Origin of the sequence: Methanoculleus marisnigri JR1 (assembly GCF_000015825.1) — an archaeon.
Lineage (GTDB): Archaea > Halobacteriota > Methanomicrobia > Methanomicrobiales > Methanoculleaceae > Methanoculleus > Methanoculleus marisnigri.
Genome location: NC_009051.1, coordinates 1,853,200 through 2,075,185 on the forward strand (window position 1 = coordinate 1,853,200; position 221,986 = coordinate 2,075,185).

230 protein-coding genes, 3 tRNA genes and 1 pseudogene (2 of these 234 running past the window's edge) are annotated in these 221,986 nt (G+C 62.8%); 122 read left to right on the forward strand and 112 right to left on the reverse strand.

Annotated features, from left to right (window positions below):
* Positions 1–701, forward strand: the 3' end of a protein-coding gene (locus tag MEMAR_RS09145) for a YgiQ family radical SAM protein (RefSeq protein WP_011844693.1). The gene continues 1,102 nt to the left of window position 1, outside the view; the window shows 701 of its 1,803 coding nt (coding positions 1,103–1,803); its start codon lies beyond the left edge, outside the window; its stop codon occupies positions 699–701.
* A gap of 5 nt (positions 702–706) precedes the next feature.
* On the opposite strand, the gene MEMAR_RS09150 is transcribed toward MEMAR_RS09145, so the two are convergent.
* The 3 genes from MEMAR_RS09150 to MEMAR_RS09160 form a co-directional block, all read right to left on the reverse strand.
* Positions 707–979 (reverse strand): hypothetical protein, encoded by a 273-nt coding sequence (locus MEMAR_RS09150; RefSeq protein ID WP_143706375.1) that lies wholly within the window; start codon positions 977–979, stop codon positions 707–709.
* Between the two features lie 25 nt (positions 980–1,004).
* Entirely contained in the window at positions 1,005–1,292 is a 288-nt protein-coding gene (locus MEMAR_RS09155) for an HNH endonuclease (RefSeq protein ID WP_235808108.1), read from the reverse strand.
* A 116-nt stretch (positions 1,293–1,408) separates the two neighbouring features.
* Positions 1,409–1,693, reverse strand: a complete 285-nt coding sequence (locus tag MEMAR_RS09160; RefSeq protein WP_011844695.1) for a hypothetical protein — start codon at positions 1,691–1,693, stop codon at positions 1,409–1,411.
* Between the two features lie 180 nt (positions 1,694–1,873).
* Here MEMAR_RS09160 and MEMAR_RS09165 point away from each other — a divergent pair, with 180 nt between their 5' ends.
* From MEMAR_RS09165 to MEMAR_RS09175, 3 genes are all read left to right on the forward strand, one after another.
* Positions 1,874–2,560, forward strand: a complete 687-nt coding sequence (locus tag MEMAR_RS09165; RefSeq protein ID WP_011844696.1) for a TIGR00266 family protein — start codon at positions 1,874–1,876, stop codon at positions 2,558–2,560.
* A gap of 98 nt (positions 2,561–2,658) precedes the next feature.
* Positions 2,659–3,693, forward strand: a complete 1,035-nt coding sequence (locus MEMAR_RS09170; protein WP_011844697.1) for a DUF2117 domain-containing protein — start codon at positions 2,659–2,661, stop codon at positions 3,691–3,693.
* Between the two features lie 2 nt (positions 3,694–3,695).
* A complete protein-coding gene (locus MEMAR_RS09175; protein WP_011844698.1) occupies positions 3,696–4,844 on the forward strand; it encodes an Nre family DNA repair protein in 1,149 nt (382 codons plus the stop codon).
* A 125-nt stretch (positions 4,845–4,969) separates the two neighbouring features.
* Here MEMAR_RS09175 and MEMAR_RS09180 read toward each other — a convergent pair whose 3' ends face one another.
* Both MEMAR_RS09180 and MEMAR_RS09190 read right to left on the reverse strand, forming a co-directional pair.
* Positions 4,970–5,242: a hypothetical protein gene (locus MEMAR_RS09180; RefSeq protein WP_048063818.1), complete on the reverse strand. Its 273-nt coding sequence runs from the start codon at positions 5,240–5,242 to the stop codon at positions 4,970–4,972.
* A gap of 279 nt (positions 5,243–5,521) precedes the next feature.
* A complete protein-coding gene (locus MEMAR_RS09190) occupies positions 5,522–7,168 on the reverse strand; it encodes an ATP-dependent DNA ligase (RefSeq protein ID WP_011844700.1) in 1,647 nt (548 codons plus the stop codon).
* Positions 7,169–7,290: 122 nt separating this feature from the next.
* Here MEMAR_RS09190 and MEMAR_RS09195 point away from each other — a divergent pair, with 122 nt between their 5' ends.
* A complete protein-coding gene (locus MEMAR_RS09195; protein WP_011844701.1) occupies positions 7,291–7,506 on the forward strand; it encodes a hypothetical protein in 216 nt (71 codons plus the stop codon).
* A gap of 18 nt (positions 7,507–7,524) precedes the next feature.
* Here the strand turns inward: MEMAR_RS09195 and MEMAR_RS09200 are convergent, their stop codons facing one another.
* Positions 7,525–8,016 carry an SdrD B-like domain-containing protein gene (locus MEMAR_RS09200; RefSeq protein WP_081432609.1) on the reverse strand — a complete coding sequence of 164 codons (492 nt, stop codon included), beginning with the start codon at positions 8,014–8,016 and terminating at the stop codon, positions 7,525–7,527.
* A gap of 357 nt (positions 8,017–8,373) precedes the next feature.
* Positions 8,374–10,986 (reverse strand): SdrD B-like domain-containing protein, encoded by a 2,613-nt coding sequence (locus tag MEMAR_RS09205; protein ID WP_011844703.1) that lies wholly within the window; start codon positions 10,984–10,986, stop codon positions 8,374–8,376.
* Positions 10,987–11,245: 259 nt separating this feature from the next.
* Between MEMAR_RS09205 and MEMAR_RS09210 the strand changes: the two genes are divergently transcribed.
* The 3 genes from MEMAR_RS09210 to MEMAR_RS09220 all read left to right on the forward strand — a co-directional run bounded on the left by MEMAR_RS09210 (position 11,246) and on the right by MEMAR_RS09220 (position 13,704).
* Positions 11,246–11,761: a DJ-1/PfpI/YhbO family deglycase/protease gene (locus MEMAR_RS09210; protein WP_011844704.1), complete on the forward strand. Its 516-nt coding sequence runs from the start codon at positions 11,246–11,248 to the stop codon at positions 11,759–11,761.
* Positions 11,755–12,468, forward strand: coding sequence for a dolichyl-phosphate beta-glucosyltransferase (locus MEMAR_RS09215; RefSeq protein ID WP_011844705.1), 714 nt, complete (start codon positions 11,755–11,757; stop codon positions 12,466–12,468). Before MEMAR_RS09210 ends, MEMAR_RS09215 begins: the two co-directional genes overlap by 7 nt.
* A gap of 282 nt (positions 12,469–12,750) precedes the next feature.
* Positions 12,751–13,704 (forward strand): HD domain-containing protein, encoded by a 954-nt coding sequence (locus MEMAR_RS09220; RefSeq protein WP_011844706.1) that lies wholly within the window; start codon positions 12,751–12,753, stop codon positions 13,702–13,704.
* A 141-nt stretch (positions 13,705–13,845) separates the two neighbouring features.
* On the opposite strand, the gene MEMAR_RS12790 is transcribed toward MEMAR_RS09220, so the two are convergent.
* Together MEMAR_RS12790 and MEMAR_RS09225 are read right to left on the reverse strand one after the other, a co-directional pair.
* The gene (locus MEMAR_RS12790) at positions 13,846–13,995 is read right to left on the reverse strand and encodes a YHS domain-containing protein (RefSeq protein ID WP_011844707.1); all 150 of its coding nucleotides are present in this window, start codon (positions 13,993–13,995) and stop codon (positions 13,846–13,848) included.
* Positions 13,985–16,450, reverse strand: a complete 2,466-nt coding sequence (locus MEMAR_RS09225) for a heavy metal translocating P-type ATPase (RefSeq protein WP_011844708.1) — start codon at positions 16,448–16,450, stop codon at positions 13,985–13,987. Before MEMAR_RS09225 ends, MEMAR_RS12790 begins: the two co-directional genes overlap by 11 nt.
* Positions 16,451–16,616: 166 nt before the next feature.
* Here MEMAR_RS09225 and MEMAR_RS09230 point away from each other — a divergent pair, with 166 nt between their 5' ends.
* Together MEMAR_RS09230 and MEMAR_RS09235 are read left to right on the forward strand one after the other, a co-directional pair.
* Positions 16,617–17,552 (forward strand): HEAT repeat domain-containing protein, encoded by a 936-nt coding sequence (locus tag MEMAR_RS09230; protein WP_011844709.1) that lies wholly within the window; start codon positions 16,617–16,619, stop codon positions 17,550–17,552.
* Positions 17,553–17,568: 16 nt separating this feature from the next.
* The gene (locus tag MEMAR_RS09235) at positions 17,569–18,492 is read left to right on the forward strand and encodes a HEAT repeat domain-containing protein (protein ID WP_245526584.1); all 924 of its coding nucleotides are present in this window, start codon (positions 17,569–17,571) and stop codon (positions 18,490–18,492) included.
* A gap of 494 nt (positions 18,493–18,986) precedes the next feature.
* Here the strand turns inward: MEMAR_RS09235 and hisD are convergent, their stop codons facing one another.
* A complete protein-coding gene (gene hisD, locus MEMAR_RS09240; protein WP_011844711.1) occupies positions 18,987–20,237 on the reverse strand; it encodes a histidinol dehydrogenase in 1,251 nt (416 codons plus the stop codon).
* A gap of 129 nt (positions 20,238–20,366) precedes the next feature.
* Here hisD and MEMAR_RS09245 point away from each other — a divergent pair, with 129 nt between their 5' ends.
* The 6 genes from MEMAR_RS09245 to MEMAR_RS09270 all read left to right on the forward strand — a co-directional run bounded on the left by MEMAR_RS09245 (position 20,367) and on the right by MEMAR_RS09270 (position 26,406).
* Positions 20,367–21,344 carry a substrate-binding domain-containing protein gene (locus MEMAR_RS09245; RefSeq protein WP_011844712.1) on the forward strand — a complete coding sequence of 326 codons (978 nt, stop codon included), beginning with the start codon at positions 20,367–20,369 and terminating at the stop codon, positions 21,342–21,344.
* 72 nt (positions 21,345–21,416) lie between these two features.
* Positions 21,417–22,112: an ABC transporter permease gene (locus MEMAR_RS09250; RefSeq protein WP_011844713.1), complete on the forward strand. Its 696-nt coding sequence runs from the start codon at positions 21,417–21,419 to the stop codon at positions 22,110–22,112.
* A 4-nt stretch (positions 22,113–22,116) separates the two neighbouring features.
* Positions 22,117–23,205 (forward strand): ABC transporter ATP-binding protein, encoded by a 1,089-nt coding sequence (locus tag MEMAR_RS09255; protein ID WP_011844714.1) that lies wholly within the window; start codon positions 22,117–22,119, stop codon positions 23,203–23,205.
* A gap of 130 nt (positions 23,206–23,335) precedes the next feature.
* Entirely contained in the window at positions 23,336–24,403 is a 1,068-nt protein-coding gene (gene wtpA, locus MEMAR_RS09260) for a tungstate ABC transporter substrate-binding protein WtpA (RefSeq protein ID WP_011844715.1), read from the forward strand.
* Positions 24,404–24,470: 67 nt separating this feature from the next.
* Entirely contained in the window at positions 24,471–25,352 is an 882-nt protein-coding gene (locus tag MEMAR_RS09265) for an ABC transporter permease (RefSeq protein ID WP_081432610.1), read from the forward strand.
* A complete protein-coding gene (locus MEMAR_RS09270; RefSeq protein WP_011844717.1) occupies positions 25,339–26,406 on the forward strand; it encodes an ABC transporter ATP-binding protein in 1,068 nt (355 codons plus the stop codon). The genes MEMAR_RS09265 and MEMAR_RS09270 overlap by 14 nt, the downstream gene beginning before the upstream one ends.
* Here the strand turns inward: MEMAR_RS09270 and MEMAR_RS09275 are convergent.
* Both MEMAR_RS09275 and MEMAR_RS09280 read right to left on the reverse strand, forming a co-directional pair.
* Positions 26,387–26,566 (reverse strand): SemiSWEET family transporter, encoded by a 180-nt coding sequence (locus tag MEMAR_RS09275; protein ID WP_235808105.1) that lies wholly within the window; start codon positions 26,564–26,566, stop codon positions 26,387–26,389. The genes MEMAR_RS09270 and MEMAR_RS09275 overlap by 20 nt on opposite strands.
* A gap of 118 nt (positions 26,567–26,684) precedes the next feature.
* A complete protein-coding gene (locus MEMAR_RS09280; protein ID WP_011844718.1) occupies positions 26,685–27,818 on the reverse strand; it encodes a putative sulfate/molybdate transporter in 1,134 nt (377 codons plus the stop codon).
* Positions 27,819–27,997: 179 nt separating this feature from the next.
* Between MEMAR_RS09280 and modA the strand changes: the two genes are divergently transcribed.
* The 4 genes from modA to MEMAR_RS09300 are packed head-to-tail and all read left to right on the forward strand — an operon-like array spanning position 27,998 to position 31,203.
* Positions 27,998–28,816 (forward strand): molybdate ABC transporter substrate-binding protein, encoded by an 819-nt coding sequence (modA, locus tag MEMAR_RS09285; protein WP_011844719.1) that lies wholly within the window; start codon positions 27,998–28,000, stop codon positions 28,814–28,816.
* A 22-nt stretch (positions 28,817–28,838) separates the two neighbouring features.
* Positions 28,839–29,342 carry a tRNA (N6-threonylcarbamoyladenosine(37)-N6)-methyltransferase TrmO gene (gene tsaA / locus MEMAR_RS09290; protein ID WP_011844720.1) on the forward strand — a complete coding sequence of 168 codons (504 nt, stop codon included), beginning with the start codon at positions 28,839–28,841 and terminating at the stop codon, positions 29,340–29,342.
* Complete coding sequence (locus tag MEMAR_RS09295; protein ID WP_011844721.1) at positions 29,339–30,136, forward strand: ABC transporter permease; 798 nt, start codon at positions 29,339–29,341, stop codon at positions 30,134–30,136. The genes tsaA and MEMAR_RS09295 overlap by 4 nt, the downstream gene beginning before the upstream one ends.
* 11 nt (positions 30,137–30,147) lie before the next feature.
* Positions 30,148–31,203: an ATP-binding cassette domain-containing protein gene (locus MEMAR_RS09300; RefSeq protein ID WP_011844722.1), complete on the forward strand. Its 1,056-nt coding sequence runs from the start codon at positions 30,148–30,150 to the stop codon at positions 31,201–31,203.
* Here MEMAR_RS09300 and MEMAR_RS09305 read toward each other — a convergent pair.
* Positions 31,176–31,544: a hypothetical protein gene (locus MEMAR_RS09305; protein ID WP_011844723.1), complete on the reverse strand. Its 369-nt coding sequence runs from the start codon at positions 31,542–31,544 to the stop codon at positions 31,176–31,178. The two genes, MEMAR_RS09300 and MEMAR_RS09305, sit on opposite strands and share 28 nt — an antisense overlap.
* A gap of 50 nt (positions 31,545–31,594) precedes the next feature.
* A complete protein-coding gene (locus MEMAR_RS09310; RefSeq protein ID WP_011844724.1) occupies positions 31,595–31,828 on the reverse strand; it encodes a hypothetical protein in 234 nt (77 codons plus the stop codon).
* A 90-nt stretch (positions 31,829–31,918) separates the two neighbouring features.
* On the opposite strand from MEMAR_RS09310, the gene MEMAR_RS09315 reads away from it, so the two are divergent.
* From MEMAR_RS09315 to MEMAR_RS09340, 6 genes are all read left to right on the forward strand, one after another.
* Entirely contained in the window at positions 31,919–32,725 is an 807-nt protein-coding gene (locus tag MEMAR_RS09315; RefSeq protein WP_011844725.1) for an amino acid kinase family protein, read from the forward strand.
* 80 nt (positions 32,726–32,805) lie between these two features.
* Positions 32,806–33,504, forward strand: coding sequence for an ABC transporter substrate-binding protein (locus MEMAR_RS09320; protein ID WP_011844726.1), 699 nt, complete (start codon positions 32,806–32,808; stop codon positions 33,502–33,504).
* Positions 33,505–33,629: 125 nt separating this feature from the next.
* Entirely contained in the window at positions 33,630–34,556 is a 927-nt protein-coding gene (locus MEMAR_RS09325) for a substrate-binding domain-containing protein (RefSeq protein ID WP_011844727.1), read from the forward strand.
* A 56-nt stretch (positions 34,557–34,612) separates the two neighbouring features.
* Positions 34,613–35,314, forward strand: a complete 702-nt coding sequence (locus tag MEMAR_RS09330; protein ID WP_011844728.1) for an ABC transporter permease — start codon at positions 34,613–34,615, stop codon at positions 35,312–35,314.
* A gap of 4 nt (positions 35,315–35,318) precedes the next feature.
* Positions 35,319–36,416, forward strand: a complete 1,098-nt coding sequence (locus MEMAR_RS09335; RefSeq protein WP_011844729.1) for an ABC transporter ATP-binding protein — start codon at positions 35,319–35,321, stop codon at positions 36,414–36,416.
* Positions 36,417–36,591: 175 nt separating this feature from the next.
* Positions 36,592–37,377, forward strand: coding sequence for an MBL fold metallo-hydrolase (locus tag MEMAR_RS09340; RefSeq protein WP_011844730.1), 786 nt, complete (start codon positions 36,592–36,594; stop codon positions 37,375–37,377).
* A gap of 4 nt (positions 37,378–37,381) precedes the next feature.
* On the opposite strand, the gene MEMAR_RS09345 is transcribed toward MEMAR_RS09340, so the two are convergent.
* Both MEMAR_RS09345 and MEMAR_RS09350 read right to left on the reverse strand, forming a co-directional pair.
* Positions 37,382–38,641: a PAS domain-containing protein gene (locus MEMAR_RS09345; protein ID WP_011844731.1), complete on the reverse strand. Its 1,260-nt coding sequence runs from the start codon at positions 38,639–38,641 to the stop codon at positions 37,382–37,384.
* Between the two features lie 262 nt (positions 38,642–38,903).
* A complete protein-coding gene (locus MEMAR_RS09350; RefSeq protein WP_011844732.1) occupies positions 38,904–40,079 on the reverse strand; it encodes a hypothetical protein in 1,176 nt (391 codons plus the stop codon).
* Positions 40,080–40,355: 276 nt separating this feature from the next.
* Here MEMAR_RS09350 and MEMAR_RS09355 point away from each other — a divergent pair, with 276 nt between their 5' ends.
* The 7 genes from MEMAR_RS09355 to MEMAR_RS09385 all read left to right on the forward strand — a co-directional run bounded on the left by MEMAR_RS09355 (position 40,356) and on the right by MEMAR_RS09385 (position 46,695).
* Positions 40,356–40,766, forward strand: a complete 411-nt coding sequence (locus MEMAR_RS09355; RefSeq protein WP_011844733.1) for a PaaI family thioesterase — start codon at positions 40,356–40,358, stop codon at positions 40,764–40,766.
* Between the two features lie 130 nt (positions 40,767–40,896).
* On the forward strand, positions 40,897–42,486 hold the full coding sequence (locus MEMAR_RS09360; RefSeq protein WP_011844734.1) for a CTP synthase: 1,590 nt from the start codon (positions 40,897–40,899) through the stop codon (positions 42,484–42,486).
* Between the two features lie 9 nt (positions 42,487–42,495).
* Complete coding sequence (guaA, locus tag MEMAR_RS09365) at positions 42,496–43,413, forward strand: glutamine-hydrolyzing GMP synthase (protein ID WP_011844735.1); 918 nt, start codon at positions 42,496–42,498, stop codon at positions 43,411–43,413.
* A 7-nt stretch (positions 43,414–43,420) separates the two neighbouring features.
* Positions 43,421–44,545, forward strand: coding sequence for an aspartate aminotransferase family protein (locus tag MEMAR_RS09370; RefSeq protein ID WP_011844736.1), 1,125 nt, complete (start codon positions 43,421–43,423; stop codon positions 44,543–44,545).
* Positions 44,529–45,587: a histidinol-phosphate transaminase gene (hisC, locus tag MEMAR_RS09375; protein WP_011844737.1), complete on the forward strand. Its 1,059-nt coding sequence runs from the start codon at positions 44,529–44,531 to the stop codon at positions 45,585–45,587. The genes MEMAR_RS09370 and hisC overlap by 17 nt, the downstream gene beginning before the upstream one ends.
* Entirely contained in the window at positions 45,584–46,096 is a 513-nt protein-coding gene (locus MEMAR_RS09380) for an adenylate kinase family protein (RefSeq protein WP_011844738.1), read from the forward strand. Before hisC ends, MEMAR_RS09380 begins: the two co-directional genes overlap by 4 nt.
* Complete coding sequence (locus tag MEMAR_RS09385; protein WP_011844739.1) at positions 46,093–46,695, forward strand: CDP-alcohol phosphatidyltransferase family protein; 603 nt, start codon at positions 46,093–46,095, stop codon at positions 46,693–46,695. The genes MEMAR_RS09380 and MEMAR_RS09385 overlap by 4 nt, the downstream gene beginning before the upstream one ends.
* A gap of 169 nt (positions 46,696–46,864) precedes the next feature.
* Here MEMAR_RS09385 and MEMAR_RS09390 read toward each other — a convergent pair whose 3' ends face one another.
* Together MEMAR_RS09390 and MEMAR_RS12500 are read right to left on the reverse strand one after the other, a co-directional pair.
* The gene (locus tag MEMAR_RS09390; RefSeq protein ID WP_011844740.1) at positions 46,865–47,353 is read right to left on the reverse strand and encodes a TspO/MBR family protein; all 489 of its coding nucleotides are present in this window, start codon (positions 47,351–47,353) and stop codon (positions 46,865–46,867) included.
* Positions 47,354–47,459: 106 nt separating this feature from the next.
* A complete protein-coding gene (locus MEMAR_RS12500; protein ID WP_011844741.1) occupies positions 47,460–49,439 on the reverse strand; it encodes a hybrid sensor histidine kinase/response regulator in 1,980 nt (659 codons plus the stop codon).
* Positions 49,440–49,906: 467 nt separating this feature from the next.
* Here MEMAR_RS12500 and MEMAR_RS13170 point away from each other — a divergent pair, with 467 nt between their 5' ends.
* Together MEMAR_RS13170 and MEMAR_RS09415 are read left to right on the forward strand one after the other, a co-directional pair.
* Positions 49,907–52,609: a PKD domain-containing protein gene (locus MEMAR_RS13170; protein ID WP_187147918.1), complete on the forward strand. Its 2,703-nt coding sequence runs from the start codon at positions 49,907–49,909 to the stop codon at positions 52,607–52,609.
* Positions 52,610–52,721: 112 nt separating this feature from the next.
* Positions 52,722–53,273: a cache domain-containing protein gene (locus tag MEMAR_RS09415; protein ID WP_011844743.1), complete on the forward strand. Its 552-nt coding sequence runs from the start codon at positions 52,722–52,724 to the stop codon at positions 53,271–53,273.
* Between the two features lie 51 nt (positions 53,274–53,324).
* On the opposite strand, the gene MEMAR_RS09420 is transcribed toward MEMAR_RS09415, so the two are convergent.
* Genes MEMAR_RS09420 through nifS form a run of 6 tightly spaced genes read right to left on the reverse strand, consistent with a single transcriptional unit; the run spans position 53,325 to position 56,786 of the window.
* Positions 53,325–53,603 carry a DUF1894 domain-containing protein gene (locus MEMAR_RS09420; RefSeq protein ID WP_011844744.1) on the reverse strand — a complete coding sequence of 93 codons (279 nt, stop codon included), beginning with the start codon at positions 53,601–53,603 and terminating at the stop codon, positions 53,325–53,327.
* On the reverse strand, positions 53,582–54,055 hold the full coding sequence (locus MEMAR_RS09425) for a DUF1890 domain-containing protein (RefSeq protein WP_011844745.1): 474 nt from the start codon (positions 54,053–54,055) through the stop codon (positions 53,582–53,584). Before MEMAR_RS09425 ends, MEMAR_RS09420 begins: the two co-directional genes overlap by 22 nt.
* Positions 54,052–54,801, reverse strand: coding sequence for a formate dehydrogenase accessory sulfurtransferase FdhD (gene fdhD, locus MEMAR_RS09430; RefSeq protein WP_011844746.1), 750 nt, complete (start codon positions 54,799–54,801; stop codon positions 54,052–54,054). Before fdhD ends, MEMAR_RS09425 begins: the two co-directional genes overlap by 4 nt.
* Positions 54,801–55,118, reverse strand: a complete 318-nt coding sequence (gene cutA / locus MEMAR_RS09435) for a divalent-cation tolerance protein CutA (protein WP_011844747.1) — start codon at positions 55,116–55,118, stop codon at positions 54,801–54,803. The genes fdhD and cutA overlap by 1 nt, the downstream gene beginning before the upstream one ends.
* A gap of 25 nt (positions 55,119–55,143) precedes the next feature.
* Positions 55,144–55,587, reverse strand: coding sequence for an iron-sulfur cluster scaffold-like protein (locus tag MEMAR_RS09440; protein WP_011844748.1), 444 nt, complete (start codon positions 55,585–55,587; stop codon positions 55,144–55,146).
* Positions 55,587–56,786, reverse strand: a complete 1,200-nt coding sequence (gene nifS / locus MEMAR_RS09445) for a cysteine desulfurase NifS (RefSeq protein WP_011844749.1) — start codon at positions 56,784–56,786, stop codon at positions 55,587–55,589. The genes MEMAR_RS09440 and nifS overlap by 1 nt, the downstream gene beginning before the upstream one ends.
* A gap of 104 nt (positions 56,787–56,890) precedes the next feature.
* On the opposite strand from nifS, the gene MEMAR_RS09450 reads away from it, so the two are divergent.
* From MEMAR_RS09450 to MEMAR_RS09470, 5 genes are all read left to right on the forward strand, one after another.
* On the forward strand, positions 56,891–58,039 hold the full coding sequence (locus tag MEMAR_RS09450) for an LL-diaminopimelate aminotransferase (protein ID WP_011844750.1): 1,149 nt from the start codon (positions 56,891–56,893) through the stop codon (positions 58,037–58,039).
* On the forward strand, positions 58,036–59,328 hold the full coding sequence (gene lysA / locus MEMAR_RS09455) for a diaminopimelate decarboxylase (RefSeq protein ID WP_011844751.1): 1,293 nt from the start codon (positions 58,036–58,038) through the stop codon (positions 59,326–59,328). The genes MEMAR_RS09450 and lysA overlap by 4 nt, the downstream gene beginning before the upstream one ends.
* A 16-nt stretch (positions 59,329–59,344) precedes the next feature.
* The gene (locus MEMAR_RS09460; protein ID WP_011844752.1) at positions 59,345–60,634 is read left to right on the forward strand and encodes a nucleotide-binding protein; all 1,290 of its coding nucleotides are present in this window, start codon (positions 59,345–59,347) and stop codon (positions 60,632–60,634) included.
* A 100-nt stretch (positions 60,635–60,734) separates the two neighbouring features.
* Positions 60,735–61,709 carry a DNA repair and recombination protein RadA gene (radA, locus tag MEMAR_RS09465; RefSeq protein ID WP_011844753.1) on the forward strand — a complete coding sequence of 325 codons (975 nt, stop codon included), beginning with the start codon at positions 60,735–60,737 and terminating at the stop codon, positions 61,707–61,709.
* Positions 61,703–62,407: a phosphoglycolate phosphatase gene (locus MEMAR_RS09470; protein WP_011844754.1), complete on the forward strand. Its 705-nt coding sequence runs from the start codon at positions 61,703–61,705 to the stop codon at positions 62,405–62,407. The genes radA and MEMAR_RS09470 overlap by 7 nt, the downstream gene beginning before the upstream one ends.
* Here the strand turns inward: MEMAR_RS09470 and MEMAR_RS09475 are convergent.
* The 3 genes from MEMAR_RS09475 to MEMAR_RS09485 form a co-directional block, all read right to left on the reverse strand.
* Positions 62,389–62,640 carry a PRC-barrel domain-containing protein gene (locus MEMAR_RS09475; RefSeq protein WP_011844755.1) on the reverse strand — a complete coding sequence of 84 codons (252 nt, stop codon included), beginning with the start codon at positions 62,638–62,640 and terminating at the stop codon, positions 62,389–62,391. The genes MEMAR_RS09470 and MEMAR_RS09475 overlap by 19 nt on opposite strands.
* Before the next feature lie 240 nt (positions 62,641–62,880).
* Complete coding sequence (locus MEMAR_RS09480; RefSeq protein WP_011844756.1) at positions 62,881–63,090, reverse strand: histone family protein; 210 nt, start codon at positions 63,088–63,090, stop codon at positions 62,881–62,883.
* 143 nt (positions 63,091–63,233) lie between these two features.
* The gene (locus tag MEMAR_RS09485; RefSeq protein ID WP_011844757.1) at positions 63,234–64,115 is read right to left on the reverse strand and encodes a CBS domain-containing protein; all 882 of its coding nucleotides are present in this window, start codon (positions 64,113–64,115) and stop codon (positions 63,234–63,236) included.
* Between the two features lie 48 nt (positions 64,116–64,163).
* Here MEMAR_RS09485 and MEMAR_RS09490 point away from each other — a divergent pair, with 48 nt between their 5' ends.
* Positions 64,164–65,144: an NOG1 family protein gene (locus MEMAR_RS09490; RefSeq protein WP_011844758.1), complete on the forward strand. Its 981-nt coding sequence runs from the start codon at positions 64,164–64,166 to the stop codon at positions 65,142–65,144.
* Here the strand turns inward: MEMAR_RS09490 and MEMAR_RS09495 are convergent.
* Positions 65,083–65,988 carry a presenilin family intramembrane aspartyl protease PSH gene (locus tag MEMAR_RS09495; protein ID WP_011844759.1) on the reverse strand — a complete coding sequence of 302 codons (906 nt, stop codon included), beginning with the start codon at positions 65,986–65,988 and terminating at the stop codon, positions 65,083–65,085. The two genes, MEMAR_RS09490 and MEMAR_RS09495, sit on opposite strands and share 62 nt — an antisense overlap.
* Before the next feature lie 57 nt (positions 65,989–66,045).
* Here MEMAR_RS09495 and MEMAR_RS09500 point away from each other — a divergent pair, with 57 nt between their 5' ends.
* From MEMAR_RS09500 to MEMAR_RS13005, 6 genes are all read left to right on the forward strand, one after another.
* Entirely contained in the window at positions 66,046–66,360 is a 315-nt protein-coding gene (locus MEMAR_RS09500; RefSeq protein WP_011844760.1) for a hypothetical protein, read from the forward strand.
* Positions 66,361–66,408: 48 nt separating this feature from the next.
* The gene (fen, locus tag MEMAR_RS09505) at positions 66,409–67,410 is read left to right on the forward strand and encodes a flap endonuclease-1 (protein ID WP_011844761.1); all 1,002 of its coding nucleotides are present in this window, start codon (positions 66,409–66,411) and stop codon (positions 67,408–67,410) included.
* A gap of 386 nt (positions 67,411–67,796) precedes the next feature.
* Positions 67,797–69,296 carry a DUF2193 domain-containing protein gene (locus tag MEMAR_RS09510; RefSeq protein ID WP_011844762.1) on the forward strand — a complete coding sequence of 500 codons (1,500 nt, stop codon included), beginning with the start codon at positions 67,797–67,799 and terminating at the stop codon, positions 69,294–69,296.
* A gap of 11 nt (positions 69,297–69,307) precedes the next feature.
* Positions 69,308–69,517, forward strand: coding sequence for a DUF2180 family protein (locus MEMAR_RS09515; protein ID WP_011844763.1), 210 nt, complete (start codon positions 69,308–69,310; stop codon positions 69,515–69,517).
* Between the two features lie 71 nt (positions 69,518–69,588).
* On the forward strand, positions 69,589–70,332 hold the full coding sequence (locus MEMAR_RS09520) for an MIP/aquaporin family protein (RefSeq protein WP_011844764.1): 744 nt from the start codon (positions 69,589–69,591) through the stop codon (positions 70,330–70,332).
* A gap of 25 nt (positions 70,333–70,357) precedes the next feature.
* Positions 70,358–70,792, forward strand: a complete 435-nt coding sequence (locus tag MEMAR_RS13005) for a hypothetical protein (RefSeq protein ID WP_143706379.1) — start codon at positions 70,358–70,360, stop codon at positions 70,790–70,792.
* 345 nt (positions 70,793–71,137) lie between these two features.
* Here MEMAR_RS13005 and MEMAR_RS09525 read toward each other — a convergent pair whose 3' ends face one another.
* Positions 71,138–72,757: a thiamine pyrophosphate-binding protein gene (locus MEMAR_RS09525; RefSeq protein ID WP_052291866.1), complete on the reverse strand. Its 1,620-nt coding sequence runs from the start codon at positions 72,755–72,757 to the stop codon at positions 71,138–71,140.
* The gene (locus tag MEMAR_RS09530) at positions 72,738–72,935 is read right to left on the reverse strand and encodes a rubredoxin (RefSeq protein ID WP_011844766.1); all 198 of its coding nucleotides are present in this window, start codon (positions 72,933–72,935) and stop codon (positions 72,738–72,740) included. Before MEMAR_RS09530 ends, MEMAR_RS09525 begins: the two co-directional genes overlap by 20 nt.
* 171 nt (positions 72,936–73,106) lie before the next feature.
* On the opposite strand from MEMAR_RS09530, the gene nfi reads away from it, so the two are divergent.
* From nfi to MEMAR_RS09550, 4 genes are all read left to right on the forward strand, one after another.
* On the forward strand, positions 73,107–73,811 hold the full coding sequence (gene nfi / locus MEMAR_RS09535) for a deoxyribonuclease V (protein ID WP_011844767.1): 705 nt from the start codon (positions 73,107–73,109) through the stop codon (positions 73,809–73,811).
* A 158-nt stretch (positions 73,812–73,969) separates the two neighbouring features.
* Positions 73,970–75,160: an FprA family A-type flavoprotein gene (locus MEMAR_RS09540; RefSeq protein ID WP_011844768.1), complete on the forward strand. Its 1,191-nt coding sequence runs from the start codon at positions 73,970–73,972 to the stop codon at positions 75,158–75,160.
* Positions 75,161–75,261: 101 nt separating this feature from the next.
* Complete coding sequence (locus tag MEMAR_RS09545) at positions 75,262–76,284, forward strand: phosphoribulokinase (protein WP_011844769.1); 1,023 nt, start codon at positions 75,262–75,264, stop codon at positions 76,282–76,284.
* Positions 76,285–76,364: 80 nt separating this feature from the next.
* On the forward strand, positions 76,365–77,822 hold the full coding sequence (locus tag MEMAR_RS09550) for a TrkH family potassium uptake protein (RefSeq protein WP_011844770.1): 1,458 nt from the start codon (positions 76,365–76,367) through the stop codon (positions 77,820–77,822).
* Between the two features lie 45 nt (positions 77,823–77,867).
* Here MEMAR_RS09550 and MEMAR_RS09555 read toward each other — a convergent pair whose 3' ends face one another.
* Positions 77,868–78,488 (reverse strand): hypothetical protein, encoded by a 621-nt coding sequence (locus MEMAR_RS09555; protein ID WP_011844771.1) that lies wholly within the window; start codon positions 78,486–78,488, stop codon positions 77,868–77,870.
* Positions 78,489–78,713: 225 nt separating this feature from the next.
* Between MEMAR_RS09555 and cfbC the strand changes: the two genes are divergently transcribed.
* From cfbC to MEMAR_RS09570, 3 genes are all read left to right on the forward strand, one after another.
* Positions 78,714–79,532, forward strand: coding sequence for a Ni-sirohydrochlorin a,c-diamide reductive cyclase ATP-dependent reductase subunit (gene cfbC, locus MEMAR_RS09560; RefSeq protein WP_011844772.1), 819 nt, complete (start codon positions 78,714–78,716; stop codon positions 79,530–79,532).
* Complete coding sequence (locus MEMAR_RS09565; RefSeq protein ID WP_011844773.1) at positions 79,492–80,559, forward strand: nitrogenase component 1; 1,068 nt, start codon at positions 79,492–79,494, stop codon at positions 80,557–80,559. Before cfbC ends, MEMAR_RS09565 begins: the two co-directional genes overlap by 41 nt.
* A gap of 116 nt (positions 80,560–80,675) precedes the next feature.
* Positions 80,676–81,149, forward strand: coding sequence for a universal stress protein (locus tag MEMAR_RS09570; RefSeq protein WP_011844774.1), 474 nt, complete (start codon positions 80,676–80,678; stop codon positions 81,147–81,149).
* 35 nt (positions 81,150–81,184) lie between these two features.
* On the opposite strand, the gene MEMAR_RS09575 is transcribed toward MEMAR_RS09570, so the two are convergent.
* From MEMAR_RS09575 to MEMAR_RS09595, 5 genes are all read right to left on the reverse strand, one after another.
* On the reverse strand, positions 81,185–81,772 hold the full coding sequence (locus tag MEMAR_RS09575) for a PH domain-containing protein (protein ID WP_011844775.1): 588 nt from the start codon (positions 81,770–81,772) through the stop codon (positions 81,185–81,187).
* A gap of 29 nt (positions 81,773–81,801) precedes the next feature.
* Positions 81,802–82,263: a GNAT family N-acetyltransferase gene (locus MEMAR_RS09580; RefSeq protein WP_011844776.1), complete on the reverse strand. Its 462-nt coding sequence runs from the start codon at positions 82,261–82,263 to the stop codon at positions 81,802–81,804.
* Between the two features lie 74 nt (positions 82,264–82,337).
* Positions 82,338–82,547, reverse strand: a complete 210-nt coding sequence (locus MEMAR_RS09585) for a hypothetical protein (RefSeq protein ID WP_011844777.1) — start codon at positions 82,545–82,547, stop codon at positions 82,338–82,340.
* A 177-nt stretch (positions 82,548–82,724) separates the two neighbouring features.
* Entirely contained in the window at positions 82,725–83,891 is a 1,167-nt protein-coding gene (locus MEMAR_RS09590) for a nitrogenase component 1 (RefSeq protein WP_011844778.1), read from the reverse strand.
* Positions 83,892–84,035: 144 nt separating this feature from the next.
* Positions 84,036–86,075 (reverse strand): InlB B-repeat-containing protein, encoded by a 2,040-nt coding sequence (locus MEMAR_RS09595; protein WP_011844779.1) that lies wholly within the window; start codon positions 86,073–86,075, stop codon positions 84,036–84,038.
* Positions 86,076–86,319: 244 nt separating this feature from the next.
* Between MEMAR_RS09595 and MEMAR_RS09600 the strand changes: the two genes are divergently transcribed.
* On the forward strand, positions 86,320–87,117 hold the full coding sequence (locus tag MEMAR_RS09600; RefSeq protein WP_245526587.1) for a hypothetical protein: 798 nt from the start codon (positions 86,320–86,322) through the stop codon (positions 87,115–87,117).
* A gap of 110 nt (positions 87,118–87,227) precedes the next feature.
* A complete protein-coding gene (locus MEMAR_RS09605) occupies positions 87,228–87,992 on the forward strand; it encodes a hypothetical protein (protein WP_011844781.1) in 765 nt (254 codons plus the stop codon).
* A 49-nt stretch (positions 87,993–88,041) separates the two neighbouring features.
* On the opposite strand, the gene MEMAR_RS09610 is transcribed toward MEMAR_RS09605, so the two are convergent.
* The 3 genes from MEMAR_RS09610 to MEMAR_RS09620 are packed head-to-tail and all read right to left on the reverse strand — an operon-like array spanning position 88,042 to position 90,896.
* Positions 88,042–89,163: an isocitrate/isopropylmalate dehydrogenase family protein gene (locus tag MEMAR_RS09610; RefSeq protein ID WP_011844782.1), complete on the reverse strand. Its 1,122-nt coding sequence runs from the start codon at positions 89,161–89,163 to the stop codon at positions 88,042–88,044.
* On the reverse strand, positions 89,148–89,639 hold the full coding sequence (locus tag MEMAR_RS09615) for a 3-isopropylmalate dehydratase small subunit (protein WP_011844783.1): 492 nt from the start codon (positions 89,637–89,639) through the stop codon (positions 89,148–89,150). The genes MEMAR_RS09610 and MEMAR_RS09615 overlap by 16 nt, the downstream gene beginning before the upstream one ends.
* 3 nt (positions 89,640–89,642) lie before the next feature.
* Positions 89,643–90,896: a 3-isopropylmalate dehydratase large subunit gene (locus MEMAR_RS09620; RefSeq protein WP_011844784.1), complete on the reverse strand. Its 1,254-nt coding sequence runs from the start codon at positions 90,894–90,896 to the stop codon at positions 89,643–89,645.
* Positions 90,897–91,042: 146 nt separating this feature from the next.
* On the opposite strand from MEMAR_RS09620, the gene mutS reads away from it, so the two are divergent.
* The gene (gene mutS, locus MEMAR_RS09625; protein ID WP_011844785.1) at positions 91,043–93,661 is read left to right on the forward strand and encodes a DNA mismatch repair protein MutS; all 2,619 of its coding nucleotides are present in this window, start codon (positions 91,043–91,045) and stop codon (positions 93,659–93,661) included.
* Complete coding sequence (mutL, locus tag MEMAR_RS09630; RefSeq protein WP_011844786.1) at positions 93,658–95,415, forward strand: DNA mismatch repair endonuclease MutL; 1,758 nt, start codon at positions 93,658–93,660, stop codon at positions 95,413–95,415. The genes mutS and mutL overlap by 4 nt, the downstream gene beginning before the upstream one ends.
* 478 nt (positions 95,416–95,893) lie before the next feature.
* Here mutL and MEMAR_RS09635 read toward each other — a convergent pair whose 3' ends face one another.
* From MEMAR_RS09635 to MEMAR_RS09645, 3 genes are all read right to left on the reverse strand, one after another.
* Entirely contained in the window at positions 95,894–96,499 is a 606-nt protein-coding gene (locus MEMAR_RS09635; protein ID WP_011844788.1) for a hypothetical protein, read from the reverse strand.
* A 43-nt stretch (positions 96,500–96,542) separates the two neighbouring features.
* Entirely contained in the window at positions 96,543–97,412 is an 870-nt protein-coding gene (locus tag MEMAR_RS09640; RefSeq protein ID WP_011844789.1) for a S16 family serine protease, read from the reverse strand.
* Between the two features lie 168 nt (positions 97,413–97,580).
* Positions 97,581–98,387, reverse strand: coding sequence for a methyltransferase domain-containing protein (locus MEMAR_RS09645; RefSeq protein WP_011844790.1), 807 nt, complete (start codon positions 98,385–98,387; stop codon positions 97,581–97,583).
* Positions 98,388–98,631: 244 nt separating this feature from the next.
* Here MEMAR_RS09645 and MEMAR_RS09650 point away from each other — a divergent pair, with 244 nt between their 5' ends.
* Complete coding sequence (locus MEMAR_RS09650; RefSeq protein WP_011844791.1) at positions 98,632–100,452, forward strand: C45 family peptidase; 1,821 nt, start codon at positions 98,632–98,634, stop codon at positions 100,450–100,452.
* Positions 100,453–100,587: 135 nt separating this feature from the next.
* Here the strand turns inward: MEMAR_RS09650 and MEMAR_RS09655 are convergent, their stop codons facing one another.
* From MEMAR_RS09655 to MEMAR_RS09760, 22 genes are all read right to left on the reverse strand, one after another.
* Positions 100,588–101,154, reverse strand: coding sequence for a HemK2/MTQ2 family protein methyltransferase (locus MEMAR_RS09655; RefSeq protein WP_011844792.1), 567 nt, complete (start codon positions 101,152–101,154; stop codon positions 100,588–100,590).
* 2 nt (positions 101,155–101,156) lie between these two features.
* Positions 101,157–101,930 (reverse strand): 16S rRNA (adenine(1518)-N(6)/adenine(1519)-N(6))-dimethyltransferase RsmA, encoded by a 774-nt coding sequence (gene rsmA, locus MEMAR_RS09660; protein WP_011844793.1) that lies wholly within the window; start codon positions 101,928–101,930, stop codon positions 101,157–101,159.
* Positions 101,927–102,490 carry a DUF655 domain-containing protein gene (locus MEMAR_RS09665; protein ID WP_011844794.1) on the reverse strand — a complete coding sequence of 188 codons (564 nt, stop codon included), beginning with the start codon at positions 102,488–102,490 and terminating at the stop codon, positions 101,927–101,929. Before MEMAR_RS09665 ends, rsmA begins: the two co-directional genes overlap by 4 nt.
* A 17-nt stretch (positions 102,491–102,507) precedes the next feature.
* Positions 102,508–102,858: an RNA polymerase Rpb4 family protein gene (locus tag MEMAR_RS09670; protein WP_011844795.1), complete on the reverse strand. Its 351-nt coding sequence runs from the start codon at positions 102,856–102,858 to the stop codon at positions 102,508–102,510.
* Positions 102,859–102,879: 21 nt separating this feature from the next.
* Positions 102,880–103,173 (reverse strand): 50S ribosomal protein L21e, encoded by a 294-nt coding sequence (locus MEMAR_RS09675; RefSeq protein ID WP_011844796.1) that lies wholly within the window; start codon positions 103,171–103,173, stop codon positions 102,880–102,882.
* Positions 103,174–103,175: 2 nt separating this feature from the next.
* Positions 103,176–104,414, reverse strand: a complete 1,239-nt coding sequence (locus tag MEMAR_RS09680) for a tRNA pseudouridine(54/55) synthase Pus10 (protein ID WP_011844797.1) — start codon at positions 104,412–104,414, stop codon at positions 103,176–103,178.
* A complete protein-coding gene (gene trmY, locus MEMAR_RS09685; RefSeq protein WP_011844798.1) occupies positions 104,414–104,983 on the reverse strand; it encodes a tRNA (pseudouridine(54)-N(1))-methyltransferase TrmY in 570 nt (189 codons plus the stop codon). Before trmY ends, MEMAR_RS09680 begins: the two co-directional genes overlap by 1 nt.
* Positions 104,980–106,311: a signal recognition particle protein Srp54 gene (locus MEMAR_RS09690; protein ID WP_011844799.1), complete on the reverse strand. Its 1,332-nt coding sequence runs from the start codon at positions 106,309–106,311 to the stop codon at positions 104,980–104,982. The genes trmY and MEMAR_RS09690 overlap by 4 nt, the downstream gene beginning before the upstream one ends.
* On the reverse strand, positions 106,311–107,375 hold the full coding sequence (ftsY, locus tag MEMAR_RS09695) for a signal recognition particle-docking protein FtsY (protein ID WP_011844800.1): 1,065 nt from the start codon (positions 107,373–107,375) through the stop codon (positions 106,311–106,313). Before ftsY ends, MEMAR_RS09690 begins: the two co-directional genes overlap by 1 nt.
* Positions 107,375–107,824 carry a prefoldin subunit alpha gene (gene pfdA / locus MEMAR_RS09700; protein WP_011844801.1) on the reverse strand — a complete coding sequence of 150 codons (450 nt, stop codon included), beginning with the start codon at positions 107,822–107,824 and terminating at the stop codon, positions 107,375–107,377. The genes ftsY and pfdA overlap by 1 nt, the downstream gene beginning before the upstream one ends.
* Before the next feature lies 1 nt (position 107,825).
* Entirely contained in the window at positions 107,826–108,017 is a 192-nt protein-coding gene (rpl18a, locus tag MEMAR_RS09705; protein WP_011844802.1) for a 50S ribosomal protein L18Ae, read from the reverse strand.
* A gap of 7 nt (positions 108,018–108,024) precedes the next feature.
* A complete protein-coding gene (locus MEMAR_RS09710; RefSeq protein ID WP_011844803.1) occupies positions 108,025–108,687 on the reverse strand; it encodes a translation initiation factor IF-6 in 663 nt (220 codons plus the stop codon).
* A 1-nt stretch (position 108,688) separates the two neighbouring features.
* Positions 108,689–108,952, reverse strand: a complete 264-nt coding sequence (locus MEMAR_RS09715; RefSeq protein WP_011844804.1) for a 50S ribosomal protein L31e — start codon at positions 108,950–108,952, stop codon at positions 108,689–108,691.
* A 4-nt stretch (positions 108,953–108,956) separates the two neighbouring features.
* A complete protein-coding gene (locus MEMAR_RS09720) occupies positions 108,957–109,109 on the reverse strand; it encodes a 50S ribosomal protein L39e (RefSeq protein ID WP_011844805.1) in 153 nt (50 codons plus the stop codon).
* 20 nt (positions 109,110–109,129) lie between these two features.
* Complete coding sequence (locus MEMAR_RS09725) at positions 109,130–109,720, reverse strand: alpha hydrolase (protein WP_011844806.1); 591 nt, start codon at positions 109,718–109,720, stop codon at positions 109,130–109,132.
* Positions 109,720–110,058, reverse strand: a complete 339-nt coding sequence (locus tag MEMAR_RS09730) for a DNA-binding protein (protein ID WP_011844807.1) — start codon at positions 110,056–110,058, stop codon at positions 109,720–109,722. The genes MEMAR_RS09725 and MEMAR_RS09730 overlap by 1 nt, the downstream gene beginning before the upstream one ends.
* Positions 110,059–110,077: 19 nt before the next feature.
* Positions 110,078–110,527: a 30S ribosomal protein S19e gene (locus MEMAR_RS09735; protein ID WP_011844808.1), complete on the reverse strand. Its 450-nt coding sequence runs from the start codon at positions 110,525–110,527 to the stop codon at positions 110,078–110,080.
* A gap of 51 nt (positions 110,528–110,578) precedes the next feature.
* Complete coding sequence (locus MEMAR_RS09740; protein WP_011844809.1) at positions 110,579–110,839, reverse strand: YhbY family RNA-binding protein; 261 nt, start codon at positions 110,837–110,839, stop codon at positions 110,579–110,581.
* Positions 110,836–111,153: a ribonuclease P protein component 4 gene (locus MEMAR_RS09745; RefSeq protein WP_011844810.1), complete on the reverse strand. Its 318-nt coding sequence runs from the start codon at positions 111,151–111,153 to the stop codon at positions 110,836–110,838. The genes MEMAR_RS09740 and MEMAR_RS09745 overlap by 4 nt, the downstream gene beginning before the upstream one ends.
* Positions 111,154–111,224: 71 nt before the next feature.
* Complete coding sequence (purN, locus tag MEMAR_RS09750) at positions 111,225–111,851, reverse strand: phosphoribosylglycinamide formyltransferase (RefSeq protein ID WP_011844811.1); 627 nt, start codon at positions 111,849–111,851, stop codon at positions 111,225–111,227.
* 21 nt (positions 111,852–111,872) lie between these two features.
* A complete protein-coding gene (locus MEMAR_RS09755) occupies positions 111,873–113,153 on the reverse strand; it encodes a hemolysin family protein (protein WP_011844812.1) in 1,281 nt (426 codons plus the stop codon).
* 95 nt (positions 113,154–113,248) lie between these two features.
* On the reverse strand, positions 113,249–114,073 hold the full coding sequence (locus MEMAR_RS09760) for a sugar phosphate isomerase/epimerase family protein (RefSeq protein WP_011844813.1): 825 nt from the start codon (positions 114,071–114,073) through the stop codon (positions 113,249–113,251).
* A 39-nt stretch (positions 114,074–114,112) separates the two neighbouring features.
* Here MEMAR_RS09760 and xseA point away from each other — a divergent pair, with 39 nt between their 5' ends.
* Together xseA and xseB are read left to right on the forward strand one after the other, a co-directional pair.
* Positions 114,113–115,360 carry an exodeoxyribonuclease VII large subunit gene (gene xseA / locus MEMAR_RS09765; RefSeq protein WP_245526588.1) on the forward strand — a complete coding sequence of 416 codons (1,248 nt, stop codon included), beginning with the start codon at positions 114,113–114,115 and terminating at the stop codon, positions 115,358–115,360.
* Complete coding sequence (xseB, locus tag MEMAR_RS09770; RefSeq protein ID WP_011844815.1) at positions 115,344–115,529, forward strand: exodeoxyribonuclease VII small subunit; 186 nt, start codon at positions 115,344–115,346, stop codon at positions 115,527–115,529. The genes xseA and xseB overlap by 17 nt, the downstream gene beginning before the upstream one ends.
* Here xseB and MEMAR_RS12510 read toward each other — a convergent pair.
* Positions 115,504–117,459 (reverse strand): PAS domain S-box protein, encoded by a 1,956-nt coding sequence (locus MEMAR_RS12510; RefSeq protein WP_011844816.1) that lies wholly within the window; start codon positions 117,457–117,459, stop codon positions 115,504–115,506. The genes xseB and MEMAR_RS12510 overlap by 26 nt on opposite strands.
* 264 nt (positions 117,460–117,723) lie before the next feature.
* Positions 117,724–118,149, reverse strand: a complete 426-nt coding sequence (locus tag MEMAR_RS09780; RefSeq protein WP_011844817.1) for a DUF371 domain-containing protein — start codon at positions 118,147–118,149, stop codon at positions 117,724–117,726.
* A gap of 32 nt (positions 118,150–118,181) precedes the next feature.
* Between MEMAR_RS09780 and MEMAR_RS09785 the strand changes: the two genes are divergently transcribed.
* Positions 118,182–118,772, forward strand: coding sequence for an HVO_0476 family zinc finger protein (locus MEMAR_RS09785; protein ID WP_011844818.1), 591 nt, complete (start codon positions 118,182–118,184; stop codon positions 118,770–118,772).
* 4 nt (positions 118,773–118,776) lie between these two features.
* On the opposite strand, the gene MEMAR_RS09790 is transcribed toward MEMAR_RS09785, so the two are convergent.
* On the reverse strand, positions 118,777–119,055 hold the full coding sequence (locus MEMAR_RS09790; RefSeq protein WP_011844819.1) for a thioredoxin family protein: 279 nt from the start codon (positions 119,053–119,055) through the stop codon (positions 118,777–118,779).
* Positions 119,056–119,100: 45 nt separating this feature from the next.
* Entirely contained in the window at positions 119,101–119,799 is a 699-nt protein-coding gene (locus MEMAR_RS09795; RefSeq protein ID WP_011844820.1) for a hypothetical protein, read from the reverse strand.
* Between the two features lie 157 nt (positions 119,800–119,956).
* Here MEMAR_RS09795 and MEMAR_RS09800 point away from each other — a divergent pair, with 157 nt between their 5' ends.
* Together MEMAR_RS09800 and MEMAR_RS09805 are read left to right on the forward strand one after the other, a co-directional pair.
* Positions 119,957–120,427, forward strand: a complete 471-nt coding sequence (locus MEMAR_RS09800) for an Hsp20/alpha crystallin family protein (RefSeq protein ID WP_011844821.1) — start codon at positions 119,957–119,959, stop codon at positions 120,425–120,427.
* Between the two features lie 66 nt (positions 120,428–120,493).
* Positions 120,494–121,282, forward strand: a complete 789-nt coding sequence (locus MEMAR_RS09805) for a CBS domain-containing ParB/RepB/Spo0J family partition protein (protein WP_011844822.1) — start codon at positions 120,494–120,496, stop codon at positions 121,280–121,282.
* A gap of 66 nt (positions 121,283–121,348) precedes the next feature.
* Here the strand turns inward: MEMAR_RS09805 and MEMAR_RS09810 are convergent, their stop codons facing one another.
* From MEMAR_RS09810 to MEMAR_RS12515, 3 genes are all read right to left on the reverse strand, one after another.
* Positions 121,349–121,624 (reverse strand): hypothetical protein, encoded by a 276-nt coding sequence (locus MEMAR_RS09810; RefSeq protein ID WP_048063826.1) that lies wholly within the window; start codon positions 121,622–121,624, stop codon positions 121,349–121,351.
* Between the two features lie 320 nt (positions 121,625–121,944).
* Positions 121,945–122,442, reverse strand: coding sequence for a hypothetical protein (locus tag MEMAR_RS09815; protein ID WP_011844824.1), 498 nt, complete (start codon positions 122,440–122,442; stop codon positions 121,945–121,947).
* Between the two features lies 1 nt (position 122,443).
* The gene (locus MEMAR_RS12515) at positions 122,444–123,868 is read right to left on the reverse strand and encodes a hypothetical protein (protein WP_011844825.1); all 1,425 of its coding nucleotides are present in this window, start codon (positions 123,866–123,868) and stop codon (positions 122,444–122,446) included.
* A 271-nt stretch (positions 123,869–124,139) separates the two neighbouring features.
* Between MEMAR_RS12515 and MEMAR_RS09825 the strand changes: the two genes are divergently transcribed.
* Positions 124,140–126,164, forward strand: a complete 2,025-nt coding sequence (locus MEMAR_RS09825) for a hypothetical protein (protein ID WP_011844826.1) — start codon at positions 124,140–124,142, stop codon at positions 126,162–126,164.
* A gap of 73 nt (positions 126,165–126,237) precedes the next feature.
* A complete protein-coding gene (locus MEMAR_RS09830) occupies positions 126,238–127,206 on the forward strand; it encodes a hypothetical protein (protein ID WP_011844827.1) in 969 nt (322 codons plus the stop codon).
* Positions 127,207–127,286: 80 nt separating this feature from the next.
* Here MEMAR_RS09830 and MEMAR_RS09835 read toward each other — a convergent pair whose 3' ends face one another.
* Positions 127,287–128,465 carry a sugar phosphate nucleotidyltransferase gene (locus MEMAR_RS09835; RefSeq protein ID WP_011844828.1) on the reverse strand — a complete coding sequence of 393 codons (1,179 nt, stop codon included), beginning with the start codon at positions 128,463–128,465 and terminating at the stop codon, positions 127,287–127,289.
* A gap of 95 nt (positions 128,466–128,560) precedes the next feature.
* Here MEMAR_RS09835 and MEMAR_RS09840 point away from each other — a divergent pair, with 95 nt between their 5' ends.
* Both MEMAR_RS09840 and MEMAR_RS09845 read left to right on the forward strand, forming a co-directional pair.
* Positions 128,561–129,058, forward strand: coding sequence for a YkgJ family cysteine cluster protein (locus MEMAR_RS09840; RefSeq protein ID WP_048063827.1), 498 nt, complete (start codon positions 128,561–128,563; stop codon positions 129,056–129,058).
* Positions 129,051–129,311: a hypothetical protein gene (locus MEMAR_RS09845; RefSeq protein ID WP_011844830.1), complete on the forward strand. Its 261-nt coding sequence runs from the start codon at positions 129,051–129,053 to the stop codon at positions 129,309–129,311. The genes MEMAR_RS09840 and MEMAR_RS09845 overlap by 8 nt, the downstream gene beginning before the upstream one ends.
* Positions 129,312–129,317: 6 nt before the next feature.
* Here MEMAR_RS09845 and MEMAR_RS09850 read toward each other — a convergent pair whose 3' ends face one another.
* The 3 genes from MEMAR_RS09850 to MEMAR_RS09860 all read right to left on the reverse strand — a co-directional run bounded on the left by MEMAR_RS09850 (position 129,318) and on the right by MEMAR_RS09860 (position 131,777).
* Positions 129,318–129,653, reverse strand: coding sequence for a hypothetical protein (locus MEMAR_RS09850; RefSeq protein ID WP_011844831.1), 336 nt, complete (start codon positions 129,651–129,653; stop codon positions 129,318–129,320).
* A 128-nt stretch (positions 129,654–129,781) separates the two neighbouring features.
* Positions 129,782–130,087, reverse strand: coding sequence for a stress response translation initiation inhibitor YciH (gene yciH / locus MEMAR_RS09855; RefSeq protein ID WP_011844832.1), 306 nt, complete (start codon positions 130,085–130,087; stop codon positions 129,782–129,784).
* 43 nt (positions 130,088–130,130) lie between these two features.
* The gene (locus tag MEMAR_RS09860; RefSeq protein WP_011844833.1) at positions 130,131–131,777 is read right to left on the reverse strand and encodes an adenosylcobalamin-dependent ribonucleoside-diphosphate reductase; all 1,647 of its coding nucleotides are present in this window, start codon (positions 131,775–131,777) and stop codon (positions 130,131–130,133) included.
* 59 nt (positions 131,778–131,836) lie between these two features.
* Between MEMAR_RS09860 and MEMAR_RS09865 the strand changes: the two genes are divergently transcribed.
* Both MEMAR_RS09865 and MEMAR_RS09870 read left to right on the forward strand, forming a co-directional pair.
* On the forward strand, positions 131,837–133,315 hold the full coding sequence (locus MEMAR_RS09865; protein ID WP_011844834.1) for a cobyric acid synthase: 1,479 nt from the start codon (positions 131,837–131,839) through the stop codon (positions 133,313–133,315).
* A 6-nt stretch (positions 133,316–133,321) separates the two neighbouring features.
* Positions 133,322–133,903: a GrpB family protein gene (locus MEMAR_RS09870; RefSeq protein WP_011844835.1), complete on the forward strand. Its 582-nt coding sequence runs from the start codon at positions 133,322–133,324 to the stop codon at positions 133,901–133,903.
* Between the two features lie 72 nt (positions 133,904–133,975).
* Here the strand turns inward: MEMAR_RS09870 and MEMAR_RS09875 are convergent, their stop codons facing one another.
* From MEMAR_RS09875 to MEMAR_RS09890, 4 genes are all read right to left on the reverse strand, one after another.
* The gene (locus MEMAR_RS09875; RefSeq protein WP_011844836.1) at positions 133,976–135,025 is read right to left on the reverse strand and encodes a type II secretion system F family protein; all 1,050 of its coding nucleotides are present in this window, start codon (positions 135,023–135,025) and stop codon (positions 133,976–133,978) included.
* 1 nt (position 135,026) lies between these two features.
* Positions 135,027–135,950: a type II secretion system F family protein gene (locus MEMAR_RS09880; protein ID WP_011844837.1), complete on the reverse strand. Its 924-nt coding sequence runs from the start codon at positions 135,948–135,950 to the stop codon at positions 135,027–135,029.
* Positions 135,947–138,322, reverse strand: a complete 2,376-nt coding sequence (locus MEMAR_RS09885) for a type II/IV secretion system ATPase subunit (RefSeq protein ID WP_011844838.1) — start codon at positions 138,320–138,322, stop codon at positions 135,947–135,949. Before MEMAR_RS09885 ends, MEMAR_RS09880 begins: the two co-directional genes overlap by 4 nt.
* Positions 138,323–138,422: 100 nt before the next feature.
* On the reverse strand, positions 138,423–139,061 hold the full coding sequence (locus tag MEMAR_RS09890) for a hypothetical protein (RefSeq protein ID WP_011844839.1): 639 nt from the start codon (positions 139,059–139,061) through the stop codon (positions 138,423–138,425).
* Positions 139,062–139,432: 371 nt separating this feature from the next.
* Between MEMAR_RS09890 and MEMAR_RS09895 the strand changes: the two genes are divergently transcribed.
* Genes MEMAR_RS09895 through leuS form a run of 4 tightly spaced genes read left to right on the forward strand, consistent with a single transcriptional unit; the run spans position 139,433 to position 145,348 of the window.
* Entirely contained in the window at positions 139,433–140,239 is an 807-nt protein-coding gene (locus tag MEMAR_RS09895) for an A24 family peptidase C-terminal domain-containing protein (RefSeq protein ID WP_011844840.1), read from the forward strand.
* Positions 140,240–140,245: 6 nt separating this feature from the next.
* The gene (gene hisI, locus MEMAR_RS09900) at positions 140,246–140,611 is read left to right on the forward strand and encodes a phosphoribosyl-AMP cyclohydrolase (protein WP_011844841.1); all 366 of its coding nucleotides are present in this window, start codon (positions 140,246–140,248) and stop codon (positions 140,609–140,611) included.
* Positions 140,612–140,634: 23 nt separating this feature from the next.
* On the forward strand, positions 140,635–142,530 hold the full coding sequence (locus tag MEMAR_RS09905; protein ID WP_011844842.1) for a PINc/VapC family ATPase: 1,896 nt from the start codon (positions 140,635–140,637) through the stop codon (positions 142,528–142,530).
* A gap of 40 nt (positions 142,531–142,570) precedes the next feature.
* Positions 142,571–145,348, forward strand: a complete 2,778-nt coding sequence (gene leuS, locus MEMAR_RS09910) for a leucine--tRNA ligase (RefSeq protein WP_011844843.1) — start codon at positions 142,571–142,573, stop codon at positions 145,346–145,348.
* Between the two features lie 758 nt (positions 145,349–146,106).
* Here the strand turns inward: leuS and MEMAR_RS09915 are convergent.
* On the reverse strand, positions 146,107–146,451 hold the full coding sequence (locus MEMAR_RS09915) for a DUF5611 family protein (protein ID WP_011844844.1): 345 nt from the start codon (positions 146,449–146,451) through the stop codon (positions 146,107–146,109).
* Between the two features lie 41 nt (positions 146,452–146,492).
* Here MEMAR_RS09915 and MEMAR_RS09920 point away from each other — a divergent pair, with 41 nt between their 5' ends.
* From MEMAR_RS09920 to MEMAR_RS09935, 4 genes are all read left to right on the forward strand, one after another.
* A complete protein-coding gene (locus MEMAR_RS09920) occupies positions 146,493–147,206 on the forward strand; it encodes a proteasome assembly chaperone family protein (protein WP_011844845.1) in 714 nt (237 codons plus the stop codon).
* Positions 147,207–147,211: 5 nt separating this feature from the next.
* The gene (locus tag MEMAR_RS09925; RefSeq protein WP_011844846.1) at positions 147,212–147,601 is read left to right on the forward strand and encodes a DUF473 domain-containing protein; all 390 of its coding nucleotides are present in this window, start codon (positions 147,212–147,214) and stop codon (positions 147,599–147,601) included.
* Positions 147,602–147,806: 205 nt separating this feature from the next.
* Positions 147,807–147,881 (forward strand) — tRNA-Arg (locus tag MEMAR_RS09930).
* A 116-nt stretch (positions 147,882–147,997) separates the two neighbouring features.
* Complete coding sequence (locus tag MEMAR_RS09935; RefSeq protein ID WP_048063831.1) at positions 147,998–148,300, forward strand: YunC family protein; 303 nt, start codon at positions 147,998–148,000, stop codon at positions 148,298–148,300.
* A 57-nt stretch (positions 148,301–148,357) separates the two neighbouring features.
* On the opposite strand, the gene metG is transcribed toward MEMAR_RS09935, so the two are convergent.
* Positions 148,358–150,352, reverse strand: a complete 1,995-nt coding sequence (gene metG, locus MEMAR_RS09940; protein ID WP_011844848.1) for a methionine--tRNA ligase — start codon at positions 150,350–150,352, stop codon at positions 148,358–148,360.
* A gap of 42 nt (positions 150,353–150,394) precedes the next feature.
* Here metG and MEMAR_RS09945 point away from each other — a divergent pair, with 42 nt between their 5' ends.
* Positions 150,395–151,183, forward strand: a complete 789-nt coding sequence (locus tag MEMAR_RS09945) for a hypothetical protein (RefSeq protein ID WP_048063832.1) — start codon at positions 150,395–150,397, stop codon at positions 151,181–151,183.
* Here the strand turns inward: MEMAR_RS09945 and MEMAR_RS09950 are convergent.
* Positions 151,170–152,144 carry a phosphoesterase gene (locus MEMAR_RS09950; RefSeq protein ID WP_011844850.1) on the reverse strand — a complete coding sequence of 325 codons (975 nt, stop codon included), beginning with the start codon at positions 152,142–152,144 and terminating at the stop codon, positions 151,170–151,172. The genes MEMAR_RS09945 and MEMAR_RS09950 overlap by 14 nt on opposite strands.
* 117 nt (positions 152,145–152,261) lie before the next feature.
* Here MEMAR_RS09950 and MEMAR_RS09955 point away from each other — a divergent pair.
* The 4 genes from MEMAR_RS09955 to MEMAR_RS09970 all read left to right on the forward strand — a co-directional run bounded on the left by MEMAR_RS09955 (position 152,262) and on the right by MEMAR_RS09970 (position 154,501).
* Positions 152,262–152,335: transfer RNA gene (locus tag MEMAR_RS09955), tRNA-Phe, on the forward strand.
* 122 nt (positions 152,336–152,457) lie between these two features.
* Positions 152,458–152,530, forward strand: a tRNA-Thr gene (locus MEMAR_RS09960).
* Between the two features lie 218 nt (positions 152,531–152,748).
* Complete coding sequence (locus MEMAR_RS09965; RefSeq protein WP_081432629.1) at positions 152,749–153,504, forward strand: RNA polymerase-associated RTF1 family protein; 756 nt, start codon at positions 152,749–152,751, stop codon at positions 153,502–153,504.
* Between the two features lie 334 nt (positions 153,505–153,838).
* Positions 153,839–154,501: a phosphoribosylanthranilate isomerase gene (locus MEMAR_RS09970; protein WP_011844852.1), complete on the forward strand. Its 663-nt coding sequence runs from the start codon at positions 153,839–153,841 to the stop codon at positions 154,499–154,501.
* A 739-nt stretch (positions 154,502–155,240) separates the two neighbouring features.
* On the opposite strand, the gene MEMAR_RS09975 is transcribed toward MEMAR_RS09970, so the two are convergent.
* Together MEMAR_RS09975 and MEMAR_RS12800 are read right to left on the reverse strand one after the other, a co-directional pair.
* A complete protein-coding gene (locus MEMAR_RS09975) occupies positions 155,241–155,414 on the reverse strand; it encodes a 4Fe-4S binding protein (RefSeq protein ID WP_011844854.1) in 174 nt (57 codons plus the stop codon).
* A gap of 75 nt (positions 155,415–155,489) precedes the next feature.
* Positions 155,490–155,729 carry a DUF5320 domain-containing protein gene (locus tag MEMAR_RS12800; RefSeq protein WP_081432613.1) on the reverse strand — a complete coding sequence of 80 codons (240 nt, stop codon included), beginning with the start codon at positions 155,727–155,729 and terminating at the stop codon, positions 155,490–155,492.
* Positions 155,730–155,946: 217 nt separating this feature from the next.
* On the opposite strand from MEMAR_RS12800, the gene MEMAR_RS09980 reads away from it, so the two are divergent.
* On the forward strand, positions 155,947–158,349 hold the full coding sequence (locus MEMAR_RS09980; RefSeq protein WP_011844855.1) for a PAS domain-containing sensor histidine kinase: 2,403 nt from the start codon (positions 155,947–155,949) through the stop codon (positions 158,347–158,349).
* Positions 158,350–158,791: 442 nt separating this feature from the next.
* On the opposite strand, the gene MEMAR_RS09985 is transcribed toward MEMAR_RS09980, so the two are convergent.
* Complete coding sequence (locus MEMAR_RS09985) at positions 158,792–160,051, reverse strand: hypothetical protein (protein ID WP_245526590.1); 1,260 nt, start codon at positions 160,049–160,051, stop codon at positions 158,792–158,794.
* A 391-nt stretch (positions 160,052–160,442) separates the two neighbouring features.
* Here MEMAR_RS09985 and MEMAR_RS09990 point away from each other — a divergent pair, with 391 nt between their 5' ends.
* Complete coding sequence (locus MEMAR_RS09990) at positions 160,443–160,877, forward strand: Hsp20/alpha crystallin family protein (RefSeq protein WP_011844857.1); 435 nt, start codon at positions 160,443–160,445, stop codon at positions 160,875–160,877.
* A 22-nt stretch (positions 160,878–160,899) separates the two neighbouring features.
* On the opposite strand, the gene MEMAR_RS09995 is transcribed toward MEMAR_RS09990, so the two are convergent.
* The 3 genes from MEMAR_RS09995 to MEMAR_RS10005 all read right to left on the reverse strand — a co-directional run bounded on the left by MEMAR_RS09995 (position 160,900) and on the right by MEMAR_RS10005 (position 164,533).
* On the reverse strand, positions 160,900–162,228 hold the full coding sequence (locus MEMAR_RS09995; RefSeq protein ID WP_011844858.1) for a glycosyltransferase: 1,329 nt from the start codon (positions 162,226–162,228) through the stop codon (positions 160,900–160,902).
* A gap of 103 nt (positions 162,229–162,331) precedes the next feature.
* The gene (locus MEMAR_RS10000; protein WP_011844859.1) at positions 162,332–162,742 is read right to left on the reverse strand and encodes a response regulator; all 411 of its coding nucleotides are present in this window, start codon (positions 162,740–162,742) and stop codon (positions 162,332–162,334) included.
* Between the two features lie 18 nt (positions 162,743–162,760).
* Positions 162,761–164,533 (reverse strand): PAS domain-containing sensor histidine kinase, encoded by a 1,773-nt coding sequence (locus MEMAR_RS10005; RefSeq protein ID WP_011844860.1) that lies wholly within the window; start codon positions 164,531–164,533, stop codon positions 162,761–162,763.
* A gap of 239 nt (positions 164,534–164,772) precedes the next feature.
* Here MEMAR_RS10005 and MEMAR_RS10010 point away from each other — a divergent pair, with 239 nt between their 5' ends.
* Positions 164,773–165,453, forward strand: coding sequence for a 2,5-diamino-6-(ribosylamino)-4(3H)-pyrimidinone 5'-phosphate reductase (locus MEMAR_RS10010; RefSeq protein ID WP_011844861.1), 681 nt, complete (start codon positions 164,773–164,775; stop codon positions 165,451–165,453).
* A 114-nt stretch (positions 165,454–165,567) separates the two neighbouring features.
* Here the strand turns inward: MEMAR_RS10010 and MEMAR_RS10015 are convergent, their stop codons facing one another.
* Positions 165,568–166,008 carry a hypothetical protein gene (locus MEMAR_RS10015; protein WP_245526591.1) on the reverse strand — a complete coding sequence of 147 codons (441 nt, stop codon included), beginning with the start codon at positions 166,006–166,008 and terminating at the stop codon, positions 165,568–165,570.
* 281 nt (positions 166,009–166,289) lie between these two features.
* Here MEMAR_RS10015 and MEMAR_RS10020 point away from each other — a divergent pair, with 281 nt between their 5' ends.
* The 10 genes from MEMAR_RS10020 (at position 166,290) to MEMAR_RS10065 (ending at position 177,342) form a co-directional block, all read left to right on the forward strand.
* Positions 166,290–167,879, forward strand: coding sequence for an FMN-binding glutamate synthase family protein (locus tag MEMAR_RS10020; protein WP_011844863.1), 1,590 nt, complete (start codon positions 166,290–166,292; stop codon positions 167,877–167,879).
* 161 nt (positions 167,880–168,040) lie between these two features.
* Complete coding sequence (locus MEMAR_RS10025; protein ID WP_011844864.1) at positions 168,041–169,174, forward strand: NAD-dependent epimerase/dehydratase family protein; 1,134 nt, start codon at positions 168,041–168,043, stop codon at positions 169,172–169,174.
* Between the two features lie 53 nt (positions 169,175–169,227).
* The gene (locus tag MEMAR_RS10030; RefSeq protein WP_011844865.1) at positions 169,228–169,974 is read left to right on the forward strand and encodes a hypothetical protein; all 747 of its coding nucleotides are present in this window, start codon (positions 169,228–169,230) and stop codon (positions 169,972–169,974) included.
* A 457-nt stretch (positions 169,975–170,431) separates the two neighbouring features.
* Positions 170,432–172,090 (forward strand): 2-oxoacid:acceptor oxidoreductase subunit alpha, encoded by a 1,659-nt coding sequence (locus tag MEMAR_RS10035; protein ID WP_011844866.1) that lies wholly within the window; start codon positions 170,432–170,434, stop codon positions 172,088–172,090.
* Positions 172,087–172,971, forward strand: a complete 885-nt coding sequence (locus MEMAR_RS10040) for a thiamine pyrophosphate-dependent enzyme (RefSeq protein ID WP_011844867.1) — start codon at positions 172,087–172,089, stop codon at positions 172,969–172,971. Before MEMAR_RS10035 ends, MEMAR_RS10040 begins: the two co-directional genes overlap by 4 nt.
* Positions 172,972–173,015: 44 nt before the next feature.
* On the forward strand, positions 173,016–173,828 hold the full coding sequence (locus MEMAR_RS10045; RefSeq protein WP_011844868.1) for a glucose 1-dehydrogenase: 813 nt from the start codon (positions 173,016–173,018) through the stop codon (positions 173,826–173,828).
* Positions 173,829–174,005: 177 nt separating this feature from the next.
* Positions 174,006–175,520 carry an MFS transporter gene (locus tag MEMAR_RS10050; RefSeq protein ID WP_011844869.1) on the forward strand — a complete coding sequence of 505 codons (1,515 nt, stop codon included), beginning with the start codon at positions 174,006–174,008 and terminating at the stop codon, positions 175,518–175,520.
* A 19-nt stretch (positions 175,521–175,539) separates the two neighbouring features.
* Complete coding sequence (locus MEMAR_RS10055) at positions 175,540–176,295, forward strand: SagB/ThcOx family dehydrogenase (protein ID WP_245526592.1); 756 nt, start codon at positions 175,540–175,542, stop codon at positions 176,293–176,295.
* 244 nt (positions 176,296–176,539) lie between these two features.
* Positions 176,540–176,692, forward strand: a complete 153-nt coding sequence (locus tag MEMAR_RS13175; RefSeq protein ID WP_187147919.1) for a hypothetical protein — start codon at positions 176,540–176,542, stop codon at positions 176,690–176,692.
* A gap of 35 nt (positions 176,693–176,727) precedes the next feature.
* A complete protein-coding gene (locus MEMAR_RS10065) occupies positions 176,728–177,342 on the forward strand; it encodes a TMEM175 family protein (RefSeq protein ID WP_011844872.1) in 615 nt (204 codons plus the stop codon).
* Here the strand turns inward: MEMAR_RS10065 and MEMAR_RS12805 are convergent.
* A complete protein-coding gene (locus tag MEMAR_RS12805) occupies positions 177,290–179,209 on the reverse strand; it encodes an agmatine deiminase family protein (protein ID WP_011844873.1) in 1,920 nt (639 codons plus the stop codon). The two genes, MEMAR_RS10065 and MEMAR_RS12805, sit on opposite strands and share 53 nt — an antisense overlap.
* A 92-nt stretch (positions 179,210–179,301) precedes the next feature.
* On the opposite strand from MEMAR_RS12805, the gene MEMAR_RS10075 reads away from it, so the two are divergent.
* Entirely contained in the window at positions 179,302–179,859 is a 558-nt protein-coding gene (locus MEMAR_RS10075; protein ID WP_011844874.1) for a manganese efflux pump MntP, read from the forward strand.
* A 3-nt stretch (positions 179,860–179,862) separates the two neighbouring features.
* On the opposite strand, the gene MEMAR_RS10080 is transcribed toward MEMAR_RS10075, so the two are convergent.
* Positions 179,863–180,783 (reverse strand): DUF362 domain-containing protein, encoded by a 921-nt coding sequence (locus MEMAR_RS10080; RefSeq protein WP_011844875.1) that lies wholly within the window; start codon positions 180,781–180,783, stop codon positions 179,863–179,865.
* Positions 180,784–181,135: 352 nt separating this feature from the next.
* Here MEMAR_RS10080 and MEMAR_RS10085 point away from each other — a divergent pair, with 352 nt between their 5' ends.
* Positions 181,136–181,591, forward strand: a complete 456-nt coding sequence (locus tag MEMAR_RS10085) for a hypothetical protein (protein ID WP_011844876.1) — start codon at positions 181,136–181,138, stop codon at positions 181,589–181,591.
* Here the strand turns inward: MEMAR_RS10085 and proS are convergent, their stop codons facing one another.
* From proS to MEMAR_RS10100, 3 genes are read right to left on the reverse strand one after another with little or no spacing between them, the layout of a single operon-like run.
* Positions 181,592–183,025, reverse strand: a complete 1,434-nt coding sequence (gene proS / locus MEMAR_RS10090; protein WP_011844877.1) for a proline--tRNA ligase — start codon at positions 183,023–183,025, stop codon at positions 181,592–181,594.
* A 36-nt stretch (positions 183,026–183,061) separates the two neighbouring features.
* Positions 183,062–183,628 carry a stage II sporulation protein M gene (locus MEMAR_RS10095; protein ID WP_011844878.1) on the reverse strand — a complete coding sequence of 189 codons (567 nt, stop codon included), beginning with the start codon at positions 183,626–183,628 and terminating at the stop codon, positions 183,062–183,064.
* Positions 183,621–184,466 carry a DUF63 family protein gene (locus tag MEMAR_RS10100; protein WP_011844879.1) on the reverse strand — a complete coding sequence of 282 codons (846 nt, stop codon included), beginning with the start codon at positions 184,464–184,466 and terminating at the stop codon, positions 183,621–183,623. Before MEMAR_RS10100 ends, MEMAR_RS10095 begins: the two co-directional genes overlap by 8 nt.
* An 11-nt stretch (positions 184,467–184,477) precedes the next feature.
* Between MEMAR_RS10100 and MEMAR_RS10105 the strand changes: the two genes are divergently transcribed.
* The 11 genes and pseudogenes from MEMAR_RS10105 to MEMAR_RS10145 all read left to right on the forward strand — a co-directional run bounded on the left by MEMAR_RS10105 (position 184,478) and on the right by MEMAR_RS10145 (position 191,836).
* Positions 184,478–185,560: an NAD(P)-dependent glycerol-1-phosphate dehydrogenase gene (locus MEMAR_RS10105; RefSeq protein WP_011844880.1), complete on the forward strand. Its 1,083-nt coding sequence runs from the start codon at positions 184,478–184,480 to the stop codon at positions 185,558–185,560.
* A 6-nt stretch (positions 185,561–185,566) separates the two neighbouring features.
* A pseudogene (locus tag MEMAR_RS13320) lies at positions 185,567–185,686 on the forward strand (UPF0179 family protein); the annotation flags it as partial.
* Positions 185,686–187,242, forward strand: a complete 1,557-nt coding sequence (locus tag MEMAR_RS10110; RefSeq protein ID WP_048064000.1) for a tRNA uridine(34) 5-carboxymethylaminomethyl modification radical SAM/GNAT enzyme Elp3 — start codon at positions 185,686–185,688, stop codon at positions 187,240–187,242. The pseudogene MEMAR_RS13320 and the gene MEMAR_RS10110, both read left to right, overlap by 1 nt.
* Positions 187,239–188,402: a DNA primase small subunit domain-containing protein gene (locus MEMAR_RS10115; RefSeq protein WP_011844882.1), complete on the forward strand. Its 1,164-nt coding sequence runs from the start codon at positions 187,239–187,241 to the stop codon at positions 188,400–188,402. The genes MEMAR_RS10110 and MEMAR_RS10115 overlap by 4 nt, the downstream gene beginning before the upstream one ends.
* Complete coding sequence (locus tag MEMAR_RS10120; RefSeq protein WP_245526593.1) at positions 188,399–189,061, forward strand: hypothetical protein; 663 nt, start codon at positions 188,399–188,401, stop codon at positions 189,059–189,061. Before MEMAR_RS10115 ends, MEMAR_RS10120 begins: the two co-directional genes overlap by 4 nt.
* A 37-nt stretch (positions 189,062–189,098) precedes the next feature.
* Positions 189,099–189,377, forward strand: a complete 279-nt coding sequence (locus MEMAR_RS10125) for a 50S ribosomal protein L44e (protein ID WP_011844884.1) — start codon at positions 189,099–189,101, stop codon at positions 189,375–189,377.
* A gap of 6 nt (positions 189,378–189,383) precedes the next feature.
* Positions 189,384–189,572, forward strand: a complete 189-nt coding sequence (locus MEMAR_RS10130) for a 30S ribosomal protein S27e (RefSeq protein WP_011844885.1) — start codon at positions 189,384–189,386, stop codon at positions 189,570–189,572.
* Between the two features lie 7 nt (positions 189,573–189,579).
* Positions 189,580–190,359 (forward strand): translation initiation factor IF-2 subunit alpha, encoded by a 780-nt coding sequence (locus MEMAR_RS10135; RefSeq protein ID WP_011844886.1) that lies wholly within the window; start codon positions 189,580–189,582, stop codon positions 190,357–190,359.
* Positions 190,360–190,365: 6 nt separating this feature from the next.
* Complete coding sequence (locus MEMAR_RS12810; protein ID WP_011843475.1) at positions 190,366–190,533, forward strand: RNA-protein complex protein Nop10; 168 nt, start codon at positions 190,366–190,368, stop codon at positions 190,531–190,533.
* Positions 190,515–191,261 (forward strand): proteasome assembly chaperone family protein, encoded by a 747-nt coding sequence (locus tag MEMAR_RS10140; protein WP_011844887.1) that lies wholly within the window; start codon positions 190,515–190,517, stop codon positions 191,259–191,261. Before MEMAR_RS12810 ends, MEMAR_RS10140 begins: the two co-directional genes overlap by 19 nt.
* A 122-nt stretch (positions 191,262–191,383) precedes the next feature.
* The gene (locus tag MEMAR_RS10145; protein ID WP_011844888.1) at positions 191,384–191,836 is read left to right on the forward strand and encodes an RDD family protein; all 453 of its coding nucleotides are present in this window, start codon (positions 191,384–191,386) and stop codon (positions 191,834–191,836) included.
* 3 nt (positions 191,837–191,839) lie between these two features.
* On the opposite strand, the gene MEMAR_RS10150 is transcribed toward MEMAR_RS10145, so the two are convergent.
* Entirely contained in the window at positions 191,840–192,265 is a 426-nt protein-coding gene (locus tag MEMAR_RS10150) for a rhodanese-like domain-containing protein (RefSeq protein WP_011844889.1), read from the reverse strand.
* A gap of 79 nt (positions 192,266–192,344) precedes the next feature.
* Positions 192,345–193,064, reverse strand: a complete 720-nt coding sequence (locus tag MEMAR_RS10155; RefSeq protein ID WP_011844890.1) for an ATP-binding cassette domain-containing protein — start codon at positions 193,062–193,064, stop codon at positions 192,345–192,347.
* A 450-nt stretch (positions 193,065–193,514) separates the two neighbouring features.
* On the opposite strand from MEMAR_RS10155, the gene MEMAR_RS10160 reads away from it, so the two are divergent.
* Positions 193,515–194,225 carry a DUF1614 domain-containing protein gene (locus MEMAR_RS10160; RefSeq protein WP_011844891.1) on the forward strand — a complete coding sequence of 237 codons (711 nt, stop codon included), beginning with the start codon at positions 193,515–193,517 and terminating at the stop codon, positions 194,223–194,225.
* 593 nt (positions 194,226–194,818) lie between these two features.
* Here the strand turns inward: MEMAR_RS10160 and asnB are convergent.
* From asnB to MEMAR_RS10210, 10 genes are read right to left on the reverse strand one after another with little or no spacing between them, the layout of a single operon-like run.
* Positions 194,819–196,630, reverse strand: a complete 1,812-nt coding sequence (gene asnB / locus MEMAR_RS10165; RefSeq protein ID WP_011844892.1) for an asparagine synthase (glutamine-hydrolyzing) — start codon at positions 196,628–196,630, stop codon at positions 194,819–194,821.
* A gap of 13 nt (positions 196,631–196,643) precedes the next feature.
* Entirely contained in the window at positions 196,644–197,087 is a 444-nt protein-coding gene (locus MEMAR_RS10170; RefSeq protein WP_011844893.1) for a carboxymuconolactone decarboxylase family protein, read from the reverse strand.
* Positions 197,088–197,092: 5 nt separating this feature from the next.
* A complete protein-coding gene (locus MEMAR_RS10175; RefSeq protein WP_011844894.1) occupies positions 197,093–198,034 on the reverse strand; it encodes a methanogenesis marker 7 protein in 942 nt (313 codons plus the stop codon).
* Positions 198,031–198,615, reverse strand: coding sequence for a methanogenesis marker 17 protein (locus MEMAR_RS10180; protein ID WP_011844895.1), 585 nt, complete (start codon positions 198,613–198,615; stop codon positions 198,031–198,033). The genes MEMAR_RS10175 and MEMAR_RS10180 overlap by 4 nt, the downstream gene beginning before the upstream one ends.
* Positions 198,616–199,854, reverse strand: a complete 1,239-nt coding sequence (locus tag MEMAR_RS10185) for a methanogenesis marker 15 protein (RefSeq protein WP_011844896.1) — start codon at positions 199,852–199,854, stop codon at positions 198,616–198,618.
* Positions 199,851–200,306 (reverse strand): methanogenesis marker 5 protein, encoded by a 456-nt coding sequence (locus MEMAR_RS10190; RefSeq protein ID WP_011844897.1) that lies wholly within the window; start codon positions 200,304–200,306, stop codon positions 199,851–199,853. Before MEMAR_RS10190 ends, MEMAR_RS10185 begins: the two co-directional genes overlap by 4 nt.
* Before the next feature lie 5 nt (positions 200,307–200,311).
* Entirely contained in the window at positions 200,312–200,773 is a 462-nt protein-coding gene (locus MEMAR_RS10195; RefSeq protein ID WP_011844898.1) for a methanogenesis marker 6 protein, read from the reverse strand.
* Positions 200,773–202,299 (reverse strand): methyl-coenzyme M reductase-associated protein Mmp3, encoded by a 1,527-nt coding sequence (mmp3, locus tag MEMAR_RS10200; RefSeq protein ID WP_011844899.1) that lies wholly within the window; start codon positions 202,297–202,299, stop codon positions 200,773–200,775. The genes MEMAR_RS10195 and mmp3 overlap by 1 nt, the downstream gene beginning before the upstream one ends.
* Positions 202,300–202,309: 10 nt before the next feature.
* On the reverse strand, positions 202,310–203,923 hold the full coding sequence (atwA, locus tag MEMAR_RS10205; protein ID WP_011844900.1) for a methyl coenzyme M reductase system, component A2: 1,614 nt from the start codon (positions 203,921–203,923) through the stop codon (positions 202,310–202,312).
* 47 nt (positions 203,924–203,970) lie between these two features.
* Entirely contained in the window at positions 203,971–204,813 is an 843-nt protein-coding gene (locus tag MEMAR_RS10210; RefSeq protein WP_011844901.1) for an HAD family hydrolase, read from the reverse strand.
* A gap of 54 nt (positions 204,814–204,867) precedes the next feature.
* Here MEMAR_RS10210 and MEMAR_RS10215 point away from each other — a divergent pair, with 54 nt between their 5' ends.
* Entirely contained in the window at positions 204,868–205,797 is a 930-nt protein-coding gene (locus MEMAR_RS10215; protein WP_011844902.1) for a ribose 1,5-bisphosphate isomerase, read from the forward strand.
* 12 nt (positions 205,798–205,809) lie between these two features.
* On the opposite strand, the gene MEMAR_RS10220 is transcribed toward MEMAR_RS10215, so the two are convergent.
* Both MEMAR_RS10220 and MEMAR_RS10225 read right to left on the reverse strand, forming a co-directional pair.
* Positions 205,810–206,616 carry a winged helix-turn-helix transcriptional regulator gene (locus MEMAR_RS10220; protein WP_245526594.1) on the reverse strand — a complete coding sequence of 269 codons (807 nt, stop codon included), beginning with the start codon at positions 206,614–206,616 and terminating at the stop codon, positions 205,810–205,812.
* A 31-nt stretch (positions 206,617–206,647) separates the two neighbouring features.
* Positions 206,648–207,142, reverse strand: a complete 495-nt coding sequence (locus tag MEMAR_RS10225; protein WP_011844904.1) for a hypothetical protein — start codon at positions 207,140–207,142, stop codon at positions 206,648–206,650.
* Positions 207,143–207,953: 811 nt separating this feature from the next.
* On the opposite strand from MEMAR_RS10225, the gene MEMAR_RS10230 reads away from it, so the two are divergent.
* The 3 genes from MEMAR_RS10230 to MEMAR_RS10240 all read left to right on the forward strand — a co-directional run bounded on the left by MEMAR_RS10230 (position 207,954) and on the right by MEMAR_RS10240 (position 210,995).
* Positions 207,954–208,475: a hypothetical protein gene (locus tag MEMAR_RS10230; RefSeq protein WP_011844906.1), complete on the forward strand. Its 522-nt coding sequence runs from the start codon at positions 207,954–207,956 to the stop codon at positions 208,473–208,475.
* Between the two features lie 542 nt (positions 208,476–209,017).
* A complete protein-coding gene (locus MEMAR_RS10235) occupies positions 209,018–209,974 on the forward strand; it encodes an ABC transporter permease (protein WP_187147920.1) in 957 nt (318 codons plus the stop codon).
* A 7-nt stretch (positions 209,975–209,981) separates the two neighbouring features.
* Positions 209,982–210,995, forward strand: coding sequence for an ABC transporter permease (locus MEMAR_RS10240; protein WP_011844908.1), 1,014 nt, complete (start codon positions 209,982–209,984; stop codon positions 210,993–210,995).
* Between the two features lie 599 nt (positions 210,996–211,594).
* Here the strand turns inward: MEMAR_RS10240 and MEMAR_RS10245 are convergent.
* The 3 genes from MEMAR_RS10245 to MEMAR_RS10255 all read right to left on the reverse strand — a co-directional run bounded on the left by MEMAR_RS10245 (position 211,595) and on the right by MEMAR_RS10255 (position 215,081).
* Positions 211,595–212,659, reverse strand: coding sequence for an ABC transporter permease (locus tag MEMAR_RS10245; protein ID WP_011844909.1), 1,065 nt, complete (start codon positions 212,657–212,659; stop codon positions 211,595–211,597).
* A 569-nt stretch (positions 212,660–213,228) separates the two neighbouring features.
* Positions 213,229–214,449, reverse strand: a complete 1,221-nt coding sequence (locus MEMAR_RS10250) for an RNA-binding protein (protein ID WP_245526595.1) — start codon at positions 214,447–214,449, stop codon at positions 213,229–213,231.
* Positions 214,450–214,520: 71 nt separating this feature from the next.
* Complete coding sequence (locus MEMAR_RS10255; protein WP_143706388.1) at positions 214,521–215,081, reverse strand: hypothetical protein; 561 nt, start codon at positions 215,079–215,081, stop codon at positions 214,521–214,523.
* A gap of 316 nt (positions 215,082–215,397) precedes the next feature.
* Between MEMAR_RS10255 and MEMAR_RS10260 the strand changes: the two genes are divergently transcribed.
* Positions 215,398–215,625, forward strand: a complete 228-nt coding sequence (locus MEMAR_RS10260) for a translation initiation factor eIF-2B alpha/beta/delta subunit family protein (RefSeq protein WP_048063833.1) — start codon at positions 215,398–215,400, stop codon at positions 215,623–215,625.
* A 110-nt stretch (positions 215,626–215,735) separates the two neighbouring features.
* Here the strand turns inward: MEMAR_RS10260 and MEMAR_RS10265 are convergent, their stop codons facing one another.
* Positions 215,736–216,131 (reverse strand): hypothetical protein, encoded by a 396-nt coding sequence (locus MEMAR_RS10265; RefSeq protein WP_011844912.1) that lies wholly within the window; start codon positions 216,129–216,131, stop codon positions 215,736–215,738.
* A gap of 529 nt (positions 216,132–216,660) precedes the next feature.
* Between MEMAR_RS10265 and MEMAR_RS10270 the strand changes: the two genes are divergently transcribed.
* The 7 genes from MEMAR_RS10270 to MEMAR_RS10300 all read left to right on the forward strand — a co-directional run.
* Positions 216,661–217,107 carry a hypothetical protein gene (locus tag MEMAR_RS10270; protein ID WP_011844913.1) on the forward strand — a complete coding sequence of 149 codons (447 nt, stop codon included), beginning with the start codon at positions 216,661–216,663 and terminating at the stop codon, positions 217,105–217,107.
* A gap of 40 nt (positions 217,108–217,147) precedes the next feature.
* A complete protein-coding gene (locus MEMAR_RS10275; protein ID WP_011844914.1) occupies positions 217,148–217,963 on the forward strand; it encodes a winged helix-turn-helix transcriptional regulator in 816 nt (271 codons plus the stop codon).
* Between the two features lie 373 nt (positions 217,964–218,336).
* Complete coding sequence (locus MEMAR_RS10280) at positions 218,337–218,678, forward strand: hypothetical protein (RefSeq protein WP_143706389.1); 342 nt, start codon at positions 218,337–218,339, stop codon at positions 218,676–218,678.
* Between the two features lie 388 nt (positions 218,679–219,066).
* The gene (locus MEMAR_RS10285) at positions 219,067–219,378 is read left to right on the forward strand and encodes a hypothetical protein (RefSeq protein WP_048063836.1); all 312 of its coding nucleotides are present in this window, start codon (positions 219,067–219,069) and stop codon (positions 219,376–219,378) included.
* Positions 219,375–220,055 carry a YcdB/YcdC domain-containing protein gene (locus MEMAR_RS10290; RefSeq protein WP_011844918.1) on the forward strand — a complete coding sequence of 227 codons (681 nt, stop codon included), beginning with the start codon at positions 219,375–219,377 and terminating at the stop codon, positions 220,053–220,055. Before MEMAR_RS10285 ends, MEMAR_RS10290 begins: the two co-directional genes overlap by 4 nt.
* Before the next feature lie 22 nt (positions 220,056–220,077).
* Positions 220,078–221,280: an ABC transporter permease gene (locus tag MEMAR_RS10295; RefSeq protein ID WP_011844919.1), complete on the forward strand. Its 1,203-nt coding sequence runs from the start codon at positions 220,078–220,080 to the stop codon at positions 221,278–221,280.
* A 187-nt stretch (positions 221,281–221,467) separates the two neighbouring features.
* On the forward strand, positions 221,468–221,986 hold the 5' portion of the coding sequence (locus MEMAR_RS10300) for a hypothetical protein (protein ID WP_011844920.1). It continues 45 nt past the right edge of the window; 519 of the gene's 564 nt are visible here — the first part of the coding sequence; the start codon lies at positions 221,468–221,470; its stop codon lies beyond the right edge, outside the window.

The following is a 221,986-nucleotide window of genomic DNA, read 5'->3' on the forward strand; positions in this document are numbered from 1 at the left end:
GCAGCCGGTGGGAGACCGCCGGCACCTGCCCCGACCGCCGCTGCATCGACTGCCCCGCACTCGACCGGAGCCACAAGGAGCAGGTCAGCCTGCTCCGGCGCATCCGGGAGCTCCCGCGGGTGAAACGGGTCTTCATCGCATCGGGCATCCGCTACGACTTAATCAGTCCGGATGACCGGGAGTACCTCTCGGAGGTCTCTACCCACCACGTCTCCGGGCACCTCAAGGTCGCACCGGAACACGTCTCGAAACGGGTCCTCGCCTCTATGGGAAAACCCTCCCGCGAGGTCTTCGACGCCTTCCGCGAACGGTTCGAGGCCCTCCAGGAAGGAAAGAAGAAACGGCAGTACCTCGTCCCCTACCTGATGTCCGGCCATCCCGGCTGCCGGATCGCCGATATGGTCGAACTCGCCGAGTATCTCCGGGACACCGGCCTCTACACCGAGCAGGTTCAGGACTTCACGCCGACCCCGATGAGCATCTCGACGACCATCTACCACACCGGGCTCGACCCCTTCACCCTCGAGGAGGTCTACGTCCCGAAAGGCCGGGAGAAGAGGGTTCAGCGGGCGCTCATGCACTACCGCGACCCGGAGAACTACGGGCTCGTCTGCGAAGGGCTCCGCGCCGCCGGGAGGGAAGACCTCATCGGGAGCGCGTGGGGATGCCTCGTCCCGGCAAGACGGAAGAAAAAACGGTAAGGGTATCAGCGCAGGGCCGAACTGACGGCGAACCCGGCGGCGATCGCGAGCGCCCGGCTCGGGATTCGGGGGATCACCAGGGTCGTCACCGCGAGCGTGACCGCGAAGTTGGCTGCCGTCCCGGGGGTGAAGACGTCGCTCGCCACCCGCATCGTGCAGGAGCGCCATTCGTGATGGGGCGACGAGGGGAGCGCTACCCGCTCTGCAAGATCGCTTGCCGTCCGCATGGCCGTCGAACGCCATGATTCCGTCTGCGGTACACTCTTTCTGCAGGGCATGATAATCGGTGATGGGTTCTGAGAGTTACTTATTCTTATGGTCGGCGAACTCCTCCCGGATCCGGCGCATATGGTTCCGGTGGCAGGAGGGGCAGAGGGCTGCCAGGTTCCCGAGCGTACGGGGCCCGCCGCAGATCGCCGGCCGCCAGAGATCGAAGTGCGTCGATCCGGCGTCGAGCGAGACGCTGCACCCGGCGCAAAGATTCTTCTGCCGCTCGAGGATGGCCTGGACGGCCTCGTGCGTGAGATACGCATCCCCGATAGGCGCATCGTCGGGGTACACCGCGGCATGAGTCCCGCGATCGGATGTCACGCGGAGAAATTATTTTTCCAGATGATATACTTTGCGATTCTGCGTCGGACTACAGCACAAGAAAGGAGAAAAACCTGCACCGGCGGCAGGGTGCAGACGAATTCCCCGCCCGGAACTCAGGGGGAAGATGCAACCCGTTCGACGGTCTCGTTCACGAAACCCATCCCCGACTCCGCCAGGTTCATCAGGCGTTCGAGATACCCGATCCCCGTTTCGAGCCACCCGAGGACGTCGCGGGCGAACGAGAGCAGGTCGGCACCGGTCTGCGCGAGCTCCCCGACAACCTCCCGGATCGATTCGAGCGTCTCGAGCACGCTTCCCGGTGCGTCGGCGTCGGGCGGCGTGGCGGCGGCAGCAGCTAAAACGGCAAAGATGAGCAGGATGGTAGCGATCATCCTCATGTTGCCACCTCACCGGCCGGAACGTCGATGAAGCGGATGATAGACAATCCGTTCCGCATAACGATCGTTACGGCATCGATCGCTATTAAGCCGTCCGCTCCGTAGTTCCCAAAAAACTGCCGCAGGCGTCCCGTGACCAAAGAGAAAAGACCAATTACCCAAAACGGAAGATATTCCGGTATGCAATACGAGATCACCGGAGACAACCTCCAGATGGTGAAACTCCGCCTCGCCCCCGGCGAGAAAGCCTGCGCCGAGGCCGGCGCCATGGTCAACATGAGCGGGAATATGCAGATGACCACCAACATGAAGGGCGGGCTCTTCAAAGGGCTCAAGCGGATGATGACCGGCGAAGGGCTCTTCATGACCGAGTTCACCCCACAGGGGGGAGAGGGGTTCGTCTCGTTCGCCGGGAACGTCCCGGGGAAGATCTTCACCCTCGACCTGAACGGGAACGAGTTCATCGCCCAGAAAGACGCGTTCCTCTGCTCCGAACAGGGCATCGACCTCGACATCGCGTTCACGAAGAAACTCCGGTCGGGCGTGTTCGGCGGCGAGGGGTTCATCCTCCAGAGGCTCTCCGGCAGCGGGAAGGCGTTCCTCCACTGCTGCGGCGACATCATGGAGATGACGCTTGCGCCGGGCGAGGTGGTCAAGGTCGAGACGGGCCTCGTCGTCGGGTTCGAGAGCACCGTCGATTACAGCATCCAGGTTGCCGGCGGCGTGAAGACCGTCTTCTTCGGCGGCGAAGGACTCTTCCTGACGACGCTGACCGGGCCGGGCAAGGTCGTCATGCAGTCGATGGATATCGCGAAACTCGCGAGTTCCCTGATCCCCTACCTCCCAATCCAGAACTCGTCGGGATAGTTGAACACCATCCCACCCTTATGGACGGGGCCTTCTCACCCATCATCCGCAAGCCCGCAGAGGTAACCTGATAGTCCTCGAAGACCTAAGATCAGGGTATGACCTCCCCGACGGCGGACATCGTCATGGTGGTGCACGGCCCCGAGGCCTTCGATGCCGGCGACGTCGGGCGGCTGATCGATCTGCTCTCGCCCCGGCGGGTGCTGGTCGCGGGGGTGATGGCCCGGACGGCCGCCGAGGAGTCGGGGCTCCCGGTCGTCTGCACGGACGAGCGGCCGAGCGTGGTGCTCGGGGGCATCTCGGAGCGTGCATGCCTGGTCAACCGGGGAAAGACCCCGGAGTCCGGGCGGATATTCGGCGAACTTGTCGCCGGCAGGCTCCCGGGGCTCGTCCACGTCGAGACCTCGAGCGGCACCGTCTACTGCTGGAACCGCGGGGACAGCACGCTCGCTGAGGAGATCGCACGGCTGACGGGTTACGCCCTCGTCTCTATAGAGAGCGACGCCGCCCGGCGGGAAGGCGTGCGGGAGGTTCGTGGGTGCCTGCCCGGGGAGGCGGTCTTCGTGAACGGGTTTGTCATCGGAATCGCGACGGCGGAGACGGTCGTCCTCGCGAGCGAGAACGGGACGCTCCGGGCAGTCTCGGGGCTCGATCCGAAACCGCACGGGTTTGAGAAACTCCTCCGCGCGGGTCTTCCCGATATCCGGAAAGCCTGGTGCAAGAGCGGGCCGGTGCGGAAGGTTTCGCCCCGGCAGGGCAAGCGCGCCCGCCGCGGGGGCCGGGTCGCGGTCATAGACCACTGCGGCCATACCCTCTACCGCGAGATCGGGGAGGATATCTCCGGCGTCCTTGCCGTCGGCGACGATACCACGGCCGTCTGCGGGCACATCTGCTCGCACTCCGGCATCCCGGTCTTCGGCGTGGTCGACGGGGACGCCGACGCCATCGTGACACCCGGGTACGCGCCCGGGTCGGTAGTGGTCGAGGTTCTGGACGGCCGCGACGACGACGTCGGGCGGGAACTTGCGGCCGTCCGGGATCTCGAGACCGCTTCATGGGAGGAGTGGGTCGAGGAGACGCTCCGCGTCCTCGCAGGGAGAGTGCGGGTCGTCCTCGACCTTCGTGGAGGATGAGCATGCGATGCGCCGAGTGTAAGGGAAGGGGGTTCTGCGGGCTCGAACGCTGCCCTATCATGAGCAGGTTCTATGCGCAACTCCCGGTCCGGCAGAGCGACCATTACCAGGGAGCAGCGCCGTCGGTCTTTGTGGGGAGTTACGGCTACCCGAAGGTTGCAGGCGGCCCGCTGATGATCGACGACGCCGACCATCCGCCGGACTGGGTGGCGCAGGGGCTCGGGATCGAGGACATCGTGGGGCTCCGGGCCCGGACGATCCGCGGTGCCGGCGAGGCGAAGAATCTCTCCGGGAACATCCAGGAGATCGCGCTCTCGAGCCTGCCGCTCGACGTGGAAGTCCGGTTCACGAAACCCGTCGCCTTCGACCTCCGGTTCGACGGGACGATCGCCCCGGTCGGGCTCACCGGCGCCATCAAAAAGATGGACGTCCTCGGGAACGCCCGGGTTGACCGGGCGGTCGACCGGGCGACGTCGGACACCGATCTCTCCGCGACCGACGCCTGCGAGATCCTCAACGCCTCGGGCACCGACGTCTACCGGATCACCCAGCTCCTCACCGCCGGGCTTCTCGGGAGCGAGAAGAAGCGGCGGGTCGTCCCCACCCGGTGGGCGATCACGGCGGTCGACGACACCGTCTCAAAGCAACTGAAGAAGAAGATCGTCCGCTACCCTCCGCTCTCCGGGATAGAGGTCTTCTCCGGCGGACTCTACGGCAACCAGATCGTCTGCCTCCTCGTCCCCGGGGACTGGAAGTTCGAGATGATCGAGGTCTGGGGAAAACAGTCGCTCTGGGGCGGCGGGAACGAGTCGATCACCGTGGACGGCGAAGGCGCGACGAAGTCCGGCTACTCCCCGATCGCGGGGGCCTACTACTCGGCACGCCTCGCGGTCGCTGAGTACCTGGAGAGCGTGCGCCGTTCGGCGCGGGTGCTTGTGCTCAGGAACGTCACCGGCGAGTACTGGGCGCCGCTCGGCACCTGGGTCGTGCGGGAGGCGACGCGGAAGGCGATGCAGGGCAAGAAGACGGTCTGCGCCGACCTCCGGCAGGCGACCGACCTCGCCTCCCGGCTGATCGGGTTCGCTCACTGGCAGCCCCACAGCAGGCTCATCCCGGAACTTGCGACGCAGAAGACGTTGTTTGATTTTTAGCACATTAAAGAGTATTATTCAACGGATAAAACTCCAGATAGGGGTTAATCTGCGCGACTATGGACGAGATCACCTCGGAAATTATGTCTCAGGTTCCGCATCGATGGTAGCGGAACCAGAAGTAGTCACTCCAGCCCCCGAATGAATCCTAATCCTCGCAAGTTGATTATGTATCCAATAAAGAGCCCCACGCCTGCCAAGACGAGCCCGACCTCCAGGTTCGCAAACCCTGCCGTCCCAATGAACCAGCCGAGATAACCCCAGATCGCAGTGAAGATAAATGCCGCCAAGATTGTGACTATAGGATATTTCCATATCAGGATCAGGCCGATCAGGGTGGCTGCTCCCAGAAGTATTGAGTGGAAATACCACCCTATGAAAACGGCCAGCGCAATCAATTCTACGCCGAAAATTCCGGAAACTTGGGCATTCTTAGAAACATGGGATAAGCCCGACCGAATATCCCCTCGCATATTGTTATGTAGAAGAATAGGAAAATAAACCTACCTGAATGCGCCGATAGTGTCCAGAAAATCTGGGTGAGGTTGTAGATCGGAAGGATCATGTAGCCGGTTAACTCACGCAAAGCCGCGAAAACCGCGAAGAATGGTAGATGGGTGTGCAATGCTCCTTCATGGCTTCGCATAGGCTGATAGTGAGGGGGAAGGTGATATATTCTATAGTGATCCCTGCCCGTTCCTCTGCCGCCCGTAGCGTTCCGCGAGGGAGTCGAGGGTCTCGGTCTCGTCGACGCTCTTGTCCTCGCGCACCCGGACGAACCGCGGGAACCGGAGCGCGTAACCGCTCTCGTAGTTCGGGCTCGTCTGGATCTCGGAGTAGCCCACCTCGAAGACCACCTCCGGCTCGAGCGTCACCTCCTTTCCAGAGCGGGCGATCACCCGGTCCTTGAAGAGGGCATAGAGCTCCGCGAGGACTTCGTCCGTGATCCCGGTCGCAACCTTCCCGACCGGGAGGAGCCGGCCCTGGTCCTGCACCGCGAGCAGGAACGAGCCGAACGTCCCGGCCCTCCGGCCCTCGCCCCACTCCGCCCCCACGACCACGAGGTCGAGCGTCTCGACGCCGGGTTTGACCTTCACCCAGAGGCGGCCCCGGACGCCGGGAGTGTAGGGCGAGTCGAGAACCTTCACCATCACGCCCTCGTGCCCGAGGTCGAGGGCTTCGGCGTAGATCGCCTCCGCCGCGGCCGCGTCGGTGGCCGGGAACTGCGGAGCGACGTGTGCGCCGAGCACTTCGTCGAGGGCTTTCCGCCGCTCCGCGAGGGGGCGATCCATCAGCGTCTCGCCGTCCAGGTAGAGGATATCGAAGACCATCGGCACGAGCTCGATCTTCTCCATCATCGAGTCCACCTCGTGCTTGCGCCGGAACCGCCGGATCACGTACTGGAACGGCATGGGCTTCCCGTCGCGGACGGCGACCGCTTCCCCGTCCAGAATGACGTCGTGGTCGGTCGCCTCCAGGAGGAGGTTCGCGATGTCGGGGAGGCTCTCCGTGACGTCCTCCAGTCTCCGCGAGTAGATCCGGCAGACATCGCCCACCTTGTGGAACTGGAACCGGCTCCCGTCGTACTTGTACTCGACCGCCACCTCGCCGTGATCCTCAATCTGGGCGGCGATGGTTCCCGCCTGCGCGAGCATCATCTTCACCGGCCGGAACGGCTCGATCGTCACACCGGAGAGCGCGTCGGGGTCGCGCCGGGCAAGGAGGGCGACCTCCCCGAGATCGTTCAGCGCCTGGTGGGCATGCTCGACCAGGCGGACGTCAAGCTCGAACGCCTTCGCGACGGCGTCGCGGACGTTCCCTTCCCCCATCCCGATCCGGAGCTCCTCGAGCAGCAGCCGCGCGAGGTATCGCCCCTCGAGCGGCCGGGCGTTCCCGAAGAGGCCCTGCGCCACGCGGAGTTTCTCCCGCTGCGACCGCTGTCCTTCGGCGGCCGCCATCCGCTCGAGTTCCCGGTAGACGTCGAGGAGGTCGAGTTCCTGGATGAAGAACGATGTCTGCTCCTTCCGTGCAAGGAGCCCCTCGACGGCGAGACCCACGTCCCCGGTCGTGTTGATCGCCTCGCGGACGGTCTCCCGCTTCGTCCCGACGACGTAGGCCACGGCGTCGTAGAGAAGGTTCGGGCCCACGCCGAGTTTTTTGGTGCTCCAGTCGGGAAAGACCCTGCCCATGACGAACCGGACGAAGACGGGAAGCTCCTCGTCATCGAGCCGGGGGAGGACGGCGGCGACCTGCTCGATCATATCGAGGCGCCCGGGGGTCCCTTCAAGGTGCTCGCAGACTTGAGCGAACTCCAGAAACTGCATACCCATAATCTCCTGAAGTATTTCCCGGCGGGGTCAATCAACCCTTCTGTTCTGCCGCGGCCGGTTCGGCACGATTGATGTGGAAGCACCGCCCATTTGTATCCATGCACCAGGACGAAGAAATGAAAGAGATGCTCCGCGACCTCCTCTGGCTCAACGCCCTGATAGCAACGGAGCTCATCCAGATAACCGAGAACACCTCCCAGATCCTTCGGAACGCGGCTCCGCCGGAGTCGTGCATCGTGGAGCACGCGGCTCTCCGGAAGACGGCGCTCGAGATCGCCGACCGCTACAAACCCGGAACGATGCTCCGGAAACACGTCGCGGAACACCAGTAAAAAAATGTTTGATCGCCGTCAGGCAGCGGCCGGCACCAGGCCGGCATCCCTGACGACGAGATCCATCATCTGAACCATCTCTTCTGTCAGGTCGATGGCGGTCGTCGTGCCGTTCGCAGCATCGACGGTGCTCGCCGTCTCCCCGGGAGCCCCCATGCCGGGGACGGTGAAACCATAGCCCTCCGGCGGGACGACCTCGACGGTGTAGTTCCCCGGGGTGACGCCGCTGAAGATATAAAGCCCCTCACAGGCGTGGGCGAACGTCTCCGCCGTTGCAACCCGCTCCCCCGCGGCGTCGAGGAGGTGGACGACGACGCCGCTCAGCCCCCACTCGCCGGGGTTCTGGACGCCGTTCGCGTCGGCATCTAAAAAGATCGTGCCCCCGATCGTGCCGACGGTTCTCTCATACACTGCACCCGATCCGGGCTCCGCCGTGACGGCGGCGCCTGCGATCGAACCGAATACGAACGCTGATACGATGACTGCTGCAAGAACGCTGATGTATCTCACTCGGTTCACCTCGTCTGCCCGGACGCTCCGGGCGTGTAACCCCGGTGATGCAGTCGCAATGCCTCCCGGCACCGCTTTCTGGTAGCCTGCAGGGTCGGGATTTTTTCCGATCCGTTACCGGCCCCGGGGTTCGGTTTCTGATAGGCATTATATTATATTAATATTTTTATTAATCTGGAAGAGATGCGTCGGGCGTCCCCGGGTTCGGCCGACCAATCCGCGCTGTTATCGCCATAAAAACAGAGAATACCCGGGCCTCCATGACCCGAACCGATGGCGAGCAGGAAGCCGTGCCGGTCAGAAAACCATAGAATGAGCGCGCACCGCCTCTGCCGAACGCCGCTTTACTCCTCCCGATCAATCATCCTCGTCCCTGCCGTCGTCACGCCGGTCGCTCTCTCCCACCTCATCCGCTTTCTCCCGGTCATCGTCTTTAATCTCTTTCCGGTCGTCGTTGTCTCTAACCTCGTCCCAATCGTCACCGATCTTCCACACGGGTTCCCGCTCGCCGGCGGCATCGCCGTCGTCGGCGGTCTCGTTCACCGGAGCCTCCGGGCCGTCGGTCACGGCCGGCCCGCCCGGCTCAGAGTCCTCGCCATCAGCCACATCGTCCCGCTGCTCCTGCTCATCGTCCGTCCCGTTCTCAACTGAGGGCTTAATCTCCGGCTCACCGGGCGAGGGGATCGGGGCGGGGGAGAGGAACAGCCCCGCACCCCTGACGACCGCTTCCCCCCCGCCGACCGTAAACGGGCCGGTCGCCCCGGTCGAGGGGTCGGCGTAGCTGTCCCGGCCGGGACTCGTGAAGACGTAACCTTCCGGCGCAGTGAACGCGACGGAGTATTCCCCGGGCGGGAGCGGGCCGAAGAGATACATGGAGAAGTGACTGTCGTGATACCTGGTTCGGGTCGATCCCGCCACGTTCCCGCCCGCGTCCAGGAGGCGGACCTCGACGTCCGTCAGGCCGTAGGCCTCGTCGTTGATACCGTCCCGGCTATCGTCGCTCCAGACCGTCCCGAGCACCCACCCGTAGGACGCTGCCGGGGTTCCGGGCAGGAGATCTCCGACGAGCCCCGCATTCAGGGTCTGCCGGTCGACCCCGCCTTCGGCGAATATCACGTCCGTGCCGAGAGGTGCGGCATGGTTGTCCAGGCCCGGGACGGTGCAGGAATACCCGTCCGGGAGAATGAACTCAACACCGGCGTAACCGATGGAGGGGATGGCCCCAAACCGGTATGACCCGTCCGGGCCGGTGGTGGTATAGTCCATCATGGTTCGCTGGCCGATCAGCCGCACGCTGATCTCGGGGATACCCGGCTCGCCGGGATCGCGGGCGCCGTCACCGTTCAGGTCGAACCAGACCGTCCCCGAGAGCGATTCGTTTGCCGCGCCGCCGGTCTGGTTATTGCCGTCGTCATTGTCATCATCGTCATCGTCGTCGTTGCCGACCGGCGTCATGGTCGGAGACGGCCCGGCCGTCATGGTCGGTGACGGTGCGCCCGTCACCGTCGGCGCGGCCGTGGGCGTCGTCGTCCAGGTGGGTCCGGGCGAGGAGGGCGCCGTAGGAGCCGCTGTTGGAGACAGTGAGGTGGTTCCCGTCGGAACCGTCATAGCCGGTGACGGGGCGGCAGTCATCGTTTCGGTTGGTACCGGGGGTTTCTGGGAGATTATCGGTGCTTTCGAGGGCTTGGAAGGTGTCGCCGTGGGCACGGGCGTCGGGGTAGCAGTCGGGGTAGCGGTCGGTGTCGGCGTCGGCGTGGGCTCCGGCCCCAGTTTCACCGCCCAGGCATCCATATTCGCCGTCCCTCCGCTCACCGTGGCGTTGAACATCCCTGCGAAGACGAACTCACCCGGTGCGGACTCGATGAGCGATGCGGCCGCATCGTCGGAGTTTATACCGCCGAACGTCCGGCTCCACGCCACCGCCCCGTCAGCGTCGGTCGCGACCAGCCAGGCGTCGGTATCGTCCACCCCGGGGTAAGCCGTCTCCCCGGCGAAGAGGTAGCCGCCGTCCGGAGTCTCGATGACGGCCGCCGCCGTCTCGTTCACGCCGAAGTCGCCGTAGATCCAGTTCCAGACGATATCCCCGTCGGGCGTGAGCTTGATGAGGAGGGCGTCGGTATCGACCGTCGTGTTGTCCGGCCGCTCCGTGAACGTGCCGGCGACGAGCAGGTTACCGTCGGAGGTGTTGATCACCGCCCGACCGGCATCGTCGTCGGGGCTGCCGAACGTCCTGTTCCAGACCTCGCCACCGGACCCGTCCAGCCGGACCACCCAGACGTCGGCCATGCCCGCTCCCGAGGACCCGGTGCTGCCGGCAACGACGAAGTCCCCACCGGGGATCCGGGTGACGGCGTTCGCGGCATTCTCCCCGGCTCCGCCGAACGTCCGGTTCCAGGTCTCATCACCCACCTCGTTTACCCTGACCGCCCAGGCCGATGATTCATTCCCTTCCCGCGGCGTGATGGAGCCGACGAAGACGTAGCCTCCGTCCTCCGCCTCGATAACCGCGGCGGCCGTGGCGTTGACGTCAGGGCCGCCGTACGTCCGGTTCCAGACCTCGCCGCCGGAGGGGTCTATCTCCACGAGCCAGGCATCGGTGTCCGCCTCTGTCCCGTTCGTGACCAGGGTGAGGTTCCCGGCGAAGAGGAGGTTGCTGCTATTGGTTCTGATGATGGAATGCGCAGCGTCGGCCTCCTCCCCGCCGTATGTTCTGTTCCACTCCTCGCCCCCGTCCGGCGCGAGCCGGATCACCCAGGCGTCCGTCTTCGCACCGAACGACGCCGTCTCCCCGGCAAGGAATAGCCCGGTTCCGCCGGGGTCGGGAACGGCCGCGTAGGCCGCGTCGTATGTGTCAGGTCCTCCATACGTCCGGTTCCAGATAACCGCAGGATCTCCCGTCTGTGCCCCCGCACCCACGACAAGCGCGAGTGCCGAGAGCAGGACGATCCAGAAACAGGTGCCGCGTCGCATCGTCTACCTCTCCTTGTCTCCACCCCGGGAACGGGCCTCTACTCCGTGCCGGGGACGGCCCGATACGAACGAAGGCCGAACCTCCGGCAGAGCCTTCGGGTCTCACGCCGGCGCGGGGTCTGCACTTCAATGGCGCAATTATTATAATAATCTTATTTCAAAACACGGCCCGGATGTTCCCGGGCATTCTTTCCGGGGGCACGACCCCGCTCCACAACCATCAATACGCTTATGAACAAATCCTTGATAGAAGACCCGTATGAAACTCTTGCTTGCGATTGCACCTGAACGGTTCAGGGACGAGGAACTGGAGATCCCGAGACACACCTTCGAAGAGGCGGGAATCGGCGTCGATCTCGCCTCTACTGTCGCCGGCACGTGCACGGGGATGCTGGGATGCACCGTGGAGGCGGCCATGACGTTTGAGGACGCGGATCCCGACGATTATGTCGGGATCGTGATCGTGGGCGGCAGCGGTTCCGAGGAGCATCTCTGGGGAAGCGAACGGCTCCGGGATCTCGTCCGCTCGTTCTTCGAACAGGGCAAGGTCGTCGCCGCCATCTGCCTCGCGCCGGTCGTGCTGGCACGGGCGGGCATCCTCGCCGGGCGTCATGCGACGGTATACAGGAGCCCGGCGGCCGTCGCGGAGATGAAGAAGGCGGGAGCAAACCTCCTTGAGATCCCCGTCGTCGCCGATATGCAGGTCGTGACCGCGAACGGCCCCGAGGCCGCCGCACAGTTCGCCGACACCATCATCACGAAACTGGAATGCTAGACGATACACGCGCCGGCGGCGTGAGACCGGCAGACTGCACCCTGGTGATCCCCGCATACAACGAAGAGCGGCGGATCCGGTCGCTCCTCGAGGACGTCTCGGGTTTCCGAGGCAAACTCGTCTTCGTCTGCGACGGAACCGACGCCACTGCAGAGATCGTCGGTACGTTCGCGGAGGCTCACCCGTCGCTCTCCATCCGGTGCCTGGCGTTTCCGGCCCGGCTCGGGAAAGGGGGAGGCGTCGTCGCCGGGATGGAGGCGGCGGCGACGCCCTTCGTCGGCTACATGGACGCAGACGGTTCGACCGCGCTATCCGAGATGGAGCGGCTCTTCGACCGTCTCGCAACCGCCGACGGCGCCATCGGCTCGCGCTGGGTTCCGGGCTCGGTCATCCCCGTGCGGCAGGGGTTCCGGCGCCGGGTCGAGAGCCGTCTCTTCAACCTGATGGTCAGGTCACTCTTCGGGCTCGATTACCGGGACACCCAGTGCGGCGCGAAAGCATTCCGGAAGGATGCGCTTGAGGAGGTTCTCTCCTCAATCCGGTCGACCGGGTTCGAGTTCGACGTCGAACTCCTCTGGCGGCTGCGCCGGAACGGCTACCGGGTGGAAGAAGTCCCGATCACCTGGGAGAACCGGGACGAGTCGAAGGTGATGACATCGGACGCGAAGGCGATGCTGATGGGGATGCTCCGGCTCCGGTTCGGGTGAGGGGATCCGGGGCGTAGGCGTGCCTTCGCGTTCTTCGCGGCTTCGCGCGAAACCTGCTGTTGTCCCTGTACTGTTGCTTCACGCGAAGCCGCGAAATGCAACGTTCCACCGGAATGCGACTGCCGTACAGGCAGGGTTTGAACGCCGATAGGTGCGAGGAGAGTGTCAAACTACCGAAAGGACTTCTTTTTTTGCGTGAGACGGAATTGTTCTCCCCACCAGAGCAAACCGCCGGGTTTTAAGGTTCTCCGGGCGAACGGATTTTACAGGAACAGTGATCCGGTGTTTGAGAAGGCAACCTTCGTGGAGGAGATCAACGGGGGCGTGCAAGTCGACGCGCCGTTCGTGGTGGAAACCGCAGAACTCCGCGAGAAGCGGGGCGGCAAGTATATCCAGCTCGCCATCTCCGATAAGACCGGCCGGGGAACCTGCAAGGTCTGGGGGACGCCGGATCACAGCGTGGAGCAGATCGAGGCGTTCTGCCGCGCGATCCGGCCGGGCGAGATCTACCGCATTCAGGGCTACGCGAAGGTCTTCAACGGCGCCTGCGAGGTCAACGTGAACGACGGGATCACCTGCCTCGTCGACCCGGTGCCGCAGGACAGGGTCGAGCCGTCCCTGTTCGTTTATGCGCCCGTCGATATCGAAAGCGTCCGGTTGGGGCTCGCCCGTATGGCCGCGAAGATCGAGGAGCCCGGCATATCCACCCTCATCTCAATGGTCATGAACGACGCCCCGGGTTTCCTCGACGCTCCCGCAGCGAAATTCCACCACCATGCCTACATCGGCGGGCTTGCGGAGCACACCCTCGAGACCGCGGAGATTGCGCTCTCTCTTTCGGGCACGGTCTCGCGGGCGGAGATGGATACCGACGTCCTCCTCGCCGGTGCGCTCCTCCACGATATCGGGAAGGCGACCTGCTTTTGCCGCCGAGGGTTCTCGTTCGTCCCGCTCCCGGAATACACCCTCGTCGGGCATACGGCGATCGGGGCTGCGGCGCTCATGAAGCATTCCGCCGGTGTCGACCCTGCACGGTTCGGCCACATCCTCCATATCGTGATGTCGCACCACGGCCCCCACGGGGATGTCCAGCCCCGGACACCCGAAGCCTGGGCGGTTCACTTCGCCGACAACGCAAGCGCCTTCCTCCGGGAAGTCTCGGACGACGCCGCGGATCTTGCACCGGGAGAGGGGCGGCAGGGGGCACTGAGCGGGAAGGCGGTCTACCGGTTCTGACCGTGCAGGAGCCCCCCGGCGTAAACCACATGATGCTATATCAAAAAACCAGTAATTCAGGCCCCGTTTCAGGAATTCTCTATTCCCCTATGAGTATAAGACCATTCCGATCCGCGCCGGAACACCTGCCGGCAAAAAAGGTTACGGTTCCTTCAGGTACGCCTCGGGGTCGCGTTCGAAGAGTTTCTTGCAGCCCGGGGCGCAGAAGTAGTAGGTCCTGCCCTGGTACTCGGCGGTGTACTTCGCACTCGCCTCATCGACGTCCATCTTGCATACGGGATCAACTGCCACGTGCATCAGCCTCCGACAGCGTCCCCCTCTTCGCCGGAGGTATATAAGTCTTGAGCAGCAGCGAGAGCGAGACGACCGTCACCGACGAGAGCGCCATCGCGAGGGCCGCAAGTTCCGGCCGGAAGGTTATCCCGAAGAAGGGGTAGAGCACCCCGGCGGCGAGGGGGATGAGGGCTGAGTTGTAGGCGAACGCCCAGAAGAGGTTCTGCTTGATCCGGCTCATCACCTTCCGGGAGAGCTCGACGGCCGCGACGGCGTCGATCAGGTCGTCGCGGATGAGGACGATATCCCCGCTCTCGATGGCGACGTCGGTTCCGCTCCCGATGGCGATCCCGACGTCCGCCTGCGCGAGCGCCGGGGCGTCGTTGATCCCGTCGCCCACGAACGCCACGACCTCGCCCCGGCTCTGGAGGGCCCGGACCTCCTGCGCCTTCTCCTGCGGCAGCACCCCGGCGTGGACGTCTTCGATCCCGACCTCGCGGGCGATGGCGTTCGCCGTCCGCTCGTTGTCGCCGGTGATCATCGTAACCGAGAGGCCCATACGTTTCAGTTCCGCAACGGCACGCTTCGTCGTCGGCTTGAGGGTATCGGCGATGGCGAGGATGCCCGCGAGGTCGGCCCCGGCGGCGACCAGGACCGCGGTCTTCCCCTCGTCCTGGAGGGCGGCAATCCGGCGTTCCGCCCCCTCCGGGACGGTGACGCCGTGCTCCTCGAGGAACGGCTGGTTCCCGATCAGCACCTCCTCCCCATCCACCACGGCGCTGACCCCCCTGCCGCCGAAGGTCGTGAACCGTTCCGAAGCCGGGACGGTGACTCCCGCACTCTCCGCCCGGCGCACGACCGCCGCAGCAAGCGGGTGCTGCGAGTTGTGCTCGACCGCCGCGGCGACCGCAAGCAGCCGGTCCTCCGGCACCGCGAGCGCGACGACGTCGGTGACGTCCGGTTTCCCCCGGGTGAGCGTCCCGGTCTTGTCGAAGACGATCGCGGTCAGTTTCTCCGATACCTCGAGCGCCTCGCCGTTTCGTATCAGCAGTCCGAGTTCGGCGCCCCGGCCGATCCCGACGGTCACGGCGGTCGGGGTAGCGAGGCCGAGCGCACAGGGGCAGGCGACGACCAGGACGGAGATCAGCACCGTGAGCGAGAAGAGAAGCGATGCACCGGCCCCCACGTACCAGACCAGGAAGGCGGCGGTTGCGATCGCGAGCACGGCCGGGATGAAGTAGGAGACCGCGACGTCGGCGATCCGCTCCACGGGCGGCTTCGAGCCCTGCGCGTCCCGGACAAGCCTGATGATCTGCGATAATACCATATCTTTCCCGATCTTCTCGGCACGGATGCGGAGGACGCCGTTTACGTTCAGGGTGCCGCCCACGACCTCGTCGCCCTCCTTCTTATCGGCCGGGATGGGCTCGCCGGTGATCATCGCTTCATTGACCGAACTCTCGCCGCCGACGACCGTCCCGTCCACCGGCACCTTCTCACCCGGCCGGACCAGGATGACGTCGCCGACGGCCACGGCCTCGACCGGGACCTCGACCTCCCGGCCGTCCCGGATCACCGTCGCGGTCCGGGGCCGCAGCCCGACGAGTTTCTTGATGGCTTCAGACGTCCTCCCCTTCGCCCGGGCTTCGAGGTAGCGCCCGAGCGTCAGGAACGCCGCGAGCATCACCGCGGTCTCGTAGAAGTTGAAGTCCGCCGTGAGGACGATCTGAAACGTCCCGAGAAGGCTTGCGCCGTAGGCGACGCCGATCCCCATCGCGTACATGACGTCCATCGTCAGTGCCCGGTTCCGGAGCGCGGCGGCCGCGGCCCTGAATATGGGGGCGCTGACGTAGAGAAAGACCGGGAGGGTGACGACCAGCATGACGAGGTTGATCGAGACCGGGAGGGCGGCCGCCCCCGGCATCCCGAAGAGCATGTAGAAGAAGAGCGGGATGCTCACCGCGAACCCGACGGCAAACCGGCGGAACTTGTCCCGGAGATCCGCCTCGCGCATCCGGGCCTCGACGTCCTCGGGGATCTCCTCCTCGAGCCCGAGATACTGGTAGCCGGCATCCTCGACGGCGGCCCGGATCTCCGCGGTCGTGACGAACTCGGGGTTGTAGACGACGCGTGCGTTCTCGTTTGCGAGGTTGACGCGGGCCTCGTAGACACCGTCGAGGTCCGCGAGCGAGGCCTCGATCACCCGGGCGCAGGACGCGCAGACCATCCCCCCGATCCTGACGGTGGCCTCGCTCCTGACAACCTCGTAACCGGCGTCCGAGACCGTCCGTTCGAGATCGGCGAGGGTTGTCTTCGCCGGATCGTACTCGACGGTAGCGGTCTCGTTTGCGAAATTGACCCGGGCGTCGTAGACGTTGTCCCGGCCCTGGAGAGCGCGTTCCACGTTGAGCGCGCAGGACGCGCAGTGCATCCCCGAGATCTTCAGTTCCGCCTTTCTCTTCTCCTCCGGCATGATATTCTCCTCACCCTGCGCGGATAAAATACCTGCTCTCGCCGGCCTGTGTTCGCGCACCCCCTCCGGGGAGGGGCCGGATTCTCAATACAGCGTATGGCGATTTTTATACACAATATTATTATACTCCTGGCCGATTATATCGCCCCATCCTGAGGTGATTGTGATGCAGAGACGGGATATTCCAGCAGGAGAGAAGCAGTATGATGTCGAGCATCTGGCATCGAGACAGGACGTCGACGGCCTGATCGAGGCACTGCAGAGCGGCAATCCGACCGCACGCCGGACCGCCGCCCTCGGTCTCGGCGCGCTCGGGGAATGGCGGGGGGTGGATCCCCTCATCCGGGCGCTCACCGACCCGGTGCAGGACGTCCGGGAAGGGGCGGCGAACGCGCTCGTCATGGTCGGGACACCGGCGGTCGAACCGCTGATCGACGTCCTCGAGCGTCCGGGTGCTGCGGCCGGCTACGGCCTTCCGCAGGAAGCGTCCGGGGAAGGGCTGACGCAGGTCGATCTCCTCGGGGGGCCCGAAGGTATACCGGCCACGAAGAGGAGTCTCCGGCACAGGGGAGGCATCAGGCAGCACGACGCGTTCGGCGGCCCGGAGGATGTCAGGAGAGCGGGAGGCGGAAGAAGGGGCCGCGAAGAGGAGGAGGGGCTTGCCCAGCACGATGCATTCGGCGGCCCGGAGGATCTCCGGAGGGCGGGAGGCAAGGTATCCCGCGACACCGAGGATGAGATCACTCAGCACGATCTCTTCGGCGGCCCCACGGATGTCGGGACGAAAAAGTCCCTCCGTCATCCAGAAATTGCGCAGCACGACCTCTTCGGCGGTCCGGAGGACGCGAGGGAGCACGAGACCCTCTTCCCCGGAGCAAGGAGGGCCGGCGTCGTGACGGAAGGCGCTGTTCCCGGCGCGAGCCTGCGCCGGGCTTACGCCGCCGTCATCCTCGGCGAAATCGCCGACCCGCGAGGAGAAGGGGCACTCGGCCGGTCGCTTTCCGACACCGACCCCGCCGTCCGGAGGTCGGCCGAAGACGGGATGGCGCGGTTCCGGCAGAAGCGCGGGATGGCCGCACCCGTCCCGCCGGCGTCAAGATGAAAAGGAGGTGAACGCGTTGGAGCAAGAGGACGTGGGGAAGCGGTTCAATATCGACCTGCTGAGAGCGGATAAGAATGTCGACGGCCTGATCGAAGCGCTCCGGAGCAGCGACGGCCTGACCCGCCAGCGGGCCGCCCTGGCGCTCGGGGACTTCGGCGGTGGTGAAGCGGTCGGGCCGCTCGTCCGGGCGCTCGGCGATCCGCTGACGGCGGTGCGGGAGGCGGCGGCGGACTCGCTCACGCTGCTCGGGACGCCGGCGGTCGAACCGCTGGCCGAACTCCTCGAGAACCTGGAGGCGTCGGGGAAGTACGGGGAGGAGGAGGCCGTGAGCCCGCCGACCGTGACCGGGCCCGGCGGCCAGACCTGGGAAATCGAGACGCAAAGAGACCTCCGGCGGGTCTACGCGGCTGCCATCCTTGGCGAGATCGGTGATCCCGCCGCGTTAGAACCCCTCGCCCGGGCGCTCCGCGACGAGAACGACGACCTCCGGTGCCAGGCAGCGGGAGCCATAGCGAAGTTCGGTCCGGGGGCGGTGGAGCCGCTTCGCCGGATGCTTGCCGACCCGGACCCGGACGTCAGGATCTTCGCGGCCGGCGTCCTCGGGGATACCGGGGAGGCGTCCGCGGTCGAGCCCCTCATCGGGGCGCTCCGGGACGGCAACGACGACGTCCGGGGCGCGGCGGCGGGCGCCCTCATGCGGATGGGCGGTGCCGCGGTCGAGCCCCTCGTCGCGGCGACGAAGGATGCCGACCGGAACGTCCGGCTCTACGCGGCGGGAGCGCTCAAGTACATCGGCGACCCGCGGGCGATCGACGCCCTCGAGGCTCTCGCCCGGAGCGGGGACAAGGATGAGAGAAGCGTCGCGGAGGACGCGATCGAGAAGATCCGGATGGTCCGCGGGGAGGTTGCCCCGGAGCCGTCGGCGCCGACGTCGCGGTAATTCATCTTATCGAGACTGTGCTATAGGAGCTGCTGGGAGGCCTGATTGCTTCTCGAACTCCAACATTCCGACCAGTCACAACCCCATGCACGGCTTTCCACTGGATATCGCCATTAGGGGGTGGGGCTGACGGGGAGTGCGACGTTCCGATACGCGACGGTTCGTTAGAACCGGAGCGTGAGCACCGTAAGGTGTGAAGGAACGGAGCTCGACCACCGTCAGGTGGGAAGGGAGCATCCCCCCTCAAAACTCTTCGAGTTTCTCATGCTCGCTGCGCTCGCACTCCCCGTTGTCCCCTCCCCCCTCGTGGCGATATTCCCACGGTCCAGTGTACCGGAATTTTTCACAGCCACGACCGTCCTGTCAGCCATACAATAACTTACCATCGTCGTAACCTGCTTTATCCAACCCCACCGGCCCCTATACCTCGTCCAGAAACAGGAGTCCTCACTCCAGTCATCTCAAAAACAAAAAAGGTAAGATGAATTATTCGCTTATCCCCTTCTCCGCACCCGTACCGACTCCGCGTGGGCGTGGAGCCCCTCCGCGTCGGCGATCGTCTCCACAACGTCGCCGATGGCCTCAAGCCCCTCCCGCGTGATCACCTGCACCGTCGAGCGCCGGCAGAAGTGGTTCACGTCGAGGCCGGAGTAGAGCCGAGCGTAGCCAGCCGTCGGGAGGACGTGGTTCGTCCCCGAGGCATAGTCGCCGCAGGCTACCGCCGCGTAGGGGCCGACGAATATCGACCCGGCGCTCCGGATGCGGTTGATGACGGCGAGCGGGTCGGCCATCTGGACCGAGAGGTGCTCGGGGGCGATGCCGTCGACGGTCGCGACCGCTTCGTCGAGATCGCCGGCAACGATGTAGCCGGAGTGCTCGAGCGCCTTTGCGACGATATCGCGGCGTTTCGCCTCCCCGGCCATCCGCTTCACCTCGGCACCGACTGCACCGGCGAGGGCCGCGTCGGTGGTCACCAGGACGCAGGCGGCGTTCGGGTCGTGCTCGGCCTGGGCAAGGATATCGGCCGCGATGAAGGTCGGGTTCGCCGTGCCGTCAGCGAGGATCGCAATCTCGCTCGGTCCTGCCGGGAAGTCTATCTCAGCCTCGTCGCGCAGAAGCATCTTCGCGGCGGTGACGTAGACGTTCCCCGGGCCGACGATCTTCTCCACCCGTGGGACCGACTCCGTCCCGAGCGCCATTGCCGCGATCGCCTGGGCGCCGCCGACCCGGTAGACCTCGTCGACCCCGGCGATATCGAGCGCGACGAGGGTGATCGGGCTCGTCGGCGGCGGGGTGCAGCAGCAGATCTCCGCGACCCCCGCGACCTTCGCCGGGATCGTGCACATCAGCGCCGTCGAGGGGTAGGCCGCCCGCCCGCCGGGGACGTAGGCGCCGATACGGGAGAGCGGAGTCGTCTTGACGCCGAGGGTGATCCCGGGCTCCATCTCCTGCAGCCAGAGGTCGCGTCCGCGCTGCAGTTCGTGGAACCGGCTGATCCGCTCCTCCGCCTCCACGAGACTTTCGACCAGCCGTGCGTCCACCTCATCGTAGGCCGCCTCCCGCTCCTCGTCGGGGACGGCGATCTCCTCGAGATCGATCTTATCGAACCTCTTCGTCAGGTCGAGCAGGGCGGCGTCGCCCTCCTCTCGCACCCTCCCGATGATCTCCGAGACCGGTCCCTTCACCCGGTCGATGTCCGACCGCCGCCCGGCGATCCAGGTCTCGATATCCAGCGCCTGCCACATGAGGAGCAAGGTCGGCGGGCGGGAGCGTTAAGGTTTCGACCCCGCTGGCAACCTCCCCCCGGAACGGAGCTCATTAACTTTCCGGTCAGGATAATTATATATCCGAGGAGGGCTCCCTAACGCGCTGCTATGAAGACAAATGCAACTCATCTGGCGGCAGGCGTCGTTGCGATCCTGCTCATCTTCGCCCTCTCTGTGGGATGCACGGAGACGGCGCCGGGCGAAAACGAGACGCCGGGGGCCGGGGCGACGACCGCTCCCGCCGGCGGAGGGGACATCCTGCGGATAGCCACCACGACGAGCCTGGAGAATACCGGGCTCCTCGCAGAACTCGAACGGGTCTACGAGGGCGAGACCGGGATGGATCTGCAGTTCATCGCCCAGGGCACCGGACAGTCCATCGACTCCGGCAGGCGCGGCGACGTCGATCTCGTCCTCGTCCACGCCCCGGACCTTGAGCAGCAGTTCATCGACGACGGCTTCGGGATCAATCCCCGGTGCATCGCCTACAACTACTTCATCATCGTCGGCCCCGAGTCCGACCCGGCAGGAATCGCGAACATGACCCCGGTGGAGGCCTTCCGGACGCTCTACGCCGCCGGCACGAATGAGACGGCGGGCGTCGCGTTCGTCTCCCGCGGCGACAACTCCGGGACGCACAACCAGGAGCAGGTGCTCTGGGAGGAGGCGGGCTACGACTACGACGGCGAGATCCTGAACGCCGGGGGCTGGTATGTCGAGGCCGGCAAGGGCATGGGGGACACCCTGATCCTCGCGAACGAGCAGCAGGCATACACCCTCTCCGATGAGGGAACTTACCTCTCGTTCGCGGACAGGCTGGAACTCGTGCCGGTCGTCGCCGAGGGTGCGGAACTCCTGAACCGCTACAGCGCGATCGCCGTCGACCCCGCACAGTACCCGGGCGTGAACGCCGAGGGCGCCGCGGACTTCATCAACTGGCTCACCACGAACGAGACGAAAGAAATGATCGGCGAGTTCGGCACCGAAGAATTCGGCAAACCGCTCTTCACGCCGCTCTACGCTCCCGAGTGCACCGAACCGCCGTTCAACTGCACCTGTGCGGAGCCGGTGCCCACGCCCACATGAGTGGGTACCAGGACAGGGGAGACGTGGACGAGGTGTCGGCAGGGTGACAGGGAGACCGGAGGGTGAGGGCGCGTGGTGAACGGGAACCCGATCATCGAGGGGTTCGTCGAGGCCGTCGAGCTCATCATCACCCTCAATCCGCAGGTGGTGGAGATCACCATCCGTTCGCTCTACGTCTCCCTCACCGCCACCTTCTTTGCCGCACTGATCGCCCTGCCGCTCGGGGCGCTCATCTACTTCTACGAGTTCCGAGGGAAGCACGCGGTCGTCTCCACGCTGCAGACGCTGTACGCCCTCCCCACCGTCATCGTGGGTCTGGTCATCTTCCTGCTCCTCTCCAACGTCGGGCCCTTCGGGTTCCTTCGTTTCCTCTACACGCCCGGCGGCATGGTCGTCGCCCAGACCGTCCTCATCATACCACTCCTGATGGGGCTGACGGTCTCGGCACTCTCCGGGATCGACCGGGACAAGCGCTACACGATCACCGCGCTCGGCGCGAGCAGGCTCCAGACGGTCATGACCATCATCGCGGAGGCCCGGTTCGCGGTGATGGCCGGCGTTCTCCTGGGCTTCGGGCGGGCGATCGCCGAGGTCGGGACGGTGATGATCGTCGGCGGGAACATCCGGGGCGCCACCCGCGTCCTCACCACCGCGATCGCGCTCAACACCTCGATGGCGAACTACTCCCTCTCGATTGCACTCGGGATCATCCTCCTCGCGGTGGCGCTCGGGGTGAACATCGCCCTCTCGCTCGTCCAGCAGCGGTGATACCATGACAGTCATCGAGGCACACAACATCAGAAAGTCCTACGGCACCCTTGAAGTCCTGCACGACGTCGACCTCTCGGTCAGGGAAGGCGAGATCCTCGCGCTCATCGGTCCGAGCGGGTCGGGGAAGAGTACGCTTCTGCGGCTCCTCGACCTGATCGAGCCCGCGAACGATGGGCAACTCTCGGTCTTCGGGATCGACACGGTCGCGGATCGCGGCAGCTGGCTCGATCTCCGCCGCCGGATGGGGATGCTCTTTCAGCGGCCGATCGTCTTCAACTCGTCCGTCTACGACAACGTCGCGATGGGGCTCCGGTACCGGCGTGCTCCCGCCGAAGATATCGACCGGAAGGTGAAGGAAGCCCTCGAAGCCGTCGGGCTCTCCCGCTACATCAAGAGCCGGGCGATCGATCTCTCCGGCGGCGAACAGCAGCGGGTGGCGCTCTCGAGGGTGCTCGTGACCGACCCCGAGATCCTCTTCCTGGACGAGCCGACGGCAAACCTTGATCCGACATCCACCGCCACCATCGAGGCGATCGTGACACGGCTGAACCGCGAGGCAGGGATGACCGTCCTCATAAGCACCCACGATCTGGCGCAGGGCCAGCGTCTCGCCCACCGGGTCGGGGTGATGATCGAGGGCACGATCGCCCAGACCGGGCCGTCCCGCGAGGTATTCCGCGAACCGAAGAACCAGCAGATTGCCCGGTTCGTAGGTGTCCAGAACATCATTCCCGCCCGGGTCATCTCCCGGAGAGGAGAGTTCACCGTGGTGGAGGCAAGGGGAAAGGAGCTCCTCTCGGCGACCCCGCCGCCCGCCGACGAGGTGGAGATGGTCATCCGGGGCGAAGACATCTCCCTGCACCGGCGGGAACCGGGGCATGAGGAGGCTGAGAACCTCTTCCCCGCCACGGTCACCGCCATCGAACCCACGGCACCGTTCGTGAATGTTGCGGTGCGCTGCGGGTGCGATCTCGTCGCGCTGGTGACCGCGAGGAGGGCGGAGGCCCTCGGGCTTCACGAGGGGATGGAGGTCTGGGTATCCCTCCAGGCAAAGGCGGTCCACCTGATCCCGCGGGCGAAGTCCGGGTGAGAGACGGTTTCCCCATCGCGAGCACCTTCTCCTCCCTCTGGCCTTCGGAGAGAGGAGGAGTCAACCAATAGTGATTAACTCGCATTAGAACAGATAAATTTAACACTTGTTTACTCTCACAACTTCTTTCATGAGGTTAACTCACGTAACTGCATGTATCTGTCTTCTGGTCGCTGTCGCGGTCTTATTCTCCGGCTGCACGGGGACGACCGACGACCAGACGACGACCCCCACGCCGACGGCAACCGCCGCCGAAGAAGTCCAGTTGAAGGTCTTCCATGCCGGGAGCCTGACCGGTCCGTTCGAGAAGGTGAAAGCGGAATTTGAAGCCGAACATTCCGGCGTCACCGTGCTCCTCGAACCCGCCGGCAGCGTCGACTGCGTCAAGAAGATCACCGAGAACGGCAAACCCGCCGACGTTCTCGCCTCCGCCGACTACGCCCTCATCCCGCAGTTGATGGTGCCCGACGACGCCGACTGGTACCTCACGTTCGCGAAGAACCGGATGGTGCTCACCTACTCGAACGAGAGCAAGTACGCGGACGAGATCACCGCCGAGAACTGGTACGAAGTCCTCGCCCGCGACGGCGTCCGGTGGGGTTTCTCCGACCCGAACTCCGACCCCTGCGGCTACCGCAGCCCGATGGTGATCCAGCTCGCCGAGGGCTACTATGAGGACGACCAGATCTTCGAGACCCTTGTCGGGGAGCACAGCGAGATCACCGTCACCGAAGAGGGCGGGGTCTACACGATCCACGCCGCCGACCCGAAGCCCGACAGCACCACCCTGACGATCCGGCCTAAGAGCGTCGAACTCGTCCAGATGATCCAGGCCGGCGGACTTGACTACGCCTGGGAGTACCGGAGCGTTGCCGTGCAGAACGACCTCGAGTTCATCGAACTCCCCGAGGAGATCGACCTCTCGTCGATAGACTTCGCGGAGAACTACGCGACCGTCCAGACCGAGGCGAAGAAGGGCGACGGCACCACGCTCTACGTCGGCTCGCCGATCGTCTACGGCGTGACCGTCCCGAAGATCGCACAGCACCCCGACCTCGGCATCGAGTTCGTGGAGATGCTGATCGGCGCCACCGGACAGGAGATCCTCGAGCGTGACGGCCAGCCCCCGATCGTGCCCGCGGGCGGCTACGGCGAGGTCCCTGACGCTCTCCAGTCGCTTGTTGAGATGAAATCCTGAACACCTTTTTTTTCATGCCACCAATTATCAGCGAACGCGTACAACGCTTATTCAGGAACATACGGATATGAAGACTGAAACACCGTCGGACGACCCGCTCCGGGGGGATGGTGAAGTAACTTCCTCCTGGTGGAGTGGGCGCTGGAGGCGGCAGGTAGACTGGTGCACCGTCTGGTTCTGCATCATGGGAGGGCTGCTTGTCGGCGTCACGGTGCTTGCGCTCGCGAACATCGCAACGACAGAACTCGCCGACCCGGCTCACCTCCTCAAGGTCGCGGCGTCGTCGCAGGTGATCGAATCCATCCTCCTCACGTTCGGCGCGGGGGCGAGCGCCGTCCTCCTCCTCATCCTCTTCGGAACCCCGCTCGCCTACGTTCTCGCGCGGTCCCGCCCCTCCCACTTCAAGGGAGTCGTCGAGAGCATCGTCGACATCCCGCTCATCCTGCCGCACACCGTGGCGGGCCTGCTCGTCTACCTCCTCTTCATGCGCCGGGGCTGGCTCGGCGCGCCGCTCTCGGAGATCGGGATTGCGTTCGAGGACGCGCTCCCGGGGACGATCGTCGCGATGCTCTTCGTCGCCTCGCCGTTTTACGTCAACACCATGCGGGAGGGGTTCGAGAAGGTGCCGGTTCACCTGGAGAACGTCGCCCGCACGCTCGGGGCGGGCACCTTCACCACGTTCCGCACGGTCACGCTCCCCCTGAGCCTCCGGCACATGTACAGCGGGGCCATCCTCGCCTGGGGGAGGGCGATCGGGGAGTTTGCCGGCGTTATCATGATCGCCTACTACCCGTTCATCATATCGACGCTGATCTACTACTCCTTCACGACGGACGGCATCCACACGAGCAGGAGTATCGCATTCACGGTCATCCTGGTCAGTTTCGGGGTCTTCTACCTCCTGCGAAGAATGACCCGGTACTTAGGGAGGTACGATGATAGAGTTTGACCGTGTCTCGCTCGCACTCGGCTCGTTCCGCTTAAACGACGTCAGCCTGACGATCAGTAAGGGCGACTACTACTTCATCGTCGGGCCGTCGGGTGCGGGAAAGACGGTGCTCCTCGAGGCGATCGCCGGACTCCACCGGCCGGACAGCGGCCGCGTCCTCCTCCGGGGCGAGGAGATCACCGCACTCCCCCCGGAGAAGCGGAAGGTCGCTCTCGTCTACCAGGACTACTCGCTCTTCCCGAACATGCGGGTCATCGACAACATCTCCTATGGGCTCCGGGTGCAGGGGATGGGGAAGAAGGAGGCCCGGGCCGAGGTCGCCCCCCTCCTCGAACGGTTCGGGATCGCTCACCTCGCCGACCGCTACCCGGGGACCCTCTCCGGCGGCGAGCAGCAGCGGGTGGCGCTCGCCCGGGCCGTCGCGGTGAAACCCGACATCCTCCTCCTCGACGAACCGCTCTCGGCCCTCGACCCCGTCACGCAGGAGAAGTTCATCGACGATCTCCGGCGGCTCCACCGGGAGGACGGGCTCACCGTCGTGCAGGTGAGCCACTCCCGCCGGGAAGCGCACTTCCTCGCCACCCGGATGGCGGTGATCATCGACGGAGCTCTCGTCGACGAGGGGAAGGCCGGTGTCGTGCTGAACGCGCCGAAGAGCCGCGAGGTCGCGTCGTTCATCGGGATCGAGAACATCCTGGACGGAACGGTGACGGCAAACGAGGACGGGCTCGCGACGGTGATTGCCGGAGGGCTGGCCTTCGAGGCGGTGACGGACGCGGCGGCGGACGAGGAGGTCACCCTCTGCATCCGGGCCGACGACGTCGTCCTCGCCGTCGGGGACGGGCGGCGCACCAGCGCCCGGAACACGCTGGCCGGGACGGTCGTCCAGGTTATCGAGAACGGCCCCGTCGCCGAGGTGCGGGTGGACGCGGGCGTCACGCTCACCGCGGTTCTGACCCGGCGGTCGGTGCAGGATCTCGGCATCGTTTCGGGAACGCCCGTCACCCTCTCCGTGAAGGCGACGGCGATCCACGTCATCCGTTCTTTTTCTTGAGCGAGAGGGTGAGGCCAACAAGGCCGGCTGTCGCGGCGTTCGCCGCCACGATGGCGACATCCCCTCTCACCACCCCATAGGCGAGCCAGAGCAGAACGCCCGCGAGAAGGACGATGAGCATCGAGAGCGAGAGGTCGGTGGTCGAGCGCGTGGCAGCCACGCCCGGACGGCCTGCGGCGCGAACGAGAGCGTCGTGAGCGAACCGGCGAGAAGACCGAGTGCAGTGACGGTGTCCATCTCCCCCCGCTCTTACGCCGGATGAGATAAACCTGGTCGGGTCAGGATCGGGACGCTCCCGCTCTCCCCCGCCATTCAAGCACATAGGCCAGGATCATCCCGACGATGAACGCGACCGTGAGGCCGATCGCGAGGGTGAGGACGGCGATGGTTCCCGTGACAAGGTAAGACTCCGTCTTCACGCTGTGCTTCCCGAGTTCGAGCGCCACGAAGACCAGGAGCGCGCCGAAGACGCCGAAGGGGATGAGGGTCAGCACCTCCGGCGGAGCGAAGGCGACGGCGAAGATGAGGATGAAGATACCGGCGATGATGTTTGCCCCGCCGGTCCGTGCGCCGAACCGGTACATCGCGGCGAGCCCCCCGGCGCCGTGGCACATGGGGAACCCCCCGAGCGGCGTCGAGACCAGGTTCATCGCCCCTATCGTCCGCGAGAGCCTATCAGGGTTCACGCCCTTCTTCGGGAAGAGGTCGTAGGTGAGGAGCGATGTCGCGAGGATGGCGTTCGTGAGCGTGAGCGGTATCTGCGGGAGAGCGAGGTCCCAGGTGCCGGCGATGAAATCCGCCGGTAGCGGGAGGACCGGGACTGGAAGCGGCATCAGGCGGAACGGCGGCATCCCCTGCACGGCGATACCGGCGGCAAGCCCGATGAGAAGGACCAGCAGGGCGGAAACGTCCGGAATCCGGGTGCGCTGCGATGCGACGAAGAAGACGAGGATGATCCCGATGGACACGGCCGCAAAGAGAGCGTCGGGAACGATGTAGCCGAGCGACGTCCTGAGGAGGATGAGCGCAAGCCCCGCCTGCACCCCCCGGACGACGCTTTTTGGGATCCGCTCCCCGATCCACGTCATGCCGCCGACAAGGCCGAGCAGGAGGAAGAGCGCGCCGACGACGATGCCCGACGCCACGATCTCGCCGGCACAGAGCCCTTCGGCGATGACGATGGCCCCGATCGCCTTCATCGGTTCGATCGGCATGGGGAGGCGATAGTAGAACCCGGCGATGATGTACCAGGCGGCGAGGAAGAGGAAGAAGTGGCTGACGTTCACGTCCGGGCAGACGATGGCGACGCCGAGCAGGATGGGAAAGATGGTGCCGAAGTCGCCGACGGCTCCGGCGATCTCTTCGAGGGTAAACCTGATGCCTCTTTCCTCCGTTCCGGTGTTCTCCGCCATGGTACAACTCTCGGTATGTCTTGTCTCCTTTTTGGGGTTTCTGATGGGGATCCGGTATGTTCGGGGCCACGGTCATGAGATCCAGTTACCATTTCAACCAGGACAAAACCATTAACTTGTGTTGGTTAATTTGATCCAATGTATAAACGTTTATTTTGCCCACATGAGTAATTATTCTTATGAAAGCACACCTGCTTCTCATTCTTGCACTGCTTGTCGCGGCATCCGCCGCTTTTGCATGCGGATGTACCGGAACCACCGCCGATACGCCGGCGGTGTCCGACACGACAAAGCCCGAGCTGCTCGTCTACTGCGGCGCGGGCATGCGCGAACCGATGGACGAGATCGCGATGACCTTCACGAACGAGACCGGCATCCCGATCAACTTCGTCTTCGGCGGATCGAACACCCTGCTCACCCAGATGGAACTGACGGAGATGGGCGACGTCTACATGCCGGGCGCGACCGCCTACTTCGACGCGGCCCGCGAGAAGGGGCTGGTCGAGGAGGAGCACCTGACCGTTTACCACGTCCCAATCATCGCCGTCCCGAAGGGCAACCCTGCCGGTATCACCTGCCTTGAGGACATGGCAAAGCCCGGCGTCCGGGTGGCGCTCGGCGAGAATCCCGGCACCGCCATCGGCCAGCTGACCGACAAACTCCTCGAAAAGAACGACCTCCTTGCCGACGTGGAGAAGAACCTCGTGACCCGCAGCGGCACGGTGAACGAACTGCTGGTCTACCTCTCCATGGGGCAGGCCGATGTCGGTATCATCTGGGAGGATCTCTACGTACCGGAGAAGATGGACATCATCTACATCCCGAACACGAATAACCTGGTGAAGGTCGTCCCCATCGGCGTGCTGACCTCTTCCGAGCACAAGCCTGAGGCGGAGCAGTTCATCGCGTTCGTCATCTCCGACGAAGGAAAGGAGATCTTCACCCGGCACGGTTTCGTCACCTACCCGAGCGAGACCTACGCGGATGTCAAACCCTGATGTACAAGGAAGGAGAAGTCGCATGGAAGTCACCTACCGAATCATCGGAACCATTCACTCACCGTTCACCGACCAGGACACAACGCCCATCCAGAGCATCTTCTCCGAAGAGGAGGGGACGATCGAGGTCTTTCCCGAGTACGCCGACGGGCTGGAGGGGGTCGAGGGGTTCTCCCACATCATCCTCCTCTACCACTTCCACCAGGCGAACGGCTTTAGCCTGCGCCAGCGCCCGTTCGTCGACGGCAGCAAAGAGCGCGGGATCTTTGCCATACGCCATTTCAGCCGCCCGAACCCGATCGGGATCTCCCTCGTCGAGGTCGTCTCCGTCGAAGGCAACACCGTCCGGGTCCGCGGGATCGACGTGCTGGACGGCACGCCGCTCCTCGACATCAAACCCTACGTCCGCCAGTTCGATCACCGCGACGACGTCAGGAGCGGCTGGGTCGACGCAAAGCACATCGAGGAGGTGAAACTCAAGAGTTTCTCGCCAAAGGATCTCCGGGAGCATGAGGAGTCTTCATGAGCCTGAAAAACTCCTCCTATTTTCGGATGGCGACCGTTGCGGTCGCCCTCTTCATCGCGGCCTTCATCGTAATGATCCTCGTCGGGGTGGTCACCCACTCCCCGCCGGCAGTTCTCATCGAGTGCTTCCTCTCCGAGGAGATCCAGTTCGCCATCAGGCTCTCGATCGTCACCTCCGTCATCTCCACGCTCCTCTGCATCCTGGTCGCCATGCCGGTGGCCTATGCCCTCGCCCGCTACACGTTCCCGGGCAAATCAGTGATGAACATGCTGATGGATATCCCGATGGCGCTCCCGCCGCTCGTGGCGGGCGTGGGGCTCCTCCTCTTCTTCGGGGTCTCCCCGGTAGGAAAGTCGCTTGCTGCCGCAGGGCTTGCGTTCGTCTTTACGCCGCTCGGGATCATCATGGCCCAGTTCTTCGTGAACCTGCCCTACATGCTCCGGGTGACCCGTTCGACGTTCCAGGGCGTCAACCCCCGCTACGAGCACGTGGCAAAGACACTCGGCTGCACCGACGCACAGGCCTTCTGGCGGGTCACGCTCCCGATGTCCTGGAACGGTCTCCTCGCCGGATCGGTGATCACCTGGTCGAAGGGGATCGGTGAGTTCGGCGCCGGGCTGATGCTTGCCGGCGCAACCCGGATGAAGACCGAGACGCTCCCGCTTTCGCTCTTCCTGAACATGTCCACCGGAAAACTCGAGTATGCCATCGCTGCGGCGACGATCCTCATCATGATCTCGGTCGTCTCGCTCTACGCCTTCGAGCGCTACGGCGGAGCCACGCACGTCTACTAGGAGGTTCACCCATGCTTGTCATCGACTCCGTATCCAAGAGCCTCGGGGAGTTTTCGCTCTCGAACGTCTCGCTCTCGGTCGAAGACGGGGAGTACTTCATCGTCCTCGGCCCCACAGGGGCGGGAAAGACAATCCTTCTTGAGACGATTGCCGGGGTCTACAGCCCCAATGCGGGCAGGATCCTCTTGAACGGCCGGGACATCACGGAAGTCCCCGCACGGGAGAGGAACATCGGCATGGTCTACCAGGACTACATGCTCTTCCCGCACCTGAACGTCGAAGCGAACATCGGTTTCGGGCTGAAGTCCCGCCGCGCCGACCCCGCGTTCATCCGCGGAAAAGTGGAAGAGAGCGCGGATCTCTTAAACATCAGCCACCTCCTCCACCGCTACCCGGGAACGCTCTCGGGCGGCGAGCAGCAGCGCTCGGCGATTGCCCGGGCGCTGGTGATGGAGCCGGAAGCCCTGCTGCTCGACGAACCGCTCTCCGCGCTCGACGTGAAGACGCGCGAGAGCCTCCGGGCGGAACTCGCCCGGATCCACGAGGCCACCGGGACGACGATCGTCCACATCACCCACAACTTCGAGGAGGTCTTCGACCTCGCCGACCGGGTGGCGATCATGCGCGGCGGCGACGTGATCCAGGTGGGGACACCGGAGGAGATCTTCCGGCGGCCGAACTCCGACTTCGTCGCGGGATTTGTCGGGGTGGAGAACCTTCTCCGCGGAACAGGCTCGGCCAACGGAACGGTCGCGGTGGGGGATCTCCGGATACGTGCGGAGAACGCCATACCCGGCCCCGTCTCCGTTGCAATCCGGCCGGAGGAGATCCAGATCTCAAAGGTGCCTCTGCCGGAGAACGGAAGAAACGTCGTCTTCGGCCGCGTGGATTCGGTGCGGCCGAACGGAGGGCTGGTCCGGGTCTCCGTCGAGGCCGGAGTTCCGTTTAGGGTGACGCTGACGCGGCAGGGGTTCGAGGAGACGGGCGTCGCACCCGGCGACGCGGTCTACCTCGCCTTCCGGCCTTCGGCGGCCCACGTCTACTCTTCGGGAGAAGAAGAGGCTTGAGCGGCGCGGATCTCGAGTGCCCGGAGGACCCCGGCACCCAGGACTTCTTCCGCACGCTCGCCGTGCCGCTCCGCCATGACCGCGAGGAGACGCTCCGTCCCCGCGGCCGTGGTGGAGATGCCGACCCGCTCGGCCCGGCGGATCAGCCCGTCCCGCTCCATCTCCCCGAACCGGGGAAGGACGTAGTAGTGCGGGATCCCGAGGTGCTCGGCAAGTTTCCGCGTCGTTGGGAACCGCAGCGAGATGCCGTCCGGGGAAAAGCCGACGGTCAGGCACCGGTCCTCTTCGAGGAGGATCCGGACGGCCGCATCGATTATGTCGTCGTGTTCGTGTGTGGACATCCGATCGTAGAAGTACTCGCGTCCGGCGCAAAAAAAAGAGGTCGGTCTGGTTATGCCGCTTCCGCCTTCATCTCGCCGCGTTCTTCTTCGGGCATCTCCTCGAGGTAGATAACCTCCGCTCCGATGTCCTTTGCAATCTGTTCGAGCTCGACCTTCCGAAAGTGGGTCCCTTCCACCTTCAGATGCTTCGATTCGCCCTGCTCTTCAACGACGGCGACGACGCGGAAGCGGGGCTGCTTCACGCCGGTGCCGACTTTCTGGCGTTCACGTGCGTAGATTCTCATGTTTTTCCATCCCATACCAGTTGGTATACCAGCAGGTATACACCAAAGACACTTAACTTTTTCTATCATACAAGAGGTAAGGCTGATATCATGGCAGAACGATTTGAGATGGAATCAAAGTTCCGCGGCGAGAGTCTGGTTCGGCGCGGCCTGCTCCGCGAGACCCGGAGCGGCAAACAGGTCAGGATCATGCCCGACCTGAACGTGATCAAGATCGGCGGCCACGGGGTCATCGACTACGGGCGAGACGTGATCTATCCCCTGGTCGAGGAGATCGGGGAACTCTCCCGGAACAACAAGGTCCTGGTCGCCACCGGCGGCGGCGTCCGGGTGCGCCACATCCTCGACGTCGGGATCGATCTCGGCATGCCGACGGGGGTGCTTGCGGAACTGGCGGGCAAGATCAGCGAGCAGAACGCGATCATGATGTCCATCCTCTTCTCGAAGTACAACGGCACCCGGATCCACACCGACGATCTCTTAAACCTCCCCTCGCTCATATCCCTCGGGATGCTGCCGGTCGTGCAGGGCACCCCGCCCTACGGGCTGTATGAGCATCCGCCGAAACTCGGGAGCATCCCGCCGCACCGGACGGATACCGGGGCGTTTTTGATGGCGGAAGTGGTCGGCGGAAAGAACTGCATCCTCGGCAAGAACGTGGACGGCCTCTACGCCGAAAACCCATTCGTGAATCCCGACGCCGAGTTTATAGCGGAGATCACGGCCGACGAACTCCTGGAGATGGAGATGGAGGATATGGTGCTCGAACCGAAAGCCGTCGAGCTGCTCCGGGACGCCGTCCACGTGACCGAGATCAAGATCGTGAACGCTCATGTCCCGGGCAACATCACGAAAGCCGTCAACGGGGAGCGGGTCGGCACCCTGATCCGGGCATGACGGCCCCGGGTCAACCACTTTTAGTTTACTCAAGAGAAGTCTTCTTTTGCCCGGGATACGGATAGATATAGAGCAATTCTATGACCCTCTACCTTGGCATCGACGACACCGACACACGCGAGTCCCGGGGAACCGGACGGCTCGCCCGCGCGATTGCAGCAGAACTCACCCGGTCCTACACGGTAGCCGGAGTGACCCGGCACCAGCTCTTTGTCCATCCGGCTGTCCCCTACACCTCCCATAACAGTTCCGCGGTCATCCACATCCGGGATACCGGGAACGGGACTGCAGCCGACGTCTTTGCGGCGGCAAAGGAACTGATGCTCGCCGATTTCATCGAGGGGAGCGACCCCGGGATCTGCGTTGCCGCCGACCGGAACATCAACGGCGACCTCTCCCACTTCGGTCTCTCCGCGAAGACGAGCGTCGTGACGCAGGATCAGGCGCGAGGGCTCGCCCGCGAGGCCGGAATCCTCCTCGAAGGGCTCGGCGGCACCGAAGACGGCGTGATCGGTGCGCTTGCCGGGGTCGGGCTTGCGGCATCGGGCAACGACGGCCGGTTCATCCAGAAGGGAACGAACCGAGACCTCAGCGGCACCCAGACGGTCGCCGCGATCCTCGCTTCCGGCGTCGACCGGGTCATGACCCGGGACGGGGCGGCGGTCGGGGAAGGCACTATCAGCCTGCGAAAGTTCCCGAAGCCTGCCTGCGTCGGTGGGAAGGCGATCCTCTACGTCGAGCCGGACGGGGATGCCTACCGCGATATCGTGATGGGATGAAGGGCGAGTCAACAACATCTCTTTTAGTTATCGCCGGCGTCAAATCAGTAAACCATATCAAGTTATAGTTAACTCAAAACACACCTATTTAAATGTGCATATTGCGATACCTCTGTCTGATAACTATGCACAGACGAACTATTTTTGCCGTCGCGGCCATCATGGTCGCCCTCATGCTGATATGCGGCTGTACCGGGACGACAACCGACCCAACGCCCGTAGAGAAGCAGCAACTCCGTATCGCCACGACCACGAGTCTCTACGACACCAAACTCCTCGATCACCTCACGCCGATCTTCGAGGAGGAGTACAACGCCGAGGTGCTGATCGTCTCCGCCGGGACCGGCAAGGCGATCGAGTACGGGCAGCGGGGCGACGTGGACGTCCTGATGGTGCACGACCGTGCGCGTGAAGACGCCTTCCTCGCCGACGGCTACGGCATCAACCGGCGCGTCTTCGCCTACAACTACTTCGTCATCGTCGGGCCCGAGTCCGACCCGGCAGGCGTCAAGGGCATGACTCCTGAGCAAGCGTTCACCACCATCCGGGAGAAGGGAATGGCCGGCGACTCCGGTGTGGTCTTCGTCTCGCGCGGTGACAACTCCGGCACGCACTCCAAGGAGAAGGCCATCTGGAAGGGAGCCGGGTTCAACTACTCGACGGACGTGCAGGGCTCCGGCGACTGGTACCAGGAGGCCGGAACGGGCATGGGCGCGACCCTTGAGATGGCGAACGAGAAGGAGGCCTACACCCTCTCCGACATCGGCACCTACCTCGCCTACAAGGGTGACCTCGACCTCGTGACGCTCGTCGACGAGGGGGATATCCTGCTCAACATCTACTGCGCCATGCAGATCAACCCTGAGAAATACCCCGACATCAACACCACCGTCGCGAAGGACTGGGTCAACTTCATGATCTCCGACGAGGTGCAGGGCGAGATCGCCTCCTTCGGTGTCGACCAGTACGGCCAGCCGCTCTTCTACCCCGCCCAGGACGACTGGGAGAAGATCGGCGTCCCCCAGGCTGAAGTGAAGGATCCGATCGCCTGATCGGACTCGAAATCCCACCCTTTTTGCCCCCGGCGGTGTATAATCAGGTGTAGAGCATGTACGAGATCATCGAGGGATTTCTGGAGGCGATCCGGCTCATCGTCACGCTTGATCCCGACGTGATGGCCATCGCCGCGCGAAGCGTCGTCATATCGCTCACCGCAACGATCATCGCCACGCTGTTCGCCGTCCCGCTCGGGGCCGCGATCAACTTCGGGTCGTTCCCGGGCAGAAAGAGCCTCATCAACCTGATCCAGACGCTCTACTCCCTCCCGACGGTCATCGTCGGGCTGCTGATATTCCTGTTCATCTCCCGCGTCGGGCCGTTCGGGTTCCTGCGGCTGCTCTTCACCCCGACCGCGATGATCATCGCGCAGACGGTGCTCATCCTGCCGATCATGACCGGCCTCACGATCTCCGCGCTCTCGGGGGTCGACCCGGTCCTCAGTGACACCCTCCGTTCACTCGGGGCAACAAGGCTCCAGTTCCTGACAAACATCTTGAAAGAAGCCCGGTTCGCGATCCTTGCGACCGTCGCGGTCGGGTTCGGGCGGGCGATATCCGAAGTCGGGGCGGCGATCCTGGTCGGCGGCAACATCGCGGCGTCGTCGTTCGCGAGTTCGACCCGGGTGCTGACGACCGCGATATCGCTCGAGACCTCGATGGGCAACATCTCCCGGTCCATCGCGCTCGGGATCGTCCTCCTTGCAATCGCCCTCGGCGTGAATCTCGCCATAACCACGGTGCAGCACCGGTGATACTATGATCGAACTCGATAACGTCTCAAAGAACTTCGGCGATACCGGGGTGCTCGACGGTGTCACCGGGGAGGTGAACCGGGGCGAGATCTTCGCCGTCATCGGGCCGAGCGGAGCCGGGAAGTCGACCCTGCTGCGCCTCATCGACCTCCTCGACACCCCGACGGGAGGGGCGATCCGGGTGGGCGGCACCGATATCCACGCGGAGCGTGAAAAGAGCCTCTCGATCCGGAGGATGATGGGGATGGTCTTCCAGAAACCCGCCGTCTTCAACGCGACGGTCGCGGAGAACATCGCCGTCGGCCTCCGGTTCCGGGGCGCGAGTAAAAGCGAGAGCCATTCCCGGATCGAGGAAGCCCTCGATATGGTCGGGCTTGTCGGTTACGGGGAGCGGCGGGCAAGGACACTCTCGGGCGGGGAGATGCAGCGGGTGGCGCTTGCCCGGGCGATGGTGATCGAGCCCGAGATCCTCCTCCTCGACGAACCGACCGCGAACCTCGACCCCGTCTCGGTGGCGACGATCGAGGATCTGGTGGTGCGGATCAACCGCGACCTCGGGACGACGATCGTCTTCTCGACCCACGACATGTACCAGGGGCAGCGGCTCGCCCACCGGATCGGGGTGCTGATGACCGGAGTGTTCTCGCAGGTGGGGACGCCACGGGAGGTCTTCACCCTCCCGGCAAGCCGGGACGTCGCCCGGTTCGTCGGGATCGAGAACATCGTCGAGGGTGGCGTCGTAGAAGGGGGAGACGGTACCGCCGTCGTCGATGCCGGCGGTGTCCGGGTCCGGGCACGGTCGCCGGCTTCGACGGGGGAGCGGGTCACTCTCTGCATCCGGTCAGAGGATCTGCGGATCGCCGCGCCGTCGCTGAATACCTCCGGCAGGAACACCCTCCCCGGCACCGTGACCTCCATCGTACCGCGCGGGCCGTTCAGCAGGGTGACGGTCGACTGCGGGGTCCCGCTCTCGTCCGTCCTCTCGTGGAAGGCGGTGGACGCCCTCGATATCCGGGAGGGGAGCCGGGTCTCGGTCTCGTTTGCGCCGGAGTCGGTTCACGTCGTCCGAGGGGTGAACCACCGGGGTTCAGGGCGCGGGTAGGTCTCGACGAGAGGTTTCATCCTCACCCGGGACGATCCGGGCGACCACCTCCTGCCAGGACTCCTCCGTCGCGCTCATCCGCTCTCACCAGGGATTGCCGCCCCGGATCCCGGGGCTCTTTTTGCACGGCCGCCTTCCCTGATCTTAAATACCCGCACAGCCCACCATTTCTACAATGGAACTGACAGTCCTCGCCAGCGGGAGCAAAGGAAACTGCACCTATCTCCGGGGGGAGCGAGGCGCGCTGCTCATCGACGCGGGGCTCTCCGCTCGCGAGATCCTTCGGCGTCTCGAAGCCGCCGGCGGGGATCCAACATTCATCGAGGCGATACTCGTCACGCACGAGCATATCGATCACATCCGGGGCGTCGACGTTCTGGCACGGAGGCTCGGGGTTCCGGTCTACGCGACCGGCGGAACGCTCGAGGCGTTCACCCCGAAGTGCAGCGGGAGATCCGCGGAGGTCCGGCGGTGCCGCTGCGGCGAGACGTTCTCCGTCGGCGACTTCTCGATCGAGCCGTTCGCCGCTTCCCACGACGCCCGGGAACCCTGCGGGTTCTCTGTCGCCGAGGGCGATCTGCGCATCGGGTGCTGCACCGATACCGGCACCGTCACCACCTCGATGTTCGATAAACTCGCATCCTGCGACGCCGTCCTTCTCGAGAGCAACCACTGCCCGGATATGCTTGAAAACGGCCCGTACCCGGCATATCTAAAGAGCCGGATACGATCGAAACGCGGGCACCTCTCGAACCCCGACGCCGCCCGCTGCCTGCAGAGGCTCGCCGATCGCATCCACATGGCGATGCTCGCCCACGTGAGCGAGATCAACAACACGCCGGAAAAAGTGCTCCTCTCCGCGCTTGAAGGACTCGGACTCTACTCCGACCAGATCGGGGTCGCCGTGGCACCCCAGGATCCGGGAGCGGTTCACCCGGAATCCTACGGCTTTCGGCTCTGAAGATTCACGCCTTCCGGAACGTGCAGACCATGCCGATCACGGTGTCTGCACCATCGGCGATCGGGTCGCCGGAGACGCGGACAACCTCTTTTGAACCGTCGCTTCTCACGAGTTCCGCTCCTACCGCGCACTCCACGGACCTGCCCTGCCCCAGCACTTCCCTGACGAGATGCTCCCCGACACCGACGCCAGAAAAAAGCGACCCTACCGGCTTCCCGGTCAGTTCGTCCCCGGCGTAGCCGGTGAGGTGTTCCGCCGCCATGTCGACGATGACGATCGTTCCGGCGGCATCGGTGGTGATCCTCGCCTCCCCGGAGTCATCCGCCCCCAGGGAACCCAGTTCGACCGATAAGTCCAGCCAGTCCTCCGCAGCTTTCCGCTCGGTCATCTCGATGTAGTAGAGGAGCTGCTCGAGCTGCTTGTTCGCACGTTCGAGTTCGGCGGTCCGCTCGGCAACGAGTTCCTCCAGGTGCTCGCGGTGGCGGTGCAGTTCCTCTTCCGCCTTCTTGCGCTCCGTAATCTCCCTGATGATGACCATCAGGTGCATCTCCTGGAGCGGTATGACGCGGGCTTCGTAGTGCCGGGTCTCTCCGGCAACCGTTCGGCTGAACTCAAGGGGTGCCGCGGCCGTATTTACCCGGACGGCCTCCTGCAGCGCAGCAGAAAGGGCCTCACCCACACCGGCGGGGAGCAGATCCTGCACCCGCCGCCCGAGATGCGCCCGGGAGACAATCGGCGCCTCCGCGAGCCTCCCCGCCCTGGAGTCGAGGATCGTGCCGTCGGCGTTCAACCGGATGAAGAGATCGGGAAAGGCTTCGATCACCGCGGTCAGTTCGGACGTCGCCTGCCGGAGATTCTCCTCGGTCAGCGCCTGCTCGGTTACGTCCCGGGCGGTGAAGAGGACGGAGCCGCCCTCGATCGACGCCCGCCGGAACTCGATATCGCGCACCCTGCCGTCCCGGCAGACCACGCCGGCAACCATCGTGTCCCGGCCGCCTGAAAACAGTTCCTGCCCCAGCTCCTCCACTTTCTGCCGGTATGCAGGGTTTGGGTGGGCACGCTCGAACCATAACGCGAGTGTCGGGACATCCTCCAGGGTATACCCGGTGATCCGGGTAAACGCCGGGTTCAGGTACCGGCATGTGCCCTTACCGTCCAGAAGAACGAGGCCGTCAGGCACTTCACGGAGAATCGAGAGACAGATGTCCCCTCCAAGATCAGGCGATTCACGGGCGTCGTCCCGAGTTGTTTTGTTTCCCGTCATCGTCGGTCCTCCACGGCATATCTGTGTATTCGGGCCTGCAAGCGCCGCTCACAGGAAATTTTGCCTTTCGAGATAGATATATGCATCGTTCTACCTTTCCGCGTTATTTTCGAAACGGGCCATTCCAACCGATTTTCTGGAGGAACGCCGGCACTCATACGCACATTCGGGACAAACGTCGATCTGCAGGCGGAAGAGAGGATTCTCCGCCACGGGGCCCGGAAGTCCCCGGGGGGACTTTGCAGCACAACAACCACTTCCGTCACTCCCTGATCTTCAGGACCTGCATGCAGTACTGATCCATGGCCGTAAAGAACGTGGATCGTGCACGCTTCGCCCGCTCTTCGTCTCCTTCGATGAAGTCGCGGAGGATGTAATCAAGTGCCGTGGTGTAGTAATCCCGGCCGGGAGAAGCCTTCTTTGCCTCCCCGAAGCAGACGTAACTCTCCATCTTGTGGTTGCACATGACCTCGAAGACGGCATCGAGCATCAGAAGCAGGTGCCGGGGGAACTCTTTTAAGATCGCCAGTTTCCGGAAACTCGCGTAGGATCTCGGCTGGGCACCGAGAATCGCGAGTTTCATCCCGTAGTAGAGCGGTTCGAGATCGTCGGGATATTGCTGCATCATCTGTTTGACGATAGCGGCGGCACCGCTCCCGTTGCGCAACTCCACGCGGGTGTTGAACGCCTCCGTCAGGAAGAACCTGTCGTCCGAGAACCGCTCCGTTGCATGAGCAAGGAGGTGGTTGCGGCGTTCGACGTCCCCCTCGTGCTTCGTCCAGGTGACGCCCATGCGGTAGAACTCCGGTTCGCTCGGGAACCAGGCGAACGCCAGATCCAGCATGAACCAGAAGATCGAGTTCAACCGGCTGTCTTTGCGATTGAAGAGGCCGAGACGGTTGAGCGGGGCGCGAACCCGGGAGAGGTTCAGCATCTCCTCGCGGGCATGCAGTTCCAGGTCGTCGGGGCGGAGTCTCGATTTCTGGGTCTTTGCCAGGGACAGGGCGTAGTAGCAGTAGGCGATTGCAGCGTTGATGCGGCCGTCGTAACCTCTGTGAGGCGTAAGACACTCGAACGCCTGATAATAGTTGCCGGAGTCGATCAGTTTGAGGGCCACAATCACGTCGAGCGTTGCCCGCCCCTTGCGACGCCGCTTGTTCCCCATGGCGTGCCGCAGGACTTTATCGAGAAACTCCGGGGTAGGGGCCTCGCTCGTGACGTTGAGGAGCGCAAAAACGGTCGCATCGATGAAATCGTCGTAGGTGCGATCATCGAGCTCGGGAAACGTTTTGTCGAGCGTGGCGGCGACGTGCCCGAAGAAGACCGGGAGATTCCCCTCCACCTGTCCGGTGTTCTTTACGATGTAATCGTCCATGGTAGCCCGGAGCTGCTCGAGTCTCCTGTTCCTGAGGGCCTCGGGCTGCCACGCATCTTCCATATCTGTATTGTGGAGAGTTGAAGAGATATTTGTTTTTATATGATCTCCGGGGCTCCCCCGCCAGGAGAGAACTCAGAATCTCATATCTGCGGCATTACGAAGGGATCCGTTCAGGAAAGGGTTTTTTGGACGATGAGGCGGCAACGGATCCTGCCGCCGGGACTCCGGCATCCTGCCGGCAAAAGCGCAGGGCAAACGAATCGAATTCCGTATCCGGAATCGGTGTTCATAACGTTTATCCCGACAGACCCCAAATTTTCCGGGAGGTGTGATCGCGTGGGCTACATTGACGAGCTGAAGCGGGTAGGAAGGGATGCGAATCCCTTCTTCAAAATGATGGGGATAGACGTGGACGAATACGGTGACGGGCGCGCCCGCCTCACCATGGAGGTCCGGCCGGAGATGCTGAACGGCGCCGGGTGGCTCCAGGGCGGGGTCTACGTGGCGCTCGCCGACGAGGCGATTGCGCTTGCGCTCTACACGCTCCTTGCCGAGAACGAGCGAATCGCCACGATCGACGAGCATACCAGTTTCATGAAGGGCGTCAGCACGGGGGCGATCGTCGCCACCGGGAAGGTCGTCCGCAAAGGCCGCCGGGTGGCGTTTGCAGACGGAGAGGTCAGAAGCGCGGCGGACGATACGCTTCTTACCCGGACGTCGACGTCGTTTGCGGTCATCGAGGGGTAGCGCCGGGACGGCCCAAACCCCTCTTCGCGCAGGCGGGGATTCCCCGGGACTGCTGGAACAATACATTCTCAATACCCGAGATCACATACATAAGATAGAGCATCCGGAACAACCGGAGGGGAACGAGATCTTGAAGTACATCGTTGTAACCGGCGGCGTCATGAGCGGGCTTGGGAAAGGCATCACCACCGCATCCATCGGCCGCCTTTTGAAAAACCGCGGCTACCAGGTAACGGCGGTGAAGATCGACCCGTACCTGAACATCGACGCCGGCACCATGAATCCCGCCCAGCACGGTGAGGTCTTCGTCCTCTCCGACGGCGGAGAGGTCGACCTCGACCTGGGCAACTACGAGCGGTTCTTAGACATCAACCTCAAATCGATCCACAATATCACGACGGGCAAGGTCTACCGGAACGTCATCGAGAAGGAGCGGCGCGGCGATTTCCTCGGCGCGACCGTCCAGATCATCCCCCACATCACCGACGAGATCAGGTACTGCATCAGCCGCGCGGCACAGGAGACGGTCAACGGCGGCAAGGTTGCCGACGTCTGCATGGTGGAGGTCGGCGGCACGGTCGGCGACATCGAGAGCATGCCGTTCCTGGAGGCCGTCCGCCAGATGCACGGCGACCTTGCACCGGAAGACATGATCCTGGTTCACGTCACCCTGGTCCCGATGGACACGATGGGTGATTTCAAGACCAAGCCCACGCAGCACTCGGTGAAGGCTCTCCGCGAACTCGGGCTGCAGCCCGACATCATCGTCGCGAGGAGCAGCGACGTGATCGGGCCGCAGACGAAGAAGAAGATCTCCACCTTCACCGATGTCCCGGTAAAAGCCGTCGTCTCCGCAAAGGACGCCCCGGACATCTACCAGATCCCGATGGAACTGGAGAAGGAAGGGCTCGCGGACGTCGTCTGCAGTTACCTCTCCCTGGAGAACCGGGAGCCGGATACCGCGTGGTACCGGGTCGTCTCGCAGGAGTATACGAACCGGGTGACGGTCGCCATCGTCAGCAAGTACGGGATCGAGGACGTCTACATGTCCATCAAGGAGTCGCTCAAGCACGCCGGAAGAGCGCTCTCCACCGAGGTGAACATCCGCTGGCTGGATGCGGAGACGTTCGAGCTCCATGACCTCGCCGACGTCGACGGCATCCTGATCCCGGGAGGGTTCGGGAAGCGCGGCATCGAGGGGAAGATCCGGGCGATCCGGTACGCCCGCGAGAACAAGAAACCTTACCTCGGCCTCTGCCTCGGGTTCCAGCTCGCGGTGATCGAGTACACGCGGCACGTCCTCGGCATCGAGGACGCCACGAGCGAAGAGATGGGCGACGGGACGCACGTCATCGCCATCCTCCCGGAACAGGAAGAAGTCAGCGACCTCGGCGGCACGATGCGCCTCGGGGACTGCGACGTCGTCCTGAAAGATGGAACAAAGGTGACCGGTCTTTACGGGAAGACGGCAATCGTGGAGCGCCACCGCCACCGCTACGAGGTGAACCCCGCGTTCATCGCGGACCTTGAAGCCGCCGGACTCGTCTTCTCGGGAACCTGCGGGCCGCGGATGGAGGTCTGCGAGATTCCGAATCACCCCTTCTACCTCGCGACGCAGTTCCACCCCGAGTTCAGGTCGAGCCCGACAAAACCCTCCCCACCCTACATCGGCTTTGTAGAGGCATGCAAGAAGAATAAATCGTCATCAGAGATCAGGTGAAATGGCAGAATGGTAAACATTGAGAAGTTTATCGACCAGGCAGTCAGAGAGATACGCGATGCTGCCGGCGAGGATAAAGTCGTGATGGCGCTCTCCGGCGGCGTGGACTCGTCGGTCTGCGCGGCGCTCGCGACCCGCGCGATAGGCGACCAGCTCGTCCCGATATACGTGGATACCGGCCTCATGCGGAAGGGAGAGACCGATCGGATTCGGTCGCTCTTTGCCGACGCAAACCTCCGTGTCGTGGATGCCGCCGACGAGTTCTTCGAGGCTCTCGCGGGCATCGTCGACCCCGAAGAGAAGCGGAAGGCCATCGGCGCGAAGTTCATCAGGATCTTCGAACGGGAAGCGAAGCGAACCGGAGCGACGATGCTCCTGCAGGGAACGATCTACCCCGACCGCATCGAGAGTGAGGGGGGCATCAAGAGCCACCACAACGTCGGCGGCATGCCCCTCGATATTGAATTCAAAGGCGTCATCGAGCCGCTTGCCGATCTTTACAAGGACGAGGTCCGCGAGGTCGCCGGCGGGCTCGGGCTCCCGGCGGAGATCCAGCACCGGATGCCCTTCCCGGGCCCGGGGCTCGCCGTCCGGGTGCTCGGTGAGGTGACGAAAGAGAAGATCGCGATCGTCCGCGAGGCGAACGCCATCGTCGAGGAGTGCCTGGTGGAGGAGTTCCGCCCCTGGCAGTGCTTCGCGGCGCTCATCGGTCTCGGGACGGGTGTCAAGGGAGACGTCCGGCTGCACGGCTGGATCGTCGCCGTCCGGGCCGTCGGATCCCGGGACGGGATGACCGCCGATCCGCTGCTCCTCCCCTACGAGACGCTTTCCCGGATGGCAACAAGGATCACCGCCGAGATCCCCGGTGTCGCCCGGGTCGTCTACGACGTCACCCCCAAACCCCCCGCGACGATCGAATACGAGTGAGATAATCATGGCAGAAGATTCACGCGTGCTTGATGCACGCTACTACATGCCCGCGTTTAGCCGGACGATGAAGATCGTCCGCGGCGCGGGGTCGCGTGTCTGGGACGACCGGGGACGGGAGTATATCGACTGCGTGGCAGGTATTGCGGTCTGCAGCACCGGCCACTGCCACCCGAAGGTCGTCGAGGCAATCTGCGGCCAGGCAAAAGAGTTGATCCACTGCTCGAACCTCTACTACATCCCGAATCAGGCGGAGCTCGCGGAGAAACTCGTAGGAATCACGGGGCTTTCGAAAGCCTTCTTCTCGAACTCCGGCGCGGAGGCAAACGACGGTGCGATGAAACTCGCCCGCGTCCGGACGGGGAGAAAGAAGTTCGCCGCGTTCGCTCACGGGTTCCACGGCCGGACGTGCGGGTCGCTCGCTGTCACCCACAAGCCCGCCATAAGGGAGCCGTTCGAGCCGCTCTCGACCCCCTGCACCTTCGTCGACTACGGCGACCTGGACGGCCTCGCGGCGGTCGTCGATAAGGATACCGCCGGGGTCTTCGTCGAGCCGATCCAGGGCGAAGCGGGTGTGATAATCCCTCCCGATGAGTTCCTCCGCGGGGTCCGGGAGATCTGCGACGATGCCGGCGCGCTGATGATCGTCGACGAGGTGCAGACCGGGATGGGCCGGACCGGGAAATGGTTCGCCTTCCAGCACTCCGGGGTGACCCCCGACATCGTCACGATCGCAAAAGGGCTTGCGAGCGGATTTCCGATCGGCGCGCTCGTCGCCCGCGAGGGGCTCGAGTTCAAGAAGAGCGAGCACGGAAGCACCTTTGCCGGAGGGCCGCTCGCCTGCGCGACGGCGCTCGCGACGATCGGCGTCATCGAGGAGATCCTCCCCGATGTCGCGTGGAAGGGCGAACGGTTCATGAAGGGGCTTGCCGCCCACAATCCCCGGGGCCGCGGCCTGATGATCGGCATGTCGGTCGGCGACCGGTGCCCGGAGGTGCAGCAGACCTGCGCCGAGAATGCGGTGCTCGTCAACTGCGCAGCCGACGGGAACCTCCGGCTGATTCCGCCGCTCGTGATCACGGACGAGGAGATCGACACGGCTGTCGGTGTCATCAATGCGGCGCTTGGTTAGGGCGTGCTATACGGGCACGGGCGGTTACTCCTACGCGAAGAAGGCCGACGACGTCGCACGGGAGCACGGCTTCGACCGGGTAGCCCGCCTCGCGAGCAACGAGAACCCCCGGCCGCCGTCGCCCGCCGCGTTGGAAGCGGCAACGGTCGCTCTCCGGGAAGTGAACCGCTACCCGGACGAGCGGACGTCGGTGCTCGTCGAAGCCCTCCGCCGCTACCACGGCGACTACCGGTTCGTCACCGGCTCGGGGATGGACGGCGTCATCGAGACGGTGATCCGGACGGTCGTCGAGCCCGGCGAGACGATGGTCGTCTCGACCCCGACCTTCTCCTTCTACGGGATCGCGGCCGCGGCGCACGGTGCACGGGTCGTGAACGTCCCCCGAAGAGAGGACTTCTCGGTCGATACGGGGGCGTTCATCGACGCCTGCCATGGGGCGAAACTCGCCTTCCTCTGCTCCCCGAACAACCCCACGGGGAACTCGGTTCCGCCGGAGGATGTCGAGGCGATCCTGGAAGGAATGGACGGGCTGCTCTTCCTCGACAACGCCTACGTCGATTTTGCGGATACCGATTACCGGCCGCTGATGCGGCGCTACGAGAACCTGGTCATCGGGAGGACGATGTCGAAGATCTTCGCTCTCGCCGGGCTCCGGGTCGGCTATGCATTCGTTCCGGAGTGGCTCGAGCCGTTCTACCAGAGGGCCGCAACCCCGTTCGCGCTGAACTCGGTCTCGATGGCGGCCGCCGGAGGGGCGCTCGCCGACACCGAACGGGTACGGGAGACCCGCGATCACGTGCGGGAGTGGCGGCGCCGGTTCCTCGAAGAGGTGCCATTCAGAGTATACCCCTCGGACGCAAACTTCGTCATGATCGACGTCGACCCCCACACAGGCGACGAGGCAGTGGCGCGCCTCGCGGCGAAGGGCGTCCTCGTCCGGTCCTGCACCAGTTTCCCGGGGCTCGGGAACCACTACATCAGGGTCTGCATCGGTGAAGACTGGGAGAACATCCGATTCCTCGAGGCGATCAAGAACTTATGATGACGGGCATCACCGGCACGCCGGGAACAGGGAAGACATCCATTGCTGCCGAACTCGAACGGCGAGGGCACGCCGTCGTCCGACTGACGGATACGGTGCGCCCCTACGTCATCGAGGAGGATTGCGACCGGCAGACGCTGGTGGTGGACGTCGACCGGTGGGTGGAGGAGTTCGAGCCCCTCGACGGGTTTGTCGAAGGCCACCTCGCCCACCTCCTCCCCTGCGACCGGGTAGTGGTGCTCCGGTGCCGCCCGGACATTCTCCGCAAGCGACTTTTACCCAGGAACTACCCTGAGGAGAAGGTCGCGGAGAACGTCGAGGCGGAGGCGCTCGACGTCATCCTGATCGAGACGCTCGAGGAGCACCCGGACGAACACGTCCTCGAGGTGGATACCACCGATCTCTCCGTCGACGAGTGCGCCGACCGGATCGGGCGGTTCGTCCGGGGAGAACTCCCGCCGTCGTACGGCTCCATCGACTGGTCGGACTACCTGGAGGTCGGGAGATGACGCTCGACCAGTTCCGGCCGCAGGTGCAGGGCATCATTCAGCCCGTGGTGAACCTGATGCGAAGGATCGGGGTTACCCCGAACGCGCTGACGATTGCATCGTTCCTCGTCTCGGCACTTGCGGGTATCGCGTTCTATGCCGGAGGAGTCGTCTTCGGCACCGTCATGGTCGCGTTCAACGCCGTCTTCGACGCGCTCGACGGGGCGCTCGCCCGGGACATGGGGATCGCGGGCATCCGCGGGGACTTTCTCGATCACGTCATCGACCGCTACGCCGACATATTCATCATCACCGGGATATTTGCGGGCGGGGCCGCACCCTGGCAGATCGGCGTCTTCGCGCTGACGGGCGTTCTGATGTCCTCCTACCTCGGCACCCAGGCGCAGGCCGTCGGGGTGGGCAGGTTCTACGGCGGCATCCTCGGCCGGGCGGATCGTCTCGTGCTGATCATCATCGCCGGCGCCCTTACCGTGCTGATCCCGGGAGCGATCTACGGCCTGAACTACCTCGGATGGCTCCTCATCATATTCGGTTTCCTCGGGCACTACACTGCGTTCCAGCGTTTCGTCCACGTATGGCGGCAGATAGAAAAACAGTAGAAACTCCCGTTCATTTTTTGGGTCGAAGGACTTTGACCCACTCGCGTCCTGTGGCTCGCACGATACCGTACGACCCCATACTGCCGGCTCACGCCAGGGTCCCCTCGCCGTGGCAGGGGTGCAGTATCCCCGCAGGCGTTGCACCAAAAAAAAATCGGGGTAAACGACCCTACGGGTTGAGGATGTAGATACCGTAGTTGAGGTAAGCCGCGAAACTCACCCAGAGGAGATACGGGACGAGCAGAATCGCCGCGGGCACCGAGACCCGGTCGAAAGCGACTATCGTCATGAGGATTGCAACCCAGAGAAGCAGGATCACCATGAACGCGAAGAACGGCGCCTGCATCCCGAAGAAGACGAACGACCAGAGGACGTTTAAGACCAGTTGGACGCCGAAGATCGCCGTCGCGATGTGCACGTTCTTATTCTTCGCCCATCCCTTGCTCCAGACGATATAGAGCGCGATGCCCATGAGGATGTAGAGCACCGTCCAGGCGGGACCGAAGACCCATGAAGGGGGACTCAACTCAGGCTTTGCAAGACCGGCATACCAGGTGGGGATCGCCGACATCGTGAAGATCGAGCCGATCAGTCCGGCCGCGAGACTAACCCCTATCGCCACGATGAACTGGATGATTCGGACGTAGGCTGGTGTCACGTTGGGAAATGATGTTTCCCACACTATTAAGCCTTTTGATCCGCGCAGCAATCGTCAGCCGGCGATCCGACGGAAGGCCGACGTTGTGCCGCTCTCAAAACGGAATTTAGTCGCACTCCTCTCCGTCCAGAGAATCGTCATCCTCGTCTTCGCCGGCGGAGAGAACCTCATGGAGGGTGAACCTGAATGCCGTACCGAGATCCGGGCGTCCTTCCACCCGATCTTCTACCCGGATGGCGCCGCCGTAGCGTTCGACCAGGGCGCGGACGATGAAGAGGTCGAGGCCGTCGCCGTATCCCCCGACCCATCCCCGCTCGAACCGGTGGAAGATCGATTCCTTCATGGGATCAGGTATGCCCGGCCCGGTATCCTCGACCGAGACCAGCACGCTCTCGCCGTCGTAATCCTCCACCCGGATGGCTATCCTGACATCCTGGCCGCCGAACTTGACGGCGTTCCGGATAAGGTTCGTGAAGACCTCGGGGAGAAGGTCGTCCGCCCAGACCCGGGCAAGGGTGCCCCCTGCAAACTCGATCGCGACGTCCGGGAAGGCGGCGACCTCCTCCCTGATGACGGCGTCGAGGTCGACCGGCCCGGCGTCGGGCGAGTCGTGATGGATGCGGCGGATCGTGGTGACGTTGCCGAGGATCTCCGCGCTCCGATGAATGCTGCTCCGGATCTTCCTCGCGTAGAGCGCGGCCTCACCTTCCAGGATCTCGAGGAGGAGATCGGTATAGAGGTTCGAGACGTTCTCGGCGTTCTTGATATCGTGCGTCATGATGTCGAGGTAGAGGTTCGCCTCCCGGTTGGCGGCCTCGAGTTTCTTATGCAGCATCCCTTTCAGGATCCCCGACCCGATCTCCTGCCCTATCGTCTCGAGGAGCTCCCTCTCATCCCGGGAGAAGGATGTTTTCGTTCTGCTGCCGGCATATACCGCACCGACGACGACCGACTCCGCGACGAGGGGGATGCAGGCGAGCGCGGAGACCTCGAGTTCCCGGAGTATGCTCGCCTCGATGGTGTTGAGGTCGGCCTGCTGCTCGATGTAGCGGGGCTGGCCGGCGATGAAGATGAAGTTGAACGGCCAGTGGTGAACCTTGATCAGGCGGTTCCGGGTCAGGGCCGATTCGGGCATCCCCTTCTGGTGCTGCAGCAGTGCCCGTTTCCGCTCGGAATCGAGCATATAGACGACACCGACGTCGAGCCTCATCAGTTCGAGCGTTTTTTCGAGAGACTCCTCCAGGAGCCCGGCGAGAGAGAGGGAGGCGGCCGTGACGCCGATCACCTGGTTGAGCACCATGAGGTGCTCGTTCCGGACCCGGAGTTCCTCCTCGGCGCGTTTGCGCTCGGTGATATCCATGACACCGGCAATCGAGCCCCGGAACCTACCGGACTCGTCGGTGACCGGCGACGTGACCACGAGCGCGTGGACGCACCCGCCGTCGCCGTGGAGGAGATCCAGTTCGAACTCCAGTCTCTCTTCGGTCTCCCGGCAGAACGGATTCTTCGAAGCGGTTCCCTCCGGACCGGGGGCATCGAAGAACCCGGCGACCGGCGATCCGACCAGGCGTTCCGCGGAGCAGCCGAGGATCTCCTCCATCGCCGGGTTCGCGAAGGTGATGAGGCCGGCCTCGTCCACGGCGAGGACGCCTTCGTTGAGGTTCTCGACCAGTCTGCGGTACATCGTCTCCGAGTTCCGGAGCGCGGCCTCCACCTGTTTGCGTTCGAGCGCGTACCGGATCGCCCGGCAGAGCAGTTCCGCGTCGGTCTTCCCCTTCACCAGGTAATCCTGCGCGCCGTTCTGCATCGCACGGAGCGCGGCGGGGTCTTCTCCCGCCGCGGTGAGCACGATGACCGGGACGTCGGGGGCCACCCCTCGCAGGCGGTCGAATACCGCCGCCCCCCGTCCGCCCGCGAGATCGAGGTCGAGGAGCACGACGTCGATTCCACCCCCCGATACCGCGGCAAGCCCGTTCTCGGAGCGCTCGCAACGGATCAACTCAACGTCGCGCCCGCACTCGCGAAGCATCTCTCCGAGATTGCCGGGACTTATCCCGATCAACAGCACGCGTAAGGGTTCGCTCATGGTCTCACTCGCATCCAGGGCCCGACACCTGCCTGTATCGGCGTAAACGCAGGTGTTCCGGCCGCCAACGGCTCGCCGCGCGGGCTGCTCGCCGATCCCCTCGCGGGGGTCTGACCGCACGCGGCCGGGTTCTCACTACTGTAGTACGGTTCTCCGGGAATTTATATCTCGTTCTTTGGGCCCGGACGTCGCACCGGGTCAGGGGCTCCCGGGACGGTGGTGTCATGTGCGGCAGCAGAACCCGGTGCTCTTCCGGGACTACGATTGATCCGGTGAGATATGGAAAACACTCATTCTTTTTCGATCCAAACCCGGCGTGAAACAGAGATCGCACGCCAGGTACAATCCCATAAACCCGATCTATTTAAAGGAAATACGGCCAAATCTCCAGTAAAGAAACCGAATGCTTATAGATTCTTACTCGCTTATAATATTATATGGGGAATCCTCCTAACAGCATTCCAGTGATGACGCTGTGCCTGGTCGCTGCAACCCTGCTGCTGATCGGCACCGCAAGCGCTGCCGCACCTGACGCGGCGTTCAGCAGCAACACAATTTCCGGACCAGCGCCCCTGACTGTACAGTTCACCGATAACTCGGCCGGCGGCCCGGACGGGTGGGCGTGGTTCTTCGGCGACGAGACGTATAACGGGACGTGGACGGCGGTGAACACGAGCGCCGGGTGGTCGGCAAGAGGGGGGCACACCAGCGTCGTGATGCCGAACGGGAGCATCATACTCATGGGCGGAATTGACGGCGGCTCAAGGAACGACGTGTGGCTATCAACGGATAACGGTGCAACCTGGGAAAATATCACGCCGCACGACCCCAATGACATATGGTCAGGACGATACGGCCATGCGGCGGTCGCGGTCAATGATACCATCGTTCTCATGGGCGGCATGAACGTCATGGGCGACGAGTACACCTTAAAAAACGATGTGTGGCAGTCGCGCGATTACGGCGCGACATGGACATGCGTGAACACGAGTCCCGGGTGGTTGGCAAGATACGCTCACACCAGCGTCGCGATGCCGGATGGAAGCATCGTACTCATGAGTGGTACCACCGGTTCCGGCCTGAAAGACGTCTGGAAGTCGCCTAGTAGTGGCAGAACCTGGGAGCGGATGACCGACATCACCGACAGCGCAGAGTGGCCAGGAGAAGGCCCCACCAGCGTCGTACTGCCGGACGGGAGCATCGTAATCATGGGCGGGGCGGGCAGCTCGGGCAGGGTATGGAAGTCGACCGACGGCGGGGCCATATGGACGGAGTTGTCCAACCCCGGGGAGGGGTACTCAAGATACTCTCACACCAGCGTCGCGATGCCGGACGGGAGCATCGTAATCATGGGCGGCTGGTACCTCGGCCTGAAAAACGACGTCTGGCGGTCGACCGACAACGGCACGACATGGACGCAGGTGACCGAGCACGCCGAGTGGTCGCCAAGGCTGGGCCACACCTCCGTCGCGATGCCGGACGGGAGCATCGTAATCATGGGCGGGGATGGCAGCACGAGCGACGTCTGGCGCCTTGAAACCGCAGGATCAAACGCCCGGAACCCATCGCACACCTATACCACCCCGGGCACCTACACGGTAACGCTGCAGGCATACAACGACGACGGTTACAACGTCACGCGACAGGTCATCACGGTCACGGCTGCGGTCGCCCCGACGGCAAACTTCACCGCCAACCGGACTTCCGGCACCGCGCCGCTCGCCGTGCAGTTCAATGACACCTCGACAGGAGGACCGACTTCGTGGGCCTGGGACTTCGGCGACGGCGAAACCTCGACCGATCAGAACGCCACCCACACCTACGCCGCCGCCGGAAACTACACCGTCAGCCTGAATGCCACCAACGCAGCAGGAAGCAACACGCACACCGAGACCGACTACATCACGGCCTCCGCTGTACCGGTTCCGCCAGTGGCAAACTTCACCGGCACGCCGACCTCCGGCACCGCGCCGCTCGCCGTGCAGTTCAACGACACCTCGACAGGAGGACCGACCTCGTGGACCTGGGACTTCGGTGACGGTGAAACCTCGACCGATCAGAACGCCACGCACACCTACGCCGCCGCCGGAACCTACACCGTCAGCCTGACGGCCACCAACGCAGTAGGAAGCGACACGCACACCGAGACCGACTACATCACGGTCTCCGCCGCACCGGTTCTTCCGGTGGCAAACTTCACCGGCACGCCGACCTCCGGCACCGCGCCGCTCGCCGTACAGTTCAACGACACCTCGACCGGCGGCCCGACCGCCTGGAACTGGTCGTTCGGTGACGGCACGTGGCACAACACCACGGACGTAGCAGAGAGGAACGCCACGTACACCTACGCCGCCGCCGGAACCTACACCGTCAACCTGACGGTCGATAACGCGGACGGAACCGACATGCTCTCCCGGGCCGGCTACATCACGGTCACGGGCTCAACCCCAACCGTAACCCCAACTGTAACCCCAACCGTAACCCCAACCGTAACCCCAACCGTAACCCCAACCAGCAGGCCGGTCTACAGCGGCGGTGGCGGCGGCGGTTCGACGGGCGGGCCGGACGGCTATAACGTGGGCGGCGACTCCGCCGTGAGCAAGGTCGCCGTCGCCGGCACCGGGCTCAAGACGTTCATCATCACCGGCTGGAAGCAGTCCTCCCCGGGAACCGGGATTCCCCCTGCACCGGGCACCCCATACCAGTACGTCGACCTGGTGCCGGCCCGGTTCGAGGAGATCACCGGGGCGAACATCACCTTCTCCGTCCCGCAGACGTGGCTCGATGAGCACGGATTTGCCCCTGAAGATATCGTGCTCTACCACTACAACGGCACGGCATGGGAAGCCCTCCCGACGACGGTCAAGGGTACCGCCGGGACGGCAGTCACCTTCACCGCAATGACCCCCGGATTCTCCCTCTTTGCGATCACCGGGATAGAGCAGGCCGGTGGGGTGACGACCCCGACGGCGACAACGCCGCCGGCGACGGCAGAACCCACCGCGACAGAGACCGCGGCCGCACCGGCCGGCGGGCCGGCACCCGAGTTCCCGCTCGGAACGGTCGCCCTTGTCGCCGGGGTGATCCTGGTGCTCGCCGGGGCCGGCTACCTGGTTCGCCGCTGGTGGATCATACGGCAGAACCCGGCGCTCTTCCAGAAATACGATTGACTCCGGGATCGATGAGACGGGGCAGATCGCCCCCATATTTTTGTAAAGGGATTCCCAGGAGTCTCTATCATGCAATAGACTATTTTATGAGAAGGAAAACCGAATCAATGGCATGAGAATCTCGTCCACCTCATTCCTGTGCGTCTGCATCCTCGGCCTGCTCCTCATGGCCGCCGGATGCACGCAGAGCAAGCCGGATAGCAACGCCTCGACGCCGGGAAGCCCCGAACCCAACTACACCTCCAATGAAACGCTCGCCGCCTTCGTCGAGAGCGCGGTCGATTACGCGAAAGCCAACGGCAAAGAAAAGGCCCTCGCCGAGTTTTCCGACCCGAACGGGTCGTTCGTCAGGGGTGAACTCTACATCTATGCCTACGACTTCAACAACGTCGCCCTCGCCCACCCGTTCGACCCCGACAAGATCGGCGTGAACCGGATGGACGAGCTCGACGCCTTCGGCAACCCCTACACCCGGCAGTTCATCGACGCGGCGGAGAACGGCTCCGGGTTCGTCCGGTTCTACTACGTCAACCCCGCACACAACCGGACGGTCGAATCAAAACTGGGATACGTGATGAAGGTGGACGAGGACTGGTGGCTCGGCTCCGGAATCTACACGGGGCCGGCAGAGCAGGTCACGGAAAACAGCCAGACACAGAGTTAATATTCCCGACAACACCCGCCGCTTTTGCGTGCCCCGATAAATGAGAAAGGATTATTTCCCCTTCCGCGCCCGCAGCCGTGCGATCTCCTCGCCGCCGGCGACCTTCACCACGAACGTCCCGTGGCAGGGCTTGGTGTAGGGGAAGATCAGGTTCTCTCCCTCGATGCCGACATAGAGCGGCGGCACACCGATGATATGGACATCATGGATTTTGTAGCCCGGTTCGACCTCGTGGTACTCCCGGACGTTCTTCTTGATATACTCCCGCGCCTCCTTAAAAGACGACTGCGAGAGAATGACCTCGGGTTTCAGCGCTTCGAGACAGCCCATTGCATCACCTCGTCGAGTTTGCGCTTCAGCGGCATGGGGTTGTGGACGGCCTTCGCCGCGACGACCTCGCAGGGGAACTCGATCTCACCGGCGAGTTCCTCCGCGTGCTCCCCGAAGAGGAGGGCATACACCCGTGCCTTCGATATGTAGGCCATCGTCCCGGCATACGCGACTCCCGAGTCGTTGTGGATGAAGACGAAGCAGAGGTCGAAGTCCCGCTGCTTCCCCGTGATCTCGTCGATCGCCGCGTCGAGATCGGTCATCTCCGAAACGTAGTGCCGGTCCGGGTCGGCCACCTCCATCAGTTTACGGGCCGCCTGTGTCCCGGCAATCACCGGCCGGATGCCCTGCTCCTTCAGGCCGTGGACCAGGTAGAGCGCCATGCTCGTCTGGACGGGCACCTGCGGGCACCCGAGCAGGATCAGCGCGGTCTTCTCGTTGTTCTCGGTCATCGTTTTGTCTTCTCCAGTTGCTCAAGGACTTCGGGCACCCGCTCCGGGTGCGTGTAGATGGTGAACCGCTCCCCCCGCGAGAAGCCGACCAGCGTGAGACCCGCGCGCTCCGCCGTGAGGATGCCCCGGTCGGTCGTGGCGGCGCGGGAGACGACGATCGGGATCCCCGCGTTCGCCGCCTTCGCCACCATCCCCGCCGGCTGCCGGCCCGTGCACCCGAGGATGCACCTCGACCGGTCGAGCCCCTTTAAGGCCGCATGGCCCACGACCTTGTCGACGGTGTTGTGCCTCCCCACATCGCACGCCCGGGTGACGAGTTCGCCGTCGCAGAAGAGAACCGAGCAGTGGACGCCGCCGGTCCTCCGCCAGGTGTCGGACTCGATCGCCGCCGTGACCGCACGGATGCCGTCCGCCGTGATCGTGATCGACGACGCGACCGATCCCGGCTCGCCGAGCACGCGGGAACCGCCGGACGACTCCGTCTCGAGCCGGATCTCCTTTTTCACCGGTGCGGTGATGTGGACGTCCTTCCCGGCAACCTCCACCGACTCGACCGAGTCCGCCAGCCCCTCGCAGACGACGAACCCTGCCCCGAGGTCGTCCAGGCGGTCGGGGCTTGCCACGAGCGCCGTGAGGAACTCGCCGTTCAAAAAGAGCCGGACGTGGTCCTCGACGATGATGTCGTCGTGAACCTCGCGTGCACCGTCACCCGTCATCTGGATGCCGGCGCGGCAGACGATCTCCATCAGGCCGTCTCCTCCCGGACCCAGTCGAGATACGGCGCGTAGCCGCCGACGATGGGAAGGGCGATGATCTCGGGGGTCTCGTAACTGTGCAGCTCCCGGATCCGCTCGATGAGCGGCTCGAGCAGGCGGTGCTGCGTCTTCGCGACGAGGAGCCGCTCGGCCTCGTTCTCGACCGTGCCCTTCCACCGGAAGCAGGAGTGCACGTCGACGACGTTCACGCAGGCGGCGAGGCGTGCATCAACGAGCGCTCTTGCAAGGGCTTCCGCTTCGCCGGCGGGGGCCGTGCAGAAGACCACGGCGAATTCCGGGAGAACCATGGTTTACCTTTCGTAGCGCCCGTATTTAATCGTTCCCGGGGCAGGAATCGCAGCCGCCCTCCCCGGAGCAGCAGCAGCCCGACCCCCTCTCCAGGGGCTCGAGCCCCCGGCGGGTTCGGAAGTCGTCGATCGCGGCCCGGATAGCGTCGCGGGCGAGGAGCGAGCAGTGCACCTTCGGTTCCGGGAGGCCGCCGAGAGCGTCCACCACATCGGTGTTCGAGAGGTTCCATGCCTCGGCGATGGTCATCCCCAGGATCATCCGGGTAGCCATCGAACTCGAGGCGATCGCCGCCGCACACCCGAAGGTCTGGAACCGGGCGTCAACGATCCGGTCGCCCTCGACCTTGAGGTAGATCTTCATGATATCCCCGCAGGTCGGGCTCCCCGCCTCGCCGACGGCGTCGGCGTCGGCCAGTTCGCCCACGTTCTCGGGGTTCGTGAACTCTTCGATTACTTTCTCCGTATACATCACTCGGCCTCCGGCATCCGGGTGCGGGCAGGCGTCAGCGGCGATATCCGCCGCAGCCGCCCGATCACCTCCGGCAGCACTTCAAGGACATAATCGACGTCGTCTTCCGTGTTCGCATCGCCGAGCGTCAGCCGGAGCGAACCGTGCGCCTCCTCGTGGGAGAGGCCGGTCGCAAGCAGGACGTGTGACGGTTCCGACGACCCCGAAGAGCAGGCGCTCCCCGTGGATGCGCAGATCCCGCGGCCGTCGAGCAGCAGCAGGATCGACTCCCCCTCGACGTAGCGGAAACTGAAGTTCGCGTTGTTCGGGAGGCGTTCCAGCGGGTGGCCGTTTAAGCGGGAGTCCGGGATGGAGCCGAGGATACCACGGATCAGTCGGTCCCGCATCGTGGCGATCCGGCGGTTGTGCCCCTCGATATCGGCGGTCGCAAGTTCGATCGCCCTCCCGAGCCCGACAATGCCGGGGACGTTCTCGGTTCCGGCCCGCCTTCCTCGCTCCTGTGCGCCGCCGTGGATCAGGGTCTCGACCCGGGTCCCCTGCCGGATATAGAGTGCCCCCGTCCCCTTCGGGCCGTAGAACTTGTGCCCGGAGAGCGAGAGGAGATCGATATTCATCCGCTCTACGTCGATCGGCACCGCCCCGATCGCCTGGACGGCGTCGGTATGGAAGAGGACGCCGTGATCGTGCGCGACCCGCCCGATCTCCGCGACCGGCTGGACTGTCCCGATCTCGTTGTTCGCGGTCATCACCGAGACGAGGATGGTCTCATCCGTGATCGCCGCTTCGACCGCCACCGGGTCGACCCTCCCGAACTCGTCGACGGGGAGATAGGTGACGGAGAATCCCTGCCGCTCCAGCCACTCGCAGGTGTGAAGGACCGCGTGGTGCTCGATTGCGGAGGTGACGATGTGGTTGCCGCGCTCCCGGTTCGCGAAAGCGACCCCCTTGATCGCCCAGTTGTCGGCCTCCGTCCCGCCGGAGGTGAAGAAGATCTCGCCGGTGCTCGCGGCGACGGCCGTCGCCACCTGTCCCCGCGCCGTCTCAACGCCGCTCCGGGATTCCCCAGAATACCGGTAGAGGGACGAGGGGTTGCCGAAATGCTCCGAGAGGTACGGGGCCATCGCCGCAACGACCTCGGGCTTCATGAAGGTCGTCGCCGCATGATCCATATAGAGGGTGCGCTCTACCTGATCGTTCATGTCCGGTAGATCGTAGGAGCCGGAAGCGTATCAGCGTTACCGGTCCGGAACCCTTCCCACCACGAGTAAGAAATTAAATAGGGTTCCATGCGCAATATCTGATAATGTATTCGAGACGCATGGATCACCTTCCCCCCTACCTTTTTGCACGCATTGACGAGATGAAAGAGGAGAAGCAGCGTCAGGGTGTCGACGTCATCGACCTCGGGGTCGGCGACCCGGATCTTCCCACCCCGCCGCACATCGTGGAGGCGCTCTGCGACGCGGCCAGGAACCCGAAGAACCACCACTACCCCTCCTACACCGGCATGCTCGCCTACCGCGAGGCGGTGGCCGACTGGTACCGGACCCGGTTCGGGGTCGACCTCGACGCGAAAAAGGAGACCCTCGCGCTCATCGGCTCGAAAGAAGGCATCGCGCACATCGCCGAGGCCTTCGTCAACCCCGGGGAGGTCGTCCTCGCCGCCGACCCGGGTTACCCGGTCTACAAGACCTCCACGCTCTTTGCCGAGGGCAAAGTCCACGAGATGCCCATCCGCGCCGAGAACGACTTCCTCCCGGTGCTCGAGGATATCCCTGCCGACGTCGTGAAGCAGGCGAAGTTGATCTTCATCAACTACCCGAACAACCCCACAGCCGCAATAGCGCCCCTCTCGTTCTTCGAGGAAGTCGTCGAGTTTGCGCGGGAGCACGAGATCGTCGTCGTCCACGACAACGCCTACTCTGAGATCACCTTCGACGGCTACCGGGCGCCCTCGTTCCTCGAGGCCGACGGCGCGATGGAGGTCGGGGTCGAGATGCACTCGCTCTCGAAGACCTACAACATGACCGGGTGGCGGATCGGGATGGCCTGCGGAAACCCGGAGATCGTCGCAGGGCTCGGCCGGGTCAAGACCAACGTCGACTCGGGCGCGTTCAACGCCATCCAGCACGCCGCGATCACCGCGCTCACCGGCCCGCAGGACTGCATCTCGGAGGCCTGCTCGGTCTACCGGGAACGCCGGGACGTGCTCGTGAAAGGGCTTTCCGAGATCGGGCTCGACGTCACGGCGCCGAAGGCCACCTTCTACGTCTGGGCACCGGTCGACGACAGCATGGCGTTTGCCGCACAGCTCCTCGACAAAGCCGGGATCGTCGCGACCCCGGGCATCGGGTTCGGCAAGAACGGCGAAGGATTCATCCGGTTCGCGATCACCCGGTCGATCGAGCGGATCAACGAGGCCGTAGAGCGGATGCGGGGGATTGACCTGTGATCCTCCCCTCGCACCTCACGGTCAGGGACGGCCATCTCCGGATCGGCGAGCACGACACGGTGGATCTCGCGGAACGGTTCGGCACCCCGCTTTACGTCACCGACGAGATGCGGATCCGCGGGAACTTCCAGAGGCTTTCGGGCGCGCTCACCGCCCACTACCCCAAAATCCGTGTCCTCTACGCCGCGAAGGCAAACGGCAACCTGGCGATCTTTAAGACGCTCGCATCACAGGGCGCCGGGGCCGACGTCTTCTCTGCGGGAGAGGTCGCGCTCGCCCTCGCCGCCGGGATGCTTCCTTCGTCGCTCCTCTTCAACGGGAGCTCGAAGACCCCCGCCGACCTCGCCCTCGCGGTCGAGAAGGGCATCCGGGTCTCGGTGGACTCACCAGACGAACTCCGGCAGCTCGACCGCGCGGCGGGAGCGGCGGGAACAACCGTCGAGATCGCGTTCAGGGTCAACCCGGCAATCGAGGTCCCCACCCACCCGAAGATCGCGACGGGGCTTGCGACGAGCAAGTTCGGTATTCCCGCAGGGCAGATCCTGGATGCCTACAGGGAAGCGCTCGCGCTCGAGCACGTAAAACCGGTCGGGATCCACTGCCACATCGGCTCGCAGATCCTCGACGTGGAGCCCTTCGCCCACGAGGTTGAGGTGCTGATCGACGTCGCCCGCGATCTCCTCGATATCGGGGTCAACCTCTCGTTCATCGATATCGGGGGCGGCCTCGGCATCCCCTACCACCGGGAGACCGATCGCGCCCCGACGCCGGAGGAGTACGCGGAAGCGGTCATGCCGGTCTTCCTTCGCGGCATCAAAGAACTCGGGATCGAGCCCGAACTCTGGGTCGAGCCGGGCCGGTGGCTCATCGGCGACTCGACGGTCCTCTTGACAAGGGTCAACTCCGTCAAGACCGCCCATAAGACCTTCGCGAACGTCGACGCCGGGTTCAACCTTCTCGTCCGGCCGACGATGTACGATTCTTACCACGAGGTCGTGGCGGCGAACAGGGCCGACGCGCCCGCCGTGCGGGAGTACTCCGTCACGGGGCCGATCTGCGAGACCGGCGACATCCTCGCGAAAGACCGGATGCTCCCCGAACTCGAGGCAGGCGATCTCATCGCGGTGCTGGACGCCGGGGCCTACGGGTTTGCGATGTCGTCGCAGTACAACAGCCGGCCCCGCTGCGCCGAGGTGCTCCTCGCGGGCGAGAAGGCGGCGCTGATGCGCCGGGCCGAGACGATCGACGACCTGACCGCCCCCATGGTGACGGTGCCCTGGCAGGAGTAAGAGCGGAGCCGCAGCCGTGAAGTTCCACTACCTCCTGGTCGACGACCTTCTCGAGAAGGGAGAGTTCGAGCGGCGGGTGGAGGGGAAGGTGGCAGAGTCGGGAGACCTCCTCGACGAACGGACTGCCGCGATGCTGGTCGTCAAAGACCTGGGGCGCTCGCACATCCGGATACGCGACCTTGCGGCCGCCCCGAGCCTCGCGTGCTTCTTTGCGAAGGTGCTCGCCGTCGAGGAGCCCCGGGAGTTCGAGCGGCCCGACGGCACGCCCGGCCTTGTCGCGAACGTGACGGTGGGCGACGAAACCGGCAGGGCCCGGCTGACCCTCTGGGACGAGAAGGCCGCTGGCGTCTCCGAGATCGAGGCGGGCGACGTGCTCGAGATCCTCGGCCGGCCGAAGGGCAAAGGAAAGGTCCCCGACGTCACCGCCGTCGCCGTCCAGGAGGCGGCATGCGAGATCTCCTGTGATGAGGGGAGAGACGCTTCGGCTCCCGGACCGGCGGGCGATCTCGAGGTCCGGCTGATCTCGATCGAGAGCCCACGGGCGTTCGTCCGCCGCGACGGAACACCCGGCGAGATGGTCGAAGCGGTGATCGGGAACGAAGACGGCGTATTCCGGCTCGTCGCCTGGGCACCGGCCGTCCTTCTCGGGGTGGAACCGGGAGAGAACGTCGTCATCCGCGGGGCGGTTGCACGCGAAAACGACCGGGGGGTCGAGTACAGTCTCGGCGAATCCGCGTCCGTCGTGCACTCCGACGGTGAGATCGACCTCCCCATGAACACCGTCGCCGGTATCGAGGAAGGCGGGACCTACTCGCTTGCCGGAACGGTTCTCTCCGTCCAGCCCCCGCACTCGTTCACCACGCGGAACGGGCGGCAGTCCTCGGTCAGGAACCTGGTCATCGCCGATCCGACCGGCGAGATCCCGGTCGTCGTCTGGGGCGAGAAGGCGGACGAACATCTGGTGCCCGGCGACCGGATCGAGGTCTACAACGCGACCGCACGGCGGGGCCGGTACGGCGATCTCGAGGTGCACCTCTCGTGGGGGAGCGCCCTCGTTCTCCTCGCACAGGAGGAGAAGGAGGTGGAGGTCGAAGGGACGATCATCGCCACCCGGGAGGGGATCGCTCTTGATACCGGTGATGCCTGCTACCTCCTCGACGAGCCGCTGCCCATCGGATCTCGTGTGCGCGCCCGGGGCCGGGTGCATAGGGGCGTGATCTGTCTGAGCGATATCGAGGCAGTAATGCCCGATCAAAAGGATCTGCAGCGCCGCCTGGATCGGTTCGCCGAAGAACCCCGATCCTGATCTTCACTTTCACCCCGCACGGCAAGCGACCTTTATGTCTCCGGCTAGAGATTCTAGTGTACCATACAGAAACACACCTAGAGATCAAGTGAGGATTGAGATGTCAGAGATTGATCTTGAAGATTTACCCGGCGTCGGAGCGACCACTGCCGAAAAGCTCCGCGAAGCCGGATACGGGACCGTCGAGAGCGTTGCGACGGCCACCACGTCGGATCTCGCCGAGGCGGCGGAGATCGGCGAGGCCACCGCAAAGAAAGTGATTCTCGCCGCCCGGAAGATGGCGGATATCGGGGGGTTCAAGACCGGCCGCGATATCCTCGATAAGAGGAAAGATATCAAGAAGCTCAGGACGCTGGTCCCCGAGTTCGACGAGCTGGTCGGCGGCGGCCTCGAGACGCAGGCGATCACGGAGGTCTACGGCGAGTTCGGGTCCGGCAAGAGCCAGCTCGTCCACCAGATGGCCGTCAACGCCCAGCTCCCCGAAGAACTCGGCGGGCTCGGCGGGGGGGTCATCTACGTCGATACCGAGAACACCTTCCGGCCTGAGCGGATCGAGCAGATGCTGAACGGCCTCCCCGAAGAGGCGGAGATCGGAGAGATCGAGGAGGTCCTCGAACGGATTCACGTCGCGCGGGCGCACAGTTCCGACCACCAGATGCTGCTCCTCGAGACGGCACGGGAACTCGCAAACGACCTGCGGACCTCCGATTACCCGGTCAGGCTCTTCGTCATCGACTCGTTGACGTCGCTCTTCCGCTCGGAGTACGCGGGACGGGGCACCCTTGCTCCCCGGCAGCAGAAACTGAACCGCCACATGCACGACCTCCTGAAACTGATCGACGACCACAACGCCGTCGGCCTCGTGACCAACCAGGTGATGTCGAACCCCGGCATCCTCTTCGGCGACCCCACGAAACCGATCGGCGGCAACATCGTCGGTCACACCGCAACCTTCCGGCTCTATCTCAGGAAGAGCAAGGGCGGCAAGAGGGTCGCCCGCCTGGTGGACAGCCCGAACCTCCCCGAGGGCGAGGCGGCGTTCATGGTCGAGCAGGCAGGGCTCAAACCGTGCTGAAGACGCTCGTAACGGACGTCGACGGCACCATCACCGACCGGCGGCGGCGGATCAACACCGCTGCCGTCGAGACCATCCGGACGCTCGTCGACGCCGGGATAGAGGTGGTGCTCGCAAGCGGCAACACCGTCTGCTTCATGGACGGGCTCTGCAAGATGGTCGGGACGGACGGGACAATCATCGGCGAGAACGGCGGCGTCTACCGGAGGGGGTTTTCAGGCACCCTCCGCATCCCCGGCGACCAGGAGGTCTGCCGGGAAGCCTTCAAGGTGCTCAACGACTATTTTGCCGGAAAAGGCGTCGAACTCGAACTCTACAGTGCGCAGTACCGGTTCGCCGACGTTGCCTTCGCCCGGAACATCGACCCCGATGAGGCAAGAGCGATCATCCGCGACCACGGCCTCCCCGTCCGGGTGCTCGATACCGGGTTTGCAATCCACCTTCAGACCCCCGGCGTGAGCAAAGGGACGGCGCTCGTGGAACTTGCCCGTGAGATGGGGCTTTCCCCCTCCGAGATGATGGCCGTCGGAGACTCCGAAAACGATATCGAGATGCTCGAGGCTGCCGGCATCGGCGTCGCTGTGCGAAATGCCCCGGTACGGACCCTGTCGGCGGCGGACTGGGTCTCCGAAGAAGGTTACGGGGACGGATTCGTGGAAGCGGTAAAAAAGTATTATCCCTATCTCTTCAGCAGGTAGCGGTCGACGACGACGTAATCTTTTATGTCCTTCACCGCCTCGAACGGCACGAGCATCTTGTCTCCGTCCGTCCTGTAGCCGTCGGTCTTGAACGTCTCGTCCGGTTTGACGAGCAGGTCGGCTACCTGCCCCGTGTTGAGGTCGACGATGATATTCTTGATGGTCCCGATGAGCATGCCATCGTTACTCATCACTTTCTTCTTGGCAAGGGAGCGGCAGAAAGTTTTGCTCATACAAAACCGTGGGGCGTTTGTACTATTTAAATCTTCTAAAGTCTATAAAATCGCGGGGAAAGGGCATTACAGATTATTGCCGAACGTGCATGCACCGCCGCTGCCCGTAGCGGAAGAGACCACGGTGTAGAGGCCTCCCTCACCTGAGAATTGCATACCGGATCCCCCCGCACCCAACCGGCGTCAGTGCGGTCTTCCCGGAGGTACGAGTATAGCCTGGAGAAAAAGAGATTTTTAGGGTTACTTCACGGTTTCGGCCGCCATCCGGACATCGGTTGCCTTGACCGTCTTCCTGCCTGCGTGGCCCGCCAGCTTGATCGCCTCTTTCGCGATCCGTGACGCATACTGCTCCATCAATTTTGCGAGCTCTTCATTCGCATCGGAACTCACACGTTCCGCGCCGGACTTCTTTACAATTCTGCCAACAGGTGCCAGTGGTATATCAGTCATGATCCATTTCCCCCTTTTCATTGAGTTCTGTGAAATGCACTCACACACAGAACTCGTTTTACAGAAGCACCATAGGTATTCTCATATAAATACTTATCTGTCATCAGAGGGGTTGAAGCACGAAATTTCGAACGGGGAGGGGATCAAAGTGAGGGAAAGACCCGAATAATATCGGTCTGGGTAACGATCCCGACGGGCTTGCCGTCCTCGACCACAATCAACCTCCCGATCTCCCGTTCCTTGAACCGGCCCACGAGTTCGTAGAGCCGGATCGTTGACGGCGCTTCCACCACATCGGCGGTCATGACCCCTGCGACGGGCGCATCCAGGGTCAGGCCCTCATCCAGGCCGCGGACGATATCGCTCAGCGTTACGATGCCCGCAAGGTCGCCGCCGTCCTTCAGCACCGGCGCGCCGTGGATATGATGGGCATTGAAGAGGCGGACGGCATCGCGCAGGGTGGCGGTGAGCGGCAGGGTCAGAAGCGGGGTGCTCATATAGTGCTTGATAGGCTGTTTGGGGAGGGATATCATCTCGGAGACGCTGATAAGAAGCGCCTGCAGGTTCTCGTCCATCCCGAAGACCTCGCCGCGGACGAGAAGTTTATTCACCGGCGTGGGTCCGATCGAGACCATATCCCCGACGCGGAAGAGCTTCACGCTCCCGATGATCCTGACCATCGCCTGGCACAGGTCGGGGTGGCAGAGGGTGGTGAACCCGAGTTCCCTGACGCGGACACCCTTCACCCTCTCGCCGTCGCGGAAGATCGGCACCTCGGACTGGTGCTCGAGATCCCCGAGATTCAGTTCCCTGTACGCACCTGCGGTCGGGCTGTACCCTCCTTTGGGGCCGGGAACGCCGTCGACCAGCCCGAGGGCCTTCAAGGCCTGCATCTGGTTGCGGACGGTGCCGGGGTTGCGCTTCAGCACCTCCGCGATCTCCTCACCTTTTATAGAGTGGGAAGACTGATGGTATAGGGTAATCAGAGTTATCAGGATATCCTTCTGAATCGGAGAGAGCTCCATAATTATCAGTCATTATACGTTGTTTAAATACATTAGGTTGTGCGTAACGTGGAATTCGAAACCATCCCGACCGTTCCTACGGCGGACGAAGTGCTCGACCGCAGTCTTCGCAGGGCGGCAGCCAAGAAGAAGCTGAAGACCAACGTCGATACCGCGAACGAGGAGTTCGTGAGAGCGGTCGCGAAAGCCATCCACGACAAATTAAAGAGTGTGGTCAGCTCGTTTCCGAGCTTCGAGCGCCTCTCGCCCTTTTACCAGGAGGCGGCCGACATCCTCGTCTCGCTCGACCGGCTGAAACGATCCCTCGGCGCCGTCAACTGGGCGGCCGACCAGATCTGGGTCATCGGCTCCGGTTACGCCCGCAGCATGCGATCCGGAGTAGACACACCCCCAAAACGGCGGCAGGCCGTCGCCCGCATAGCCTCCATCGTTCACCAGGTGGAAGACGATCTCGTATACTTAAACGAGGCCCGGAACATCCTGCGGAAACTCCCGCACGTGAACGACGACGACTTCACCGTGGTGGTTGCGGGATTCCCAAATGTAGGGAAATCCTCATTTATCCGGCTTGTCTCCACGGCGGAACCCGAGATCGCCGCCTACCCGTTCACCACCAAGGGGATCGTCGTCGGCCACCGCGAGATCGGCAAGCGCGACCGGATCCAGTTCATCGACACACCCGGGGTTCTTGAGCGCCCGGCGGACGAGAGGAACCCCATCGAGCGGCAGGCGGTCAGCGCCATCATCAACACGGCCGACGTCGTCCTCTTCATCCTGGACGCAAGCGAACACTGCGGCTACTCGCTCGACGACCAGAACCGGCTCCTTGAGGAGGTACACCGGCTCGTCGACGTGCCGGTGGTGACGGTCGCAAACAAGTCGGATATCCGGGGGATCGAGGGCTACCCGGCGATGTCCACCCTCACCGGCGAAGGGGTGGGGGCGGTGCTGGACCTCCTGCTCGCGTTCAGAAAGGAAGCCACGAAAACGAACCTGCGAGAGCCGCCCCAACCAGAAACCCAAGAATAGCCCCGCCGTTTAAGGGGGGGAGACCCGCCTGGGGGTTGCCCTTGTTGACAAAGTAGAGGAGCACCGCAAGGCCGACGAGCGACCCCACCATCGCGCCGAGTGTCGGGGCGGAGAGGGTCCAGAGGACTGCGGGCGCATCCACGAAGACGTGCGACGACGCGACAAGGATCGAGGGCATGATGAGATCGCCCATACCCATGACGAACGCGCCGCGCTCCTCCCCCTCACTGATGTTGAGCCCCTCTTTCCTGAACGAGTAGTCCGCTCTCTTCGGAACCACGACCATTATGGGCGCCTTCGTCTCGAGGACGCCTTCGGCCAGCGTGATCATGTGTTTCGTCCGGTAGACCGATATGGCGTCGTAGACCGCGAGCAGCACGAGCAGCACGAGCACCGGCAGGACGGCGAGGGATATCCCGAAGATGGAGGCAACCCCGGCGGATATCAGCACGCCGAGGATATCGATGACGTACCATTCCGGGTAGAGGTAGAGGAGCGCAGTCACCGCAACGGCACCGATGAGCGTCCCCGCCGCCGCGGCGGTGGTGGGCCCGAGCGCGAGGAGAGAGAGCGCACCGAATATGTAGAGGAACGTCATGAAGAGGGCAAACCCGATGAACGCAGCGATAAAACGCCGACCCCCCGTCCGGAGCAGGACGAGCAGGACCAGGGTGAAGGCGAGCAGCATCCCTATAAATATCAGGGGATTCGCCACCGATTCGGGATCTTCAAACGCAACAAGCCCCGCCGCCTGCATCGGCATGACGAGGACGATAGCGATGATCTGGACGAACAAAAGCATCAGGGGCATTCCAAGAAGAGGCAGCCAGTCGCGTATCTGCATCACAAAACTCCACTCATTATAGGTAGGTTAATTAATGCATCCTCATCACTTTAAATTATGGAGATTCGCGAACTCATCGGCGATATCGTTCTCACCATCGTGATGGTGGTCTCCACCGTCGTGCTGGTGATGCGGTTCTGGCAGGACCTGATCATAGCGGCGGCTGCGACGTTCATGATGCTCTCCCTCGGAGGACTGCTCATCTCTCTCGGTATGAAGATTGTGAGCCTCGAGCAGAGCGTCGTGCAGCGGGAGCGCACCATGCGCGTGAACATGGAGGAGATGGGAAAGACGATGACCGCCAGATACGACAACACCGTAAGCCACATGGAGGAGATCGTCGACGGCCTCTCCCGGCGGATGTACCGGTGAACCGGATCGCCATCTTAATGGCATATCCCCCTCTCATGATCAGGTAGCATGGGCGTTGCTATCCGAGACATCCTGGCAGACTGTAAAGAAACGTTGACGTGGGACGATCTATCCGGCATCGCCGCATTGGACGCTCATAACGCACTTTACCAGTTCCTTTCCATCATCCGGCAGCCGGACGGCACACCGCTGATGAACGGTGCGGGCCGGATCACCTCGCACCTCTCCGGCATCCTCTTTCGGACGGTGAACTTCCTGGAAAAGGGCATCCGCCCGGTCTTTGTCTTCGACGGGAAGCCCCCGGAGTTCAAGCAGGAGACGATCAACGAGCGGCGCGAACATCGCGCCCGGGCCGACGAGGCCTGGAAGACGGCGCTCCGGGAAGGCGATATGGAGGAGGCCTACAAGCAGGCGAGCGCATCCGCCCGTATCGACAGCCACACCATCGCATCGTCCCGCGAACTCCTCGACCTGCTCGGCATCCCCTGGGTGCAGGCGCCGAGCGAGGGCGAAGCGCAGGCGGCTTACATGGCGCGGCAGGGGAAGGTCACCTACGCGGTCTCCCAGGACTACGACTCGCTTCTCTTCGGGTCCCCGGTGCTGGTCCGGAACCTCACCGTCAGCGGGCGGCGAAAGACCAGGGGACGGACGATCACGGTGAACCCCGAGAGGATCGTCCTCTCCTCCTTCCTCGACCGTCTCGGCGTCACGAGAGAGCAGCTCGTCAAGATCGGCATCCTGGTGGGCACGGACTTCAACCCGGGGATCCGGGGCGTCGGCGGCAAGACGGCCTTGAAGATCGTGCGGAACGGCGAGTTCGAGTCCGTGATCGCCGAGAAGCAGCCCGACTTCAACCCCGCCCCCATACGCGACTTCTTCCTCAACCCGCCGGTCACCGACGACTACACCCTCGAGTGGAGGACGCCGGACGTCGAGGGCGTCGTGGAGATGCTCTGTGGCCGCTACGACTTCTCCGAAGAGCGCGTCAGGAGCGCTCTCGCCAAGGTCTCGGTGAAGGCGACCCAGAAGACGCTGGATGCCTGGTTCTGACCGCCGAAACGGCGAGCGCCCAAAATAGTCGACGTGAGTTGTCCGAGAAGCAAAAAAACGCTTATTTTTCATCGGATACAGGCTCCGGCGAACGACACAAGAGATATATGTGAGGACGACCCATCAGACCGATTGAAGACTCCTTACCGGGATTTCAAGGCATGATGGAGGGTGCACGAGCCGGACAACGGGCATCGTATCCCCGATCGCCGTCCTCCCGGCTCTCCGAGCCCCTTCCCGGGCCGCCATAGCCAAACCATCCGCATTCTCCATCGCTCAGAGTAGCTCCGCCAGATCCGGAGGTTCCGCAGGGACCGCCGTAAGAATCGCTTTCTCGAACATGCTGTCCGAAGAACCGGGCGGCAGGAACTATACAGGTGATCGATATGAGAGAACTCTACGAGAAGATGATCAACGAGGCCATGACCGCCCAGCGGGCGGACGTGGAGATGGTAAAAGCAAAACGCGGCCAGAAGTTCGTCCTCGCGGACACGAAACCCTACGTCGATGCCGTCCGGAAAATGACGGCGATCGGCGACCAGAGCCGGGCGGTCATCGACCTCCACAAGAACTCGGTGATCTCGCATGCCGAGGTCCTGCAAAGCCTCACGACGACCGTCCGCCCCGAAGACGATCCCTTCGTCGAGCATTACCAGACACCCGTGGTGCTCGAGATCCTCAAAAGCCAGGACGAGGCGTTCGCAAAGAGCGTCGACGCCTTCACGGAGGCAATCGCGGCTGCCGAGGCCAGGATCGGCCTTGAAGCGGTGCGGCGCTACGGCGGGTTCTACGGCCCCACCTGTGTCGTCGACTTCGCGCTGATCCCGGGCAGCACGAGCAACGTGGTGAACCGGGTGCTCCAGAAGACCGATATCCCGGTCGAACACAAGCAGGCGATCCTCGCCGCCAAATCGTGGGGGATGAACACCTCCTACGGGTTCGGGGACACCTTCGCCCACGCCCTCGAGGAAGGGGCCACCCCCGGCGAGGCGACGGCGAAAGAGGTCGAGATCATGCAGAGGATCTACCGCAACCCGATCGAGGCCCAGGCGGAACTGATGGATGCGGCGGGGATGACGTCCTTTGACGCGCGGAAGTACATGAGCGAGTACCGGCGGCGGATGGAGCCGACGGTTCGCGCCGCCGTCGACGACGGCGTCCACTACGCGAACATCCTGACTGTTCCCGCCTACAGCGTCGGCGACGTCGCGCACCACATCGCTCAGTCGACCTTCAACATGTGCAAGGACGACGTCGTCATGGCGATCATCGAGGCGGTTACGGAGGTGATGGAGTCGTCGCTTAAGAACTCGCTCGACGCCTACAAGAGTTACTGGGACGTCCTCTCGCTCGCGACCGGTGCATCCGCCGCCGCCACCGAGTACATCCTCGAACTCGACGCGCTCAACGCACCCATGGTCGTCGACCTCCTCACGAAGAGGTTCCACAACTACGTCCTCGCCTACCCGGCCCGGGGAGCCGCTGCGGAACTCCACAACTGCGACTTCATGGACATGATCTACCGCGGCTGGAAACTCATCGACAAGGCACGGAAGGGCCGGAACGGCGCCGACGAGACCCTGACCCCGATGGTCGGCAAGTACCCCGTCGACCTCTCACCCATCCACGCAAACGAGGTGCTGATGAACCCGCAATGGTACGCCTACCCGGCCTGCGCCATAACCGTCCGGTTCTCCGCCCTGATGCGCCTTGCCGACTACCCGTGTCTCCTGACGAGCGAGCCCGTGACCGCGACGATGATGACGAACGTCATCGCTCTCGAGAAGGCGACGCCCGCCGCTCCGGTTCGGGCCTGCAAGAACTGCGCCACGACGAGCCTTGTCGACCAGAGGCAGCACTACTGCCAGTGGAAAGAGGCGGTCTAGAGGGAGGGATCATGAAGTGCTACTACTGCGCCCTTGAGGGGAAGGATAGCGAGGCGGTGGCGATCTGCATCGTCTGCGGGATGGGGCTCTGCATGGAGCACGCGATCAGAAAGGACGTCGACGTCTGGGAGGGCGGCTACCCGCTCCCCAGCAAGCGTGTGAAGGCTCCGCTGCCGCGGATCCTCTGTCCCGCGTGCTATACGGCCCTGTACCAGAAGTAGGGCACTCCAGATGCCCTCTTTTGGGCAAAGCCTCGTCTGCACACAAAGAAATTACCTTATTCGGTGAAATCATGACCATATCTCTTGGAAAACGATGCGTCGCCGAAGCCGTCGGGACGTTTATCCTGGTCTTCTTCGGTGCCGGCGCCGCGGTCGTCACGCTGATGCTCGCCGCGGGGACGACCCCGGCGACCCCCTTCAACATAGGGATCGGGGCGCTCGGGGGACTCGGCGACTGGCTCGCGATAGGGCTCGCCTTCGGCATCGCCATCGCCGGCTCGATCTACGCCTTCGGGCGAATATCGGGCTGCCACATCAACCCGGCGGTGACGATAGCCCTCTTTGCAACCCGCCGGCTCCCCGGCCGCGACGTCGTCCCGTACATCGCCGCGCAACTGATCGGCGCCGCGGCGGCAAGCCTGCTCTTCGCCTGGGCCGTCGGCCCGGACGCCGTAACCATCGGGGGCCTCGGGGCGACGGCACCTTTTGTCGGCATCGGCTACCTGCAGGCAATCGTCATCGAGGCGATCGGGACGTTCCTTCTGATGCTCGTCATCATGGGCGCCGCCGTTGACGAACGGGCCACGCCGGGCTTTGCCGGGCTTGTTGTGGGTCTCGCGGTCGCGGGGATCATCACGACGATCGGGAACCTGACCGGCGCGTCGCTGAACCCCGCCCGTACGTTCGGCCCCTACCTCGGGGACTGGCTTTTAGCAGGCCAGAACCTCTGGGAGTTCTTCCCCATCTACATCATCGGCCCCATCGTCGGTGCGGTGCTCGCCGCATTCCTCTACGACTACGTCTGCTGCGAATGATCCAACCCTACCGCTTTTTGTAAAAATGCGACGGGCCGAAGGGCCGGAGCTGGAGCACCGCAGGTGCGACTGGCGACGGGCCGAAGGGCCGGAGCTGGAGCACCGCAGGTGCGACTGGCGACGGGCCGAAGGGCCGGAGCTGGAGCACCGCAGGTGCGACTGGCGACGGGCCGAAGGGCCGGAGCTGGAGCACCGCAGGTGCGACTGGCGACGGGCCGAAGGGCCGGAGCTGGAGCACCGCAGGTGCGACTGGCGACGGGCCGAAGGGCCGGAGCTGGAGCACCGCAGGTGCGACTGGCGACGGGCCGAAGGGCCGGAGCTGGAGCACCGCAGGTGCGACTGGCGACGGGCCGAAGGGCCGGAGCTGGAGCACCGCAGGTGCGACTGGCGACGGGCCGAAGGGCCGGAGCTGGAGCACCGCAGGTGCGACTGGCGACGGGCCGTCAGGAACGGAGCTTGAGAAGGGCAAGCATTACCGGCCGCCGTCCATCCTTCGCGTAAACTCTACAAGAATTCTCCTAAAAACTGCTTCACACAAGAGCAAATCGGCCCGACAGAAGAGCGGTGAACCGGAACAGATCCGGTTTGCCGCAAGTATGCCCGGGATGCCCGTTCGGGCCACCCGGGGTCCCTCAGCATGGAGCGAACAACGAATTCTCGTTGCTCCCACCCGAATCGATATCCGGAGAGCCGCGCTTACCCGGTATGGGCGCCGTCGACCGGACACCCGCGACCGGGCTGTTCACATTTACCCTCGCCCCTCATTCCCGCGGGAAATATTTATAGATTTCGGATACGCGGTGCCTTACTCGAACCGTTTCGGATCGGTCTCGATATCGACGACGACGGGCACATTCATCCGGATAGCCTGGAGAACCGCATCCGCAAGGTCCTGTGGCCGGGCCACCCGTATCCCGGCACCGCCGCAGGCCTCCGCATACGCCACGAAGTCCGGATTCGTGAGTTCGGTGCCGTAGGGCGGATAGTTCGCCTCCCTCTGCTCCTCCCGGATCATGGCAAGTTCGTGGTTGTTCATGATCGCGACGACGATGGGGAGATCGTACTTGACCGCCGTGACGAAGTCGGCCATGACCATCGAGAATCCCCCGTCCCCGGTGATGCAGACGACGGTCGCATCGGGGTAGGCGAGTTTCGCCGCAATCGCCCCGGGGAGCCCGAACCCCATCGTCCCGAGGTAGCCGGACATCGCGAACCGCTGCCGCTTCATCCGGAAGTTCCTCCCGAACCACCACTGGTTCTCCCCGACGTCGAGGGAGATGACCGCGTCCTCCGGAAGGGTCTCGGAGAGGACTTTCATGATGTAGGGCGGGCGGATGGGGACCGCCTCCGGGTCGGCCTCCCGGTCGAGCTGGTTGAGCCATTCCTGCTTCTGCCCGGCAAGCCACGCCCCGACCTCCGTGTCCTCCCGCGGCCTGACCCGTTCCCGAATCATCGGTATGGCAACGGCGCAGTCGCCATAGACCCCTGCCGCGAGCGGGTGTTTGCCGAGCTGGAGTGGGTCGATATCGATATGGACGGCCCGCTTCTCACCGGGGATCCCGGTGAAGTCGGAGAAACTCGCCCCGCAGGCGATCACGACGTCCGACTCCGCGACGAGCCTCTCGGCGTGCGGCGTCCCGAGCGGCCCGTGCACCCCGGCGATCCACTCGTTCTCGTCGGGGAGGATGCCCTTCGCCCGGAAGGTGGTGACGATAGGCGCCCGGATCGTCTCTGCAAGATCGAGGACCGCTCCCGCCGCACGCATGGCGCCGAATCCCGCGAGGATGACCGGCCGTGCGGCGCCGTCGATCGCCTCCGCCGCCGCCCGGACAGCCTCGTCGGTCGGGGCCGCCGTGACCGAGGAGAGGCAGGTCTCGCGTTCGCAGTAGGCAGGCTCGAGCGCCTCCCTCTGGATATCGTTCGGGAGGGACAACTGGGCGACGCCGCGGCCGACGATCGCGTACCGGAGCGCCCGGGTGAGGAGTTTGACCGCCGTCGACGGGTCGGCGACGGTGTTGTTGAAGACCGCTATCGGGCGGAAGAACGCGTCCTGGTCGATCTCCTGGACGCCGCCGGGGCCGGCGTACTGCGCCTGCACCTGCCCGTTCAGGGAGAGCACGCTCGCCCGATCTTCCTTCGCGTCATACAGGCCGGTGGCGAGGTTCGTCGCCCCCGGCCCGGCGATGGTCAGGCAGACGGCGACTTTCCCCGTGAACTTGTTGTAGGCCGAGGCCGCGAGCGCCGCGGTCTGCTCGTGCCGGACGACGACATAGTGCGCATCCGGGTTCCTCCTGACCGCGTCCACGAGCGGGAGCGACGATGAGCCGGGGATGCCGAAGTACAGGGTGATCCCCCAGGCCGCGAGCTCCGAGACCAGCACGTCGGCCACGGTCATGGCACCCCCTTCAGAGGTAATCTTCGTCATTTATCTCCCTCTCTTCTTCGCCGGCTCGCACGAACGCTTCCTTTCCCACGCTGCAGCGGGGACACCGCCAGTCACCGGGGAGCTCCTCGAAGAGCGTTCCCGGCGGTATCGCGGTGGCCGGGTCTCCTGCCTCCTCAACATACTCGTAATCGCAGACACTGCAGACCCATCGTGCCATATCGTCCACACTCCTAAGATGACTCTCCGGGCCGTAACCTCCTCCACGTATAAAAATGCCCCGCCGCCCGGGTGGTGGAGTCGCGGAGAGCAGGGCCGGCGGGTGCCGTGCCCCAACGATATAATACCAGGCAGACACCAACGGTATCGTTCCAGCCCACGAGGAATCGCCATGGAGATCAGAGAGATCCACCCCTTCGACCTGACGCCGGCGGAAGCGATCCGCATCCAGGAGAGGCTCCGGGAGCAGGTTCGCCGTTCCGGGGAAGCCGGGGAGGTCTCCCTCGTGGCCGGCACCGACGCCTCCTATGCAAAGGGTTCGGACGTCATCCACGCGGTCGTCGTCGCCCTCAGTTACCCCGATCTCACCGTCGTCGAGCGGGTCTCCGCCGCCGCCGTGACGACGTTCCCCTATATCCCCGGCCTCCTGACCTTCCGGGAAGGCCCCGCCCTCCTCGAGGCGTTCCGGAGACTGCGCTCCGAGCCGGACGTGGTCTTCTTCGACGGACAGGGGATTGCCCACCCCCGGGGGCTCGGCATCGCGAGCCACATGGGCGTCCTCCTGGACCGGCCCGCCATCGGGGTCGCGAAGAGCCTCCTTCTCGGCACGGCGGCCGAGCCCGCGGGGGAGAGGGGATCGACCGCCCCGATACTCCGCGACGATGAGACGATCGGGATGGCAGTGCGGACGAGAGAGAGGGTGAAGCCCGTCTACGTCTCGGTGGGCCACCGGATCGATCTCGCGCAGGCGGTCGACCTCGTCCTCGCGACCGCACGGGGATACCGGCTCCCGGAACCGACCCGGCAGGCCCACCTCTTTGCAAACGCCGTCAGGAGGGGAGAAGGGCAGGCCACCCTCTCTTCCTCCACGAAATAGAGCGAAACCGTTATCAGCGTTCGCGCCGGAGAGACGTCTGCCGGACGGCGCGGCAGAGATGCGCCGGGACGGTCGATACCCTACGGAGGACGAAGTATGTCGAATATCATGATGAACCGTATGCCAGCCGGAACACACCCGACGGGGGCGAAGGAGTAATGGCCGCACGCGAGATCGTGCCGGGCGTCTTTGCCGTCGGCGCCATTGACTGGGACCGCCGGCTCTTCGACGAACTGATCCCGCTCCCCGACGGCACCACCTACAACAGCTACCTGGTGCGGGGCAGCAAGAAGACAGCGCTGATCGACACCGTCGACCCGACGAAGACAGCGGAGCTCATGGGGAACCTGGAGTCGATCGGGGTCGAGAAGATCGACTACATCGTCTCCAGCCACGCCGAGCAGGATCACTCGGGCTCGATACCCGCAATGCTCGAACGGTTCGGCGACGCGAAGGTGGTGACGAACCAGAAGTGCCGCGACTTCCTGATCGACCTCCTCCATGTCCCCGAGGATCGGTTCATCGTCATCGGCGACGGCGATACGCTCGACCTCGGGGGAAGAATGTTCGAGTTCATCATCGCCCCCTGGGTTCACTGGCCGGAGACGATGCTGACCTACCTCAAGGAAGACCGGATCCTCTTCCCCTGCGACCTCTTCGGCTCGCACTACGCGACGAGTTCCCTCTACGTCCTCGACGAGGGCGTGGTCTACGAGTCCGCGAAACGCTACTACGCCGAGATCATGATGCCGTTCCGCTCGAGCATCAAGGCGCACCTTGCAAAACTCGCGACACGCGAGATCGACGTGATCGCCCCGAGCCACGGGCCGGTATACGACCACCCGGCGTTCATCGTCGACGCCTACCGGGACTGGACGGGCGACGCCGTGACGAATACGGTGGTGCTGCCGTACGTCTCCATGCACGGAAGCACCCAGGCGATGGTAGACCACTTCGTCGACGCCCTGATGAAGCGCGGCGTCGAGGTCCAGCCGTTCAACCTCCCGAAGACCGACACCGGCGACCTCGCAAAGGCGCTCGTGGACGCCGCAACGGTCGTGATCGGGGCGCCGACGGTCATCTTCGGCCCGCACCCGCAGGCGGTCTACGCTGCCTACCTCGCAAACCTCCTCCGCCCGAAGACCCGTTACGCGACGGTGATCGGGTCGTACGGCTGGGGCGGAAAGACGGTCGACACCATCGTGGAGATGCTCGGCCGGCTCAGGGTCGAGTTCCTCGATCCGGTCTACATCAGGGGTGCCCCGAAGGAGGAGAACTTCGCGGAGCTCGACCGGCTCGCCGACGAGATCGCAAAGAAGCACCGGGAGGCGGGGATCCTCTCCCCCTAGACATCCCATCCTTTTTCGCGGTTGCCGCCCCGTACCCGAACCGGCCAACCTGCACCGAAATCTTAACACGCCAGGATACCGACCAACCTTCGAGCTGAATCATGCCCCCATCCGACTTCAAGAGGGTCATTGCCGAGTCGCCCTACGTCTTCGTCATCGGCGTCGCGGGAGACAGCGGGTCCGGAAAGACCACCTTCACCCGGGCGATCCGCGAGATCTTCGGGGACGACCTCGTCTCCACCATCACCATCGACGATTACCACAGATATGACCGCCAAGAGCGCAAAGTTCTCGGGATAACGCCGCTCGTCCCCGAGGCGAACCGGTTCGACCTCTTAGAAGAACATCTTGCCGAACTGAAGGCAGGCAGAACGATCGAGAAACCGGTCTACAACCACGATTACGGCCGGTTCGATCCCCCGGTGCCCTTCAGCCCCACGAAGATCCTGATCCTCGAGGGGCTGCACCCGTTCATCACCGGGACGCTTCGGGACCGGATCGACTTCAAACTCTACGTGGACCCGGACCCCGACGTCAAGCGTGCCTGGAAGATCAAACGCGATGTGGAGCGACGAGGCTACGCCCCCGAGGCCGTCCTCCGGGAGATGGAGGAGCGCAAACCCGACTACGAGCGGTACGTCGCGCCGCAGTGCCTGTTTGCGGATGCGGTCATCCGGATCGCCTTCTCGAAGTACGGTAGGGATGTGAGCGAGAAGCGCAACGTCTACCGCGTCACCCTCTGCCAGAGCAGGCTTGATAAGAGCATCGGGGACGTCGACCTCTCCATCGACCTCTTCGGGCTCCTCTCGCTCTCCGAGCGCGACTTCATGGTCGAGTTCACCATCGAAGACGTCGGGGGGGAGGCGATGGGGGCGCTCACGTTCGACGGGGAGTTGAACGACGCCGTCGCGAGAAAACTGGAACGGAATATCGAGATCCAGACGCAGGTGGAACCCATCGACCTCAGCCAGGACAGCGACTACCTGACGGCCGGGGATATGGCCCAGCTCATCCTCGCCTGGCGGATCATCAACCGGCGCATCTTCATCGAGAGCGCTCCGGGAGCGGGCGGGACCGGACGGACGGTGACCGGAAACAACGGACACGGATGCGGCCGAAGGTGATTTTAGCCCCATTGATCCCCCGGAAATTCGAACGGCCGCACAGGAGAAAGTAGATAAGAGCGCCCGGAGAACGTGTAACGATGGATAGGATCGAGCAGTTCTCGATCATCGCAGCAGACATCGGCAGCATCTTCAAGTACATGAGCATCGCCACGGCGCTGCCTCTTGTCGTGGCGGTGATCTATGGGGAGTGGGATATGATCCTGCCCATGGTCTCCGTCCCTGTCGTCCTCTTTATCCTCGGGATGTTTCTTCTCCAGGTACCCCGCGAGGATCGCGAGGCCCCCCTATCCGCCGCCCTCATGGCGGTCGCCCTGATCTGGCTGATCATCGCGCTGGTGAGCGCACTCCCGTTCTGCCTCGGACTCGGCGTCCCATACCTCGATGCCGTCTTCGAGGCGATGTCCGGGTGGACGGACACCGGCCTGACAATGATGCGGTCGGTCGAAGAGATGCCCCGGACGCTCCTTTTCTGGCGGTCGCTGATGCAGTGGCTCGGCGGCATCGGGATCGTCGCCTTCACCGTCGCGATGGCCTCGAGAACCGGGCTGACCCAGTTCCGCCTCTACCGGTCGGAAGGTCGCTCGGAAGCGCTGATGCCGAGCGTCGTCGCGACGGGGTTTGAGATGTGGAAGATCTACCTGGCGCTGACCGCCGCTTCGATCGGCCTCATCCTGCTCTCGGGAGTGCCGGTCTGGGACGCGGTGAACATCGCCCTCGTCGCCATCGCCACCGGCGGGTTCTCCGTCCACTCGGCGGGGATCCCGTTCTACAACAACCCGCTGCTCGAAGTCCTCATCGTCCCGGTCATGATCGCCGGCGCCCTCCCGTTCAAGCTCTACTACCTCCTCTATCGCCAGAAAGACACGAGGTTCTTCGGCGACCAGCAGGCACGTCTCCTTCTCATGCTCATCGCGCTCGGGATCCTCGTGATAGCGTGGGACCTCGTCACGCTCACCGCAACCGATCTCCCCACGGCCGTCCGCCAGGCGCTCTTCATGGCTACCGCGGCAGCCACCAGCACCGGGTTCCAGGTCGCTTCCCCGAACGAGTGGGCGAGCGTGACCGTTCTCTTCCTCGCGATGCTGATGGTGATCGGCGGAGCATCCGGGAGCACCGCCGGCGGTATCAAACTCTCCCGGGTAGTTCTCGGGTTCCAGAGCCTGGTCTGGTGGTTCCGGCGGATGTTCGTCTCCGGGAAGGTGCTCGTGCCATTCAAGTACGACGGCAAGGTGATCCCGAAGAACGTCGCCGACCTCGAGGTCTCGCGGAACATGCTGACGATCATGCTCTACTTTTTGATCATCTTCGTCGCCACGATACTGGTGATGCACCTGCAGCCGACGTCTTTTGATTCGAGCAACGTGATCTTCGAGGTCGTCACCGCGATGTGCAACAACGGCATATCGACGGGGTTCGTCTCGCCCGATATGGAGGCTCCGGCGAAGGGCCTCTTCATCCTGATCATGTGGATCGGGCGACTTGAGGTCATTCCGGTGATCATGCTCGTCATGGGTCTCTTCAAGCGGTCCGACTGAAGGGGTCGTGCCGCGGAGGGGCCGCGAAAAAAAAGAACCAGCCGGTTACTCCGGCAGGTAATGAAGGTATAGGTCGTCCACCGTCGCCCAGTCCCCACCGTTCTTTGCGAGCAGGTCCATGTAGGTGTGAACCTCCGGGGCGTACTTCTTCAGGACCGCGGGGGAGGTGTGGTAGAGCATGAAGGCCTCGGCGAAGATCGCCGCCTCCTTCTCCTCACCTGCGGGTGCGGTGATCCGGGCCAGGTAGGTGCCCGGGTTTTCGGCAAGCGCCGCAAACGCCTTACTCTCCCCAAACCCCATCGTGTGATAGACACGGTAGCCCACCTGCTGGACAAAGACCTCGTCGGCTCGCGCCGGATCCCTGTCCGATCGGATATAGATGGCGTTCTCCTCGGCGACGTAGATTCCGCTCACGCTCCCGGACGCATCCTGCTGCCTGAACACCTCGCTCCTGCTGTCGATGTAGACAGTGAGGTTCTCCATAAACTCTTCCCGGATTTTGGTACTCTGCTGCAGCACCAGGGCCTCCGCAAGTGCCGCTTCGGTGCCGCTCCCATCCCTGTTTTCCAGACGGAAACCGGCAACCGGGCTCACTGAGAAGGCCGAACAAACGACGATGATGAGAACAATCGCCGCAACCAACCGTGATCGGAATCGTGGGTCCATCGTTTTCCCTCTGCTTGACAAGAGTTTCAAACTGACCATTATATACTTTTCCAATTTTAAAAAACGAATTATAAACGTCCGATTATCAAAATGGAGTAGAGTAACAAATGCTTAATGAGAAGAGTCGTGCAGAGAGGACAATCCAACCACAACAAAGCATATATAACTCCGCGCCGTGAACGCCATCCGACACCTAATTACCCATGCAAGCGCATAGTAGATGCAATGAAACAGATCGCCCTCTACGGGAAGGGGGGAATCGGGAAATCCACCACTGCGGCGAACCTGTCGGCAGCACTCGCGGGAGAAGGGCTCGATATCCTGCAGATCGGCTGCGATCCGAAGCACGACAGCACCCGCATGCTGATGCACGGGACCTGGATCCCGACGGTCCTCGATCTCATCCGGGAGCGCGGAGACGAGAAGATAACCGTCGACGACGTGGTCTACCGGGGCTTTCGGGGCGTCCGCTGCGTGGAGGCCGGAGGGCCCGAGCCCGGGATCGGGTGCGCCGGCCGGGGGATCATCGCGACGTTCCAGCTCCTCGAACGCCTGAACGCCCTCAAGGGCGACGTGATCGTCTACGACGTCCTGGGTGACGTCGTCTGCGGCGGGTTTGCGATGCCGATGCGCGAGGGCTACGCCCAGGAGATCTACCTGGTCACCTCCGGCGAGTTGATGTCCATCTACGCGGCAAACAACATCGCAAAAGCCATTGCGCGGCTCTCGCGCCGGGTGCGGAGCAGGTGCACGCTCGGGGGCGTGATCTGCAACGCAAAGAACATCGAAGGCGAGCGGGAACTCGTTGACGAGTTCGCCCGCCGGATCGGCTCCCGGCTCATCGCCTACATCCCCCGCTCGAGGATCGTCCAGGTCGCGGAGCTGCAGAAACAGACGGTCGTCGAATACGCCCCCGAATCCGACCAGGCGGCGGTCTACCAGGAACTCGCGCGGACGGTCTACGGAAACGAGACGACGAGCATCCCCACACCTCTCGAGATGGATGAACTCGAATCCTTCGCCCTCGAATTCGTCCAGGTTTGAGGGGTGTACCCTGACCGGGGCGCTCTCGGTGCTCACGGAGGTACGGGACGCCGTCTCCGTCATCCACGGCCCGGCGGGATGCACGCACCATAATTTCTCTCTCCTGCACGCCACCCACCTCTCGAACGACCGGCTCGAGGTCCCCCGCCTTCTCTCCACCCGCTTAACGGAGAACGGGATCATCTTCGGGGGCGAAGACGCGCTGGAGGAGACCATCGCGCAGGCGCTCTCGCGCTCGCCCGCCTCCGTCTTCGTCCTCTCGACCTGCATCGTCGAGACGATCGGAGACGATGTCGCGGCCGTCTGCGCAAAAGACCGGGGCGTCCCGGTGATCCCCGTGCCGACCGCCGGGTTCCTCGGGGGGGTCTTCGAGACGGGAGTGAGGAACGCCCTCTCCTCCGTCGCATCGCTCGCCTGTCCGGGAGCGGAAGCAACCCTATCGGCAAACCTGATCGGCGAGAAGAACCTGGAGTACGGCGTCGACGAGAACGCAGCCGAGATCGCGCGCCTCCTCTCCCGGCTCGGCATCACGATCAATCTCCGGTTCGTGCGGGGGATCGAGACACGGGATATCGGACGGCTCGGCTCGGCCGCCGTGAACATCCTCCGGGAACCGGCGCTCCGGCCGGTCGGCGAAACCCTCGAGCGGAAATTCGGCACGCCGTACGTCGACTCGTTTCCGGCGGGCCTTGCCGGAACGTGCCGGTTCCTCGAAAAGGTCGGCCGGATCTGCGGGATCGACGCATCGGCCGCCGTCGAGGAGGAACAGGGCCACCAGAAAGCGTTGCTCGGGCAGTTCGACGATATCGCCGGGAGCCGCGTGCATTTCCAGTCCCCCCACCCCATGCTCAGGGGCGATCCGGGCGCGGAGGCGATCTGCACCGAGTGTGCCGAAGCCCTCGATCTTTCCGTCGCCCCGTCCGGGTCGACGATCCCCTTCCCGTATCCGGCACCCGTCGGGACCGCCGGTCTTGGACGGATGCTGCACCGGTGGCGGGTGCTGATCCGGGAGAAACGGCGGGGGTGAGGTTCCAGGGTTGCGGGCGGCAGACAGCCCCGGTACCCACCACATCCTCTGGCGCCCGTACAATCTCTTTTATACCTCTTCTGCAGAAAAGGTCTCATCGGAGTGAGTGCCAGAGTATGTTCGAACGCATCCTGTTTCCAACGGACTTTTCAGTGCCATCGATGAAGGTGCTGGACTATATCCCCGTGCTGCACGAGGCGGGAACCCGGGAGGTGGTTCTCGTCCACGTCATCGACTCAAAGGAGATCACGCTGATCGCCTCGGGCGGGCAGGGGTTCCTCGGGACCGTGCCCGACCGGGAGACCGAGGCGCAGAGGGAGCTACGGGAAGAGATCCAGCACCGGATCGTCGATACCCGCCGGGCGCTCGAGAGACAGGGCGTGAAGGTGACCGTCCGGACGCCCCTCGGCACCCCGGGGAAGGAGATCGTGGCCGCGGCCGATGCGGAAGGAGCGTCGCTCATCGTCATCGGCTCCCACGGCCGGTCGAACATCCGCGACCGCCTGCTCGGGACGGTCTCGGAGTACGTGATCAAGAACGCCCGTCAGCCGGTTCTGGTCATCAAGCGGGAGGTGATCGGGGGGAGATAGTTCTCTCCCACCTCCCCCTGTATCAGAAAAAGTTTCTACCGCTCCTGCCGGCTCTCCAGCAGCCGCCGTATCGCCCGCAGTTCCTCAACCACGGCATCGGCTGCCGGCCCCTCTGCCGGCTCGCCCCCGGTCGCGGCGACCGGCCCGGTCGTCCGCACGAAGTTCATGATCGTCTCCTGGAGATCCTTCGGGTCCGCTATCCCGTTGAGGACGATCTCCGCCTGTGCCTGGGCGGAGTAGCCGGCGGTCTGCACCCGGACCGCCGAGAAGGAGAAGAACCGCATCAGGGGGCCCTGGACGATATCGACGTTCGTGATCCGGTTGTAAGGGACGATCCCCGTCTGCCGGAACCAGACCCCGCGCCGCCAGGTCACCTCGGTGACGGTGAGCCGGTAGACGATGCTCTCGTGGTAGAGCGGGATCCAGTAGGCGATGAAGACGACGATGGCGAGCACCGGGACGGCGAAGGCGAGAGCGACGGGCAGCCGGCTGAAGATGACGATGGGAGCGAGCCACGGCAGGACGAAGACGACGACGGCCAGGATCAGGGACGCGTAGAGGTACGACCGGAACTGCGGCACCGGTCTGAACGCTTCCCCGATGCGGAAGGTGGTGAGGGACATGGTATCCCACTGATCTCAATCGGGACAGATTAAATCTTGCCGGCGAAATCTCTCCTGAGGATGTAGCGATCGCCTCCCTCGCCGAAGTAGGCCGGGCAGAATTCCGTCTCCCGAAAGCCGTGCCGCTCGTAGAGCGCCCAGGCGGCACGGTTCCCCGGCGCGACCGAGAGGCAGACCTCATCCGCTCCCCGCTCCCGGAGGGCGGCGATGACGGCGGCAACGAGGGTCTCCCCGAACCCCCTGCGCCGGTACCGCTCCGCCACCACCAGCCGGACGATCCATCCCGTTGTCTGCCGGTGCTGGACGAGAGCCCCGATGGTGTAGCCGACCACCCGCCCGCCGCATTCACCGACGAGGAAGGTCCCGGCAAAGAGGACGCCGGCCTGCCGGATGAAGACCTCGGGCTTGCATCCCTCCGGGCTGTTCTCCCGCTCAAGGGCAGAGACCGACGCAAAATCCGTATCAAAGTATCCCCTGATTGTCAGAGCCATGCCGGTAGGTTCGCCGTGAGGGGTAAAAAAAGAGGAGACAATCCCCCGACGGGGAACGTTCCCGAGCCCGCTGCTCACTTCTTCTTGATGCTCGCCTGAAGCATGTCCCGTGCCATCCTGTAGGTCTCGATCTTGTACTGCATCATCTCGATGCGCTGTTCCTTCATCCGGATGCGGGACTCGACCATCCGTACCATCAACTGCCGCATCTCGTCCTCGTCGAGGAGATCATACATCCTCGCGAGAAGCATATCGTGGGTGCCGTATCCACCGTGGTGCGTCATGCCATAACCTCCCTCTCGTACCGGCCCGCCCTGAGGACGAACCGGCTCCCCGGTATCCGCCGGTTCATAAAGGTCTTATGGCAGGTACGGCTGCTCGACGGGAGGGGAAGAACAGATCGCCGCGTGTTGCCCGGTTCCCCGGACGGGTGTGCCGGCACCGGGGCAACCAGCGCTTTACTAGAAGTTATCCGCGTTCCCGCTCCCTGAGTGCCGGTTCCGGTTGATGCAGGCGTTGAGCACCTCTTCCATCAGCCGGAGCGCTCCTTCCACCCCGGCGACCGCGTGGGAGGAGAGAGCGACCCTGTCCCGGAGAGGCGGCGTCAGCCCGACGAACGCGGCGCCGGGAGCGATCGCCGCCTCGTAGGTGGAGCCGAGGATCAGGTCGGGCTCGGCGTCCAGGATCGCCTCCCGGATGACCGAGAAGTCGGTCGTGCGGGTGGTGCCGTCGCCGGAGGAACCGGAACCGTTCCGGGCGGCGACGCAGGCGATCTCGGCACCGAGATACCGGTCGAGGAGATCGGCGGCAAACGCGGCGTAGGCGTGCCCGCCGGCGATCACCGCACGGGGTGGGTCGAACCTCCTGAGGTACTTCTCGCAGGCCTTCCTGATCCGGGCATCGGCCCACGCGATCTCGTCCATGACCGGGCGGGGATCCGCGCCGTCGATCTCTGCGTCAAGCCGCTCGAAGGTCTCGCGAACGGCGTCGAGGCCGAGGAGCGAGCCGCAAGAGGTTCCGACGCCGCTTGCGAGATCCAGGTTCGTCCCGACGGTGAACGGCGCCGCCCGCCGGGTCGCGGCGTAGCGGTCGAGGCAGAAGGTGGTGGCGATGGGAACGCCTGCAAGGCTGAGCAGGCGCCGCGCCTCGAGGGCGTTCCCCCGGCAGAAGGGGTCGGTGCGGCAGACGCCGTCGATGTTGACGCCGAATACGTCGGGGTCGACCACCGGCGCTATTGTGTCGAGCGCACGGCGGTAGCCGGCCTCGAGATCGCCGAGGAACCCGGGGCTGTCGACGACGATAATCTGCCCCTCATCGGCAAGGTCGCCCATATCCTCGCCCATGATCGCGGGCACACAGGTGTTGACCACGGCTATCCGGGCGTAGCGGCCGGCGAGCTCCCGGATCACCTCCGCGAGGCGGGACTCCGTCCCGAAGATGACCTCGTTCTCGACGAGGAACGTCCCGTGAATGGGAACCCCGACGAGCGACGCGGGGTAGAAGTAGCACCCGCTCGAACCGTGGACGACGACGGCGACGTCCTCGAATCCCGAGAGACAGGCGACCGCCCCGGTCATCGCACAGGGCCAGAGCGGGTTTTCGCACGGTGTTTGCTGCTTTTCCTGCATCTGTCTACAAGATCATGGCGGTGCGGGGATATAAAAGACGGGGAACGACCGGGTCGTCGGGTGCACCCGGGGGCGTGATTCCCACAGAGGGGTCTTGAAAAAAAGGGAGTGCAGGTCAACGGCCTTAGACGGTTGCGACCGGGTTCAGGGGCTCCCGGCGGTTCCGTTGAGCACCAATGAGGCGGGGTCAGGTAGGACGAAGGGCGTATCTCCCATAGCGGCGCCTCTCTGGTTGCCGTCCAGCGTCAGGTTCAGGGAGTGGTACTGCATTGCAAACCGCGGACCCCATGCCGGATCCTGCCCATGGGAAATCCTGACATTCACCTCGTCCGACTGCGGGAACGGAACGGTGATCTCGAACATCTGACCGTTGCCCGGGGGTACCTGCGAGGCGGTGCCCGCGAAGACCTGCTGGTCGTTCACCTCGATGATCATCCACCGCCCGCGGGGTACGTCCGATTCCGCCAGGAGGCCGGTGAACGTGAGGGTGTTCCACCCATTCCCCGAAGCATCCGTGAACTGCCGCTCGACACGTGCGGTCGTCGAACCGGCGCTAAGGTTTGCATTAGTCCCGTGCTCGCCGTGATCATCGACGATCACCGGGCCGTATTCGGAGCAGGGTCCGGTCTGTGTTCCCGACCATGTTGCCTCGTGAGACCATCCGTCCCATCCATCTCTCGACCAGATCCATTCGCTGGAGGCGGCAGAGGGTTCTTTAAAGGTAGCTGCTATGGTGTGATCCGCGTCTACTCCCTCGAAGGTGTAGGTCGTGCGGGCTCCGACGGATTCGCCGTCCACGGCGACGTCGTCCACGGTATAGCCGCTATCGGGAGTGATCGTAAACGATTGCTCCTCACCGTAGAGAACCTGGACGTCGCCCGAGGGCGAGATGGAGCCGTGCGGGCCCGCGGTTGCGGTGATGACGTGGGTGCGGATACCGTCCTTGATGACGTAGTACACGAGGCCGTTGGTGTGCTTTGTCGTTTCGCCGAGGGTCCATAGCGTGATTTCACGGATTGCGGGGCTCTCTTCGAGGTGGAACTCTCCGCCGTGAGTTAGATAGTTCAGGGTGACCAGGAGGATGAGGGGGTCGCGGACCCACTGGGTCTTCCAGCCGAGGAGCCGCGTCGAGTAATCGGGCGTCACCCATACTTCTGTCTCTACGGTGTTATCGACGAGCTCGCCGAACCCGAGCGCAACCCAGTTGTCTTGCGTGTAGTTTTCATATGCACTGTGAATGTTCCACCCCATGACAGTCAGGGAGCCCTGCACGAAGAGGTTTCCCGTGTGCATCGGGTTGCCGATATCGGTCATGAAGTGGCTCGAATGTCCGAGAGACGTGAAAGCGTCGTCGAGACGGTTATTGTAGTAGGCGGTCGCCGCATCGGTTGCGTTCTTCTGGCAGTTCTCGGGGGCTGCGCCGAATCCCGTCGGGACACCGGGAATTGGAGGGGTAGGTGAGGGAGGAACGTAGCCGTGGTTGTAGCAGCGCTGGAGAATTATCTCAAACTCTGAACCTTCATACCACCAATCTGGCTCATATGCATGTTCTGCTGCTATATCTGCATTTGTCTCATTAACTGAGTTATGCACGCATGCCGCCTTGATAATCCACCCATGAGTATCTGCATTCCACCGTACGCCGACTTCACCGTCCATGCTCGATGCCATCGCACGGCCGATCTCCTCGTCGAGTTCCCGGAGTGCTGAATTTTCGGACACTTCAAGCCGCACATCGCTCTTCTCGGGGACGATGGTCAGCGCAAGGCCGTCTTCCGTCTTCACGGCCCGGACCGGGTACTCCTTCCAGAGTTCTTCAAGGCTCGATCGCCAGGCGGTCTTCTCCTCCTTCGAGGCCTCGAGCCCGTCGACGAACTTCAGCACGTCGCCCCGCTGCTTCGTCGAGCCGAGCATGATCAGCGTCCACTGCGGCGAGAATTCCCAGACGCCGGGGTCGATATAGACGCCTTTCGCCATCGTGGCCCTGTCGCACTCGATCCCGAAGACTTCGCAGAGGGCGGAGGAGACAGACGTCATATCCGGCCTCTCGACAGGCTTAACAGTCGTTGCGCTCGCCGGGAAGGGTGATTCGAACCCCGCGGCGAGGACAGGCGATACCGGGATGAGCATGAGCATCAGGATCATGCCAAGACCCATGATTCGTACAAGAGATCTGTTTACCATAGTCTGATTCTCTCCAGAGTCTGTGAGAGAAGTTCTACAGGTAAAAGGACTGTTTTAAATGACTTATTTATTGTTATGATGAATATTCGCCGATGTGGTGAATACTCATCGCTTCAAAGAGGCCCGAAGCGATTATTGGAAGCAGGGAGGGTCCGATCGTGCTCAAAGGCCTGAACAATCTGTCCGATGGTCGGGATCGGGCCGGGAATGAATTGATAACCGAACGGGGAACGTCTCCGGGGAAATGAATGTATACCAGGAAGAAACATGCTTCTGCATGCATCGCCGGCCCCTCGTCGTCCTCCTCGTCCTTGTCGTTGCCCAGGTCTTCCTCTGCGGCTGTACCTCGAGTGGGCCTCAAGATTTCAGCGTATCCTCATCATATACTCTCCACATCACGACGGATACCCGCATCGAGAACGTGACCCTTCTCGTTCCCATCCCGGCCCGCGGTGATCTGCCTGCCATCGGTCATGACCCGATCTCCGATGCGTTTTATGCTAACCGTTTCCCAGAGCACATTACGCCCGCGATCGTCCCGATCGACGGCCAGTATTACCTCCGGTTAACTGCCCCGTTCCTGAGCCCTGCAGAACCTGTGCGGGTGAACTATGAAAACTATACCTCCCTTGCAGGTGATTTCCGGCCTGAGATTGTCCCGCAAATGGTCGAAACACGGTATCCGTTCGGCAATGAGTCCCTCTTCCTCCCGAAGCAGAACCTCGCCCTGACCGCAGGCTCCCCGGAGGCGGTTGAAACACGTGGTATCAACCCTGGATGCCGATATTCCTACACCATCCCTGTCTACGCGTATTGTGAGAACGGAAGTCGGATCGAAGTTTATTCAACTATTTGGGGCAGGAACGGATGGGTTGAGCAATTTGATGCAGGGGCACTGAATCAATACTCCGATCGTTATCATCTCGTCATCACCGGCGAGCCGCAGGGCTGGATGGCTGCCGACGGTGTGATGACGGCAGGGGAAGGGATCTACCGGGAGTGGCAACTCAACGCCTCCACCACTTCCGGTTCAGGGGAGTAGAACGAATTTTTCGGCCTGCTGAGGCAGAAGGGGGCAGGAAATGGGCAGGTAACCCTACGGAGAGCGTCTCCGGGGGAATGAATGTATACTGAGAGAGAATATACCCCTCTATGCGTTGCCAGCTCCCCATCGTCCTCCTCGCCCTCGTCGTTGCCCAGGTCTTCCTCTGCGGCTGTCTCTCGGATGAACCACAAGGTCTTCATACACGTTTCATGCATAAACTCTCCATCAAGACGAACACGCCCATCGAGAACGTGACCTTCCTCGTCCCCGTTCCGACACGCGACGACCTGCCTGCCATCGGTTCCGAGCAGATCTCCGATGCGTTTTACGTCGATCATCTCCCAGAACATTATGATTGCACGATCGTTCCTGTCGACGGTCAATACTACCTCCAGTTGACTGCTCCCCAGATGGATCCTGCAAGACCGATTCATGTGGACTACTACAACTATACCTCTTTCGGCGACAAATTCCGTCCTGAGGTTGTCCCACAGTTGATCGACACACGGTACCCATTCGGCAACGAATCACTCTTCTCCCCAAAGCAGAACCTCACCCTGATCGCAGGCGCCCCAGGGATCGTTGAAACACGCGGTATCAACCCGGGATGCCGGTACTCCTACACCATCCCCGTCTACGCGTACTATGAAAATGGAACGCGAATCGAGATCTATTCGGACATCTGGGGCGAGAACGGGTGGGTTGAGCAGTTTGATGCAGGGATGCTGAATCGATATTATGACCATTATCATCTCGTCATCACCGGCGACCCCCAGGGCTGGATGCCTGCCGGAGGAGTGGTGACGACAGGGCAAGGAATGTACGAGGAGTGGCAACTCAACGCCTCCCCTACTTCCGGTGCAGGGGAGTAAAACGGACGCACCGGGCCGGTTTTCCATAAAAAAAAGAGGGGCGGCAGCCCTACACCGTCTTCACAAGCGTCGCGAGGTAGCGCCCGACCTCGCTCGTCTTCTTCGCGCCGCCCATATCCCGGGTGACGAACCCGTCGAGGATGCTTCGCTCGATCGCCCGGAGAACCGCCGCCGCCGCCTCGTGCTCGCCGATGTGGTCGAGGAGCATCGAGCCCGCCCAGACGGTCGCGAGCGGGTTCGCGACGTCGAGGCCCCGGTACTTCGGCGCGGAGCCGTGAATGGGCTCGAACATGGAGGTCCCGTTCGGGTTGATGTTCCCGCCGGGGGCGAGGCCGAGCCCGCCCTGGATCATGGCGCCGAGGTCGGTGATGATGTCGCCGAACATGTTCGGCGTGACGACGACGTCGAACCACTCGGGGTTCTTGACGAACCACATCGTGACGGCGTCGACGAAGTTGAACTCCGTCTTAACGTCCGGGTAGCCGGCGGCGACGTCCGTGAAGACGTCGCGCCAGAGGCCGTAGACGTCGGAGAGGACGTTTGCTTTGTCGACCGAAGTGAGTTTCTTCTCCCTCGCTGCGGCAAGGTCGAAGGCATAGCGGATCGCCCGCTCCGCACCCTCTCGCGTGACGACGCCGATCTGGTAGGCGAGTTCTTCGGCGTCGGTCTCGACATCGAGGCCGAACCTGACGCTGTAGATGTCGCGGACGACATCGAGGGTCTTTTGCTCGCGCCGTCCGGCGAACCGGGAGCCGATCCCGACGTAGAAATCCTCGGTGTTCTCCCGGACGACGACGAAGTCGATGTCCTGCGGACCCTTGTTCGCGAGCGGCGTTGCCACGCCGTCGAGGAGTTTGATCGGCCGGAGGTTGATGAACTGGTCGAAGTGGAACCGGATCGCAAGCAGGATGCCCTTCTCGAGGATCCCGGGCTTCACCCGGTCATCGCCGATCGCCCCGAAGTAGATCGCGTTGAACTTCGAGAGTCCCCGGATATCCTCTTCGGTCAGGAGATCGCCGGTCGCGAGGTAGCGGTCGGCCCCGATATCGAAGTCGGTCCACGCGATATCGAACCCGAAGCGTTCTCCTGCGGCATCAAGGACATCCTTTCCCGCCGCGACGATCTCGGGGCCGATACCGTCCCCGCCGATTGCGGCTACTCGGTGCTGCATGTCTTCACCTCATCCAGGTCTTTTGCGTAGGCGACAAGGCCGCCGGCATCGACGATCTCCTTCATGAACCCGGGAACCGGCTCGACGGCGAGCCGTCTCCCGTTCGCCTCGATGTAGCCTCCGGCGAGGTTCACCGTGACGGCATCGCCGTCCCGGATGCTCTCCGCCCCGGCAGAGACCAGGGGCAGGAGACCCGTGTTCACGGCGTTCCGGTAGAAGATCCGCGCAAAGGACTTCGCGACCACGACCTTCACCCCGGCGCCGAGGAGCGCGAGCGGCGCGTGCTCGCGGGAGGAGCCGCACCCGAAGTTGCTGCCTCCGACCACGACGTCGCCCTCCCGCGCCTCCTTCGCGAACTCGTCCCGAGTCCCCTCGAACGCGTGCTTCGCAAGTTCCCCCGGGTCGTAGATGGTGAGGAACCGCCCGGGGATGATCGCATCCGTATCGATATCGTCGCCGAACTTCCAGACTCGCATGATTCACACCTCCCTCGGGTCGGTGATCTCGCCGTAGAGGGCGCTCGCCGCCGCCGTCGCCGGCGAGGAGAGGTAGACCGACGCCTGCGCACTCCCCTGCCTGCCCCGGAAGTTCCGGTTCGACGTCGAGAGCGAGACCTCGCCGGGGGCGAGGAGGCCGAACGCCCCGCCCATGCAGGGGCCGCAGCACGGCGCCTCGACGAGCGCGCCCGCCTCGACGAACCGCTCGATCAGCCCCCCCCGGAGGGCCTTGAGGTACTCCGTTCGCGAGGCCGGGATCACGATCACCCGGACGCCGTCGGCGAACCGGTCGGCGTTCCCGAGCACCTCCGCCGCCTCGGCAAGGTCCTCGTAGCGGCCGTTCGTGCAGGAGCCGATGAAGACCTGGTCGACCTTTGTTCCCGCGACCTTTCCGACATCCACGACGTTGTCGACGTTGTGCGGGACGGCGACCTGCGGGGCGAGGTCAGTGACGTCGTAGTGCCGCCGCTCCCGGTACTCCGCGTCCGGATCGCCCGCGAGGTCGAACGGCTCGATATCACGTCGGGCGGCGACGTAGTCCCAGGTGGCCGCGTCGGGCGTCACGATCCCGGCCTTCGCCCCCATCTCTATCGCCATGTTCGCGCAGGTCATCCGGCCCGCCATGTTCATGGTGTGCATGGCATCACCGGTGAACTCGAGCGCCATGTAGGTCGCCCCGTCCGCGCCGATGTCGCCGGCGAGAGAGAGGATCAGGTCTTTCGCCCCGACCCTCCGGCCGAACGCGCCCTCGACCTCGATCCGGATGCTCTCGGGCACCCGGAAATAGAGCGCCCCGAACTTCAGGACGAACCCCATATCGGTCGAACCGATGCCGGTCGCAAACGCCCCCGCCGCACCGTAGGTGCAGGTGTGCGAGTCGGTCCCGACGATGATCTCACCCGGCGCCGCCCGCCCTTTCTCCATCACGACCTGGTGGCAGACGCCCTCGAGGAGGTCGTAGTTGTGGATCCCCTGCTCATCCGCAAACCGGCGCATGAAGACGTGGTTCTCGGCGGCGGGAATCGAGTCGGCGGGTACCTGGTGGTCGAAGAGCATAATAATCCGTTCGGGATCGAATACGCGCTCTCCACCCATCTCGCGAAAGACCCTGACCGCAAGCGGGCCGGTGATATCGTGGATCATCGCTGCATCCACTGGTGCCATCACCACCTCTCCCGCGCGGACGGATCTCCCGCACCGTTGCGAAAATACCTTTTCTGCGATAGTCGCCGACATACAGTATCGTGTTCCATTTACGCGTTCAGGACGTATTTAGTTTGCCCGGGGCCGCCGGAGTGGTGCAGTAAATCGGAGGGCGTTCCGCCCGATTTCCCGGGACATTACCCTTATGTGGCCCCGTGCGGATTCTATAAGGAGAAGCGATGACCGACGGACCGACCCCGGCAATGCGGCAGTATTATTCAGCGAAAGCCCGGTACCCCGACGCCGTCCTCTTCTTCAGGATGGGGGACTTCTACGAGACCTTCGGCGAGGATGCCGGCGTGGTGGCCCGCGAACTCGACATCACCCTGACTGCCCGGGGCAGGGACAAGAACGGCGACCGGATGCCGCTCGCGGGCGTTCCCCACCACGCCGCCGAAGGCTACATCGCCCGCCTGGTGAACAAGGGCTACAAGGTGGTGATCTGCGACCAGGTGGAGGACCCGAAGACCGCAAAAGGCATCGTGAAGCGGGACGTCACCCGGGTGATCACCCCCGGAACCCTTATCGACTCCTCGATGCTCGCCTCGGCCGGCGCCCACTACCTGATGGCGGTCGCCCCCGACCGGAAAGAGACCTTCGGCCTCGCGTTCCTGGACGTCTCCACCGGCGAGTTCTTCGTATCCTCGGGCAGCGGCGGGCGCGAATACGCCGAGATCGTCTCGGAGGTCGTCAGGTACCGCCCGACGGAGGCGATCGTCCCCGAGAGTTTCGGTGACACGCTCCCCGCCCGGCTCGAGAGCCTCGGGGTGCCGGTGAGCCGCTACCGCGACGACGCCTTCGATCCCGACGCGGCCTATGAGCGGCTCTGCGGGCAGTTCGGGACGACGACGCTCGACGGCTACGGGTGCGCCGGAATGCCGGGAGCAGTCGCCGCGGCCGGAGCGGCGCTCTGCTACGCCCAGGAGACACAGCAATCATCCCTCTCCCACATCTCGGGGCTTTCGACACGGGTGCCGTCGGGGAACATGGCGCTCGACGCGATCACCCTGCGGAACCTCGAGATCACGGCGGGCATCCGGGGCGAAGGCGACGGGAGCACACTCCTCTCCGCTCTCGACGTCACGGAGACATCGATGGGGAGCCGGACGATGCGGTCGTTCCTGATCGCCCCCCTGCTCGGGAAGGATGCCATCGAGGCGAGGCTCGATGCGGTGGAGTGGTTCTTCGACCACGCGCTTGAGAGGCAGGCGCTTCGCGCGACCCTCGGCGACTTCGCCGACACGGAAAGGATAGCGGGAAGGATAGCCTACGGGAACGCAGGGCCCCGGGATCTCGCGACGCTCAGGGATTCTCTCTGTGCCATCCCGGACGTGAAAACGCTCTTCCCCACCGACGCACCCGTGCGGGTCCACGATGCCCTCGATGCGATGAGCGATCACGCCGCCGTCACCGATCTCATCGGCCGGGCGATCGTCGACGAGCCGCCGGCCACCGCGCGTGCCGGCGGGATGATCCGGGAGGGGTACAACGCGAAGCTCGACGAACTCCGGCACCTCGCGACGTCCGGGAAGGACTGGATCGCGGAGTTCCAGCAGCAGGAGCGGGAGAGAACCGGGATTAAGTCGCTCAAGGTCGGCTACAACCGGGTCTTCGGCTACTACATCGAGGTGACGAGGCCGAACCTGCACCTGGTGCCGCCGGAGTACGAGCGCCGGCAGACGACCGCGAACGGCGAGCGCTACACGATCCCCGACCTCCGGGAGAAGGAGGCGATGATCGCGACCGCCGAAGAGCGCCTTACCGCCCTCGAAGCGGAGATCTACACCGAACTCGTCCGGACGCTCGTAGCAGAGGTCGCCGGTATCCAGGCGACCGCCCGGGCGGTGGGGCTCCTCGACGTCTATTCGGCGCTTGCCGAAGTCGCCGCCCGCTACGGCTACACCCGCCCCGCGATCGAGGAGAGCGGCCGGGTTGTCATCCGCGACGGCCGCCACCCGGTGGTGGAGCGGCACCTCCCGGTCCCGTTCGTCCCGAACGACACGGAACTCGATTCCGCCGCCGACCAGATCATGATCATCACCGGGGCGAACATGGCGGGCAAGTCCACCTACATGCGGGCGGTGGCGCTCTGCTGCATCATGGCCCAGGTGGGAAGTTTCGTCCCGGCCCGGCACGCGACGATCGGGATCGTCGACCGCGTCTTCACCCGGGTGGGAGCGTTCGACGACCTCGCCTCCGGGCAGTCCACGTTCATGGTCGAGATGCTGGAACTTGCAAACATCTTAAACAACGCCACCGCGGGAAGTCTCGTCATCCTCGACGAGATCGGGCGGGGGACGAGCACGCTGGACGGGTGCGCCATCGCCCGGGCGGTGGTGGAGTTCCTGCACGGGAAGGCGGTCGCGGGGCCGAGAACGCTCTTTGCGACCCACTTCCACGACCTGATCGACCTCGAGGGCACCCTCAAGCGGGTGAAGAACTTCCACTTCGCGGTGAAGGATACCGGAACCGACGTCGTCTTCCTCCGTAAGATCATCCCCGGCGCGACCGACCGGAGTTACGGTGTTCACGTCGCCCACCTTGCCGGGATCCCGAAGAAGGTGACCGACCGGGCGATGGAGATCCTGAAGGAGGCGTCGGCGCGGGAGTTCTCCGGCGGCCCGCGGGCCCCCCGCTACACCCAGATGCTCCTCGTCGACCCCGGCGAGCGGGCCGTTCAGGAGAACCCCGCAGTCAGGGAACTCAAAGATCTGAACCCGAACGAGATGACTCCGATCGAGGCGTTAACCACCCTCTGCCGCCTCCAGAGGATTGCAAACGGGGAGAGAGAGCGATGACGAAGATCCGCGTCCTCGATCCCGACACCGTGAACCAGATCGCCGCCGGCGAGGTCGTGGAGCGGCCCGCGTCGGTGGTGAAGGAACTCCTCGAGAACGCGATTGATGCCGATTCGACGAGCATTCTGATCGACGTCTCCTCGGACATGGCCGCGATCACGAAGATCCGGGTGACCGACAACGGCGAGGGCATGACCCCGGAGGAGGCGGTCCTCGCGTTCCATCCCCACGCGACGAGCAAGATCCGGGATATCGCCGACCTCTCTGCCGTCAGAACCCTCGGGTTCCGGGGGGAGGCGCTCGCGAGCATCGCCGCCGTCGCGGAGGTGACACTGGTCACCCGCCCCCGGGGAGGGGGAGCGCTCGCCGGCACCCGGCTGGTGGTCCGGGGCGGCGAGATCGTGGAGAAGAGCGAGGTCGGGGCGCCGGAGGGGACGACGATCGCGGTGGAACGCCTCTTTTACAACACCCCCGCCCGCCGGAAGTTCCTCAAAAGCAGGAACACCGAGCTCGCCCACGTCTACGCCGTCGTGGAGAGTCTCGCCCTCGCCCACGGCGAGGTCGCCTTCCGGGTGGTGCACAACGGAAAAGAGCGGATGGCAACCCAGCGATCGGGAGGGGCCTTGAACACCATCGCGGGGCTCTACGGCGCCGACCTTGCACGGTCGCTCGTCCCGGTCGAAGGACGGCTCCCATTCCTCGCTATCCGCGGCTACATCTCCCGGCCGTCGGAGAGCCGGGGGAACCCCTCGCAGATCTCCGTCAGCATCAACGGCAGAAGCATCGCCTCCCGGCAGATCGCCGCCGCCGTCCGGGAGGGCTACGGCACCCTTCTCCCGAAAGACCGCTACCCGGTGGCGTTCCTCGATCTTGCGATCGACACCGGTCTCGTGGACGTCAACGTCCACCCGACGAAGAGGGAGATCCGCCTCTCCCGGGAGCGGGAGATCACGGGGGCGATTGCGGCCGCCGTCGATGAGGCGCTTGCCGGTCACGACCTCGCACGCGAAACTCCGGTCGAGCCGGTGCAGCAGCAGATCATCGCGGCGGATCCCGGACAGGTGCCGACCCCGTCGCCGGTCGGCGAGCCCGGGGCACCCTACACGGCCGGGCACCGGGGGCTCACCCTCTCCGATAAGCAACTCCGCCGGACCGAGACGGAAGGAGGAGAGAACCTCCTCCCCGCAATGGAGCCGATCGGGCAGGTGGCCGCGACCTACATCGTGGCGGAGGGGGCCGACGGCACCCTCTACCTCGTCGACCAGCACGCGGCCCACGAACGGGTCCTCTACGACCAGGTCACGGAGCAGCGCGATAAGGCGGCCGGGTCGCAGGAGCTGATCACGCCGGTCGTCCTCTCGCTCCCCCCGAAGGAGTCCGCCGCTCTCCGGGACGCGATCCCTCTCCTCGCGGACGAAGGGTTCGTGGTGGATGAGTTCGGCCGGGACACCTTCGCCGTCCGGGCGGTGCCGGCCGCCCTCGGCGCAGTCGAGGACCCCGGGACAGTCCGGGAGACGATCGCCGACCTCCTCGCCGACGAATCCCGCACCGCCCCCGACCGGCGGGAGAGGGTCACGTGTATCGTCGCATGCCGTGGAGCGGTGAAGGCCGGTGCCCTTCTCACGCCCGACCAGCAGAAGCGTCTCATCATGCAACTCGCCCGGACGAAGACCCCCTGGACATGCCCGCACGGGAGGCCGACGGTCGTGGCGTTCGACAGACGCAGACTCGACGGGATGTTTCGGCGAGGGTGAGATCACCTGGCCGGGGCGATGCGAAATAGCCCACAAAATCACGTGTTTTTAAAATCAATCGGGCCCATCCGCGTAAAAAAACAAAATCCCGTATCATAATGGATTTATCCTGGGAGATCCTTACGATTGTACGTCGCAGCGGGCTTCCGCTGCAGACGAAACGGATTGAACCATACGACACCACTCCAGCAGATTCGCCTCCATATGAGAGGAACAGAGGAGAATCACCACAGGCCTTGATACGCGACCGGACTATCGAATCGCACTTTGATATTCCCTCCCCGGCGATCCTCCCTCTGGTCACCCACGATATCCTGCTGGAGAAGAAACAGGTGACGGGGAAGCACCCCTAAACGTCCTGCTGAAGAGAATCACCTCTCAACAACTCCATTTACCCGCCACCTTTTTTTTGTGATCCCGAATTTACAGCCAGGGCTGTCATCCTCGATGCTTCCGGAATAATGGGGTGCCAAAAAAATTAGAGGAAACGGAACGACTCCGCCGCCGGAGCCGCGTCGACGTTGTAAACATCGTACCCGGGGGGGAACACCGTATGCATGACCGAGTAGGTGACGCCGTCCCTGACAGCGTAACGGATGACGAAGGTATACCGGTCTTCATCGACGATGGGGACGGAGAAGACCGATCGGTATGCCGGGACGCCGTCAAGAGAGATCTCCTCCGTCGAGACCCATTCGGCATCGATCCCGGCGCGAAGGTCCTCCACGTAGGTCGTGTTCAGCGCTTCGAGAACCAGTTCCGGAACAGCGTCCACCTGAACGGGGTTCGTGTTCACGCGAACCTCCTCGTGCTTATCCGGCGAGGAGAACCAGACACTCTCGCCGGACTCGGTGTAAAACCACCCCTCCGGGCAGGTGACGGCATACCCGTAGGGGGTGTTGACATAGGTGCCGTTCCCGGGAACGGGCACCAGGGTAGGGGTCGGAGCCACGGTAGGGGTAGGAGGCTGGGTCGGGCCGGGGCCGGGCGGTTGCGGCGAGGAGAGTCCCGGCAGCAGAACCACCAGGACGACGGCCAGGGCAACCACGAGAACCCCGCCAATCAGCAGTTTCTCGGATCTCATACTATCCGGGTATGTGGCCCGGGAAAGGATAAATACCCTTCAGTCAGGCCGTCCCGGCGGCCGGGTCGGGTGCGGGAGCACGAAGATCGGCGAGCAGGTCGTCGAGGGTATCGACGTATTTCACCCGGATGCCGAGGTTCTCCTCGATATACTGTTTCGAGTCCACGATGACCGGCCGCTGCCGCGCGATCCTCAGTCCGCCGAACGATCGGGTCTCCTCATGGTTCTCGAAGACCCGATTATTCTCGTCGGAGATGATGAGAAGCGTCTTCCCGCCGCGGCGAGCAGCCTCCGCCTTCTCGAGGATCCCGCCGACCGGGCCGATGCTCCCGTTCTCATTGAGGGTTCCCGTCACGGTCACGCTCTCGTTGAGCGCAAAGTCTTCCAGCACCGAGAGGAGCAGCGCGGCCATCAGCGCCCCCGCACTGGGGCCGTCGATCTCGGAGATGTCCTCCGGGCCCTGGATGCTGAAAATGATATCGTTCTCTGTGAGATCGGCGCGGGACCGGTTGGCGGCGACAACGACCGCAAGATTCGCGGCGTCCTGAAAGACGATCCCCATCCGGGGCGTCGTCTGGACGAGCACCCTTCCTTTCCCGGGCACGACCTCGACCGAGACGTTCACCATCGCCCCCTCTTCGGTCACCTCCTCGTAGAGTAACGGGCCGCCCCGGTCGACCTCGACCTTCTGGAGGATGACCGGCACCTGCATCGAGGCAACGCTCCCGTTCCCAACCACCTTCACCGGGGACAGAGGGGCGACGGTCGCGGTCGGAAGAGGTTCGGCCTCCCCCGGTTTGGAGAGCGCCGGGGAGAGGCCGTCCACCGGCACGAGGGCGACGGCCAGGAGAGAGACGTTCGCAAGAAGCGATAAAACAAGCAGGATCGTCAGGGTCTTCTCCCGTATCCGCATACGCTGCCCGAATATTATTCATCAAGATATATAGTTTCCGCAAGCGACTGGCGCGAGCATCACGAGCAGCAGGAGCGTGAGAAGACCGAAGGTCTTCGAGTAGCGACGCGTGCCCCGTTAGGGGCAGGCGGAGCCATCAGAATACCGCCCCCCACCCCCCAATCCGGGTCAGGGCTCCGGCTCTTTGACCGCTTCCACCTCGAGGCGCACCATGGGGACGTGGATGCGGCCGTCGGCCGGGGGGAACCTCTCCACGTATCGGTTCACCACCTCTTCGATGAACGCCGGCCGGACGTCTTCGGGCAGCGGCTCCAGGTAGAGGTGCCAGGTGGTCCGAACCCACCCCGCAAGGCCTTCAGGTAGATCGAACGCCATGTCTTTCCCGATCAGCTCGGCCCGAAGGGGCGTGAGCCCTGCCGCTTCCAGCAGTCCACGCTCCTCCTCGGCACCGTAGAAGGCGTAACAGGGGGCCGGACCACCGAAGAGCCTCGTCCAGGGCTCCTCCGTGAGTATCTCGTCCGCGATCGCGAGGATCGGTGCGGCGTTTCCCTTCCCGCCCATCTGGAGGAGGACCCTTCCCCCCGGCCGGAGAGCGCGAGAGATACCCTGAAAGACCCTGCCGTGGTCGGCGACCCAGTGCAGCGCGGCGTTCGAGAAGACCACGTCGAACTCCTCATCGAACGGCAGGTCGAGCATGTCGCCTTCGATAAGGCGGAGATTCGGATACCGCTCCGGGGGGAAGCGCTCCCGGGCGAAGGCGATCATGTCACGGGATACGTCAAGGCCGAGCACCGAGCCGGAGGGGAGGCGGGCGGCAATCTCCGCGGTCACCTTTCCCTCGCCGCACCCGAGGTCGAGAACCCGTTCGTCGCCGGCGAGTTTGATCTTTCCAATCAGTTCATGCGCCCAGCGGGCCTGGGCGGCGGAGTGCCGGTGGTAGTCGCCCGGGTTCCACGCGTGTGCGATGATGTTCACCTCCGTGCTGTCTGCACGTTCCCCAGATGAGAGGTATCGCCTCCACCCGTCATCATACCTTCGGCAACGGGCCGTCCCGGCAGGTCCTGCAGGCCATCACGCTCAGCCACCTCGCTCTTGAACCATCCAGTACCAAAAAAACCGATACCTGGCAAAATTCATCAGGATTCTCGCGCTTCTGCATGTATCGTACACAGGAACACTTCAATACGATTTTATCCTCCTCTGTCGGAAGAAAAAAGTAATGAACCAGGTACCAGAGCGCCTCCTGCGCGTTTGTCTGCCTATGTGCATCCTCGGTGTGACGATCCTCCTCATCGCCGCTGCAGGCTGCACGAATGTCACCACCCCAACCGGTGGAGATTCCATCTCCGGGAGTGTGGTGGGGGATTACGCGGGAGGAACAATCTACGTTGCGGCGATCGACGCCGCGGCGTATACGGCATCGGATATCAGGGTTATGGAGACCGGGGAGCATCCCGAACGCTCGCAGTACGTCAGCGGCTTTGCCGCGCTCGATGCGCCGGGCGATTACGTCATCCCCGGACTCGCCCCGGGTAACTACACCGTCTACGCCTGGGCGGATACGGATGATGACGGCCGGATCGACCATCTCGATTACCGCGACCCGACCGGGTGGTACTGCACGCCGTCGCACCTTACCCCCGTCGGAGTCGCCGTTACGCCCGGAAGTGCCGCGACCGGCATCGATGTAACCCTCGTCGCCCCGACACCCTACCCCGACGACGATCGGGAGATCGCCGTCGGCAGCGGCGGCGGAAGGCTCACGGTCCAGAAAGGCTGCCACGTCCTCCAGGTATGGGGAACGCCGGAGGAACGGGCGTATGCCTACGGCTACCTCTGCGGCCCGCAGATCCGGGACTGGATCGACTACGTCCTGATCGAGTCGTTCATGCAGTCGCCCGCCGACTACGAGGACCTCTTCATCCCCTACATAGAGGAGCATATGGCACCGGCAAACCCGACGTATATGGCCGAACTCGACGCCATGCTCGCCGGGATGAACGCGAGCGGCACGGATCTCTACCTCCCGCCGGTCTCGCGCAACATCTCCCGCTACGACCTCCTCGCGGAGAACACGTATGACTTCATGCTCTACTACAAACTCTACGGCCTCTACATGGGCGACCTCGGCATCAACCGCACCACAACAGGCGACGCCGGCGTCTCGCCGCACCTCTGCACGAGCGCGATCGCCTGGGGCAACCTGACGGAGAACGACGAGCTCGCCGGCGGGATAATCCACGGCAAGAACATGGACGGCGAGAACGACCTGCGGAAGGTCACGGTGAACAGCCTGCTCGTCATCGCGACCGACCCGGGTCCGGGCGCGAAACGCACGGTCGGGATAGACTGGCCCGGGTTCATCGGGACGTTCAACGGCATGAACGAGGACGGCCTTGTGCTCGTGCCCCACTCGTCGCCGTCGATCCCGGACTGGAACGCGACCGATCTCATGCCCACCACCTTCCTCTACATGGATACGCTCAGGAGCGAGAGCGACGTTGCCGGGGCGTGGGCCTACTGGGAGAAGGCGAACGGGACCAGGACCGGCGGGAACAACGCAGGGGTCTCGGCACCCTACGGGAACGGGACGGGAAGCGTCCCGGCGGCCTTCGAGACGGACTCCTACGGCGGCGCGGTGCGAGGACCGGGCGTCGTCGAGCCGGACGACTGCCTCTTGATCGCGAACAACTACTACCTCTACCGGGGCGCCTATCCCCCCGCCGTCGAGCGGGTGGACGGCTACCACGCCGAAGTCAGGCCCGAGGACTACCGCTACCGGAACATGCTCGCCCTCCTCGACGGCTACCAAAAGGAGGAGAGAACCATCGGCACGCCCGAGATGATCGCGCTCATGCAGTCGGCGTCCGTCTCGGAGGAGTACCAGGGCACCACCGAGTACACCTTCATCGCGTACCCGGACGCGGGTGCATTCGCCGTCGCAAAAGAGGATCTCGCGGCGGGGATTTTAGATGCACCGTTCGCGGAGTTCGCGCACTTTGAGTTTGAGGAGGTGTTCGAGAGGCCCTCGACGGTGTGACCGGAAGGACTCGCCACTCTTTTTTCCATCAAAAAACGCAAGAAAACCGCAGATGCCGTTTTGCGGATTATTTTCCGGCCGAAAATCCAGACAACAGGCGACGCCGTGCGAGACTCGAACCTGCTACCCGGAACATCACGCCCCCATCCGGCAGAGGTCCCGCATCGCCCGGAGGACATAGAGCCGCTCCCCCTCGAGCGGTTCCTCGTCGACGACGAACGAGACGAACCCCTCGCGGGCGAAGAGTTCCCGGACTTCATCAAGATCCGTCAGCGACGAGACCAGGAGGAGGACCCGCCCGAAGGGCGCGAGCACCCTCCCGGCATCCGCGACGAACCGTTCTATCACTACCCTTCCTGTCGGCCCGCCGTCGAGGGCGTACTCCAGCCAGTCGTCCATCCGCTCATCGGGAGCGGTCGGGAGGTAGGGGGGGTTGAAGAGGATGAGGTCGAACGGGCCGGAGACGCCCAAAAAGAGGTCCGTCCGGACCGCTTCCACCCCCCGGGCGCGGGCGCATCGGGCGGCGTGGGGGTTGATCTCGGTCGCGACCACGCTCGCCGCCCGACCGATAAGCCCGGCCGCGACGTAGCCGCTCCCCGTCCCGACCTCGAGCACCCGATCGGTCGCCCGGACCTCGGCAAGCGCCGCCCGGAGGAGGAGAAACGAGTCTTCGGCGGGAGGATAGACCTGATCGGGGAGCATCCCTAACCCCCGCTCATCTTGTTCGCGATCAGGGCGAACTCCTCGAGCGTCAGGTCTTCGGGGCGGCGCTGCAGGAGGTCATCGGGAAGACTCGCAATCGTCCGCCCGATCGCCTCCGGCGAAAACGCATCCTTCCCGCTCCGGAGACCCTTCCGGACGGTCTTTCTCCGGTGGGAGAAGAGCACCCGGACGACGTCCGCGTAGACCCGCCGATCTGCGATCGGGTACGGCGGCTCGTGCGGCGTGATCCGGACCACCCAGGAGCGGACCGCGGGTTGCGGCCGGAACGATCCGGGCCCGAGTTCGAGGAGCGGTTTCACGGAGGCATAGGTCTGCACCATCACCGAGAGTCGCCCGACGTTCGGCGTCCCCGGCGGCGCGACCATCCGCCGGGCAAACTCCTTCTGGTACATCAGGACCGCGACCTCAAAGCCGATCTCGAGCAGCCGGAATGTAATCTTCGAAGAAACGGAGTAGGGAAGGTTCGCGACGACGATCTCGAACGGCGGGATATCCACCTTCTTCGCGTCGCCCCTGATGATCTCAAGACGGCCTTCCCCGATCTCGTCGGCAAACGCGATCTCGAGTTCTTCCACGAGAGCCGGATCGATCTCTACCGCGATGACGTCTGCATCCCGGTCAAGGAGGGCGCGGGTGAGGATCCCTTCGCCGGGCCCGATCTCGAGCACCCTCCGGCCGGAGACGTCAACAAAACCGGCAATCTTCTCGACGGCTCTCCGGTCGACGAGAAAGTGCTGATCCCTCGGAGCACTCATCTCGATGTGAAGACGTGATACTTCTCGTCCGGGTCCTCGATCTCGCGCAGGATCCGGCTGACAATCATTCGATCAGGGTGCGGGAGCGACTTGATCCGCCCGGAGATATCGGCGAAACTCTCGAACGGCTTCTTCCCGCGCTGTTCGATGATCTCCCACATCAGTTTCTTCCCGATGCCGGGAAGCAGGTGCAGCATGTGAAACTTCGGCGTGATGGGCACGGACCTGTTGAAGAAATCGACGAACCGCGGCTCGTTCTCGCGGACGATCTCCTCGACCACGAACGGCAGTTCGAGTTTCGCCGTCGCCGTCAGGTCACTGTGACTGATCCGCCGCTTGACGCGCTCGATCTTCTCCCGCTCAGCATCGCCGATATAGACGCGGTCGTAGATCTGGATATCCGCACCCTGCTTCGGGATGAGCTCGAGCAACTTGAACTGGTCCACGCCAACCGCCTGGACGACCGGCTCACGCTTGTAGGCCGGGCGCTGCTCGCTCACGTACCCCATGGGGAGGACATCGATGACTACCGCATTCTCCTCTTTCCTTTCGGTCTTCATTGGCACCACCCCTTCAATCAGAAGTGGGTCATTACCAGGTCGAGGATCTCGTCCAGCTCTTCCGTTGTAAGATTGAACCGTTCTTTGGCATAGATGGCCCGCAGTTCGTCCCGGGTCCGCGGCATCAGGTTCGCGATGCGGTAGGCGATCTCCTCTTTCATCTTCTCGAGCTTTACAAGCTCGTCGACGAGGGCGCGAGCCTTCTCGGAAGATGTCTTTGAAAGCTGGTTGGCATGCTCGATGCTCTTACGAAGCTCGTAGGACATCTCCTCTTCGGATTCGAGCCGGGCTGCCTCCACCGATAGGAGAGTGTCCCGCAGTTCGGGAAGCAGCATCCGCTCTTCGCTTACAATTCGTTTTACCTTCATGCCAACCACTACTGTTGAGGGTTATACTTTCTGCGCTTTTAGATGTTGCGGTCTCGCAATCACCTGTTTTACCGAATCTCCATCCCTGACTTCGAGCAGCCATGCGCGTCCGCGCTGGCCGATGACCGTGCCGGTCTTCCCGTGGAATCTCCGGTGGGGCATGCCCTTCTGGACACTCGGCTCGACCACGACGTGCACTCTCTGCCCGATCTCGAAGCTCTGAATCACCGAGGTTACCGGGGGGATGCCACGTTTTCTGAGGTCCTTCTTGAACTTATACCGCGTCTTCTTGCGTGGTCCATTGTGATGTGCCATGATTACTCACCATACTCGTTAGCTGTTTTGACCAGCACCACATCGAGGCTGACAACACTTGCGGTGCGCCCCAGGATCTGGGCAAGGCTGGGCTGGGTTCTGCCGTTGTCACCCGATACCAGTTCTTTGATGTACAGGCCCGCTTCGCCGACGACTTCGACCCAGTATCTGCCGTCGACGCTACCCGTGCATTCGATATCGAGGACCTGCCGTTCCCGAACTTTATCTGCCCGTCGGTGTGCCACCCTATTCGGGGTGCGCTGCCGTATCGTTACACCTTTTAACTGATCGAGGGCCGCCCTGAACTCATCTGGGGTTACAGAACCGTCGATCTCGACCAGGATCCTGTATTTTTTATGCGCTTTGTCGGACTTAAGGCTTTGCACCATCTTCCGATCCGCCCATCCTTCAAGGTGAACCTCCACCCGGCCGGCGGCCTCCCGGTTGATCTCCGCTTCAAGCGCCGCGAGATCCACCGAACGCTTCCGCGGCTCCTCGATCTCCAGCACGAAGGGGCGGCCCGACCCGAGCATCCGGGCGTCGATATCCTCCCGACCGGCACCGTGCAGGACGGCGTTTGCTGCGTTAAAAGCCTCGATTGCCGGCCGGCCGATCAGTTCCTCGACGGAGTCGGCGTACTGCTTGCCGGTGAAGTTGCACTTCTCGCATCCCGCGCCCCGGCACGCCCGGCAGTCCCAGTGAGTCTGGGGGATGCCGCGCTCGTACTTCAGGTAGCGGCCGACGAAGAAGACGGGGTTGACCTGCACCTCGACGGTGCCCTCACCGAGATCGAGGATCGCGACGACATCGGGCTTCTTGAGGTCGGCCGTCTTCCCGGAGATTGCCGAGACGGCTTTTCCGACCTCCCGGTTCATCTCGGCCTTCAGCGGTTCGGGGTCGCGGAGCGAGAGATCGCTCCAGACCATCTCCTCGCTCTCCGCGACGAGCGGCGGCACCTTCGTCCCGATAAGGAAGGTCTCGAACTCGATGCCGTCCACTGCTTCGACCACCCTCTTCGCCCATTCTTCGGTGCGGGAGAGTTCGCCGCCGCATATCCAGCAGGATTCCGGGTCAGGTTCGTGGTGCGGCTCGTTTGTCGCAAGTTCGTGCGCGACCCGCAGAGCCCTGCCCCGCTCCTCGTTCGTCAGCCCAAACGACCGCTTGCCGAAGAACCGCCCGAGGCAGTGGTTGCAGGTATCGCCGTATCCAAGAATTGCTTCTACCTCTTGTATGATATCCATCAGGATTCCCTCCGGTCCATCTCGTTTAAGAGGACGGTGATCGTGTGATCGGCGTGCAGCGACCGCGGCCCGACCGAGTAGCGGGGGTAGTCAGCAATCAGGCCCTCTTCCTCCGCAGTGAAGTTGTGGTGATCCGAGAGGAGATAGTTCTCCGGGAGGTCGGGTGTCCCCCGGATATCTTCCCCCGCCTCGTCAAGCACCGCAAGCGGAATCTCGGAAAGAAGCCGGGCGAGCCCGCCGCGACGGACGTAGACGCCCGGCGTCGACTCCCGGAACTCGTCCCCGCAGGGGATCGAGAGCGCCTTCTTGATCAGGGCGGCGCTGCTCCGCTCGTCCGGCGAGAGGTAACGGACAACGCTACCCCGAAAGAGAACGGTCTTCTCCGGACCGGGTTCCCCGCAGAGGACGAGGTAGCACTCGACGTCGCGGCGCAGATCGTGAGAGAGGAAGAACGCGGAGTTGACGGAGCGGCAGAGGACATCCATCCTCCCGCCGCTCCCGGGGAGATCGTTGAGGCTGAAGGTGCCGCTCGTTGCGGCAAGGTGCCCCACGACGACAAACCGCTTCATCTACTGGGTCCGCCGAACTTCTTCATCATGCGCTGCATGTTGAACTTGCCGCCGCCCATGCCTCGCATGCCTTTCAGGGCACGCTGCATGATCTTGTAGTATTTGATGAGGTCGCGGACGTCGTCGGGCGTCACACCGGCACCCCGGGCGATGCGCTGGATCCGGGAGCTCCCGAGCGTCGACGGGTCGTCGAGTTCCGGGGGCGTCATCGAGTCCATGATCACCTTGTAGCGCTGCATCTTCGTGCTGGTGATATCGTAGGCGTCGTCCGGGATCTGCATGCCACCGAGGGGGAGCATACTCATGATCTGTTTCAAGGGCCCCATCTTGTTCAGGGCCTCGAGCTGCTTGTACATGTCCCGGAGCGTGAACTTGCCCTTGAGCATGGCGTTGACGTCGAGATCCTCGCCCGAGACCGCCTCCTCCGCCCGCTCGACGAGCGCTTTTAAGTCGCCCATCCCGAGCAGCCGGGAGATGAACCCGTCCGGGTCGAACCGCTCGAGGTCGTCGATCGTCTCGCCGCTCCCGATGAAGACGATGCCGCTCTGCGTCTCGGCAACCGCCGAGAGCGCACCGCCGCCTTTCGCCGTGCCGTCCATCTTCGTGACCAGGACGCCGTCGATCCCGATCGCCTCGTGGAACCGGCGTGCCTGCTCGCTCGCCTGCTGGCCGAGCGCCGCGTCGATCACGAGCCACCTGTGCTCGGCGTGCGAGATCTCGTTGATGTTGACGATCTCCTCGATCAGGTTCTCCTCAAGGGCGTGCCGCCCCTGGGTATCGATGATGATGACTTCGTAGAGCTTGCGGTACTTCGGGAGGCCCTCCCGGACGATCTTGAGTGCGTCGGGTTCCTTCGGATCCCCGAAACAGGGGACGCTGATCCGGTCGCAGAGCGTCTTCAACTGGTCGTAGGCGCCCGGCCGGAAGGTGTCGGCGCAGATCACCCCGACCCGCAGCCCTTTGCGCTGGAAGTAGCGGGCGAGCTTTGCCGTCGTCGTGGTCTTCCCGCTCCCCTGCAATCCCGCCATCAGGATCGTCTGGGGCTCGAGCGCCACCTCGCCGGGCGATCCCATCATCCGGACGAGTTCCTGGTAGACGATCCGGAGAACGTGCTCGCGGACACCCATCCCCTTCGGGGGTTCCTCATCGAGGGCGCGCTGCTTGATCGTCTGGGAGAGGTGCATCACGAGTTTGACGTTGACGTCGGCGGAGAGGAGCGCCCGCTGCAGGTCGCGCACCAGTTCTTCGACCGCCGCCCGGTCGATCACCGTCTTGCCGGCGAGTTTCTTGACGGCGTCCTTTAGGGAAGTACCGAGATTATCGAGCATCAGGATTCATCTCCCAGAAGTTCGTTCACCACCGCCCGGGGCTCAAACGGCACGATGTCGTCGTAACCCTGGCCGGTTCCGAGGAAAAGGATAGGTTTCCCCACCGTGTGGGCGACCGATATGGCCGCTCCGCCCTTGGGGTCCATATCCGCCTTCGTCAGGACGACCGCATCGGTGCCGACGGCCTTGTTGAACTCGTCGGCCCGGATGACCGCGTCGTTCCCTGCAACCGCCTCGTCGACGTAGACGACGAGGTCGGGCTTCATGACCCGCCGGATCTTGTCGAGCTGGTTCATGAGGTTCGCCCGGTTGTGGAACCGGCCGGCCGTGTCGGCGAGGACGACGTCGATGTCGTGCGCTTTTGCGTACTGGACGGCGTCGAAGAGAACCGCGGAGGGGTCGGCGCCGGCCTGGTGCTGGATCGTCTTGATCCCGAGGCGGTCGGCGTGGGTCCGTATCTGCTCGATCGCGCCCGCACGGAAGGTGTCGCCGGCGCCGATAACGACCGTAAAACCGTTCGTCTGCAGGTACTGCCCGACTTTCGCGACGGTCGTCGTCTTGCCGGTCCCGTTCACGCCGGTGAAGAGGATCTTCACGGGCCGCTCATGCTCGCGGATGTAGCGCGAGAGGTCGAGCCCTTCCCCGAGCACCCCGCAGAGCGCGGAGCGCAGGGTCGATACGACCAGATCGTCGACCGAGGCACCGATCTTGCGGTGCCGGCCCACGAGGTCGCGGCGCATCCGGGCGATGATCTCGTCCGTGACCGGGAGCGCGACGTCATTTTCGAGAAGTACCATCTCGAGTTCGAAGAGCGGCTCCTCGACATCCTTCTCCTGGAGGAGAACCTCCCGCTCCCGGACGAGGACTTTTACCTTCTCAAAAAACGTAGGGCTCTCCTGGCCCTCCTGCGCCGTCTCCTCCGCGGCCGGAGATTCCGGCTGGACGGCGGGTTCCGAAATCTCCGCTCCCTCCGGCGGCTCCTGTTCGGCCCCGGCAGCCTCCTCGATATTCGAGGCGAATTTTGTCCTGATATTCTGAAGTTTTTTCTTTAAGGAATCAAACATTATGAACTTCCGCCCTGGCCTGCCTGAGCCTGCCGGGCTCCCCGATACGCCGCCTCGAGGCGCCGGGAGATCTCCGTTGCCTGGCCCTGCAGTTGTTCGACCGAACCCGCGACCTTCTTCGCGAGCGCCTCAAGTTCGGTTATCCGATCCTCCAGATACCCCACCGCATCCGCGGTGGCCCTCTCGACGGAGACGTCCGCCCCGATGTTCACGAGAACGTGGCCGGCATCGAGCACCTTCACCCGGAGGTACGCGCCTCCGCCGATGGGGAGAAGGACGGCACCGTCCGCGTTCTCCTGGAGAGCGCGGAGCGTCTCGATGGCGGCGGTGCCCTCAAGCCGCTGCTGCTCGATCATCGAGAGCTGCTGCGTCATGAGTTCTATCTGCTGCCCGTATTCGTTCAGGTACATCTGGAGGGTCTGTATCTCGCGAGGATCTGCCTGGTCCACGTCATTCACCAGCTACTACGTTAACCGATTCGATAGTGATATAACTTCTCTTCAGGCGGTGTTTGCTCCCGATATCGGTAAGAACCTTTTCTTTTGCCTGGTTCTCGTTCGGGGCGCCGACGACCTTGCGGTACGGCTTCCACTCGTTGTTGATCTTGCACGCGCCTACAACTTCAAACGTCTGGTTCTCCATGATAATATCACTCCAAAAACCCAAAGACTTCTTCTATTCGTCCCAGCTCAAACCCGGTCGTGACGGACCCTGCGACGTAACCCTTGCTGTTTGCAAGGAGCCCGGTACCCACGAGACCGCTTCCCATGTTGACCGACCCGAGACCGATCGGGAGATCGACGATCCGTTCGAGGTTCGCGATCTCCGTGTCGTTGGCCCTCGGGTGGACAAGGATACCCTTGTTCGTCGCGAATCCGGCCATGCCGACGGTTTTGATGCCGCCTAGCGTTAGCCGGACCACCGGCACCTCGAGGAACGACCCGATCTCTTCGGCAACATCGATCTGCATCTCGGGGTGGACGGCGGCAACGCAATCGTTTGCGAGAATTATGTTGCCGGCGGCGTTCATGGGACCCTTAAGCAGAAATACGTCCCGGTACTCGCTCAGGACCGCCAGTTCCTCGTCGGTGGCAAGGCCGCTGACGACCAGCCCCTGGCTGTTTCCGGAAACGAGCGACCCGATGATGCTGCTCCCCTGAATAAAGGTGCTCACGATCTCGACATCGAGTTCCCGTGCGAGGGCCGCGGTGAACTCCGCGGGCGCCCCGGGGTATACGATCGCTATATCCTCAAAGACCCGGGCATAAACGCCGATGTTCGGATCGCCGGCGAGATCGATCGTTCCCGTCATTTCACTCCTCGGCGAGCTCGGCCTGGACCTGCCCGTCCTCGAACTTCATCGCGCGGACGCGAATCTTTCGCGGTGGCTTGGAACTTCCGTTCTCCCAGACCTTCTCGTTGATGCTCTTATCGAGTTTGACGTCCTCGCTCTTCATGTGCCGCACGAGAAACGCCCTGATATCCTTGATCGCGGTGTTGCCACGCTTCCACCGGGGTGCACGCTTCACCTCGCGGAGGGGGATGATATAGATATGCTCCTTCAATGCTTCTGCCATAACCTTACACCTTCAGGGAACTCCGTCTCCAGTTGCGCCGCTTCGGATGCGACGCAACCGCACGGTTGGTCTTGATCATCACCCATGCAGGCACGCGGCGGTTCTGCTCGCATGCCTTTGCCAGCCGGATCTTCCGGCCCTTCATTAGTTTGCTCATAATGTTCACTCTCGTAATATTCAGGTATCTCTCCTCGCGACCACCAGCGACTGCAGGTGGCGGGAGGGGAAGAACGACGCCGGGTCGATGCCGCGAGCGCGGAGCGCGTCCCGGATCTCCCCCTCGTAGTCGCCGTTCCCGATGCTGCCGGTCTCCCCGTACCGCACCACGAGCAGGCGTTTTGCGAGACGTTCCACCTCCGCTTTCCCGTAGCCGAGGAGCGGCCGGACGTAGGAGCAGCCGGCGGTCATCTCCAGGTGCTGGACCTCGGGGCGTTCGAGCCGGGGAACCCGGTCTTCCCGGCGGGTGCCGTCACCGACCACCGCGTACTCGGCCGAAAGGATCTCGACCGCCGTCCGGTGAACCATGTCGATTGCGTCGTTCGGGTACCCGCACGTTAGAAGCAGGTCGACGGCCTCGGAGAGCAGGTCTCTTCCGAGCACCCTTCTCCTGAAGGGAAGTCCCAGGGCGGCCGCTGCGGCCCGCACTTCCGGGACCTCGCGGTCGGGATCGAATACACAGGTATTCAGTTCCACGCCGTAATCGCGCGCGAGCATGATTGCCGCGAGCGCGCTGTCTTTCCCGCCCGAGAAGAGCACACCTGCTTCCATTATTTCCGCGTAATCCTGAACTCTTTCTTCGACGGCGTCAGCTGGGCAAGCAGGGCCTTCAGCTGCTCGTCGGTGATCCGCTGCCTGACCCTGCCGCTCTGCGCGAGCATCACCAGTTGCTGCTCGACCGCTTTTGCAAACTCCGGCCGGGTCAACTTGATGGTATTGAGTCTCTCCCTCGCTTCAGGTTCGAGGATCTCCATGAGCGCAGCACGGACCTGCGCATCGATCTGCTGCTGGCGTGCGGCCTCTTCCTCCATACCCTGCTGATCCATCGCCTGCCGCTGCATCTGTTCCATCCTGCGGCGGCGCAGTTCGGCGAGTTCGTCGTCTACCATCAGTCATACCTCCTGCCGATCAGTACTTCGCAAGGCCCGGGGCGGTTGTGGCGGCCTCTGATTTCAGGCCGTTTGCAACGTTGTCAAGGAAGGACCTGCCCGCCGGGGTTACCGTGCGTCCCCCACTACCGTGGGCGACGTACCCTGCCGCTTCGAGCTGCTGGAAGATCTTCCGAACGACCGACCCGCTCCCCCGCTTGAACCGGTTCGGAGCCGCGCCGCGGTTATACTTGCCGCCGTAGGCGGAGCGCATCCTCTGGATGCCAACAGGGCCGTCGATGTAGATGCGCCGGAAAACCGCCGCCGCACGCACGTACCACCAGTCGTCATTCTCGGGGGGCATCTCTTTGTGTACCCCCGTCTTTGCAAAAGCGGCCCAGTCGGGGGGCTGAATCTGCGAATTTGTCTTGAATTCTTCTGCCACCTGCCGGATGAGCATATCGGCAGGGATGTCATATACAGTCGTCATAGATGAACCTCACTCTCGCTAACAGTCTTTACATATTCGTCCAGTGATGTTTTATATATTTCGAGGATTGTGCCCGGGCGATCGGTTCCGCCGCTCCGTGAGGACAAGCGTCCGCCCCCGGACCTCGACCAGAACCGCACCGGCCGATGCCGCTATCTCCTCCGGATCGACCTCGGTGTTCCTGAGCCATCTCACTTTGACGACCTTCCGATCTTTGAGTTGCCGCCGGATCTCGTCGATCATGACGTTCGTGATGCCGCGTTTCCCGATCCAGATGGTGGGCTTGAGATCCTGAAACGATTCTCTGCTCATTGCCGGGGCCTCCCGACCGGGAACCGCGACCGGTGCCCGCAGGCAAGACAGGTGACGACCACGCGCCCCCGGTGAACCCTGACCCGGGCGTTCGACCCCGGGACCAGGTAGGTGTAGCACCGGCGGCAGAAGCGGCGTTTCAGCGGCCGTTCTATCCGAATCCGATGACGCATCCCGATCTTGCGGGCCAGTTCCACGCACCGGTTGCTCCTGTCGGGGCTTTCCGGGTAGAACTCCGCTGCACGCGCAAAGAGAACGGCGATCCTCTCGCGAGCGAGTCTCCGGGAGCCTGATTTACGTGTTGTATCTGCCATGGTGCGATCCGTCTCAGTGGTGGGTCTTGAGATTGGAGGCGTGAGAATATATAAGAGGTTGATAGGCCCGGTCAACAGACCCGCACACGCCGGCCGTCGACCTCCAGGCGGCCTTCGCAGAAGAGTTTCACGGCGAGCGGGAGAGCTTCGTGCTCTTCTGCGAGGATCCGGTCGGCGAGCGTCGTCTCGTCGTCGTCCGGGAGGACCGGCACGCACCGCTGGACAACGATGGGCCCGGTATCCATCCCCTCGTCGACCAGGTGGACGGTGCAGCCCGCGACCTTCACCCCGTACTCGATCGCCTGCCTCTGCGCGTGCAGCCCGGAGAACGCCGGGAGCAGGGCGGGATGGATGTTCATCATCCTGCCCGAGAACTCGCGGACGATCCCGGCCCCGAGGATCCGCATGTAGCCGGCGAGGACGAAGAGGTCGGCCCGGCAGCCCCGCATCGCGGAAAGAAGTGCCTCCTCGTATGCGGCTCTCGTTGGGAACCGCGCGTAGTCGACGACCGTCACCGGGATGCCGGCGTTCTTCGCCCGCTCTATCGCGTACGCCCCGGGGTTGTCGGTGACGAGCCCCGCGCAGATCGCGGGGATATCCCCGGCCGCAATGGCGTCGATCACCGCCTGAAAGTTCGATCCTCTCCCCGAGACGAGGAACGCAATCCGTTTCTTATCGACAGATGTCTCTGGACTCATAACTACCGTTCTCCGGGCACCTTACCGGGCCTCGCCCGGCGCGTTCTGAGACGCGATGATCAGTTTCACCTTGACGATCCGCCGGCCCCGCATCTGCATCACCACCAGCGTGATGTTGCTCTCCTCGATCTTGACCACCTCGCCGCGGCGGGGGATATGTCCCAGCCGGTCGATGACGAGGCCGCCGATGCTCTCGTAGGCATCCGTCAGCGGAAGGAATAACTCCAGGTCCTCGTTGAGGTGCTCCACCCACGCCCGCGCATCGACCAGGTAGACACCCTCCTCGACCTGCTGCACCTCGGGCTCCTCCTCGTCGAACTCGTCCATGATCTCGCCGACCAGTTCTTCGAGCATGTCTTCGACGGTCACGATCCCGGCAAACGACCCGTACTCGTCGAGGACGACCGCCATGTGCTGCTTCTTCACCTGAAGTTCCTTTAAGAGCTCGTCGATCTTCTTGCTCTCGGGAACGAAGTAGGGTTCGTACATCAGGCTCGGGATCGTCGCGCTCGTCTGCTGGCGGAAGGCCGCCGAGAAGACGTCTTTCACGTTCAGGAGCCCGACGACGTTGTCGATATGCTCGTGGTAGACCGGGATCCGGGAGAAACCCGTCTCGTTGAAGATGGAGAGGGCGTTCTCGAGCGTGGATGCGTCCTCGATCATGACGACGTCTATTCGCGGCGTCATCACCTCGCGAACCGTCGTGTCTCCAAAGCGCAGTACGGAGTAGAGCATGTCCCGCTCCTCCTCCTCGATGGTGCCCTCCTCCTCGCCGACGTCGATCCATTCCTTGATCTCCTCCTCGGTGACGACCGGCTCGGTCACGCCGGGCCTGAAGGCGAACTGCCGCTTGATGCGGTCAGCGACCCAGAGCACCGGGTAGAGCACTCTCGAGAGGTAGAGGATCGGCAGGGCGACGCGGAGCGCGAGTGTCTCGGTATTCCGGGAGGCATACATCTTCGGCCCGATCTCGCCGAAGACCAGCATCAGGATGACCGTAACCCCGGTCGCTATCCCGATACCGACGTCGCCGTAGATGGCGATCGCGATCGCGGTCGCGAGCGATGCCGCGGCCACGTTGACGATGTTGTTCCCGATCAGGATGGTGATCAGGAGGCCGTCGGTCGATTTCTTCAGTGTATCGAGTGCTTTCGCTCCCTTTCGACCCTGATTTAAGAGGGCGCGGACTTTCGCCCGGGTTATCGATATGAGGGCGACTTCCGAACTCGAGAAGAAGCCCGAAAGGAGCAGACAAACAACGAATAAAATGATCTCTATAGTTAGAAGGTCTACGACTACCATTGACTCCACGCCGCATCAAGCGGCAGCATCCGGTATTGAATGATTCCCGGCATTTTATGAATTATGTCGTGGGCAGATGTTATAAAACCAGCGCTTCACGGGAATACCACTCGTAGCGCCTCCGATTCCTGCGAAAGAAGCACGACCTTCTCCTCGGACGAGAGCGCCCCGGGAAAGACCATGTCCTCGAGTTCCAGCGTGAGGTATCCACCGTAGCCCCGGTCGGCAAGTTCCGCAAGCACCTGCAATGCCTCGGGGTCGTCGTGGATGGGGTGGTGAGGCCGCCCGTTCCCGCCGAGCGCGCTGACGTGGACGTTGACCATCCGCTCGATGCAGAGATCGATGAACCGGATTACCTCGTCGCAGGACGTCATCATGGCGTGCCCCATATCCAGCGTGAACCAGAGCCAGGGTTCCCGATCGAGCACCTCGGCCGCGTCCTCCGCCGTCGAGAGGAGGGTGTTGACCCGGGGTTCCATGTTCTCGATCGCCACCTTCACCCGCGTCCCCTCGGCGGCTTCGCGGAGCCGGGCGATGTAGTCCTCGAACCGCCGGTAGTCGTAGGCGCTCGGGTGGCGTTTCGCCGTCCGCTTCCCCGGGTGGACGGTGACCACGGCGGCACCCATCCGCTCCGCCATCCGGACGGCCTCGAGGGCGTAGTCGACAGAGATCTCGGCGACCCGCGGGTTGATGGAACAGGGGTTCAGGTCCAGCGACGGGGCGTGAACGGTAATCGGCGAGAGTTCCGGATGATCCGCGATGCACCGGCCAAGTTCGTCTTCAGGGCGGTCGCGAAGCCAGAAGTGCGGCGTCTCGACCCAGAACTCGAGCCCGTCGAGGCCGGACTCGGCGACGTAGTCGAAGATATGGTCGCAGGGATACTCGTGGAAGAACATGGTCGAGACGGCGAAACGACCCATAACACTACTTGATATAAACCATCGGTCTAATAGATTGTGATGATGCTCGGCGGTCATTCCACCGGCCCGGAACGGTTCGGCACCCCGATATTCGGGGTCTCGGAGGTCTCGGGGCTCATCTGCGACCTCCTCGACGACGCCCGCCTGCGCCGGATCTGGGTGCGGGGGGAGGTGACCAACTACAAGAACCACGCCTCCGGCCACCGTTATTTCTCACTCTCCGAGCGAAACGGAAGAAGTTCCGCGGTGATCAACTGCGTCATGTGGCGCACCTCCGCTTCAACGCTCGCGTTCGCGCCCAAAGACGGCATGGACGTCCTCGCCTGGGGCTCCGTGGAGGTCTACGAGCCTCACGGCAGGTACCAGCTGATCGTCCGGGAGATGCTCCCGGCTGGCCTCGGCGAACGCCACCTCATGGTCGAGCGCTGGAAACAGGAACTCGACGCCGAAGGGCTCTTCGATCCCGGGCGGAAACGGCCTCTGCCCCTTTTCCCGCAGCGGATCGGCGTGGTCACCTCACCGACCGGCGCGGCGGTGAAGGATATCCTCTCGGTCATCTCCCGGCGGTATCCGGCGGACGTTATCCTCTCCCCGACGGCGGTCCAGGGTGAGGGGGCGCACGTCGAGATCGCGGAGGCGATCCGGCGGATCGACGGGCTCGCGGACGTGATCATCGTCGGGCGCGGCGGGGGGAGTTTCGAGGATCTCTTCGCTTTCAACCACCCGGACGTCGTGCGGGCGGTCGCGGCGTGCAGGACGCCCGTGATCAGCGCCGTCGGGCACGAGGTGGACACCGCCCTCTGCGACTTCGCCGCGGACCTCCGGGCGCCGACGCCGTCCGCGGCGGCGGAACGGGCGGTTCCGGAACGCCGGGAGGTGCTCCGGGAACTTGCCGGGTGCGAGGAGAGGATGCACCTGCTCGTCCATAGCCGCCTCGCCGCTTCACAGAGCGAGGTCGAGGAACTCCGGGAGCGCATGCGCCCCGGACGGCTCGCGCGCCGCATCAACGAGCGGATGCAGCGCCTCGCCGAACACGACGACCTGCTCCGGCGGGCGGCGGTCGCCCGGGTGCAGCGGGAACGCTCCGCCCTCGCGGAGCTCCGCGCCAACCTCGAAGGAAAGAACCCTCTCGCCATCCTGGAGCGGGGATACTGCATCGTCGAGGCGGGCGGCAGGGTCGTGAGGAGCGCCGCGAGCCTCGCACCGGGCGAGCGCGTGACGATCAGGATGATGGACGGCCGGGCAGTCGCCGTCGTGGAGGAGACAACGTATGACGAAAACCTTTGAAGAGAAACTGGAAGAACTGCGGGGGATTGTCCGGAAACTCGAAGACGGCGATACGAGCCTTGAGGAGAGCATCGCCATCTACGAGCGGGGCGCGCTCCTCGTCAAACAGTGCGAAGACCTCCTCGGCACGGCCGAGATGAAACTCACCGAACTTGGACGCGACCGGTGAAGCGGTAGAACCCCGGCGGGACGTCGATCTCGAATCGCACACCCTTTCCGGGCTCGCCGGTCTCCCGTATGGAGAGATCGGTGATGCCGAGGATCTCCCGGGAAAGAAAGAGCCCGAACCCGGTCTGCCGCCCGAACCCACGCTCGAAGAGGTTCTCTTTTGCTGCATGGGGAATGCCGATACCGTCGTCCTCGTAGACGAGGCTGATCCCCCGGCCGGACTCTTCGGGATAGATGCGTATCCGGGTAACCCGTTCGCCGTGCCGGAGCGAGTTGTCGATGAGGTTTTCAAAGACCCGGACGATGAGCGGGTCGGCATACACCTCCAGATCGCGCGTCCGCACCTCGACGGCAACCGGTCCCGGGTCGAGCCCCGCCGCCGCCTCGCGGACGATACGCCGGACATCCTGCCAGGCGGGGGCGGCCACGCCGACATCCCGGTACTCCGCGGTGAAGGCCATGTAGTGCCGGATGTCCCGGATGGCTTCTTCCTCTTTCCGGCAGTACTCGAGCATCTCCGGGTCGCTCACCCGCTCGCGGAAGAGGTCGAGGTAGCCGGAGAGCACGTTGAGCCGGTTTAAGATGTCGTGCCGTGTCACGTCGGAGAGGAGGTTGAGTTTCCGGTTCGCAAGCAGGAGCGCCTCCCCCGCCATCCGCGCATCGGTGATGTCACGGCCCACCGACTGGTACTCGGCGGCGGAGCCTTCGTCGTCGAAGGACGCCGTGTTTGTCCACTGCTGCCACCGGACCCTGCCGTCCGGCATGATCACCCGGTGCTCGACCGTCGATACCGGGTGATCGGGGGTGAGGGAGGCGAGACTCTCCTGGATCCGGGCCTGGTCGTCGGGCGGGACGGTGAGGGCGTACCGCCGCCCGATGAGGTCGCCGCACGGGATGCCGAGGTAACGGCAGTAGGCGTCGTTCGCGAAGGTGATGGTGCCGTCGGGGAGCCTGCGGCAGATCAACTCGGTCTGGCTCTCCACGACCATCCGGCACCGCTCCTCGCTCCGCCGGAGGGCAACTTCAGCCTCGCGCCGGGCCGTAATGTCCCGGATGTAGACGGAGACGCCCGCACGGGTGGGGACGGCACGCACCTCGAAGGCATGCTCCCGCCCGTGGAGGTCAAACCTGCATTCGCTCACGCCGGGTCGGCCGGTCTCCGCAATCTGCCGGAAAAACCCGATAACCTCGTCGTTTCGGAGTTGCGGGAACAGGTCGTAGATGCTCTGTCCGACCGCTTCCTCCACCGTGCGGCCCGAGAGACGGGCGGCCACCCGGTTCCAGGAGAGGACGCGGCCGTCCCGGTCCAGGGCGAGGAATGCGTCGCTGACGTTCTCGGTCAGTTCCCGGTACCGGTCTTCGCTCTCCCGGAGGGCTTCCTCGACTCGCTTCTCTCCCGATATGTCGTGGAACACCCAGAGGTACTCGGCTGCACGGCCGCCTGGCCCGTAAGAGGTCGAAACGGCCGCAGTCGCCGGAACGGTGCCGCCGTCGGCTCGGACGAGCAGGAACTCCTGCGCAGGCAGATCATCGCCCCGGCCGAGCGCTGCAACGGCCGACCGGAACGCCGGGATGCTTTCCGGGTGGAGATGTGCGCCGAGAGGCGAACCCTGCAGCCGGTCGGGAGCGATGCCGAACAGGAGTGCCGCCGCCCGGTTCGCCTCCAGGACGATGCTGTCCGCGCCCGTGCAGAGGCAAATCGCCGGGAGGTGGAAAAATCGGTCGCGATATCGTTGGTATGCGGCGTCGATGCTCCGGATGCCGGCGATCAGCGCGTCGACCTGATCGTAGATCTCGGCAAGAACGGGTTTGAGCAGGAGCAGGTTCCCCGTGGGAGCCGCATCTTCGCCGGCCCTGAGCGGGCGGAGACGGCGATCGAGATCCTCCAGGTGTTCGAGGAGGTCTTCAAGCGCCGGGGTGAGCGGTTGCATACCTGACCTGTTCCCCACACCCTGAATGCATAAACCTATCCCCGGCGGCATCATGGGCGGGCATGCGCGTTCGGGAACCGGTCGCGATCGCGAACCCTTTTCAAAGCGTATATCGCACAGAGCGGGGCGCCATGCATCATGGTGGACGAAAAGGCGTGGGCGGCAATAAGGGTCTTTGTCGTGGGCGTCGTCGCGGCGGTTCTGCTCCTCGGCGAGATCCGGGACGGGATGCGGGGCGCCCGGTGACAGGTCCCGTTCAGAACCCTAGGGAATCTCCACCTCGAGTTCGACGACGAGTTCCTCCTCTCGCCGGAGCGCCTCGATGAACTCCCGGGGGAGGGTCGCCGCCACCCGGTCGGAACGGATGCCCACCGTCCGGTCGGAGACGAAATCGCTCCGCCGCCAGACGAGGTCGGCGGGGTGATCCAGGGTGAACGCCGCGCTGCCCCGCGACGTCACCTCGACGGTCTCGCCGCCCGCGGTAAGCCGTGTCGTGAGCACCGCCCGATCGTCGCGGAGCAGCGCTTTGAAACCGGAGTCGAGGTCGGCGGCGCCCCTGTCGGCGGCGACGCCGATGATGCAGTCCCCGGTCTCGGTCAGCGTCTTGTCTTTCGTCACCTCAAACGTCGTCGGATGGGTTCCCCGGACCAGCGGGTGCCCCCGCGCCCGCACGATATCCCTCGCCTTCATGCTTATTAGGAGAGGGATGCTATTGCTAATGAATGATTAGCATCGTCTGCCCCGTCTGTAAAGAGGAGTGCGAACATCAGGTTCTCCGGGAAGCCGCCGATCTGGTGGTCCAGTGCTGCGAGTGCGGCCAGGTCCACCGGGTGCCGAAACCCCCCGAGCCCGAGATCCTCACCATCAAGGCCATCGTGAGCCAGGAGACCGAATCAATGGTCTGCAGCGTCGAGATGTTCGAGGACGAGGTTGTCGCCCTCGGCGACCGGATCGTCGCGGAGTGCGGAGACGAGGTCTTCGGGGTCGAGGTCACCGGCATCGAGGCCGGAGCCAGGCGGGTCCGCCGGGCGAAGGCCGACGAAGTGACGACCCTCTGGACCCGCGGGATCGAGCAGGTCGTGGTGAAGGCGTCGATCCATACCGGGCGCACGACCCTCCCGCTCTACCAGACCGCCGACGGCGAGGACGAGTTTGTCGTCGGGGAGTCCTACACCTTTGCAGGCCGGCGGATCCGGATCTCGCACATAAAACTCCGCGACGGCCCGGTCATCCGGAAAGAAGGCTGGAAGACGGTGGCCCGCAGGGTGAAGCGGATCTACGGGTACCTCGAGGGACGCTACCAGAGGCGGTGATCTCTCACCGGGGCAGGGGCTCGGGGAGGTGGCGCCGGATTGCGGCCTCGAGGTCTTCACTGTGGACGAGCCCTTCCATCCGCTCCCTGATCTCGTCGCCATCGAGGACAAGGGTCGTCGGCGTCACCCGGAGGTTATACTTCTGGATATACTCCGGGTTCTTCACGGCATCGATCTCTTCTATCTCGATCCCGAGATCCGCCGCTGCCTCGAGGAGGATCGGGGTCTGCTCCTTGCACCCCATGCACCCTTCCTGGTAGAAACTGATCACCTTTACCGCCATGTACGGCAGGTCGCGGGGAGATTATAAAAAAGTGTGGGGGTGCCGTCACCCCGTTATGACGCCGAGCGTGACCCGGGCGCTGCCGTAGCGGTGCGCGATGGTCATCGAGTCGGGATTCTTGGCGGTGACTTTGCCGAAGCGCAGCGCAGGACTCTCATTGGTCTCGTTGCCGAGGGGAATATCCGGCGACGCCGTCAGCCCGAGCGGAACGAATTCGCCCACCTCCGTCCCGGTGAAGTTGAGGCCGATCCCGTCTGCATCCTCTTCGCTCAGGTTCATGGCAAGTTCGTTTTCCCCGTAGGAGAAGCTGATGGTCTTCGTCTCGCCGGGCCGCATCCCGACGAGCCCCACGGAGATGGCGTTGGTCTCGAAGCCGAGCAGACCGAATCCCGAGAAGCCGCTGATCTCCGGGTATAAGACAGGGATAACGGCAATATTCTCGCCTGAGACCTGCCCGCCGACAGGCATCTCCAGACGCTGGGTCAGGAGGACGACGTTCCCCTTCTTGTATTCGCTCTCAAGGAGGTTCTGGTCGGTCGTGATGAGGGGGCGCCCGTCCTCGGCAAGAACGGTGTAGTCGATCACCGCCATGTTTCCTACCTGGGCGGCTGCCTTCTTCTCGAACATCGGGGCGAGGTAGGTGCCGACCATGGCAACCGCAACCAGAACGGCAATCCCCACATAGGCCCATTTCATCCAGGGGGCATTGTCGTCCTTCGAGGTCTTCTGCTGTGTCTTTTTCATTACACGTACAATTCGCCGTTTGGTGAAATAAAATGGTATTGTTCTAGAGGGGAGGAGAGAGGCCGAAGATAAATTTATATCGTTTCGACACTACCTTAAGGTTAGCCTCGGGCGACCCGCTCACCCGGGGCGATCCGAGTCTACAGGAGTGATTACGATGGCAAGAATCGAACGAGGGCCATACCGGACAATCTGGCAGGACTTCGACGACCTTATGGCCGAGATGGAGAGCAGGTTCCAGTCCCTGCTCGGGGGGATCAGTTCACGCGGAGAGGAAGTCCGGGGCCGGGTCGTCCCGGCGGTCCGCGACTTCCGCGTGGATGTCCGCGACCACGAGGACGAAGTGATCGTCGTTGCCGACCTCCCCGGCGTCGAGAAGGAGAACGTCGCCGTCCGGCTCATCGATCCCCAGCACCTGGAGATCACCAGCAGGCGGACGGGAGAGACCGAGGAGGAGAGCCGGGACTTTTTCATGCGGGAACGCATCTACGGGCTGATGAGCCGCACGGTGCTGCTTCCGGCGGAAGTGGCAGACGAGAGTGCCGCTGCAACGTTTAAGAACGGGGTTCTCGAGGTCCGGCTGAAGAAGGCGCCGACCGAGACCGGGACCGCGATCCCCATTGAATAACCATTTTTTGGGACTTTGCCGGGTTTGACCGAACATTTCATGTCGGGCCAGCGTGACACTATCATGATGGATAAGAAGAAGGTCAAGGATTACATGACCTACGACGTCGTCACCGTCAACGCCCACGGAACAGTCCGCGACGTCATCGAGACCATAAAAAAGACGCATCACGACGGTTTCCCGGTCGTGGAGAACTCGAAAGAAGTGGTAGGCTACATATCGGCACGGGATCTCCTCTTCGCCCATCCGTCCACGCCGATAGAGCAGATGATGTCCCGCCACCTCATCGTCGCCGACCCGGACATGAGCGTGAACGACGCCGCCCGTGTCATCTTCCGCTCCGGCATCCAGAAACTCCCGGTCGTCAACGACAAAAACGAGCTCATCGGGATCATGTCGAACGCCGACGTCATCAGGTCCCAGATCGAGCACGTCTCGCCGGAGAAGGTCTTCAAGTTCATCGAGACCCTCAAAAAACTCTACGGGGTCGAGCCGGCCTTACGAAGAGGCTCGGTCCCGATCAATGATCTCCTGCCCACCCAGTCGAAGATCTACGAGGACGAACTGGAGGGGAGGATGTACGAGATCAAGAAGGGGCTTGCCGAACCCCTGATCGTGGTCAGGCGGCCGGGCCGCTGGATCCTGGTCGACGGCCACCACCGGGCGATCGCGGCGAAGAGGCTCGGGATCAAGAACCTCGACGCCTACATCATCGAGGTCCGGGAGAACATCGAGCTCGGGATGGAGCGGACGGCCCGGACGCTGAACCTCAAAACGCTCGACGACATCAAGGTGCTCGATTACGCCCGCCATCCCCTCGTCGCGCTGACGCACCGGCTCGTGCGGCACGGGTGACAGGCACCCCTCCCGTCGGGGGCACCCCGGGGTTTTCAGCCCGGAGGCTGCGAGCCCGGCCTCCGGTTAATATCGAGGATAGGAAGGCCTAGAAGCCATCCCAAACAAAGGTTCTGCAATAGCCTCGACGGCCGTGCGCCGGAACTCAATCTTCGCGGACACTTTGGCAGCATTTTCCGCCGAGTATTCGGCCATTTCTTTCCCGATCTTCGAGATGTACCGTGCTCCATCACCACCCGTGGGAACCAGCCCGACGAGGCAGACGAGCGCCATCTGCTTGTCCCCCTGGGAGATGTACACCCCGGCGTCCCGGATGTCGCCGACAAAGACGATTCCGCTCAATGAGGAGCCGATCAGGTAGTAGACGTTGTCGTGGTTCTCCTCGGCGTAGGCGCCCAGGGTGAACCCGAGGACCAGTTCGGCCGCTGCGCGCCCGGCGCTGTACTCGTATGTGTCGGCATCAAGCGGTTCGCCGTCTTTGCCGTCGATCCAGCCGGAGCCACGCTGCGCGAGGTCATGGTAAGCAGGGCGTAGCTGCTCTTGAGGATGTCGACCCGGTGAAAGCCGACGGGGATGCCCAAAAAGGTCTCTGAGAGTCAGCAGTTCCTGCTGGATACAAGTTATGATGAAAATCGTACAAAAAAGAAATACCGGGGTAAAGTCTACTCAATTCCCCGGAGGTCTACACGGCCGTAAGCGTGAACGTAGTCTCCTACATCGAGTTGGAGGTAGGAATTTTTTTTATCAATGTCAATTAGCATCCTTCCAGCTTCAAAATCGACGATGGCACCGTGCCATCGTTCAGCTCTTTTAGGGTCATCTGGAATGATGATCTCTTCTATGCAGCCATTGATGTCGAGGTCAGGTCCGGCGTAATCTCCTTGAAGGTCTAATGGTGCATCTACACTTTTCTCAGCGGCCTCCATTTTTTCCAGAGATGATACTAACATGGCCAAGATGACTTCTCTAATCCCCCCAATCATATCAGGGGTACAGAGCATATGACCTTCGAAGGCACCATCAAAGACGTATGCCTTTTGCCCGCTAGCAAATTCGATAAGAACAAGCTGTGTGTAGACGCTATCTAGATATACAGCATCAGGTACCGTACCCCGAATAAAAGTTGGAAATTTGAGTTTTTCCTTCAACTCATCCATCATGTTAGTTCATCCTCAAGGGGTGTGCCGTTACAATATAGCCATTACTTCCAATAATCAACAACAATATTTCCCCAGAATTCGGCTCCACGTAGTGGTAGACTCCGTTATCATTAATCTTTTGCCCATTCTTCGCCCCATCCAGGATAAGATTCTTTATTGCATCCTGATCCTCATACACAGGGCCGAAGACATCTCTAAACTGGTTGGTACCATGATAGTAGATGTGATTATTCTGGATATGAACCCATCCGGATCCACCATTGTCATATACGGTTCCCAGAACCTCACCACCAGCCGAGTCAAGTGTACCTTCCTCCAGCCAGACAGCAGTTCCGTCCCCACGTTTGGTCACTCGCAGCATCTCGGTTGGCGTGAGTTTCTTTGTCTCATCGCCAACGAGATCAAGCACGTCATCGGCAGTAACACCATCCGCTGCTCTGACAACTCTTGTCCCCAGCCCCAGGAACGCTTCGTCGAGCAAGGCGACTTTCTCCACCTCACCCGCACCGCTCTTCTGGATGGCCTCAACGGCCGTGCGCCGGAACTCAATCTTCGCGGACACTTTGGCAGCATTTTCCGCCGAGTATTCGGCCATTTCTTTCCCGATCTTCGAGATGTACCGTGCTCCATCACCACCCGTGGGAACCAGCCCGACGAGGCAGACGAGCGCCATCTGCTTGTCCCCCTGGGAGATGTACACCCCGGCGTCCCGGATGTCGCCGACAAAGACGATTCCGCTCAATGAGGAGCCGATCAGGTAGTAGACGTTGTCGTGGTTCTCCTCGGCGTAGGCGCCCAGGGTGAACCCGAGGACCAGTTCGGCCGCTGCGCGCCCGGCGCTGTACTCGTGCGTGTCGGCATCGCCAGGTTCGCCGTCTTTGCCGTCGACCCAGCCGTCGCCGTCGGAATCGGGATTATTGGGATTGGTACCGTTGTCCAGCTCGTAGGCATCGGTCAGGCCGTCGTGATCCGAGTCGCGCGCCAGCGGGTCGGTACCGAACTCGTCCAGTTCGAGTGCGTCGCTGATCCCGTCCCCATCCCCGTCGACGCTGTTCGGGTCGCTCACGAGGATGAAGTAGATCTTCCCGTTGACCAGGACCATCTGTCCGGCCTCCTCGCCGTCGGTCAGGCCGTCGCCGTCGGAATCAGCGCTGTACGGGTCGGTGAAGTACCGGTTCCCGAAGCCGTCCCACCAGCCGGCCACTTCGAGCCAGTCGGGGATGCCGTCGCCGTCGGTATCGATATCCTGGTAGAACCGCAGGGTATAGGTCACATCGCCGTCGTTGTCGCTCAGGATACCCGAATCATGGTTCCACATCCCGATCTGGCCGCCCGCGTGAGTGAACTGAAGGACCGGGGCGGAGACCACCAGATCGCTGACCATGGAGTCGCAAGAGCCGCCCGAGTCGTAGTAGCGAACGGTCATGCCGAGGTTGCCGTAGTCGTCCCAGGCGGATTTCGCCCCGGTGCGCCGGTGACAGGCGTCAAATTCGCATAAGGTCTACTTAACCTGCTTGAATATATCAGAAAGTATATGTAACATTAAATAGCATTTCGAACAACCAGAAACGGCCGCTCTTGATTCAGGGGGCCAGTGGACCTCAAATGCTCTGAAGGCACCTCAAGAAGACCGTTTCGCAGCCGACATGCCTATTCGCGGACGAGAAGGGGCATGGAGGCCTGAACGGGGCGTCGAGATGAGAGGAATACGAGAAACCATCACCCGCTGGACAAGAAACTACCTCAGGGAACAGCCGCCGCACCCGGCGGCGATCGCCGGACTCTACCTGCTCTGCATATCGCTCATCTGGTTCCTTCCAGGCTTTCTCGCGCCGGAACTCTTCGGCGGGGGCAACACCTACCCGTTCATCATCTTCGAATACGGCGGCGTATACCTGCTCGCGGCCGTTCTCTTCGGGTGCTCCGCGGCACTCCTCCTCGCACTGGTGAGGAGGAAGACCGGAGCGGGCGGGCGGGTAATCGCCCTGGCCGTCGCGCTCTTCCTGCTCTACCTGGTCCCCGCCTATCTTGCAGGATCGATGCAGATGATACTGCCGTTTTACGTTCCCGGGTGGGCCTACTTCGGCCTATCGCCCGCCGTCGACGTCCTGATGAGCGCCGCCATCTCCCTTTCGGGCATCGCCCTCCTCGCTCTCGCGACGATCGCGCCCATCCTCCTCATCGACCGGTACGTCCCGATGAAGCGGCCGTATGCCGCCGCGGCAGCGCTCGGCATCCTCCTCTTCCCCAGTCTGGCGGCGGCGATCTTTATGGTCGATCCCGTGCCGTCCCTCATCCCCTGGCTCTCCCTCTCCCTCTCGACCCTCTCCGTCCTCTGCCTCGGGGTCGCCGGGGCGGCGGTGCTCTCCATCCCCCTGGTCGTCCGCCATCTCCTGAAGGGGGGCGGCAACCCGCCGCAGCAGGCCCGGGTCTTCGGGTTGCTTCTCCTCTGCCTCCTCCTCGTCTGGTTCGTCCCGGGGTATCTCGACCCCGGATTTTTTCTTACGGGCTACGATCACTCGAACCCCAATCCCTGGTTGAAGAGGGGGTGGTTCGTCCCCCAGGGGCCCGGGGATCTCGAATACCCGTGGTCCACCGTCCCCACGATCGAAGGCAACTATCTCATCGACGAAACCTGTCTTGGAGGTAGCCCTCTTTCGCTCTCCCCTCTCTCCGGAAAGGTATACCGTACAGTATACACCCGGGAACACACGGAGGAGAGATACATCGTCGAACAGTGGTGGTACGAGAACGAACGGACGTTCAGAAGCGATAAAAAAACGGCATTCGAATCTTTGAAAAGTTTCGGAGAAATTTCGGAGACGACGCTCGATCTCGGCGACCACCTCCTTGCCACCGGGTTCGAGCGCTCCGACGCGGAGCGGGAATACCCCGCCTGGCTCTTTGTCGACAAGACCACGAGGGGCTACATCCTCACCTACGAGAGGCCGTTCGACGACGGCAGGAGCAACGACTTCTTCATCGTCTACTACGGGACATACAACACCATGGGCCCCGACCCGGACAGGTCCCTCAAAGCGCTGATCGCACAGCGGCTATCCCCGTCGGCGATCCGGGCTCCCGGCGAGGGGCTCGACGAGGAAGTACCCCTGAACCGGATGCCGGAGGCGGAACCGTTCCTCTACATCTCCGAGATGATCCGGTATGCCGGCATCCTCCTCCTGACGCCCTTCCTCTTCGGGTGCTCCGTCGCGCTCCTCTTTGCGGGTGCGCTGACCGAACTGAAGACCCAAAAAAGGCGACTCGTGGCTGCGGTTCTGCTCCTCGCCGCCGTCCTCCTGTTCCTCTCCCTCATCTCCGCCTACCTGACCGGTTCGACATGGATGCCAATCCCGCCGTTTTACCTCCCCACGAGCGAGCCTCTCGGCGTATCGACTCTTCTCGATGCCCTGCTGAACCTCATGGTATTCCTGTCGGCCCTCACGCTCATCGGTCTCGGGGCGATCGCGCCGTACCTTCTCCTCAGGCGCTACCTCCCCCTGAAGCGGCCTTTCCGGGCTGTTCTCGTCTCGGGCACCCTTGTCTTCGGCATCCTCATCTACCCGCTCATGATGATGCTTGCCGTCTGGCAGGGATTGCGTCCTGCCCCCTGGCTCTCCCCTCTTGTCTGGATAGCCCTCGGGTTCTGCCTTGCCGCCGCGTGGGCGGTGGTGATCTACGCAGTCCAGGCAGCGGCGGGGCGGGGGGGTGAATCGCCGTGAACGTCACCACCCTGCAGGTGAATTCCGGAAAGGTAAAGGCAGTTATCGGCAACCATACGTTCAGTGTAGATCCATGACACCCGACCGCCAGACGACCCTGCAGAACCTCAGACGCCTCCTCCCCTCCTCGCTCTTCGCCGGCCTCGTCGGCGGCGGACTGCTGGTGGTGCTCCCGACCTACGTCCATACATGGTTCTGGGGGGGGATCGTCTGCTACAACCACGGACTCTTCGACACCATCGGTACGTTCCAGGGCCTGGTACTCGGCATTCTCTCCCTCCTCCTTACCGGGATGCTCCCGGTCGCCCTGCAGCGGGAGAGCGGGATGAAGAGGGACTTTGCCGTCCTTGCGGGCGGGATCGCCGGGTGCGTGGCCATTCTGGTCAACTACCTTCACTCCCAGATCACATCGATTTTCGGGCATGGATACGCTCCTGAGCTCTCCGACATCCTTGCTGCAATCATCTTTCCCTTCGCGAACCACGCTCTCCCCCTCCTGGCCATCGGCCTCGCTATGGCGGCCCTCGCCGCCCTCGGGGCCTTCGTCATCTCGTTCATCCGGGAGAGAGCAGCCGGACCGAACGAGGGGGCCGCGACATCCCGGCTCCTCCTCTGCTCCACGGCCGCCATCATCCTCGTCATCGTGGTTCTCCCCCCGCTCGCCGCCCATGCAATGCTCGATGTCGGGATGATCGACGTAAACCCCAGAACGGCGCTGATGACGACCCTCGTCTCCGCCGAACGCACCGCGCCCGACGCAATCGTCCTCACGGTTCGCGAAGGGCCTCCCGCCACCATCTTCGACCACAGGAAGCCGTTCTCGGTCATGATGAACGGAGTCGACGTCTCCGATGCTTCCGCGTGCACCGCAAGCGGTTTTGCCGCGACGGTCGACCCGCCCGGGGGGCTTTCGGCCGCCAAAGGATCGGAGGCCGCCTGGACAGGGACCGGAGTCTTAAACAACGGCACGCCGGTGGACGTCGTGGTCATGGCCCACGGGGTTGACGGCTCGGACCTCATCGTCATGAACCTCGGAGTGTAAGGCGGGGAAACCGGGAACCGGGCCGTATACAGGGTGACAGTACCCCGGCGAGCCCGGAGGAAAAAATGATCGGGGATACCCTAAGACCCTTCGGTCCGGGTATCGTAGTCCTCGTTCAAGACGTGCTCTTTGACGACCGTCCCTTCCGGGATGATCACCTCCGGCCAGAGCCGGGTCCCGGAGTGGACGACCACACCGCCTTTCAGCACCGCACGCGGCCCGATGACCGTGTCGTGCTCGATGTTGCACCCGCTGCCGACGAGCGTATCGTTGTCGATGATGCTCCCGCTGACAGTGCTGTCGCTCCCGATCACCACCCGGTTGTAGATGGACGAGGAGAAGATCTTTGCGCTGTTCTTGATGATACAGCCTTCTCCGATGCTCGTGTACGGTCCGATGACGACGTTCTCCTCGATGATCGTCCCGGCGCCGATCGAGACCGGCCCGATCACCCGGGAGTTCGCCGCAACCGAGACCGAGCTCCCTATCTGCACCGGGCCGAGGATCCGGGCGCCTTTGATATAGAGGTCGCCGGAGATGTTCGTGAACCCGATATCCTGCAATTTCCACCGCTCGGCTTCGCGAAGCGACCTCGGGCTTCCCACGTCCGACCAGTTGCCGCGGGCAAGCCAGGCTTTAAGGGGGTAACCCTGCTCCATCAGTTCGGGGAAGAGGTTGCGGGCGAAGTCGAACTTCTCGCCGGTCGGGATATGGTCGAAGATCTCCGGGTCGCAGACGTACATACCGGTACTCGCCAGGTTCGAGAAGATCTCCCCCGGGCTCGGCTTCTCCTTGAACCTCTTGATCTGGTAATCGGCGTCGATCTCGGCGATCCCGTACTCGGTGGGATCGTCGATGCTGATGAGCCCTATCGTGGTGATCGAGTCGTTGCCAAGGTGCTCGCGGTAAAATTCAAGCAGGTTCAGGCCCACTACGTGATCGCCGCCGACGACCAGGAACGGCTGCTCTTCAAGGTATTTCTGGGCGTTCTTGACGCTCCCCGCCGTTCCGAGTTTCGTCTTCTCGTGGACGTAGGTGACGTTGACCCCGAAGAGGGAGCCGTCCCCGAGGGCCGCCTCGATGGACTCGCTCATGTAACCGAGCGTGATCACCACGTCGTTAAACCCGAGGTTCGCGAGGTGTGAGACCAGGTGCTGGATCGAGGGTTTGTTGACTATCGGGATGCACGGTTTAGGACGCCCGAATGTGAGGGGGCGGAGCCGTGTGCCCTCCCCTCCGCACATAATGCACACCTTCATGCCACTCCATTGTATGCGTATCGATTTAACCCTTGGGGCAGCACGGGGCACCCGTTCCCAACCTTTATCCTCCGGTATGCAAAGAATCTACAGAAATGACGGCATTCGAATGTACACTCTGCGGGAAGTGCTGCATGCACGCAGGAGACGCGCTCATCGAGATCGAAAAGCGGCTCACCAGCCGCGACTTCCTCTGCCGGCAGAAGGTCGTCGGCGGCACGTTCCGCGCCCGGGTCGAGGAGCGGTTCCTCGACGCCTTCAGGGATACCGCCGAGAACGATAGACATCCGGCCTGGTGCCCGTTCCTCCGGGGCCTTCCCGGGGAAGAGGGGAAATACATCTGCACCATCCATAACAGCCGTCCGCTGATCTGCCGTTCCTACGTCTGCTGCACCATGCGGATCTTCGATTCCGGCGGGCAGGAGGCCGGGAAGGTGAAGGGGAGGAGAAGCCTCGTCACCGGGGATGCCGACCTCGCCCGGTGCTGGGATGAGGGGGTCGCACCGCTCGCGACCGACGACGAGATCGCCTGGAAGAGCGAGGTTGCCGCGATCCTCGGGCGTTCCGGCTACCGGGTCGAGGCCTATGAGTGAACCCCGGCGTCTTCCCGTTATCCGGGGCCGGGTCCAGTGTACGGAAAAAGAGAGCGTCCCCGTCGACCAGTGCAGACTCTGCGTCCATTCCGCCCGTGTCATGATCGGGGGAAGAGAACTGCCGTCGCCGGCACGGGCCTACTGCAGCCGGTGCCGCGACGCACCCGATATCGATATGGCGAAGGTCGAAGCAATCCTCTGCGATGATAAGCAGGGAGAAGGGTTTCGGAACATCGCGAACATCATCAGCTAACCGGGGTTACTTCCGCCAGAATTCCCAGGGGTGTTTCGTCTGGAACGGAACGCCCTTCGCCTCGTTGTTCCAGTCGGTCTCGATCGTGTGGTGGACCAGCCGGACTTCGTTGCGGAGCTCGGTAAGAACTTCTTTGACGCCCTCGAGTTCCTGCTGGAGCCGGTTCAACTCCTCGAACGATCGCGGCTGCCGGACTGTCGCCATCCCCGCCTCCTTGCAGGCAAGGCCAGCCTCGATCAACTCGAGAATCGCCTCATTTCTGTCGAACGCGTGATCCCTGGCAAACTGATCGATCTGATCCATCAGGTCGGGATCGAGCGCAAACGAACATCTCATCACCATAGGTCGTCCACTCCCACTATTGCACCTCTCTGCTGATTATAGTGTCTGCCGTTCGGGAATGGGTCGACCTCCAGGGTGCAGCGTCTTCGCAAAAAAAATGTCCGGGTCCTCTATAGAGGACAACCCGGTCAACTGATATTTTCCATGTTGTATCCTTTCTGGGCGAGCAGGTCTTTCACCCGCTCGCGATGGTTGCCCTGCAGCTCGATCGAGGAGTCCTTGACCGTGCCGCCACAGGCCAGTTTCGCTTTCAGGAACTTGGAGAGGTCTTCGAGATCGATGTCGTAGGGGTCGAGGCCCTCGATGACCGTGACTTCTTTTCCATACCGACGTCTGTTTATCTTTACGCTGATTCTCTGCTGTTCTTTGGCTACTTCTTCACAGATACACAGTTCTTTTGGCAGTCCGCAGGTCGGACATATCCCACCGTTCATTGCATTGTACCTTTCAGCTCTCGTTATATATTATTTGGCATGGTCATCCGTCAATCAGGCAGACATCGCACCCTAGCGAGAATATCTGGTCGGGTCTGCTCCGGTAGCGGTAGACGGTAGTGCCCTTGCACCCGAGGTCGTGGGCAAGGGAGAAGACGCAGGCGATCTCGTCGACGGTTGCACTCTGTGGCAGGTTTACCGTCTTCGAGACGGCGTTGTCCACGTGTTTCTGGAACGCCGCCTGCATCCGGACGTGGTGTTCCGGTGCGATCTCGGTTGCCGTCCTGAAGAGGTCGCGGGCATGGTCGTCGAGGGGGAGGCCGGCGACCGTGCCGTGACGGCGGACATGCTCCGCGACGTCCTTCCCGCCGGCGGTCCGGGGCAGGAACCCGGCGACGAGGTCGCTCACGATGCTGACCGGCCGGCCGTCGATCGTCCGGTCGTAGGCAAACGAGAAGACCGGCTCGATGCCGCTTGTGGTCCCGGCGATGAGGTGGATCGAGCCTGTGGGGGCGATGGTGGTGACGGTGGCGTTCCGCATCTCTCCCGAAAAGATCGAGCCCTCGATCGCCGGAAACGACCCGATCTCCTTTCCGATCTCCTCCGACCGCTCCCGGGCCATCTCCTCTATATGTTCCATCAGGCTCCCGGCAAACCGGAGTGCCTCCTCCGACTCATAGGGTATTCCGAGGCGTATGAGCGCCTCGGCGAACCCCATGACCCCGAGGCCGATCTTGCGGGTCGCAAGCGTCCTCTCCCGGATCTCGGGGAGGGGGAAACGGTTCGCGTCGATGACCGCATCGAGGAAGTCGACGCCGCACCGGACGACCGTTATAAGCAGGTCTTCGTCGAGGTCGTGCTGCCTGACACACCGGGCAAGGTTGACGCTTCCGAGGTTGCAGCTCTCGTAGGGGTAGAGCGGCTGCTCGCCGCAGGGGTTGGTCGCTTCGATGCGGCCGAGATGCGGGGTGGTGTTCTGGCGGTTGATCTCGTCGAGAAAGAGCACGCCCGGTTCGCCGGAGATACAGGCGGAGGCGGCGATGAGACGCCAGAGCGATCCGGCGTCGACGCTCTTCCAGACACTGCCGTCGCGGGGGTTTATGAGGTCGTACTCTTTCCCCGTCGCGAGGCACCGGAAGAACCGCTCGTCGACGCCGACAGAGATGTTGAAGTTCGAGAGGCCCCCTTCCTGCTTTGCGGTGACGAACTCCTCGATGTCGGGGTGGGAGGCCGCGAGCACCCCCATGTTCGCCCCCCGGCGCCGGCCGCCCTGCCTGACCGCTCCGGTCGCCGCATCGAAGACCCGCATGAACGAGACCGGCCCGGTCGCGGCGCCTGTGACCCCGTTGACGGCGTCGCCCCGGGGCCGCAGAAGGGAGAACGAGAATCCGGTTCCTCCCCCGGACTGGTGGATGAGCGCCATGTGGCCGAGCGTCCCGAATATCCCTTCGAGCGTGTCCTCCATCGGAAGGACGAAGCAGGCCGAGAGCTGCCCGGCGGAAGTGCCCGCGTTCATCAGGGTCGGGGAGTTTGGGAGGAAGAGGAGGGCCGAGAGGAGCGAGAAGAACTCGCGGGACCGTGCCGTCCCGCCCACGGCGTCGGCGACCCGGGAGAAGAGGCCGGCCGGCGTCTCTCCCGGGAGGAGGTAGCGCCCCTCCAGGAGGAGGCGGGCTATCGGGGAGATCTCCATACGATACCTGATGGAACCCCGCCCTTAATAACCCGTCGTGCCCAACTCTTCTGCCGGCAATGTCTCTCATCGTGCTCGGAACAGCATCCCACGTAGGCAAGAGTATGACCGTTGCGGCGCTCTGCCGTGCGCTCTACCGGCGCGGGATCCCGGTTGCGCCGTTCAAATCCCAGAACATGAGTCTCAACTCCTACGTCACGGTCGACGGGAGCGAGATCGGGATCGCCCAGGCCGTCCAGGCTTTTGCGGCCGGGATCGAACCGGAGGCCGACATGAACCCGATCCTCCTCAAACCCAAGGGGGATTCGGTCTCGCAGGTGGTGCTGCTCGGCCGCCCATATAAGGATGTGCAGATCCGGGACTACTACAGGGAGACCGATACGCTTCTTGCCGAGGCCGTCTCCGCGTTCGAGCGGCTTCGGAGCCGGTTCGGGAACGTGGTGGTCGAGGGGGCCGGGGGAGCGGCGGAGGTGAACCTCTACGACCGCGACATCGCGAATATACGGCTCGCCCGCTCGCTCCGTCTCCCCATCGTCCTGGTCGCCGATATCGAGCGGGGCGGGGTCTTCGCCCAGGTCTACGGGACGCTCGCCCTCCTCCCGGAGGATATCCGCCCCCTCGTCGCCGGGATCATCGTCAACAAGTTCCGGGGAGATCCCGGGCTCTTCGCCCCGGGCGTCGCGAAACTCGAGGAACTCACGGGCGTCCCGGTGCTCGGGGTGGTGCCTTTCGCCGACATCCCCCTCCCGAGCGAGGACTCGCTCTCGATCGCCGACAAGAGGGACCGGAAGACCGGAACGCCGGTCAGGATAGCCGTCGTCCGCCTCCCCCGGATCTCGAACTTCACCGACTTCGAACTCCTCGAAGAGCACGTTGCAGTGGACTACGTCCCGCCCGGCGGAACGCTTTCCGGCTACGACTGCATCATCCTCCCTGGAACGAAGAACACCGTCGAGGACCTCGCCGCGCTGAACCGCCACGGCGTGGGGGAGGAACTCCGGCTCGCCCGGGAGCGGGGCGTCCCGATCATCGGGATCTGCGGCGGCTACCAGATGCTCGGGCGCCGGATCGTCGATGCCGGCATCGAGTCTGAGAACCCTGCAGAGTATGCGGGGTTCGGGCTCCTCGATGTCGTCACCGCCTTTACCGGCTACCGCAAGACGACGGTGCAGGTCCGGCGCCGGGCGACCGGCCCCGGCCCCATCCTCCCGGCGATGGGGGAGGTAGATGGCTACGAGATCCACATGGGGGAGACGGAACGGGGCGACCTCTCCGAAGCGTTCGCCGGGGAAGGAGCCTCAACCCCCGACGGCCTGGTCTTCGGGACCTACATGCACGGCCTCTTCCAGAACCCCGGTGCGGCAAACGCCCTCCTTGCCTACCTCGCAAAGCGGCGGGGCGTAGCCTTCGAGCCGGTGACGGCGGAGAGCACCGCCCTCGGGGCCGCGGCATCCTACGACGACCTGGCCCGACACTTCGAGGAGCACGTGGATATGGATGCGATCATGAAGTATTTCATTGATCGCCGGTCTGAGTGATAGAGAATGAGTGAAAGAAAGATCTCTCCATCGGACGCAACCGTTCTCGATTACATACACGTAAGGGTCGTCGATTACGATCCGGTCTGGCCGGATCTCTTTCGCACGGAAGCCCGCCGGATAGAAGATATCCTGAAAGAGAATCTGGTGCAGATCTTTCATATCGGCAGCACGTCGGTGCCGGGCCTCCGGGCAAAACCCATCATCGATATCATGCCGGTTGTCCTTGACATCGAGCGGGTTGACGAGAGATCCGGGCAATTCGAGGCTATCGGCTATGAAGCCATGGGCGAACTCGGCATACCCGGAAGACGCTACTTTCGCAAGGGCGGGGAGAACCGCACCCACCAGATACACGCCTTCCAGTACGATAATGTCCAGAACATTACAAGGCATCTGGCCTTTCGGGATTATCTGAGATCCCATTCCGATGTCGGTTGCGCATACGCCGCTCTCAAGTCGGAACCTGCCGTGCGGTATCCCGGGGATAGAGAGGGATACTGCAACGGCAAAGATGGTTTCGTAAAATGCGTGGAACGTGACGCGTTACGATGGTACTGGAAAAAATACGATGTCGGTCGGTGTTAGGCTTCGATGCCCAACACCCGACTTCGCTTCGGACCGGGTTAGCCCGAAGATCCATTCTTCTTAAATGCCCTCTCAGATGATGAACCGGAACGCGATCCAGGCGATCATGACCATCAGCGCCGAGTACTTCAGCCCACCGACCACCCGGCCTTCGCCCATGATGCCCGCCGCCAGCCCCGAGAAGAATCCCTGAATCAGCGCGGAGTGACAGAAGATCCGGTTGTAGAGGAAGAGGTCCACGTTGCCCATGAACGACTGGGCCGAACTCGAGCCCGACGCAGAGACCGCCTCCCCCGCCTCCGCCATCGTGGTGAGGAAGGTGCCCGAAAGCACCCCGATGACGAAGAGGAAGACGAAGAACGACATCAGGATGATGATCATGTAGATCATCATCCCGTTTTTGCGCTCCGTCTTTAAGTTGAAGAACTCGTAAGCATCGTGTGCCGCCGCCCGCAGCACCTCGCTCACGTCACCGCCGGCGGAGCTCGCGTGGGCGATCAGGTCGACGCTCCGCTCCGCGAGCGGGGTATTCACGGTCTTTCCGAACCGGCGGATGGCCTCCACGAACGGGACACCCCAGGACATCTCGGTGTCGAGTTTGCGGATGTGCGGTGTGAGCGCCCCGTATTCGCCCTCCGAGACGATATGAATGGCATGCGGGAGCGTCATACCTGAATCGTTCATCCCGGCCACGTCCCGGAAAAAGTTCGGAAGGGACGCCTCGACGCTCGATACGCGCCACGCCTCCTTGAAATCGAGAAGGCCAAGCGGCACGATGGCAATGAGGAGCGCGAAGACGAAGACGTCGTCGATCATCGTCGTCGTGAAGAGGGCGCCGATGCCGTAGGACGTCACCATGCTCACGAACCCGCCGATAAAGAGGAGCAGCGCAACCGGGACGGATACGAAGAGGACGGTGTAGGGCTCCTCCATCATCACCCTGAACGGGTGTTTGAGGAACCGGTAAAACCCTTCCTGGTACTTCTGCCAGTTCTCAATCCTGCCGAAGATCTCCTGGTCCTGCTCCACGAACCGGTCGGCATCCGGAGTATCCTCCGGGATCCTCTCCTGATCCGAAGGTCTCCTGTTCAAGAAATCATTGAAAAGATCTTTAAATCCCATATCACACCTCCGGAGTCATGGAACTGATCAGGACGACGAACATCATGCTCCCGAACGGCACAATCATGTAGATGATGACGTAGAGGAAGAACGGATCCGAGTCGCCCGAGAGGATCGTCATCACCGACTGCAGGATGATCAGAAAGAGCATGCCGGCGACCATCGCGGTGACGTAGGACTCCGCGATCAGCCCGAGCGTCTCTAAAAACGACTTCTGCTGCTGGTTGTTCTCGAGCGTGTACTGGTGAGCCTTGTTGCGGAAGTACTCCGTGAGGTTGCTCCCGCTGGAGATGCTCGCAACGGCTCCCTGCAGGAACTCCCGCATCCGTTCGCTCGGCGTCGCCTGCGAGACCGTCCGCAGGGCATCGAGAAGATCCTTCCCGAAGAAATCGGTTTCCCGGGAGATGTAGCGCGCTTCGACGGCGCTTTCCCCGTATATCGTGCTCTGGCCGAGCAGCCGGAAGACCTCGTCGGGGGTGATCCCGGCCGAAGACATGGCGGTGACGTAGTTAATGGCATACGGGAGGGTGGCATCGATATTCCGGCGACGTTCTCCTGCCTTTATACCCGGATAGAGGAGGTAGATCAGGTAGGTTATCCCCCCGAACACCAGGAGAGAAATGACCGTGATGGCAACGGTGCCGAGCAGCATCTTGTAGTCGTTCAACGCATACAGGACTTCCGGAACCGCTCCGCGATAGACGATCATATCGGGAATCCGCAGGAGGTAGGCCAGGAGCCCGAGGAGCGCGGCGGCGGCCAGCCCCACGGCGACCGAGGAAACGTAAGCGGTCGCAAGATACGCCTCGAACGGCGTATTCATCCGGGCTCCCATCAGGTCGTTTCGGAGGCTGATGTAGTCTCCCCGCTTCTTTTTCAGGCCGTGCCCGATCAGGTTGAAGCAGAACCGCTCGTAACTGTTCATGCGGAACCACCCTCCCCGTAGAGGTCGGCACGCACCCGCTGAACGACCGTCTCCGGATCGCGGAAGTAGGAGACCAGGATCTTGCTCACGTCCTTGAAATGGCGAATCTTCTTGATACGCATCCATTCAAGGACTTCCTGCCGGCGTTTCAGCTCTTCACGCATCCGCTCCTCGCTCCAGCCCCGGTCTTCCATGATCTGTTCGAGGATGTAGGATTTGCCGGAATACCGGATCTCGTCGGTTGCCGGATGCCACCGGAAGACCTCGTTCGTGATCAGTTCGTTCGTCCGGGGATCGATATCCAGGATCTCGATGAGCTGCTTGTTCCGCCGGATCCGCTGACCGCCTATACGGGCCTGCACCTGGATGGACATCAGGTTCAGTGCAGAGAGCATGTTCCTCGGCACGTCTATCGGCGGGTTCTCCAGACGGTGGACGGCGCTTGCCACCGAGTCGGCGTGCATCGTCGCGTAGGTGACGTGACCGGTGCTCATCGCCTGGAAGAGGGTCAGGGCCTCCTTGCCACGGACCTCACCGACCAGGATGTACTCCGGACGCTGCCGGAGCGCAGCACGCAGGAGTTCGTACATATCGATCTCGCCGCGCCCGTCCTGCGAGAACGAGTCCCGGGTGATGCTCGGGATCCAGTTCGGGTGAGGCAGTTTCAGTTCCCGGGTATCCTCGAGGGTGACAATCTTTGCCAGCGGCGGGATGAAGAGCGATACGGCGTTCAGGGTCGTCGTCTTTCCGGACGCCGTCCCGCCGGCAAAGATGCAGGACTTGGCGTTCTCGACCGCGAGCCAGATGAAGGCGATCCCAAGCGGCGAGAAGGTGTGCCACTCGATAAGATCTGTCGGCGTGATCGGCTCCTCCCGGAACTTACGGATCGTGAACGTCGAACCGTGAGCGGTCACTTCCGCCCCGAGCGTCATCTGGATACGCGATCCGTCGCTCATCGTGGCATCCAGCATCGGCTCGGCGATCGAGATGTATTTCCCGGCCCGCTGCGCAAGTTTCGTGACGAACGAGTCGAGACTCACGGCGTCGTGATAGACGAGGCTCGTCTTCATCGATTCGTAGGTCGTGTGATAGACGAATATGGCACTGTCCACGCCGTCGCAGGAGATATCCTCGATGTACTTGTCGTGCATCACCGGGTCGATCAGCCCGTCGCCGAGGAACTCCTTCTCAACGTGATAGAGAATCTTCTCCCGCCCGAGAGGCTCGAGGCGGATTCCGTAGTCGGCGATGATCATGTTCGCCGCTTCGCGGAGCGCTGTCCTCGCTTCGTCACGGGTGAGGTCACGGGAAGTAATGTTGAGCGTCTCAAAGAGCCGCTCTTTGATCTCCGAAAAGAGTTGCTCCTCCCCGGGCGTGAGCACGGGCTCGATGACGTTATAGGTGTACTCGTGCGTCGTGCTGTCGTAGGTCACCCGGACATAGGCATACGGTTCGTTCACCGGGTAGAGCTCGATCTCCTCCACCCCCGGTGACGGTCGCATCGTGAGCTCGACGAGCTGACCGTGGAACGCAGGGTTGTACTCCTCGACCACGGCGCCGACTTTCGGCACCTGGATCTTTTTGAGGAATCCGAACCGGGGCTGCGGAACTTCTTCGGCGGGGGTCACCACCTGTGCGGCAGCCGCAGCAAGTGAAGTGGAGGAGAGGGACTGGGAGAAGATATCGTCGAACTCCGACACGACCCTGGCATTGTCGACGAAATCAAAATGGTGCTCATTGCGGTTGATGCTCAGTTCATCGATCGTGAACGTCGCGCTCTTCGGGAGGATCAGATCCGCCAGGTTCCCGAGCTCCTCTACCGTTACCACGCCGTCGGATAGATCTCCTCCGATTCCGGGATCATCGACGTCTCCCACAACGCGGGGTTTCGGTTTGGGGGTGCCGGATTCATCACCCTCACTCCACCCTTTCACCCGATCGAGGATTCCCGCAGGGGTATGGTTCCCGGGGGAAGAAGCCGGCACATCCTGCTCCGCCCCGAAATCCTCAACCGCCGCCGGCGGATCGCCCGGCATCTTCGGCTCCGCATGGAGATCGTGTGTCTCTACCATCGGGGTGGACACGACCTCTTCGGCGCTGCCCCCCTTGCCCCGACCGATCCGGTCGAGGAGCGCCCTGACCGGATCTCTGCTGCCGGCTGCACGCGGTGCGGCGGTGTCGCCCGACCTCGCCACCGTGTCGATGAGCGAACGGATCCCCCCGCTCTTTTGCGGGATCTCCGCGCTCTTCTGCTCCTGCACTGGCGAAGGCTCCGGCTGCTCGTTCATATCATCGGTAACGGGCTCTGCAACCTCCTCCGGAACCGTCTCTTCCCGCACATCCTCTTCCGGGGACTGGAACGGCAAACCCATATCGACGCTCTCCGCCGTGGTTTTTCCGTCGCAGGTCTCCTGTTTCCCGGGCTGTGCGAGAAGGCCCCTGACTGCTGCTATCAATTCACGTTCTTCATCTTCACCTGAACTCATCCTCTGTGCCCCCAATATCAACGTACGCTTCTACCTGAGGTTCATGGAACTCGATGATGCACCGTGTCCGCTCTCCGATCCGATCCGAGACCACACACATGTAGCGCCCATTGAGCAGTCGAAAACTGACCTTCCCCCCGGAATCCGTCACATCGCTCGTCATAACGAGTTTTCCCTTCCGGATCGCGACGTGGGCTCCGGCAAGAGGCGTCCGGCCGTCGCGCACGATCAGGCTGAGCACACCTATCCGCTGCCGGGCAGGCGTACCGACGGTCGGGATGTCGAGGCAACCGTTCTTCTTCAGGTGGCTTTTTTCAAAGACCCTGCACCGTGAAACCAGCGCGTCGACAATCGGCGGCGTCACCGGGAAGAGTTCGAACTCTTCCCCCCCGGTCAGGCGCAGGACGGCCGAGTCTCCAAAGAGTGTCCCCATCGTATCGACGAACATGGCACCGTCCGGTTCGCCTCCGGAGAAAATCAGGAAGAACGTCTGTCCCTTCTCTTTCGAAACCCCTATTCCGGTCGGGGAATGGCTGCTGCTGTAGTGCAGCAACTCGTCAAGAGTGAAGTGTCCCTCGCTCGTCGACTGTTGAAGGATCTCGTCCATAAGGTCGTTTATGTCCATGCAGATCTTCAGGTACGATATTTTGTGGTTTTTATGCCGGAGAGGGGATTTTTACCCCCTATCACAATATATCACATCAGTATGCTATTATTAATACCTTGTGATAATGGAATCAAGATTCTAACTAATATTCTTGAGAAAGAGACGTATCCAGAAGTCGGGAGGAGACCGTTTACGCGCAACAGTCCCTGATAGGTTTCCGACCGCGGAGGGAATTGCGGCCGAAGAACCGGACGCATGAACCGCTCCGGCCGGCGGCAGGTGGCCGTATGGTGCCGGATCCAGCCGGAAAATGCATCGAAACGGCAGCGATCCTTCACAAAGAAAGATCGCCAGAAATAAGAGATAACAGGTGAATAAGGTACCCGCCCATGATTCTTCCGCCCGTGGTAACTGTTCCCCTTATGATTGCAGCGGCTGCAGTAGGGATCACACTCATATATGCGTCCATCCTGGATGCAAAGGAGCGGCGGGTGCCCCACAAAACCTGGCGTCCCGCACTCGCGATCGCGATCCCGGCGGCCGTCTGGGTATACGGACTGACCATCCTCGCGGACTGGCAGGCGGCGGTGGGGTACCTCGTCCTGGTCGCGGTCTTCTGCGGATTTTTTTACCTCTTCCAGGCCGTAAACCTCTTCGGGGGGGCGGATGCATACGCGCTCATCATCATAACCGCATGCATCCCGTTCTACCCGCTCGAGCCGTTCTTCGGTGCATCGCCCCTCGGGTTCTTCCCGTTCAGCGTGCTGACGAACGCCGTGCTCATCAATATCGCGGCACCCGTCGCAATACTCGCGAAGAACATCCTGGAGGGGAACCGGGCCCCGCTGCCCTGCCTCCTGCTCGGCTTTCCCGTAGACGGAAGATCGATCCAGAACGAATTCGGTTTCGTCATGGAAGATATCGAGGAGGGGGAGGACGGCAGACTGGTGAGACGGTTCGTCGGATTTACGGAATCGCTCGGGCGTATCGTGCGGGGGGAGCGGCGGTTATACACAAAAGATCTCAGGCTGCACCCAAAAGACTACCAGAGGGAGATTGCCCTCTACAGGAAGGCCGGCAGGGTCTGGATATCCTACGGCATTCCATTCATCATACCAATCACTGCGGGTTTTCTGACCGCACTGTTCATGGGAGATATCCTCTTTGTAATTATGAAGGCAATCGCGGGAATGTGAATAGATATGGAGATACAGTTCAAGGACGGATTGGTGCCTGTCATCGTGCAGGAAAGACGGAATCGTGATGTCCTGATGCTCGCCTATGCAAACGCAGAGGCGCTGGAACTCACCAGGACCACCGGATATGCACACTATTACAGCAGGAGCAGACAGAAACTCTGGAAGAAAGGAGAGGAGAGCGGACACGTCCAGCGGATCTGCCGCATCCTCGTCGACTGCGACGAGGACGCCATCCTCTACGAGGTGGAGCAGACCGGCGCCGCCTGCCATACCGGTCACGCCTCGTGTTTCTACCGGACGGTCGAAGGGGAGGAGATCGCCGGATTGGTCTTCGATCCGGAGAAGGTATACGCTAATAAGGGTGAATGACCTCATTACTATGGTGATTTTTTATGAAAATTGTACCCGATACAAGCGTCGTGATAGACGGACGCATAACATCGCTGATAAAAACCGGAGAATATAAGGGCGCAACAATAATCATACCGGAAGCCGTCGTCGCCGAGTTGGAGGCCCAGGCAAATCAGGGGCGGGAGATAGGGTTTTCCGGTCTGAACGAACTCCAGGAACTCTTCCGGATGTCGGGAGAGAACGTCATCCAACTCCGGTTTTCCGGAGAACGCCCGAGCCTCGACCAGGTGAAACTCTCCAGCGGGGGCGAGATCGATGCCCTGATCCGGAACGTCGCGATCGACCACGATGCACGGTTCATCACGAGCGATCTCGTGCAGGCGGAGGTGGCAAAGGCCAAAGGTCTCGACGTCACCTACCTGCGGCCGCAGATCGGCGACTTCTCGCCGCTCTCGATCGACCAGTACCTCGATGAGGAGACGATCGCGATAACTCTTAAGGAGCGGGCTCAGCCGGTGGCAAAGATCGGGAAACTCCGGGATACCCGCCTGGTAACCCTCCGGGATGCGCCGATGACCGAGTACGAGCTCAAGGGCATGGCGCAGGAACTCCTCGAGCGGGCGAAACGCGACCCGGACGGCTTCATCGAACTCGAGAAGCGGGGGATCACGGTCGTCCAGATCGGGTCGCTCCGGATCTCGATTGCCCGGCGGCCGTTCTCGGACGGGATGGAGATCACGGTCGTCCGGCCGCTCGTCGACCTCTCGCTCGACGACTACGACATGGCACCGGAGATCAAGCAGCGGATCCTCGGGAACCGCCGCGGTGTCTTGATTGCAGGTCCGCCGGGCGCGGGGAAGACCACCCTCGCCCAGAGCCTTGCGACGTTCCTCGCCGACAACAACTTCGTCGTGAAGACGATGGAGGCGCCGCGCGACCTGCAGGTGCCCGACCACATCACCCAGTACACGGCGCTCGAGGGCAGCATGGCGAACACCGCCGAAGCCCTCCTGCTCGTCCGGCCCGACTACGTGATCTTCGACGAGATCCGCAAAAGCGAGGACTTCAACGTCTATGCAGACATGCGCCTCGCCGGGATGGGCATGGTCGGCGTGGTGCATGCCATGGAGGTGCACGACTGCCTCCGGCGGTTCTGCGACCGCGTGGACTACAGCATCCTGCCGCAGATCATCAACACCGTCATCTACGTTGTTCAGGGCGCGATCACGAAGATCTACGACCTCGAGCTGGCGATCAAGGCACCTGAAGGGATGCCCGGCGACGTGCATATCCGCCCGGTGATCGTCGTCCGCGACCACGCCCGGCGGGAACCCGAGATCGAGATCTTCCGCTACGAGGGAGAGACCCTGGTGATGCCCCTCGGCCGGAAGAGGAACGCCGCAGGACCGGCCGCCGCACCGGCGGAGCCGCCGGTCGTCGCGGCACCGGCTGCGGAGCCCGAGGAGAACGTCACCTGGAAGGTTGCCGAGAAAGAGGTCCAGCGCGAGATCGGGCGGTACACGACCGGCCCGGTCGAGGTCCGGATCATCAGCGATAACAAGGCCGTCGTCTACATCGAGGACAAGGACGTCCCGGCGGCGATCGGGAAGGGCGGCAAGAACGTCTCGGCGATCGTGAACAAACTCGGTATCGGGATCGATATCCGGCCAAAAAGCGAACTCGAGGCGCAGAAACCCGTCGAGGAAGAGATGCAGCTTGTCGGCGGCATCAAGATCCGTCTCGACAAAAAACAGCTGACGATCGTATCCCCCGAGAACAGGGGCAAGATCGTGGACGTCTTCGCCGGGAAGGAGTATCTCTTCACGGCCACGGTGAACGAGGAGGGGGACATCCTCCTCGCCAAGAACAGCACGATCGCCCAGGAGATGATCAAGCGCTACAACGAGGGCGAGACGATCCGGTTAAGACCGGTATGATACAGGCCGAACATGAGGAACCAGAATCTGGAGGCTTAGAGTGAGCGGATTAGATATGCAGGGCAACGAACGGGAGTGCATCGCCCGGTGGGAGCACGCGTTCGAGGCCGACCCGGCAGAGAAAGAGAAGTATTACCTGACCGTGGCGTACCCGTATCCGAGCGGGGCGATGCACGTCGGGCACGGGCGGACCTATATCGTCCCGGACGTCCTCGCCCGTTACCAGAGGATGAGGGGGAAAGAGGTTCTCTTCCCGATGGCGTTCCACGTCACCGGCACCCCGGTCATCGGGATCTCGAAGAGGATCGCAAACGGGGACACGACGACGATCGGGCTCTACCGTGACCTCTACCGGGTGCCGCAGGACATCCTCGATCGGTTCATCGACCCGATGGAGATCGTCCGGCACTTCTCGGAAGAGTACCGGCGCGTGATGCAGAAGTGCGGGCTCTCGATCGACTGGCGGCGCCGGTTCATCACCGTCGACCCGCAGTACAGCAAGTTCATCGAGTGGCAGTACAAGCACCTGCATGAGGAAGAGCACGTCGTCAGGGGTGCCCACCCGGTCAAGTACTGTCCCCAGTGCGAGAACCCGGTCGGCGACCACGACCTCCTCGAGGGCGAGAAGGCCGAGATCATCAAGTTTACCCTGGTGGTCTTCTCCTGGGACGGCGCCAGGATACCCTGCGCAACCCTCCGGCCCGAGACGGTCTACGGCGTGACGAACCTCTGGGTGAACCCGGACGTCACCTACGTGCGGGTGACGCTTGACGGCGAGGAGTGGATCCTGAGCCGGGAAGCGGCGGCGAAGCTTGCCCTGCAGGACCACGACGTCCGCGTGGGTGAGGAGATACCCGGGACGGCCCTCGTCGATGGAACGGTCTCCCACCCGCTCTCCGGCGACGTCCCCGTCCTTCCGGCGACATTCGTCGACCCGGACATGGGGACCGGGATCGTCATGAGCGTTCCCGCCCACGCGCCGTTCGATTACATCGCGCTCCGCGACCTGCAGCAGCAGGGGAAGTACACGTCCATCCGGCCGATCCCGCTCATCTCCGTCGAGGGCTACGGCGAGGTTCCGGCAAAGGACGCGGTCGAGCGGGCGGGCATCCGCGACCAGAACGACCCGGGGATGGAGGCGCTCACCCAGGAGGTCTACAGCGCGGAGTTCTCCCGCGGGAAGGTCTTCGAGAAGTACGGCGGAAAGCCGGTGCGGGAGGCCCGGGACGACGTTGCGGCCGTGATGATGGAGCGGTACGGCTCGATCCCGATGTTCGAGTTCGACAACCGCCAGGTCACCTGCCGGTGCGGCGGGCGGGTCTTTGTGAAGATCCTGCACGACCAGTGGTTCCTGGAATACAGCGACCCGTGCTGGAAGGAGCAGGTGAAGACCCAGCTCGAGCGGATGGCGCTCGTCCCGCCCGAGGTCCGGACGGAGTTCGACCGGACGGTCGACTGGCTGAAGGACTGGGCCTGCACCCGCCGGGTGGGGCTCGGGACAAAACTTCCCTGGGACCCGACCTGGATCATCGAGCCGCTCTCCGACTCGACGATCTACATGGCCTACTACACGATCGCCCATCACCTGAAGGCCATCCCGCCGGAGAACCTGACGCCCGAGGTCTTCGAGTACATCTTCAAGGGCGAGGGGGACCCGACCACGGTCGACCGCGAGACCCTCGATACGATCCGGAGCGAGTTCCTCTACTGGTACCCCTACGACTACCGGTTCTCGGCAAAGGATCTCATCTCGAACCACCTGACCTTCCAGCTCTTCCACCACCGGGCGATCTTCCCGCAGGAGCTGCAGCCGCAGGGCATGGTGGTCTTCGGGATGGGCCTTTTGAACGGGGCGAAGATGTCCTCGAGCAAGGGCAACGTCTTCCTCCTCGAGGACGCCGTGGAGGAGTTCGGTGCCGATACGGTTCGGATGTTCCTCGTCGGGAGCGCCGAGCCCTGGCAGGACTTCGACTGGAGGAACGAACTCGTCTCGTCGACGAGAAAGCAGATCGAGCGGTTCTGGAACACCGTTACGGAGGCGAAAGGGGCGACCGGCGCCCACGATATCGACGCCTGGCTCGCGAGCAGGCTCCAGCGGCGCATCGAGAACGCCACCGCGGCGCTTGAGGGATTCCAGACAAGGCAGGCCCTGCAGGAGGCGTTCTTCGGCGTGGAGGCCGACCTGAAGTGGTATCGCCGCCGCCTGCCCGAGGGCGCAGGCGCCGGGGCGGTGATGCAGGACCTCTGCCGCACATGGGTGCGGCTGCTTGCCCCCTTCGTCCCGTTCACCTGCGAGGCGCTCTGGAAAGATGTCGGCGGGGAGGGCATGGTTTCGTTCGCCCCCTGGCCGGAGGTGGACGAGGCGCGGGTCAGCCCGGGGATCGAGCTCGCCGAGGAGCTCCTCGCACGGACGGTCGAGGATATCGAGTCGATCATGAAGCTCATCCCGATGGAGCCCGCGTCCGTCAGCCTCTTCGTCGCCCCGGCATGGAAGCACGAGGCCTTCCGGATCATCGCGGCCTCGGCCGACAAGACGAGAGTGGTGCGCGAGATCATGCAGAACGAGGAGATGCGCAAGCGCGGCCGCGAGGCGACGGACGCCGCGAAGCAGATCACGAAACTCGTGCTGAAACTGCCGCCCGACCTCGTAAAGCAACTCGAAGCGTCACCGCTCGACGAGCAGACCGTCCTCGAGGGCGCACGGGAGTTCCTGGAGCACGAGTTCGGCGTGCCGGTGAAGGTTCAGAGCGCCGAGGCGAGCACGCACCCGAAGGCCTCGGGGGCGCTGCCGTTCAAGCCGGCGATCGTGATTGAGTAGGATACTCACTTTTTTTACGTTTGTTTTTCGAGCACGGTTCTTTAAGCGTCCATCCCCCACGTCCCTCGTATCTCCATGGAGAGTCGGCGGTGGAGCCGGGGCAGAGGATCTGGTATGCGATAAGGATGAAGGCCATTGTCCGTCACATGCGTCTTGAACAACCAAAGCGAGGGAAGAGCCCGGTACGGTGGACCGTGGGGGTATCGCCATTGGGGGTGGGGCCGACGGGGAGTGCGATGGTTCGTAGAACCGGAGCTCGACCACCGTCAGGTGGGAAGGGGGGTAACTCCCCCTCCCCTGTCTCCACCTCATACGAGGATAGTTGTAATCCCCACCCCTCCCGGCCTCCGGCCTCCTCACCCGCACCTACGGTGCTCAAACTCCCGCCGTCCGCTCCGCTCCCGGCAGTTGTTCCCCGCACCTACGGTGCTCAAACTCCCGCCGTCCGCTCCGCTCCCGGCAGTTGTTCCCCGCACCTACGGTGCTCAAACTCCCGCCGTCCGCTCCGCTCCCGGCAGTTGTTCCCCGCACCTGAGGGGCGGGGGCAGTGCGTGGCGATAGCCAATGGAAAGCCGTGCATGGGTTTGTGTACCCAGCCATAAAACTGAAGCAGGAGATGACCTGCGTACAAGTGACAGGCAACGACATCAGAGCGGTAGGAGCACGCTACCTCGTTGCACCGAAAATCGGAATGAAGAATGCGGAGTAATAGCCCGCAAAAAAAGAAGAAACGCCCTGCCGGAGAGAGAAGAATCCGGTTATTCCTTTCCCTTCAGTGCCTGCTGTGCTTTCTTCGCCCGCTCTTTCGCCGTATACCCGGTCACCTGCTGGAGATATGTCCTGAACCGGCGGTTGGTGTCGATGATCGTCTCGTCGTCGGCGTCCTTGCCCGCCTCGGTATCGACGATCAGGGTTTTGCCTCCTGCGCCCAACCAGACCTCAAGACGCAGGAGCGCTCCGTAGGAGATGGCGTAATGACCGTCCTCCGCCGCACGGGGTTCGATCCCGAACTGGTCACGGAGACCCTGAATCATGGATTCTGCGAGTTGTTTTGTGTATCCACGCTTGATCTGGTATTCCTGCATAATATTTTTAAGGGACATCCAGCTATGTTAAACTAATCCAGGAGTGAGTGATTGATCCCATGGACGATATAAAGGTCATATCCAGAGCGCTCGCCGGCGCCGAAAAAACAGTGTTGATCGGCTTTCCCGGGAGCGGGCTCGTCGGGAGTATTGCCCTGCAATATCTCGTCGAGCAGATGGAATTCGAGCAAATCGGGGCGATCACGAGCAAATATTTCCCTCCGGTCGCCCTTATGTCGAAGGGCGTGATTAACGCTCCCGTACGTCTCTACGAGAAGGATCACCTCGCCGCAGTCATCTCCGACGTTCCCATCCACCCGGCGATCTGCTACGAGGTGGCGAACGGCATCATGGACTGGCTCGCGCAGTTCGACATCAAGGAGGTCGTCACGATCGCAGGGATCATCACGAACGAACCGGAAAAGAGGGTTTTCGGGGTCGCGACCAGCAGCGGAGCGCTGCAGCACGTCGAGGAGAAGACGATCATCCTTCCGATGGGGAGCATCTCCGGCGTCGCGGCAAGCATCCTTACGGAGTGCAAGACGCGGGGCATCCCGGGGATAGGGTTGCTCGGTGAGACGGTGAACACCCCCGACCCGCGGTCGTCCGCGGCCACGATCGAGGTTCTGAACCAGATCTACGGCCTCAATCTTGACATCCAGCCGCTGCTCGAACAGGCGGTGGAGATCGAGGCTGCGATGTCCCAGATCGCCGAACAGGTGCAGAAGACCGAGGCCTCGCCCCGGAGAGAGCAGCTGCCGATGTACGGGTGATGACCATGAAGTACGCAGCGTTAACCGGAATCTCGCCGTCGGTCATTGCCGAACTCAAGAGCGGCAAGGCCCGCACCCTCGAGTTGAACAGCGCTCACAACATCATCACGCTGACCGAGACCGCCCCGGGGGAGTGTATCTTCATAACGTCGGTCAACGAGGAAGACCTCTCGCCCGGAGACCCGGGGATCATGGTCGACCTCCTCGTCCTCAACATCGGCATGAAACGGATCGAGGTCGCCAACCCGTTCTTCTTCGAGGAGCGGGAGCGGATGTCCGCCCGGATCAAGGTCCAGTTCCGGGGAACGACCATCGCCCGCGACGTCGAAGGGCGGAAGTGGGGTGACCCGACGAAGGTCGAGATCATCCGGTCGGCATGTTACCGCGCCGGATGATACGCTTCCTTTTTTTTGTGCGACTTTCCCGAAGGGAAAGGAGCTCGAGAAGCCGTCAGGCTTCGAGCCGCGACGGGCCGAAAGGCCGGAGCATGAGCACCGTCAGGTGCGAGTTGCGACGTTCCAACGGAACGGAACTTGAGACGTCCCGGCTCCTCAAAGGGTTAATAACCCCGGGCGACCAAAATGTATGGGAATACCACAGGGGTCTGTGGCTTAGCCAGGACATAGCGCCGGGCTTCTAACCCGGACGTCGGGGGTTCGAATCCCCCCAGGCCCGTCGTTTTTTGATACCATTTTCCGTAAGAGGAATACAAGCATCCGATCCACGGGATGCTTCTCGCCGCGTGCCGCAGAACCGCGGGGTTGATGACGGCGGATGGCCAATTACATCTCATGAAGCACGAAACGGTCAGACTGGCCGGAAAAGACGCCGACGGGTACGTGATACCCCTCGGCCCGGTGAACATCGTGGCGGTGGTGACGGATGCGGGGATGGTCGGTTGCGGCGCGTTCGACATCGATGCGCTTGAGAAGTTCGGCTACCCCGCAGCGCGGGTCAAACCCGCAGGAGGCGCATCCTCGATCGAGACCGTCGATGACCTCCTCCGCGGCGAGATCAAGGGGGCGAACAGGCATGCATCCGAGCGCGGGGTCGCCGTCGGCATGACCGGGCGCGAGGCGCTCGGCCATCTCTAGGACGTCCAGACCGATTCACGTTTTCAGGAAAAAACAGGGTTGGCCGGATCGAGCCGATCAACGGATTTTCGTCCCCGGCTTGACCGGCCGGAGAGGAACCAGGAGAGACGCTTCGTCGCCGGCGGCGAGGATCATCCCCCGGCTCTCGACGCCGAAGATCTTTGCGGGGGCGAGGTTCGCGATCAGCGCCACGTCTTTGCCCACCAGTTCGTCGGGGGCGTAGAACTGCGCGATGCCGCTCACTACCTGGCGCTTCTCGCTTCCAAGGTCGACGACGAGTTTGTAGAGTTTCTTTGAGCCCTTGATCGGCTCGGCCGAGACGACCTTTGCTATCCTGATATCGAGGTTGCCGAACTCCTCGATCGAGACGACGGGCATCTTCGGTGCGGCCGCCGCATTTGCCCTCTCCACCCGCTCGTTGAGGGTCGCCTCGAGGGCGGCGACCTGATCCTTCTCGACCTTCGCAAAGAGGGTAGAGGGCTTCGCGAGCGGCCGGGCTCCCACCGGCGCCGTGGCCTCGGCGATCGCGTGGTCCGCGATATCGTCGCCGTAGCCGAGCATCGTCCAGGCCCGCTGCATCGCGTCAGGCATCAGCGGTTCGAAGACGAGGACGAGCGCCTTGACGATCTGGAGACAGTCGGCGATCACCTGCTCTGCCGCGGCCCGGTCTTCCTTGATCAATTTCCAGGGGGCGTTGTTCTGGATGTAGCCGTTCCCGAACGATGCGAGCGTCATCATCGCATCGACGGCGTTCTTGAAGTCGTAGTCCCGCATCAGGCCATCGACAGCGGCAAGCGACCGCTCGATCTCCTCGATGACCTCCAGCCGCGGAGCGAGGTCGGGCACGCCTGAGAACTCCTTCTCGGCGAAGTACATCGTCCGGTAGATGAAGTTCCCGAGCGTCCCGACGATCTCGTTGTTCACCCGCTCGCCGTAGACCTTCCAGGAGAAGTCGAGTTCCTTCGTGTGGTTCGTGTAGGAGAGGAGGTAGTAACGGAGGTAGTCCGCCGGGAGACCCTGGTCGAGGTAGTCGTCGTTCGTCCAGACGACGTAGCCACGGGACTTCGAGAACTTCTTGCCCTCGATCGTGACCATGCCGCTCGCGACCACCGCACTCGGGAGGCCGTAGCCCGCCCCTTTGAGGAGCGCCGGCCAGAAGATGCAGTGGTGGTAGATGATGTCGCCGCCGATGAAGTGCGTGACGCCTGTCTCGTCGCCGCACCAATAGTCCTTCCAGTCGGCGCCGGCCTTCTGTGCCCACTCCTTCGTGAACGAGATGTAGCCGATCGGCGCATCGACCCAGACGTAGACGACGAGGTCGTCGCGTCCGGGGAACTTCACGCCCCAGTCCAGCGTCCGGGTGATGCACCAGTCGTGCAGGAGTTCCTTCACCCACCCGAGGGCGTAGTTCCGGGCGGTGGACGTGCCCCCAAGGGCGGGGAGATAGTCGAGGAGGAACTCGCGGAACGCCGAGAGTCTGAAGAAGTAGTGCTCCTGCTCCCGGTACTCCGCCTTACCCCCGCAGACCTTGCAGATCGCGTCCTTGATCTCGCCGGGCTCCAGGTGCTGCCCGCACCCCTGGTCGCACTCGTCGCCCCGGGCGACCGCCCCGCAGTGGGGGCAGATCCCCTCCACGTAGCGGTCGGGGAGGAACCGCTCGCAGTCCGGGCAGTAACTCTGGCTGACGGTCTCTGCGTAGACGTAGCCGTTCTCGATGAGCCGCTCGACGATCGAGCGGGTGGTCTCGTGGTTCATGGCGTCGTCGGTCATCCCGAACCGGTCGAAGACGACGTCCATCCGCCGGAACGTCTCGTAGAAGTGCTCGTGATACCGCTCCGAAAGGACACGGGGTGTCGAACCCTCCTGCTCGGCGCTGATCACGATCGGCGTCCCGTGGTTATCGGAACCGCATACAAAGACGACCTCTTCCCCGGACCGGCGCATATACCGGACGTAAAAATCCGCCGGCACGTAGGTCCGCAGGTGCCCGATATGGCAGGGACCGTTCGTGTACGGGAGCCCGCACGTTACCAGCAACGGCTTACCACTCATCCTTATTTACTCTGGTTGCGATGCTAATAAAGATACCAGCGCATGGCACGACAGATTAGAATCCCGGTGAGATCGTTCGGCTCCGAGGTAGGAATGCCTGCCGTTCCGGAGCTCGCGGAGTGGCTGAAGGGGAAGAGAGGGGTGGAAGCGGATCTTACCACCTACCGGCTCGAGCGGTCGCTCGACGTCCAGGAAGGCGTGGCGGTACCGGCCGCCGGCGGCATCTTCTACGGCGAGCGGTTGAGCGGGGCCTTCCTCGGCATGGAGGACGGGGTGCTCGTAGGCGAGCCGGGGATCGATCCGGCCACCGTGGCCGACGATGCCCGATTTGTCAGGGCAAGACGTAAAGATGCATGGGTCGCTCTCCCCGCCCCTCAAAGGCTCGGGTTTCGCGATGCTAGTATCAGAGACGAGGAAGAGTTCTCCGAGACGATAGCGGACCTGTACGCCCGGCTGATGCGGGAAATGCGCGATCAGGGCGTGCAGGGCCACGTTCTGGTCGCAGATGTGGCGGATGCGATCGAACTCGAGGTGCTTGCGGGGAGAAAAGTCCTCTTCTTCCCGAGAAACCCGGGAACCTTCGACCTGGAACTCCTGCTCGAATACCAGGACACTCTCGTCCTCCCTGCGGCCGTGCTCGACCGGGCACCGGACCTGATGGACCGGTTCCGCGTCCGGAAACTCGTCCTGCTCGATGCGGAGGGAAAGGATCTCGCGGCGGCCGCGGCCGAACTCGCCGACCCGGATATGCTCGAGGCGGGCGGCTACTGCGAGGACGACTGCCCGGACTACTGGAAGAGCCTCGTCGAGCGGGCGTTCATTCCTCGATAGACTCCGCCTTCTCCGCCAGGCGGCGGTAGTGGCGATTCCTCTTTATAAGCCAGAAGAGGAGCCGGTCGAGGAGGGTGAACGTAAACGTTCCCCCCGCCGCGTGGGGATGGCCGCCGCCGGAGAACTCCCGGGCGATGAGGTGGCTGACGGGGGAGACGGAACGGATGGATATCCGGCCGCTTGAAGAGACGATCACCTCGATCTCGGTGCCGAGTTCTTCGCGGATGGCGTGAGCGGTCTCGCTCGGGTAGCCGTAGAGGGGAGCGAACGCGATCCGGTAGCGGCCGTCCTCGATGATGGTGGTGTGCCGGATGCTCTTTTTGATGTCCCGCTCCATCTCCCGGACGATCTCGCTGTACTCGCTCTCGATCCTCGCGTCGACGATCGTTCCCCGGACAAAGTTGTCGCGGACGTACTCCCGCCAGCCCTTCCGCATCGCCACCTGGCCGAGCATCTTCGACCGGGGGTCCTGGTGCTTCCAGAGGTCGTAGTCGCAGACGACCCGCGCGATCTCTTCGGCCACCGGGTCGCCGGGGGCGAGGTCGCGGGCGACGATCCCGGTCGCGCAGGTGGAAACGTCGACGTGGAGGAGACTTGTCTTCGCATCAACGGCGCGGATCTCCTCGTCCTTCCAGCGATGGTGGTCGCGCCACTCGATTCGCCACCCGTTGGAGCGCGCCTTCGCCAGCCGCTGCTCGACACCCTGCTGGTAGCCGAGATCCGATATGCTGAGGAGGTCCCCCCGTCCCGGAGAGCCGGCAACAGCGTCGAAGAGGGAGAGGAATTTGCCGACCGAAGACCAGACGGTGAAGACCTTCCCGTAAGTCCTCCGGTGAATGGCGTCGCTCCCGACGGCGTCGAGGTCGTTGTGCGTGAGGTGCACGACGTTCTCCGTCCTCCCGGAGAGCGCCTGCATGAGGTTTCCGCCCGGGGCATCCGGCTTTGGATCGCTTCCGCCCATTGTTCTTTATATCGGCGTACGACGTGATAAAAAGGCGGTTATGGGCCCGCTCCCGCCCCGCCGTCCCGGGGCAACACAGTATTTATTAGGAACGACCGACAACACTGTAAGGCAGAAGCCCCTGTAGCTCAGACTGGGAGAGCGCCAGACTGAAGATCTGGTTGTCCCCGGTTCAAATCCGGGCGGGGGCACTTCGAGCAACTTTTCTGATGTCTTCGCTTCTGAAAGAAATCATGAGATACAGAGCATGTGCTGAAGCCTTGCGAGATTATTCTATAGACTGCATTCCAAGGCATCGCGTACGTGAGACAGCACCTTCGTGGATCAGCCGGTAGAGCATGTCCTTGGTAAGGACAAGGTCGCAGGTTCAATTCCCGCCGAAGGCTAAAAGACTAGACTTCTTATTCCTTTCTTTAAAATCAGCGATTTGACCTTCAAGTGGCCTCCTCAAAAATTTTAGCGGAATACGCTTTCTTGATATCTGCTGGATCTTTATCTAGATTTTCCTGCCGCTCTTCCAATTTATCTCTGTATCGATCTATATATTTGGCAATCCAGAGAATAATTGACTACCTTTATTTTAGGAAAATACAATCTCAGATTGATGGGCTCTGATGATAGATATGCCGATGTCGTGAGAGGTATCGGCCTGGCAATTGTTGGGTTATACGTTTTTTGGGTCTTTGCCGTTCCACCTATAATGAGTTGGATCTCTGCAAACGCACTTCCTCTCATGCTGATCGGAGGCGTGTGCCTAGTCGTAATTGTTGGGGTAGGGTACTGTTGGGTGCGGGAAGATACACGCGCTGCCGAGCGCCTCGCGCGGGAGGGGGAGGAGCGGGTACGTAAAGAGCGGGAGTATGCGAACCTCCAGCGGCAGCAGGGGCTGGAGGAGTACCGGACGATAGAGGGTAAGGTTGTCTGGGTTCCACGGGAGCAATTAGAGGAGGTCGCCCAAAGGGACCGGGAGGAGGCGGAGGCGCGGAAACTGGTGAACCGGCTCGTGACCCGCATTAAAGCGTTCAGGCCGTCACGCGACTACGCAAGCGAGTGGGAGTACCATATCGAGTTGCAAGGATATCTCAAGGGGATGTTTCCCGATGCCCGGATTGAGGTGCAGACGGGCTCATCCCGGCCGGATATTGTCGTTCAGGATATTGCTATCGAGGTGAAGGGACCCACGTATTCCAAAGACCTGCAAACGATCGCCGATAAACTGGTGCGGTATTCACAGCACTATAATTCCATCATCGTCGTCTTGTTCAAAGTGCAAGTGAACGAAAGGCGATATTTAGAGTGGGAACGGGGGATTAAGAAAACCTTCGGAGATGTTCGGGTCATCTGCATACCGGGTCGGTAACTAGCCGCGCTACAGTGCGAATGTCGGGTCCACGAGATGAACGTATATGCCGATGAGAACCACCAGTACCTAGAACCAATTTTTCTTAATATATCTCCAGAATCGCCATGTACTGTATACAACTTCTCGATATACACTCTGCAGTCTCCACCAGATGGACACTCGTTCAGGCTCAGGTGGATAGTGGTAGGAGGAGGCGATCTTGTCTCCATCCGAGGGGTAAAACCTAGGGTCCGCCAGCTCATCATGGGGTTCCTACGTTCAGGGGGAAGGGTACCGTCGCAGCCTTTGAAGGTGCAAATACCCTATCCCCTATGCCGACAGAGTGATCCCCATGCGTATCAAATTCTGCGGAACTGCCAGCCTTGCGGATATGCGGTGCGCAATCGACGCGGGCTGCGACGCCGTGGGGTTCATCATGGGCGTAACCCACCAGAGCAGCGATTTCGTGACGGCGGCAGAAGCCGCGAAGATGGTACGCCGTCTCCCGCCGTTCGTCGAACCGGTCGCGGTCACCCACCTGCAGGAGACACAGGACCTTATCGGGCTGGTGAAAGAGTCGCGCTGCACGACGCTGCAGGTCCAGAACATCATTGAACCCACCGAACTGGACGCCGTCCGCGACGCTCTCCCGTACGTAACGATCGTGAAAGCCGTTCACGTGACGGACGCATCGGCCGTCGCGGCGGCAAAACGCTACGAACCTTACGCCGACGCACTCCTCCTCGACACCAGGACCCGTGAGAAACTCGGGGGAACGGGGATCCCTCACGACTGGAACATCAGCGCGGCAATCGTCGCAAACTCGACAATTCCCGTCATACTTGCAGGAGGGCTTACACCGGAGAACGTTCGGGAGGCGATACGGAAGGTCCGCCCCTACGGGGTCGACGTGCATACCGGCGTCAGGAAAGACGGTGTCCGCAACCCTGAGCGGACGCTTGCTTTTGCCCGCGAAGCAAGAAACGCCCTGCCGAACTCCGGGAACGAAGAATAGATCCCCTCTCAACCGCCGGCATCGAGGGCACGAAGTGCCTGAACCGGCAGCACGGCTTCGATCTTCTCGTGCGAGAGATCATCATAATGGGGAAAGAGCGGAGCCACGAACTTTTCAGCCGCGATAACATGGTTCTCCGGGCTATCCCGGCAGGCAACGTCCAGAACACCAACACCTGCCTTTTCGCTCGCCGCTACAAGAACATATATATACTTGCGAACATATGAGTAATAATGGCGGGCGAGAGTACGCCCGCAAGGAGATGAATCATGCCAGGATTTGACGGTACAGGACCAGGAGGGCAGGGGCCGCTGACCGGCGGCGGGTTCGGCTATTGCAACCCTACCGCACGGAGACCGTGGCCGCCCGTGTGGGGCCCCGTTGGGGGTTATCGCGTTCAGTACTCGCCCTACCCGGGACAGGTCTACGGTCTCGGCCGCGGGGGGCTGCCACGCGGTGGCGGCCGCGGCCGCAGCTTCGGCGGGGGACGGGGCCGCGGACGGCGGTGCTGGTAGCCACGGGCCGGCAGGGGGAATCCTGTCTGCACGCATCACCGGGATCCTCGCCATGCTAACGGCACCAAACCCCTTCTTTCCCTGCTCTTCCACTCATGCTCCAGAATGCGGGCATGGATGATCCTACCCGGGTTTGACGGCAAAGGACCCTGCAGGTGTAGCAATTCGTGTAAAATTACGTAAAAATAGTTGTTTTCCACCGGCAGGACCCTGCCCGGCCGGCACTACTCGAGACGTACAGCGCCTGTCGGACACTCGTCGACGCAGGTGCCGCAGTCAATGCAGAGCCCGGTGTCGATCTTCGGCTTCACGTCTTCCATCCGGATTGCTCCGGCCGGACAGGCACCCACACAGGTCTCGCACCCGGTGCAGAGTTCCGGATCGATGATTGCCGCCATGCTCACTGTACTCCGGCAGGCTCCGCGAGGGGCGGCCGGATGGCAATCCGGCCCGCACCAGCTCGCATCAGGCGTTCACCACCGGCGCCCGCGTCCGCCGCCGAAGCCGCGGCCACGGCCGCACCCGTACGGGATTCCGCCTCGCCCAAGGCCGTAAACCGGCTGCTGCTGGGCCGGAGCCTGCTGGGTGGTCTCGTTCGTTTCTCCGGCAGGGTTGCCCTCTGCCGGCGGCTGCGGCGGCAGGACGCACCGGCCCATGCGCCGCCCGGTCATCGGCCCCATACCCTGGGGCCCGGTACCATCAAATCCTGGCATTGCTGTTCACCTCTGTTGTAACATATTACTCATATGCGCTAAAAGATATAAAGGTATCTATCTGCGCAGGATATGCCCGATATGAACAGACCGTAAAATCTTCATGCACAACCAGAAATACCAGCCTGTACGGAACTGGCTCCTTTTGGTACATCCCATGCCAAAGCTTACCGTCGATCAGGTTCCACCCCAGATACGCAGAACGGCCGAACCCACCATGTCATCCACACCTGCATCCGATGAAGTGCTCAACCCACGCGCCACCCTCGACGAACTCGAAGACGGCGTGCTCCTGCTCGACGGCGACAGGAGAGTGGTACGGGTCAACCGGATCTTTCAAAGCCTTCTATCGCTGCCGGACAACAGGGATCTCACCGGGGCGGACGCGATGGCGCTCATCCGCACCCACCTCGCACCGCTCATCGCCGATCAGGGGGCAGCCGGGCGGCTGATCGCGGCGATCCGGGAAAGGAAGATAATCTCCGGGCTGGAATGCCGGATTGCTCCCGACCGGTGGGTGGCATGCTCGGTCCGGGTCCCGGATAGCGGCGCGGTGCTCCTCCTCGTCAGCGACATCACCGCGAGGAAAAAGAGCGAGGAGAACTACCGCCGTCTCGAACAGGAGCGAAACCGCTACCGGGAACTCTTCGAACTCGCCCCCGACGGCTACTTCGTCTGCGACCCGCAGGGAACGATCCTCGACGTGAACCGGGCGGGAGCCCTCCTCCTCGCGAAAGACCGGCAAACCCTGATCGGGACGGCCGGCACCGATCACATCGTCCCGGGGGACAGGAAGGCCTGCCGTGACCTCGTCGCCCGATTCGAAAGCGGAGCCCCGGGCCCCCTGCGGGAGATCGAGGTCCGGGTGCAGCCGGCGACCGGAGAGCCCGTCCCCGTCTCCCTCTCGGCAACCGCCATCCGGGACGACCGGAGCGGCCTTACGGAGATCCGGTGGCTCGCCCGGGACATCACCCAGAGATTTCAGGTGGACGCGGAGCAGGAGCGGCTGCTCGCCGAGAACCAGTCGCTCGCGGCCAACCTCGCAGCAGAACGCGACATCCTCCGGACGGTCATGGAGTACACCGACGTCCACCTCGCCTACCTCGATCCCCATTTCCGGTTCGTTCGCGTGAACACCGCCTACACAGAAGGTTCCGGGCATGCGAAGGAGGAACTTCTCGGCCGCAATCACTTCGACCTCTTCCCGAACCCGGAGAACCAGGCGATCTTTGAGCGGGTTCGGGATACCGGCGAGCCGTTCCGGATACACGCAAAACCGTTCGCGTACGTTGACCAGCCGGAACGTGGGACGACCTACTGGGACTGGAGTCTCGTGCCGGTGAAGGATGCGAAGGGAGGCGTCCTGGGGCTGGTCCTCTCGCTTGCCGACGTCACGGAACGGATACGAGCTGAGGAAGAGCTTCGTATCCGGAACAGGAGGCTCGCCGTCCTGAACGCGGTCATCGCCGCCTCGGCATCCGGGTTCACCCTGGACGAACTGCTCGAAAACACGCTCGATGCGGCGCTCGACAACCTCGGGTTCGATGTCGGGTCGATCTACATGCTGGAGGAGGGAGAACGGATGCAGGCGATCATCCGGTGCCACCGGGAGGTCTCCGAGTTCGCCCTGATGCATAACGGGAGGCTCAACGTCCGGCACTGGCCCTACAACCGGGTATTCGTCGCGGGGCAACCGTGGTTCGTTGAGGGGACAGAAGATGCGCCCGGCCGGGACCTGGATCTCCTCGCGGACTTCGGCGTCGCTTCCCTGGCCTTCATTCCGCTCGCCGCCGAATCCTCCGTCGTCGGGGCGTTCGTGCTCGGGAGCACCGCCGCACCGGAGATCCCGCAGGAAACCCGGCGGGTTCTCGAAGCGATCGGCCGTGAGGTCGGGAGCGGGGTTCTCCGGGGGATGCTCTACTCACGGCTCGAGGCGGCGAACCGGGAGGCGAACCTCTACCTCGACATCCTCACCCACGACATCAAAAACGCCGACAACATCGCAAACATCTACGCCGAACTGCTCGGCAAGACGCTCGCCGGGGAGGAGCGGGATTACCTGCAGAAACTCCGGGCCGGTATCAGAAAGAGCATCGAGATCACGGCGAACGTCGCCACGATCCGCAGGATCCGCGAGAGCCGGACGGCGTTTCGCCCGGTCGACCTCGACCGGGTGATCCGGGAGGAGATCGCGCACCACCCGGATACACGCATCGCGTATGAGGAACCACGCGTGACGGTACTCGCCGACGACCTCCTGCCCGAACTCTTTACGAACCTCATCGCCAACGCCGCAAAACACGGCGGGCCGGATGTCAAGGTCACCATAACCGTCGAGGATGCCGGGGAAGACGGGCTTGTCCTCGTCACCGTCGCCGACACCGGCCCGGGGGTTCCGGACGAGGCAAAGCAAGCCATCTTTTCCCGGTTTGAGCAGGGGAAGGGCCGGGAGAGCGGCCAGGGCCTCGGCCTCTCGATCTGCCGGATGCTTGCTGCCCGTTACGGCGGCCGGATCTGGGTGGAAGACCGGGTGGCGGGCCGCCCGGAGGAAGGGGCAGCGTTTGTGTTCACGCTCAGGGAGGCCGGGGATAACGGCGAAGCCCCGGAAGAGGGAGGGTAAGAGATGATTCCCGGAACCGCCGTTACTCGAAAACGCTTCGCGTTTTCTCGAACTCCTGCCGGTCGCTCCGCTCCCGCCAGTCGTGGAAGATGATTCCCGGAACCGCCGTTACTCGAAAACGCTTCGCGTTTTCTCGAACTCCTGCCGGTCGCTCCGCTCCCGCCAGTCGTGGAAGATGATTCCCGGAACCGCCGTTACTCGAAAACGCTTCGCGTTTTCTCGAACTCCTGCCGGTCGCTCCGCTCCCGCCAGTCGTGGAAGATGATTCCCGGAACCGCCGTTACTCGAAAACGCTTCGCGTTTTCTCGAACTCCTGCCGGTCGCTCCGCTCCCGCCAGTCGTGGAAGATGATTCCCGGAACCGCCGTTACTCGAAAACGCTTCGCGTTTTCTCGAACTCCTGCCGGTCGCTCCGCTCCCGCCAGTCGTTCAAAAAAGAATATTCACCGGGCAGGCACCGCTGCCATGCCCTTCTCGACCCGGCGGGCCACTTCCTGCTTGACCTTCCGGATATTCGCCGCCTGGTCACGCTCCGCAAGGCTCGGGCCCGCTTTGGAGACGACCTCCTCGCTCGGGACGCCTTTTGCGTTCATGACGCGCAGGTAGCCGAAACTCGCCCAGCTGTCCGGGAGGTCGCGCATCCGCACGAACTCCATGTTTTGGGGCGCAAGGTCGAGCTGGTTGTCGATGACGCTGTTGACGTAGTCCTTGTTCTCCTCGAAGACGACCAGGGGCTCGATGACGTCGGCCTTCACGACATCCATGATATCACGCCCCTCGACCTTCTGGATCAGCCGTGCACACTCATCGAAGTGGGTGATCTCCATCTTCATGAACTTCTCCCAGATCCCCTTGATCCTCGGGTCGCTCTCGGTCTGGGCACAAGAATAGTAGAGATAGGCCTCGTTGAGCTCGATCATCGCCATCTTCTCGAGCATCGTCTCGTTCGGGTCGCCAAGCAGCCCGTACTGGGTCACGTGCTGCTCCTCGATCTCCGCGATCTCCGCGTAGAGCTGCCGCGCAATCTCGTCGGGATACATGAACCCGTGCGACCGGTAGTAGAGCATCGTCTGCTGCTCTCCGGCCGTGATCGTGATGTAGTTCATCTTCGTCTTGATATCGGCCGTGTCCTTGTCGTAGTGTTTGCGCATCGAGTCGTCGGGGTGGCGGTGCTCGATGCTCGTCGGCCGGCCCGGCTTGACCTCGGTCTTGCCCTGGACGATCGAGTCGGGGTCGCCGCCCTCGATGTAGTCGTAGAGGCAGCTGTATCGGTAGAGGTGGTCGAAGTCCTCGAGCAGGGCAAAGTCCAGCGTCTGCTTCACGTAAGGATCCGGCTCGTTCTTTGCCAGGTTCGCGGTGAGGTCGACCGCCACCTGCTCGTAGCCGAGGGTGGTCTCGACGATCGACTGGTCCGCCGGGTTGAGCCAGTTGATCGTCTCCTGCTGCTGGGAGTCGATCCGCCGCATCAGGGCCATCGACTTCTTCACCTCGGGATCGGGGTGCATCCGCTCGATCGCGTGTGACATCAGGACGGCGTTGTTCTCGATGCCGTTCATGAGGATGATCCGGGTCCGGGTGTAGGCGTCGACCGCCTTTTTGTCGTACGGGGCCGGAACCATATCCTTCCAGTTCATAGGCTGCTCTTCGATAGGCATGCCTTCCATCTCGAATGGTTTGAATTGCGCCATCTCGTCTTCCTCCATAACCCCCGCATATCCATCGGCACGGGCATCTCCGGCAGTACGGCGGTACGGGCGGTGAACCCTGCGGTCCACCCGCACACCGGAAAACCGGGGGGTTGCTCCCCATGCCGGTCACGCCACAAAAACCTAACGGCCGGGACAAGCAGGCAGAAAAAACGCTCTCCGAGAGCGTATCGACAGCCGCCCAACGACGTCCGGGGGATTATCCGGCCCGGCACCGTCCCGGGCCGCCGGGAAGACCGCAACGTATACATCACCAGAGGCGCGGCTGCAGGAGGAGACCCCCGATGCGGGGCACCCGGGTACAAAATGTTAAGTATGCAGGCTCAAGAGGGAACGGCGGATGGCGACCGGTCATCCGACGGCAACCTGACTGCAGGAGGCAAGCACCATGACAGGGAGAGAAGACGACCCTTCCGGCCCCGGGCGGCGGCAGGATGAGGATCAGAGAGAAGACGACAGGAAGAGGGGCCGCGACTTCCCGGGCCTCACCGCAGACTTTCGGGTCGACATTCTCGATCACGGCGACGAAGTGATCGTCGTTGCGGAACTGCCCGGCGCGGAAGAGGACGAGATCCGGATCAACCTGCCAAACCCCCAGACCCTGCGAATAACGGCGAGGCGCGCCGGGCCGGTCGAGGAGGAGCCGGAGACCTACTACATCCACGAACGCGGAGACGCCACCCTGAGCCGGATGATACGCCTGCCCGCGAGCGTGACGGAAGAAGGCGCCGAAACCGGATTCAAGAACGGCGTCCTCGAAGTGCGCCTGAAGAAGATGAGGAAACCGTCCGGGCCCGGCGGCAAACAGATCCCCATCGGGTGACGGGGACCGGAGGGGGCACGCATCAGTCCCGGGCCGCACACCCGGCCATCCGGGTCGTCACCACCTGCGGGTGGTAACAGATGACGCTGTCCCTGGCGGTGATCCTGCCGTTGACCACCTGGTCGACGGCGGTGAGGTGATCCTGCACGCCCCGGGTGAGGAGATAGTACTCCCGCACGAACTCCTTGCCCCGTGCGCCCATCTCCACGGCCAACTCCGGGTTCCGGAGGAGATGGAGGATCCGGTCGGCGGTCTCCCGGATCGTCGAGACCAGGTAGCCGTTCCAGCCGTCGCGGATCTGGAGCGGTATGCCGCCGACACTCCCGGCGACCACGGGCTTCTCCTTCCAGAGCCCTTCGGTCACCGTCAGCCCGAATCCCTCTTTGATGGACTTCTGGACGATCACGTCCGACGCCCGCTGGAGCGCGTTGATCTCGCGGTGACTGTCCGGTGGGAGATCGAGGATATGGATCTCGGGATCGTCCTCGGCCGTCTCGCGGACCTCACGCAGGACGATGAAACACTCCGGGTCGTCGCACGCCCGCCCGCCGACGAGGACGAGCTGGCAGGGCATCTTCTGGCGGACCTTTTTGAACGCCTGGATGACGCCGACCGGGTCTTTGAAGACGTCGTACCGGGAGACCTGGGTGACGATCGGCTTTTCCGGGTCGATGCCGTATTTCGCGAGGGTTGCATCGATCTCGGATAAGGGGAGGTCGCGGTTCTTCTCGGACAAGGGATCGATGAACGGCGGGATGATGAAACTCGGCACGTTCCAGAGGGGAAGATACTGGAAACTGGAGAATACCCCGGCGTGATACTTTTCGACCAGCCTTCGTAAGATGTTGCCGATGCTCCCGACGGTCGCGGTGGGTACCGTCTCCAGCTGGACGTGACACCGCCAGAGCAGCCTCTTTCGCTCGAGTTCCCGGTTCGTCAGGAATTCGACGAGGCCGAGCGGCTGGGGATCGTGGATGGTCACGACATCGGAATCATCCTCGATCAACCCTTCGTTCTGCCGCTGGGCCTCCCAGTAGGTCTCGATCATCGCCGGTGAGAAACCGCCCCCCCGGCCCTGGAGGAAGTTGTGGAGCGTCTTTGTCACGTCGAAGAACGCCGGTTCGGCTTCCATGACGCTCCAGGTCGTCTCGAGGCCGAGCGCGTTGAGAAACGGAACGTACGAGATCAGGATCTCCGAGACGCCGCCGCCGTAGCGGGTCGAGTTGATCTCCTGGAGCCTGACGCCGGAGAGACGCCCGGCAAGTTCCTCGATCGCTGAAAACTGTTTTGTACCCACGATTCGCTGGTATTCCCTGAGGGAGGGATACCCGGGGAGATCCGTAACGATCATGAGAGGAACACTACCCGGCAATACGCACCCAACCGATAAAATGCCTTTCGGTGGGAGATGCGCAAACCCGGGAAGATGCCGCGGGGATGCGTGCTAACAGAGGTTACTCGCTTTTGATCTCGAGGGTACGGCGAGCGTCGTCGTCCGTGCGAGAAGAGGCGTCCCGGGGGAGAGCCCTCTCCAGGGCAGCCTTCAACTCGGCAAGAGAGATGGGCTTTTCCAGGACACCGACGATGTCGTCCGCGTATCTCGAATACTCTTCCGGCCAGACATGTTTTGCGGTGAAGAGCAAGACCGGGATATCCTTGTATTCGTCATTCCGTTTTAGTTCTTCCAGGAACTGCCATCCGTCTATGGGAGACATCATCACGTCGAGAATGATGAGCGCGGGCTTCTCTTTCTTGATTGCCCGCAACGCATCCCATCCGTTGTGAACCAGGAGCGGTTCGCGGTTGATCTTCTTGAGCAGCAGTTCCATTACTTCCAGCGTCGGCAGGTCATCGTCAACGACCATAATCTTGTTTCCCAAAACTCATACCTCCCTTGGTATCCTGATGGTGAAGGTGCTCCCTTCGCCCACCTCACTCGTCACCGTTATATCCCCTCCATGCAGCAGGACATACTTGTTTGCGATCGAGAGCCCAAGGCCGGTGCTGCCGCCCCTGTGATCCGGTTTTGCGTCTCCGATGTAGAACGGCTCAAAGATCGATTCGATAATATCCTCGGGGATACCGATGCCATTATCACGCACCATAATATAATGGTTCTCATTTGATCTCGTATACCGGATCCATACATCCTCTGGCGGTTCATTATACTTAACGGCATTCGATACCAGTCCTGCCACCGCCATGGAAAGCCTGTCGGGATCTCCCAGGATATGGACATTATCGGGTATTTCGTTATAAATCTGGACACTTTGTTCGTATTCGCCTTCCGAGACGACGGCGTCGACGAGGTCGCGGAGCGGGATGTCCCGAACGGTCAGGTCGACGTAGTCCATCGTAAGCAGACTGAGCTCGACCACCCTCTCCACCACCGCCTGCTCCTGATCGGCGCACCCAAGGCAGGTCTTGAGGGTCTCTTCCGTCTTCTTCGTGAGGCCGTAATAACCGGGATCTTCGACGATCATCTGGAGATAACCGACGAGCGGCTGCAACGGGGTGCGTAATTCGTGGGAAAGCCTGGTGATGAGCCCTTTCCACTGTTCAACCTCCCAGGAGAGCTGCCTGCACGCAAGCCTCTGCCGCCGCACCTCGGTGGTGTCCCGCGCCGACCCCACGATGCCGGTGAACGCGCCGTCCACCCCGTTATACGGGGCGATTGTAACGGAAAAGGTGTGCCGGGCGCCTGCTATTTCCAGGTCGAGGTCATAACAGGCGTTCTTCTGCTCCTCGATCGCCTTCCGGATCCGCTCCATGTTCTGCGCGGCAAGGTCGGCGGGCAGGAGGGCGTCCACGCCCTTCCCGACGATCTCTTCGGGAGAAATCCCATACTCGGGCGCACGAACCCAGGAGAAGTGCAGGATGCAGCCCGCGGCATCCTGCATGAAGAAGATATCGTTTGTCTGCCGGATGAGTTCCATCAGCCGCCCGTTCGACCGGATGAGTTCGTTGTTCTCGCCGAGAAGCCTGCCGGTGTCCACAACCGTGCATTCGAAGAGGTTCTCGGAGCGAAGGAGCCTGCAGGAGAGAAGAACCCTCCGTGCATCGCCGTTGTGCGCATAAAACGTCATCTCCACGTTTCCGACGTAGCCTTCCCGCTTCATCTCCTCGATGAACCGGGCCTTGCCGGAATCGTCCGCCCAGAACGCCTCTGCCGGGATACCGATGAGTTCCCGGGGTGCGTAACCGAGCATATCCGCACACTTTCTGCTGGCGCAGACAACACGGAGAGTTTCAGGGTCGCAGAGGAACCTTGCATCCCGGGTATCCTCGACGATCCGCCTGCACCGGGAGGCAGCCAGGTGAGCAGCCTGCGAAAAGAGAGTTGTGGCCCCGAAGACCCAGAAGAAGATCATCGTGTGCAGCCCCGTCATCACGGGGTCGATGGCAAAGCCGAGTGCCGACAGGTGCGCCCGGACGATCACAAACCCGGCAACAAGGAGCGCTGTCGCCCGGAATGCCTGCCGGGGGAACCAGAGAGCGGAAAGGAGTATCGGGATGCAGTAAATGAGGGGGCAGAAGAGCTGAGCGTTCATCGGTGCAGCCGCCGTGAGCATGAGCGACACCGCCGAGAACGATACCACCACAATCATCTTGACGATATCCGTCCCGGTAAAAACGTCCTGTCGAAAACAACTCATGGGGCTCCGGTTCAGGCGCATAGACAATAGAGAGAATATCCCAGGAAATGTATATAAGCAATTCGGATTCATCCGGCCGGTAAACAATAATGTTTCTGAAAAACAAGTGCAATTATTTGAGATTTTGGGGCGGGACTCGAATATTATTCAACCCATGAAGAGGGGCGGCAGGAGTTTCTGCGGGCTCGGTACTTCCCGAAAAGAGAGCATATATGAAGATCGGCGTGTAACCCTAGATTATGCGCCCGTTTGTCTTCGTCAACATCGCCATGAGTGCTGACGGGAAGATCTCGACGAGAGAGCGGCGACAGGTGAGGATCTCGGGTAACGAGGATTACTTGCGGGTCGATCGGATCAAAGCGGAGAGCGATGCCATCATGGTCGGCATCGGCACGGTGCTCGCCGACAACCCTTCCCTCACCGTCAAGTCCCCGGAACTCCGGGCCGAAAGAAGGGCGGCCGGAAAGGATGAGAACCCCATCCGCATCGTGGTGGACGGCAGAGGAAGGACACCTCCGGACGCGGACATCCTCCACAAGGGAAGCGGGAAGCGTATCGTCGCGGTTTCGAAGAAAGCGCCCAAAAAAGCCGTGGAGGCCCTCCGGGAGCAGGCCGCCGTCGTCGTCGGCGGCGAAGAGACCGTCGACCTTCGCGGCCTGCTCGAAGAACTGCACCGGCAGGGCGTCCGACGCCTGATGGTCGAGGGGGGCGGGACGCTGATCTGGACACTCTTTGAGCAGGGGCTCGTCGACGAACTCCAGGCGTTCGTCGGAAACATCGTCATCGGCGGGAAAGAGGCTCCCACACCGACCGACGGCGCCGGTTTTCTCCGGGAGGAAGATTTTCCACGGTTACGGATCATCGAGGCCGTCCGGTTCGACGACGGCCTGCTCGTGCGGTGGGAAGTGGAGAGAACGTGAGGCGGGAAAGACTCCGCTCGATAATCATTTTTTCAACAATAGAGAAACGGAACCCGACCGCCTGCCCAGGCGAAGACACCCCCGGCCTGCCGATCGAAAAAAAGGTTGTTTGGATCAGGGGACTTCCACGATCTGGTCCCTGATCTTGAAGGTGCCTCCTGTGACGAAGGATACGGTTATCTCAACCCGGTTCTCGCCTTTCGCGTGCTGAATGATGAACTCGTCGCCTTTTACGGGCTGCATCTTTTCGGTGAGGACTTCCCCGGTCGACTTGGTCACGCGTACGTCGATATTCGTCACGTAATCCTGTCCTTTACCGCCGTTGAAGGTGATGGTGAGGTCGTGCGTGAACCGGGAGGGGTATCCAGGCTCGATCCCGAACTCAACCTCCTTGCCCGGCGGCGCCGTCTGCGTCGGGCCGGGGGTGAGGGAGACCGCGGTCGTCGTGGGCTCAGGCGTCTCCCCGATCGTCGCCGTCTCTCTCGGGGTGGTGGGGTCGGCGGGGTCGCCCGAGCCGGTGCAGGCAGCGGAGAGCGAAAATGCGAGCAGAAGCACAATCAGAGCTGATAGCAACCTGAAGTTCATAAAGGATTCATGCACATCAAGGTATTTCACCCTTTCGTCATGCTCGCGGCGTGCTGAGGATACAAGGGTATAAATAACCCACGGTGCTGCCGGCCCGGCGGCGCGACCCGGGGAAACCGCATCGGACCGAAGAGAAACGGAACAGAGGACAACGAGATTTCAATTGGGTTTTGGAACAGGAGGCTTGTAGATCAGAAAGATTTATATTTGTTGGAAGGAACCTTCTATCCACATTTGAGAAGGTGCAACCGATGAATCTGCGAAGACCAAACGCTAACGATGCGACGGGAACGACAAACCGCTCCCGGGACGTCGTTCCGATGTCCGGCATCTGCAGCCGGTGCGTCGACGGGTGCAAAGGATCCTGCGAGATCTGGCTCTCGTCGTTCCGCGGCAGAGAAGTGCTCTACCCCGGCCCGTTCGGTGAGATCACGGCCGGGGCGGATAAAGACTATCCAATCGACTACTCGCACCTGAACATCCAGGGCTACGCCCGGGGCGCAAAAGGAATGGCGGAAGGTGTCGAGGCCAATCCCGACACCGCCGTCTTCCAGGACGTCGATACCCGGACCGAATACGGCTGGGAGATCAAGGTGCCGATGCGGGTTCCGATCTTCACCGGAGCGCTCGGGTCGACCGAGATCGCCCGGGCGAACTGGGAGCACTTCGCCATAGGAGCGGCAATATCCGGCATCACGCTCGTCTGCGGAGAGAACGTCTGCGGCGTCGACCCGGAACTGGTGCTCGACCACAACGGCAAGGTCACCAGATCGCCCGAGATGGATCGCCGGATCGAGTCCTACCGGGCGTTCAAAGACAGGTACGGCGAGCTCCTGGTGCAGCTGAACGTGGAGGACACAAGGCTCGGAACCGCGGAGTACGTCTCCTCGAAGCACAACCTGGAGACAATCGAACTGAAGTGGGGCCAGGGGGCAAAGTGCATCGGCGGCGAGATCAAGGTCGGCAGCCTCGACCGGGCGAACCAGCTCAAAGACCGCGGGTACATCGTCCTCCCCGACCCGGGGGTTCACGAGGTGCGGGCGGCCTTCCAGGACGGCGCCATTAAAGAGTTCGAGCGGCACTCCCGCCTCGGCTTCGTCACCCGGGAAGATTTCCTCGAGGAGGTCGACCGGCTTCGCGACATCGGATTCAAGCGGGTCACCCTCAAGACCGGCGCCTACTCGGCCGTCGAACTCGCGATGGCACTCCGCTACGGAGCCGAGGCGAAGATCGACCTCCTCACCATCGATGGTGCGCCCGGCGGTACGGGGATGAGCCCCTGGCCGATGATGAACGAGTGGGGCATTCCGACCTTCTACATCGAGTCGCTTGCCTACCAGTTCGCCGAGAGGCTCCGGCAGCGGGGCATCCGGGTCCCGGACATCGCCATAGCCGGCGGGTTCGCGGACGAGGCCAATGTCTTCAAGGGGATCGCCATGGGAAGCCCCTACGTCAAGGCGGTCTGCATGGGCCGCGCTCTGATGATCCCCGGCATGGTCGGGAAGAACATCGCAAAGTGGCTTGAGACCGGCGAGATCCCCAGGACCATCTCGAAGTACGGCAGCAGCGTCGAGGAGATCTTCGTCTGCTACGAGGAACTCAAAGAGAGATACCCCGGCCGGATAGGCGAGATCCCGCTCGGAGCAATCGGGATCTACACCTACGCCCAGAAGTTCAGAACGGGGCTCCAGCAGATCATGGCCGGAAGTCGGAACTTCAGCCTCAAGACAGTCGGCCGGAGCGATCTCATGGCCCTGACCGAGGAGGCAGAAGCGGTCTCGGGCATCCCGTACGTGATGCGGGCTTACCGCGACGCTGCCGAGGCGATCCTCGACTCGTAAGACGGAGCAGAGACGAACAACCTCCCCCGCTGGCCGCACACCACCGGGGGAGGACAACAACCTCGGAAGATACAAATACCCCAAATAAATAATTTTTATTAATATTTTGCATCCACGATAATATTTAATGCAAAGAGTGCATCAGGAATGCCTGATACACCATGCATACGGATACCAGTCCGACCATTCTCATCACCGGGGGAGCGGGGTTCATCGGGTCGCACCTCGCAACGGAACTTTTGCAGCACGGCTATCAGGTTCGCATCCTCGATAACCTGATACCACGGGTGCACGGCCCGGAGCGGCGGCGACCCGACTACCTCGACCGGCGAGCGGAGGTCATCGTCGGGGATATCCGGGACACGCACCGGATGAAGGAGGCCCTCGATGGAGCCGACGCCGTCATCCATCTGGCGGCGGTCGTCGGGGAGCGGTCGAGCATGTACCGGCTCGAAAAGTACATGAGCGTCAACACCGCCGGGACCGCCGTTCTCCTCGAGGCGCTGCTCGATCAGCCGGTCGAACGGCTCATCGTCGCCTCGAGCAGCGCCGTCTACGGGGAAGGCCTGTACTGCTCGTACAACGGCACCGTCTACCCGAAGATCCAACGGACTCCGGGAGAGGCGGCAAGGGGCGGCTGGGAGCCCCGGAGCCCGGACGGGGAGGTGATCTACCCCCTCCCGACCCCGGAGACGAAGGAGGCGTCGCCGCTCTCGGTCTACGCCATCTCCAAGCACGACCAGGAAGAGATGTGCAGGCTGATCGGGGAGGTATACGGCATTCCGACGACTATTCTCCGGCTTTTTCCCGTCTACGGCCCTCATCAGGGGCATTTAAACCCGTATTCCGGCATGCTGACCGAGTACGCGTCCCGCCTGCTCCAGGATCTCCCCGTACTCCTCTTCGAAGACGGTTACCAGCAGCGTGATTTCGTGAGCGTCTACGACGCGGTGCGCGCTTTCCGTCTGGCCCTCGAGTCGCCCGGTGCTGCCGGAGGGACGTTTAACATCGCAAGCGGCCGTCCCTGTACGTTTAGAACCGTCGCCGGCCTTCTTGCGGCGATAACCGGGCGGCAGCACCTCGCCCCGGAGATCACGGGAACCAGCCGGACCGGAGATATCCGCCACTGCTTTGCAGATATCGGCCGTGCACGGGAGGTTCTCGGCTACGAGCCGGAGGTCACCCTCGAGGCGGGCCTGCTCGACCTGGTCGCCTGGGTCGAGGCCGAGATCGCGGGGCGGCGGAAGGTTCCTGTGCCCGTCAGGGCGTTCGGATCGTCACGCCTGCGGGTCTGAGGGGCACCCGGTCCCCAACCTTTATTTCTCCGCCGGAAGTACGTGATCGTATCATGCGCATCAGCCTCAGGACCTGGGAAGTACGGCTCGGGATCGTCCTCGTTGCTTCGTCGGTCGCCATCTACGGCGTGAAACACCTTCTGCTCGGCGACGCCGAGAACACCTACCAGTACATCTTCAACGCTCTCGGGTTCCTCCCGGTAAACGTCCTCCTGGTCACCCTCATCTTAAACCAGCTCCTGAGCGTCCGGGCAAAGCGCGACCGGCTGGACAAACTGAACATGGTCATCGGCACGTTCTTCTCGGAGGTCGGCACCGAACTCCTCGCCATCCTCTCGGACCGCGACCCGAACCTCCCGGAGATCCGGCACGACCTCGTCGTGACGAACGCCTGGACACCGGAGAACTTCTCCGAGGTGCGCAGCCGTCTCCGGCACCACACCTGCCGGGTCACCGTCGGTGCCGCAGACCTGCAGGAACTCTGCCGGTACCTCAAAGAGCAGCGGGGGTTCCTCCTCCGTCTGCTCGAGAACCCCGTCCTCATGGAGCACGAATCGTTCACCGACCTTCTCCGGGCGGTCTTCCACCTGACCGAGGAACTCGAACGGCGGGGGGACTTCACCGGGCTCCCGGCAAGCGACGTCGAACACCTCGCAGGGGACGTCGAACGGGTGTACGGCCGGCTCATCGGGGAATGGCTCGCCTACATGGAGTACCTCCAGAGGAACTACCCCTACCTCTTCTCGCTTGCGATGCGGAGCAACCCCTTCGACGAGACGGCGTCGCCGGTGGTACAGTAAGAGAACGGGGGCAGGGAGGAGGGCGAACGTGAGCACCACGCCCGCAAGTCGAAAACGCTTCGCGTTTTCTCCTGCTCCGGCCCTTCGTAATTCCCGCAAGTCGAAAACGCTTCGCGTTTTCTCCTGCTCCGGCCCTTCGTAATTCCCGCAAGTCGAAAACGCTTCGCGTTTTCTCCTGCTCCGGCCCTTCGTAATTCCCGCAAGTCGAAAACGCTTCGCGTTTTCTCCTGCTCCGGCCCTTCGTAATTCCCGCAAGTCGAAAACGCTTCGCGTTTTCTCCTGCTCCGGCCCTTCGTAATTCCCGCAAGTCGAAAACGCTTCGCGTTTTCTCCTGCTCCGGCCCTTCGTAATTCCCGCAAGTCGAAAACGCTTCGCGTTTTCTCCTGCTCCGGCCCTTCGGCCCGTCGCATGCCACAACCTATATACCGCCACGCAATCTACGCCACGCCCGATCACCATGGCCGAATACTCCGTACTGATCGGCGGGAAGGCCGGGGAGGGGATCAACACGGCGGGCCTCTCCATCGCCGGCCTCTTCTCCCACCTCGGCTACCGCACCTACATGTACTTCGACTACCCCTCGCTCATCCGCGGCGGGCACAACTTCGCGATCGTCAGGGCCGCGGACAGAGCGATCGGGGCGCACCGCACCCGGGTCGACGTCCTCCTCGCCTTCGACCAGAACAGCATCGAGAACCACCGCCAGAGGATCCACGACGGCACCACGGTCGTCTATGACGCCTCGCAGGTGGTGAGGGGCGAGGGCTACGGCCTCCCGCTTGATGCGATCGTCAAGGAGGAGAAGGCCCCCCCGATCACCAAAAATTCAGCGATGCTCGGGGCGCTTGCCCGGGTGGCGGGCATCGGCCGGGAGGTGCTCGAGGACGTCCTCCGCGCAACCGTCCCTGAAAAGCACCTGGAGGCGAACCTCCGGGTCGCCGGCCGGGGCTACAACGCCGTGGGGGGAGTTTTCACCGTCGAGCCCCTCGATGCCCCGGCGCTCCCGGTCCTGACCGGAAACGAAGTCGCAGGGCTCGGGCTCGTCCACGGCGGGCTGGACTCCTACGTGGCCTACCCGATGACCCCGTCGTCGAGCCTCCTCCACTTCCTCGCCAACCGCGCCGAAGACCTCGCGATCAGGGTCATTCACCCCGAAAACGAGATCGGCGTCATCCTGATGGCGCTCGGGCTCGCCTACGCGGGCGAAAAGACGGCGGTCGGCACCTCGGGCGGCGGATTCTGCCTGATGACCGAAGGCCTCTCGCTTGCCGGGATGTCGGAGATCCCCGTGACGATCGTGATGGGCCAGCGGCCCGGTCCGAGCACCGGCATACCGACCTACACCTCCCAGACCGACCTCCACTTCGTCCTGAACGCAGGCCAGGGGGAGTTCCCCCGGCTCGTCGTCGCCCCGGGCGACCTCGAGGAGACCTACGCCTGGTCGTCGGCAGCCCTGATGCTCTCCTGGCGATACCAGGTTCCCGCGATCGTCCTGACCGACAAGACGCTCGCCGAAGGGGCGTATTCCTTCGACATCGGGGCGATCATCCCGCCCCCGGATCGCGAACCGGTGCTCTGGGACGGCGCAGGAGAGTACCGCCGCTACGTCCAAACTGAGGACGGGGTATCGCCGCTCGCCTTCCCGGGGAGGGAGGGGGCAATCGTCAAGGCGAGCAGCTACGCCCACGACGAGGCCGGGTTCACGACGGAAGATCCGACCGAAGCAAGGGAACTGCAGGAGAAGTTGCTCAGGAAAGGCGAGAGCCTCAAGGAGGAACTTGCCACCTACCCGGCGGTGATGACCTACGGCGCACGGGACGCCGGGATGACGATCGCCTGCTGGGGGTCGCAGAAGTGGGCCTGCATCGAGGCCGCCGAAGAGTTCGGGGCGCGGGTCGTCCAGCCGCTCGTGCTTTCGCCGTTCCCCGCCCGCCAGTGGAAGGAAGCGATGATCGGGGCGGGGAAGGTTGCCTGCGTCGAGAACAACGCCACCGGGCAACTTGCCCGCCTCCTCCGGCAGCACGGCTTCGATCAGGGCCGCCCGGTCCTGAAGTACGACGGGCGGCCGTTCGCGGTCGATGAACTGGAAGCCCGCCTTGCGGAGGTCTTCGCATGACCCCGGATCAGCCTCCCGGCCGGCCGGCGGGCGGGCTCATCAGCCCGGCAGAGAACACCTGGTGCCCCGGGTGCGGCAACTTCTCGATCCAGCATATGATGAAGTCGGCCGTCGCCGAGCTCTCGGAAGAGGAGGGGATACCCCTTGAGAACTTCGTCCTCCTCGGCGGGATCGGGTGCCACGGAAAACTGGTCGATTACCTGAACGTCAACAGTTTCTACGGCATCCACGGCCGCTCAGTCCCGGCGGCCACCGGGATACGCCTAGGAAATCCGGACTTAAAGGTGATCTGCCACGTCGGGGACGGGGACATCTACGCCGAGGGGCTGGATCATCTCATCTTCGCGGCCAAACGGAACAGCGACATCACGGTCATCGTCCACGACAACCGGGTCTACGGGCTGACGACGGGGCAGTACACCCCGACGTCGCCCGAAGGGTTTCGCGGCCGCTCCACCCCCGGCGGCATCACGGAGCACCCCTTAAACCCGCTCGAAGTCATGCTCGCCACCGGGGCCACGCATATCGCGCGGGGCTACACGAAGAAGGTCCGGCACCTAAAAGACCTCTTCAAGGAGGCGATCATGCACCGGGGGTTCTCGTTCGTCGACGTCCTCCAGATCTGCGCGACCTACTTCAACCTGACCGACTACTACAACGAACACGCCTACGAGATAGAGGCAGGCGAAGTCGAGACCGGCCGGTACGAGAGCGCTCTAGGAAAGATCCGGGAGTGGGACTACGACCGGGATGCTCCGATCCCGCTCGGGACGTTCTACTCGGTCGAGAAGCCGATCTATGAGGAGAAGTTCCGGGCGCTCGCTGCGGGGAGAGCAGAGAGGCGGGCGCTCGTCCGGAAGGTCGTCGGGGAGTGGCGGTGAAACCCCGCCGGGACCTTCATAAACCACCCGGAAGGTGAGGCGATATGAAACGGCTGGAAGGAAAGAACGTCCTCGTCACCGGCGGCTCGACCGGGATCGGCCGGGCAACGGCGATCCGGTTCGCGGACGAGGGCGCAAACGTTGCCATAAACTACCACTCGAGCGAGACGGAGGCGGAGATCACGCTTGAGGAGACCAAAAATGCCTGCAGCATCATCCGCGAGAAAGGGTGCCGGGAGATGCTGGTCCAGGGGGACATCGCGAGCGAAGAGGACGTGAGGCGCATATTCCGGGAGGTCCTCACGGCGTGGGGAAGGCTCGATATCCTGGTCAACAACGCGGGCATCCAGACTGCGAGCCCGACCCACGAGACGGCTATGGATGCCTACGACCGGGTTCTCGCGGTGAACCTCCGGGGCGCGTCCCTCTGCTCCCGGGAGGCGGTTCGGCACTTCCTCGAACGCGGGGGCGGGGGCGTCATCCTCAACAACACCTCGGTTCACGAGACCATCCCGAAACCGCAGTACGCCCCCTACGCCGCGAGCAAAGCGGGACTCGGGGCTCTTTCGCGGACGCTCGCACTCGAGTATGCCGGGCAGGGCATCCGGGTCAACACGGTCGCCCCCGGAGCAATCAATTCCCCGATCAACCGGGAGTGGACGGACGACCCCGGGAAGAAGGCGGACGTGGAAGGCCATATCCCGATGGGGCGCGCCGGCGAACCCGAAGAGATCGCCGCGGCCTTCGCCTTCCTCGCCTCCGACGAGGCCGCCTACATCACCGGGCAGACCATCTACGTGGACGGTGGGCTGACGCTCTATCCCGACTTCAGGATGCCGTGGTCGTCGGGAAGTTGAGGGGCGGCAGGCCCCCACAACGGGCATACCCGCCGTGCCGCTGCCGGAAAGCCATGCAATTCATTCAAGCAGATTAATATAATTCTATTTTTATACAATTAGGCTCGGAAAATCGCCCGCCGCAGGATCTGCTACGGCGGTCCCGGCACCGGGCGATCCATCGAGGTGAACGGTGTCGTGAACATACGAAGAGGACGCAGGCGACGCACGGTCTTCGAGGCAAAAGAGAGCCTGACGGACGAAGAGGTCGCCCACGGCTTGAGACTCGTCGTCCGGGACGGGCTTGCCACCCAGGCGATGGTGACGCTGACCGGCGGCATCTTCCTCGTAGCCTTCGCCCTGCAGCTCGGGGCGTCCAACACCGTCATCGGTCTGCTCGCCGCAATCCCGCCGCTCGCAGAACTCCTGCAGATACCCGCCATCTACATCGTCGACCGCATCAGGATAAGGCGGCTCGTGGTCGTGGCGGCATCGTTCGCCGCACGCCTCTGCTGGATACCCATCATCCTGATACCCTTCTTCCTCTCGCCGGGGCAGGGAATACTCGCGCTCATCGCCTCGATTGCCCTTTACGCATCGTTCTCGGCGATATCACACTGCGGCTGGAACTCCTGGATGCGCGACCTGATACCGCAGGACCGGCTCGGGGACTTCTTCTCCCGCCGGCTGACCCTCTCTACGGGGATCGCGCTCGTCATCAGCCTCGTCGCCGGGTTCTTCATCGACTCGTGGGAGATCGCCTTCCCCGACCTCGCTGCCTACGGCTACTCCGTCCTCTTTCTTCTCGGGCTCATCGCCGGGCTCGTCGGGATCACGTTCCTCGCCCGCACCCCCGAGCCCCAGATGATCGTCGAAAACGGTGAAGACGGCCTGTTTGCCGCGATCAAGAAACCTTTTGCGGACCTCAACTTCAAGAACCTCATCGTCTTCCTCGGGTCGTGGAACTTCGCCGTCAACCTCGCGTCGCCGTTCTTCACGGTCTATATGCTGCAGAGGATCGGCCTCGACATCTCGATCGTCGTCGCCCTCAGCGTCCTCAGCCAGGTCATGAACATCGTCTTCTACCGATCGTGGGGCCGCGTCTCCGACCGCTACTCCAACAAGTCGGTGCTTGCGGTGAGCGGGCCGCTCTTTATGCTCGCGATCTTCGCCTGGATGTTCGTCACGCTCCCGAACGTCTACATCCTGACCTACCCGCTGCTCATCGTCATCCATATCCTGATGGGGATCTCGCTCGCGGGGGTCTCGCTCGCTTCGGGAAACATCGGCCTGAAGATGGCGCCGCAGGGCCAGGCGACCAGTTACCTTGCGGCGAGCACCTTCGCAAACTCGGTCGCGGCAGGAGTCGCCCCGATCCTCGGCGGGCTTTTCGTGGACTTCTTTGCCGAGCGGGAACTGATCTGGACTCTTATCTGGAAGGATCCGGTGCAGGAACTCGTCTTCGTCACCCTCGACATCCAGCAGTGGGAGTTCTTCTTCCTCTTCGCCTTCATCCTCGGGCTCTACTCCCTCCACCGCCTGACGGTGGTGCAGGAGGAGGGGGAGGCGAAGGAGCAGGAGGTCGTCGACGAGCTCATCGCGGGGGTCAGGCGGGATATGCGCAACTTCTCCTCCGCCGGCGGCCTCCGGGACTTCGTGAAGTTCCCCTTCTCGTCCGCCGGGAACCGCCGCGGGAAGAAGAAGAAGCGGTAGGGGGTGCTCCGATACCATCATGAACCCGGAGAGGAAGTCCGGTGTCATGAACCGGAGGTACTCTTTCTTTGTCCTCGCCATCGCCGCAACGCTCGCGGCGGTGCTCGCCGTCGGCTGCGCCGGCATCCCCCCGGCACCGGACGGCAACAGCACGTCGAAACCGCCGGAAGACTCGATTGCTCTCCCGGAGCCGCGCGAGAAGGGGGACGTCTCCGTCGAGGAGGCGCTGTGGGGGCGGCGGTCGGTCAGGGTCTACGCCGACGTGCCGCTCGAACTCGACGACGCCGGGCAGATCCTCTGGGCGGCGCAGGGGATCACGGACGACCGGGGCTACCGGACCGCTCCCTCCGCCGGGGGTCTCTATCCGCTGGAGGTCTACCTCGTCGCGGGCAGCGTCATGGACCTCGAGGCGGGGGTCTACCATTACCGGCCGGGAGAACACCTGCTCGTCCGGATCGGCGCAGGCGACCGGCGGGCCGCGCTGCAGGCGGCGGCCGTCAACCAGACGCCCGTCGGCGACGCCCCGGCAACCATCGTCATCACGGCTGTACCGGAGCGGACGACCGCAAAATACGGCGAACGCGGTATGTGCTACGTGTACATGGAGGCCGGGCACGCCGCGGAGAACGTCTACCTCCAGGCGGAGGCGCTCGATCGTGCCACCGTCGTTATCGGGGCGTTCGATGAGGAGGGAGTCCGGGAGATCCTCGCGCTCCCGGAGAACACGACACCGCTCTACCTCATGCCGGTAGGACGGCCTGTTCCGGGTGCTTGAGGCGCGATCGCACGCGAAGCGCGACTGGCCGAAGGGCAGGAGCGTGAGCACCGGTAGGAACGACGTTCCTAGAGGAACGGAGTTCGAGCACCGAAGGTGCGAGGTGCGAAGAACGCAAAGGGGTGTGACTGTCCAATAATGGACTTCGCGTGAGGTTGGCCATGCAAAGATAACGATCACAATGTGGAGCCGCGAAGGGGTCCAGGGGACGCTTGAAGTCACGGGCCGCCTACAGGGTAGCCCGATGGATGTTCTCGAAACCATCATGACCCGGCGGAGCGTGCGGGAGTACATCGCCGCGGGGTTTGACCGTCGGCTACCCGGCCGTCCGTCCCCCGGGGCCGCTACCGCGAGGACAGGGTTCACCGCAACGGCCGGCAGGGGCGGACGACCGTAACGGTTAAGCCTCCCGCTCCATCAGGAGAATCCGCTATGGGACAGCCGGAGAGAGTACAGGGAAAGGAAACATTCCCAAAGGCCAGAATGGAAGCCCTGACCGACGGCATCTTCGGGTTCGCCATGACACTCCTTACCGTCGGCCTCATCATCCCCGACTCGTCGCCGTACGAGAACGTCGCGGCGATGCTTATCTCGCTGATCCCCGACATTCTCCATTACGCTCTCGCGTTCTTCGTCCTCGCCTCGTTCTGGTTCAGCCACCATATGCAGGCAACTCATCTCCGGTTCATCGACCGCCGGTACCTCGCCATGAATACCACCGCGCTCCTCTTCGTCACGCTGGTCCCCATCTCCACACTGCTCGTCGGGGATTTCCCCGAGGACATCCTCGCGGCGATCACCTTCGAGGCAAACCTCCTCATCACCGGCCTCCTCTTTGCGGCGCAATTGTGGTATGCCGCGGGGAGCGGCCGCCTCATCAGCCCGGGCTCCCACGTAGTCCAGGGAAAGCGGCGGGCGATGGTGGTCCCCATCGTCTCGCTGCTTGCAATCGCGATCGCCGCCACTGGCATCACCTGGAGCACCGCAACGTATCTTATTGTCCCGGTCGTGCTCCGGATTCTCCCGACGACGGCTGCTGCTGACTGATGCAGTGAATCGCACCGAAACCCGCGACCATCGCCGTGCAGTCGATCCCGACGACCTCCCGGTCGGGGAAGGCCTGCTGGATCCTTGCCATGGCAATCCCGTCGTTCGGGTGCTTAAAAACCGGCACCAGCACGACGGTGTTTCCTATGTAGAAGTTCGCGTAACTTGCCGGCAGCCTCTCCGCGCCGCCGACTCTCCCCGGCATCGGGAGGGGGATGACCGTTAAGGGGTTGCCGTCCTGGTCGGTCGAGGAGAGGAGGAACTCGTAGTTCTCCTGCAGGGCAGCGTAGTTCTCATCGTCCTCATTCTCCTCGAGCGCGCAGAGAACAGTCCGCTCGTCCACGAACCGGGCGATATCGTCGACGTGGCCGTCGGTGTCGTCGCCAGCGATCCCCTGCTTCAACCAGATGACGTGGCCGGCGCCGAGGTAAGCCTCCAGGTAGGCCTCGATCTCCTCCCGGGAGAGGTGCGGGTTCCGGTTGGGGTTCAAGAGGCACGCCTCCGTCGTGATCACCGTGCCGCACCCGTTCACCTCGACCGAACCCCCCTCGAGGACGAAACCGGGGGTGAAGATGGGGATCTCCATCTCGCGGTTCATGGCGAGCGGGATCCGGGTATCCTCCATAAGTTCCGTGTACTTCTCCCCCCAGGCGTTGAACGTCCAGTTCACCATCGCGAGGTTCCCGGCCTTTCTGTCGACCAGAAACGTCGGCCCGTAGTCCCGGAACCAGACGTCGGCGTAATCGGCGAGATGGAACCTGATTCCAGCCGTATCGACGCCCTCCTCTTCGAGCATCGCCTTCACCCGGATATGCATCTTCTCGTCGGTGACGAGCAGGTTGACGGTCTCCGACCCCCGGAGCGCCGCGATGATCTCGACGTAGATCCCCTCCACCGCCGCAAGGTCGGGAAACGTCTCGCGGTCGTGGGGCCAGGAGAGCCAGACGGCATCGTGCGGCTCCCACTCCGCCGGCATACGGTAGCCGGATACCGCAGGGGTTCGGCCCGCCGGGAGCCTCCGGGCGAGCGCCCCGTAGGTCTCCGGCCGCCGGTTCCGGAAGAATCCCCACCCCTCCCGGACGGCCTCGTTTCCCGCGAGGTCGACCTCGACGATGAGGATTTCCTCACCGGTCTCGCTCGCCCGGGCGAGGACGTTCCCGAACGCATCGGCGACAAACGAACTCCCGAAGAACCGGAGATCCCCCTCGTCACCCACACGGTTGACGGCGGCGACGTGGACGCTGTTTGCGATCGCGTGGCCGCGCTGCACCGTCTCCCACGCCTCGCGCCAGTCGCCCTCGGGCGGCTCTTCGCCCGCGATCCTGCCAATGGCGGTCGGGTAGAAGATGAACTCCGCGCCCATGAGCGCAACCGCCCTCGCGGCTTCCGGGAACCACTGGTCGTAGCAGATGAGCACGGCGATCCGGCCGTACCGGGTATCGTAGACCCGGTAGCGGTCCCCGGGCAGAAAATAGATCTTCTCGTAGAAGAGCGGATCGTAGGGGACGTGCACCTTCCGGTAGGCAGGGAGCAGCCGTCCATCGGCGTCGATCACCACGGCGGTGTTGTAGTGCTCGCCGGATATAGTCCGCTCGTAGACCGGAACGACGATCACGACACCGTGCTCCCGGGCAAGCGCCGAGAACGCTTCGGTCGACGGCCCGGGGATCGTCTCGGCGTAGCGGGAAGCATCCGTATCCTCGTACTGCGGGAAGTAGGGGGCCCGGTAGAGTTCCTGCAGGCAGAGAATCCGCGCACCTTTCGCGATCGCCGCTTTCGCCATACCGAGGGTGCGTTCCAGGTTGCGGCCGGGATCCTCGCTCACCGCCGTCTGGATGAGGCCGATCGTTTGCGTGCTCATCTCCATCATCTCTCCGTATCGGTAGGACGCTCCAGCGTTTTATAACAACCGCCGGGCCATAGCGTTATCCGGCACCGCGTCGGAACTTTACGGAAGCAATGGATCTCGTGACGACTCTCCTCATCGCCGTCGGGCTTGCGATGGATGCGTTCGCGGTCTCGATCAGCGGAGGCGCCACCCTGCGGGAGGAGCGGCTCCGGTGGGCCGTCATTGCCGGAGCGCTCTTCGGCGGGTTCCAGGCGGGGATGCCGGTGCTCGGGTGGCTCGGGGGGATGGGGCTCGCCTCGTTCGTCGGGACTTATGGCCCCTGGATCGCCTTCCTGCTGCTTGCCCTGATCGGCGGGAAGATGATCGCCGAGGCGGTGCGGGGGGACGGCGAGAGCGTCCGGTTCGAGAACGGTGCGACCGTCCTCCTTCTCCTCGCCGTCGCGACGAGTATCGACGCCCTTGCCGTCGGCGTCTCGTTTGCTGTTCTCGATACCGCTATCGCTCTGCCCGCAATCACGATCGGGGTCGTCACCTTCGCCTTCTCCGCCGCCGGCGTCCTCCTCGGGAGCGCGTTCGGCCATATCATGGGGCGAAAGGCCTGTATCGTCGGCGGTATAATCCTTGTGGGGATCGGTCTACGGATCCTCCTCGAACACCTCTTCTTCTAAGCCTCAGGCGGCCTCGTCCAGGATCCGCCGCATATCGAGGACGAGGTTTTTGCTCTCGGAGTCGAGCGCGACGAGCCGGAGATCCCCGGCCGACGTAACGCCGATCCCGAGTTCCACAGCCCTGGCAATGGTATCCATTGCAAATATCCGGCCCCGCATCACCTCCGGCGTCGAACCGTAGTGCCGGAGAAGCGCGATACCGGCGGCGTCAAGGGCGACCCGGTCGGTGCTCGCGAGGATGACGTTCGGGGCGATACGGTTGCCCCGCTCGGGCCCTCCGGTCGAGAACCCCTCCGTCGCGTCCATTATGGCGACGTCGCAGGGGAAGAACCGGTTGATCTCGGCGACCATCCTCCTCTGGTGCGGCGAAGAGTGCAGCTCCGCCATGTAGTTGTAGCCGTTCCCCGGGTTCCTCGCCGCCACCGCCCCGACTGTGTTCTTCAGGGAGAGGGAGACGTGGCCGCCGAACCGGTGCGTCTTCAGACAGCAGGTCTGGACCACCGCATCGGCCTCCCGGAAGAGCCGGGCGACCAGGAACCCGCGCTCCCAGTGGAGTCCGTCCGGCGGGATCGCCTCCCACCCCGCCGGGGGAACCGAATCGAGCACCGTCACCTCCGCACCCACCCGGGCCGCGACATCGGCGGCGCCCCGGTTCTTCAGCACCAGAGCGGTCTCTCCCATTCCGCTCCGCTCGCCGAGCGCGATCGACCGGGCACCGGCGTCCCGGACCCGTGCGAGAATCGCCTCCAGCATATCGGGATGCGTCGTCGCGGGAAACGGGTCGTCGCTGTTGAAGTTCGCCTTGATCGCAACGGCCTTCCCGTCGAGGGAGGGGAGGCCAATCTCGCGCCAGAGCGCCTCGACGGCATGGTGACGATCGGATGCATCAATGACGTAAACTTCGGATGCCGCTGGGGATGCCATGCGCGCAGAGTACCACGGCAACCTATAAAAAGTCTATGCCGACAGCCCTGATCGTGATAACACGACCAATGTGAAGGTATTCGTGTTTGCAGGGGAGGGGGATCGCGGCCGGGACGGCCGCCGGATCCCGCGGGGATGAGCACGGGGGACCGGCGGCGGTGGGTCCCGACGCCGTGGGCGACCGGATCCCTCGGCCCCATTCGACACGTATAAGAGCACCCCAAGCGCAATACGTAGTAAACCTCACGACAATCGTAGAGATCGCGCATCTCGCGTGGAATGCTTCCGGAAGGCACGAAGCCCCCGCGCCCGGTGTCCCTGGAAGAGTTAGAGGTATGAGGCCAGTATAATCATGACTTCCAGAATGCATACCCCCCACACTACCTGTCCCAGCTGCCATGAAGAGGTCTACCTGGACGAACTCGTGGGCGGGCGCTGCCCCCTCTGCGGGTATTCCCTCGACGAAGACGATGGAACGTGCAGCGAATACGAGGAGACCATAGAGCGCTCCGACCTTGGGTGGATGATCTTCCAATTTTACGTCTTCAAACGGTTCTGCAGCGAGGGAGCAAATCCGCTCCAGGTCATGCAGATCCTCTCCCGGTACGAGGAGCTCACCCAGTGCAATCCCGCCGACGCGGAGAAGATGCAGTTCACTCTGGAAGTTCCGATGAGCCGCTGGGAACGGCTGCTCCCGAAGAGATGCGAAAAGTGCGGAAGAATATTCTTCCTGGGCGGAAAAGCCGTGATCTCGGGAGACCTCGCGTCCCCCGAACACGTAAAATCGTATACCTGCCCGTCCTGCTGATCAGTAGGTCCGGGCAACCAGGGCGGACGTGCCTTCGCCGCCGCAGGCGACGCACGGCCCGTCCGAGACGGCGATCAGGTCCGAGCGGATGTCGGAGCCGATGATGCTCGCATCCACCGCCGCCTCAATCTTTTCTGCGCACTCCTGTGATCCGCACCAGTGAACGACCGCAACCCCGCTCTTCACCGCCTCGGCGGTCTCCTCGAGCGTCTCGGCGGCGGTTATCCGGGCGGCCATCGCCTGCCGCGCCGCCTGCGAGAGATCCTCCCCGAACTCTGCAAGGACGGAGGTGATCCCCTCGACAACGCCCCGGCGGTCGAGCGTGGTCTTTTTGCCCGTGCGGGCGACGGCGACGACCGTGTTCGCGTCGATATCCCGCGGCCCGACCTCGACCCGCAGCGGGACGCCGCGCATCTCCCAGTGGTAGTACTTCGCGCCCGGGCGCATATCCCGGGCATCGAGTTTCACGGCGAACCCGGCGCCGCGGAGCTCCGCTTCAAGCGCCGCGGCCGACGCGAGCACCTCGTCGCGCCGTTTCCCGACGATGATCGGCACGATGACGACCTCAAGCGGCGCAACCTCCGGCGGCAGCACGAGCCCCTTGTCGTCGCCGTGGACGCTGACGACGGCCGCAATCGACCGTTCGGAGATGCCGTAGCAAGTCTGGTAGGCGTACTGCTGCTCGCCGTTCGCGTCCTCGTAGGTGATGGCGTAGGTGCGGGAGAAGTGGTCGCCGAGCATGTGCACCGTCCCTATCTGGAGCGTTTTGCCGTCGGGCATGATGGTATCGGCCGCGATGGTGTAGTCGGCGCCGGGGAACTTGTCCCAGGCCGGGCGGCGGGAGAGGATCACCGGGACGCGGAGGGTGTCGTAGAACTCCCGGTAGAGGGCGATCGCGGTCTCGACCTGCGCCGCCGCCTCCTCCCGCGTCGCGTGCACGGTATGCGCCTCCTTAAACGACGTGATCTCCCGGAGGCGGATGAGCGGGCGGGTGTGCTTCGTCTCGTAGCGGAACGTATTGACGACCTGATAGAGTCTCAGGGGCAGATCCGTGTGCGACCGGATCCAGAGGGCATACATCGGGTAGATGGCGGTCTCGCTCGTCGGCCGGAGAGCGAGCGGCACGTCAAGCTCGTTCCTGCCCCCGTGAGTGACCCAGTAGACCTCGTCCTCGAAGCCCTTGATGTGCTCGGCCTCCTTCATGAACTCGGTCTTCGGGATGAGGAGCGGAAACATCGTCTCAGCGTGATCGCGGTCCATCAGGTCCCGGAGTACCCCGTATGCACGCTTCCGGATGCCGAACCCGTGGGGATACCAGACGTACAGCCCCTTGACCGGGTAACGGACGTCCATGATCTCGGCTCGCCAGAGAATATCGTTGTACCACTCGGAAAAATTCTCTTTCCGGGGAAGTGCTCCTGTATCTTCTTCCATCCGTCTCGTACCTCAAAAACTGTCGATCTGCCTCTTTTAAGCTATCATACTTAGGATTGCCGGCGTAATAAATGCCTCTACGACCGCGGCAACCGCGAGGAGCGGGACGACTATCCGGAGAAAAAGCCGGGCGAGAGGCAGGGCTTCTGCAGCGGCATCGCCCGTGCCGTGCCATTCGGCGACGAGTTCCTTCCCGAGGAGGAGACCGAGGCCCCCCGCGATGAGGAAGGCGGGGATCTCGAAGATGCCGTGGGGGACGAGCGCCGCCGCGATGAAGAGCATACCCTGCTGCTGCCGCACGAGTTCCGTCAATGCACCGATCAACAGTCCGTTGACCGAGAGGATCAGCATCGTGACCACGCCGAGGGAGGCTCCCCCGAGGAAGAGGAGGAGGCAGGCAGCCAGGTTGTTCAGGAAAAGTTTCCCGGCAAGGACGGGCGGGGAGTCGGAGAGGAGCTGGCCCACCACCTGCTCGTTGAAGAGAGTCACGGCCTGTGCACCTATGCCCGGGTCGCGGACCACGGCAACGATGCCGATGCCGATAGAGACGGCAAAGAGGGCGCCTGCGAAGATCGTGGCCCGGGCGAGCGAGGTCTCAGACATGGAGCACCATCCGGGCGAGATCGCGTATCCCCGGCGCCATGCCGACGACGATCATGGCGAGCAGGATGAGGTGCCAGAGGCCGGGGTCCCCCTCACGCCGGTACATCTCGAGGATGTAGACGGCGGGGATGAGCACCGCAACCTTCAGCAGGAACATCGAGAAGGCGGTTCCGGTCGCATCGATCAGGGCCGCACCCACGACGTGCTGCTCGACGTAGCCGACGGGGTGGATGTCGATCCCGTAACTCGTGGCGCTCGCGTCCAGCATGTGGCCGAAGATGAGGAGTTTGTAGAGGATGTTCGAGGCGTAATCCCACTTCAGCACGTAAACGAGGAATGCCCAGAGGGCGAGCGACGTAACAGAGGCAAACACCAGGATGACGGCGAGGACGTCGAGCGCGATCGTCGCTTCGGTAAGACCGAACCAGACGAGCGCTGAAGCGGCCACGAGGCAGGCGGCGATCCCGACGCCCCCGTAGAGGCGGCTGTAGCGGGAGACGAGCCCGGCGTTCTCCGCGAGTTTCCCGGCAAAGAGAGCGATCGCCGCAACCGCAAAGATCGAAAAGAAGATCAGGGGCGTGATCAGGAGGAACCGGAGATCGGAGGTGATCATCCCGGTATCCTCGACGACCCGGAGAAGCCCCCCGAGGACGACGAAGGGCAGGGTTGCAAGCACCAGCTCTTCGTCGACGGCAATCCGGTACCGCCGGAGTCCCCGATAGACGAGATAGACCGCTGCGATGAGGATCAGGGCGTAGGTCAGCGTATCGACGAGCGTATACGCTTCGCCGTAACGGATTGGATCGATGTAGTATTTGTAGAGGAACTCCCTAATCATTGTTGATCTAAATGAGCGCAGACCGCATAAACCTACTCAGAACCAAGGTCTTCGACAAGTCGAAATGGATGCAGCTCCCCCGTGACGTCGTCATCGGCCACGATGTCATCGAGCAGATCCCGGCTGTCTGCGAAGATCTTGCCCTCGGCGACTCTGTGCTCATCGTATCGGGTGGTCAAACAAGGGATATCGCCGGGAAGAGGGTCGAGGCGCTCCTTGCCGGTTCCTACGACGTCGTGACGTTCGCCGCGAACGATGGCAATCCCTTTGAGACGATCAGGAAGGCCGAGGAAGCGGCGGCAACGGCAGGGTTCGTCATCGGCGTCGGTGGGGGCCGGGTCATCGACACGGCGAAGATCGCCTCCTACAACACCGACCGCCACTTCATCAGCGTTCCCACCGCCGCATCACATGACGGGATCGCCTCGTCGCGTGCCTCGGTGCCGACCGCCGACGGGAACGTCTCGCTCGCGGCCGAACCCCCCATCGCCGTCGTCGCCGACACCGCCGTCATCGCGTCGGCGCCCCACCGGCTGCTGGCGTCCGGGTGTGCGGACATCATCGCGAACTACACCGCAATCCTCGACTGGGAACTCTCCCACCGTCTCCGGGGCGAACCGCTCTCGGAGTACGCGCTGACGCTCTCCCGGATGACCGCCGAGATCCTCTTTAAGAACGCAGACCTCATCAAACCCCACTCCGAGGAGAGTGCCTGGCTGGTGACGAAAGCGCTGGTTTCTTCAGGTGTCGCGATGAGTATCGCGGGGTCGTCCCGGCCCGGGAGCGGCGGCGAGCACAAGTTCTCCCACGCGCTGGAGAAACTCGCGCCGGGGAAGGGGCTCCACGGGGAGAAGTGCGGGATCGGGGCGATCATCACGATGTACCTCCACGGCGGGGACTGGGAGGGGATCCGCGACTCGCTCAAGAAGATCGGCGCACCGACGACCCCCGCCGCGATCGGGGTCGACGACGAGACGGCCGTTGCGGCGCTGCTCGCCGCGAGGACTATCCGGCCGGAACGGTTCACCATACTGGATATGGGATTGACCGAGGAGTCGGCGCGGGATCTGGTGAAGATGCTCTACCGGGAGTGAAGAGGGATGGCGAAAGTGAAGACGAAGGTGACGCTGATCGGCGCCGCGCTCGCAAAGCCGGGGCTTGATTTCGTCTACGAAGGCAACTCGTGCCCGGAGTGCGAAAACTGCAAGGTCCGCAAGACCTGCCACAACCTGCAGCCGGGCAGGAGGTACCGCGTCGCTACCGTCCGCACGACCAGAAGATCAAACTCGAGGTCTGCCGCGAGCACGGTGCGAGCATGCCCAAAAACTCCGCGGTCCTCGCCGCCGCCGCCCCCGATGAGCGCGAGCGGCTCCGGCCGATCCTCCAGGTGAAACCCACCCGGACCCTCTCCGGGGTGGCGCCCGTTGCGGTGATGACCTCGCCCCACCCCTGCCCCCACGGGAAGTGCCTCCCCTGCCCCGGCGGGCCGGAGCATCCCTTTGCATCCCCCCAGAGTTACACGGGAGAAGAGCCCGCGGCGCTCCGGGCGAGAGAGCACGCCTTCGACCCCTACGCCCAGGTGCAGGCCCGCCTCGGGCAGTTCGAGGCGCTCGGTCACCACGTCGACAAGGCGGAACTGATCGTGATGGGCGGGACGATGACCGCCCGCCCGCTCGAGTACCAGGAGTGGTTCGTCGGGGCCGCCGTGCAGGCGATGAACGACTACCCGCGGGCCGGGGCTCCGCAGGAGAAGCCCGATCTCGAGGCGATCTTTGCCGCGAACGAGTCGGCACGGGTCCGGTGCGTCGCCGCCACCTTCGAGACGAGGCCGGACTGGTGCCGGGAGGAGCATATCGACCGGATGCTCTCGATGGGCGTGACCAAGGTGGAACTCGGCGTCCAGCACGTGGACGACCGGCTCCTCGACTACAACCGCCGCGGCCATGCGGTCGCGGACTCGGTCGCGGCGAACTGCCTCCTGCGCGACGCCGGACTGAAGGTCGGGTTCCACATGATGCCGAACCTCCCCGCGGCGAGCATTGAGGACGACCGGCGGATGTTTCGGGAACTCTTCGCTGATCCGCGGTTCCGGCCGGACTTCCTGAAGATCTACCCGACCCTGGTGACGCCGGGCTCAGAGATCGAGGCGCTCTGGGAACGGGGAGAGTATCTGCCCTACACCGAGGAAGTACTGATCGACCTCGTCGCCTACGCGAAGTCTCTCCTCCCGGAGTACGTCCGTCTCCAGCGGATCCAGCGGGATATCCCGGCAAAGCTGATCGTCGCGGGTTCACGGCATAGCAACTTCCGCCAGCTTGCCGAGGCGCGGCTCCATGAGCAGGGGCTTCGCTGCCGGTGCATCCGCTGCCGCGAGGTGGGCAGATCGCCCGAACCGGAGGAGGTGGCGATCTCGACCCTGGTTTACCAGGCGTGCGGCGGAGAGGAGAGGTTCATTCAGGCGGGCTCCGAGGACGGCCTCGTCGGGTTCGCCCGGCTCCGGTTCCCGCACAACCCCTTCCGCGACGAACTCGCGGACGCCGCGCTCCTGCGCGAGCTCCATGTCTACGGGAGCGTGGTGCCGATCAGCACTCCGGCATCCGCCGACGAGTGGCAGCACCGCAGTTTCGGCAGCGTTCTCCTCTCCGCGGCCGAAGAGGAGGCACGCGATCACGGCTACCGGCGCCTCGCGGTGATGAGTGGTGTCGGGGTGCGGCCCTACTACAGGAAACAGGGATATGAACGAGTGGGCCCATATATGATCAAGACGTTCCCATGAAACCCGCGACGCTCGAGTTTGTGAAGCAGAGGTTCGCCGAGTACTACCAGAGGCAGAATCTCACCGTTCCGTCCTCCCTCGAGCAGCGCGAATGGGGATTCATCTTCTTCGACGCCGCGGCCGAAGTCCGGATGCGGCGGCACATGGCGTTTGCCGACCGCGAGGAACTCGGGGCATACGTGAAAAGCCTGGTTCCCGCCCACGTCTACTACTCGACGGCCTACTACCAGACGCCGTCGGCGCCGACGATGAACGAGAAGCACTGGGCCGGCGCCGACCTCATCTTCGATCTCGACGCCGACCATATCGTCCGCGGCCCCTACGCGATGATGCTTGCCCGGGTCAAGGAGGAGACCGAGAAACTGCTCGCGATGCTGACCGACGAACTCGGCTTTGACAGAAGCCAGATCAGGCTCGCCTTCTCCGGGGGGCGCGGCTACCATATCCACGTCACCGACATCGGCGTCCGGGGATGGGGAAGCCAGGAGCGGCGCGAGATCGTCGATTACGTCTGCGGCATCGGGCTCGATCCAGCCGCGATGCTCATGCCGGGGGGCGGCGGGACCGAGTCAGACCTTCGGTCTGACCGGGCGGGCGCCGAAGGTGCCCGCACCGGGTGGCGGCGGCGCTACGCGGGGGCGCTCCGCGCCCATCTCTCCGGGCTTGCGGCCCGCGACCCGGCGGAGGCGACGGCCTACCTTGCGGGGCTCGACGGTATCGGGAAACGGACGGCCGCGGAGTTCTTCGCGGATATCGGCAGCCTCGCCGCCAGGGCCCCGGAGGAACTCCTCAAGAACCGGGTCGTCAGGGCGATCGCAGCCGCACCGGACTTCGAGGAGAGGCTCCGGGACGCCGGGGCGCGTGCGGACGAACCGGTCACGACCGATATCAAGCGGCTGATCCGGACGCCGGGGTCGCTGCACGGCGGCAGCGGCATGCGGGTCGTGCCGCTCGATATCCGGGACTTCGCGGATTTCGATCCGCTCGTGGACGCGGTGGTCTTCGGTGACCGGGACGTGCGGGTGGAGATGAAGGCTAACTTCAGCACGTCCCTGCTCGGGAACTCCTACTCGCTCGATGCAGGGATCCGGAGCGTTCCCGAAGCGCTCGCGATCTTCCTCTGCTGCCGGGGCATGGCGGAGATAGCCGGAGGTGCATGATGGCCGCCAATCTTTTAGAGAAACTCCGCCAGATGCTGCTCGATATGCAGCACTCGGGAAGGCTCTCGCACATCGAGCCCGGCCTCTACGACGACGCCCGGGCGTACATCGAGAAGCGCAAGACGGACTACTACGACCTCAAAAACCCCCTGGAGAGCCGGGCGGGGGGCCTGCTCATCGAGGAGATAGGGAGCGTCACCGAGACCGTCCAGGAGATCTTCTCGGTCAGGACGAGGCAGATCCTCGACCTTGCGTACCAGCAGATCGAGGGGCAGTACTTCGATAAGGATGAGGGGCGCAAGATGCTCCCGGAGGAGCGGGCGATGTACGAGCGGATCATCAACGCCATCGAGGAGTGCCGGGAGGCGCTCGTCCACGGCGAGGCGGCCCCGTTCGGCGGCGACGGTGCGGCCGCCGGCGCCCGGGGCGATGAAGCCGACGGAACCCCGGAACCCCGCGGAACGCCGGCGGCCCCCGTTCCCCGTTCCATCCGGTCTCCCTACGCCCTCGTGCATATCCGCTCCGATGTGGAGTCGTTCATGGGGATGGACGGCAGGACCTACGTATTAAAAATGGGGGATATCGTCACCCTGCCGGAAAACAATGCAGACGTGCTCTGCGAGCACGACATAGCCTTAAATATTAGGCTTAACAAGTAATATAGGTACTCGAATCTATTGAATAGAGGTTACTATCATGAAAATGCCGTCCAAATTCAAGACATACTGCCCGTTCTGCAGGAACCACCAGGTTCACGAAGTCGTGAAGGTAAAGAAGGGCAAAGTGCGCCACTTCAACTGGATCGACCGCCAGAAGGCGCGCAGGAGCACGGTGGGCAACATGGGCAAATTCAACAAGGTGCCCGGCGGCGACAAGCCGACGAAGAAGATCAACGTCAGATACCGGTGCACGGTCTGCGGCAAGGCGCATCTCAGGCCGGGATTCCGGATCGGTAAATTCGAGCTTACGGAGTGAGTTGGTATGGTCCGGGTAAACAGAGAGAACAGGAGCACATTCCTTCGGGTAAAGTGCCCCGACTGTGAAAACGAGCAAGTGGTCTTTGAGAGAGCGAGTACCGTCGTGGAGTGCACCGTCTGCGGACGTATCCTTGCGGAGCCTCACGGCGGGAAAGCTGATATAAAGGCCGAGATAATGGCAGTACTTGAGTGATAATTCCATGAATGAGAGAGAGTGGCCCGAGGAAGGAGAACTCGTTGTCTGCACGGTCGCGGACGTCAAGGACTTTGCGGCGTTCGTGACCCTGGACGAGTACAACGAGCGGCGAGGGCTCATACCGATATCCGAGATAGCGCGGGGCTGGATTAAGTACATCCGGGACTTCGTAAGAGAAGGACAGAAGGTCGTCTGCAAAGTCCTGAACGTGGATCCCGATCGCGGCCACATCGATCTCTCGTTAAAAGACGTAAACGAGCACCAGCGACGCGAAAAGATTCACGAGTGGAAGAACGAGCAGAAGGCCGTGAAGTGGATCGGGTTCGCCTCCGAGGCATCGGGAGCGGACAGGAAGATCATCGAGGAGGCAATCTTCCGCGAATACGGTCAGCTGTATCCGGCCTTCGAGGATATCGTCACCACCGGCGGCGAGGCAGCGGATAAGCTGAACCTCGACGAAACGATCAAAAATGCGCTTATCACCGTCGCGAACGAAAACGTGAAGGTCTCGAGGGTGACGATCACCGGACACCTCATCCTGACGTCTGCCCGGGCCGACGGCGTCAACGTGATCCGCCGGGCGCTCCGGAGTGCGCAGCCGAAGGTCGAGAACGTGGACATCGACCTGATCTATGTCGGAGCCCCGAAATACCGGATAAAAGTAACCGCACCCGATTATAAGGAAGCCGAGAAGGCGATCGAGAAGGCGGCAAGCGCCGCCGTCGGCGTGGTCGAGCGGGCCGGCGGCTCCGGCAAGTTTATCCGGAAGCAGAAGGCCGGATAGAACCATATGAGCAGCCGCATTCGGCGCTGTCCGCACGACCGGAGATATACGCTCTCCGATCTCTGCCCGGTCTGCGGCCGGCCGTGCCGGCCGGCCCATCCGGCACGTTTTTCACCCGAGGACAGGTACGGTAAGTACAGGAGGGCCGTACGCGGATGGAACACGTCACAGTAACCTTTTTGCGAGACGACAATATCGATGCCCCGGTCCTGATCGAGGGCCTCCCCGGCATAGGACACGTCGGGAAACTCGTTGCCGACCACCTGATCCACGAACTCGGGGCCGAGAAGATCGGAAAGATCTCCTCGCTCCACTTCCCGCCGCAGGTGATCGTGGACGAGCAGGGCATCACCCATCTCGTCAACAACGAGATCTACCGCCATGAGAAAGACGGTAAGTCGGTTCTCTTTCTGGTGGGGGATTTCCAGAGCAACTCGCCCGAAGGCCACTACGTCCTCGCGGAGCGCTACCTCGATATCGCCGAGGAACTCGGTGTCAAGCGGGTCTACGCGCTCGGGGGCTACGGTGTCGGCCGCCTGGTCGAGAACCCGAGGGTGCTCTCGGCGGTCAACATGAAGCACCTCCGCTCCGAGGTTGAGGCGGCCGGCGGGTCGTTTGAGAACGCCGGAAGCAGCGGAATGATCGTGGGGGCCTCGGGGCTCCTGCTCGGCCTCGGCGAGGAGCGGGGCATCGAGGGGATCTGCCTGATGGGCGAGACGAGCGGCTACATCGTCGACCCGAAGAGTGCCGACGGCCTTCTTACGGTGCTCTCCCGCCTGACCGCGATCGAGGTCGATCATACCTCGCTGCAACAGCGTGCCGAGGATATGGAGCAGATCATAGCAAAGATCCAGGAAGCCGAAGAAGCCCGGGGCCGGGAAGAACTGAGTTATATCGGATAACCTCCTTTTTAATTCCGGGCCCGGAGAGAGGCCGTCGTGGTGTCCGACGCGGCCATCGGCGACCCGTCAACCACCGATCCACCCGAACCGTTAAGAACCACGGGGATCGACAGATCATCGATATGGTCACCCTCTACCTCGCCAGATGGGAAACCCGGTTCTGGGCCTGGCTCATCGACTTCATCCTGGTAGGACTGCCCGCCTGGGCGATCTCCGACCGGCTGCCGCCCTCCTGGCAGTTCAGCATAGATCCCGGGCTCATATCGATCAGCCTCTCCTCGGTCGTCTTCTTCCTCTACTGGACGCTGCTCGAAGGTTACCGCGGCCAGTCGATCGGCAAGATGGCGCTAAAAATCCGGGTCGCCGGCTCTGCCGGGGAAGATATCGGGTTTTTTGCCGCTGCAATCCAGAGTTTCGGCAAAGCGTTCCTCCTCATCCCCGACTGCCTGATCGGCTGGCTCGCCATGCCGCGTTCGAAACAGCGGCTCTTCAACCGGATCTCGGGCACCGTCGTGATAGAGACCCGCGAAGCGGAGGAGCCGGAGGGCGTCACCTACGTGAAGCAGGAGGAGTGAGGCTCAACTACCGGTCACCGGGAGCCCGGCCGCATTCCAGGCATTCATACCGCCCTCGATCTCGTAGACCTCACAAAACCCGGCCTCGCGCATCAGTTCCCGGACACCGGAGCTCCGCCCGGCCCGCTGGCAGTATATAAGGTAGGTCGCCCCCGCATCGAGACTGTTAAGATGCTCCGAGAACTCCGCCGAGTCGATGTTGACTGCCCCCGGGATGTGACCCCCGGCGAACTCGTCCGGTCTCCGGACATCGATGATGACAAAACCCGGATCATCCCCCCTCTCTTCGATCAGGGCGGATGCTTCGGACGGCGTGATAGTCCGGACGACCCGGTCGTCGGGCGCCGGACTGCCTTCGAAACACCCCCCGGCGAGCACAAGCACGACGACGGACAGGAACGCGAGCAGAGGATGGAGATGAACGGCCATGCATCCATGTCACGGCCGCAACGATAAAGCGGTTTCGATCGCCCCGACCGCTCGTCCACCGGTGCAAAAGCCGGGACGATCAGGTGGAGTTGTCGAATTCGAGCGGCGTATCGTCGAGGGCCATCACCGCACGGAAGGTCTCCGGCGCATCCAGGGCAACGACCTCGCCGTGGTCCACCACCGCAACCCGGGTGCAGATTGCTTCCGCCTCTTCCACATCGTGCGTCGTAAAGATGATCGTCGCCCTCCGCTCGCGGTTCAGCCGCCGGAGCAGGTTCCAGATCTCCCGGCGCCCGGCATCGTCCAGGCCGGCCGTCGGTTCGGCGAGGAAGAGGACCGACGGGTGCGTGAGAAACGCCCGGGCGATCTCCAACTGCTGCACCATGACAGGAGAGTAGGTCTCGACACGAGCATCGGCGCTTCCGGCGATTCCGAAGAGGTCTATGGCTTCGGGGACCCTCCTCTTCCGGAGATCGGCGCCCAGGCCGTGCAGCCGGGCATGGAAGTCCAGGTTCTCCCTGCCGGTCAGCGCAGGGTCGAGCACAGACTCCCGGAGAACGATGCCCATGCTTCTGCGCACGTCCCCGAGGTTGCCAAGAACCGCGAGCGGTGAACGCTCGGCAAATCCGGGAACCGGAAAGAGCATTGTCATGAGGATGGCAAGCAGGGTCTGCCGGTCCTGACCGCAGGGGCAGAGAACACCAAAGATCTCTCCGCTCTTCACGTCGAACGGGATAGGGCCCCTCGCCTGGAGCCGCTCCAGATGCCGGATCAGGTCCTCAACGGTAAAGGCGGTCATGCTCCTCTGCGCAGATGTAATCGGTCGGAGAGAACGGAGTTGTTCCCGGCCGCTCGCCATCCTCGAAACGTGTACCGGATTCACACCGAACCTCCTTGAGCGACGGCTCCCGGGGGTTGTTGTCCGGTGTCCGTTATCCGATTCGAGGAAGGAAATATTGGATCAACACTATTTTTGATTATCCCTATATAAAAATATCTATTTTCAAATGAATATAAAATGCTCAATTAGACATTTCTGTTTTCTATTGGCTTTCCCTTTTACATTATCATCAGCGATATTCATCCTTCATCGAACGATGATGCGGGCTGATTTGGGCGGCACTGGCCCGCCCAAAAGACCATCAGGTCGAAGTAGTACGGGAGCCACCCCAGAGAGCGCCCCCGATACCTCGCCGGGGGACGAGCCGTGAAACTATTTATGGCATGAACCCCCCGGTATACCCGGCCTATGGAGACCGAACTGCCCACGATCGCGATTTTACCGGTTCCCTTCAGCCCGGATCAGATTCTCATTGCGTTCGCGGTTCTCATACCGGCCCTGGTCATATTCAACCTGCTCCTCATCAGCGAGGGGATCTTCGAATCGATCGGGCTCCGGTTCTATCAGGCGGTGCTGGTGACCGCAGGGGCGCTGCTCGGGAGCCTGATCGATATCCCGCTCCTTCCGGTAGGGGAAGACGTCATCGCAGTCAACGTGGGCGGGGCCGTCATCCCCCTCTTCGTAACGCTCGAGATGGTCGGGCGGGGCCGGGTTTCGTGGTTAAAGTCCCTCGCCGCCGTCGTTATGGTATCGCTCGTCGCCTACGCCTTTGCGACGCCCGTCCCAGGCCTCGGGATCACGATGCCGTTCTACATCGCGCCCCTCGCAGGTGCCGTAGCGGGGCTCCTTCTCGCCCGCGGCTGCCGCACCGCCCCCGGCCTCGCCTACGCCGGCGGGACCATGGGCACCCTGCTCGGCGCCGACATCCTCAACCTCGCAAACCCCGAGGTGCTTTCGGCGCTCGTTGGAGGAGGGGGGTCGACCGTCCTCTCCATCGGGGGTGCGGGGATCTTCGACGGCATCTTCGTTACCGGCGTCCTCTCCGTCCTGCTCGCGGTGTATGCGGGGAGGAGGCTGCGGGAGAAGGGGGGTGTCTGCCCGCAGGAGGGAGGAGAGTGAGGGGGGGGAGGTAGTGCAATGATTGCTTCCTTTCAGCGCGGGCGGGGATTTCAGGAGGATTTTTGCACGATTGAGACAGGGGAGGGGGGATGCTCCCCCCTGCCCACCTGACGGTGGTCGAGCTCCGGTTCTACGAACCATCGCACTCCCCGTCGGCCCCACCCCCGATGGCGATATCCCCACGGTCCACTGCATGGGGATACGCTGAAAAAGGGTGGTTCCCTGACTTGCTTCCCCGGATACGGCTTTCCACCGGCTATCGCCATGACTCCCCCTGCCCCCTGGGGCGGGGTGCGATGCTCCGAAGGAGCGGAGCATGAGCACCGCAGGTGCGAGTGAGGAGCGCCGAAGGCGCGGGTGGAGGGGGGCTACCATAGAGGGGCATATGGGCATTCCCCGGCCTGGGCACGGTGGGAGTTGGGTTTTCCGAAAAGAAGTGCATACGAGTATCCCCCGCCTGGGCAGCCGTGCACGCCTTTTCTCCAGAATCTCCCCATGCTTCCGGCACAAGACCACCACCAGCAGACACCACGTGTTCTGTAAACAGCGGAAGAGACTGCAGGAGACGCTTACGAAAAAGTTTGTAGAGGAAACTACGCGTCAAACGCCTGGAGCCACATCTCCGCGCAGGCTATCCGCCAGAACTCGGTAGAATAAGGACTCTTCCCGTCGAGGAACTCGCGGTAGTTTTCGAGCACCCGCTCCGCGTCCCAGTAGGGTCGTTCTGCGAATTCCGGCGTCGAGAAGAGGTCGAGGATACGCGGTGCGAGTTCGCCCTCCATCCAGACCTCTTCGGGGGTGACGAAACCCATCTTGTCCATCCTGCACCGGACGGCGTCCGGAACCAGCCCCCGGATTGCCCGCCGGAGGACGTGCTTCGTGACGCCGCCGCGGATCTTCTGGTCGAGCGGGAGCGATCCGAGGTACTCCACCAGCCGGTAGTCGAGGAACGGGACCCGGGCCTCGATCGAGAAGGCCATCGAGTTCCTGTCCTCCCAGTGCAGCAGGAGGGGGAGGTTCGAGGCCGTGACCTCCCGTTTCAGCACCTCGTCAAGCGACCCCGCATACCGGAGGACCTCGGGCGCTGATCCGCGGAGGAGTTCCCGCCGCTCCAACCGGACCCGGGACTGCCCGGCCGCCCACGCGAAGAACGACCGATGCAGCCTCGCACTCGCGATCCCCTCCCGGAGAGCGGCGAGGATCTCCCGGCGCCGGAGGAGCCCGCGGATGTAGGGCGCCTGGTAGGCGATGTAGCCGGCGAGTTGCTCGTCGGCGCCCTGTCCGTCGAGGACCACCTTCACCTCCTCCCGCGCAAGCCGCATCACGCAGTACTGGGCATATATCGAGAGGGACGCGAACGGCTCGTCCTGCATATAGAGTAATCTCTCGATATCCTCCCAGAGCCCGTCCGTGCCCGGCGTCGTCCGGCGGTTCGCGACGCCCGTCGCCGCGACTACCGTATCGATATGCCGGCTCTCGTCGAATCTCGGATCGTCAAAACAGACCGAGAACGTCTTCTGCCGCTCACCGACGCTCTCCGGGCTCTCTTCCCGCAGGAGGACGTTGATCAGGGCGGTGACCGTCGAGGAGTCGATGCCGCCCGAGAGACAGGTTCCGACCGGGACGTCGCTCCGGAGCCGGAGCCGGACGGCATCGGTCAGGAGGTCTCTCGCCCTCCTTGCGGCGGTTTCGTCGTCAGTGCCGGCCTCTCGCGAGGCGGGGTTCATCGAAAAATCCCAGTAGCGTTCCGGCTCCCCGGCACCCTCCTCCGAGACGACGACCGCATGGGCCGGCGGGACCTGAAAGACGCCGTCGTACATCGTCTCGCCGGTGTGATCCGCAACTCCCCACGCAAGGAACGTCGAGAGCATCCGGTCGTTCGGCCGCCGGCCGACCAGCGGATGCACCCGGAGCGCCTTGATCTCCGAGGCGAAGAGGAACGACCCCCCGGCCACGGCGTAGTAGAACGGCTTGACGCCCAGGCGGTCGCGGGCACAGAAGAGTTCGCGACGGCGCCCGTCCCAGAGGGCGAACGCCCACATCCCGTTGAACCGGGCGAGGCAGTCCCTCCCCCACTCCTCGTAGGCGTGCAGGATCACCTCCGTATCGGTTGCGGAAGCGAAACGGTGTCCGAGGGCGGCGAGTTCCTCACGAAGTTCGCGGTAGTTGTAGATCTCGCCGTTGAAGACGATCTGGAGCGATCCGTCCTCGTTTCCCATCGGCTGGCGACCCTCGTCGGAGAGATCGATGATCGCGAGGCGGCGATGGGCGAGGCCGACCGGCCCGGAGAAGAACGTTCCTTCGCCGTCGGGCCCGCGATGAGCCAGCCGCTGTGCCATCGCCCCGACGAGAGCCGCATCCGCCTCCTCCCCGTTCAGGGCAAACTGCCCGGCAATACCGCACATACTCCGGGCCCGGTCACTTATCAGAACAGGTCTTATCCAGGCCCGTACCGTTGATGTCGCAGGAGGGACAGGGGGCACCGTTCACCACCCGGTATGCATCCGCGAGCACGGCGGAGTTCGCGAGCAGTCCCGCGATCAGGATCACCTCGAGGATCTCGGCCCGGGTCGCGCCCTTCGCCATCGCCGACTGCATGTGGTACTCGACACAGTGGTTGCACTTGAGCGCGGCGCCCACCGCGAGGCTGATGAGCTCGATCGTCTTCGGCTCGAGCTGGCTGGTCTCGACGACAGCGCCCTTGTAGAGGAGGTGCGAGATGAGGATCTCGGGCCGTTCCGCCATCCGCTCAAAAATCAGCGGAACCCTGCCGTACTCGCTCTCGATCTCGCGGAGGAGTTCCTCCGCGATGGTGTCCGACCCCCGTTCGACAATCCTCGTGAGTATCTTCTCGAAATCCATCGCAACTACACCAGTATCCTCGTTTCCGAGAAAGGTTTAATCCGGATCAATATGTAGTTGCGCATCCGTGACGGCGTAACGTCGGCGATATCACCGACCGTCACCCCTTCGGCGACCTCGAGCGACCGCACGTCGTCGGCGTACGAATCGTAGGGGAGTTTCACCCGGAGCCCCTCCATCTGGGCGGTCACCGGCGTCGGGTGCGTCAGCAGGCTGACCTCGTGGATCTGCTCCTCGATGATCGCCATCAGGCGGGGCGGGAAGACGGAGAGCGGGTCTTTTGCGAGAGCATCCCGCCGCGCATCCAGGACGCGGGAGATCTCGTCCACCAGTTCGTCGAGTTTCCCGAGTTCCTCGGGGCGCTTGAACCGGTGCATGATCCTGCCGATCCCGCCTACGTATCCTTCGACGGGTGGGTCGATCGCCCGCATCAGGGTTTCGCGGTCGGGCGCGCCGGTCACCACGATCGGCACGTGGATCTCCCGGCGGATCGCCGGGAACTTCTGCCGGATACACTCTTCGAAGTTGCCGAGCGCGTAGACGGCGAGATCGTGCTCGTTGATGACGTCCCGCTCCTCGTCGTTCAAATTCGCAATCCGTTTCCCGAATCCTCTCGCAAGCCCGACCATGTTGGTCTTCGCGCCCGACCGCCTGAGATACTCGGCGATATCGCAGGAGATGTGGGGAAGGTGATGGATCTCCAGGCTCGGGCTCACGACGGCAATCTCGGTCCCGACGAGAGGGGCCTCGACCACCTCGCCGGCGAGCGGTTTTGCGATCCGGCGTATCATCTCGATATCGTCTCGCGGCACGAACGACTGGAGCACGACGTCCTGGGCCATGACGTGCTTCTGGACGATGTAGCCCCCGAGGTCGTCGATCAGATCCATGATCTCGTCGTGCCGGTAGACGCCTCCCTTGTAGGTCACCGGCACCAGCGTCGTCATAGCGTCACCCCCATCTTCTCAAAGAGCGGCACGACCATCGTCTCCACGATGTCGGTCGGCAGGGTATCCTCGCTCGCCACGTAGTAAAACTTCCCGTCCCGGATGTACTGGCGGCGAACCTTGAACCCCTCGGGAGCGATGTACTGGAGCGCGTAGATGACGTCCTTGTAGAGGGTCTCGCTCGGGTCGGCAACCACCAGCCGATCGAGATCCTCGTCCCCGGCCATCCCCGTCGGGAGGACGACGGTGAACCGGTCGGGCTGGTCGACGTGCTCCTTGCCGTAGATGCTCCAGAGTTTCTGGAGGAGCGGCGCAAGGTAGGTCTCGTCGCCGATATCGAGGACGATCTCGTTCTCGCCGCGGTTGACGTTTGCAAAGTCGGCGATGCGGATTGCGCGCGGCATATGGCGCAGGAGCCCGGCGGCGACGAAGATCGGCATCTTCGGGTCGACGTATATGTGCAGCCGGTCGACCACCTTGATGAGATCGAGGTCCTGGAGGACATCGCCTGCGATCCGCTCGTAGGCCACTCTCCCGACCTCGTCCGGGGACTCGACCACGAAGTAGTTCAACGGGGGCATCTACTCTCCCTTGATGAATCCGGACGCGAGCAGGGCGGACCCGACCGCGCCGATGTACTGCGAGTGGGGCGGGACGACGATCTCGGTCTGCAGGAGCTGGCCCATCGCATGGACCAGCCCCTCGATCAGCGAGGTGCCGCCGACCATGATCACCGGCTCCTTGATGTCGATCTCCTGCAGCTGCTGCTCGAAGACCTGTTCGGCGACGCTGTGGCAGGCCGCGGCCGCCACGTCCTCACGCGAGGAGCCGGCGGCGAGCGCGTTCACCAGGCTCTGCGTCCCGAAGACGATGCAGTAACTGTTCATCGGGACGTTCTTCCCCATGCCCTTCATGGCGAGGGGCCCGAGTTCGGTGATGTCCACGCCGAGCCGCTTTGCGGTCATCTCCAGGAACCGGCCGCTCGCCCCGGCGCAGATCCCGCCCATCGTGAAGGTTCCGGGGATGCCGTCGATGACGCTGATCGCCTTGTTGTCCATCCCGCCGATATCGATAACGGTCGCGGAACCCTGCTGGTGATCGGCGAGGTAGACGGCGCCCTTGGAGTTCACCGTCAGTTCCTCCTGGACGAGATCCGCCCCGAGGTGCTTGCCGATCAGGAACCGGCCGTATCCGGTGGTGCCGATCGCCTGGATGTCCTCGCGGGTGAGCCCGGCCATCTCGAGCGCGTCCGCGACGGCGCTCTCGGCGCTCTTGATCACCTCGGTCGTCGGGTGCCACCCGGTGCCGACGATCTCGTTGTCCTTCATCACGACGGCCTTCGTCGTGCTCGACCCCGAGTCGACGCCCATCGTGATCCCGGTCTGCTCCTCACGGGCAAGGAGCGCTCTCCGGCGGGCGATGGTGGTCAGGGCCTCCATCCGGGTGAGGAGGGTTCCCGCGGTCGTTCGCTCGGTGAAGGAGTAACTCACCACCGGCAGCCGGGAGTTCTCGTGGATGTACCGCCGGAGTTCGTTTCGGACAATCGCCGCCTCGGCGCACCTGAAGCAGGTGCCGATGAAGACCCCGTCGGCATCCACCTTCCCCTCCACGAGGGCCATGGCACGGGCGATCATGAGTTTCAGGTCGGCGCTCCGGACGTCGAGGCCGAACGCGTCGACCCCCCGCTCGACATCGGCGAGCGCGATGTCGGGGAAAAAGACTTCCGCGTCCACCGACTCGGCGGCATCGTAGATCTCTTTCTGGACGCCGCTGTACTCCGGCCCGCAGGAGAGCTGGGCGATCCGCACCTTCCGGCTCATGCCCCGCCCTCCTCCTCTGGAAGACCGTCGAGGAACTTCCTGACGGCGGCGACGAACTGCACGCCTTCCTCTTCGTTCGAGGGATACTTCAGTTCCAGGATCGGGATACCGCTCTGGCGCAGGGAGAAGACAATCAGCTCGTCGGTGCGGGCGCAGCCCATGCACCCGAACGCAAGGTCGGCGTCCGTGACGATGATCGCGGCCTCTGCCTCCTCGATGAGGGGGCCATAGATCGCCATCCGCCCCCGAACACCGGACGGCACCTCGACGGCCGCGTACTTCAGGCCGCGTTTGGGTTCTTCGGGAGTGATCTGCAGGGGCGGGGAGTCTACCCCGGCGGTCTGTATCCTCTCCCGGATACCGAGGGCTGCACCGAGCGGTTTATGGCCGAACCGGGCCACCAGGTCGGAGAGGATGAGGCTCGTTGCAGGGTAGATAAACACCTTTGCCATTGAATTCAGGACTCCTCTGTATCTATCAGTTCTTGCAGTCGCTTGATATCAAGTAACGGTCGCTTCCCGCGTGCGGGCGGTGCCGGTTCCACCTCACCTTCTTCACGCCGGTCGAGTTCCTCGAGCCCGCGGCTGATGTAGCGGAGGATGCGGAATTCCCGTTCGTGGCCGAGGTAGCCCGGCCTCGCTCCGCCGAGATTCGCCCGGCAGCGTCTCGGGTCCCCGGGAGGAAATCCCCGGTCCTTGACGAAGATATGGGTAGGATCGAACGCGCGGATCTCTTCGATGAGGCGGTCGACGGACTCCGGTTCGCCCGTCACCTGCAGCCCGAAGCACGTCTCCTTGATGAGGACGCCCTCGGAGGCCTCGTAGGCCCTGAGCGCGAGCTCGCCGGCGGTCATGGACGGGGACTCGACGAAGACGTATTTGGTCACCGTGCCCACGTACTCGGGAATATATTCGGCCATCACTTCACCTCCTTCACGTATACCGTAGCTCCCTCGCGCATCCCGGCAAGGTTCCCCGCATCGAGCACCTTCCCGATGACGTTCGTACCCGTGAGCGGTTCGGACGTCGGGCCGAACTCGGCGCTCGGTGTCGTGCGGATCCCGACCATGCCGGTTCCCCGCCGGGAATCGTTCGTCATCGCGAGGGTGTAGGCCGGCACCTCGCCCTCGGGAGTGTTCTCCGGGATGATCCCGACGCCCTTGCCGATCTTCGGCTTGAAGAGGAAGACGTCCTCGAAGACGAAGACGAGCGGCATCTTCCCGACGCTATGGTGCTTGAGCCCGGTCACCTCGCGGAAGATCCTGACCGACCGGGGCGCGGCCGCCTCGTCGAGGGTGATGCTGACGACGTGGTCGGCAGACACCGTCTCGACCCGGGCATCACCGGTAGCCAGCACTTCGAGCGTCGTTGCCGGGATCTGGCTTACCACGACGCGGTCGCCAACGGCTTCGTCGGCGGTGAGGGAGACGCCACACCGGGCGGCGACCGCTTCCGCATCGGCGAGCGAAAGGCCGACGAGATCGAACTGCTCCGGCTCCGCACGGATGGTGAGGAGGTCGCCCTCTCCGGCAAACCTGAGGAGTTCGATGCCGTGGACGACCCTTCCTACGACGGTGTGCACCGGGCTTGCCGAGACGCCCTGGGTATAGATGTAGACCCCTCCCGAGGATTTCCCGGCGGTTCTGACCGTGACGGTTCCTTCAAGCCTCGGGCCGGAGAACTCCGCCGGAACCCGCGTCGGGACCAGGTGCGTGTCGGCGACGTGGGTGCTGCTCGAGCGGCCCACCTGGAATCTGCCGCCCTGTACGGAGAGAAGAAAGTGCTCGACGCTCCGGGCGGTTCCGGTATCGATCCCATCTTCCCCGAAGCCCTGCACTTCCGCTTCCACGTAGGAGACGACCTGCATTCCGTCTTCGAGCGGGAATTCGGCATCGCGGGTGACGACGACGTTCGAGCGGTCGACACGCCGGAACACCCGCTCGACGTCGGTGATCCGATCGCCTTCGGCGAGCCGGTCGAGCAGCCCGCGGCCGGTGACGACGTTGCCGATGACGCCGCCGTCCTCCGGCGCACCGTAGTCGGCGGTATGCCTCATGCGTGCGAAGATCAGGTAGGACTGGGAAGGATCGTAGCCCCCGCACCCGAGGATCACGTCGCCGCGCTCGTACCGGCCCGGACGGCGTGCCGGGCGGATGCCGGACTCGAACGGGCCGAAAGCGGCGGCGTACCGGTCCTGCCAGTGCAGGCGGAGCCGTTCTGCAAGATCCGGCCGAAGGAGACGGGAGACCGCCGCGGTCTTTGCCACCTCGACGACCAGATCCCCCGCCGGAGTGGCGAACCTGACCTCCTGCGACTCGGCTTCGTCTTCAACGAGCGCCGGGCGGATGACGGCGACACTGCACCGTTCATCCCATTCGGGGAGGAGATCTCCGAGCCGGGAACCCGCCGGAACTGAAATGCATTTACCGTCCAGGTGGATCTCCATTACGTGCACCTCAGGGGGCCCCGCCTGCCCCCATCACCGTTCGTTCGTCCTCGGTGAGATGAGCGAGCACCTCCTCCGTCGGTCCCATCTGGATGATCTTGCCTCCCCGCATGAGGGCGACGCGGTCACAGATATCTCTCACAAATTCCATATCGTGCGAAACCACGATAAATGTCTCGTCCATCTCTTCGCGGGCGTGGAGGATCGAGTGTTTCACGTCGATCTTCGTGATCGGATCCATGGTGCCGGTCGGTTCGTCGAGAACAACGAGCAGGGGTTCGCGGATGAGCACCTGGGCGAGCGCCACCCGGTGCTTCTCGCCTTCGGAGAGCTGGCTTGGATAGCGCTCCAGGATCTCCTTGCTCTTCTCGGGCGTGAACCCGGCCATCCCGAGGGTGATGATCGCCTTCCTCATCGCGAGTTCTTTCGGGAACTCTAGACCGATGGCGTCGGTGAGGTTGTCGAGCACCGTCCGGTGCGGGTAGAGGTCGTACTCCTGGTGGAGGAGGCCGATGTAACCCTTCGCCCGGCCGCGGTTCTCGATGCCGGGTTTTGTCATATCGATCCAGTCGTCGCCGATCCGGATATTCATCTCGCCGCTGGTGGGCTCGAGGATCCCGGATATGATCCGGGAGAGGGTCGTCTTGCCTGCTCCGCTCTTGCCGATGATCCCGAAGATCTCTTTCTCGCCGACGTCGAACGAGACGGTGTTGACCGCCCGGACGACGCCCCGGTCGACCGAGAGATAGCGCTTGACCACGTCCCGGGCGACCAGGATCTTCTCGCCGACCGCTCCGGCCTCGTGCTGCTCGACGTCGCTGTAGTTCTCCATGAACCGGCCGATGACTTCCCTGGGAACGCCAATCCCCTTGATCTCCCCGTTCTCAAGGAGGATTGCCCGATCGGCTACGTCCTCGATGACCTTTGAGAAATGGGAAGTGACGACCATCCCCATGTCGTTCGCCCGGGCGCTCTCGATGAGCATCCGGTGAACGAGCGTGGCGGTCTCCGGGTCGAGCGTCCCGGTCGGTTCGTCCGCAAAGAGCATGAACGGGTTCTTCGCGAGCTGCCGGGCGAGCACCACCCGCTGCTTCTCGCCGCCGGAGAGGTCGCGGGCGATGTGCATCATCCGGTGGGAGAGCCTGACCTGGTCGATGAGGTCGGCGGCCCTGCTGACGGCCTTCTCGCCCGGGTAGCCGACGTCGTCGAGCGCTCGCAGGACGTTCTCGATCACCCGGTCGTCACCGTAGAGTGCGAACGTCCGCTGGAACATGATGGCGGTTCTCCGCATGATCCGCCGTTTCATCATCGCGCTTTCGTCGGCCCAGAGATCGATATCCGCCGGTTCGAGGTTGCCCCCGCAGACAGGACACGGCTTTCCCGCCTCGCTCGGGACACCGATGTACTCGCATTTGCCGCAGGTGACGACGTGATAGATGATTGCACCCTGTGTCGGAGGCTGGTCGACACCCCGCATAAGGTGCATGAGAACGGTCTTGCCGGCACCGCTTCTGCCGATGATGCCGACGGTTTCTCCCTCCGCCACCTCGAAATTGATATTTTTAAGCACGGTAGTCCCGTTGAACTCCATGCAGAGATCCTTCACCGTAATAAGTGGGGTCATCTTGAGATCCTCGTTAAACTAATCTTCTTCTGGTATCATATTAGGGTTTATATTGTTGCACTTTTCCCGGTCGCCGTGGTATCCGTGAGGAGTTCTGCCACGATACCGGGCACCTCGTCGACGTTGTGGATCACCCGATCCACGCTCGCATAAAGGACGGCCGGTTTCCGATCCGACTGCTGTTCGGTGAGCACCGCGAGATCCGCCTTCCTAAAGGCGTTCAGGTCGTTGATGGCATCTCCAACCATAACAACGTTATCATACTGCTCTTTGAGGTCCTCCACGATCCGCGCCTTCATCGAGGGGGTTGCGACACCGTAGACCCGTTCTCTGGGGATTCCGAGGTAATCGCCCATCCGTTCAAGCTTTGCGACCCGGTCGCCGGATGCTATGTATGCGGGAACGCCCATCCGGTGCAGCTCGGTGATGGCCTCTTTCGCGCCCTCGAACGGCCTTCCGCCGGTCGTCACCGCGAACTCGATGCCGGGGATGTCCATGTTCAGGATCACCCCGCTGTTCATGGTGACGATCGACTCTCTCTTGCAGCAGCTCCAGACCTGCCGGATGCACGCCTGGAGATCGCTGACGAGGGCAGTCTCGTCGTTGTAGAGGAGGTTCCCGACCTCTTCGGCGGGGATGACCCGCCGGGAGCACGCAACCCCGAACCCGATCGAATGTTCTAGGAAGAACTCGGAGAGGAGCTGATCCTCCGGCGCCTCGATGACGTCCCGGGAATGGAGGTGGAGGACGACGAGCACTCTCGCCTCGGCCCCGAAGGTGATGGTCGTGGTCTCGACCTCGGTCAGCATCTCGTCGTGGAGGATGTCGCGTGCTACGCGGTAAGTCCGCAGAAGTGTGCCTGCACTATCAAAAACAACGGCTACCGACATATTCTCACGTCAATAAGTCTATGTAGTCTCTTGTCCTCTCTTGAATGAGGACGTATGGTATTGAGTGAGACGGCAGCAAACATAAAGAGTATGGAGATCCGGGGCGCCGGCAGGATCGCCCGGGCAGCGGTGGAAGCGCTGGCCGATTATGCCGCAAATCTCGATGCAGCCGACCCCGACACGTTCAAGCAGGAGATGGCGAAGGCGGCCGATATCCTCACCGCGACCCGGCCGACCGCCGTCTCGCTCCCGAACGCGGTGCGCTCCGTGATGCGGGCTCTGGACTCGTTCGATTCGGTAGAAGCCGCACGGGACGCGGTTCTTGCCCGGGCGGCGGAGTTCGTCGACCACTCGGAGCACGCGGTCGAACGAATAGCGGAGATCGGGGCACGCCACATCTCCGACGGCGACGTCCTTCTGACTCACTGCAACTCCGAGGCAGCGCTCGGGTGCATCCTGGAGGCCCACCGGCAGGGCAAGGAGATCGAGGTCTACGCGACGGAGGTGCGGCCCCGGGGCCAGGGGCTCGTCACCATCAGGACCCTGAACAACGCCGGAATCAGGACGAACTACATCGTCGATTCGGCGGTCCGCTACTTCATCAACGACGTCGACCTGGTCGTCGTCGGCGCCGACGCCATCGCGGTGAACGGCGCGGTGGTGAACAAGATCGGGACCGCCCAGATCGCGCATGCCGCACACGAGGCGCGGACGAACGTCATCGTTGCGGCGGAGACCTATAAGTTCGCGCCGCGGACGATCCTGGGTGAACTGATCGAGATCGAGGAGCGCGATCCCGCCGAGGTTCTGCCCCGGGCGGTGGCAGAGGAACTCCCCTTCGTCCGGGTCCGAAACCCGGCCTTCGACGTGACGCCCGCGGAGTACGTCGACCTGATCGTCACCGAGCAGGGCGCGATCCCGCCGGGGCTGGCGTATACGGTGATAAGGGATTATCTGGGGTGGAAGATCGAAGAACTGCGGTAGGGCCCGGATCGCCTACTGGAGAAGTGAGTCGGCACGGTTTTCGGCAACCGTTCCGTTCCAGGGAAGGAAAGATACCGTAATGTCCGCTGTCCCGTCCAGAACGCCGGAAGACGCCAGTGCCTCGCCGGTGAGCGTGTAGCACACTGTCCGGCCGTCGCGATTCGCTTCGACGAGTCCGTCTGCGGCGAGCCTACGCAGATGCCAGGCGACTGTGGAACGCGAGATGCCGACGATCTCGGCTATCTCCGACTGCGTGATGCCGGATTTTTCAAGGAGAAGGGCAAAGATCTGCCGACGCGTGCCGTTCTGGAGGTGCAGGCATACGACCTTCTCGGCCGTATCATAGTCGCCGTTTCGGAAGTAGCCCACCCTGTCGTCTCGATTCAGGGCACTGACCAGACCGGCCTCCCGGAGGCAGGAGAGGTGGTAACGGATCGTTCCCCGGTTGATCCCGGTGATGCGGGCAATCTCAGCGGGCGCGATCCCCGGGCGGTCCCGGATGCAGGCATAGATTCGGGACCGTTTCTTGTTGTCCAGGAGGCTGCGTGAAGACCGGTAGCCGAGGTACGCCGTGACGCCGGTAGAATAGACGAGTTCGAAGGGCATCGCGAGGAGCGGGCAGTGGAGGAGGAGGAGAATGGTGAGCAACTCCATCGGCGGGTAGGACCAGAGCGGCATGAAGAACTCGTCGTCGACGTTTATCCCATCAGTGGGGAGTTCAGCGGGACCTGGCTCGACGATGATCTTTGCCGTCGCAGGACTCCAGAGGAGGAGCAGGGCCAGGGACAGGACAATGAACAGGTCAGCCGCTCTGTGCACGGTCCGGCCCCCTACAGTGCCTCTACATCCATCAGTAGTAATAGATAACATTCAGTGTATACTCCGTCCCCTCCTCCGGAACGTCTTCCCCGAAGATCAGGAACTTCCACGTGCCGGACGGCAGGGAATCGGACCCTGAGAGGGTGAGGGAGATCTTCTCGTCCATCCTTCCGTCGACAGCGTCACGGTACGGGCCGAGTACACCGCTGCCCGGCGGGGTTATGGTCAGGGCAAGAGAATCGGTGCCGGGATGCTGGTGACCGCTCCAGTCGAGGTAGACCTGCAGGGTCCTCACGCCCGACGGCACCGACTTCCAGACGGTCTGGTACTCGTCCGGGTATATCGTGCCGCCGACCGACCGGAGGAGTTCCACCCTGTCGCTCACATCGTCGGCGGGCGCTACCGCAATCCCACCGGCGGTCTTGCAGGGCAGGGCTGCAGCGCCGGAGACGAGGAGGAGGGAGGTAAGCAGCGCAGCAACAAGGATTCTTTCAACAACCTGCGCACTGCACTTCGTTACATTCATGATACCACTATGCTCTATGTCCAGATCCCTGACCTTAAATGTTCTGTGCCGAGCGTCGAATCGTCATCGGGAAGTCCGCATCACCGTTTTCATCGAATAAGTCTCTGATACCTGCAATACGGACGGTATGGAGACTTTCCAGTGGAAATTATCCCTGGGCGCAATTCTGAAGGCCGGAATGAGGTTCAGGATCGATACCGGAGAATTTCCAGGGAATGGCAGAACCCGGCAGTTTCATAGGCGCCCCTGGAGAAACCAACCTGCGACAAGGGGATTATGCGCGCCTATCAAGGAGGCCGCAACCCCTGATATCGGTCCGAGCCACCGAGTCGATATACTACACCCAGATCGTCTTCCATCCCCATGACCCGAACCACGACGACGCGCACGCGCACCGGGATACAGCCAGAAGACCCACAATATTACAGATTTTACGCATCAGCGGAACGTATGCGGATTTCAGTTCTAAATATGCACCACGCCCCCAGGAAAGAGATTTGGATCGATTTCTACCAAAAACCCCCCATATCAGTCATGGATCGGGGCGAACGTTGTAAACTGGGAGGAATCAGCGGGTCAAGGCCGCGATGACAATTCGAGAGTGAGCACAGAAACGTTAAGATGAGGAACGCCGATGTCTCGAACGATGATACCGCACGCGGTATCCCGCGGGGGCCGGGAAGCTCGATTGGCGTCGTGTCCCGGCTCCCGCAGCGTGCCCGGAGGGCCAATAGGGCTGTTGGCCGCCATCAGGGATAGCCATTGCGGTTCCGTGGCCTCCCCGGGACACGCGTGAACGAGGTGAAAAACCATGAGAAGAACATTCCTGATTGGCATAGCCGCACTCTTCGTGCTGCTCTGCATAGGAGGGGTTTCGGCGGAGGGAATGGCTGAACTGGCCGTATGTACCCAGCCCTCGTCGCCGGATGTGAGCGATACCACGGACGCTGAAGTACTTTCTGGAGAGTCTTCTGGAGAAATCGGCATACGGGATGTCGCTACGTTCCCCTTTGGGAGTACCATCACTGAATCGCAGCCAAGCCGGACCTTCCAGTTTGCTGTGCCTTCCGGTGTCTACAACTCCATTCAGGTCGACATGAAATTCTACCGGGTCGATGGCGAATGGAGTGACCTGCGGCTAAAATTGGTCGACAGCAACAACCGTATCCTCGCACAGGATGACGGGCCATGGATCCCGTTCACCGAGAATGGTGAGCGTCACGTGCGGTACGACCAGCGTCTCCAGGAGGGCGATATCTATCGGGTTGTCGTCGAGAAAATCAGTCTTGCCGGAGATACCTGGTTCGATGGAACGGTTAAACTCCAGACGTGAAGGTATCGAGTGCCGTTTACGGCACTCCTCCGGAGCCGAAGCAGGAGAGCGGCCACCCGAACACGGCCCGGAGAACACCAACATCACTAGAGTTCAGCATCAGGGGGCAAAATGGATCGGATGCCTCGACATGTAACTGATCGGGCCGGAAAAGGGATATGGAGGAACGTTGAGTTTTCAACCATCAATGCTGAAGGCGGCGCCTGCAACGTCGGCGAGTGGCCATGTTGCAAGCACCCCCATGGAGCACTACTACAACGTGGATGACGCCGGTGCGTATGGGATCTATTCCAATCCCGAATCAGGACAGTATCAGGCCCGGAGTTGCCGTGCGTTGCCGGGAACGGTGTCGTATCGAAGAGCTGGTTCGATCAGAACGGCTGGACACCTCTGCAGTAGCCTGCCCCTGGTAGTTCCAATGTGGGACCGTCACTTCCTCGTAAGCTGCGGTCCCTTCGCCCCATAGAGTGTGAGAATATGAACGGTGACAACCCATGTCCATAACCCGGAGCAACCAAGCAGCTCCGAGTGGCCTACTGACGGTGGCCGGTAAGGAACTTACCGACCACCTGACGAACTGGACGTTTCTTGCCTTTGCGCTCCTGCTGATCGTGGTCTGCATCCTCCCTTTCCAGCAGGGTCTCGGCGGCTACCACGCGACGGCCCGGGCATACGCCGCCGGCCCCGCCATCACCCCCTGGGGTGTCGAAGAGTTCGGTAGCAGCCTTCCGAACGCCGCGGACGTTTACACCCGCCTCCCCGGAGAACTCTCTACCGTCGGGGCAATCCTTGCGATCGCCATGGGGTTCGATCTCATCTCACGGGAGCGGCAGACCGGTTCGCTCAAGTTGCTCCTCGTCCGGCCGATCTTCCGGGACGAGATCATCACCGGCAAGGCGCTTGGGGGTCTTTTTGCCCTGACGTCGCTCGTCTTCGCCGGGCTTGCCGCCTCGCTGGGTTTCCTCCTTGTCGACGGGATCGTGCCCGACATGGACGCTCTGGTCTCGATCCTGCTCTTTGCGCTCGCAACGGTTGCTTTTCTGGCATTCTACTTCTGCCTCGCCCTGACCATCTCGACGGTGGTTCCCCGGACAGGGAAGGCTTTCCTGTACGCGCTGGTGGTGTTGTTCATCTTCACCGCCCTTGTCCCGACGGCGAGCGCGGTTGCGAAGGACGTCGTTGTCGGGGCTCACCCCCTCCCGGGCGCGAGTCCCGCCGAACGGGGAGACTACCAGGCCCGGCTCGGACTGCTCGAGAGCGTCGCGACGGTCTTTTCGCCGCAGTGGAACTACGAACTGGTTGCAAAGAGCGTCCTTGAACCACGGCTCACCAGTTACTCGTTCATCGAGGGCTCCATAACATATCTCCCGTATGACGAAACAGCCCGCCCGACGGACGCCCTCGCCAGGTTCTGGCAGAACGTGCTGGTGCTTTTCACAGCACCGTTCGTGCTCTTCGGGATCGCGTATATAGCGTTCCAGAGGATGGATGTCCGGTGATGCGCCAATGAAAATCGACCTCTCTCGTGTAGCGATCATCGCACGAAAGGAGTTCGCCGACCACCTCACCGACCGGACGTTCCTCCTGGTGCTCGCGCTCTTCGGCATTCTGACTCTCTTTGCCCTGGAGCGAGGCCTTGCCAGTTACACGAATGCAATGGAGTGGTATGTGTTTCTCCTGGAGAGGGCGGCGCGTGCCGACCACTTATCGACATCGCCGTTTACATCTTCTCCTAACCTCCCATCGGTGTTGTGGATCTTCCTCGGCGTAGGGGAAAAGTTCCTCCTCTTCGGGCCGTTGCTCGCGATCGCCGTGGGGTTCGACCTCATCTCCGGGGAGCGTTCGACCCGGTCGCTCCGGATGCTCCTCTCCCGGCCGGTCTATCGCGACGAGGTCATCACCGGAAAGGCCGTAGGCGGCGCCGTCGTGCTGGTGCTTGCATCGGCCGTGCCGTTCATCCTGGCGCTGGGTGCGGTGCTCGTCGCCGGGCTTACCGTCACCCCTCATGATGCGGCAATCGTGGTGCTCTGCTGGGGCGCCACGATCCTCTACCTGCTCGCGTACTTCGGCGTCGCCGTTGCATTCTCCGCATTCAGCGAAGACGGCGGCCGGGCGCTCGCCTGGGCGATGGCGATCTTCATCCTCTTCTCGGCGATAGTGCCCGTCGTTGCAGAGAGTTCGGCCGTCTCAGCCGCCGGCCCCATCCCGGCGTGGCCCGGCGACAATCCCACGCCGGACGAGGTACAGCAGTACCTGGAGGAGAGGAACGATCGCAGCGCGACGTACGACGGTGTCAAGAACACCATTCTGGCACTCAGCCCCAACGGCAACTATGAAACGATGATAAAGATGCTGGGGTCCCTTCATTCCGGCGGCGGGGACGGGGGAGCCGTTGCGGAAGAATCTGGTCTCAAAGATGTGCTGGGCCGATTCTGGCAGAATATCGTCGGTCTCGTTGCGTTCCCGATGATCTTCCTCGCCGTCGCCTATGTGCGGTTCATGCGACTCGACCTGCGGTAACAATCTGGATGCAAAATGACAACAATGTTGCATTTTCCGATAATATGCAGGGCCGCCCCGAAAACCCGGCTCCGCCATCCGGGATGAGACGTACGGGTGACAGCGACGCAGAGTCGATACACCCTCGGCGGTACATGGCACGAACATTTCATTCACGCGCCCCGGGAGGCCATGGTACCGCAATGGCTATCCCTGATGGCGGCCAAAAGCCCTATTGCCCCTCCGGGCACGCTGCAGGGGTCGGGAGACGACGCCGATAGAATTTCCCGGCCCCCGCCGATTGAGACATCGGCGTTGCTTCCCTTAACGTTTCTGTGCTCACTCTCGAATTGTCGATGGTGTATCCGGCCCCTTGTGTCCCTCCTATCTGCAGCAATCGCCTCGATCCATGAGTGATACGGCCCCCCTCCAGTGAGAATCGGCCATGTTCTCCATCATGTTAGCATGAGGAGAAGTTTCGGACTGAAACTTGCAATATTTCTCCCTGATCCAGAAATCCAGTTATTTTACGGAAGTACATCCGGCCCGACCGGGCGACGGACCGGCGCTGCGCGCGAACCTGCCCGTTGCACGTATCGGGCAGTCAGCCCACCTGGCCGTCACCGGATATCCATCCGCACAAACTTCCTGTATGCGGCGGCGAAGAAGACCGCCGGGAAGACGATCAACCCCGTGATACCTGCCCAGACACTGCCAAGCGGTTCCAGGAATGATTCCTCTCCCGGCGCAGAGATGAAATCGGTCAGGTCCTGGTAACTCTTCTGCGGCGAGAGGAGCGTGACAACGTTGGTGATGAGTCTCTTCTTCGCGGTATACGCCGCCAGATCCTCCTGGTAGTCTCTCAGCGCTTCACTCCATACAGAAGCCTGCTGCCCGGAATCGTCACGTTGGACGAACGATTCACCAGCAGAGGTGGAGACATACATCTCCACGGGGATCACTTCGGGTTGCTCGGGACGTTGCGGCGGCGGGCCTGCGACGAGCCCTCCAACCATCGCCCCGAGCACCGGGAGGAGCGACGAAACAACGAAAAAGATCACCAGAGTGAAGACCAACGCGTTCCCGCTCTCCCGTGTGACCGTCGAGAACGCGAGAGCAACGGCAAACCAGGCGACCAGGAAGAGGAGCGAGATCGCCCCGAAGATCAGGATGGCGACGACCTCGCCCGCCGTCGGCACGATCGAGAGGATGAGAAGAAGGCCGGTGATGATGGCGAGGACGAGCCCCACGATGACTCCCAGGGCGGCGGCACCCCCGAGCGCCTTGCCGACGACGACCTCGTCGCGGTAGACCGGGTGCGCAAGGAGGGTTTTGAGCGACCTGCTCTCCTTCTCGCGGGTGACCTGGTCGAACCCGGCGGCGATCGCGAGCAGTGCTCCGAGCGTCACTGTGGTGCCGGCCATGGAATCGAAAATGAGCAGGACCGAAGGTCGCTCAGGCATCTCAAGCCACCAGGCCCCAAGGTCCTGCAGATTCCGGTACTCGTCAGCCGCCTGCAGCGCGTCGTTGTACGAGGTCAGGGCGGAATCGTAGCGCTCGAGTCCCTGACCCGTACCGACCATGGCGATGATGAGATACAGGAAAAAGATCAGGAGGAACCGCCGGTTCGTAAAGAGATCGGAGAGCTCTTTTGCGGCGACAGTGAGGCTGCGTTCTATGGTCATGGTCTGCTTCCCGGATTCTGGTCCCGGCAACGGATACTCTCCTCCGGGTCAATAGGTGACCCCATCAAGAACAAGCCCTGGAAGACTTCACAGCGTATCGCATGACATTTGCCCATGCAGATTTTCAGGGTGAAGATCTTTTGGCATCAAAACCCGGTGCTTCGGTGTCTCCCCGGATGCCGGCGGCAGGCAGAATGAGCGCATTCCGAGCGGGCTGACCACCCGGCCGTCACCGGATATCCATCCGCATGAAACGGGTGTATGCCGCTCCGAAGAAGATCGCCGGTAACGCAAGCATCGCGACGATCGGCTGCCAGATGAGAGCAATCAGGTCGGGAGGGTCGGGGAGCGGTTCTGGGTAGGTAGTCCGGGCCGCAACGCTCGATCAGATCCTGCCGGGCGCATCCTTGGGGGTAGTTCCCTGGCAACCGTGAATCCTCATGATCAAGTCGGTGACGGTCCTTCACAGCGAGAGAAAATGGTTGCGGCACCCTCGACTTACGCACAGGTGCCGATCGGGTTGCCTCTCACGGGGCCTGGTGCCGATCATCGACCTGACCGTGTTTGCCTCAACCGGTCCCCGGCTCCATCGACACCTGCTCTCTAGCCATCCTGAGCGCATAATCAACCGGACTCCACTGTATCAGAACCGTCCTGTCGTGTATCACGGTGCCGTTCAGTGCCTCATTTTCGGGCGTGAGATTGCGCACCCATACCCAGATCTCTTCGGAAGATGTCGCGAAGCTCGATATCTGCAATTCGGGATGATCTTTCTTGAATTGCATCAACTCAGCCCCAAGATGCTCCAACTCTTTTTCATACTCGAGATCATGGATGACCGTAAAGGCCCAGCCGTTGACCTGTCTGCCCTGGACAGCATCAATGTTGTTCTTCTCCGGTATGGAGTACACATAGATGGTAGCCTGTTTGTTTTGGGGATCAAACTCCCACTTTCGTACACCCCCGATCTCCATGAATCGCGCGATGTTCTCGATTTCCTCTTTCACTTCGTCCGGCAACTCGTCCACCGTCATATTCGCCTCTTTCAGCGCTTTCCTCACGTCTTCCGGAACATAATGTTCCTGAACGATGTTAAAGGTCCAGCCGTCCACCTGCCTGCCCTGAGCGGCCTTCACCTCTTTTTCGTGCTCTGCATCCCGCGAAAAGTACGTATAGACGATGACCTGGTTGTTCTGGGGATCAAGCTCCCACCTTCGTACCCCCCCAATTTGCACGGTTTTTTCCATTTCTTCTTTTACTTCGTCCGGAAGTTCATCCAGCGTCATGTTTGCTTCTTCCAGTGCCCGCCTCACGAATGCGGGCACATAGGGTTCCCAGATAATGGTAAAGTTCCAATCGCCGACCTGTTTACCCTGAACGGCGCTCAACTCTTTTTCATGCTCTTCATTCAATTCGGGGGACGCATAGATGAGGGCCCGTTTGTTTTGAGGATCAATCTCCCACGTTCGTATGATATCTTCGAACTGCACTGTGTTTTTCATCTCTTCGCTTACGTCATCGGGCAACTCAGCCGCTGTCATATTCGCCTCTTCCAACGCCAGTTCAACGGTTCTAGACCTATACCAGGAATCATAGATTTTCCGGGCAAGTTCCCTGATCTCTTCCGACGTCATGTTCCTAACCTCCTGTACTGCTTCAGGTACCTGTTTCGGCGTTACATTCTGTTTTATATCCCCGGGCAAGTCGAGCCCGGTCGGCGGCTCCTCCGGCGTCATGTTCCCGATCTCCGGACGGCACTCCTCATCTGGAGGGTGTACTGCCACGATCATCGCTCCCACGCAACAAACGATTGCAAGTGCGATGGCGAACCGTAGAGCCGTTTTTCTCATTTCCTCCCCTCTCAACTCCTGGTTACATTTCCTTGTGCGTCGATCGAGAACGTCGCCTCAGGCTGTGTCCTGTGGTCAGGGAGGCCACAATTAAATACTCCAATTATTTCGTAGATCTGCACTGTCGTGTCCTCTGTGTTCGTCCCGTAGGGCATCTGCCAGTCCCCGGGTCTGATATTCAGATTGGCATACTGGTAGAACTTCCAGCTGGAGAATGCGTCCGTATTGCCTCCGAGGAATTCAGCGCAGATCGCATGGCTGAGTCCCTGGGCGCTGTTCTTGACACGCGCCAGATAGAAGTCTAGATCGAAGGTCCCCTCTATGTAGCAGTGCTCGGGGCAGCCGTCCCTCTCCATCCAGTAGCAGCCCGCCAATTTCTGGAGATATGTGAGGCATTTCCGGGCCCGGGCATACCGGATCAACATGTTCGGCAAACAATCGGCACTGTACCAGGATCCCGAGCCGCCCCCGCAGTCGGGAAGCCCATGTCGGTAATACGAGATCGGGAAGGGCAGATACGCGCCTGTCGACGCGTGACAGTCCCTATCCGAGGTGTCTTTTTCCGGTGTCATTTCCGTTTCCCCATTCATGTGCATCCCGGAAAGGCCACGGAACCGCAACGGCTATCCCTGATGGCAGCCAACAGCCCTATTGCCCTCCGGGCACGCTACGGGAGCCGGGACACGATGCCGATCGAGCTTCCCGGCCCCCGCGGGATACCACGTGCGGTATCATCGATTGAGGCTTTGTTGTTTCTCTTAATACCTTTTCTGTGCCAACCATCGACATGTCTGAGCGTTGGAAGGCCCCGGATCGGGAATATTACCAGTTCTGCAGATACTCCGTCACTCGCCCCGGATGTCCATCTGCACAAGGCACAGAAACTGTGTGAAGACGAACAACGATGTCTCGATCGAGGAGCGGAACCCCTACGAGGTTCTGCCCCGGGCGGTGGCAGAGGAACTCCCCTTCGTCCGGGTCAGGAACCCGGCCTTCGGCGTGACGCCCGCGGAGTACGTCGACCTGATCGTCACCGAGCAGGGCGCGATCCCGCCGGGGCTGGCGTTCACGGTGATCCGGGACTACCTGGGGTGGAAGATCGAGGAACTGCAGTGATACGGCATCCGACGAGGGGATGCTCCAGGAGATCGAGCGGTCGCGTGGGGGTCTCAGAGCGGGGAGGATCTATGCCCTCGCCGGGTCGCCCCCTTCTGTCGCTGCCGGTCTTAACGAAAACTCGTCGCGGAGATCCGAAACGCCCCCTCACCCGCTTCCTCCACGTCGAACGAGACGGACAGGGCCTTTGTACCGGCCCGGTCCATGGTGACGGATTCGCTGTACGGCCTGCCCGCGGCATCCCGGACGGTCAGCGTGAACGAGGCGCGGGCGGGATCGAAGATGCCGCAGTTCCGGTTGGCGCAGGTCACCGTAAACGTGTTCCTCCCGAGCCCGGCCACGACATCCGTGCCGGAAGAGGCGACCGTCTCGTTGAGGTCCGAGTCGATCCAGGCCCGCCCCAGGGGATGGGTGCCGGCGGTGATGTTCTCGCAAAAGACGATACGCCCGCTCGCGGTGTCTATAACGTGTACCTCTCCGTCCGGCCAGAACAGCGTAACCGCCATACAGGCCACCGCGATGAGAAGGACTGGAATCACGGCTCCTGAAAATATGTTCCCGGCTCAATTGTCATAACGGGCCTCCGTGCGATCATGAGGACGGACAGGGGCGGCCCCTGCCCGTCGCCCCGGCCGCCGCCCACGTTCCGGGCAGTTCGGTGTGAACACGTTCCATCCCACCGGCACGGAGATAACGCCGCAATCGACAGCGCCACGGTGGATGAGCTGATGCCGAAGAGGCATTTTGACCTCAGGGTTTCGAACAACCATTCATGCGCATCCCGGAGAACACGGGCTCACAACCACTATTCCCGCCAGCAGCCCCATGTTCTCCGGGTACGCCCCAGGGGCAGGGACACGACGCCAATCGAGGGTCTCAGCCCCCGGTGGGATCCCGCATGCGGTATCCACGCCTTTTTGTCAGGGAAAGGGCCCCATATAATTTACGGCCACTGCAGCTACATATCGCTCGACATGTAGCTGCAGTGGCCGTAAAAAACATATAGTTGTCTTTGAAAGCCCTCTACGACGCCCTATGAAACCTTACAGAATCGCAACGGTTATCATGATCACCGCGGCACTGCTGATCCCGGCCGTGGCAGCGCAGGGGACAGGAGGTCATAACTACATCGTAACCCCGATCGGGGACGAACTGCTCAAAGAAAAACCGCTGCCTGCACTGAGGAGCTACGACACCATCACGCAGGGTGAGACGGATGAGTTCTCGAACTACATTCCCCCGGGCAAAACGGAGCTCGTCCTCGACCTGAACTGGGGCGACCCATCCGACTCGCTTCGACTGATGATCTACGCTCCCGACACCGTGCTCGGACCGTACTACGATTCGTACGACGGCACGTTGGACGGAAGGATTCGCCTGCGCATAAAGGACTCCGTCGGCCTGTACCCCGGGACGTGGGACTACGAGATCTACGGCTATGACGTGACCGGGACCGAGGACTACACGTTTGGCTGGCGGTGAATATCGAAACGTTGAACAGCTCTTCCGGCGACAATCCAGCATGGTGCGGTGGAGCCGGATCTTTTCCATTCTCTTCGTTGCCGTGACCTTCGCGGGCATTTCGCTCCCGGGCACGGCAACCGCCGGTTACGCGGTCGAACCGGCGTTGGAGGGTTACCCCGGAGAACTATACGACTTTGAGAAGAGCACACTTCAGGAAAAACCGCTCCTGGTGATGTTTTTCCACTGCCTGCTCGTGATTCTCCCCGCATGCTTCTTCCCCGGCGAACTCCTCTACATTCTCAGCATCTTCCTGCCGTTCGGTTTCCGGCGGGTAACGAAACGAACCATCCTCGACGACGACTTCCGGCTCAACCTCTACCGGAAGATCGCCGCAAACCCGGGTGCCGGTGCCGTGGAGCTCGGCGAGATGACAGGTGTATCGAGAGGAAGGCTCCGGTACCACCTCAACATGCTCATCCGGGAGGGAAAGGTGGCTGCCGTGGATTACCGGAACCGCACGGGCCACTTCGCGCGTAACCAGAGGCATACCGATCTCGAGCAACGTATTCTCATCAGCCTCCGGGAAGAACCCTCCAGAACGATCCTCAGGTACCTCCTCGGGTCTCCGGAAACAACGCGGAACGACGTCGCGGAACGGCTCGGGCTCACCGGTTCGACCGTCTCCCAGCACATGCAGGAACTGAAGACCGAAGGGATCGTCACTGTAGGCAGGGACGGGCGGTTCGTCCGCTACAGGCTCTCCGAAGATGCCGAGGAATTCTTCAATCAATGTCTGGATGACCTCCCTATCTCCAGGCATCCCAGCACAGGGAATTATCGCGCCACAAGAGGCCACGAGGACTCGTCGGGTTAGACTCCGGCAGCAGGATTGCCCGTCCTTCGCCGTCCGGCATCTCCCCGACTCCCGGGGTTATGCTTATTCTCTTATCGGCCGGTGCAACGCGCGTCCCGGTCGATCACGGCATCCTTCGGAGGGCAAAATGGGTCGAAACGCCCTGGCATGTAGGTGTTCTGGCCGGAAAAAGTATATAGAAAAACGTTTAGTTCTCCACCGTAGGCGCCGCAGGCGACGCCTGCAACGGTGCGGAGGTTCACCCGGCCACTAGCGAATCGGATGGGTGAACGTCCCGCGTGCCCGGAGGCTAATGATGCAGTTGGCTTCCATCAGAGATAGCCATTGCGGTTCCATGGCCTCCCGGGACACGCATGAAAGGAGGAATGAAACCATGAAACCAAAATTCCTCTCCGGAATCGGCGCCCTGTTTGCGGCGCTGCTGATCGTCGGCGCGATCTTCGTGCCGGCGGTGAGTGCACAGCCCCGTGAGTCCGTGGAGGTCGTCACGACCGACGAAGCCACACTAAGCCTGATCGACGAACTGTGGGGGACGGATATCACCATCGGAGAGTATCTCGAAAAGGTGCATCCTGAGTTCCTCACCGACATGTCCGACGATGAAAAGGCGGATGTGTACCAGAGGAAAATGACATGGTCGGCCACCAATCTGCAGAGTACAAACACGCGAGCCGCATCGTCAGTAGTGGTCCATGCTATGGATATCGAAGAATAGCTCTTTCATTAATTTCGGTGGAAGTAACCGGTTCTACGGCGACGAGGTTCCGAGTTACATCTATGTGGAGGCGTTTTTGAGGAACAGTGCTGACCAGACGGTGAGATCAACCTCACGCAGCGCTTGTAACGTGAAATACGTCGAGGCGACGAACATGATTGCCTATCCAGAGGATGACAACTATAGGGCCTATGCGTGGAGTTACGCCCTCCCAGCGAACGTGGAAGATCAGGAGTGGACAGGATGGGTAACGTATCCGTAAAGATGAACGAACTGCCGGCCGAGGGGTAAGGGGAGGGTGAGTTCACTCTCCCCTTTTACCTCCTCTATGTCTGAGGATACAGCAAAGATCTCTCATAGGGAGCAACAGATGAAACAATACAGTGGCATGACTATCAACAAAATCGGTTACACACTCGCGGCGGTGCTTCTCCTCCTTGCCTGTGCGGCGGCATCGCCGGGGTGTGTCGGGACGGATGCCGGCAGACACGGGCCGGCTGCACCGACGTCGCCGGAGGCGACGGTGTCACCCCGGGAGACACCGGCCCAATCGCCGTCGGACGGCCGGATCGGCGAGGGGGAAGCGCGCTCGCTTGCCGCGGCCGCACTGGAACGGGAGATCCCGGGATCCGGATCGAACGGATGGCCGCCGAGCCGAACGACGTGCAGACCTATGGCGACGTCTGAAGGTTCCGGGTGAAAGCGGAAGACGACCCCGACCCGGAAGGCGATATCATGGTATCGATCGATGCCGCCGACGGAGAGATGGTGTACTTCCAGGATAGCCGGGACTATTACCGGTCTGCCGACCCTGCAATCACGATCGATGCGGCGGAGGAGATCGCCGATGCGTATCTCCAGGACCGAAACGAGCGTTCGGGCGTCGTGAAGATCGTCGCAGTACTCTCTACGGTGGATACACCGCTGGGTTTGCGAAACGGCCCGTACCATTTCGTGTATCAGCGCTCGATCGACGGCGTCCTCTGCCAGTCCGACAAGATCATCCTTGATATCGATTCGATCAGCGGTCGCGTCGTCTCTTACTCTAAATTCTGGAAAGTGTCAAACAACGACACCATGGCCGATCCGGAACCTTCGATCCCGGAAGACGCGGTACAGGAACGGGTTCTGACGTACCTTCACGATACCTACGGCACGGACCCCGGCGAGATCGTCATCAGGTCGACGGAACTGCAGTGGTACGACCTGATCGCACGACAACGCCCATCAAAGGAACCGGTCGCGGTGCCTCTTGCCTGGCGCATCGAATTCGACGATGAACGGTACCGCTCGCAGGACCCGCCGCGAACGGCCCAGATATGGATAGACGCCCATTCCGGAGAGGCTCTCTTTGCATCTTACAACCCGGGGAGGTAACGATCCGGTGGAAGACGAGAGAATGGCAGACCGGGTACCCGGTCCGAACCGCACGCTCCTCGTGGCGGGGAAAGAGTTTGCCGATCACCTCGCGAGTCGGCGGTTCACCCTTGTCCTCCTCCTCTTCCTGATCCTCTGTTCCGTCTCCCTCTACGAGGGTGTCGAGAAGTATAGCGAGAAACTCGCGGCATACTCCGACGGTACCGTGCCGGTGCCGAAATTCCTGGGTTACCCCGGCTGGATGCCGGAGAAACCCTCACTCCTCGTAGTCTTCCTCAATCTCTCCTCGCAGGTCCTGAGCTACGGCCCGCTGCTTGCGATCGCGACCGGGTTCGACCTGATCACGCGGGAACGCTGGTCGGGTTCGCTCAAAACCCTCCTTTCCCGTCCGGTTTTCCGCGACGAGATCATCACCGGCAAGGCGCTCGGCGGGTTCGCCGCCCTGACGCTGGCGATGAGCATCGCGGTTCTCATCGCGCTCGCCCTGCTCCTGCTCTTTGCAATTGTCCCCTCACCAGCCGAGCTCGGAGCGATCCTGGTCTTCTGGATTGTTTCGCTGGTGTACCTCTTCACGTTCTTCTCGGTCGCTCTCCTCGCCTCGGCGGTCGTTGCCGAGAGCGGGAGCGCTCTTGTCTGGTCGCTGGTCGCGATCTTCGTCTTCTCCTCCGTCGTACCGATGGCCGGTGGCATCCTTACCGATGCGGTTGCCGGAACGCCGCCGGATGTGGTGGATCTTATGAGCGACCCGCATCCCACCGAGGAGGAGTGGCTGCAGTACCGGGAGGAGGAGCAAGTCTATCTCGAACAAAAGGAACGTGTCGGAGCGACCATCCGCCTCCTCTCGCCACAAAGGAATTACCAGGAACTCTCGATAGCGATCACCAATCCACGGTTCTCGATGTGGATCAACCCGGACCCCTTCGCCTTGAGAACACCCCCCCGGGGAAGAACCGCTCCCCGACCTTCCCGACCTGATTGCTCTCATCTGGCAGCCGATCGTCGCGATGCTTGCGTTACCGGCGGTCTTCTTCGGAGCGGCATACACCCGTTTCATACGGATGGACATCCGGTGACGGCCGGGCGGTCAGCCCGCCCGGAATGCACTCACCCCGCCTGCCGCCGGCATCCGGGGCGAGTGACGGAGTATCTGCAGAACGGGCCATATTCCCTGTTCGGAGCCTTCGAGTGCCCGGACGTGTCGATGATTGGCACAGAAAAGGTATAAAGAGGAACAACAAAGCCTCAATCGATGATATCGCAAGCGGTATCCTGCGGGGGCCGGGAACCTCGATTGGCGTTGTATCCAGGCCCCCAAAGCGTGCCCGGGGGCTGATGGTGCTGGCGGCTGCGAACAGGGATAGCCGTTGCAGTTCTGTGGCCTCCTGGAGCCTGCGTGAAAGGAGAATTGAATCATGAAACAGAACAAGATCTTCAGAATGTGTGCTGCCGCCGTCATCGGCCTGCTCCTGGCCTGCATGGCGGTGGTGCCGGTCAGCGCAGAGAACGATCCGACCCGCGTCATACCTGTCGATGGGAACCTGACACGCATTGCGCCCGTAGATCCGGACCTGACCACTATCATGTCCGTTGACGGGAACCTGACATGGGTCCATGTCATACCCGTCGACGGCGGCTCGCTCGTCATCGACGAAGGAGGAGGGACAGACTGCACCGCATATGCAGGCTCATGGTTCGTCGAAAACCATGTACCGGGATCGGTTTACCGGTTCGTCGTGGAGTGCGAATACGCCGACGCCAACCGTGCAATCGGAGAGATGGCCGAGTTCCGGCTGGAAGGCCCGGATGGTGCGGTAGATACATGGTCCATAAACGACACCCCGTTCTTCAACGACGACTGGACGGGAACGCTGTCGGTGGACTTCATGCCTGAGCGTCCCGGTGCGTACCACTGGGAGATCGCGTGCGATAAA

Coding starts and splice junctions, on each gene's coding strand:
- MEMAR_RS09150 (WP_143706375.1), bottom strand. CDS start 979: ATGCCCTGCAGAAAGAGTGTACCGCAGACGGAATCATGGCGTTCGACG.
- MEMAR_RS09160 (WP_011844695.1), bottom strand. CDS start 1,693: ATGAGGATGATCGCTACCATCCTGCTCATCTTTGCCGTTTTAGCTGCT.
- MEMAR_RS09165 (WP_011844696.1), top strand. CDS start 1,874: ATGCAATACGAGATCACCGGAGACAACCTCCAGATGGTGAAACTCCGC.
- MEMAR_RS09170 (WP_011844697.1), top strand. CDS start 2,659: ATGACCTCCCCGACGGCGGACATCGTCATGGTGGTGCACGGCCCCGAG.
- MEMAR_RS09175 (WP_011844698.1), top strand. CDS start 3,696: ATGCGATGCGCCGAGTGTAAGGGAAGGGGGTTCTGCGGGCTCGAACGC.
- MEMAR_RS09190 (WP_011844700.1), bottom strand. CDS start 7,168: ATGCAGTTTCTGGAGTTCGCTCAAGTCTGCGAGCACCTTGAAGGGACC.
- MEMAR_RS09195 (WP_011844701.1), top strand. CDS start 7,291: ATGAAAGAGATGCTCCGCGACCTCCTCTGGCTCAACGCCCTGATAGCA.
- MEMAR_RS09205 (WP_011844703.1), bottom strand. CDS start 10,986: ATGCGACGCGGCACCTGTTTCTGGATCGTCCTGCTCTCGGCACTCGCG.
- MEMAR_RS09210 (WP_011844704.1), top strand. CDS start 11,246: ATGAAACTCTTGCTTGCGATTGCACCTGAACGGTTCAGGGACGAGGAA.
- MEMAR_RS09215 (WP_011844705.1), top strand. CDS start 11,755: ATGCTAGACGATACACGCGCCGGCGGCGTGAGACCGGCAGACTGCACC.
- MEMAR_RS09225 (WP_011844708.1), bottom strand. CDS start 16,450: ATGCCGGAGGAGAAGAGAAAGGCGGAACTGAAGATCTCGGGGATGCAC.
- MEMAR_RS09230 (WP_011844709.1), top strand. CDS start 16,617: ATGCAGAGACGGGATATTCCAGCAGGAGAGAAGCAGTATGATGTCGAG.
- hisD (WP_011844711.1), bottom strand. CDS start 20,237: ATGTGGCAGGCGCTGGATATCGAGACCTGGATCGCCGGGCGGCGGTCG.
- MEMAR_RS09245 (WP_011844712.1), top strand. CDS start 20,367: ATGAAGACAAATGCAACTCATCTGGCGGCAGGCGTCGTTGCGATCCTG.
- MEMAR_RS09255 (WP_011844714.1), top strand. CDS start 22,117: ATGACAGTCATCGAGGCACACAACATCAGAAAGTCCTACGGCACCCTT.
- wtpA (WP_011844715.1), top strand. CDS start 23,336: ATGAGGTTAACTCACGTAACTGCATGTATCTGTCTTCTGGTCGCTGTC.
- MEMAR_RS09265 (WP_081432610.1), top strand. CDS start 24,471: ATGAAGACTGAAACACCGTCGGACGACCCGCTCCGGGGGGATGGTGAA.
- MEMAR_RS09270 (WP_011844717.1), top strand. CDS start 25,339: ATGATAGAGTTTGACCGTGTCTCGCTCGCACTCGGCTCGTTCCGCTTA.
- MEMAR_RS09280 (WP_011844718.1), bottom strand. CDS start 27,818: ATGGCGGAGAACACCGGAACGGAGGAAAGAGGCATCAGGTTTACCCTC.
- modA (WP_011844719.1), top strand. CDS start 27,998: ATGAAAGCACACCTGCTTCTCATTCTTGCACTGCTTGTCGCGGCATCC.
- tsaA (WP_011844720.1), top strand. CDS start 28,839: ATGGAAGTCACCTACCGAATCATCGGAACCATTCACTCACCGTTCACC.
- MEMAR_RS09295 (WP_011844721.1), top strand. CDS start 29,339: ATGAGCCTGAAAAACTCCTCCTATTTTCGGATGGCGACCGTTGCGGTC.
- MEMAR_RS09300 (WP_011844722.1), top strand. CDS start 30,148: ATGCTTGTCATCGACTCCGTATCCAAGAGCCTCGGGGAGTTTTCGCTC.
- MEMAR_RS09305 (WP_011844723.1), bottom strand. CDS start 31,544: ATGTCCACACACGAACACGACGACATAATCGATGCGGCCGTCCGGATC.
- MEMAR_RS09310 (WP_011844724.1), bottom strand. CDS start 31,828: ATGAGAATCTACGCACGTGAACGCCAGAAAGTCGGCACCGGCGTGAAG.
- MEMAR_RS09315 (WP_011844725.1), top strand. CDS start 31,919: ATGGCAGAACGATTTGAGATGGAATCAAAGTTCCGCGGCGAGAGTCTG.
- MEMAR_RS09320 (WP_011844726.1), top strand. CDS start 32,806: ATGACCCTCTACCTTGGCATCGACGACACCGACACACGCGAGTCCCGG.
- MEMAR_RS09325 (WP_011844727.1), top strand. CDS start 33,630: ATGCACAGACGAACTATTTTTGCCGTCGCGGCCATCATGGTCGCCCTC.
- MEMAR_RS09330 (WP_011844728.1), top strand. CDS start 34,613: ATGTACGAGATCATCGAGGGATTTCTGGAGGCGATCCGGCTCATCGTC.
- MEMAR_RS09335 (WP_011844729.1), top strand. CDS start 35,319: ATGATCGAACTCGATAACGTCTCAAAGAACTTCGGCGATACCGGGGTG.
- MEMAR_RS09340 (WP_011844730.1), top strand. CDS start 36,592: ATGGAACTGACAGTCCTCGCCAGCGGGAGCAAAGGAAACTGCACCTAT.
- MEMAR_RS09345 (WP_011844731.1), bottom strand. CDS start 38,641: ATGACGGGAAACAAAACAACTCGGGACGACGCCCGTGAATCGCCTGAT.
- MEMAR_RS09350 (WP_011844732.1), bottom strand. CDS start 40,079: ATGGAAGATGCGTGGCAGCCCGAGGCCCTCAGGAACAGGAGACTCGAG.
- guaA (WP_011844735.1), top strand. CDS start 42,496: ATGGTAAACATTGAGAAGTTTATCGACCAGGCAGTCAGAGAGATACGC.
- MEMAR_RS09370 (WP_011844736.1), top strand. CDS start 43,421: ATGGCAGAAGATTCACGCGTGCTTGATGCACGCTACTACATGCCCGCG.
- hisC (WP_011844737.1), top strand. CDS start 44,529: ATGCGGCGCTTGGTTAGGGCGTGCTATACGGGCACGGGCGGTTACTCC.
- MEMAR_RS09380 (WP_011844738.1), top strand. CDS start 45,584: ATGATGACGGGCATCACCGGCACGCCGGGAACAGGGAAGACATCCATT.
- MEMAR_RS09385 (WP_011844739.1), top strand. CDS start 46,093: ATGACGCTCGACCAGTTCCGGCCGCAGGTGCAGGGCATCATTCAGCCC.
- MEMAR_RS12500 (WP_011844741.1), bottom strand. CDS start 49,439: ATGAGCGAACCCTTACGCGTGCTGTTGATCGGGATAAGTCCCGGCAAT.
- MEMAR_RS13170 (WP_187147918.1), top strand. CDS start 49,907: ATGACGCTGTGCCTGGTCGCTGCAACCCTGCTGCTGATCGGCACCGCA.
- MEMAR_RS09415 (WP_011844743.1), top strand. CDS start 52,722: ATGAGAATCTCGTCCACCTCATTCCTGTGCGTCTGCATCCTCGGCCTG.
- MEMAR_RS09420 (WP_011844744.1), bottom strand. CDS start 53,603: ATGGGCTGTCTCGAAGCGCTGAAACCCGAGGTCATTCTCTCGCAGTCG.
- MEMAR_RS09425 (WP_011844745.1), bottom strand. CDS start 54,055: ATGACCGAGAACAACGAGAAGACCGCGCTGATCCTGCTCGGGTGCCCG.
- fdhD (WP_011844746.1), bottom strand. CDS start 54,801: ATGGAGATCGTCTGCCGCGCCGGCATCCAGATGACGGGTGACGGTGCA.
- cutA (WP_011844747.1), bottom strand. CDS start 55,118: ATGGTTCTCCCGGAATTCGCCGTGGTCTTCTGCACGGCCCCCGCCGGC.
- MEMAR_RS09440 (WP_011844748.1), bottom strand. CDS start 55,587: ATGTATACGGAGAAAGTAATCGAAGAGTTCACGAACCCCGAGAACGTG.
- nifS (WP_011844749.1), bottom strand. CDS start 56,786: ATGAACGATCAGGTAGAGCGCACCCTCTATATGGATCATGCGGCGACG.
- MEMAR_RS09450 (WP_011844750.1), top strand. CDS start 56,891: ATGTATTCGAGACGCATGGATCACCTTCCCCCCTACCTTTTTGCACGC.
- radA (WP_011844753.1), top strand. CDS start 60,735: ATGTCAGAGATTGATCTTGAAGATTTACCCGGCGTCGGAGCGACCACT.
- MEMAR_RS09475 (WP_011844755.1), bottom strand. CDS start 62,640: ATGAGCAAAACTTTCTGCCGCTCCCTTGCCAAGAAGAAAGTGATGAGT.
- MEMAR_RS09480 (WP_011844756.1), bottom strand. CDS start 63,090: ATGACTGATATACCACTGGCACCTGTTGGCAGAATTGTAAAGAAGTCC.
- MEMAR_RS09485 (WP_011844757.1), bottom strand. CDS start 64,115: ATGGAGCTCTCTCCGATTCAGAAGGATATCCTGATAACTCTGATTACC.
- MEMAR_RS09495 (WP_011844759.1), bottom strand. CDS start 65,988: ATGCAGATACGCGACTGGCTGCCTCTTCTTGGAATGCCCCTGATGCTT.
- MEMAR_RS09500 (WP_011844760.1), top strand. CDS start 66,046: ATGGAGATTCGCGAACTCATCGGCGATATCGTTCTCACCATCGTGATG.
- fen (WP_011844761.1), top strand. CDS start 66,409: ATGGGCGTTGCTATCCGAGACATCCTGGCAGACTGTAAAGAAACGTTG.
- MEMAR_RS09510 (WP_011844762.1), top strand. CDS start 67,797: ATGAGAGAACTCTACGAGAAGATGATCAACGAGGCCATGACCGCCCAG.
- MEMAR_RS09515 (WP_011844763.1), top strand. CDS start 69,308: ATGAAGTGCTACTACTGCGCCCTTGAGGGGAAGGATAGCGAGGCGGTG.
- MEMAR_RS09520 (WP_011844764.1), top strand. CDS start 69,589: ATGACCATATCTCTTGGAAAACGATGCGTCGCCGAAGCCGTCGGGACG.
- MEMAR_RS13005 (WP_143706379.1), top strand. CDS start 70,358: ATGCGACGGGCCGAAGGGCCGGAGCTGGAGCACCGCAGGTGCGACTGG.
- MEMAR_RS09525 (WP_052291866.1), bottom strand. CDS start 72,757: ATGACGAAGATTACCTCTGAAGGGGGTGCCATGACCGTGGCCGACGTG.
- MEMAR_RS09530 (WP_011844766.1), bottom strand. CDS start 72,935: ATGGCACGATGGGTCTGCAGTGTCTGCGATTACGAGTATGTTGAGGAG.
- nfi (WP_011844767.1), top strand. CDS start 73,107: ATGGAGATCAGAGAGATCCACCCCTTCGACCTGACGCCGGCGGAAGCG.
- MEMAR_RS09540 (WP_011844768.1), top strand. CDS start 73,970: ATGGCCGCACGCGAGATCGTGCCGGGCGTCTTTGCCGTCGGCGCCATT.
- MEMAR_RS09545 (WP_011844769.1), top strand. CDS start 75,262: ATGCCCCCATCCGACTTCAAGAGGGTCATTGCCGAGTCGCCCTACGTC.
- MEMAR_RS09550 (WP_011844770.1), top strand. CDS start 76,365: ATGGATAGGATCGAGCAGTTCTCGATCATCGCAGCAGACATCGGCAGC.
- MEMAR_RS09555 (WP_011844771.1), bottom strand. CDS start 78,488: ATGGACCCACGATTCCGATCACGGTTGGTTGCGGCGATTGTTCTCATC.
- cfbC (WP_011844772.1), top strand. CDS start 78,714: ATGAAACAGATCGCCCTCTACGGGAAGGGGGGAATCGGGAAATCCACC.
- MEMAR_RS09565 (WP_011844773.1), top strand. CDS start 79,492: ATGAACTCGAATCCTTCGCCCTCGAATTCGTCCAGGTTTGAGGGGTGT.
- MEMAR_RS09570 (WP_011844774.1), top strand. CDS start 80,676: ATGTTCGAACGCATCCTGTTTCCAACGGACTTTTCAGTGCCATCGATG.
- MEMAR_RS09575 (WP_011844775.1), bottom strand. CDS start 81,772: ATGTCCCTCACCACCTTCCGCATCGGGGAAGCGTTCAGACCGGTGCCG.
- MEMAR_RS09580 (WP_011844776.1), bottom strand. CDS start 82,263: ATGGCTCTGACAATCAGGGGATACTTTGATACGGATTTTGCGTCGGTC.
- MEMAR_RS09585 (WP_011844777.1), bottom strand. CDS start 82,547: ATGACGCACCACGGTGGATACGGCACCCACGATATGCTTCTCGCGAGG.
- MEMAR_RS09590 (WP_011844778.1), bottom strand. CDS start 83,891: ATGCAGGAAAAGCAGCAAACACCGTGCGAAAACCCGCTCTGGCCCTGT.
- MEMAR_RS09595 (WP_011844779.1), bottom strand. CDS start 86,075: ATGGTAAACAGATCTCTTGTACGAATCATGGGTCTTGGCATGATCCTG.
- MEMAR_RS09600 (WP_245526587.1), top strand. CDS start 86,320: ATGAATGTATACCAGGAAGAAACATGCTTCTGCATGCATCGCCGGCCC.
- MEMAR_RS09605 (WP_011844781.1), top strand. CDS start 87,228: ATGCGTTGCCAGCTCCCCATCGTCCTCCTCGCCCTCGTCGTTGCCCAG.
- MEMAR_RS09610 (WP_011844782.1), bottom strand. CDS start 89,163: ATGCAGCACCGAGTAGCCGCAATCGGCGGGGACGGTATCGGCCCCGAG.
- MEMAR_RS09615 (WP_011844783.1), bottom strand. CDS start 89,639: ATGCGAGTCTGGAAGTTCGGCGACGATATCGATACGGATGCGATCATC.
- MEMAR_RS09620 (WP_011844784.1), bottom strand. CDS start 90,896: ATGTCGGCGACTATCGCAGAAAAGGTATTTTCGCAACGGTGCGGGAGA.
- mutS (WP_011844785.1), top strand. CDS start 91,043: ATGACCGACGGACCGACCCCGGCAATGCGGCAGTATTATTCAGCGAAA.
- mutL (WP_011844786.1), top strand. CDS start 93,658: ATGACGAAGATCCGCGTCCTCGATCCCGACACCGTGAACCAGATCGCC.
- MEMAR_RS09635 (WP_011844788.1), bottom strand. CDS start 96,499: ATGAGATCCGAGAAACTGCTGATTGGCGGGGTTCTCGTGGTTGCCCTG.
- MEMAR_RS09640 (WP_011844789.1), bottom strand. CDS start 97,412: ATGCGGATACGGGAGAAGACCCTGACGATCCTGCTTGTTTTATCGCTT.
- MEMAR_RS09650 (WP_011844791.1), top strand. CDS start 98,632: ATGAACCAGGTACCAGAGCGCCTCCTGCGCGTTTGTCTGCCTATGTGC.
- MEMAR_RS09655 (WP_011844792.1), bottom strand. CDS start 101,154: ATGCTCCCCGATCAGGTCTATCCTCCCGCCGAAGACTCGTTTCTCCTC.
- rsmA (WP_011844793.1), bottom strand. CDS start 101,930: ATGAGTGCTCCGAGGGATCAGCACTTTCTCGTCGACCGGAGAGCCGTC.
- MEMAR_RS09665 (WP_011844794.1), bottom strand. CDS start 102,490: ATGAAGACCGAAAGGAAAGAGGAGAATGCGGTAGTCATCGATGTCCTC.
- MEMAR_RS09670 (WP_011844795.1), bottom strand. CDS start 102,858: ATGAAGGTAAAACGAATTGTAAGCGAAGAGCGGATGCTGCTTCCCGAA.
- MEMAR_RS09675 (WP_011844796.1), bottom strand. CDS start 103,173: ATGGCACATCACAATGGACCACGCAAGAAGACGCGGTATAAGTTCAAG.
- MEMAR_RS09680 (WP_011844797.1), bottom strand. CDS start 104,414: ATGGATATCATACAAGAGGTAGAAGCAATTCTTGGATACGGCGATACC.
- trmY (WP_011844798.1), bottom strand. CDS start 104,983: ATGAAGCGGTTTGTCGTCGTGGGGCACCTTGCCGCAACGAGCGGCACC.
- MEMAR_RS09690 (WP_011844799.1), bottom strand. CDS start 106,311: ATGCTCGATAATCTCGGTACTTCCCTAAAGGACGCCGTCAAGAAACTC.
- ftsY (WP_011844800.1), bottom strand. CDS start 107,375: ATGTTTGATTCCTTAAAGAAAAAACTTCAGAATATCAGGACAAAATTC.
- rpl18a (WP_011844802.1), bottom strand. CDS start 108,017: ATGGAGAACCAGACGTTTGAAGTTGTAGGCGCGTGCAAGATCAACAAC.
- MEMAR_RS09710 (WP_011844803.1), bottom strand. CDS start 108,687: ATGACGGGAACGATCGATCTCGCCGGCGATCCGAACATCGGCGTTTAT.
- MEMAR_RS09715 (WP_011844804.1), bottom strand. CDS start 108,952: ATGGCAGAAGCATTGAAGGAGCATATCTATATCATCCCCCTCCGCGAG.
- MEMAR_RS09720 (WP_011844805.1), bottom strand. CDS start 109,109: ATGAGCAAACTAATGAAGGGCCGGAAGATCCGGCTGGCAAAGGCATGC.
- MEMAR_RS09725 (WP_011844806.1), bottom strand. CDS start 109,720: ATGGAAGCAGGTGTGCTCTTCTCGGGCGGGAAAGACAGCGCGCTCGCG.
- MEMAR_RS09730 (WP_011844807.1), bottom strand. CDS start 110,058: ATGGTAGACGACGAACTCGCCGAACTGCGCCGCCGCAGGATGGAACAG.
- MEMAR_RS09735 (WP_011844808.1), bottom strand. CDS start 110,527: ATGACGACTGTATATGACATCCCTGCCGATATGCTCATCCGGCAGGTG.
- MEMAR_RS09740 (WP_011844809.1), bottom strand. CDS start 110,839: ATGAGCAGAGAATCGTTTCAGGATCTCAAGCCCACCATCTGGATCGGG.
- MEMAR_RS09745 (WP_011844810.1), bottom strand. CDS start 111,153: ATGGCAGATACAACACGTAAATCAGGCTCCCGGAGACTCGCTCGCGAG.
- purN (WP_011844811.1), bottom strand. CDS start 111,851: ATGAGTCCAGAGACATCTGTCGATAAGAAACGGATTGCGTTCCTCGTC.
- MEMAR_RS09755 (WP_011844812.1), bottom strand. CDS start 113,153: ATGGTAGTCGTAGACCTTCTAACTATAGAGATCATTTTATTCGTTGTT.
- MEMAR_RS09760 (WP_011844813.1), bottom strand. CDS start 114,073: ATGGGTCGTTTCGCCGTCTCGACCATGTTCTTCCACGAGTATCCCTGC.
- xseA (WP_245526588.1), top strand. CDS start 114,113: ATGATGCTCGGCGGTCATTCCACCGGCCCGGAACGGTTCGGCACCCCG.
- xseB (WP_011844815.1), top strand. CDS start 115,344: ATGACGAAAACCTTTGAAGAGAAACTGGAAGAACTGCGGGGGATTGTC.
- MEMAR_RS12510 (WP_011844816.1), bottom strand. CDS start 117,459: ATGCAACCGCTCACCCCGGCGCTTGAAGACCTCCTCGAACACCTGGAG.
- MEMAR_RS09780 (WP_011844817.1), bottom strand. CDS start 118,149: ATGAAGGCGAGGGATATCGTGCGGGCGCGGGGGCACCCGCTGGTCCGG.
- MEMAR_RS09785 (WP_011844818.1), top strand. CDS start 118,182: ATGATTAGCATCGTCTGCCCCGTCTGTAAAGAGGAGTGCGAACATCAG.
- MEMAR_RS09790 (WP_011844819.1), bottom strand. CDS start 119,055: ATGGCGGTAAAGGTGATCAGTTTCTACCAGGAAGGGTGCATGGGGTGC.
- MEMAR_RS09795 (WP_011844820.1), bottom strand. CDS start 119,799: ATGAAAAAGACACAGCAGAAGACCTCGAAGGACGACAATGCCCCCTGG.
- MEMAR_RS09800 (WP_011844821.1), top strand. CDS start 119,957: ATGGCAAGAATCGAACGAGGGCCATACCGGACAATCTGGCAGGACTTC.
- MEMAR_RS09805 (WP_011844822.1), top strand. CDS start 120,494: ATGGATAAGAAGAAGGTCAAGGATTACATGACCTACGACGTCGTCACC.
- MEMAR_RS09815 (WP_011844824.1), bottom strand. CDS start 122,442: ATGATGGATGAGTTGAAGGAAAAACTCAAATTTCCAACTTTTATTCGG.
- MEMAR_RS12515 (WP_011844825.1), bottom strand. CDS start 123,868: ATGACCGTTCGCTACTACGACTCGGGCGGCTCTTGCGACTCCATGGTC.
- MEMAR_RS09825 (WP_011844826.1), top strand. CDS start 124,140: ATGAGAGGAATACGAGAAACCATCACCCGCTGGACAAGAAACTACCTC.
- MEMAR_RS09830 (WP_011844827.1), top strand. CDS start 126,238: ATGACACCCGACCGCCAGACGACCCTGCAGAACCTCAGACGCCTCCTC.
- MEMAR_RS09835 (WP_011844828.1), bottom strand. CDS start 128,465: ATGAAGGTGTGCATTATGTGCGGAGGGGAGGGCACACGGCTCCGCCCC.
- MEMAR_RS09840 (WP_048063827.1), top strand. CDS start 128,561: ATGACGGCATTCGAATGTACACTCTGCGGGAAGTGCTGCATGCACGCA.
- MEMAR_RS09845 (WP_011844830.1), top strand. CDS start 129,051: ATGAGTGAACCCCGGCGTCTTCCCGTTATCCGGGGCCGGGTCCAGTGT.
- MEMAR_RS09850 (WP_011844831.1), bottom strand. CDS start 129,653: ATGGTGATGAGATGTTCGTTTGCGCTCGATCCCGACCTGATGGATCAG.
- yciH (WP_011844832.1), bottom strand. CDS start 130,087: ATGAACGGTGGGATATGTCCGACCTGCGGACTGCCAAAAGAACTGTGT.
- MEMAR_RS09860 (WP_011844833.1), bottom strand. CDS start 131,777: ATGGAGATCTCCCCGATAGCCCGCCTCCTCCTGGAGGGGCGCTACCTC.
- MEMAR_RS09865 (WP_011844834.1), top strand. CDS start 131,837: ATGTCTCTCATCGTGCTCGGAACAGCATCCCACGTAGGCAAGAGTATG.
- MEMAR_RS09870 (WP_011844835.1), top strand. CDS start 133,322: ATGAGTGAAAGAAAGATCTCTCCATCGGACGCAACCGTTCTCGATTAC.
- MEMAR_RS09875 (WP_011844836.1), bottom strand. CDS start 135,025: ATGGGATTTAAAGATCTTTTCAATGATTTCTTGAACAGGAGACCTTCG.
- MEMAR_RS09880 (WP_011844837.1), bottom strand. CDS start 135,950: ATGAACAGTTACGAGCGGTTCTGCTTCAACCTGATCGGGCACGGCCTG.
- MEMAR_RS09885 (WP_011844838.1), bottom strand. CDS start 138,322: ATGGGTTTGCCGTTCCAGTCCCCGGAAGAGGATGTGCGGGAAGAGACG.
- MEMAR_RS09890 (WP_011844839.1), bottom strand. CDS start 139,061: ATGGACATAAACGACCTTATGGACGAGATCCTTCAACAGTCGACGAGC.
- MEMAR_RS09895 (WP_011844840.1), top strand. CDS start 139,433: ATGATTCTTCCGCCCGTGGTAACTGTTCCCCTTATGATTGCAGCGGCT.
- hisI (WP_011844841.1), top strand. CDS start 140,246: ATGGAGATACAGTTCAAGGACGGATTGGTGCCTGTCATCGTGCAGGAA.
- MEMAR_RS09905 (WP_011844842.1), top strand. CDS start 140,635: ATGAAAATTGTACCCGATACAAGCGTCGTGATAGACGGACGCATAACA.
- MEMAR_RS09915 (WP_011844844.1), bottom strand. CDS start 146,451: ATGTCCCTTAAAAATATTATGCAGGAATACCAGATCAAGCGTGGATAC.
- MEMAR_RS09920 (WP_011844845.1), top strand. CDS start 146,493: ATGGACGATATAAAGGTCATATCCAGAGCGCTCGCCGGCGCCGAAAAA.
- MEMAR_RS09925 (WP_011844846.1), top strand. CDS start 147,212: ATGAAGTACGCAGCGTTAACCGGAATCTCGCCGTCGGTCATTGCCGAA.
- MEMAR_RS09935 (WP_048063831.1), top strand. CDS start 147,998: ATGAAGCACGAAACGGTCAGACTGGCCGGAAAAGACGCCGACGGGTAC.
- metG (WP_011844848.1), bottom strand. CDS start 150,352: ATGAGTGGTAAGCCGTTGCTGGTAACGTGCGGGCTCCCGTACACGAAC.
- MEMAR_RS09945 (WP_048063832.1), top strand. CDS start 150,395: ATGGCACGACAGATTAGAATCCCGGTGAGATCGTTCGGCTCCGAGGTA.
- MEMAR_RS09950 (WP_011844850.1), bottom strand. CDS start 152,144: ATGGGCGGAAGCGATCCAAAGCCGGATGCCCCGGGCGGAAACCTCATG.
- MEMAR_RS09965 (WP_081432629.1), top strand. CDS start 152,749: ATGGGCTCTGATGATAGATATGCCGATGTCGTGAGAGGTATCGGCCTG.
- MEMAR_RS09970 (WP_011844852.1), top strand. CDS start 153,839: ATGCGTATCAAATTCTGCGGAACTGCCAGCCTTGCGGATATGCGGTGC.
- MEMAR_RS09975 (WP_011844854.1), bottom strand. CDS start 155,414: ATGGCGGCAATCATCGATCCGGAACTCTGCACCGGGTGCGAGACCTGT.
- MEMAR_RS12800 (WP_081432613.1), bottom strand. CDS start 155,729: ATGCCAGGATTTGATGGTACCGGGCCCCAGGGTATGGGGCCGATGACC.
- MEMAR_RS09980 (WP_011844855.1), top strand. CDS start 155,947: ATGTCATCCACACCTGCATCCGATGAAGTGCTCAACCCACGCGCCACC.
- MEMAR_RS09985 (WP_245526590.1), bottom strand. CDS start 160,051: ATGGAGGAAGACGAGATGGCGCAATTCAAACCATTCGAGATGGAAGGC.
- MEMAR_RS09990 (WP_011844857.1), top strand. CDS start 160,443: ATGACAGGGAGAGAAGACGACCCTTCCGGCCCCGGGCGGCGGCAGGAT.
- MEMAR_RS09995 (WP_011844858.1), bottom strand. CDS start 162,228: ATGATCGTTACGGATCTCCCCGGGTATCCCTCCCTCAGGGAATACCAG.
- MEMAR_RS10000 (WP_011844859.1), bottom strand. CDS start 162,742: ATGGTCGTTGACGATGACCTGCCGACGCTGGAAGTAATGGAACTGCTG.
- MEMAR_RS10005 (WP_011844860.1), bottom strand. CDS start 164,533: ATGAGTTGTTTTCGACAGGACGTTTTTACCGGGACGGATATCGTCAAG.
- MEMAR_RS10010 (WP_011844861.1), top strand. CDS start 164,773: ATGCGCCCGTTTGTCTTCGTCAACATCGCCATGAGTGCTGACGGGAAG.
- MEMAR_RS10020 (WP_011844863.1), top strand. CDS start 166,290: ATGAATCTGCGAAGACCAAACGCTAACGATGCGACGGGAACGACAAAC.
- MEMAR_RS10025 (WP_011844864.1), top strand. CDS start 168,041: ATGCATACGGATACCAGTCCGACCATTCTCATCACCGGGGGAGCGGGG.
- MEMAR_RS10030 (WP_011844865.1), top strand. CDS start 169,228: ATGCGCATCAGCCTCAGGACCTGGGAAGTACGGCTCGGGATCGTCCTC.
- MEMAR_RS10035 (WP_011844866.1), top strand. CDS start 170,432: ATGGCCGAATACTCCGTACTGATCGGCGGGAAGGCCGGGGAGGGGATC.
- MEMAR_RS10040 (WP_011844867.1), top strand. CDS start 172,087: ATGACCCCGGATCAGCCTCCCGGCCGGCCGGCGGGCGGGCTCATCAGC.
- MEMAR_RS10045 (WP_011844868.1), top strand. CDS start 173,016: ATGAAACGGCTGGAAGGAAAGAACGTCCTCGTCACCGGCGGCTCGACC.
- MEMAR_RS10055 (WP_245526592.1), top strand. CDS start 175,540: ATGAACCCGGAGAGGAAGTCCGGTGTCATGAACCGGAGGTACTCTTTC.
- MEMAR_RS13175 (WP_187147919.1), top strand. CDS start 176,540: ATGGATGTTCTCGAAACCATCATGACCCGGCGGAGCGTGCGGGAGTAC.
- MEMAR_RS10065 (WP_011844872.1), top strand. CDS start 176,728: ATGGGACAGCCGGAGAGAGTACAGGGAAAGGAAACATTCCCAAAGGCC.
- MEMAR_RS12805 (WP_011844873.1), bottom strand. CDS start 179,209: ATGGAGATGAGCACGCAAACGATCGGCCTCATCCAGACGGCGGTGAGC.
- MEMAR_RS10075 (WP_011844874.1), top strand. CDS start 179,302: ATGGATCTCGTGACGACTCTCCTCATCGCCGTCGGGCTTGCGATGGAT.
- MEMAR_RS10080 (WP_011844875.1), bottom strand. CDS start 180,783: ATGGCATCCCCAGCGGCATCCGAAGTTTACGTCATTGATGCATCCGAT.
- MEMAR_RS10085 (WP_011844876.1), top strand. CDS start 181,136: ATGACTTCCAGAATGCATACCCCCCACACTACCTGTCCCAGCTGCCAT.
- proS (WP_011844877.1), bottom strand. CDS start 183,025: ATGGAAGAAGATACAGGAGCACTTCCCCGGAAAGAGAATTTTTCCGAG.
- MEMAR_RS10095 (WP_011844878.1), bottom strand. CDS start 183,628: ATGTCTGAGACCTCGCTCGCCCGGGCCACGATCTTCGCAGGCGCCCTC.
- MEMAR_RS10100 (WP_011844879.1), bottom strand. CDS start 184,466: ATGATTAGGGAGTTCCTCTACAAATACTACATCGATCCAATCCGTTAC.
- MEMAR_RS10105 (WP_011844880.1), top strand. CDS start 184,478: ATGAGCGCAGACCGCATAAACCTACTCAGAACCAAGGTCTTCGACAAG.
- MEMAR_RS10115 (WP_011844882.1), top strand. CDS start 187,239: ATGAAACCCGCGACGCTCGAGTTTGTGAAGCAGAGGTTCGCCGAGTAC.
- MEMAR_RS10120 (WP_245526593.1), top strand. CDS start 188,399: ATGATGGCCGCCAATCTTTTAGAGAAACTCCGCCAGATGCTGCTCGAT.
- MEMAR_RS10125 (WP_011844884.1), top strand. CDS start 189,099: ATGAAAATGCCGTCCAAATTCAAGACATACTGCCCGTTCTGCAGGAAC.
- MEMAR_RS10130 (WP_011844885.1), top strand. CDS start 189,384: ATGGTCCGGGTAAACAGAGAGAACAGGAGCACATTCCTTCGGGTAAAG.
- MEMAR_RS10135 (WP_011844886.1), top strand. CDS start 189,580: ATGAATGAGAGAGAGTGGCCCGAGGAAGGAGAACTCGTTGTCTGCACG.
- MEMAR_RS12810 (WP_011843475.1), top strand. CDS start 190,366: ATGAGCAGCCGCATTCGGCGCTGTCCGCACGACCGGAGATATACGCTC.
- MEMAR_RS10140 (WP_011844887.1), top strand. CDS start 190,515: ATGGAACACGTCACAGTAACCTTTTTGCGAGACGACAATATCGATGCC.
- MEMAR_RS10145 (WP_011844888.1), top strand. CDS start 191,384: ATGGTCACCCTCTACCTCGCCAGATGGGAAACCCGGTTCTGGGCCTGG.
- MEMAR_RS10150 (WP_011844889.1), bottom strand. CDS start 192,265: ATGGCCGTTCATCTCCATCCTCTGCTCGCGTTCCTGTCCGTCGTCGTG.
- MEMAR_RS10155 (WP_011844890.1), bottom strand. CDS start 193,064: ATGACCGCCTTTACCGTTGAGGACCTGATCCGGCATCTGGAGCGGCTC.
- MEMAR_RS10160 (WP_011844891.1), top strand. CDS start 193,515: ATGGAGACCGAACTGCCCACGATCGCGATTTTACCGGTTCCCTTCAGC.
- asnB (WP_011844892.1), bottom strand. CDS start 196,630: ATGTGCGGTATTGCCGGGCAGTTTGCCCTGAACGGGGAGGAGGCGGAT.
- MEMAR_RS10170 (WP_011844893.1), bottom strand. CDS start 197,087: ATGGATTTCGAGAAGATACTCACGAGGATTGTCGAACGGGGGTCGGAC.
- MEMAR_RS10175 (WP_011844894.1), bottom strand. CDS start 198,034: ATGACGACGCTGGTGCCGGTGACCTACAAGGGAGGCGTCTACCGGCAC.
- MEMAR_RS10180 (WP_011844895.1), bottom strand. CDS start 198,615: ATGCCCCCGTTGAACTACTTCGTGGTCGAGTCCCCGGACGAGGTCGGG.
- MEMAR_RS10185 (WP_011844896.1), bottom strand. CDS start 199,854: ATGAGCCGGAAGGTGCGGATCGCCCAGCTCTCCTGCGGGCCGGAGTAC.
- MEMAR_RS10190 (WP_011844897.1), bottom strand. CDS start 200,306: ATGGCAAAGGTGTTTATCTACCCTGCAACGAGCCTCATCCTCTCCGAC.
- MEMAR_RS10195 (WP_011844898.1), bottom strand. CDS start 200,773: ATGGCCGAATATATTCCCGAGTACGTGGGCACGGTGACCAAATACGTC.
- mmp3 (WP_011844899.1), bottom strand. CDS start 202,299: ATGGAGATCCACCTGGACGGTAAATGCATTTCAGTTCCGGCGGGTTCC.
- atwA (WP_011844900.1), bottom strand. CDS start 203,923: ATGACCCCACTTATTACGGTGAAGGATCTCTGCATGGAGTTCAACGGG.
- MEMAR_RS10210 (WP_011844901.1), bottom strand. CDS start 204,813: ATGTCGGTAGCCGTTGTTTTTGATAGTGCAGGCACACTTCTGCGGACT.
- MEMAR_RS10215 (WP_011844902.1), top strand. CDS start 204,868: ATGGTATTGAGTGAGACGGCAGCAAACATAAAGAGTATGGAGATCCGG.
- MEMAR_RS10225 (WP_011844904.1), bottom strand. CDS start 207,142: ATGAATGTAACGAAGTGCAGTGCGCAGGTTGTTGAAAGAATCCTTGTT.
- MEMAR_RS10230 (WP_011844906.1), top strand. CDS start 207,954: ATGAGAAGAACATTCCTGATTGGCATAGCCGCACTCTTCGTGCTGCTC.
- MEMAR_RS10240 (WP_011844908.1), top strand. CDS start 209,982: ATGAAAATCGACCTCTCTCGTGTAGCGATCATCGCACGAAAGGAGTTC.
- MEMAR_RS10245 (WP_011844909.1), bottom strand. CDS start 212,659: ATGACCATAGAACGCAGCCTCACTGTCGCCGCAAAAGAGCTCTCCGAT.
- MEMAR_RS10250 (WP_245526595.1), bottom strand. CDS start 214,449: ATGATCGTGGCAGTACACCCTCCAGATGAGGAGTGCCGTCCGGAGATC.
- MEMAR_RS10255 (WP_143706388.1), bottom strand. CDS start 215,081: ATGACACCGGAAAAAGACACCTCGGATAGGGACTGTCACGCGTCGACA.
- MEMAR_RS10265 (WP_011844912.1), bottom strand. CDS start 216,131: ATGGCGGTTACGCTGTTCTGGCCGGACGGAGAGGTACACGTTATAGAC.
- MEMAR_RS10270 (WP_011844913.1), top strand. CDS start 216,661: ATGAAACCTTACAGAATCGCAACGGTTATCATGATCACCGCGGCACTG.
- MEMAR_RS10275 (WP_011844914.1), top strand. CDS start 217,148: ATGGTGCGGTGGAGCCGGATCTTTTCCATTCTCTTCGTTGCCGTGACC.
- MEMAR_RS10280 (WP_143706389.1), top strand. CDS start 218,337: ATGAAACCAAAATTCCTCTCCGGAATCGGCGCCCTGTTTGCGGCGCTG.
- MEMAR_RS10285 (WP_048063836.1), top strand. CDS start 219,067: ATGACTATCAACAAAATCGGTTACACACTCGCGGCGGTGCTTCTCCTC.
- MEMAR_RS10295 (WP_011844919.1), top strand. CDS start 220,078: ATGGCAGACCGGGTACCCGGTCCGAACCGCACGCTCCTCGTGGCGGGG.